Source organism: Micrococcus porci (assembly GCF_020097155.1).
In the GTDB taxonomy this organism is placed as follows: Bacteria; Actinomycetota; Actinomycetes; order Actinomycetales; family Micrococcaceae; genus Micrococcus; species Micrococcus porci.
The window spans coordinates 784,081-1,008,873 of record NZ_CP083691.1; the positions used below are offsets into that span (position 1 = coordinate 784,081).

Annotated in this window: 210 protein-coding genes, 2 tRNA genes, 2 pseudogenes and 2 riboswitches (2 of these 216 cut by a window edge); of the genes and pseudogenes, 114 read left to right on the forward strand and 100 right to left on the reverse strand. The window is 73.7% G+C overall.

Annotated elements, in window-relative coordinates; translation table 11 throughout:
• A protein-coding gene (locus tag KW076_RS03780) for an IS481 family transposase (RefSeq protein ID WP_224355033.1) crosses the window boundary here: on the reverse strand, window positions 1–915 show its 5' portion. Its footprint begins 81 nt before the window's first position; 915 of the gene's 996 nt are visible here — the first part of the coding sequence; it begins with the start codon at window positions 913–915; its stop codon lies off the left edge, out of view.
• Window positions 916–1,189: 274 nt separating this feature from the next.
• Between KW076_RS03780 and KW076_RS03785 the strand changes: the two genes are divergently transcribed.
• The 3 genes from KW076_RS03785 to KW076_RS03795 all read left to right on the forward strand — a co-directional run bounded on the left by KW076_RS03785 (window position 1,190) and on the right by KW076_RS03795 (window position 3,733).
• Window positions 1,190–1,606: a PaaI family thioesterase gene (locus KW076_RS03785; RefSeq protein WP_224356277.1), complete on the forward strand. Its 417-nt coding sequence runs from the start codon at window positions 1,190–1,192 to the stop codon at window positions 1,604–1,606.
• Window positions 1,607–1,676: 70 nt separating this feature from the next.
• Complete coding sequence (locus tag KW076_RS03790; RefSeq protein WP_224356278.1) at window positions 1,677–3,026, forward strand: phenylacetate--CoA ligase family protein; 1,350 nt, start codon at window positions 1,677–1,679, stop codon at window positions 3,024–3,026.
• Window positions 3,027–3,121: 95 nt separating this feature from the next.
• Complete coding sequence (locus KW076_RS03795; protein ID WP_224356279.1) at window positions 3,122–3,733, forward strand: TetR/AcrR family transcriptional regulator; 612 nt, start codon at window positions 3,122–3,124, stop codon at window positions 3,731–3,733.
• Window positions 3,734–3,826: 93 nt separating this feature from the next.
• Here the strand turns inward: KW076_RS03795 and KW076_RS03800 are convergent, their stop codons facing one another.
• The 3 genes from KW076_RS03800 to paaZ form a co-directional block, all read right to left on the reverse strand.
• Entirely contained in the window at window positions 3,827–4,606 is a 780-nt protein-coding gene (locus tag KW076_RS03800; RefSeq protein WP_224356280.1) for a hypothetical protein, read from the reverse strand.
• A 100-nt stretch (window positions 4,607–4,706) separates the two neighbouring features.
• A complete protein-coding gene (locus KW076_RS03805; RefSeq protein ID WP_224356281.1) occupies window positions 4,707–5,558 on the reverse strand; it encodes a hypothetical protein in 852 nt (283 codons plus the stop codon).
• Between the two features lie 151 nt (window positions 5,559–5,709).
• Window positions 5,710–7,827 carry a phenylacetic acid degradation bifunctional protein PaaZ gene (paaZ, locus tag KW076_RS03810; protein WP_224356282.1) on the reverse strand — a complete coding sequence of 706 codons (2,118 nt, stop codon included), beginning with the start codon at window positions 7,825–7,827 and terminating at the stop codon, window positions 5,710–5,712.
• 283 nt (window positions 7,828–8,110) lie between these two features.
• Between paaZ and KW076_RS03815 the strand changes: the two genes are divergently transcribed.
• On the forward strand, window positions 8,111–9,103 hold the full coding sequence (locus KW076_RS03815; RefSeq protein ID WP_224356283.1) for a DUF559 domain-containing protein: 993 nt from the start codon (window positions 8,111–8,113) through the stop codon (window positions 9,101–9,103).
• Window positions 9,104–9,298: 195 nt separating this feature from the next.
• Complete coding sequence (panD, locus tag KW076_RS03820) at window positions 9,299–9,736, forward strand: aspartate 1-decarboxylase (protein WP_224356284.1); 438 nt, start codon at window positions 9,299–9,301, stop codon at window positions 9,734–9,736.
• 21 nt (window positions 9,737–9,757) lie between these two features.
• On the opposite strand, the gene KW076_RS03825 is transcribed toward panD, so the two are convergent.
• From KW076_RS03825 to paaA, 12 genes are all read right to left on the reverse strand, one after another.
• Window positions 9,758–10,252, reverse strand: a complete 495-nt coding sequence (locus KW076_RS03825; protein ID WP_224356285.1) for an SRPBCC family protein — start codon at window positions 10,250–10,252, stop codon at window positions 9,758–9,760.
• Entirely contained in the window at window positions 10,252–10,635 is a 384-nt protein-coding gene (locus KW076_RS03830) for an MmcQ/YjbR family DNA-binding protein (protein ID WP_224356286.1), read from the reverse strand. The genes KW076_RS03825 and KW076_RS03830 overlap by 1 nt, the downstream gene beginning before the upstream one ends.
• Window positions 10,636–10,756: 121 nt before the next feature.
• Window positions 10,757–11,632, reverse strand: coding sequence for a 3-hydroxyacyl-CoA dehydrogenase family protein (locus KW076_RS03835; RefSeq protein ID WP_224356287.1), 876 nt, complete (start codon window positions 11,630–11,632; stop codon window positions 10,757–10,759).
• 14 nt (window positions 11,633–11,646) lie between these two features.
• Window positions 11,647–12,432, reverse strand: coding sequence for an enoyl-CoA hydratase/isomerase family protein (locus KW076_RS03840; RefSeq protein ID WP_224356288.1), 786 nt, complete (start codon window positions 12,430–12,432; stop codon window positions 11,647–11,649).
• A gap of 4 nt (window positions 12,433–12,436) precedes the next feature.
• The gene (locus KW076_RS03845; protein WP_224356289.1) at window positions 12,437–13,654 is read right to left on the reverse strand and encodes a thiolase family protein; all 1,218 of its coding nucleotides are present in this window, start codon (window positions 13,652–13,654) and stop codon (window positions 12,437–12,439) included.
• Between the two features lie 341 nt (window positions 13,655–13,995).
• The gene (locus KW076_RS03850) at window positions 13,996–15,351 is read right to left on the reverse strand and encodes an MFS transporter (RefSeq protein WP_224356290.1); all 1,356 of its coding nucleotides are present in this window, start codon (window positions 15,349–15,351) and stop codon (window positions 13,996–13,998) included.
• 232 nt (window positions 15,352–15,583) lie between these two features.
• On the reverse strand, window positions 15,584–16,369 hold the full coding sequence (locus KW076_RS03855; protein WP_224356770.1) for an enoyl-CoA hydratase/isomerase family protein: 786 nt from the start codon (window positions 16,367–16,369) through the stop codon (window positions 15,584–15,586).
• Between the two features lie 118 nt (window positions 16,370–16,487).
• Complete coding sequence (gene paaE / locus KW076_RS03860) at window positions 16,488–17,654, reverse strand: 1,2-phenylacetyl-CoA epoxidase subunit PaaE (RefSeq protein ID WP_224356291.1); 1,167 nt, start codon at window positions 17,652–17,654, stop codon at window positions 16,488–16,490.
• Window positions 17,654–18,163 carry a 1,2-phenylacetyl-CoA epoxidase subunit PaaD gene (paaD, locus tag KW076_RS03865; RefSeq protein ID WP_224356292.1) on the reverse strand — a complete coding sequence of 170 codons (510 nt, stop codon included), beginning with the start codon at window positions 18,161–18,163 and terminating at the stop codon, window positions 17,654–17,656. The genes paaE and paaD overlap by 1 nt, the downstream gene beginning before the upstream one ends.
• Window positions 18,160–18,993: a 1,2-phenylacetyl-CoA epoxidase subunit PaaC gene (paaC, locus tag KW076_RS03870; RefSeq protein WP_224356293.1), complete on the reverse strand. Its 834-nt coding sequence runs from the start codon at window positions 18,991–18,993 to the stop codon at window positions 18,160–18,162. The genes paaD and paaC overlap by 4 nt, the downstream gene beginning before the upstream one ends.
• The gene (gene paaB, locus KW076_RS03875) at window positions 18,990–19,292 is read right to left on the reverse strand and encodes a 1,2-phenylacetyl-CoA epoxidase subunit PaaB (RefSeq protein ID WP_224356294.1); all 303 of its coding nucleotides are present in this window, start codon (window positions 19,290–19,292) and stop codon (window positions 18,990–18,992) included. Before paaB ends, paaC begins: the two co-directional genes overlap by 4 nt.
• 3 nt (window positions 19,293–19,295) lie before the next feature.
• Window positions 19,296–20,303: a 1,2-phenylacetyl-CoA epoxidase subunit PaaA gene (paaA, locus tag KW076_RS03880; RefSeq protein ID WP_224356295.1), complete on the reverse strand. Its 1,008-nt coding sequence runs from the start codon at window positions 20,301–20,303 to the stop codon at window positions 19,296–19,298.
• Between the two features lie 254 nt (window positions 20,304–20,557).
• Between paaA and KW076_RS03885 the strand changes: the two genes are divergently transcribed.
• Together KW076_RS03885 and KW076_RS03890 are read left to right on the forward strand one after the other, a co-directional pair.
• Window positions 20,558–20,992, forward strand: coding sequence for a hypothetical protein (locus KW076_RS03885; protein ID WP_224356296.1), 435 nt, complete (start codon window positions 20,558–20,560; stop codon window positions 20,990–20,992).
• Entirely contained in the window at window positions 20,989–22,626 is a 1,638-nt protein-coding gene (locus KW076_RS03890) for an alpha/beta hydrolase (protein WP_224356297.1), read from the forward strand. The genes KW076_RS03885 and KW076_RS03890 overlap by 4 nt, the downstream gene beginning before the upstream one ends.
• A gap of 78 nt (window positions 22,627–22,704) precedes the next feature.
• On the opposite strand, the gene KW076_RS03895 is transcribed toward KW076_RS03890, so the two are convergent.
• Window positions 22,705–24,621 (reverse strand): FAD-binding monooxygenase, encoded by a 1,917-nt coding sequence (locus tag KW076_RS03895; protein WP_224356298.1) that lies wholly within the window; start codon window positions 24,619–24,621, stop codon window positions 22,705–22,707.
• A 164-nt stretch (window positions 24,622–24,785) separates the two neighbouring features.
• Between KW076_RS03895 and KW076_RS03900 the strand changes: the two genes are divergently transcribed.
• From KW076_RS03900 to KW076_RS03945, 10 genes are all read left to right on the forward strand, one after another.
• Window positions 24,786–25,523, forward strand: a complete 738-nt coding sequence (locus tag KW076_RS03900; RefSeq protein ID WP_224356299.1) for an IclR family transcriptional regulator — start codon at window positions 24,786–24,788, stop codon at window positions 25,521–25,523.
• A gap of 31 nt (window positions 25,524–25,554) precedes the next feature.
• Entirely contained in the window at window positions 25,555–26,682 is a 1,128-nt protein-coding gene (locus KW076_RS03905) for a histidinol-phosphate transaminase (RefSeq protein WP_224356300.1), read from the forward strand.
• A complete protein-coding gene (locus KW076_RS03910; protein WP_224356301.1) occupies window positions 26,633–26,938 on the forward strand; it encodes a helix-turn-helix domain-containing protein in 306 nt (101 codons plus the stop codon). Before KW076_RS03905 ends, KW076_RS03910 begins: the two co-directional genes overlap by 50 nt.
• A 136-nt stretch (window positions 26,939–27,074) precedes the next feature.
• On the forward strand, window positions 27,075–27,821 hold the full coding sequence (locus KW076_RS03915; protein ID WP_224356302.1) for a lyase family protein: 747 nt from the start codon (window positions 27,075–27,077) through the stop codon (window positions 27,819–27,821).
• A gap of 64 nt (window positions 27,822–27,885) precedes the next feature.
• Window positions 27,886–28,683, forward strand: coding sequence for an alpha/beta fold hydrolase (locus tag KW076_RS03920; RefSeq protein WP_224356303.1), 798 nt, complete (start codon window positions 27,886–27,888; stop codon window positions 28,681–28,683).
• Between the two features lie 37 nt (window positions 28,684–28,720).
• Window positions 28,721–29,158, forward strand: coding sequence for a carboxymuconolactone decarboxylase family protein (locus KW076_RS03925; protein ID WP_224356304.1), 438 nt, complete (start codon window positions 28,721–28,723; stop codon window positions 29,156–29,158).
• Window positions 29,159–29,344: 186 nt separating this feature from the next.
• Window positions 29,345–29,716 carry a FeoA family protein gene (locus tag KW076_RS03930; protein WP_224356305.1) on the forward strand — a complete coding sequence of 124 codons (372 nt, stop codon included), beginning with the start codon at window positions 29,345–29,347 and terminating at the stop codon, window positions 29,714–29,716.
• A complete protein-coding gene (gene feoB, locus KW076_RS03935) occupies window positions 29,713–31,671 on the forward strand; it encodes a ferrous iron transporter B (protein WP_224356306.1) in 1,959 nt (652 codons plus the stop codon). The genes KW076_RS03930 and feoB overlap by 4 nt, the downstream gene beginning before the upstream one ends.
• Entirely contained in the window at window positions 31,668–32,303 is a 636-nt protein-coding gene (locus KW076_RS03940) for a NifU family protein (RefSeq protein ID WP_224356307.1), read from the forward strand. Before feoB ends, KW076_RS03940 begins: the two co-directional genes overlap by 4 nt.
• A 44-nt stretch (window positions 32,304–32,347) precedes the next feature.
• Window positions 32,348–33,700, forward strand: coding sequence for an NAD(P)-binding domain-containing protein (locus tag KW076_RS03945; protein WP_224356308.1), 1,353 nt, complete (start codon window positions 32,348–32,350; stop codon window positions 33,698–33,700).
• A gap of 125 nt (window positions 33,701–33,825) precedes the next feature.
• Here KW076_RS03945 and KW076_RS03950 read toward each other — a convergent pair whose 3' ends face one another.
• The 4 genes from KW076_RS03950 to KW076_RS03965 form a co-directional block, all read right to left on the reverse strand.
• Window positions 33,826–34,050 carry a hypothetical protein gene (locus tag KW076_RS03950; RefSeq protein ID WP_224356309.1) on the reverse strand — a complete coding sequence of 75 codons (225 nt, stop codon included), beginning with the start codon at window positions 34,048–34,050 and terminating at the stop codon, window positions 33,826–33,828.
• Window positions 34,051–34,190: 140 nt separating this feature from the next.
• A complete protein-coding gene (locus tag KW076_RS03955) occupies window positions 34,191–34,547 on the reverse strand; it encodes a hypothetical protein (protein ID WP_224356310.1) in 357 nt (118 codons plus the stop codon).
• Window positions 34,544–34,864 (reverse strand): hypothetical protein, encoded by a 321-nt coding sequence (locus tag KW076_RS03960; protein WP_224356311.1) that lies wholly within the window; start codon window positions 34,862–34,864, stop codon window positions 34,544–34,546. The genes KW076_RS03955 and KW076_RS03960 overlap by 4 nt, the downstream gene beginning before the upstream one ends.
• Window positions 34,865–34,950: 86 nt before the next feature.
• On the reverse strand, window positions 34,951–35,778 hold the full coding sequence (locus tag KW076_RS03965) for an IclR family transcriptional regulator domain-containing protein (RefSeq protein WP_224356312.1): 828 nt from the start codon (window positions 35,776–35,778) through the stop codon (window positions 34,951–34,953).
• Between the two features lie 94 nt (window positions 35,779–35,872).
• Between KW076_RS03965 and KW076_RS03970 the strand changes: the two genes are divergently transcribed.
• The 8 genes from KW076_RS03970 (at window position 35,873) to KW076_RS04005 (ending at window position 43,706) form a co-directional block, all read left to right on the forward strand.
• Window positions 35,873–37,150: a thiolase family protein gene (locus KW076_RS03970; protein WP_224356313.1), complete on the forward strand. Its 1,278-nt coding sequence runs from the start codon at window positions 35,873–35,875 to the stop codon at window positions 37,148–37,150.
• Between the two features lie 45 nt (window positions 37,151–37,195).
• Complete coding sequence (locus KW076_RS03975) at window positions 37,196–37,951, forward strand: 3-oxoacid CoA-transferase subunit A (RefSeq protein ID WP_224356314.1); 756 nt, start codon at window positions 37,196–37,198, stop codon at window positions 37,949–37,951.
• Window positions 37,952–37,959: 8 nt separating this feature from the next.
• Complete coding sequence (locus KW076_RS03980; protein ID WP_224356315.1) at window positions 37,960–38,631, forward strand: 3-oxoacid CoA-transferase subunit B; 672 nt, start codon at window positions 37,960–37,962, stop codon at window positions 38,629–38,631.
• A 473-nt stretch (window positions 38,632–39,104) separates the two neighbouring features.
• Window positions 39,105–40,061, forward strand: a complete 957-nt coding sequence (locus KW076_RS03985; RefSeq protein WP_224356316.1) for a hypothetical protein — start codon at window positions 39,105–39,107, stop codon at window positions 40,059–40,061.
• Window positions 40,058–41,347 carry a hypothetical protein gene (locus tag KW076_RS03990; protein ID WP_224356317.1) on the forward strand — a complete coding sequence of 430 codons (1,290 nt, stop codon included), beginning with the start codon at window positions 40,058–40,060 and terminating at the stop codon, window positions 41,345–41,347. The genes KW076_RS03985 and KW076_RS03990 overlap by 4 nt, the downstream gene beginning before the upstream one ends.
• Window positions 41,344–42,024 carry an ABC transporter ATP-binding protein gene (locus KW076_RS03995; protein ID WP_224356318.1) on the forward strand — a complete coding sequence of 227 codons (681 nt, stop codon included), beginning with the start codon at window positions 41,344–41,346 and terminating at the stop codon, window positions 42,022–42,024. Before KW076_RS03990 ends, KW076_RS03995 begins: the two co-directional genes overlap by 4 nt.
• A 90-nt stretch (window positions 42,025–42,114) precedes the next feature.
• Complete coding sequence (locus tag KW076_RS04000) at window positions 42,115–42,450, forward strand: bifunctional 3-phenylpropionate/cinnamic acid dioxygenase ferredoxin subunit (protein ID WP_224356319.1); 336 nt, start codon at window positions 42,115–42,117, stop codon at window positions 42,448–42,450.
• The gene (locus KW076_RS04005; RefSeq protein WP_224356320.1) at window positions 42,447–43,706 is read left to right on the forward strand and encodes an NAD(P)/FAD-dependent oxidoreductase; all 1,260 of its coding nucleotides are present in this window, start codon (window positions 42,447–42,449) and stop codon (window positions 43,704–43,706) included. Before KW076_RS04000 ends, KW076_RS04005 begins: the two co-directional genes overlap by 4 nt.
• 88 nt (window positions 43,707–43,794) lie before the next feature.
• Here the strand turns inward: KW076_RS04005 and KW076_RS04010 are convergent, their stop codons facing one another.
• Complete coding sequence (locus tag KW076_RS04010) at window positions 43,795–45,216, reverse strand: protein adenylyltransferase SelO (protein WP_224356321.1); 1,422 nt, start codon at window positions 45,214–45,216, stop codon at window positions 43,795–43,797.
• A gap of 301 nt (window positions 45,217–45,517) precedes the next feature.
• On the opposite strand from KW076_RS04010, the gene KW076_RS12580 reads away from it, so the two are divergent.
• Complete coding sequence (locus KW076_RS12580; RefSeq protein ID WP_286670231.1) at window positions 45,518–46,480, forward strand: DUF559 domain-containing protein; 963 nt, start codon at window positions 45,518–45,520, stop codon at window positions 46,478–46,480.
• Between the two features lie 132 nt (window positions 46,481–46,612).
• On the opposite strand, the gene KW076_RS04020 is transcribed toward KW076_RS12580, so the two are convergent.
• From KW076_RS04020 to KW076_RS04030, 3 genes are all read right to left on the reverse strand, one after another.
• The gene (locus KW076_RS04020) at window positions 46,613–47,458 is read right to left on the reverse strand and encodes an HpcH/HpaI aldolase family protein (RefSeq protein WP_286670232.1); all 846 of its coding nucleotides are present in this window, start codon (window positions 47,456–47,458) and stop codon (window positions 46,613–46,615) included.
• 48 nt (window positions 47,459–47,506) lie between these two features.
• Entirely contained in the window at window positions 47,507–48,292 is a 786-nt protein-coding gene (locus tag KW076_RS04025) for an FAA hydrolase family protein (protein ID WP_224356322.1), read from the reverse strand.
• 145 nt (window positions 48,293–48,437) lie between these two features.
• Window positions 48,438–49,481 (reverse strand): LLM class flavin-dependent oxidoreductase, encoded by a 1,044-nt coding sequence (locus KW076_RS04030; protein WP_224356323.1) that lies wholly within the window; start codon window positions 49,479–49,481, stop codon window positions 48,438–48,440.
• A 121-nt stretch (window positions 49,482–49,602) separates the two neighbouring features.
• Here KW076_RS04030 and KW076_RS04035 point away from each other — a divergent pair, with 121 nt between their 5' ends.
• Window positions 49,603–50,493: an NADPH-dependent F420 reductase gene (locus KW076_RS04035; RefSeq protein ID WP_224356324.1), complete on the forward strand. Its 891-nt coding sequence runs from the start codon at window positions 49,603–49,605 to the stop codon at window positions 50,491–50,493.
• Window positions 50,494–50,587: 94 nt separating this feature from the next.
• On the opposite strand, the gene hpaD is transcribed toward KW076_RS04035, so the two are convergent.
• From hpaD to KW076_RS04060, 5 genes are all read right to left on the reverse strand, one after another.
• The gene (gene hpaD / locus KW076_RS04040; protein WP_224356325.1) at window positions 50,588–51,754 is read right to left on the reverse strand and encodes a 3,4-dihydroxyphenylacetate 2,3-dioxygenase; all 1,167 of its coding nucleotides are present in this window, start codon (window positions 51,752–51,754) and stop codon (window positions 50,588–50,590) included.
• Between the two features lie 304 nt (window positions 51,755–52,058).
• Entirely contained in the window at window positions 52,059–53,600 is a 1,542-nt protein-coding gene (gene hpaE / locus KW076_RS04045; RefSeq protein ID WP_224356326.1) for a 5-carboxymethyl-2-hydroxymuconate semialdehyde dehydrogenase, read from the reverse strand.
• A gap of 80 nt (window positions 53,601–53,680) precedes the next feature.
• Entirely contained in the window at window positions 53,681–54,382 is a 702-nt protein-coding gene (locus KW076_RS04050; protein ID WP_224356327.1) for a GntR family transcriptional regulator, read from the reverse strand.
• A 2-nt stretch (window positions 54,383–54,384) separates the two neighbouring features.
• Entirely contained in the window at window positions 54,385–56,004 is a 1,620-nt protein-coding gene (locus tag KW076_RS04055) for a fumarylacetoacetate hydrolase family protein (RefSeq protein WP_224356328.1), read from the reverse strand.
• A 95-nt stretch (window positions 56,005–56,099) separates the two neighbouring features.
• The gene (locus KW076_RS04060; RefSeq protein ID WP_224356329.1) at window positions 56,100–57,155 is read right to left on the reverse strand and encodes a hypothetical protein; all 1,056 of its coding nucleotides are present in this window, start codon (window positions 57,153–57,155) and stop codon (window positions 56,100–56,102) included.
• Window positions 57,156–57,244: 89 nt separating this feature from the next.
• Here KW076_RS04060 and KW076_RS04065 point away from each other — a divergent pair, with 89 nt between their 5' ends.
• From KW076_RS04065 to pdxT (KW076_RS04075), 3 genes are all read left to right on the forward strand, one after another.
• On the forward strand, window positions 57,245–58,090 hold the full coding sequence (locus tag KW076_RS04065; protein ID WP_224356330.1) for an HpcH/HpaI aldolase/citrate lyase family protein: 846 nt from the start codon (window positions 57,245–57,247) through the stop codon (window positions 58,088–58,090).
• A 114-nt stretch (window positions 58,091–58,204) separates the two neighbouring features.
• Window positions 58,205–59,149, forward strand: coding sequence for a pyridoxal 5'-phosphate synthase lyase subunit PdxS (pdxS, locus tag KW076_RS04070; protein ID WP_224356331.1), 945 nt, complete (start codon window positions 58,205–58,207; stop codon window positions 59,147–59,149).
• Window positions 59,146–59,778 (forward strand): pyridoxal 5'-phosphate synthase glutaminase subunit PdxT, encoded by a 633-nt coding sequence (gene pdxT, locus KW076_RS04075; RefSeq protein ID WP_224356332.1) that lies wholly within the window; start codon window positions 59,146–59,148, stop codon window positions 59,776–59,778. Before pdxS ends, pdxT (KW076_RS04075) begins: the two co-directional genes overlap by 4 nt.
• A 36-nt stretch (window positions 59,779–59,814) precedes the next feature.
• On the opposite strand, the gene ald is transcribed toward pdxT (KW076_RS04075), so the two are convergent.
• A complete protein-coding gene (gene ald / locus KW076_RS04080) occupies window positions 59,815–60,957 on the reverse strand; it encodes an alanine dehydrogenase (protein WP_224356333.1) in 1,143 nt (380 codons plus the stop codon).
• Window positions 60,958–61,062: 105 nt separating this feature from the next.
• On the opposite strand from ald, the gene KW076_RS04085 reads away from it, so the two are divergent.
• Window positions 61,063–61,560 (forward strand): DUF456 domain-containing protein, encoded by a 498-nt coding sequence (locus KW076_RS04085; RefSeq protein WP_224356334.1) that lies wholly within the window; start codon window positions 61,063–61,065, stop codon window positions 61,558–61,560.
• A gap of 21 nt (window positions 61,561–61,581) precedes the next feature.
• On the opposite strand, the gene KW076_RS04090 is transcribed toward KW076_RS04085, so the two are convergent.
• Together KW076_RS04090 and KW076_RS04095 are read right to left on the reverse strand one after the other, a co-directional pair.
• On the reverse strand, window positions 61,582–62,310 hold the full coding sequence (locus KW076_RS04090; protein ID WP_224356335.1) for a FadR/GntR family transcriptional regulator: 729 nt from the start codon (window positions 62,308–62,310) through the stop codon (window positions 61,582–61,584).
• An 80-nt stretch (window positions 62,311–62,390) separates the two neighbouring features.
• Entirely contained in the window at window positions 62,391–64,052 is a 1,662-nt protein-coding gene (locus KW076_RS04095) for an L-lactate permease (RefSeq protein ID WP_224356336.1), read from the reverse strand.
• 201 nt (window positions 64,053–64,253) lie between these two features.
• Here KW076_RS04095 and KW076_RS04100 point away from each other — a divergent pair, with 201 nt between their 5' ends.
• From KW076_RS04100 to KW076_RS04110, 3 genes are read left to right on the forward strand one after another with little or no spacing between them, the layout of a single operon-like run.
• The gene (locus KW076_RS04100; RefSeq protein ID WP_224356337.1) at window positions 64,254–65,117 is read left to right on the forward strand and encodes a (Fe-S)-binding protein; all 864 of its coding nucleotides are present in this window, start codon (window positions 64,254–64,256) and stop codon (window positions 65,115–65,117) included.
• Window positions 65,114–66,754, forward strand: a complete 1,641-nt coding sequence (locus tag KW076_RS04105; RefSeq protein WP_224356338.1) for a lactate utilization protein B — start codon at window positions 65,114–65,116, stop codon at window positions 66,752–66,754. Before KW076_RS04100 ends, KW076_RS04105 begins: the two co-directional genes overlap by 4 nt.
• Window positions 66,751–67,446: a LutC/YkgG family protein gene (locus KW076_RS04110; protein ID WP_044658796.1), complete on the forward strand. Its 696-nt coding sequence runs from the start codon at window positions 66,751–66,753 to the stop codon at window positions 67,444–67,446. Before KW076_RS04105 ends, KW076_RS04110 begins: the two co-directional genes overlap by 4 nt.
• A gap of 31 nt (window positions 67,447–67,477) precedes the next feature.
• On the opposite strand, the gene KW076_RS04115 is transcribed toward KW076_RS04110, so the two are convergent.
• The gene (locus tag KW076_RS04115; protein WP_224356339.1) at window positions 67,478–67,960 is read right to left on the reverse strand and encodes a DUF2871 domain-containing protein; all 483 of its coding nucleotides are present in this window, start codon (window positions 67,958–67,960) and stop codon (window positions 67,478–67,480) included.
• Between the two features lie 34 nt (window positions 67,961–67,994).
• Complete coding sequence (locus tag KW076_RS04120; RefSeq protein WP_224356340.1) at window positions 67,995–68,396, reverse strand: hypothetical protein; 402 nt, start codon at window positions 68,394–68,396, stop codon at window positions 67,995–67,997.
• A gap of 311 nt (window positions 68,397–68,707) precedes the next feature.
• Here KW076_RS04120 and pdxT (KW076_RS04125) point away from each other — a divergent pair, with 311 nt between their 5' ends.
• A complete protein-coding gene (gene pdxT / locus KW076_RS04125) occupies window positions 68,708–69,355 on the forward strand; it encodes a pyridoxal 5'-phosphate synthase glutaminase subunit PdxT (protein WP_224356341.1) in 648 nt (215 codons plus the stop codon).
• 122 nt (window positions 69,356–69,477) lie between these two features.
• Here pdxT (KW076_RS04125) and aceB read toward each other — a convergent pair whose 3' ends face one another.
• Both aceB and aceA read right to left on the reverse strand, forming a co-directional pair.
• Window positions 69,478–71,148 carry a malate synthase A gene (aceB, locus tag KW076_RS04130; protein ID WP_434084370.1) on the reverse strand — a complete coding sequence of 557 codons (1,671 nt, stop codon included), beginning with the start codon at window positions 71,146–71,148 and terminating at the stop codon, window positions 69,478–69,480.
• 44 nt (window positions 71,149–71,192) lie between these two features.
• The gene (aceA, locus tag KW076_RS04135) at window positions 71,193–72,491 is read right to left on the reverse strand and encodes an isocitrate lyase (protein ID WP_224356343.1); all 1,299 of its coding nucleotides are present in this window, start codon (window positions 72,489–72,491) and stop codon (window positions 71,193–71,195) included.
• A 276-nt stretch (window positions 72,492–72,767) separates the two neighbouring features.
• Between aceA and KW076_RS04140 the strand changes: the two genes are divergently transcribed.
• Together KW076_RS04140 and KW076_RS04145 are read left to right on the forward strand one after the other, a co-directional pair.
• Entirely contained in the window at window positions 72,768–74,258 is a 1,491-nt protein-coding gene (locus tag KW076_RS04140; RefSeq protein WP_224356344.1) for a helix-turn-helix domain-containing protein, read from the forward strand.
• Window positions 74,259–74,454: 196 nt separating this feature from the next.
• Window positions 74,455–74,955: a DUF456 domain-containing protein gene (locus KW076_RS04145; protein WP_224356345.1), complete on the forward strand. Its 501-nt coding sequence runs from the start codon at window positions 74,455–74,457 to the stop codon at window positions 74,953–74,955.
• Window positions 74,956–75,012: 57 nt separating this feature from the next.
• Here the strand turns inward: KW076_RS04145 and KW076_RS04150 are convergent, their stop codons facing one another.
• Together KW076_RS04150 and KW076_RS04155 are read right to left on the reverse strand one after the other, a co-directional pair.
• Window positions 75,013–77,127, reverse strand: a complete 2,115-nt coding sequence (locus KW076_RS04150; protein ID WP_224356346.1) for a potassium transporter Kup — start codon at window positions 77,125–77,127, stop codon at window positions 75,013–75,015.
• A 117-nt stretch (window positions 77,128–77,244) separates the two neighbouring features.
• On the reverse strand, window positions 77,245–78,246 hold the full coding sequence (locus KW076_RS04155) for an aminoglycoside phosphotransferase family protein (RefSeq protein ID WP_224356347.1): 1,002 nt from the start codon (window positions 78,244–78,246) through the stop codon (window positions 77,245–77,247).
• A 30-nt stretch (window positions 78,247–78,276) separates the two neighbouring features.
• Between KW076_RS04155 and KW076_RS04160 the strand changes: the two genes are divergently transcribed.
• The 4 genes from KW076_RS04160 to KW076_RS04175 all read left to right on the forward strand — a co-directional run bounded on the left by KW076_RS04160 (window position 78,277) and on the right by KW076_RS04175 (window position 81,166).
• Window positions 78,277–78,705, forward strand: a complete 429-nt coding sequence (locus KW076_RS04160) for a VanZ family protein (protein ID WP_224356348.1) — start codon at window positions 78,277–78,279, stop codon at window positions 78,703–78,705.
• 35 nt (window positions 78,706–78,740) lie between these two features.
• Window positions 78,741–78,813: transfer RNA gene (locus KW076_RS04165), tRNA-Ala, on the forward strand.
• A gap of 212 nt (window positions 78,814–79,025) precedes the next feature.
• Window positions 79,026–80,099, forward strand: coding sequence for a glycosyltransferase (locus KW076_RS04170; protein WP_224356349.1), 1,074 nt, complete (start codon window positions 79,026–79,028; stop codon window positions 80,097–80,099).
• The gene (locus tag KW076_RS04175; RefSeq protein WP_224356350.1) at window positions 80,096–81,166 is read left to right on the forward strand and encodes a glycosyltransferase; all 1,071 of its coding nucleotides are present in this window, start codon (window positions 80,096–80,098) and stop codon (window positions 81,164–81,166) included. Before KW076_RS04170 ends, KW076_RS04175 begins: the two co-directional genes overlap by 4 nt.
• Here KW076_RS04175 and KW076_RS04180 read toward each other — a convergent pair.
• Window positions 81,160–83,130: a glycosyltransferase gene (locus KW076_RS04180; RefSeq protein ID WP_224356351.1), complete on the reverse strand. Its 1,971-nt coding sequence runs from the start codon at window positions 83,128–83,130 to the stop codon at window positions 81,160–81,162. The two genes, KW076_RS04175 and KW076_RS04180, sit on opposite strands and share 7 nt — an antisense overlap.
• 140 nt (window positions 83,131–83,270) lie before the next feature.
• Here KW076_RS04180 and KW076_RS04185 point away from each other — a divergent pair, with 140 nt between their 5' ends.
• The 3 genes from KW076_RS04185 to KW076_RS04195 are packed head-to-tail and all read left to right on the forward strand — an operon-like array spanning window position 83,271 to window position 86,895.
• Window positions 83,271–84,371, forward strand: coding sequence for a glycosyltransferase family protein (locus tag KW076_RS04185; protein WP_224356352.1), 1,101 nt, complete (start codon window positions 83,271–83,273; stop codon window positions 84,369–84,371).
• Window positions 84,368–85,801 carry a glycosyltransferase gene (locus KW076_RS04190; RefSeq protein ID WP_224356353.1) on the forward strand — a complete coding sequence of 478 codons (1,434 nt, stop codon included), beginning with the start codon at window positions 84,368–84,370 and terminating at the stop codon, window positions 85,799–85,801. The genes KW076_RS04185 and KW076_RS04190 overlap by 4 nt, the downstream gene beginning before the upstream one ends.
• Window positions 85,802–85,815: 14 nt before the next feature.
• Window positions 85,816–86,895, forward strand: coding sequence for a WcbI family polysaccharide biosynthesis putative acetyltransferase (locus KW076_RS04195; RefSeq protein ID WP_224356354.1), 1,080 nt, complete (start codon window positions 85,816–85,818; stop codon window positions 86,893–86,895).
• A gap of 26 nt (window positions 86,896–86,921) precedes the next feature.
• On the opposite strand, the gene KW076_RS04200 is transcribed toward KW076_RS04195, so the two are convergent.
• From KW076_RS04200 to KW076_RS04215, 4 genes are all read right to left on the reverse strand, one after another.
• Window positions 86,922–87,491 (reverse strand): PhoD-like phosphatase N-terminal domain-containing protein, encoded by a 570-nt coding sequence (locus tag KW076_RS04200; protein WP_224356355.1) that lies wholly within the window; start codon window positions 87,489–87,491, stop codon window positions 86,922–86,924.
• A 76-nt stretch (window positions 87,492–87,567) separates the two neighbouring features.
• Complete coding sequence (locus tag KW076_RS04205) at window positions 87,568–88,755, reverse strand: type II toxin-antitoxin system HipA family toxin (RefSeq protein ID WP_224356356.1); 1,188 nt, start codon at window positions 88,753–88,755, stop codon at window positions 87,568–87,570.
• A complete protein-coding gene (locus tag KW076_RS04210; protein WP_224356357.1) occupies window positions 88,752–88,967 on the reverse strand; it encodes a helix-turn-helix domain-containing protein in 216 nt (71 codons plus the stop codon). Before KW076_RS04210 ends, KW076_RS04205 begins: the two co-directional genes overlap by 4 nt.
• A gap of 384 nt (window positions 88,968–89,351) precedes the next feature.
• Complete coding sequence (locus tag KW076_RS04215) at window positions 89,352–89,864, reverse strand: PucR family transcriptional regulator (RefSeq protein WP_224356358.1); 513 nt, start codon at window positions 89,862–89,864, stop codon at window positions 89,352–89,354.
• Between the two features lie 396 nt (window positions 89,865–90,260).
• Here KW076_RS04215 and KW076_RS04220 point away from each other — a divergent pair, with 396 nt between their 5' ends.
• Window positions 90,261–92,222 (forward strand): type I restriction-modification system subunit M, encoded by a 1,962-nt coding sequence (locus tag KW076_RS04220; RefSeq protein WP_224356359.1) that lies wholly within the window; start codon window positions 90,261–90,263, stop codon window positions 92,220–92,222.
• 92 nt (window positions 92,223–92,314) lie between these two features.
• Here the strand turns inward: KW076_RS04220 and KW076_RS04225 are convergent, their stop codons facing one another.
• Window positions 92,315–92,626, reverse strand: a complete 312-nt coding sequence (locus KW076_RS04225; protein WP_224356360.1) for a hypothetical protein — start codon at window positions 92,624–92,626, stop codon at window positions 92,315–92,317.
• Between KW076_RS04225 and KW076_RS04230 the strand changes: the two genes are divergently transcribed.
• The 8 genes from KW076_RS04230 (at window position 92,625) to KW076_RS04265 (ending at window position 105,548) form a co-directional block, all read left to right on the forward strand.
• Window positions 92,625–93,974 (forward strand): ISL3 family transposase, encoded by a 1,350-nt coding sequence (locus KW076_RS04230; RefSeq protein ID WP_224356213.1) that lies wholly within the window; start codon window positions 92,625–92,627, stop codon window positions 93,972–93,974. The two genes, KW076_RS04225 and KW076_RS04230, sit on opposite strands and share 2 nt — an antisense overlap.
• Window positions 93,975–94,011: 37 nt before the next feature.
• Window positions 94,012–94,887, forward strand: a complete 876-nt coding sequence (locus KW076_RS04235; RefSeq protein ID WP_224356361.1) for a restriction endonuclease subunit S — start codon at window positions 94,012–94,014, stop codon at window positions 94,885–94,887.
• 5 nt (window positions 94,888–94,892) lie between these two features.
• Window positions 94,893–98,159: a type I restriction endonuclease subunit R gene (locus KW076_RS04240; RefSeq protein WP_224356362.1), complete on the forward strand. Its 3,267-nt coding sequence runs from the start codon at window positions 94,893–94,895 to the stop codon at window positions 98,157–98,159.
• A 1-nt stretch (window position 98,160) separates the two neighbouring features.
• Window positions 98,161–99,087, forward strand: a complete 927-nt coding sequence (locus KW076_RS04245) for a GIY-YIG nuclease family protein (protein ID WP_187326247.1) — start codon at window positions 98,161–98,163, stop codon at window positions 99,085–99,087.
• Window positions 99,087–100,628 (forward strand): DUF262 domain-containing protein, encoded by a 1,542-nt coding sequence (locus KW076_RS04250; RefSeq protein WP_224356363.1) that lies wholly within the window; start codon window positions 99,087–99,089, stop codon window positions 100,626–100,628. Before KW076_RS04245 ends, KW076_RS04250 begins: the two co-directional genes overlap by 1 nt.
• Window positions 100,618–102,675, forward strand: coding sequence for a GmrSD restriction endonuclease domain-containing protein (locus KW076_RS04255; protein ID WP_224356364.1), 2,058 nt, complete (start codon window positions 100,618–100,620; stop codon window positions 102,673–102,675). Before KW076_RS04250 ends, KW076_RS04255 begins: the two co-directional genes overlap by 11 nt.
• A gap of 45 nt (window positions 102,676–102,720) precedes the next feature.
• Entirely contained in the window at window positions 102,721–105,261 is a 2,541-nt protein-coding gene (locus KW076_RS04260) for a GmrSD restriction endonuclease domain-containing protein (protein WP_224356365.1), read from the forward strand.
• A 77-nt stretch (window positions 105,262–105,338) separates the two neighbouring features.
• A complete protein-coding gene (locus tag KW076_RS04265; RefSeq protein WP_002857973.1) occupies window positions 105,339–105,548 on the forward strand; it encodes a hypothetical protein in 210 nt (69 codons plus the stop codon).
• Between the two features lie 90 nt (window positions 105,549–105,638).
• Here KW076_RS04265 and KW076_RS04270 read toward each other — a convergent pair whose 3' ends face one another.
• A complete protein-coding gene (locus KW076_RS04270; RefSeq protein WP_224356366.1) occupies window positions 105,639–106,439 on the reverse strand; it encodes an enoyl-CoA hydratase/isomerase family protein in 801 nt (266 codons plus the stop codon).
• A 21-nt stretch (window positions 106,440–106,460) separates the two neighbouring features.
• On the opposite strand from KW076_RS04270, the gene KW076_RS12510 reads away from it, so the two are divergent.
• A complete protein-coding gene (locus KW076_RS12510) occupies window positions 106,461–106,589 on the forward strand; it encodes a hypothetical protein (RefSeq protein WP_255351296.1) in 129 nt (42 codons plus the stop codon).
• 9 nt (window positions 106,590–106,598) lie between these two features.
• Here the strand turns inward: KW076_RS12510 and KW076_RS04275 are convergent, their stop codons facing one another.
• Entirely contained in the window at window positions 106,599–107,141 is a 543-nt protein-coding gene (locus KW076_RS04275; protein ID WP_224356367.1) for a MarR family winged helix-turn-helix transcriptional regulator, read from the reverse strand.
• A gap of 132 nt (window positions 107,142–107,273) precedes the next feature.
• On the opposite strand from KW076_RS04275, the gene KW076_RS04280 reads away from it, so the two are divergent.
• Window positions 107,274–107,660, forward strand: a complete 387-nt coding sequence (locus tag KW076_RS04280) for a hypothetical protein (RefSeq protein ID WP_224356368.1) — start codon at window positions 107,274–107,276, stop codon at window positions 107,658–107,660.
• 9 nt (window positions 107,661–107,669) lie between these two features.
• Here the strand turns inward: KW076_RS04280 and KW076_RS04285 are convergent, their stop codons facing one another.
• Genes KW076_RS04285 through KW076_RS04295 form a run of 3 tightly spaced genes read right to left on the reverse strand, consistent with a single transcriptional unit; the run spans window position 107,670 to window position 111,639 of the window.
• Complete coding sequence (locus tag KW076_RS04285; RefSeq protein ID WP_224356369.1) at window positions 107,670–108,869, reverse strand: acyl-CoA dehydrogenase family protein; 1,200 nt, start codon at window positions 108,867–108,869, stop codon at window positions 107,670–107,672.
• Complete coding sequence (locus tag KW076_RS04290; RefSeq protein WP_224356370.1) at window positions 108,869–110,470, reverse strand: fatty acyl-CoA synthetase; 1,602 nt, start codon at window positions 110,468–110,470, stop codon at window positions 108,869–108,871. Before KW076_RS04290 ends, KW076_RS04285 begins: the two co-directional genes overlap by 1 nt.
• A gap of 20 nt (window positions 110,471–110,490) precedes the next feature.
• Window positions 110,491–111,639 carry an acetyl-CoA C-acetyltransferase gene (locus tag KW076_RS04295; RefSeq protein ID WP_224356371.1) on the reverse strand — a complete coding sequence of 383 codons (1,149 nt, stop codon included), beginning with the start codon at window positions 111,637–111,639 and terminating at the stop codon, window positions 110,491–110,493.
• Window positions 111,640–111,875: 236 nt separating this feature from the next.
• Here KW076_RS04295 and KW076_RS04300 point away from each other — a divergent pair, with 236 nt between their 5' ends.
• Window positions 111,876–112,142 carry a hypothetical protein gene (locus KW076_RS04300; RefSeq protein ID WP_224356372.1) on the forward strand — a complete coding sequence of 89 codons (267 nt, stop codon included), beginning with the start codon at window positions 111,876–111,878 and terminating at the stop codon, window positions 112,140–112,142.
• Window positions 112,143–112,219: 77 nt separating this feature from the next.
• On the opposite strand, the gene KW076_RS04305 is transcribed toward KW076_RS04300, so the two are convergent.
• The 6 genes from KW076_RS04305 to KW076_RS04330 form a co-directional block, all read right to left on the reverse strand.
• Window positions 112,220–113,746: an alanine/glycine:cation symporter family protein gene (locus KW076_RS04305; protein WP_224356373.1), complete on the reverse strand. Its 1,527-nt coding sequence runs from the start codon at window positions 113,744–113,746 to the stop codon at window positions 112,220–112,222.
• 81 nt (window positions 113,747–113,827) lie between these two features.
• Window positions 113,828–115,267 (reverse strand): ribonuclease H family protein, encoded by a 1,440-nt coding sequence (locus KW076_RS04310; protein WP_224356374.1) that lies wholly within the window; start codon window positions 115,265–115,267, stop codon window positions 113,828–113,830.
• Window positions 115,268–115,491: 224 nt separating this feature from the next.
• On the reverse strand, window positions 115,492–115,998 hold the full coding sequence (locus tag KW076_RS04315; RefSeq protein ID WP_224356375.1) for a TetR family transcriptional regulator: 507 nt from the start codon (window positions 115,996–115,998) through the stop codon (window positions 115,492–115,494).
• Between the two features lie 9 nt (window positions 115,999–116,007).
• Window positions 116,008–116,718: an ABC transporter ATP-binding protein gene (locus KW076_RS04320; RefSeq protein ID WP_224356376.1), complete on the reverse strand. Its 711-nt coding sequence runs from the start codon at window positions 116,716–116,718 to the stop codon at window positions 116,008–116,010.
• The gene (locus tag KW076_RS04325; protein ID WP_224356377.1) at window positions 116,718–118,460 is read right to left on the reverse strand and encodes an ABC transporter permease; all 1,743 of its coding nucleotides are present in this window, start codon (window positions 118,458–118,460) and stop codon (window positions 116,718–116,720) included. Before KW076_RS04325 ends, KW076_RS04320 begins: the two co-directional genes overlap by 1 nt.
• Window positions 118,460–119,599 (reverse strand): thiamine ABC transporter substrate-binding protein, encoded by a 1,140-nt coding sequence (locus KW076_RS04330; RefSeq protein WP_224356378.1) that lies wholly within the window; start codon window positions 119,597–119,599, stop codon window positions 118,460–118,462. The genes KW076_RS04325 and KW076_RS04330 overlap by 1 nt, the downstream gene beginning before the upstream one ends.
• A 69-nt stretch (window positions 119,600–119,668) precedes the next feature.
• Window positions 119,669–119,772: riboswitch (TPP riboswitch) on the reverse strand.
• Between the two features lie 46 nt (window positions 119,773–119,818).
• On the opposite strand from KW076_RS04330, the gene KW076_RS04335 reads away from it, so the two are divergent.
• Window positions 119,819–121,249: an AI-2E family transporter gene (locus tag KW076_RS04335; protein WP_224356379.1), complete on the forward strand. Its 1,431-nt coding sequence runs from the start codon at window positions 119,819–119,821 to the stop codon at window positions 121,247–121,249.
• Here KW076_RS04335 and KW076_RS04340 read toward each other — a convergent pair.
• On the reverse strand, window positions 121,155–122,258 hold the full coding sequence (locus KW076_RS04340) for an agmatine deiminase family protein (RefSeq protein ID WP_224356380.1): 1,104 nt from the start codon (window positions 122,256–122,258) through the stop codon (window positions 121,155–121,157). The genes KW076_RS04335 and KW076_RS04340 overlap by 95 nt on opposite strands.
• A gap of 130 nt (window positions 122,259–122,388) precedes the next feature.
• On the opposite strand from KW076_RS04340, the gene KW076_RS04345 reads away from it, so the two are divergent.
• The 3 genes from KW076_RS04345 to KW076_RS04355 are packed head-to-tail and all read left to right on the forward strand — an operon-like array spanning window position 122,389 to window position 125,599.
• Window positions 122,389–122,973, forward strand: coding sequence for an acyl-CoA thioesterase (locus KW076_RS04345; RefSeq protein ID WP_224356381.1), 585 nt, complete (start codon window positions 122,389–122,391; stop codon window positions 122,971–122,973).
• 50 nt (window positions 122,974–123,023) lie between these two features.
• A complete protein-coding gene (locus KW076_RS04350; protein WP_224356382.1) occupies window positions 123,024–124,274 on the forward strand; it encodes an MFS transporter in 1,251 nt (416 codons plus the stop codon).
• On the forward strand, window positions 124,271–125,599 hold the full coding sequence (locus KW076_RS04355; RefSeq protein ID WP_224356383.1) for an MFS transporter: 1,329 nt from the start codon (window positions 124,271–124,273) through the stop codon (window positions 125,597–125,599). The genes KW076_RS04350 and KW076_RS04355 overlap by 4 nt, the downstream gene beginning before the upstream one ends.
• An 11-nt stretch (window positions 125,600–125,610) precedes the next feature.
• Here KW076_RS04355 and KW076_RS04360 read toward each other — a convergent pair whose 3' ends face one another.
• Window positions 125,611–125,814 carry a cold-shock protein gene (locus KW076_RS04360; RefSeq protein ID WP_224356384.1) on the reverse strand — a complete coding sequence of 68 codons (204 nt, stop codon included), beginning with the start codon at window positions 125,812–125,814 and terminating at the stop codon, window positions 125,611–125,613.
• Between the two features lie 231 nt (window positions 125,815–126,045).
• A complete protein-coding gene (locus tag KW076_RS04365) occupies window positions 126,046–126,570 on the reverse strand; it encodes a flavin reductase family protein (protein WP_224356385.1) in 525 nt (174 codons plus the stop codon).
• 73 nt (window positions 126,571–126,643) lie between these two features.
• Window positions 126,644–126,763: riboswitch (SAM riboswitch) on the reverse strand.
• Between the two features lie 269 nt (window positions 126,764–127,032).
• Here KW076_RS04365 and KW076_RS04370 point away from each other — a divergent pair.
• The 5 genes from KW076_RS04370 to KW076_RS04390 all read left to right on the forward strand — a co-directional run bounded on the left by KW076_RS04370 (window position 127,033) and on the right by KW076_RS04390 (window position 132,140).
• Entirely contained in the window at window positions 127,033–127,587 is a 555-nt protein-coding gene (locus KW076_RS04370) for a hypothetical protein (protein ID WP_224356386.1), read from the forward strand.
• A gap of 337 nt (window positions 127,588–127,924) precedes the next feature.
• Window positions 127,925–128,281 carry a hypothetical protein gene (locus KW076_RS04375; protein WP_224356387.1) on the forward strand — a complete coding sequence of 119 codons (357 nt, stop codon included), beginning with the start codon at window positions 127,925–127,927 and terminating at the stop codon, window positions 128,279–128,281.
• A gap of 107 nt (window positions 128,282–128,388) precedes the next feature.
• The gene (locus tag KW076_RS04380; RefSeq protein ID WP_286670233.1) at window positions 128,389–131,196 is read left to right on the forward strand and encodes a hypothetical protein; all 2,808 of its coding nucleotides are present in this window, start codon (window positions 128,389–128,391) and stop codon (window positions 131,194–131,196) included.
• Window positions 131,193–131,888 carry an ABC transporter ATP-binding protein gene (locus KW076_RS04385; protein ID WP_224356388.1) on the forward strand — a complete coding sequence of 232 codons (696 nt, stop codon included), beginning with the start codon at window positions 131,193–131,195 and terminating at the stop codon, window positions 131,886–131,888. Before KW076_RS04380 ends, KW076_RS04385 begins: the two co-directional genes overlap by 4 nt.
• Window positions 131,889–131,918: 30 nt before the next feature.
• On the forward strand, window positions 131,919–132,140 hold the full coding sequence (locus KW076_RS04390; protein WP_224356389.1) for a hypothetical protein: 222 nt from the start codon (window positions 131,919–131,921) through the stop codon (window positions 132,138–132,140).
• Between the two features lie 143 nt (window positions 132,141–132,283).
• On the opposite strand, the gene KW076_RS04395 is transcribed toward KW076_RS04390, so the two are convergent.
• Both KW076_RS04395 and hisD read right to left on the reverse strand, forming a co-directional pair.
• Complete coding sequence (locus tag KW076_RS04395) at window positions 132,284–132,661, reverse strand: RNA-binding S4 domain-containing protein (protein ID WP_224356390.1); 378 nt, start codon at window positions 132,659–132,661, stop codon at window positions 132,284–132,286.
• 13 nt (window positions 132,662–132,674) lie between these two features.
• Window positions 132,675–133,994 (reverse strand): histidinol dehydrogenase, encoded by a 1,320-nt coding sequence (gene hisD, locus KW076_RS04400; protein ID WP_224356391.1) that lies wholly within the window; start codon window positions 133,992–133,994, stop codon window positions 132,675–132,677.
• 90 nt (window positions 133,995–134,084) lie between these two features.
• On the opposite strand from hisD, the gene KW076_RS04405 reads away from it, so the two are divergent.
• Entirely contained in the window at window positions 134,085–135,608 is a 1,524-nt protein-coding gene (locus KW076_RS04405) for a mechanosensitive ion channel family protein (protein WP_224356392.1), read from the forward strand.
• A gap of 45 nt (window positions 135,609–135,653) precedes the next feature.
• On the opposite strand, the gene KW076_RS04410 is transcribed toward KW076_RS04405, so the two are convergent.
• On the reverse strand, window positions 135,654–136,175 hold the full coding sequence (locus KW076_RS04410) for a universal stress protein (RefSeq protein ID WP_224356393.1): 522 nt from the start codon (window positions 136,173–136,175) through the stop codon (window positions 135,654–135,656).
• A gap of 85 nt (window positions 136,176–136,260) precedes the next feature.
• Window positions 136,261–137,076 (reverse strand): MBL fold metallo-hydrolase, encoded by an 816-nt coding sequence (locus KW076_RS04415; RefSeq protein ID WP_224356394.1) that lies wholly within the window; start codon window positions 137,074–137,076, stop codon window positions 136,261–136,263.
• Between the two features lie 12 nt (window positions 137,077–137,088).
• Here KW076_RS04415 and KW076_RS04420 point away from each other — a divergent pair, with 12 nt between their 5' ends.
• The 5 genes from KW076_RS04420 (at window position 137,089) to KW076_RS04440 (ending at window position 143,285) form a co-directional block, all read left to right on the forward strand.
• Window positions 137,089–138,240 (forward strand): glutathione S-transferase family protein, encoded by a 1,152-nt coding sequence (locus KW076_RS04420; protein ID WP_224356395.1) that lies wholly within the window; start codon window positions 137,089–137,091, stop codon window positions 138,238–138,240.
• A 200-nt stretch (window positions 138,241–138,440) separates the two neighbouring features.
• On the forward strand, window positions 138,441–139,208 hold the full coding sequence (locus KW076_RS04425) for a LamB/YcsF family protein (protein ID WP_224356396.1): 768 nt from the start codon (window positions 138,441–138,443) through the stop codon (window positions 139,206–139,208).
• Window positions 139,205–140,872, forward strand: coding sequence for a 5-oxoprolinase subunit B/C family protein (locus KW076_RS04430; protein WP_224356397.1), 1,668 nt, complete (start codon window positions 139,205–139,207; stop codon window positions 140,870–140,872). The genes KW076_RS04425 and KW076_RS04430 overlap by 4 nt, the downstream gene beginning before the upstream one ends.
• On the forward strand, window positions 140,869–142,641 hold the full coding sequence (locus KW076_RS04435; RefSeq protein WP_224356398.1) for an acetyl/propionyl/methylcrotonyl-CoA carboxylase subunit alpha: 1,773 nt from the start codon (window positions 140,869–140,871) through the stop codon (window positions 142,639–142,641). Before KW076_RS04430 ends, KW076_RS04435 begins: the two co-directional genes overlap by 4 nt.
• Window positions 142,638–143,285 (forward strand): GntR family transcriptional regulator, encoded by a 648-nt coding sequence (locus tag KW076_RS04440; protein ID WP_224356399.1) that lies wholly within the window; start codon window positions 142,638–142,640, stop codon window positions 143,283–143,285. The genes KW076_RS04435 and KW076_RS04440 overlap by 4 nt, the downstream gene beginning before the upstream one ends.
• Window positions 143,286–143,294: 9 nt before the next feature.
• On the opposite strand, the gene KW076_RS04445 is transcribed toward KW076_RS04440, so the two are convergent.
• Both KW076_RS04445 and KW076_RS04450 read right to left on the reverse strand, forming a co-directional pair.
• On the reverse strand, window positions 143,295–144,080 hold the full coding sequence (locus KW076_RS04445; RefSeq protein ID WP_224356774.1) for a putative hydro-lyase: 786 nt from the start codon (window positions 144,078–144,080) through the stop codon (window positions 143,295–143,297).
• A gap of 2 nt (window positions 144,081–144,082) precedes the next feature.
• A complete protein-coding gene (locus KW076_RS04450) occupies window positions 144,083–145,342 on the reverse strand; it encodes an NRAMP family divalent metal transporter (RefSeq protein ID WP_224356400.1) in 1,260 nt (419 codons plus the stop codon).
• Between the two features lie 188 nt (window positions 145,343–145,530).
• Here KW076_RS04450 and KW076_RS04455 point away from each other — a divergent pair, with 188 nt between their 5' ends.
• The 16 genes and pseudogenes from KW076_RS04455 (at window position 145,531) to KW076_RS04530 (ending at window position 160,463) form a co-directional block, all read left to right on the forward strand.
• The gene (locus KW076_RS04455; RefSeq protein ID WP_224356401.1) at window positions 145,531–146,268 is read left to right on the forward strand and encodes a VIT1/CCC1 transporter family protein; all 738 of its coding nucleotides are present in this window, start codon (window positions 145,531–145,533) and stop codon (window positions 146,266–146,268) included.
• A gap of 119 nt (window positions 146,269–146,387) precedes the next feature.
• Window positions 146,388–147,412: pseudogene (locus KW076_RS04460) on the forward strand (alpha-hydroxy acid oxidase).
• A 162-nt stretch (window positions 147,413–147,574) separates the two neighbouring features.
• Window positions 147,575–148,627: an NAD(P)-dependent alcohol dehydrogenase gene (locus tag KW076_RS04465; protein ID WP_224356775.1), complete on the forward strand. Its 1,053-nt coding sequence runs from the start codon at window positions 147,575–147,577 to the stop codon at window positions 148,625–148,627.
• Between the two features lie 92 nt (window positions 148,628–148,719).
• A complete protein-coding gene (locus tag KW076_RS04470) occupies window positions 148,720–149,334 on the forward strand; it encodes a MarR family winged helix-turn-helix transcriptional regulator (protein WP_224356402.1) in 615 nt (204 codons plus the stop codon).
• A gap of 346 nt (window positions 149,335–149,680) precedes the next feature.
• On the forward strand, window positions 149,681–149,917 hold the full coding sequence (rpmB, locus tag KW076_RS04475) for a 50S ribosomal protein L28 (protein WP_224356403.1): 237 nt from the start codon (window positions 149,681–149,683) through the stop codon (window positions 149,915–149,917).
• A 1-nt stretch (window position 149,918) separates the two neighbouring features.
• Complete coding sequence (rpmG, locus tag KW076_RS04480) at window positions 149,919–150,086, forward strand: 50S ribosomal protein L33 (RefSeq protein ID WP_017488899.1); 168 nt, start codon at window positions 149,919–149,921, stop codon at window positions 150,084–150,086.
• A gap of 1 nt (window position 150,087) precedes the next feature.
• Window positions 150,088–150,393 carry a 30S ribosomal protein S14 gene (rpsN, locus tag KW076_RS04485; protein ID WP_224356404.1) on the forward strand — a complete coding sequence of 102 codons (306 nt, stop codon included), beginning with the start codon at window positions 150,088–150,090 and terminating at the stop codon, window positions 150,391–150,393.
• A 243-nt stretch (window positions 150,394–150,636) separates the two neighbouring features.
• A complete protein-coding gene (locus KW076_RS04490) occupies window positions 150,637–150,918 on the forward strand; it encodes an HU family DNA-binding protein (protein ID WP_224356405.1) in 282 nt (93 codons plus the stop codon).
• Window positions 150,919–151,069: 151 nt separating this feature from the next.
• Window positions 151,070–151,750: a hypothetical protein gene (locus tag KW076_RS04495; protein ID WP_224356406.1), complete on the forward strand. Its 681-nt coding sequence runs from the start codon at window positions 151,070–151,072 to the stop codon at window positions 151,748–151,750.
• 85 nt (window positions 151,751–151,835) lie between these two features.
• On the forward strand, window positions 151,836–152,525 hold the full coding sequence (locus KW076_RS04500) for a copper resistance CopC family protein (protein ID WP_224356407.1): 690 nt from the start codon (window positions 151,836–151,838) through the stop codon (window positions 152,523–152,525).
• A gap of 174 nt (window positions 152,526–152,699) precedes the next feature.
• The gene (locus KW076_RS04505) at window positions 152,700–153,377 is read left to right on the forward strand and encodes a copper chaperone PCu(A)C (protein WP_224356408.1); all 678 of its coding nucleotides are present in this window, start codon (window positions 152,700–152,702) and stop codon (window positions 153,375–153,377) included.
• Window positions 153,364–154,710 (forward strand): Dyp-type peroxidase, encoded by a 1,347-nt coding sequence (locus KW076_RS04510; protein WP_224356409.1) that lies wholly within the window; start codon window positions 153,364–153,366, stop codon window positions 154,708–154,710. The genes KW076_RS04505 and KW076_RS04510 overlap by 14 nt, the downstream gene beginning before the upstream one ends.
• 31 nt (window positions 154,711–154,741) lie before the next feature.
• The gene (locus KW076_RS04515) at window positions 154,742–156,919 is read left to right on the forward strand and encodes a bifunctional copper resistance protein CopD/cytochrome c oxidase assembly protein (RefSeq protein ID WP_224356410.1); all 2,178 of its coding nucleotides are present in this window, start codon (window positions 154,742–154,744) and stop codon (window positions 156,917–156,919) included.
• On the forward strand, window positions 156,916–157,734 hold the full coding sequence (locus tag KW076_RS04520; protein ID WP_224356411.1) for a hypothetical protein: 819 nt from the start codon (window positions 156,916–156,918) through the stop codon (window positions 157,732–157,734). Before KW076_RS04515 ends, KW076_RS04520 begins: the two co-directional genes overlap by 4 nt.
• 88 nt (window positions 157,735–157,822) lie before the next feature.
• A complete protein-coding gene (locus KW076_RS04525) occupies window positions 157,823–159,892 on the forward strand; it encodes an NHL domain-containing thioredoxin family protein (RefSeq protein WP_224356412.1) in 2,070 nt (689 codons plus the stop codon).
• A gap of 94 nt (window positions 159,893–159,986) precedes the next feature.
• Window positions 159,987–160,463 (forward strand): flavodoxin domain-containing protein, encoded by a 477-nt coding sequence (locus tag KW076_RS04530; RefSeq protein ID WP_224356413.1) that lies wholly within the window; start codon window positions 159,987–159,989, stop codon window positions 160,461–160,463.
• 248 nt (window positions 160,464–160,711) lie between these two features.
• Here the strand turns inward: KW076_RS04530 and KW076_RS04535 are convergent, their stop codons facing one another.
• The 5 genes from KW076_RS04535 to KW076_RS04555 all read right to left on the reverse strand — a co-directional run bounded on the left by KW076_RS04535 (window position 160,712) and on the right by KW076_RS04555 (window position 165,348).
• Window positions 160,712–162,349: a helicase HerA-like domain-containing protein gene (locus tag KW076_RS04535; protein ID WP_224356414.1), complete on the reverse strand. Its 1,638-nt coding sequence runs from the start codon at window positions 162,347–162,349 to the stop codon at window positions 160,712–160,714.
• A gap of 29 nt (window positions 162,350–162,378) precedes the next feature.
• Window positions 162,379–163,380 carry an AEC family transporter gene (locus KW076_RS04540; protein ID WP_224356415.1) on the reverse strand — a complete coding sequence of 334 codons (1,002 nt, stop codon included), beginning with the start codon at window positions 163,378–163,380 and terminating at the stop codon, window positions 162,379–162,381.
• A gap of 79 nt (window positions 163,381–163,459) precedes the next feature.
• Window positions 163,460–163,533: transfer RNA gene (locus tag KW076_RS04545), tRNA-Gly, on the reverse strand.
• 38 nt (window positions 163,534–163,571) lie between these two features.
• Window positions 163,572–164,813 carry a cation:proton antiporter gene (locus KW076_RS04550; RefSeq protein WP_224356416.1) on the reverse strand — a complete coding sequence of 414 codons (1,242 nt, stop codon included), beginning with the start codon at window positions 164,811–164,813 and terminating at the stop codon, window positions 163,572–163,574.
• A gap of 55 nt (window positions 164,814–164,868) precedes the next feature.
• The gene (locus KW076_RS04555; protein WP_224356417.1) at window positions 164,869–165,348 is read right to left on the reverse strand and encodes a cation:proton antiporter regulatory subunit; all 480 of its coding nucleotides are present in this window, start codon (window positions 165,346–165,348) and stop codon (window positions 164,869–164,871) included.
• 96 nt (window positions 165,349–165,444) lie between these two features.
• Here KW076_RS04555 and dcd point away from each other — a divergent pair, with 96 nt between their 5' ends.
• From dcd to mnhG, 8 genes are all read left to right on the forward strand, one after another.
• Window positions 165,445–166,026: a dCTP deaminase gene (gene dcd / locus KW076_RS04560; protein WP_224356418.1), complete on the forward strand. Its 582-nt coding sequence runs from the start codon at window positions 165,445–165,447 to the stop codon at window positions 166,024–166,026.
• A 91-nt stretch (window positions 166,027–166,117) separates the two neighbouring features.
• Complete coding sequence (locus KW076_RS04565) at window positions 166,118–167,509, forward strand: MFS transporter (RefSeq protein ID WP_224356419.1); 1,392 nt, start codon at window positions 166,118–166,120, stop codon at window positions 167,507–167,509.
• A 45-nt stretch (window positions 167,510–167,554) separates the two neighbouring features.
• Window positions 167,555–170,719: a Na+/H+ antiporter subunit A gene (locus KW076_RS04570; RefSeq protein WP_224356420.1), complete on the forward strand. Its 3,165-nt coding sequence runs from the start codon at window positions 167,555–167,557 to the stop codon at window positions 170,717–170,719.
• Complete coding sequence (locus tag KW076_RS04575) at window positions 170,716–171,246, forward strand: NADH-quinone oxidoreductase subunit K (RefSeq protein WP_224356421.1); 531 nt, start codon at window positions 170,716–170,718, stop codon at window positions 171,244–171,246. Before KW076_RS04570 ends, KW076_RS04575 begins: the two co-directional genes overlap by 4 nt.
• The gene (locus tag KW076_RS04580; RefSeq protein WP_224356422.1) at window positions 171,246–172,874 is read left to right on the forward strand and encodes a Na+/H+ antiporter subunit D; all 1,629 of its coding nucleotides are present in this window, start codon (window positions 171,246–171,248) and stop codon (window positions 172,872–172,874) included. Before KW076_RS04575 ends, KW076_RS04580 begins: the two co-directional genes overlap by 1 nt.
• Window positions 172,861–173,592: a Na+/H+ antiporter subunit E gene (locus KW076_RS04585; RefSeq protein ID WP_224356423.1), complete on the forward strand. Its 732-nt coding sequence runs from the start codon at window positions 172,861–172,863 to the stop codon at window positions 173,590–173,592. The genes KW076_RS04580 and KW076_RS04585 overlap by 14 nt, the downstream gene beginning before the upstream one ends.
• Window positions 173,589–173,930 carry an MrpF/PhaF family protein gene (locus tag KW076_RS04590; protein ID WP_224356424.1) on the forward strand — a complete coding sequence of 114 codons (342 nt, stop codon included), beginning with the start codon at window positions 173,589–173,591 and terminating at the stop codon, window positions 173,928–173,930. Before KW076_RS04585 ends, KW076_RS04590 begins: the two co-directional genes overlap by 4 nt.
• Window positions 173,930–174,298, forward strand: a complete 369-nt coding sequence (gene mnhG / locus KW076_RS04595) for a monovalent cation/H(+) antiporter subunit G (protein WP_224356425.1) — start codon at window positions 173,930–173,932, stop codon at window positions 174,296–174,298. Before KW076_RS04590 ends, mnhG begins: the two co-directional genes overlap by 1 nt.
• A gap of 109 nt (window positions 174,299–174,407) precedes the next feature.
• On the opposite strand, the gene KW076_RS04600 is transcribed toward mnhG, so the two are convergent.
• The 5 genes from KW076_RS04600 to KW076_RS04620 all read right to left on the reverse strand — a co-directional run bounded on the left by KW076_RS04600 (window position 174,408) and on the right by KW076_RS04620 (window position 180,230).
• Complete coding sequence (locus KW076_RS04600) at window positions 174,408–174,686, reverse strand: DUF4235 domain-containing protein (protein WP_224356426.1); 279 nt, start codon at window positions 174,684–174,686, stop codon at window positions 174,408–174,410.
• Window positions 174,687–174,757: 71 nt separating this feature from the next.
• Entirely contained in the window at window positions 174,758–175,762 is a 1,005-nt protein-coding gene (locus KW076_RS04605; RefSeq protein ID WP_224356427.1) for an aminotransferase class IV, read from the reverse strand.
• 34 nt (window positions 175,763–175,796) lie between these two features.
• Window positions 175,797–178,967, reverse strand: coding sequence for an MMPL family transporter (locus KW076_RS04610; RefSeq protein ID WP_224356428.1), 3,171 nt, complete (start codon window positions 178,965–178,967; stop codon window positions 175,797–175,799).
• 145 nt (window positions 178,968–179,112) lie between these two features.
• Window positions 179,113–179,664 carry a roadblock/LC7 domain-containing protein gene (locus KW076_RS04615; RefSeq protein WP_224356429.1) on the reverse strand — a complete coding sequence of 184 codons (552 nt, stop codon included), beginning with the start codon at window positions 179,662–179,664 and terminating at the stop codon, window positions 179,113–179,115.
• Window positions 179,661–180,230 (reverse strand): hypothetical protein, encoded by a 570-nt coding sequence (locus KW076_RS04620; protein WP_224356430.1) that lies wholly within the window; start codon window positions 180,228–180,230, stop codon window positions 179,661–179,663. The genes KW076_RS04615 and KW076_RS04620 overlap by 4 nt, the downstream gene beginning before the upstream one ends.
• A 40-nt stretch (window positions 180,231–180,270) precedes the next feature.
• Here KW076_RS04620 and KW076_RS04625 point away from each other — a divergent pair, with 40 nt between their 5' ends.
• Window positions 180,271–180,639 carry a roadblock/LC7 domain-containing protein gene (locus KW076_RS04625; RefSeq protein ID WP_224356431.1) on the forward strand — a complete coding sequence of 123 codons (369 nt, stop codon included), beginning with the start codon at window positions 180,271–180,273 and terminating at the stop codon, window positions 180,637–180,639.
• Window positions 180,640–180,728: 89 nt separating this feature from the next.
• On the opposite strand, the gene KW076_RS04630 is transcribed toward KW076_RS04625, so the two are convergent.
• Both KW076_RS04630 and KW076_RS04635 read right to left on the reverse strand, forming a co-directional pair.
• Window positions 180,729–181,289: a nucleoside/nucleotide kinase family protein gene (locus KW076_RS04630; protein WP_224356432.1), complete on the reverse strand. Its 561-nt coding sequence runs from the start codon at window positions 181,287–181,289 to the stop codon at window positions 180,729–180,731.
• Between the two features lie 241 nt (window positions 181,290–181,530).
• A pseudogene (locus tag KW076_RS04635) lies at window positions 181,531–181,752 on the reverse strand (DNA starvation/stationary phase protection protein); the annotation flags it as partial.
• A 236-nt stretch (window positions 181,753–181,988) separates the two neighbouring features.
• Between KW076_RS04635 and dnaK the strand changes: the two are divergent.
• The 5 genes from dnaK (at window position 181,989) to KW076_RS04660 (ending at window position 187,319) form a co-directional block, all read left to right on the forward strand.
• Window positions 181,989–183,845, forward strand: a complete 1,857-nt coding sequence (gene dnaK, locus KW076_RS04640; protein WP_224356433.1) for a molecular chaperone DnaK — start codon at window positions 181,989–181,991, stop codon at window positions 183,843–183,845.
• Between the two features lie 145 nt (window positions 183,846–183,990).
• A complete protein-coding gene (locus tag KW076_RS04645) occupies window positions 183,991–184,653 on the forward strand; it encodes a nucleotide exchange factor GrpE (protein WP_224356434.1) in 663 nt (220 codons plus the stop codon).
• A gap of 100 nt (window positions 184,654–184,753) precedes the next feature.
• Complete coding sequence (locus KW076_RS04650) at window positions 184,754–185,776, forward strand: DnaJ C-terminal domain-containing protein (RefSeq protein WP_224356435.1); 1,023 nt, start codon at window positions 184,754–184,756, stop codon at window positions 185,774–185,776.
• Between the two features lie 104 nt (window positions 185,777–185,880).
• Window positions 185,881–186,354, forward strand: a complete 474-nt coding sequence (locus tag KW076_RS04655) for a heat shock protein transcriptional repressor HspR (protein ID WP_239241354.1) — start codon at window positions 185,881–185,883, stop codon at window positions 186,352–186,354.
• A 2-nt stretch (window positions 186,355–186,356) separates the two neighbouring features.
• Entirely contained in the window at window positions 186,357–187,319 is a 963-nt protein-coding gene (locus KW076_RS04660; RefSeq protein ID WP_224356436.1) for an alpha/beta hydrolase, read from the forward strand.
• Here the strand turns inward: KW076_RS04660 and trmB are convergent.
• The 4 genes from trmB to KW076_RS04680 all read right to left on the reverse strand — a co-directional run bounded on the left by trmB (window position 187,304) and on the right by KW076_RS04680 (window position 192,019).
• Entirely contained in the window at window positions 187,304–188,251 is a 948-nt protein-coding gene (trmB, locus tag KW076_RS04665; protein ID WP_224356437.1) for a tRNA (guanosine(46)-N7)-methyltransferase TrmB, read from the reverse strand. The two genes, KW076_RS04660 and trmB, sit on opposite strands and share 16 nt — an antisense overlap.
• Window positions 188,248–189,570 carry a polysaccharide deacetylase family protein gene (locus KW076_RS04670; protein ID WP_224356438.1) on the reverse strand — a complete coding sequence of 441 codons (1,323 nt, stop codon included), beginning with the start codon at window positions 189,568–189,570 and terminating at the stop codon, window positions 188,248–188,250. The genes trmB and KW076_RS04670 overlap by 4 nt, the downstream gene beginning before the upstream one ends.
• Window positions 189,571–189,743: 173 nt before the next feature.
• Window positions 189,744–191,267, reverse strand: a complete 1,524-nt coding sequence (locus tag KW076_RS04675) for a hypothetical protein (RefSeq protein ID WP_224356439.1) — start codon at window positions 191,265–191,267, stop codon at window positions 189,744–189,746.
• 5 nt (window positions 191,268–191,272) lie between these two features.
• Complete coding sequence (locus tag KW076_RS04680; RefSeq protein ID WP_224356440.1) at window positions 191,273–192,019, reverse strand: DedA family protein; 747 nt, start codon at window positions 192,017–192,019, stop codon at window positions 191,273–191,275.
• 186 nt (window positions 192,020–192,205) lie between these two features.
• Between KW076_RS04680 and KW076_RS04685 the strand changes: the two genes are divergently transcribed.
• Window positions 192,206–192,799 carry a hypothetical protein gene (locus tag KW076_RS04685; RefSeq protein WP_224356441.1) on the forward strand — a complete coding sequence of 198 codons (594 nt, stop codon included), beginning with the start codon at window positions 192,206–192,208 and terminating at the stop codon, window positions 192,797–192,799.
• A gap of 104 nt (window positions 192,800–192,903) precedes the next feature.
• On the opposite strand, the gene KW076_RS04690 is transcribed toward KW076_RS04685, so the two are convergent.
• The 4 genes from KW076_RS04690 to KW076_RS04705 all read right to left on the reverse strand — a co-directional run bounded on the left by KW076_RS04690 (window position 192,904) and on the right by KW076_RS04705 (window position 196,665).
• Complete coding sequence (locus KW076_RS04690; protein ID WP_224356442.1) at window positions 192,904–193,698, reverse strand: amino acid ABC transporter ATP-binding protein; 795 nt, start codon at window positions 193,696–193,698, stop codon at window positions 192,904–192,906.
• Between the two features lies 1 nt (window position 193,699).
• Window positions 193,700–194,461, reverse strand: a complete 762-nt coding sequence (locus KW076_RS04695) for an amino acid ABC transporter permease (RefSeq protein WP_255718884.1) — start codon at window positions 194,459–194,461, stop codon at window positions 193,700–193,702.
• A gap of 65 nt (window positions 194,462–194,526) precedes the next feature.
• The gene (locus KW076_RS04700; protein WP_224356444.1) at window positions 194,527–195,348 is read right to left on the reverse strand and encodes an ABC transporter substrate-binding protein; all 822 of its coding nucleotides are present in this window, start codon (window positions 195,346–195,348) and stop codon (window positions 194,527–194,529) included.
• A 150-nt stretch (window positions 195,349–195,498) separates the two neighbouring features.
• Window positions 195,499–196,665: a Clp protease N-terminal domain-containing protein gene (locus KW076_RS04705; RefSeq protein ID WP_224356445.1), complete on the reverse strand. Its 1,167-nt coding sequence runs from the start codon at window positions 196,663–196,665 to the stop codon at window positions 195,499–195,501.
• 228 nt (window positions 196,666–196,893) lie between these two features.
• Between KW076_RS04705 and KW076_RS04710 the strand changes: the two genes are divergently transcribed.
• On the forward strand, window positions 196,894–197,766 hold the full coding sequence (locus tag KW076_RS04710; protein ID WP_224356446.1) for a hypothetical protein: 873 nt from the start codon (window positions 196,894–196,896) through the stop codon (window positions 197,764–197,766).
• Between the two features lie 78 nt (window positions 197,767–197,844).
• Here the strand turns inward: KW076_RS04710 and KW076_RS04715 are convergent, their stop codons facing one another.
• From KW076_RS04715 to KW076_RS04735, 5 genes are all read right to left on the reverse strand, one after another.
• The gene (locus tag KW076_RS04715) at window positions 197,845–199,014 is read right to left on the reverse strand and encodes a YihY/virulence factor BrkB family protein (protein WP_224356447.1); all 1,170 of its coding nucleotides are present in this window, start codon (window positions 199,012–199,014) and stop codon (window positions 197,845–197,847) included.
• A 330-nt stretch (window positions 199,015–199,344) separates the two neighbouring features.
• Window positions 199,345–200,067 (reverse strand): class I SAM-dependent methyltransferase, encoded by a 723-nt coding sequence (locus tag KW076_RS04720; RefSeq protein WP_224356448.1) that lies wholly within the window; start codon window positions 200,065–200,067, stop codon window positions 199,345–199,347.
• Between the two features lie 90 nt (window positions 200,068–200,157).
• Complete coding sequence (locus KW076_RS04725; protein WP_224356777.1) at window positions 200,158–200,682, reverse strand: class I SAM-dependent methyltransferase; 525 nt, start codon at window positions 200,680–200,682, stop codon at window positions 200,158–200,160.
• Window positions 200,683–200,872: 190 nt separating this feature from the next.
• A complete protein-coding gene (locus KW076_RS04730; RefSeq protein WP_224356449.1) occupies window positions 200,873–201,358 on the reverse strand; it encodes a GNAT family N-acetyltransferase in 486 nt (161 codons plus the stop codon).
• Between the two features lie 923 nt (window positions 201,359–202,281).
• Window positions 202,282–202,776, reverse strand: coding sequence for an SRPBCC family protein (locus KW076_RS04735; RefSeq protein WP_224356450.1), 495 nt, complete (start codon window positions 202,774–202,776; stop codon window positions 202,282–202,284).
• 43 nt (window positions 202,777–202,819) lie between these two features.
• Between KW076_RS04735 and KW076_RS04740 the strand changes: the two genes are divergently transcribed.
• The 8 genes from KW076_RS04740 (at window position 202,820) to KW076_RS04775 (ending at window position 211,924) form a co-directional block, all read left to right on the forward strand.
• Window positions 202,820–203,410, forward strand: a complete 591-nt coding sequence (locus KW076_RS04740) for a TetR/AcrR family transcriptional regulator (protein WP_224356451.1) — start codon at window positions 202,820–202,822, stop codon at window positions 203,408–203,410.
• Window positions 203,411–203,616: 206 nt separating this feature from the next.
• Window positions 203,617–204,357: an ABC transporter ATP-binding protein gene (locus tag KW076_RS04745; RefSeq protein ID WP_224356452.1), complete on the forward strand. Its 741-nt coding sequence runs from the start codon at window positions 203,617–203,619 to the stop codon at window positions 204,355–204,357.
• On the forward strand, window positions 204,357–205,679 hold the full coding sequence (locus KW076_RS04750; RefSeq protein WP_224356453.1) for a permease: 1,323 nt from the start codon (window positions 204,357–204,359) through the stop codon (window positions 205,677–205,679). The genes KW076_RS04745 and KW076_RS04750 overlap by 1 nt, the downstream gene beginning before the upstream one ends.
• Before the next feature lie 342 nt (window positions 205,680–206,021).
• Entirely contained in the window at window positions 206,022–208,631 is a 2,610-nt protein-coding gene (clpB, locus tag KW076_RS04755; protein ID WP_224356454.1) for an ATP-dependent chaperone ClpB, read from the forward strand.
• A 176-nt stretch (window positions 208,632–208,807) separates the two neighbouring features.
• Window positions 208,808–209,017 (forward strand): DUF3073 domain-containing protein, encoded by a 210-nt coding sequence (locus KW076_RS04760; protein WP_224356778.1) that lies wholly within the window; start codon window positions 208,808–208,810, stop codon window positions 209,015–209,017.
• Window positions 209,014–209,958 carry a Sir2 family NAD-dependent protein deacetylase gene (locus tag KW076_RS04765; RefSeq protein ID WP_224356455.1) on the forward strand — a complete coding sequence of 315 codons (945 nt, stop codon included), beginning with the start codon at window positions 209,014–209,016 and terminating at the stop codon, window positions 209,956–209,958. The genes KW076_RS04760 and KW076_RS04765 overlap by 4 nt, the downstream gene beginning before the upstream one ends.
• Before the next feature lie 257 nt (window positions 209,959–210,215).
• Complete coding sequence (locus KW076_RS04770) at window positions 210,216–210,794, forward strand: hypothetical protein (RefSeq protein ID WP_224356456.1); 579 nt, start codon at window positions 210,216–210,218, stop codon at window positions 210,792–210,794.
• Window positions 210,795–210,904: 110 nt separating this feature from the next.
• A complete protein-coding gene (locus KW076_RS04775; protein WP_224356457.1) occupies window positions 210,905–211,924 on the forward strand; it encodes a hypothetical protein in 1,020 nt (339 codons plus the stop codon).
• Between the two features lie 118 nt (window positions 211,925–212,042).
• Here KW076_RS04775 and purM read toward each other — a convergent pair whose 3' ends face one another.
• The 9 genes from purM to KW076_RS04820 all read right to left on the reverse strand — a co-directional run bounded on the left by purM (window position 212,043) and on the right by KW076_RS04820 (window position 220,872).
• Complete coding sequence (gene purM / locus KW076_RS04780; RefSeq protein ID WP_224356458.1) at window positions 212,043–213,218, reverse strand: phosphoribosylformylglycinamidine cyclo-ligase; 1,176 nt, start codon at window positions 213,216–213,218, stop codon at window positions 212,043–212,045.
• Window positions 213,215–214,828, reverse strand: a complete 1,614-nt coding sequence (purF, locus tag KW076_RS04785; RefSeq protein ID WP_224356459.1) for an amidophosphoribosyltransferase — start codon at window positions 214,826–214,828, stop codon at window positions 213,215–213,217. Before purF ends, purM begins: the two co-directional genes overlap by 4 nt.
• Window positions 214,825–215,253 (reverse strand): hypothetical protein, encoded by a 429-nt coding sequence (locus tag KW076_RS04790; RefSeq protein ID WP_224356460.1) that lies wholly within the window; start codon window positions 215,251–215,253, stop codon window positions 214,825–214,827. The genes purF and KW076_RS04790 overlap by 4 nt, the downstream gene beginning before the upstream one ends.
• Window positions 215,254–215,325: 72 nt before the next feature.
• Window positions 215,326–215,949, reverse strand: a complete 624-nt coding sequence (locus tag KW076_RS04795) for a peptidoglycan-binding domain-containing protein (RefSeq protein ID WP_224356461.1) — start codon at window positions 215,947–215,949, stop codon at window positions 215,326–215,328.
• Between the two features lie 65 nt (window positions 215,950–216,014).
• Window positions 216,015–216,896: a hypothetical protein gene (locus tag KW076_RS04800; protein WP_224356462.1), complete on the reverse strand. Its 882-nt coding sequence runs from the start codon at window positions 216,894–216,896 to the stop codon at window positions 216,015–216,017.
• Window positions 216,897–217,429: 533 nt separating this feature from the next.
• Window positions 217,430–217,831, reverse strand: coding sequence for a sterol carrier family protein (locus KW076_RS04805; RefSeq protein WP_224356463.1), 402 nt, complete (start codon window positions 217,829–217,831; stop codon window positions 217,430–217,432).
• Window positions 217,828–218,874: an asparaginase gene (locus tag KW076_RS04810; protein WP_224356464.1), complete on the reverse strand. Its 1,047-nt coding sequence runs from the start codon at window positions 218,872–218,874 to the stop codon at window positions 217,828–217,830. Before KW076_RS04810 ends, KW076_RS04805 begins: the two co-directional genes overlap by 4 nt.
• Window positions 218,875–218,924: 50 nt before the next feature.
• Entirely contained in the window at window positions 218,925–219,722 is a 798-nt protein-coding gene (locus KW076_RS04815; RefSeq protein ID WP_224356465.1) for an ABC transporter ATP-binding protein, read from the reverse strand.
• Window position 219,723: 1 nt separating this feature from the next.
• Entirely contained in the window at window positions 219,724–220,872 is a 1,149-nt protein-coding gene (locus KW076_RS04820; protein ID WP_224356466.1) for an ABC transporter permease, read from the reverse strand.
• 185 nt (window positions 220,873–221,057) lie between these two features.
• Between KW076_RS04820 and KW076_RS04825 the strand changes: the two genes are divergently transcribed.
• Window positions 221,058–222,425, forward strand: a complete 1,368-nt coding sequence (locus KW076_RS04825; protein WP_224356467.1) for a sensor histidine kinase — start codon at window positions 221,058–221,060, stop codon at window positions 222,423–222,425.
• Entirely contained in the window at window positions 222,422–223,057 is a 636-nt protein-coding gene (locus KW076_RS04830; protein WP_286670234.1) for a response regulator, read from the forward strand. The genes KW076_RS04825 and KW076_RS04830 overlap by 4 nt, the downstream gene beginning before the upstream one ends.
• Before the next feature lie 55 nt (window positions 223,058–223,112).
• Here the strand turns inward: KW076_RS04830 and KW076_RS04835 are convergent, their stop codons facing one another.
• Window positions 223,113–223,397, reverse strand: a complete 285-nt coding sequence (locus tag KW076_RS04835; RefSeq protein ID WP_224356468.1) for a hypothetical protein — start codon at window positions 223,395–223,397, stop codon at window positions 223,113–223,115.
• A 60-nt stretch (window positions 223,398–223,457) separates the two neighbouring features.
• Here KW076_RS04835 and purD point away from each other — a divergent pair, with 60 nt between their 5' ends.
• Window positions 223,458–224,793, forward strand: partial view of a phosphoribosylamine--glycine ligase gene (purD, locus tag KW076_RS04840; RefSeq protein ID WP_224356469.1) — the 5' portion only. Its footprint extends 851 nt past the window's final position; 1,336 of the gene's 2,187 nt are visible here — the first part of the coding sequence; its start codon is at window positions 223,458–223,460; its stop codon lies beyond the right edge, outside the window.

Consider the following 224,793-nt stretch of genomic DNA (forward strand, 5'->3'; position numbering starts at 1 on the left):
GAAGTGCACCCACCCAGGCAACGCGGCCCTGCGTTCGGTCTCTGAGCCGTAGAACTTGGCGTAGGCCCACCCGTCAGCGAGCGTGCGATGGAACCGCTCGATCTTCCCGTTCGTCTGCGGTCGGTAGGGCCGAGTCCGCTTGGGCTTGATCCCGAGCTCGGTGCAAGCATCCCGCCAGGCATGCGAGCGGTAGGCCGAACCGTTGTCCGAGAGCACCCGCTCCACCTCCACGCCCAGCTGCGCGAAGTGAGCGACCGCGCGGCGCAGCACCGCGATGGCGGTCTGGCTGCGTTCGTCGGAGTGCATCTCGACATACGCGAAGCGGGAGTGGTCATCGATCACGGTGTGCAGGAAGCCCACCCCGAGCCGGGGCTGGTATCGGGCATCACGGGTTCCTTCTCGGTCCGAAGTCGCCGCGCGGTGCTTCATGCCCTGCTGACGCCCGACGAATCGGTGCCCGCCCCCGTCGGGGATGCGTCCGAACTTCGTGACGTCAACGTGGATCAGCGAGCCGGGGTGGGGGTGCTCATAGCGGCGGATCGGCTCGGCGGTGACCCGGTCCAGACGGGCGAGGCGGTTGATCCGGCAACGCACGAGCACGGCATGGACGGTGGATGCCGGCATCCCGAGTTCTGAGGCGATCTGCACGGGCCCCAGGCGCCGGCGCCATCGGGCGGCCACGATCTGTTTCACCACCGCAGGCGGTGTTCTGGTCGGCATCGTGGACGGCCGGCTGGACCGGTCGACCATGCCTGCAGGTCCCTCGGCCCGGAAGCGTGTGGCCCATTTGCGGGCGGTGGGTGGGGAGACCATGAACATCTTGGCCGCGGTGGCGACCGGCCAGTGCTCCTCGACGATGAGCTTGGCCAGGCGTAGGCGGGCGCGAGGGGTCAGGGCGGCGTTAGCGTGGGACATGAAGGCCTTCTGTTCGCGTGAGCGGTTTCTTGACAACTCCACTCTCGCAACAGGAGGCCTTCGCCTGTCAGCTGCTCACGCAACAACGTCCCTGGACATCACACCTAGGCAGAGGGGCGGACGCGGTACGGGGAGGCCCGTCGTCGTCCTCCGCGTCGCCCGGCACCCGTCACATGCCGGCCCTGACTTGACGCAGGTCACACGGAGAGCGTTACCTAATGATCGTTCAGTAATTCCCCACGCGGCCCCGCCGCGCCCCGGACGTGAGGCGCCCATGACCGAGACCCCGCACCATCCCGCGCTCGTCGGCGACCGCGTGGCGCGGTGGCTCGGCGTCACCCTCGAGGCCGCCGAGAAGGACCACGCCCGCATCCGCATGACCCTCGGCGAGGAGCACCACAACGCCTTCGGCATGGCCCACGGCGGCGTCGTCTTCGCGTTCGCGGACTGCTGCTTCGCGCTGACCTGCAACGACCCCGCCTCGGACGGCTCCACCCTCACCGTGGCCTCCGGCGTGGACGTGAACTTCCTGTCCGGCACCCGCGCCGGCCAGACCCTCGTCGCGGAGGGCCGCCTGGTCGCCGCCGCCGGCCGCTCGGCCGTCTACGACATCACCGTGACCACCGACGACGGCACCCTGGTGGCCGCCTTCCGCGGCCGCTCCCGCACCGTCGCCGTGAAGGGCGCGTGACCGGCCCCGCCGCCGCGCACCCGGCCGACCAGACCCGACCCGACCCCCTCTGATCCCCAGGAGACCCGCCATGCTCGAGGCTTCGATCCCGAACCCCTACTCCCCGGCCCCCGTCCCCGCCCCCGCCGACCGCGGGGCGCCGGACCCCGAGGAGACGATGAGCCGGGACCAGATCGAGGCGCTCCAGTTCGAGCGCCTGCGCTGGACGCTGCACCACGCCTACGAGAACGTGCCCGCGTACAAGGAGCACTTCGACAACCACGGCGTGCACCCCTCCGACTTCACGGCCCTCGAGGACCTCGAGCTCTTCCCGTACACGGACAAGGAGTTCCTGCGGAAGAGCTACCCGTTCGGCGCATTCGCCGCCACGGGGCCCGAGCTCCGCCGCATCCACGCCTCCTCCGGCACCACCGGCCAGCCCACCGTGGTCGGCTACACCGACGACGACCTGGCCACGTGGGCCACCCTCGTCGCCCGCTGCTTCCGCGCCGGCGGCATCCGCCCCGGTGACCGCGTGCACAACGCGTACGGCTACGGCCTGTTCACCGGCGGCCTCGGCGCCCACTACGGCGCCGAGCGCATCGGGGCGGCCGTGATCCCGATGTCCGGCGGGCAGACGGAGAAGCAGGTGCAGCTGATCACCGACTTCCAGCCGCGCGCCATCCTCTCCACGCCCACCTACCTGCTGACCATCGCGGACGGCTTCAGGAAGCTCGGCCTGGATCCCCGCGAGTCCTCCCTCGAGGTCGCGATCCTCGGCGCGGAGCCGTGGACCGAGGCGATGCGCCGGGAGATCGAGCAGACCTTCGACCTCGATGCCCTGGACATCTACGGCCTCTCCGAGGTCATGGGCCCGGGCGTGGCCGGCGAGTCCGCGGCCACCAAGGACGGCTCCCACATCTGGGAGGACCACTTTCGCCCCGAGATCATCGATCCGCTCACGGACGAGGTCCTCGAGACCGGCCGCCCCGGCGAGCTCGTCTTCACCTCGCTCACCAAGCAGGCGCTGCCGATCATCCGGTACCGCACCCACGACCTCACCCGCCTGCTGCCGGGCACCACGCACCCGGGCCACCGCCGCATGGGCCGCATCACGGGCCGGTCGGACGACATGATCATCCTGCGCGGCGTGAACCTGTTCCCGTCGCAGATCGAGGAGCTGGCCCTCAAGGAGCCGGCCCTGTCGCCGCACTTCACCCTCGAGATCACCCGCCCGGACCGCATGGACCAGATGGCCGTGAACATCGAGCGCCGCGAGCACGCGACCCTCGAGGAGGCCCAGGCCTGCGCCGCGCACCTGCGCATGGAGATCAAGACGAAGATCGGCTCCTCGTGCGTGATCAACGTGGTGGAGCCGGAGACCCTGGCCCGCTCGTCCGGCAAGCTCAAGCGGATCTACGACCTGCGCGACCAGGCCTGATCCCGTCCCCGCAGCCGATCCCGACGCCGGCGTGCCCGGTAGAGTGGATCGGTGCGCCGTCGTCGGCGGCGTCCTCCCGCCTCCGAAGGAGCCCCGTGCCCCAGAGCAGCCCCACCCCGCGCCGCGGCCGGCCCGGCTATGACCGGCAGACGCTGCTGGCCGAGTGCGTCGAGCTCTTCAACCGGCACGGCTACGAGGCGACGTCCATGGGCATGCTCGCCACCCACCTGGGCATCTCCAAGTCCGCGATCTACCACCACGTGGAGTCCAAGGAGGCGATCCTCGACCACGCGGTGACGGAGGCGCTCGACGCCCTCGAGGCGTGCCTGGACGATGTGGTGGCCAGCGGGGCCGACGCCGGCGCGCAGGTCGAGGCGGCCATCCGCGGCACCCTCGGGGTGCTGGCGGAGAAGCAACCCGAGGTGACCCTGCTGCTGCGCCTGCGCGGGAACTCGGCGGTCGAGGTGGCCGCCGTCGAGCGCCGGCGCGAGATCACCCGGCGTCTGGGCGACCTGCTCGAGTCAGCCCAGGCCGCGGGTGCGGTGCGCTCCGATGTGACCCCCCGCAACCTCGCCCGTCTGGCGCTCGGCATGATCAACTCGATCGTCGACTGGTACCGCCCCGACGGCGCGGACCCGGGCCACAAGTCCGTCGAGGAGATGGTCGCCGCCGTGACCGGCGTCGTCATGGGCGGCCTGCGGGGCTGACCCCCGCCCCTCCTGCCCCGCCCCGGCCCCTCCGTCTTCGTTCGCGAAACGGACGGCGTGTCCGGCGCGTCCGTGCGCGATGTGGACGGCGCCTCAGCCCGCCGGGAGCGCCGCCGCCACCCGGTGCAGGATCCCGACGTCGTCGCCCCCGCCCATCGTCCCCGCCTCGGACGCGTCCAGACGCCGGTTCAGCACGTACTGGCGGCGCCCGTCCAGCACATGCGCGGTGCGCATGCGGACCTCCGCGCCGTCCGGCCCGGGGATCCGCTTCTCGTAGACCACGGCCTCCCCGCCGGGCCAGTCCGCGCCCCGTGCGTCGACCACGCCGAGCCAGCCGGTCTGCCCGGCGCAGTCGGCGCGCACCTGCGCGTGGCGGTCCCAGGAGCGACGCGCGGCCTCCACGTCCGGGAAGTCGGTGACGGTGAGGTTCACGTAGCCGGCGGTGTCCGTGCTGGACTGTCCGCGCGCGCTGCCCGCCCCCGCCAGGCCACGGGCGCCGGACTCGGCCTCCGACTGGGCGGCGGCCCGGTTGGCGTCCACGCAGGCCTGCGAGGCGTCGCGGGCCTGGGACAGTGCGACCTCGTCGCCGTAGACGGTCGCCAGGTGCCGCTCCATGGCGTCCCGGTACTCGGCGCGCGAGTACACGTCCAGGACGGTCATCTGTGCGCCCGTGCCCTCCTCCACGGCCCGGGCGACGGCGTCCACCTGCGCCCGGCCCGCCCAGGGGGCCTCGGACGAGGACGCCGCCGTTGAGGCGACGTCCGTCCCGCCGGACCCGCCCGACGCCGCCCCGTCGGTCCCGCAGCCGGCCAGGGACAGGGCCCCCGAGAGGGCGAGGGCGGCGGCGGTGAGGGCGGCGGGGGCGGAGCGCATGGATCCATGATGCGCCCGCGTGCGACGGCCGAGCGGCACGCGACGGCGCCCCCCACTGCGACGGTGCGGGGCGCCGAGACGCCGCGGCCGGGGAGGGGGCTCAGCCGGCGGGGACGGCCTCGAGGACCTGCTCGGCGAGGGCGCGGGCCTGGTCGGCGGCGCCGGCGGGGGCGGTCTCGCCCGGGCCGGCGACCATCACGCTGACCACGTCCGTGCCGCGCCGCACGGCGAGCCATCGCCCTCCCGCGAGCTCCCCGCCCACGGCCTCGTCGCCGATCCCGGTCACGGGGGCGATGTCGGTGGGCTGCTCGGCGCCGGGCACCTGGACGTCCGTGCACAGCTCGATCGGAGCGGAGCCGTCCGCCAAGGCCGCCACGGCCGCCGAGACGTCCGGGTAGGCGACCACGTCGGCCCGGACCGAGGTGTAGCCGCCCCCCGCGACGGTGGGCATGGCGTCGGAGCGCAGCTGGGCCCCGCCCGCGGCGGCCTCGGTGCGAAACCGCTCCGCCGCGGCGTCCGCGCACCGCTGCTGGGCCTCCGTGTAGGTCGGCGACGCGCTCGAGCCCTCGGCCGCCGGCTCCAGCGGTCCGTCCGTGAGGATCGTCGCCTGGTCCTCCAGGTCGGTCTTCCGCTCGAGCGGGGAGACGGACCTCGTGGTCACCTCGAAACCCTCGGGCGCGGCCGCCGTGACGGCCTCCGTCAGGCCCGTCCGGGCCTCGTTTCCGAACCGGTCCGGCATGGACAGGGACAGCGCCGAGGACGATGCGGCCGAGGAGGAGGCGGCCGGCGAGGTCACGCTCGAGCCCGCGCCGCCGGCGGTCGGGCTGCCGGCCGCCGTGGAGGAGGAGGCGGACCCGCCCCCGCCGGCGCAGCCGGTCAGGACGAGGGCGGCGGCGCCCAGGGCGAAGCCCGCCCGCAGTCGGCGGGACGGGACGGCTGTCATGTGGGTCATGGGAGAAGTGAATGCCCTGTACCCCGCTTGGTCAAGGGCTGTGTCGGGGCAGCCCGCGCCCCGGTCACCCCCGCGAACGACGACGCCGGCGCCCCCGCGGGGGAGACGCGCCGGCGTCGTCGGTGGGCTCGGACCGTGAGCCCCGGCCGGATCAGGCCTTCGGCTCGGCCTCCGGCATCGGCCAGGTCTTGGCGACCAGCGTCAGCACGTCGTACTGCGCCACCAGCTCGTCCTTCTGGTTGTGCAGCCGGCAGTCCCAGGCGACCTCGCCGTACTCGTCCGTCACGCGCGGGGTGATCCTCTTCGCGGTGAGGGTCACGCGGATGGCGTCGTCGTAGGTGACGGGCGTGATGAAGCGCAGGTCGTCCAGGCCGTAGTTGGCGAGCACCGGGCCCGGATCCGGGGCCACGAACAGGCCCGCGGCCCAGGAGACCAGCAGGTAGCCGTGGGCCACGCGGCGCGGGAAGAACGGGTTGGCCATGGCGGCCTCCTCGTCCGTGTGCGCGTAGAACTTGTCGCCCGTGGACTCGGCGAACGCCGTGATGTCCTCGATGGTGACGGTCCGCAGGCCGGAGGCGAACTGGTCGCCGATCTGCAGCTCGTCGAGCGCCTTGTAGAACGGGTGCTTCGCCTTGCCTGCCTCCACGTCCTCACGGGTGGCGGTCTGCGCGGCGGCGCCCTGGTGCCACACGCCGGTGATGGCGGTCAGCATGTCCGGGGAGCCCTGCACGGCGGTGCGCTGCATGTAGTGCTTGACGGCGCGGACGCCGCCCAGCTCCTCGCCGCCGCCGGCGCGGCCGGGGCCGCCGTGGATCAGCACCGGCACGGGGGCGCCGTGGCCGGTGGTGGTCTTCGCGGTCTGGCGGTTCAGCACGTGCACGCGGCCGTGGTGGGCGCCGATGCCCGCGATGAACTCGGAGGCGGTGGCGCCGTCGTTCGTGGCGAGGGTGGCCACCAGCGAGCCGGAGCCCAGCGCGGCCAGGCGCACGGCGTCGGCGACGTCCGTGTAGCCGATCACGGAGGTCACCGGGCCGAAGGCCTCCACGGAGTGCACCTGCGGGGTGTCGGCGTCGGCGAAGGTGAGCACGGTGGGGGCGAAGAACGCACCGGCCTCCGCGTCGGCGTCGCCCGTGGAGCCCTCCGGGCCGCCCAGGCGGACCTGGCCGCCGGCGTCGACCAGGGTCTGCACGGCCTTGCGAACTTCGGACTGCTGCTCCTTGGAGGCCAGGGCGCCCATGGTGGTGCCCTCAGCGCGGGGATCGCCCAGGACCACCGTGGAGGAGAGACGCTCGGTGAGGGCCGCCGTGACGTCCTCGACCATGGCCTCCGGCACGATCACGCGGCGGATCGCGGTGCACTTCTGACCGGCCTTGACGGTCATCTCCTGGAAGACGACCTTCACGAATGCCTCGAACTCGGGGGTGTCCACGCCCGCGTCCGGGCCGAGGATGGCCGCGTTGAGGGAGTCGGTCTCCGCGGTGAAGCGGACACCGCCGTTGAGGACGTTCTCGTGCTGGCGCAGGGTCTGCGCGGTGCCGGCCGAGCCGGTGAACGCCACGTGGTCGCGGTAGTCCAGGTGGTCGAGCAGGTCGCGGGCGGAGCCGGAGATCAGCTGGATCGAGCCCTCGGGCAGCACGCCGGACTCCACCATCATGCGCACGCAGGCCTCGGTGACGTAGCCGGTGGGGGTGGCCGGCTTGACCACGGTGGGAACGCCCGCGACGAAGGCCGGGGCGAACTTCTCCAACATGCCCCACACGGGGAAGTTGAAGGCGTTGATCTGCACGGCCACGCCCGGGATGCGCTGGTAGATGTGCTCGCCGATGAAGGAGCCGTCGCGGGAGAGGGGCTCCACGTCGCCGTCGATGATCACGTTGGAGTTCGGCAGCTCGCGGCGGCCCTTCCCGGAGAACGTGAAGAGGGTGCCGATGCCGCCGTCGACGTCGAAGGCGTGGTCGCGCTGCGTGGAGCCGGTGGCGAAGGAGAGGTCGTAGAGCTCCTGGATGCGGGAGTTCAGGTAGAGGGCGAGCTCCTTGAGCTTGAGCGCGCGCTCGTGGATGGTCAGCTCGCCCAGGTTCCTCTGGCCGACGGTGCGGGCGTGCTCGATGGCGCCGGCGGTGTCGATGCCGTCCGTGGACACGCGGGCCATGAGCTCGCCGGTGTTCGCGTCCGTCACGTCGGTGACCTTGGACGGGTGTGACGGCGTCCACCAGCTGCCGGCGACGTAGCTGGGGAGGATCTCCGGGAGGGAGGGGGCGGTGACGGTCACGGGGGCTCCTGGTGTCGGGGGCGCGGACGAGTCCCGACCGATCGGTCGGTTATTGGTCCTCACCCTAGCCGAGACGTGGATCACGCGGGAGGGGGAGCCGGGTCGGTGACGCCGTCGTCGTGGGGAGGGGGGTGGGGTCTGGCGGCGACCCGTGGTGCCGAGGCCCGCAGACGCGCCGTTATGGCCAGGATGTAGCGGCGTGTCTGCGGGCCTCGGTGGGGCGTCGTCCACAGATCCCGGCGGACGACGACGGCGGCGCGCCCGGATCGGGCACGCTCGGCCCATGCCCCGCTCGCCCGCGCCCCTGCCTCCGATGCGCTGCGGACTGGACGGCCTCCTCCGCGCTCCGACCGTGTTCTCGACCCCGGCCGCGCGCGAGGCGGGCGTGAGTGCGGCCCGGCTGCGGCGCGGGGACGTGGTCTCCCTCGGGTGGGGGCTCTGGGGCCGGCGCGGCGTCGAACCGGACCCCCTGGACCATGTGCGGGCGCTGCAGGATCTGCACCCCGAGGGCGTGTTCAACCACGTGACGGCCGCCCGGGTGCTCGGCCTGTGGCTGACCGGGCCGCTCGCCGCCGACCGGTCCGTGCACATCGCGACCCCGCGCGGCCACGGCACCGCGTCGAGCCGGGCCGGGATCCGCTCACACCGCCTCCGCGCCGACGCACCGGTGCGGATCGTGGACGGGGTGCGTGTGACCGCACCGGGGTGGACGTTCGTGGACCTCGCCGCGCAGGCCGGGCCGCTCGAGCATCTCGTCGCGCTGGGGGACAGCATGGTGCGGACCGCCCCGACGGAGGCCCGCCGCCGTCGGCTGCCTCCCGGGGTGACGGACGTGGCCGAGCTGCGCGCCGCCGTCGAGGAACGCGGACGGGTGCGCGGGATCCGCGCGGCCCGGGAGGCGCTGGAGCTCGTGCGTCCCGGGGTCGACTCGCCGCCGGAGAGCCGGCTGCGGGTGCGGCTCGTCCTGGACGGCGTCCCTGAGCCCGCGGTGAACCCGTGCATCCGCCTCGCCACGGGACAGCGGCTTCGCGTGGATCTGGTGTGGGCGGAGGCCAAGGTGGCCGTCGAGTACGACGGCGATCAGCACCGCACGGATCGCCGGCAGTGGCGTGAGGACCGCGAGCGGGACGCGGCCCTGCGCGCGGAGGGGTGGGAGGTGATCCGGGTGACCGCCGACGTGTTCCGGCCGGGGCACTGGGAGCTGTTCGTGCGGCAGCTGCGGGGCCTGGTGGCCGCGCGGACGAAGCCGGGCCGAGTGCCGCCGTCGTGGATCTGACCCGCCCAGGCCCGCAGACTCGCCGCTACGGCCCAGACGTAGCGGCGCGTCTGCGGGGCCTCGGCGAGAGGGGCGGAGGTCTCGGGCCCTCGGGCCGGCGTCGACCCCCTGCTCCTCGTCTCCGGACCGGCGTAGAATCGAGCCCCGGTCCCCTCGGACCCGCCCCGCCCCCCCTCATCCGGAGAGTTCTGCCGCATGCTGCGCACCATGTTCCACGCCAAGATCCACCGGGCCACCGTGACCCAGGCGGACCTGCACTACGTGGGCTCCGTGACCGTGGACCAGGACCTGCTGGACGCCGCGGACATCCTCCCGGGCGAGCTCGTGTCCATCGTGGACGTCACGAACGGCGCGCGGCTGGAGACCTACACCATCGCGGGTGAGCGGGGCTCCGGCGTGCTCGGCATCAACGGCGCCGCCGCCCACCTGGTGCATCCGGGGGACATCGTCATCCTCATCGCCTACGGGCAGATGGACGACGCCGAGGCCCGCCACTTCCAGCCCAAGGTCGTCCACGTGGACGCGGACAACAGGATCGTGGAGCTCGGCGTCGACCCCGCCGACGGCCTGCTCGACGGCCTCTCCCGCCCGCCGCTGTCCCGCGAGTGGAACGAGGCCCAGGCCGAGCTCTGAGCCGGCCGGGGCGCCGGGCCGTCATGGACGAGTTGTTGGAGCGGGGTCAGCGGTCGGCATGGCCTTCGCCCCGAGCGCCCGACGCGCGGAGCGCATCGCGGCCGCGTGGCTGAGGCCCATCGCGGTGCGGGCGCCCGGTACGCGGTCTACGGCGCGCATCCACGGCGCGGTCAGCACCACCTCCTGCTCCCACACCACGATGCAGCGCGGCGCGTGTCCGGCCGGGGCGCCGTCGTCGTGGACGGTGACCCGTACGGTGCCCGTCAGGTCTCCGCTCAGGTGCGCGACCAGAAGGCCGCGGGCGCGGTCGTCGATGAGACGCTCCATCGTCAGACGCACCGGCACGAACCCGCGCAGCCGGACGGCGGCGCGATCGGGGCCCAGGTGACGGACGCGCGGGACGGCCGGCCACCAGCGTGGGTAGCCGGCCGGGTCGGCGAGCAGGGCCAGCACGGACCGGGCGTCTGCGGGGACGGACCAGCGGTGGGTGAAGCGGAAGGGGCGGTCGACCGACATCAGGCCCGGCCGAAGGTGTCGGGGTCCACGGGGCGCCGGGTGCGGGGGAGCTTCGCGACGACCAGCAGGTACGACTCCGTGACGAGGTCCCGGACGAGCTGCTCGTCGAGGTCCGGGTGCGCGGCCAGGCTGAGCCAGTGCCGCTTGTCCATGTGATAGCCGGGCGTGATCGCCGCGGGAAGGGCTGCGCGCAGCTGGGCGCCGTCCTCCGGGCGGGCCTTCACGTTCACGAGGCGGCGCCCGTCGTGGTCGATGAACACCACGAACAGCTTCCCCTGCACCTTCACGACCTCGGTGTCCGGGCCGAAGGGGTGCGACGCGGCGCTGCCCGGCAGCTCGAGGGCGCGGTCGCGGGCGATGCGCAGCAGCGTCGGCTCGTCCATGCCCGCCACGCTAGCCGCGCCGGCCCCGCCGCCGCACTTTCGAACGTGATATCGGGGGAATGAGCGCTTTCGAACGGGAGATAGGCCCTATCTCACGTTCGAAAGCGCCTGCCCCGGGGGCTCAGCGGTAGTCGAAGAAGCCCTTGCCGGACTTCCGGCCGAGCTCACCGCGGGCCACCATGTCCCGCATGAGCTGCGGCGGGGCGAAGCGCTCACCCAGCTGGGACTCGAGGTACTCCGCGATGCCCAGGCGCACGTCCAGGCCCACGATGTCGGTCAGCGCCAGCGGGCCGACCGGGAACTTGTAGCCGAGCACCATGGCGGCATCGATGTCCTCGGGGGAGGCCACACCCTCCTCGACCATGCGGATGGCCTCGAGCGCGATCGCCACGCCCAGGCGCGACGAGGCGAAGCCCGGTGCGTCCTTGACGACGACGGGGGTCTTGCCGAGCCCGCGGACCCACTCGGTGGACAGGGCCTGGAGCTCCGCACCGGTCTGCTCGCCGATCACGACCTCCACGAGCTTCGAGGCGGGCACCGGGTTGAAGTAGTGCAGGCCGCAGAACCGCTCGGGGCGCTGCAGGTGCGTGGCGATCTCGTCGATCGACAGGGACGAGGTGTTGCTGGCCAGCCAGGCGTCCTCGCGCAGGTGGGCCTCGACGTCGGTGAGCGCCTCGATCTTCACCTGCATGTCCTCGAACACGGCCTCGACGACGAGGTCGCAGCGGGCGAAGTCGGTGCGGTCCACGGAGACGGTCAGGCGCTGCGCCCACACGTTCAGGTCGCCGTCGATCTTGCCGCGCTCGAGGGAGGCGGCCAGGTCGGCCACGATGCGCTCCTGGGCGGCCTCGGCCGACTGCGGGTCACGCTCGACGACGACCACCTCGGACGATCCCGAGACGAGGAACGCGTGGGCGATGCCGCCGCCCATCCGACCGCCGCCGAGGACGCCGACGATCGAGGGGACGGAGCCGGTGGTCTGCTGGTTCTCGGTCATGATCTGTTCCTCACTCACTTCTTCTTGCGGTCCAGGAACGCCTGCATGCGCTCGAACTTGGCCTGCGACTCGAACAGGATGGCCTGCGCGATCTCGTCCACGTGGGGGTGGGCCTCGCGGGGCAGGTGGAAGACGCGCTTGGAGATCCGCACGGCCAGCGGGTCCTGCTGCGCGATGCGGTCGGCGAGAGCGTCGGCGGCGTCGAGGAGGGCGTCCGGCTCGTGCAGCTCGGTGACGAGCTTGAGCTCGAGGGCCTCCTGTGCGTCCAGGATCCGTCCGGCGAGCAGCAGCTCGAGGGCCACCGGCTCACCCACCAGTTCCTTGAGCCGCCACTGGGCGCCCGCAGCGGCCGTGATCCCCAGGCCCGTCTCGGGCTGGCCCATCTTCAGCGCCGGGGTGGCGATGCGGAAGTCGGCCGCGTAGGCCAGTTCCGCGCCGCCGCCGAGGGCGAAGCCGTCGATCGCCGCGATCACGGGCATGGGCAGCCGGTGGATGCGGTCGAAGACCTGCGAATTCACGCCGCGCAGGGCGTCGTCTCGGCGGCGCTCGCGCAGCTGTCCGATGTCCGCGCCGGAGGCGAAGATGCCGGAGAACCTCCCCGGCTCGCGCTTCGACTCCACCTGCGTGCCGGAGATGATCAGGATCTTCGGTTCGCGTTCGAGGTGGGCGCAGAGCTCGTGGAACTCGTCGACCATGGTCTGGTCGATCGCGTTGCGCACGCCCGGGCGGTCCATGCGCGCGTGGACGCGGTCCTCACGCTCCTCGACGCGCAGTGCCGTGAAGTGGCTGAAGTCGGCCATGCGCTCACACCTTCTCCACGAGCATCGCGGAGCCCTGGCCCACGCCCACGCACATCGTGGCCAGGCCCTTGTCCGCGCCCTCACGCTCCATCCGACCGAGCAGCGTGACCACGAGACGCGACCCCGAGGAGCCCAGCGGATGGCCCAGGGCGATCGCGCCGCCGTCGGCGTTGACGGTCTCCGGGTCCAGGCCGAGGCGCCGCATCGAGGCCAGGGACTGGGTGGCGAAGGCCTCGTTGAGCTCGACGGCGCCCAGGTCCGCCACGGACCAGCCGGAGCGCTCGAGGGCCTTCTCGGTGGCCGGGACAGGGCCCAGGCCCATGATCTCGGGGGCCAGGCCCGCTGAGGTGGACTCCACGACGCGGGCGCGCGGGGTCAGGCCGTACTTCTGCGCGGCCCGCTCAGAGACGACGAGGATCGCCGAGGCGCCGTCGTTGAGGGAGGAGGAGTTGCCGGCGGTGACCACGCCGTCCTTCTTGATGATCGGGCGCAGGCCGGCGAGCACCTCGGGGGTGGAGCCGGGACGGGGGCCCTCGTCCGTGTCCACGATCGTCTCGGCTCCCTTGCGGCCCGTGACGACGACGGGCACGATCTCGTCCGCGAAGCGGCCGGCCTCGATGGCGGCCAGCGCACGCTCGTGCGAGCGGGCGGCGAAGGCGTCCGCGTCCTCGCGGGTGATGCCGTCCACCTCGCCCACCTCCTCGGCGGTCTCCGGCATGGAGAAGGTGAACTTCTCCCCGAACTCGCCGTCCGCGAAGCGCGGGTTCACGAAGCGCCAACCGATCGAGGTGTCGAAGGCCGCGCCGGGCTTGGCGAACGCCGTCGTCGGCTTCTCCATCACCCAGGGGGCGCGGGACATCGACTCCACGCCTCCGGCCACGACGACGTCGGCCATCCCGGAGCGCACCATCGCGGTGGCGATGCCGATCGCGGACATGCCGGACGCGCAGAGGCGGTTCACGGTGATGCCCGGGACGGTGTCCGGGAAGCCGGCCAGCAACCAGGCCATGCGGGCGACGTTGCGGTTCTCCTCGCCGGCGCCGTTCGCGTTGCCGAGGATGACGTCGTCCACGACCGACGGGTCGATGCCGGCGTCCTCGATCACGGCCTTGACGGTCAAGGCGGCGAGGTCGTCGGGGCGGACGGAGGAGAGGGCGCCGCCGTACTTGCCGACGGGCGTGCGGCGACCGCCGACGAGCAGGGCCTGGGACTGTGCGGACATGGAGACTCCTTGAGTGACCGACGACGGGGCGGGCGCGGCGAATTACCGACCGTGCGTTCAGGTTCAGTATCCCGGGCCGGTGTGACGGGGGTCAACCGCGGGGGCGGGTGTGACGGGGTGGAGACGGGGCCGGGCGGCCGCGCCGAGACCACGTCGATCAGCGTCTGACCCGGCGCCCCCCGCACGGAGGCCCGCAGACGCGCCGCTTCGATCCCGACGTGGCGGCGTGTCTGCGGGCCTCGGCGCCGGTCCGGCCGCGCACGACGACGGCGCGCCCTTCCGGAGGAGGACGCGCCGTCGTCGTGGGGTGGGGACGGGTGAAACCCGTCAGGCGGGCCGGATCAGGCGGGGACCACGGGGTTCGAGCGGGTGGCGACGACCTCCTCGTCGTGCAGCTCGCGGTCCTGGATGCCCTTGGGCACGAACAGGACGGCGATCAGGGAGATCGCGGAGATGCCGATGATGTACCAGGCGACGCTCGGCCAGCCGGACTTCACGAGCTCGTCGGCGATCAGCGGGGCGAAGGCGCCGCCGATGATGGTGCCGATCGCGTAGCCGATGGACACGCCGGAGAAGCGGACGCGGGCCGGGAACATCTCCGCGTACATCGCGGACTGCGGGCCGTAGGACGGGCCGAGGCCCATCGTCAGCACGAAGAGCGCGAGGGAGAACAGCAGCAGCGAGGCCGTGTTGAGCAGCTGGAACATCGGGAAGGCCCAGGCGATGAGGATCGCGTAGCCGATCACGAAGGTGGTCTTGCGCCCGATCTTGTCGGAGATCCAGCCGCCGAGCAGGGTGAAGATGAACCAGCCGACGCCGCCGACGAGGCTCGCGATGAGCACCTCGGAGGAGGTCATGCCCAGGCCCTTCGGACCGCCGTACTTCGAGAACCACGCGATGAGCAGGTAGCCGACGCCGTTGTTCGCGGCGAAGATCACGGCGGCGAGGATGACCTCCTTGGTGTGGTGCCGGAAGAGCTCGCCCAGGGGGGCGGACTCGTCCACCTTGAGCTGCTGCATCTCCTTGAACACCGGGGACTCCTCCACGGCCTTGCGGATGAAGTAGCCGACCACGATCAGCAGGACCGAGACGAGGAACGGGATGCGCCAGCCCCAGGTGAGGAACTGCTCCTCGGACATGGTGGAGCGCACGAGGAACAGCACGCCGGTGGCGAGGATCATGCCGAGCGGCACGCCGATCTGCGGGGCGGAGCCGAACAGGCCGCGCTTGCCGTGGGGTGCGTGCTCCACGGCCAGCAGCGCCGCGCCGCCCCACTCGCCGCCGGCGGAGAAGCCCTGCAGCAGGCGCAGGAGCACCAGCAGGATGGGGGCCCACACGCCGATCTGCGCGTAGGTGGGCAGCAGGCCGATGAGGGTGGTGGCCGCGCCCATGCCGATGAGGGTCAGGGAGAGGACCAGCTTGCGGCCGAACTTGTCGCCGAGGTGGCCGGCGATGATGGCGCCGAGCGGGCGCACGAGGAAGGAGATGCCGAGGGTCACCCACGCGGCGATCTGCGCGCCGGACTCGCCCATGGGCTGGAAGAAGAGGGTGGCGAAGACGAGTGCGGTGGCCTGCGCGAAGATGAAGAAGTCGTACCACTCGATGGTGGTGCCGACGAGCGTGCCGGCGAGGACCTTGCGCTCCTCGCGGGGGTCGCGGGCGGCCGCGACGGCCGGGGAGGCGACGGTGTGGCTCATGGGTGCTCCTGGGGTGAGGGGCTGCGTGCCGGCGTGAGACGGCGATGCGAATGCGGACCGACCGAGCGGTCGGGAAGTGACAGGGATCACCGTATACGATCGAATGTGACCTGTGCCACGGGCACTCTCCACGACGTGAATATGACGACGGCGCGACCCGTGACGACGACGCCGCCCGTCCCCTCCACGCGGAGGGGGCGGGCGGCGTCGCGGCCGGCGGGGCCGGAGGGGATCAGGGGCGGCCGGTGAACTCCGGCTTCCGCTTCTCCTGGAAGGCCGTGAAGCCCTCCGCGTAGTCGGCGGTGTCGCAGAGCTCGCCCTGGGCGACGTTCTCCGCGTCGAGGGACTCCCAGAGGCCCACGCGCCGGTCGCGGATCTGGCGGACCAGCTCCTTGGAGGCGCGGAAGGCGAGGGTGGCGCCGTCGGCGACCTTCGCGACCTTCTCGCGGGTGAAGCCGTCCAGCTCCTCCGCCGGGACGGCGCGGGAGAACAGGCCCGCCTGCACGGCCTCGGCGCCCGAGATCAGCTCGGCGGTGTAGATGAGGTCCAGGGTGCGGTGGGCACCCAGGCGCTCGGTGAACAGCCAGTGGCCGCCCGAGTCCAGGGTCGCGCCGAGGTTGGCGAACGGCGAGCCGATCTTCGCGTTCTCCGCCACGTAGACCACGTCGGAGGCGATGGCCAGGCCCAGGCCCACGCCCAGGCACGCACCCTGCACGGCCGCGAAGGTCGGCACAGGGGCCTCGGAGATGGCCTTCAGCACCGGGGTGACCTTGTCCCGCAGGTAGGCGGTGGCGTCGTCGTCGGCGGGGACGACGTTCGAGATGTCGCGGCCCGCGCAGAAGCCGCGGCCCTCGCCGCGCAGGAGGATGGCACGGACCTCGCCGGACTCGGCGCCCGCGGAGGCCTGCGCGTACGCGTCGGCCAGGTCCGCCAGGGCCTGCTCGTCCAGGGAGTTCATCTTCTGGGGGGCGTTCAGGGTGATCACGGCGACGCGGTCGGCGATCGCCAGCTCGATCATGCTCATGGTGCTCCTTCGGGGTCTCGGCACGGAGGGTGCGGGGTGCGGCGCAGGGGGTGCACGCGGCGACGGGCGCCGCCCCGGTCAGGGGGCGGCGCCCGTCGTCATGCTCGGCGCATCAGGCGTCGAAGTCGACCTTGATGCTGTCGGTGGTGGGGCGGGTCTGGCAGGTCAGCACGTAGCCCTGCTCGACCTCGTCCTTCTCCAGGGCGTAGTTCTCCTCCATCGTGAACTCGCCCTCGGTGACCTTGGCGCGGCAGGTGCCGCACACGCCGCCGGCGCAGGCGAACGGGACGTCGGAGCGCACGCGCAGGGCGGCGTTGAGGATCGTCTCGTGCGCGGACTTCGGGGACTCGACCTTGGCGGACAGGCCGTCGAGGTTGAACTCGATGGTGACGTTGTCGCCGGACGGGTCGGCCTCGACCCCGCGGCCGGACTGGCCCTGCGGGGCCTCCGGCTTGCCGGTGGTGAACAGCTCGAAGCGCACGTCGTCCTCGGCCACGCCGCGCTCGGAGAGCGTGTCGCGGGCCAGCTGGACCAGCTCGAACGGGCCGCAGAGGAACCACTCGTCGGTGTTCTCGACGTCGATCACGCGGTCCAGCAGCGTGTTCAGCTTCTCGTCGTCGATGCGGCCGGAGAGCAGCGGGGCCACGCGCTGCTCGCGGGAGAGCACGTGGTTCACCGTGAAGCGGGCCGGGTACTTGTCCTTGAGGTCGCCGATCTCCTCCGCGAACATCACGTCCATGGCCGAGCGGTTCGCGTAGATCAGGTCGAAGCGCGCGGAGTCGGACGCGGCCAGCACGGACTTGGCGATCGCCATGATCGGGGTGATGCCGGAGCCGGCGGCCAGGGCCACCAGGTGCGTCTGGTCCTGCTTCACGGCCTCGGCGGCCACGGCCTCCGGGTCGTTCATGGAGGTGACGTTCGTGCGGGACGTGAACGCGCCCTGCGGGTTCATCACGTCGATCTTCTCGCCGACCTCGAGGACCTCGTTGGCCCACGTCGAGAACGTGCCGCCGAGGTCCTTCTTCACGGCCACGCGGATCTCGCCGCGCTGCGGCACCGCGCAGATGGAGTAGGAGCGGCGCAGCTCGGCGCCGTCGAGCTCCTTGCGGAGGGCGACGTACTGGCCCGGCACGTAGTCGTAGTCGTCCGCGAGCTCCTCGGGGACCGCGAAGGTCACCTCCACGGAGTCGTCGGTGAGCTTGCGCAGGCCGGACACCTCGAGGGTGTTGAACGTGGCGCGGCGCTTGCCGGTGATGGGGGCGTCGGTGGTCTCGGTCATCAGTGCACCTTGAAGTAGTCGAAGGGCTCGAGGCACTCCTGGCAGGTGTACAGCGCCTTGCAGGAGGTGGAGCCGAAGCGGGTGATCTCTCGAGTGTTGAGCGAATGGCAGCGCGGGCACTTGACCGCCAGGCCCACGCGCACGGGGCCCTCGTCGGTGCGCGCCGAGGGCGGGGCGATCCCGTACTCCGCGAGCTTGGCCTTGCCCTCGTCGGTCATCCAGTCCGTGGTCCAGGCCGGCTGCAGCACGGTGCGCACCTCGGCGTCCGGGTAGCCGGCACGGCCCAGGGCCGTGGTCACGTCCGCGGTGATGGTGCCCATCGCGGGGCACCCCGAATACGTGGGGGTGATGACGACGACGGCGCGGCCGTCCTCCACCTGCACGTCCCGGAGGATCCCGAGGTCCGCGATGGACAGCACGGGGATCTCCGGGTCGTGCACGGTGGCGGCGGCGTCCCAGACCTGCGCGGCGGCGGGGTCGGAGGGCCTCAGCTCGGCGGCGGTGGTCACCAGGAGGCCCCCGGGTGACGCCGGGCCAGGGACTGCATCTCGGCCAGGATGTAGCCGCGGTACTCGCTCATCTGACCGGAGCGGTCGCCGCCGCGGGCCGCGCCCGTCTCCGGCACCTTCAGGTCGGCCCCCTCGATGGCGGCGCGGATGCGGGCCATCGTGGACTCCTCCAGGGAGGAGGGGAGCACGGCGATTCCCTGCTCCGCCAGGGAGCGGGTCAGCTCGTCGTCGTGGAAGAGCTCCGGCAGGTAGGGCCACAGCTCGTCCAGGCCGCGCTGCAGGCGGGCGTTGGACTCCTCGGTGCCCAGGCCCAGGCGGTTCACCCACTGCTCGGCGTGGTCGAGGTGGTACTCGACCTCCTTGAGCGCCTTGTCCGCGATGGCGGCCAGGGTGGCGTCCTTCGAGTCCTTCAGGCGGGTGTACAGGCCGTGCGCGTACACGGAGTAGTACAGCTGGCGCGCGATGGTCTTGCCGAAGTCGCCGTTCTCGGCCTCCACGAGGCGGGTGGAGCGGAACTCCTCCTCGTCGCGGAAGTAGGCGAGGTCGTCCTCGGACTTGTCCCAGGCGGTGCCGGCGTAGGAGAGGAGGAAGCGGGCGTGGCCCACCAGGTCCAGGGCGATGTTGCCCAGGGCGATGTCCTCCTCCAGCTCCGGGGCGCGCGAGATCCACCAGGACAGGCGCTGGCCGAGCATCAGGGCGTCGTCGCCCAGGTACACGGCGTAGCGAGCCACCTCGTCCGAGGCCTTCTGCCCGCCGGAGGCGATCTCCTCGGCGGTGTTGGCGACGCCGGCGGAGTGCCTCGTGGCGGAGTCGTTGGTCGCGAAGCTCACAGGTGCGGCACCCCCTCGGACTTCTGGTAGTAGGTGGCGTGGCGGTAGGACTTGCCCTGCGGGGACTCGAAGAAGCCGCCCTTGGAGTCCGGATCCGAGGCCGCGACGGCGTCGGCGGGGACGACCCACACGGAGGTGCCCTCGTTGCGGCGGGTGTAGAGGTCACGCGCGTTGCGCAGCGCCATGGTGGCGTCCGGGGCGTGCAGCGAGCCGGCGTGCACGTGGGACAGGCCGCGGTTGGCGCGGACGAAGACCTCCCAGAGGGGCCACTCGTTGCTGGGGGCGGTGTTCTCGGTCATGGATCAGGCTCCGATCAGCTGGGTGTCGGCCGGGACGTGCTGCTCGGCCTGGCGGCGGGCGTAGGCGGCGGCGGCCTCGCGGACCCAGGCCCCGTCCTCGTGGGCCTGGACGCGGCGCGCCAGGCGCTGGGTGTTCATCGGGCCGTTGCCCTTGATGACGGACATGAACTCATCCCAGTCCAGCTCGCCGAAGTCGTAGTGGCCGCGCTCCTCGTTCCACTTCAGGTCCGGGTCCGGCAGGGTCAGGCCCAGGGCCTCGGCCTGCGGGACGATCATGTCCACGAAGCGCTGGCGCAGCTCGTCGTTGGAGAAGCGCTTGACCTTCCAGGCCATGGACTGCTGGGAGTTCGGGGAGTCCTCATCCGGCGGGCCGAACATCTGCAGGGCCGGGCCGTAGAAGCGGTTCACGGCGTCCTGGGCCATCTGCTTCTGCTCCGGGGTGCCGTGCGAGAGCTCGTAGAGGATCTCCCAGCCCTGGCGCTGGTGGAACGACTCCTCCTTGCAGATGCGCACCATCGCGCGGCCGTACGGGCCGTAGGAGGCGCGGCACAGCGGGACCTGGTTGCAGATGGCGGCGCCGTCGACGAGCCAGCCGATCGCGCCCATGTCCGCCCAGGTGCGGGCCGGGTAGTTGAAGATCGAGGAGTACTTCGCGCGGCCGGAGAGCAGCTGCTCGTTCAGCTCGTCCCGCGGGGTGCCGAGGGTCTCGGCGGCGGAGTACAGGTACAGGCCGTGGCCGGCCTCGTCCTGCACCTTGGCCATGAGGATCGCCTTGCGCTTCAGGGACGGGGCGCGGGTGATCCAGTTGGCCTCGGGCTGCATGCCGATGATCTCGGAGTGCGCGTGCTGGGAGACCTGGCGGGTCAAGGACTTGCGGTAGGCCTCCGGCATCCAGTCGCGGGGCTCGATGCGCGAGTCCTCCTGGATCAGGCGGTCGAAGTTCTCCTGGCCGGCCGCATCATCGGGGGACGGCACGGAGGCCAGGTGCGGGGAGCTGCTCGTCTGCGTCATGGGGTTCACCTCACGCTGAGTGCGGATCGGGTTCCGTGGGCCAGGGCCCGCGCCTCGGGTCGAGGTGCGGACGAATTACTGACCGTTCGTTCAGGATAGGGATTGGTGTGAGCCACGTCAACACGTCCGACGGGGGCGCCTCCAGGGCTCTGCGACCGGATCCCTCCTGCACAGGAGGCCCTCCGGGGGCGGCCGTCCACCGCGGCCGCCCGCGGCCGAGCGGTCGGGCGCCGGTCTTCCCTAGCGTCGTCCTCATGCTCCTCCCACCGACCGCACAGGCCCTCCTCCGCACGCTCGTGGCCGCCGGTCTCGACGACGACGCCGCGCGCCTCGCCGTCGGGCTCACCGACGCCCACGCCGACCTCCAGGCCGCCCGCGCCGCGCAGGACGCCCTCGCCGACGCGGCGGAGGACCTGCGGGACCTGCTGGCCCTGCTGGAGGAGCTGACCCGGGGCGTCGCCGCCGCCCTGGACGTGGACTGGAGGTCGGAGGCCGGGGCCGAGTACGGCGAGCGCACCGATGGCCTGCACCGGACCGCCACGGACCGCCAGGACGAGGCCCGTGAGTGGGCCGGGCTGCTGGGCCGGGCCCGGAGCGAGGCCGAGCAGGCGGAGCGGGACGCGGAGCTGCGGGTCCGGCGGGCCGAGGAGGGCGCCTCGGCCCTGCTCCGCGCGATGGCGGCGGCATGAGCGCGCCGGCATTCCGCGTCACCGGCGGCCCCGGCTCCGTCTATGCCGACCTCGGCTCCCTGGAGGCCGTCGCCCAGCGCCAGCGCGACAACGGCGACCTGGCCCGCCGGGCGGGCCAGTGGTGCACCGTCCTCGGCCTCGACCTCGTCTCCCCGGCGCGCACCGCCCCCAGCGCCGAGGTCCTCCGGGCCCGGCTGGAGGACGGGCGGGCGGGCCTGGAGCGGCTGGCCGAGCGGCTCGAGGACATGCGGCGCAGCCTGGAGCACACCGCGCAGGCGTACCGGCAGGTGGAGTCCGGCAACGCGGCGATGATCGGCCTGATCGACCCCGCCCTGGCGGGGGTGCCGGAGGTGACGCCGGAGTCCCTGCGGGACGGCGCCACGGCCTCGGAGACGGCCGGGGTGATCTCCGAAGAGCTGCGCGCCGCGCAGGAGAAGGCCTACGTCGACGCCGCCCAGCGGCTGCTCCTGGCCCTCGTGGGAGGCGTCCCCGGCATCCCGGAGTCGTTGGCGGCCCTGGACTTCCAGGCGAAGCAGCTGCCCTGGTGGCACCCCGCCAAGCACGCCTGGAACAAGGGCAAGGGCGAGGCCGTGGATCGCGTGACGGGAGCCCTGCCGGCCATCGTGGAGGAGGGCGTGGACTCCGGGGTGCTCCCCACCGCGACCGCCCAGGACGCCAGCCGGGAGCTCGCCCGGGCGCTCGTCTCCGCGGGGGCGCTGCCCCGGGGTGAGGGCGAGGTGCGGGTGGAGCCGGGCGCCCGCGACCGGCCGGCGCCGCCGCTGTTGGACGGACGGGCGAGCACCCTGCTCTCCCTGGTCCCGGAGCAGGACGGCGCCGACGGGGCCGGAGCCGTCACCGTGACGCGGGTGGACCGCCCGGACGGCCCGGGTGGCACGGCGTCGACCTGGATCGTCGGCCTGCCGGGGACCACCACGCGCGGGGGCGCCGGCGACAATCCGTTCGACACCCTGGGGATCGTCGAGTCTCTCGCGGACGAGCCGGGCGTGACCCGGGCCGTGCAGGAGGCCCTCGAGCGCGAGGGCGTCCCCCACGGGTCGACCGTGGTCCTCGCCGGCTACTCCCAGGGCGGCATGCGGGCCCTGGACCTCGCGGCGGACGAGCAGTTCGCCTCCGCCTACCGGGTGGAGGGCGTGCTCACCGCGGGAGCCCCCGCCAACGACGCCGCGGCGCCCGCCGAGGCCGCGGTCCTGCAGTTCGCCTCCGAGGCGGACCTGATCTGGGGCCTCGGAGGCGGCCACGACCGGCCCGCCGCCTCCCGGGCGACGGTCATGTTCGACGCCCCCGCCCAGGTCCCGCTGCCGCAGCCAGGGGAGGTCCGCCCCTTCGACGGCCTCGACGAGTTCGACGGGGCGCTCGCGGGCCACGCCCGCTCCGAGTACGCCCGCCTTATCGAGGGGTTCGAGCGGGCCCCGGCGCAGGACCGTGCGGAGGTGGCGGACCTGCAGGCCCGGCTGGCGCTGCTCACGGGCGGGGCCGTGGTCTCCAGCCGCGTGCTCACCCTGCGCCGCACCAGCACGGAGCCGGCCGTGGACCAGCGGGCCCGGGAGGTCCGGGAGGCCGCCGAGGCGGCCGGTCAGCGCCCCGGCCCCCGCTTCGGGCCGCGCCTGCCGTGACCCCGCCCACGACGACGGCGCCGTACCCCTCACGCTGAGGGGTGCGGCGCCGTCGGGACGCCGGGGGTGCCGGGTCGGTCAGTTCGCGTCGAGCAGGACGCCCGCGAAGAACGCGTTCAGGCGGTCGACCTCGTCGAGGCCGAACACGCCGGAGACGTACTGGTCCGGGCGGACCACCACGACGGCGCCGTCGCGGCTGACGCCGCGCAGCTCGAAGATGTCCTCGGCGTGCTCCGGGCGGCACACGGCGAAGATGTTGTTCAGGTCGTGCAGGCCCAGCGGGCCGGTGGTCGGGCGGAACACCGCGGGCACGTCCGGGAAGGCGAACTCGGTCTGCTTCTGCTGGTAGACCACCTTGAGGTCGAAGCGCTCGTCCTGCGGGGCGCCGGCGGGGGTGTGGCGGTTGCGGAAGGACTGCGGGTCCTCCTCCACGGCCTCGGCCCAGGCGGCGACCTTCGAGTCGGCGTCGTGAGGGGCGGCGGCGTCGGCGAAGACGTACACGCGCCAGCGGCCGTCCGCGGTGTGCAGGTGGCCCAGGTGCTTCACGTTGGTGTCGCAGGAGCGCTCCACCTTCGCGGACTTGAAGCGCTTGCCGATCGGGAAGCCGGTGGCCAGCTCCTGGCCCGCGGCGTCCGTGGTCAGCATGGAGGGGCGGTACTCCGTCATGAAGCCGGCCGGGAACTCGGCGGTCTTCGTGTAGAATTCCGCCACCTCGTTCGGGTCGCCCAGCTCGGAGGTGGGCTTCGCCATGAGCGTCGACCACTCCTTGTCGAAGTCGATCAGGTTCTTGGCGATCTCCTTGCGCTCCTCCGAGTAGGTGGGCACCAGCTCGGCGGGGGCGATCCCGGAGAGGACCTGGCCGAGCTTCCAGGCGAGGTTCCAGCCGTCCTGCATGGAGACGTTCATGCCCTGGCCGGCCTTGGCGGAGTGCGTGTGGCAGGCGTCGCCGAGGAGGAACACGTTCGGGTGGGTGCAGCGCTCGCGGTTGTCGAAGCCGGAGGTCAGGCGGTGGCCGACCTCGTACACGGAGCTCCAGGCCACGTCCTTCACGTCGAGCGTGTAGGGGCGGATGATCTGCTGGGCGCGGCGGATGACCTCCTCGATCGGGGTCTGCCGCACCTTGTGGTTGTCGTCCGCGGGGACCTCGCCGAGGTCCACGTACATGCGGAACAGGTGGCCGCCCTCGCGGGGGATGTGGAGGATCGAGCCGGAGGAGGAGTGGATGGCGCACTTGGTGCGGATGTCCGGGAAGTTCGAGTCGGCCAGCACGTCCATGACGCCCCAGGCGTGGTTGGCGGCGTCGCCGGAGAGGGAGTGGCCGATCGCCTTGCGCACGCGGGAGCCGGCGCCGTCCGCACCGATCACGTACTTGGCGCGCACCACGCGCTCCTCGCCCGCCACGCCCTCGGCGAGCGGGTTGCCCTTGGCGTCGACGGTGCGGCGCAGGGTCACCTGCACGGGGCGCTCGGCGTCCTGGTCGGAGTCGTCGAGGGAGACGAACTCCCAGCCGTAGTCCGGGGTGGCGCGGGTGGGGGAGTTCTTCATGAACTCGGCGAACCAGTCCAGGATGCGGGCCTGGTTGACGATCAGGTGGGGGAACTCGGAGACGCCGTGGGGGTCGTCCTCGGCCAGGGAGGTGCGCACGATCGCGTCCTCGTCCTCGGGGGAGGGGTTCCAGAACGCCATGGAGGTGAGGTCATAGGCCTCGTCGATGATCTGGCTGGCGAAGCCGAAGGCCTGGAAGGTCTCCACGGAGCGGGCCTGGATGCCGTCGGCCTGGCCGATCTCCAGGCGCTTGCCGCGGCGCTCGATGATGCGGGTGTGCACGTCCGGGAACATGGCCAGCTGGGCGGCGGCGATCATGCCGGCGGGGCCGGTGCCGACGATGAGGACGTCCATCTCGTCCGGCAGCTCGGCGGGGCGGTCCAGGCCGATGCCCGCGGCGGGCTTCATGCGGGGGTCGGTGGAGACGTAGCCGTGGTGGTGGAAGAGCATGAGGGCACCTTTCAGGGCCGGCGGCGGGGGCTCTGGCGCCCTCCGGTTTGTTCTCTGAGGGAACGCGGTGTTCCGGGAGGGAACGTGTCTGTGCCAGACTCTACTCGCGACGTGATCCCGTTCACAACACCCACATCCGCTCGTCCCGCCCTCAGGAGGCCCCCGTGGACCCGCACGACGACAGCGTCCCCGCCGTCTCCGCGCCGCCCCCCTCCGCCCCCGGCGTGCGCCCCGGCGCCCCCTCCCAGACGCTCTCCCGCGCCCTGACCATGCTCGAGCTCGTGGCCGACCGACCGACCCCGCCGAGCATCGCCGAGCTCGCCGATGACCTCGGCGTGCACCGCTCCGTGGCCTACCGGATGCTGCGGACCTTCGAGGTCCACGGCCTGCTCCGCCGCGACGCCGCCGGCCTGGTCCACGGCGCCCCGGGGCTCGTCACCCTGGCCGGAGGGGTGGAGCAGGACCTGCGCGCCGCCGCCGTCACCGAGCTCTCCCGCGTGAGCGACGCCCTGGCCATGACCGCCTTCCTGGTGGTCTGGGACGGCCGGGACTGCCTCACGCTCGCCACCGTGGAGCCGCCTCGCGGCAACCTCGTGACCCAGCGGCCGGGCACGCGGCACCCCCTCGGCGTCGGCGCCCCCGGCATCGCGATCGCCTCGGTCCTGCCCGCGGAGGGGCAGGACCGCCCTGCCGTCCGCGAGGCCCGCGCGCGTGGCTGGGCCGCCTCTCGGGACGAGGTGATTACCGGCGTCGGCTCGGTGGCGGCCCCCGTGCCCGCGGCGGCGGGCATGCCGGCCGCGCTCGCGGTCGTGTTCACCTCCCCGGCCGTGGACGAGGAGGCGGTCGGCGCCGAGCTGGCCGCGGCCGCGCGTCGCCTGGGGGCGGTGCTGGGCGAGGGCTGAGTCCGGCCGGCGCGCCGGTACCATCGTGCGCATGACCGACGTCACTTCCGGCTCCTCGGGGGTCGCCGCGCACCGCAAGGTCTCGCTCCTGCCGCCGTACGCGGCCGGCAAGCCGCCCGTCGCCGTGCCCGGCCTGCGCCCCTACAAGCTGTCCTCCAACGAGAACCCGTTCGCGCCCGTGCCCGCCGTGGTCGAGCGCATCCACGAGGTCGTCGCGGGCGCCGAGGGCGAGCCCAGCCCCGTGTGCCGCTACCCGGACCCGCTCTCCACCGCCCTGCGCGAGCGCCTCGCCGCGCACCTGGACGTCCCGGCCGACGACATCGTCACCGGCGGCGGCTCCCTGGGAGCGCTCACCCAGGTCATCACCGCGTTCGCCGGCGACGGCGGCGAGGACGGCGCCCCGGACGAGGTCGTCTTCGCCTGGCGCAGCTTCGAGGCCTACCCGATCGTCGTGCGCACCGCGGGCGCGAAGGACGTGCAGGTGCCGCTGACGGCGGACGGCCGCCACGACCTGCCGGCCATGCTCGCCGCGATCACCGAGCGCACCAAGGTCATGCTGCTCTGCACCCCGAACAATCCCACCGGCCCCGTGCTGACCACGGCCGAGGTGGAGGACTTCCTGGCGCAGGTGCCCCCGCACGTGCTCGTGGTGATCGACGAGGCGTACGTGGAGTTCGTCCGCCACCCCGACGCCGTGGACGGCCCGGCCATGTACCGCCGCCACCCCAACGTGGTCGTGCTGCGCACCTTCTCCAAGGCCCACGGCCTGGCCAACCTGCGCGTCGGCTACTCCGTCTCCCGCCCCGAGGTCACCGCCTCGCTGCGCACCGTGGCCGTGCCGTTCGCCGTCTCCACCGTGGCCGAGCAGGCCGCCATCGCCTCCCTGGACCACCTGGACGAGGTCCTCGAGCGCGTGCAGACCGTCGTGGACGAGCGCGAGCGCGTCGTCGCGGCCCTGGCCGAGGCGGGCTGGGACGTCCCGGAGACCCACGCGAACTTCGTGTGGCTGCCCCTGGGCGAGCGCGGCGCGGACTTCGCCGCCGCGGCAGGCGAGCGCGCCCTGTCCGTGCGCGCCTTCCCCGAGGGCGTGCGCGTGAGCATCAGCGAGCGTGAGGCCAACGACCGGTTCCTCGAGGTGGCCCGGGCCTTCCAGCGGTGAGCGCGGCGGACGGGGCGCTGCGGCGCCCCCGGACACCACGCTGGACCGGCTTCTGCGGATCCTCGCGGCGTTCGACGCCGACCACCGCGAGCTGACGGTCGCGGCGCTCGCCCGCCGAGCGGCGCTGCCGCTGCCCACCGCGTACCGCTGGGTGGATCGGCTGTCCCAAGCGGAGCTGCCGGCCAGGGGCCGGCGGCGATCGGCGTCGTCGTCCGGCGGGACGCGCCCGTGGCCGCGGGGGTGCCGGCGCTGCTGATGACGGCGGCCCGGGGGATCTCCCGGGCCGTGGGCGGCGATTCTCACTGAGAGAGAATCGCTCTGACGGTGACGCGGGTCACGGGTGAGGATGGCGCGGAACCCCCTGACGGGAGGACGCCGTAACCGAGCGCACCGTGACCCGCCCCCGGGTCGGCATCGTGGGCGCCGCGCCCGCCGGCCCGTGGGACACCAACCGCATGGCCGTCACCGGCGTTGCCGCCGCGCTGGCGGATGTGGTGGCCGCGTGCGGCAAGGTGGCCAACGACGTGCTGACGTCCGCGCGGATCGAGAACGGGGAGCTCGGCGAGCCCCTGGCCGCGGGCCGCGGCGGCTCCTCGGCCATGCCGCACAAGCAGAACCCGGTGCTCTCCGTGCTCATCCACTCCGCCGCGCTCTCCACGCCCGGCCTGCTGGCCCAGGTCTACACGGCCGCCGGCGCCGCCAACGACGAGCGCCCCGACGGGTCCTGGCACGCCGAGTGGCCCGCGCTGCGCCAGCTGCTGTGCGTGGCCGGCGGTGCGGCGGCCCTCACCCGCGAGCTCGTCTCCGGGCTGCGCGTGCACACCGGCCGCATGGCCGCGAATCTCGCGCTCACCGGCCCGCTGCTGGTCTCCGAGCGGATCATGGCCGAGCTCGCCCCCGAACTGGACGCGCTGTTCGGCGGGCCCGGCTCGGGCAAGGCCGTGATCCAGGGCGCCGTGGACGCTTCCCTGGCCGGGGAGGGGGACTTCGCGGAGCTGCTGCGCGCCGCCGTCCCCGCCGAGGTCTCCGACGCGCGGCTCGCCGACCTCCTGGACCCCGTCGCCTACACCGGCGAGGCCGAGACGCTCGTCGACCGGATCCTGGCCGCCCACGCGCCGCGCCTGAGAGCATCGGCCTGAGACCCCCGCAGTCAGAGCCCCCCGCGGCCGGACACCGGCCGCCCCGTCACCGGAAGGACACGCCATGACCACCCCCGAGGTCGCCGTCACCCTGCTGAAGCCCGCCGAAGCTCCCACTCGCGTCCTCGTCGCGGGCGCCGGCCTGGGCACCGGCGTGGAGGCCCTGTGGTCCCTCGCCGCCCGCGAGCTGCCCGCCGACACCCTCGTGGTGGGCTGGGACCTGCCCGGGCACGGCGCCTCCGCCCCGCACGACGCCCCGCTGACCGTGGCGGACCTGGCCGACGCCGTCGCCGCCGCCGTGGGGCGGCTGCGCGCCGAGGGGACGATCCCCGCGGACGTGCCCGTGCACTACGCGGGCGTGTCCCTCAACGGCTGCGTGGCGCTGCAGCTGGCCCTGGACCACGCGGACACGTTCGCCTCCGCGACGGTGATCTGCTCCGCCGCGAAGATCGGCGAGAAGGACGCCTGGCTGGAGCGCGCCGAGCTCGTGGAGAGCGCCGGCACGCCCACCCAGGTGGAGGGCTCCTCGAAGCGCTGGTTCGCGGAGGTGTTCATCGCCGAGCACCCCGAGCGCGCCACCGGGCTGCTGCACACCCTGCAGCAGGCGGACCGCCACTCCTACGCCCGCCTGTGCGAGGCCCTCGCCGAGTTCGACGTGCGCGGGCGCCTGGGCGAGGACACGGTGCCGCTCATGACGATCCACGGCGTCGAGGACCAGGTGACCGCCCCGGCCGCGGGAGAGGAGATCGCCGCCGCCGTGCCCGGCACCGTGGTGCACGCGTTCGAGCACACGGCGCACCAGGCCCCGCTGGAGCAGCCCGAGCGCACGGCCGAGGCCCTGGCCGCCTTCCTGGCCCGCTGAGCCGGCCGCGATGGCGACGACGAGCGAGGAGACGCGCATGGGCGAGCAGCCGATCGGCCACGACATGGACCGCACCTCCCGGGAGGTCCACGACGCCGGCATGGCCGTGCGCCGGGAGGCCCTGGAGGACGCCCACGTGGACCGGGCGGAGGCGAACAAGGACGCCGCGACGGAGGACTTCCAGAACCTCATCACCCGCTACGCGTGGGGCACCGTGTGGACCCGCCCGGGCCTGGACCGCCGAATGCGCTCGGCCGTGACCATCACGGCGATGGTCGCCGGCGGCTACTGGGACGAGTGCGCCATGCACCTGCGCGCCGCCCTGCGCAACGGGCTCAGCCGCGAGGAGGTCCAGGAGATCCTCCTGCAGACCGCCGTCTACTGCTCGGTCCCCGCGGCGAACATCGCCTTCACGCTGGCGCAGCGGGTGTTCGCCGAGGTGGACGCGGACCTCGCCGCCGGCCGCCCGCTCTGAGCCGGCGGCGGCCCCGGGGCGGACCCCCTGGCGGTCTCCGGGGGTCCCCCGGAGACGCATTAGCGAACATGCATGTAAGGTAAGGGTCACCTCACCTCGTCGACCCGGGCTGTCTCCGGGTCCGAGCGGGGCGGGGGCGATCCGTCCGGACCCGGCGGACCGAGGCACGCACGCAGGAGGACGCCCATGGCCCTCACGCTCCCCATCACCCAGTCCCTGAGCACCCGCGACGTCACCGGCGGCGTCCGCGCGGACGCGCCCGCGGCCCGCACCCTCGCGGACCTGCCCCTGGGGACCCCCGGCGTGGTGGCCGGCGTCTGCGACGCAGCCCGGCCCGACGTCGCCCGCCGCCTCTTCGACCTCGGCTTCATGCCCGGCGCCGTCGTGAGCGGCGTGCGCCGCGCCCCGCTCGGCGGCCCGGTCGTAGTGCGGGTGGCCGACTACGAGCTCACCCTCCGCCGCGACCAGGCCCGCTGCGTGGTCCTCGCGGGCCCCGGCGACGTCACCTCCGGCGCGTGCCCGGCCGAGGACCGCGGCTGCCGCGGCTGCGCGGCATGAGCCACGCGCACCACCACGGCGGGGGCTCCTCCGCGGCCGTCCTGGACTCCTCGCTGACCCGTCTGGGGCTGGTCGGCTCCCCGAACTCCGGCAAGTCCACCCTGTTCAACGCCCTCACGGGCCTGCGGGTGAAGACCGGCAACTATCCGGGCGTCACGGTCTCCCGCGCCGAGGGCGTCATGGTGGCCGAGGACGGCACGCGAGTCGTGCTCGAGGACCTGCCCGGCACGTACTCGCTGGACCCCATCAGCCCGGACGAGCAGGTCGTCGCCGACCTCCTCGCCCTGGACCCGGCCGACGCCGACCACCCGCAGGCCCTGCTGCTGGTGGCGGACGCGACCACCCTCCGCCGCGGCCTGACGATGGTGGCGCACGCGCTCGCCGTCGAGCTGCCGGCCACCCTGGTGCTCACCTTCGGGGATGAGCTCGCCCTGCGCGGCGGCTCCGTGGACGTCACCCGTCTCTCCCGTGCCCTGGGCATCCCGGTGCTGGCCGCCACCGCCGGCGACGCGCGGCAGCGCGAGGCCGTGCGCGCGCACCTGGCCACGGACCCGGCCGGCTGGGCCGTCCCGCCGGTGGCCCCGCCCACGGACCCCGCCGGGATCGCCGCGTGGATCGACTCCGTGCTGGAGGCCGCCCGCTACGCGGTGCCCCGCCCGGACGGACGCACCCGGCGCATCGACGACGTCCTGCTGCATCCCGTGTGGGGCACGCTCGTGTTCCTCGTGACGATGTTCGCGTTCTTCCAGGTGATCTTCACCGTGGCAGCCCCGCTGCAGGCCCTCGTGGAGGAGCTCTTCGGCTGGCTCGGCGAGCGGGCCGCGGCCCTGATCCCCATCGAGTGGCTGGGCCGGTTCGTGGCCGAGGCGCTGATCGGCGGCGTCGGCGGCGTCGTCGTGTTCCTGCCGCAGATCCTCCTGCTGTTCCTGATGATCTCCCTGCTGGAGTCCACGGGGTACATGACGCGCGCGGCGTTCCTCATGGATCGCGTGATGAGCCGGTTCGGGCTGGAGGGGCGCTCGTTCGTGGCGCTGCTGAGCTCGCTGGCGTGCGCGGTGCCGGGGATCATGGCGACGCGCTCGCTCCCCTCGGCGCGGGACCGGCTGGCCACCATGATGGCGGCGCCGTCCATGACGTGCTCGGCCCGCCTGCCCGTGTACGTGCTGCTGATCTCCCTGCTGGTGCCCTCCGAGGTCCGCTGGGGGCCGGTGGGCCTGCAGGGGCTCGTGATGTTCGCGCTGTACCTGGGCGGGGCGACGGCGTCCATGCTGACCGCGGCGTTCTGGTCCCGCGTGGTCGGCCGGCGGCAGGCCGCCATGCCGTTCTACATGGAGATGCCCCCGTACCGCCTGCCGAAGGCGCGGACGGTGGTGACCTCCATGTGGGCCTCCGCGGAGGGCTTCCTGCGCAAGGTCACCTCGATCATCCTCGTGACGACGGCGCTGCTGTGGGTGCTGCTGAACGTGCCGGTGCGCTCCGAGGAGGAGATGGCCGGCGCCGGCGTCGCCATGGACGACCCGGCCGCGGTGGCGCAGTACACGATCGACCACTCGGCCGCGGCCGCCGTCGGCAAGGCGGTGGAGCCGGCGTTCGAGCCCCTCGGCTTCGACTGGCGGATCGACGTGGGCGTGCTGGCGTCCCTGGCCGCGCGCGAGGTGTTCGTGGCCACGCTCGGCCAGATGGCCGCCGCGGAGGACCCGGAGGATCCGGGCGACGCGCTGGCCTCCTGGACCGTGACGGACGACGCGGGCGTCGAGCGCCCCCTGTTCACGCCCGACGTGGTGGCGGCGCTGCTGGTGTTCTTCATGCTCGCCCTGCAGTGCATGTCCACCCTGGCCGTGATGCGCCGGGAGACCGGCACCTGGCGGTGGCCGCTGCTGGCGTTCGGGTACTACTTCACGCTGGCGTGGCTGGCCGCGTTCGCGGTGCGGCACGTGGTCCTGGCGCTCACGTGACCGGCGCTGAGCGGGGCGGCGCCGTCGCGGCCCACCCGGTCCCCACCCACCCCGAGGCGGTCCCCGGCGACCGGGCGACCCTGCGCTGGGCGGTCCCGGCCGGGCTGCTGGGGATGGTCGGCCCGGTGGGGGACGGCCCCGCACCCCTGGAGGCCCTCCGCGCCGACGGCACCCTGCGAGCCCTCGTGGCCGAGCCCGCCGCCCTGCGCCTCACGGTCGGCGAGGGACGCACGTGGCGGGCCGAGGGCGCCCGGGTCCGGGCCGCCCTGCAGGAGGCCCTCGCCCTGCTCGCCGCCGGCGAGGCGACGTGCGCGCCGGAGGCCCCGGCTAGCGTCGTGGGCGGCCCGGGCGGCGGCGGGAAGGCCCGCGCCGTGGCACGTGCCGGCGCCTCCGCCGACTCGGACGCGGTGCTGCGCGCCGCCGTCGAGCAGGTCCTCGCGGGCCCCGCGGGGGAGTACCTGCGCTCCCACGGTGGGACGGCGCGGATCCTCGGCGTGGAGGACGGCGAGGTCGAGCTGGCGCTCGGCGGCACGTGCCACGCCTGCCCGGCCCGCGGCTTCACCCTGCAGATGCGCCTCGAGGCGGAGATCCGCCGCCTCTGCCCCGACGTGCGGGCCGTCCGCACGGCCTGACCGCCCCGAACCGACCCCCATCCCCTGCACGGAAGGACATCCCCATGACCGAGCGCGTCGCCCTGATCGGAGCCGGGCCGTCCGGCATGGCCCTGCTGCGCGCCCTCGCGCTGGCCGAGGACGAGGGGGCCGTCGTCCCCGAGGTGGTGGCGTTCGAGCGCCAGGCCGACTGGGGTGGGCAGTGGAACCTGGACTGGCGCACCGCCGCGGACCGCTTCGGCGAGCCCGTGCACTCGGCCATGTACCGGGACCTCTGGATCAACGGCCCCAAGGAGTGCATGGAGTACCCGGACTACTCCTTCGACGCCCACTTCGGCCGGCCGGTGTCCTCCTACCTCCCGCAGGAGGCCATGAAGGACTACATCCTGGGCCGGGTGGCACACGTGGCCGAGCGCATCCGCCCGCTCATCCGCTTCGGCACGGTGGTCCGCTGGGTCCAGCCGCTCGACGACGGCACCTTCGAGGTGACCAGCGTCGACCTCACCACGGGGGCGGCCCGCACCGAGGCGTTCGACCGGATCGTGGTGGCCACCGGCCACTTCCACGCCGCGCACACGCCGTCCTGGCCCGGTGTGGAGGACTTCCCCGGCCTGGTGCAGCACGCCCACGACTACCGCACCCCGGAGCCGTTCGCCGGCCGGCGGGTGCTGGTGATCGGCTCCTCCTACTCCGGCCAGGACCTGGCCCTGCAGCTGCACCGCGGCGGCGCCGCCCACGTGACCACCGCCTACCGGAAGGCGCCGCAGGAGCTGGACTGGCCCGCCGGCATGGACGAGCGTCCCGAGGTGCAGGGCTTCGCGGGCTCGCGCGTCGCCTTCGCGGACGGCTCCTCCGCCGAGTACGACGCCGTGCTGCTGTGCACCGGCTACCGCCACCACTACCCGTTCCTGCCGGCGGAGCTGGCCCTGTCCGGGCCGAACCTGCCGTTCGTGCCGAGCCTCTGGAAGTCCGTGGTGTGGCAGGCCGACCCGCGTGTGCTGTACCTCGGCGCCACCCAGCAGTGGTTCACCCTCACCCTGCTCGACGCGCAGGCCTTCTTCGCCCGGGACGTGCTGCTGGGCCGCGCGCCGGTGCCCTCCGCGCAGGAGCGGCAGGCGGACATCGACGCGTGGACGGCCCGCATGGCCGCGATCGACTCGACCCCCGTGGCCCTGGCCTTCCAGGCGGACCAGATCCGCGACCTCACGGCCGGCACCGGTTACCCCGAGATGGACCTCGACGGCGTGATCGCCACGTTCCTGCAGATGGGCGAGGACAAGCGGGAGTCCCTGACCCGCTACCGGGACCGCACTCACCGCTCGCTGGTCACCGGTACGCGGGCCGCCGCGCACCCGGTGCCGTGGATGCACCACCCGGACGGCTCCCTCGAGGGGTACCTGGCGCACTTCCCTGGCTGAGCGCCGGGACGTGTGCGCATAGGGACGACACCTTCTGTCGCGCCGCGTGAGGGGGTCTATGGCCCATGGTCAGCTCGTACTCGATGGGGGTCGACGCGCCACGCGACGCCCGCACCTACTGACGTTCATGTGCACGACGGCCCGAGATCGTCCTTCGTCACTGTCCACCACGCATCGCTGGCGACGGGTAGTCCCACTTCCTGGAGCTCGGCAAGCAGTTCGGCATACTCCCGCGTCAATTCCTGTCGCAACGGAGCGGGCCATTTCTCTGGCTCGAGCCCCTCAGCATGATGCCGATAGCCGAAGGCGTCACCCATTCTGCTGTCCCAGGCCTTGATCTTCGCCTGCAAGCCTGGAGGAATCGCAGCTGCCACGAGCGCTGCTCCGGTGGGGCCGTCCGTGTCTGATTCATGGACATCGATGAAGTTTCCACCCCCATGGAGGTAAGTGAATCGCACAGACTCCGAAGGCATCCCCGAGTCCCTCGACATCAGCACGACGGGGTGGACGTCGGGTAGGACGTCACGACGACCTTGTTGTACATGGACACGGCAACGCGGGGGTGTCGAGTCTTCACGTACTGGGGTTTGCCGTTGACCATCCGATACAGCTTGATCGGCGTCTTGTGGCAGCGGGTGTTCTTCTCCCCGTCGGGTTCAGTGCGCGACGGAGCCTTCATCGCCTCACGGGAGGCATAGACCATGAAGTCGTCCCATAGGCCCGGGCCGGTCATGGTGTTCTGCCAGCCCTGTTGATGCCGGGCTCGGATGTGAACATGCCCGCCGCCGCTGTGGCCGCAACGCAGGGAGGCCGTTCCGTCGTGCTTCGACGTGCACTTCTCGATCACGCGGGTCGTCCGTCCGACATTGCAAAGACCGATGGAGAGGGGATCGAGCAGGGGCGCAGCGTCGCCTCGGCCTCCCGCAACGGCCCGGTGATAGGCGGTTCTTCGTCCAGGTTGATCTTGTCTTCCACTATGACGGATTCCGTCGGGCCGACCGCGAACCAATCACCATCACGTGCGCTTTCCGGGGGAGTCGGCACCGGCGAGATGTCTGTGCTGCCACCGGCTTCCATCGGGGGCTCCACGCCGACTGGAGGGTCGACGGGGAGTAGGCCGGCTGTCAGGGGGGTGGACAGGGCGGCGGCGGCGATGGGTTTCATTCCTTCTGCTCTCGAGTGAAGGGGGAGCGATGCCGGGGATGTGCCTCGCATCATAGACTGCTGTGGGCTCGCCGTCGTCATGCTCCTCAGCGCCCCAGCAGCTCCAGGGCGGCCTCGGCGTCGTCCGCGGCCTCACGCAGCACGGGCAGGGCCTCCGCCGCAGCGGCCTCGGCGGCCGCGGGGGAGAGGGCCTCGCCGAGCCGGCCCCGCCGGGTGGACAGGGCGGTGTTCACGGCGAGGACCACGCGCCCGTCCCGGTCGCGCACGGGCACGGCCACCGAGCTGAGGTTGGGGTCCAGTTCCCCGTGCACCAGGGCGTGGCCGCGCTCGCGGACCCGGCGGACCTCCTCCAGCAGCGCGTCGACGTCCGTGAGCGTCTGCGCCGTGGCGGGGGTGCGCGGGGCGCCCTCGAGCACCCGGCGGACCTCGGCGTCGTCGAGGCCCGCGAGCAGCACCCGCCCCATGGAGGTGCTGAAGGCGGGCAGCAGCGTGCCGACGTCCAGGTTCACCCGCAGGATCCGCTCGGTGTGCACGCGGGCGATGTACATCAGGTGCGCCCCGTGGAGCACGCCCGCGGAGCACGACTGGTGCAGCCGCTGGGAGGCGCGCGTCAGCACGGGCCGCAGCACCTCCGAGGTCGAGCGCCCGGACCAGTAGCCGTGGCCGAGCTCCAGCACCTTGGGCGTGAGCTCGAAGGCGCGCCCGTCCTGCACCGCGTAGCCGAGCTCCACCAGCGTCAGCAGGGACCGACGCGCGGTCGCCCGGGAGACGCCGGCGGCGTCGGCGGCCTCGGTGAGCGTGAGCCTGGGGACGTCCGGGGTGAAGGCGCGCAGCACCGCCAGGCCGGTGGCCAGGGCGCGCACGTAGCCGTCTCCGGGGGCGGGGGAGGTGATCTCGGTCGAGGGGAGGGACATGCCGCCCAGCGTAGCCGGGCGTTCGTAGGGCGAACGGATGTGCGTCGACCGAACATCCCTGGCCCGGCCGCGCGGGCGGGCCTACGGTGAGGCCATGAGCCTCACCGATGCCTACGTCTTCGACGCCGTCCGCACCCCCTTCGGCAAGATCGGCGGCAAGCTCGCCGGCGTCCGCCCCGACGACATGGCCGCCCACGTGGTCCGCGCCCTCGTGGACCGCGCCCCCGGCCTGGAGGGCCTGCGCGCCGAGTCCGCCCAGGCCGTGGCCGACGCCGCCGCCGGGCACCCGATCGAGGCCGGCACGGACGCCGCCGCCCCGCAGAAGATCGACGACGTCGTCTTCGGCAACGCCAACGGCGCCGGCGAGGAGAACCGCAACGTGGGCCGCATGGCCACCCTGCTGGCGGGCCTGCCGCTGTCCATCCCGGGCACCACCGTGAACCGCCTCTGCGGCTCCTCCCTGGACGCCGCGATCATCGCTTCCCGCCAGATCAACACCGGCGAGGCGGACGTGGTGCTCGTGGGCGGCGTGGAGTCCATGTCCCGCGCCCCCTGGGTGCTGCCCAAGACGTCCCGCCCGTTCCCCATGCACAACCTCGAGGCCGCCAACACGACGCTCGGCTGGCGCCTGATCAACGACGCGATGCCGAGCCAGTGGACCGTCTCCCTCGGTGAGGCCACCGAGCAGCTGCGCGAACGCTTCGACGTCTCCCGTGAGCGCCAGGACGAGTTCGCCGCCCGCTCCCACCAGCTCACGGCGAAGGCCTGGGACGAGGGGAGGTACGACGACCTGGTCACCGTGGTGCCCGGCACCGACCTGGAGCGGGACGAGACCGTCCGCCCGGACTCCACCCCGGAGACCCTCGCCGGCCTGCGCACCGTGTTCCGCAAGGAGAACGGCACCGTCACCGCCGGCAACGCCTCCCCGATGAACGACGGCGCCTCCGCCGCCTTCCTCGGCTCGGAGAAGGGCGCCGAGGTGCTCGGCCTGCCGCCGATCGCCCGCATCGCCGGCCGCGCCACCGCCGCGAACGAGCCGAACTTCTTCGGCTACGCCCCGGTGGAGGCCGCCAACGTGGCCCTGCGCCGCGCCGGCATCACGTGGAAGGACGTGGCCGCCGTCGAACTCAACGAGGCCTTCGCCGCCCAGTCCCTGGTGTGCGTGGACGCCTGGGGCGTGGATCCGGAGATCGTGAACGCGTGGGGCGGCGCCATCGCCATCGGCCACCCGCTGGGTGCCTCCGGCACCCGCGTGCTCGGCACCCTGGCCCGCCGCCTGCAGGCCACCGGCGAGCGGTGGGGCGTGGCCGCGCTGTGCATCGGCGTGGGCCAGGGCATCGCCGTCGTCCTGGAGAACGTGGACGCGCGCTGAGCGCGGCCACCGGGACCGACCGAGACCGAGAAGGAGGAACCCCCCGTGCTGGAGTTCGTGGAGACGGCTGCCGAGGCCGTCGCCCAGGTGAGGGACGGCCAGACCGTCCTGATCGGCGGGTTCGGCAACGCCGGTCAGCCGATGGAGCTGATCGACGCCCTGCTGGAGTCCGGCGCCACCGGCCTGACGGTGGTGAACAACAACGCGGGCCAGGCCGACGCCGGCCTCGCCCTGCTGATCAAGGAGCGGCGCGTCGCCAAGATCATCTGCTCCTTCCCCCGCCAGTCCGACTCGTGGCACTTCGACGAGGCCTACCGGGCCGGGGAGATCGAACTGGAGCTCGTGCCCCAGGGCAACCTGGCCGAGCGGCTGCGCGCCGGCGGCGCCGGCATCGGCGGGTTCTTCACACCCACCGGCTACGGCACCCAGCTGGCCGAGGGCAAGGAGGTCCGCGAGATCGACGGCAGGCACTACGTGCTGGAGTCTCCGATCAAGGGCGACGTCGCCCTGATCAAGGCCTACGCCGCGGACCGTCACGGCAACCTCGTGTACCGCAAGACCGCCCGGAACTTCGGGCCGGTCATGGCCGCCGCGGCCGCCACGACGATCGTCCAGGTGGACGAGATCAGCGAGGAGCCGCTGAACCCGGAGCACGTGATCACCCCGTCCATCTACGTGGACACCGTGGTGCGGATCCAGACGGAGTCCGGCGTGAAGGAGCGCGAGGCCCTGGCCGCCGGCAAACCCAAGCCCTGCCTGGCCACCGAGACCGCGGCCGGGCAGGCCGCCGAGGGGAAGTGAGGAACACCATGGGCTTCACCCACACCGAGAACCCGCTGAGCCACGAGGAGCTGGCCCAGGTGATCGCCGCGGACATCGCCCCCGGCTCCTACGTGAACCTGGGCATCGGCCAGCCGACCACGGTGTCCGACTACCTCGACGCGGACCAGCACGTCACCCTGCACACCGAGAACGGCATGCTCGGCTTCGGCCCGCAGGCCCACGGCGAGCAGGTCGACGAGGACCTCATCAACGCCGGCAAGATCCCGGTGACCGAGCTGCCCGGCGCCTCCTACTTCCACCACGCGGACTCGTTCGCCATGATGCGCGGCGGCCACCTGGACGTGTGCGTGCTGGGCGCGTACCAGGTCTCCGCCACCGGCGACCTCGCCAACTGGTCCACCGGCAAGCCGGGGGCGATCCCCGCCGTCGGCGGCGCGATGGACCTGGCCATCGGGGCCAAGGACACCTACGTGATGATGGACCTCTTCACCAAGAAGGGCGACCGCAAGCTGATGCCCGAGTGCACGTTCCCGCTCACCGGCGTGGGCTGCGTGTCCCGCATCTACGCGGACAAGGGCGTGTTCCTGCTGGACTCCTCCGGCGTGGTGAAGGTCCGCGAGCTGCACGGCATCACCTTCGAGGAACTGCAGGCCACCCACGAGGGCGTCACCTTCGAGGAGGTCGACGCCTCCGCCTGACGCCTTCGTTCGCGAAACGGACGGCGTGGCGGACGCTTCCGTTCGCGAAACGGACGGCCGCCCAGGCTTCCTGAGCCCGACGACGGCGCCGGTCCCCTCTGCCACGGAGGGGGCCGGTTCGCCATGGCGGCATCATCGCCACGACCAGCGCCGAGGCGCTGGCTGAGAATCTGCTTGACACCTCCCCCGCGCGGACGGAGGATGATCACACTCACCGAAATGTGAGCGACGTCACAGGGGATCATCGCGGCTCTCTGAGTGTCTGATGGCAAGGAGGCCATCATGAGCATGTTCACGAAGAGCGCGGCATGGGCGACAGCAGGTGCGGACAGACGGTGAGCTGCTCGACCACGTTCGGGGACTCCCTGGGGCTCAACGCTCCGAGGACCTACTTCAACTTCGACCTCAACGATGTCCCGTATGGGGCGTTGTCTGAGCCGGTCGACGGGAACTGACGAAGGCGGCGGACGGGCATGGGGACTGGACTGCTCGGCCGGCTGCTCACGCGCGCCGTTCTCCTGACGGCGCTGTGTGGGCTGGCCCTGGGCATTGCGGGCTCCATGTCCGTCCATCGCCAGCAGTACTTCGGGGCGGAGGGCTGCGGTGAAGCCGTGTGGGATGTCAACGTGGTCGGCGCCGACCGCGTCTGGTCTGCGCTGGAGGCCGCTCTGACCGGCCGTGACCTCACCGCGATGGTGACGGGGGCCGATCCGGGCCTGTTCCATGTGGCGGGGCCCGCAGCCTCGTGTCTGACGGGCGTGGACGAGCAGACCCTCGGATCCACTCGCGAGGCCGGCGGGTTCCTGGTCCGTGGCGGGGGCATGCTCGCGGCCCGTGCCGGGCAGGACGGGGAGTTGGCCACCCGGCCGGCCGTCGTCGTCCCGCCCGACCGCTGGCGGGGGCTGCCCTCGGTCAGCCTCATCCAGCCGACGCCCGTGTTCGACGACTCCAGCTCCTACGTGGGATTCCTCGTGGGAGACGCAGGCGAGATCGAGGATCTCGTGCGCCGCCTGCGCGAGTCCGGCCTTGAGGTGGAGGCTGCGCCAGCTGCCACTGCAGCAGAGGCCGCCCTCCGCGCGCCCACCCTCAGCGCGACCACCGGGCTGACGGCCCTGACATGCCTGAGCGTCACGGCCTTCTGGGCCCTCACGCTCCATGCCGGGCAGCGCCCCGCCGTGCGGGTGCTGCGGCTGCTCGGCGTCTCACCCCTGCGCGCCGCCGCGTCCCGCTGGGCGGCCAGCGCCGTCCCGTTTGCCGCGGCCGCGGCGCTCGCCGCGGCGCTGTGGCTGGGCATGATCCTCAGCGGCACCCTGACGACGCCGGCGCCGGGAACGGCCGCCCTCATCGTGGCGGGTGCCATCCTGGCCGACGCCGCCCTCGTCGCGCTCACCCACGTGGGCGCGCTGTGGATGAAGCGGGTGCCACGATGAGCACGCGAGCCCTCGCAGTGGCCCTCGCCGACGGCCTGAACGACGCCGCCCGATTCTGGCCGCTGATCCTCGGGGCGTTCCTCCACGCGGTCGTCTCCTGCCTGCTCCTCGGTCTCTCCTTCCAGCAGGTGAGCGAGGCCGGCGAGGTCAGCGCCCACCTGCATCGCTGGGAGCAGCAGGGCGCGGCGTCGCTGCACGGGATCTACCTGGCCGGGGTGAGCGCACGCCCCGCGGCTGAGGGCATGACGCCGACGCTGCAGGACGGACTAGACGAGACCCCCGTCCTCGACCCCGAGGGGGAGGCCGGGGCGGCCTCACGGACCGCCGGCCTGCTGTCCCTGCTGGAGGACCCGCAGCGGCTGGCATACACCATGGACCCGTACGGGGATCGCTTCGGCGATGACCTGCCCGGGGCGATGGTGGTGACCGAGGACTTCCTCCGAGCCACGGGGGTGGATGACTCGATGACGCCCACCGGGGCGGCCGTTCCCCGGGACTCGGACGGTGCGCCCGCGCCCTACGCGGTCCTCGGCAGCGCCTCCCGGGCGAAGGACCCCCACGCTCTGCTCGTGGACGGCGCGCCGCCTCCGACGACGCGGGTGCAGTTCCAGGGCGCGATGATCCCGGTGGTGGGCCGCCTGGCCCAGGGGGCCACCACACTGGACCCGATGATGGGCTCGGTGCCGCTGGACGAGGCCGCGCTCATCGTCCTCCCGGCGGCGAGCCTGCCCGGCCTCTACCCCGCCGAGGAGCTGGAAGCCCTGCTGCTGCGCACGGTGGTGCTCGGCCCGGACGCTGTCCCGGTGCTGGACGCCTCTGCCCGCCCCTTCGAATCCGAGCGCCTGCTGGTCGCGGCTCAACCCCTCACCGCCGAGTCCTCGGGCCTGCTGCAGTCGCTGACCTCCAGCTCACGCACCCTGGTCCTCCTCTTCGGGTCGGCCGTCCTGGGGGCGGTGGTCTCCCTGTTCGGCGCCCTCGGGGTCCTCGCACGGGCCCTCGCCCCGACCTGGCGGATCGCGGCCATGGTCGGGGCCGCACGCTGGCAGGCGGCGGTGCGGATCGCCGTGCCGGTGCTGCTCGCCTGGGTGCTGCCGGCGGGCCTGGGCCTGCTGGCGGGGGCGGCCGCCGTGCCCGGACCGTCGCCCACCGCACTGGCGGCGGTGGCCCTCGCCCTGGTGCTCGGTGTCGGCTGCTGGGCCGCCCTCTCCTCCTGGCGTGCCCTGGCCGCGACCTTCGGTCCACGGCGCCGCACCCCGACCCGCACGACGACGAAGGAGGCCGCATGAGCCTGCTCGAGGTCCACGACGTGGACAAGTCCTTCACCACTGCCGCCTCGGAGGTCCCCGTGCTGCGCGGGGTGTCCCTGAGCGTGCCGGCCGGGCAGATGCATGCCGTCACCGGGCCCTCCGGCTCCGGCAAGTCCACCCTGCTGCGGATCCTCGCGTGCCTGGACTCCCCGGACGCCGGAGAGGTCCTGCTCGAGGGGGTCCCGTTGCCGCCGCCCTGGAGCCGCGGTGGGGACCGGCACCGCAACCGGCGGTGCGGGATCGTCCTCCAGGACTTCGCCCTCATGGAGCACGCCACGGCCCTGGACAACGTGCTGCTGCCCCTGCGCTACGGGCCGGGCGGAGGCTCCCGGGCCGAGCAGCGCCGTCGCGCCGCGCTGGCGCTCGACCGGGTCGGCCTGGCCGATCGCGCGCACCACCGGGCCCGCACCCTCTCCGGCGGGGAGAAGCAGCGCGTGGCGGTGGCGCGGGCGCTGATCAACGACCCGCCGCTGGTGCTGGCCGATGAGCCCACCGGCGCGCTGGACCAGGCGCGCACCCGCGACGTCGTCAAGCTGCTGCGCTCGGCGGTCGGCCCACAGCGGGCCGTGGTGGTGGTCACCCACGACCCCGAGGTCGCCGCCGCCTGCGACCAGCGGTGGCACCTCGAGGACGGACGGCTCCACAGCCAGGGGTGAGCGACCAGGCCGCGGCGGGAGCGGCGTCGTAGTGTGGAGCGAAGGCGCCGGCCACCACCGAGCGCAGCCCGCGACCCCGAGGAGCACCCCATGTCACGCGAGATCAACGTCGGCCCGGCGTCGGCCGTCCCGGAGGGCGAGTCCCTCTTGGTCCCCAACGACACCACGGGCACCAAGGACCACATCGGCGTCTTCCACGCGGAGGACGGCGCGTTCTACGCGATCGACAACACCTGCACCCACCAGGACTACGCGCTCTCCGAGGGGTTCGTGGAGGATTGCCGCGTCGAGTGCCCGCTGCACGGCGCTTCGTTCGACCTGCGCACCGGCGAGGCGCTCTCCCTGCCCGCCACGAAGCCCGTGGGCACCCACCGCGTGGAGGAGCGCGACGGCGACCTGTGGCTCACCGTCGAGGACGGCGAGTGACCGTGCCCGCCTCCGTGCTGGTGGTGGGCGGCGGCGTCGCCGGCTTCGGCACGGTGCGGGAGCTGCGCCGCCGCGGGTTCGAGGGGAAGCTGACCCTGGTGGATCCGCAGGGCCTGCCCTACGACCGGCCGCCGCTGTCCAAGGACTTCCTCACGGGGGAGACGGACGCGCACCGGCTGCTGTTCGCCCCTCCGGCGTGGTTCGCCGAGCACGCCGTGGAGCTGGTGACCGCCCGGGTGGACCGTATGGACCTGACCGGGGAGCACCCCGCGGCGGTGCTCGATGACGGCACCGTCCGTGCCGCCGACGCCGTCGTGCTGGCCCCCGGCGGGCGTCCCCGCCCGCTGGACGTGCCCGGCGGGGACCGCCCCGGCGTGCTGGTCCTGCGCACCCGCGCCGACGCCGAGGCGATCGCCGCGCGCCTGCACTTCGGGGCGCGCGTCGTGGTGGTCGGCGCGGGGCTCACCGGCTCCGAGGTGGCCTCCGCCGCCCGGGAGGCGATGGCCGAGGTGACCCTGGTGTCCGCGAGCCCGGCCCCGGCCGCCGCGGCGGTGGGTCCGGCCCTCGCCGCCCGCCTCCACGCCCTGCACGCCGCACGCGGAGTGGACGTCGTGCAGGGCCGGGTCCTGCGCATCGAGCATGCCGACGACGCCCCGGGTCTCGACGCGCCCCACCGCGTCCACGTGGCCCTCGCCGACGGCGGGGAGGCCGCCCTGGACGCGGACCTCGTGGTGGCGGCCGTGGGCATCCTCCCCGACGCCGCCCTGGCCGCCGAGGCGGGCCTCGAACTCGCCGTGGACGGCGGCATCCTCGTCGACGCCGCCCAGCGCACCTCCGATCCCCGCGTGCTCGCGGTGGGCGACGCGGCTCGGCGTCGGGACGCGGCGTACGCCGCCCCGGCCATGCACTGGGAGCCCGCCCTGCAGGACGCCGCCGATGCCGCCGCCGCGCTCCTGGGCGAGGACCTCCCCGAGCGGGGCGCCCCGTGGTTCTGGTCGGACCGGCACGGGGTGCACGTCGAGGGCGTGGGCGCCATGCGCCCGCCGGAGGGCGGGCGGATCGTGGACCGCGAGGTGCGCGGCACGGTGGTCGCGTCCTTCGCGCTCGCGGCCGACGGCGCGATGGTCGGTGCCGCCTCCGTCGACGACCCGATGGCCGTCAAGGCGGCGCGGCGGATCGTGGACCGCGGGATCGTCGTGGACCCCGAGCGGCTCGCCGACCCCAGCGTGCCGGTCAAGGCGCTGCTGCGCGGCTGAGCACCGGGCGCGGGACGACGTCGGCCCCCGCCCTGCGCGGCGCGCTCGTCAGCGGACCGTCGTCACGTGCTCACCCCGGCCGCGCGGCTCACGTCCCGCAGAAGGTGACGAACGGGGCCTCCCCGCCGGCGCCGGGAGCCGGGGGGACGTCGAGGTCCGACGCGTCCGCCCGCGGGGTGAACGGCTCCCGCACCGCCGCCAGGATCCGTTCGACGTCGGCCAGGTCGCCGTCCTCGGCCGCGTCCAGGGCGGCCTGCAGGGGCCGGTTGCGCGGCACCCGCAGCGGGTTCGCGGCGCGGGCGAGCTCCGGGTCGGGGTCCAGGGCCCGCCACCGGGCGAGCCAGTCCGCGGGGAGGGGGAGGTCGGAGAGGTTCGCCCACGAGGCCGTCCAGTCCGCGCGGTCCTGCGCGAGGAGCCGCAGCAGCTCCGCGGCGAGGGCGTCTGAGTCCGCCGAGCGGGCCAGCCCCAGCTTGGCGGCCAGGCCGCCCTGCCAGGCGGCGTCGAACGCGGGGGCGAAACCGCCCAGGGCCTCCTCCGCCGCCGCGACGGCGGCCTCGGGGTCCGGGGCGAGCAGCGGCAGCAGGGTCTCCGCGAACCGGTTGAGGTTCCACAGGGCGATCCGCGGCTGCGCCCCGTAGGCGTACCGGCCGCCGCGGTCGATCGAGGAGAACACCGCGTCCGGGTCGAACCCGTCGAGGAACGCGCACGGACCGAAGTCGATGGACTGCCCGGAGACCGTCATGTTGTCTGTGTTCATCACCCCGTGCACGAACCCCATGAGCATCCACCGCGCCACGAGCTCCGCCTGTGCCGCCACCACCGCCCGCAGCAGCGCCAGGGCGGGGGCGGCGTCGTCGGCGTGGCCCGGATGGTGCCGCTCCAGGGACTCGGCGACCAGTCGGGTGAGCAGGTCCTCGGGTGCGCGGCCGGCGTGCACCAGGGCCGCGGCGTGCTGGAACGTGCCCACGCGCAGGTGCGAGTCCGCCACCCGCACCAGCACCGCGCCCGGCAGGACGCGCTGCCGGCGCACCGGGCCGCCCGTGGCGACGACGGCGAGCGCCCGCGTGGTCGGGATGCCGAGCGCGTGGAGGGCCTCGGAGACCACCAGCTCGCGGAGCATCGGGCCGAGCGCGGCGAGCCCGTCGGAGCCCTCCCGGGAGAACGGGGTGAGGCCGGACCCTTTGAGGTGGACGTCGTGGAGGGTGCCGTCCGGGGCGGTGAGCTCGCCGAGCAGCAGGGCGCGGCCGTCGCCGAGCAGGGGGGAGTAGGAGCCGAACTGGTGGCCGGCATAGGCCTGCGCCACGGGCCGCGCGCCGGGTCCCGGCTCCGTGCCCGTGAGGAACGCCAGTCCGGCGTCGGTCGCCAGCCATGCGGGGTCCAGGCCGAGCTCGGCGGCCAGCGGCGCGTTCAGCGCGGCGAGCGTCGGGGCCGGGGCGGGCCGGGCCTGCCATGGGACGGCGAGCTCGGGCAGGCGGTCCGCGAAGCGGTGCTGCAGCGCGGGAACGGGCATGGGGCCACGCTACGGCGCGGCAGTCGACCGTCCCAGCCCTGCCCGGTCGCCGGCCCCAGCCCCCGCGCCGAGTCGGCCGAACTCGACGCTCTCACGAGCTCGCCCATCCTCAGTGAGTCGGTTTCGGCCGAGTGAACCATGGGGTCGGACGGAGCCAGCCGTGCGTCGGTCGGTGCGGACGACGCTGTGCGCGTGTCGCCGGCCCGGACAGGTCCTGCACCGTGCACCACGACCCGGCCGCCGTCCCCAGCAGTCCGGTCCTGACCACGTCCGACCGCCTCGGCCCGTCCACCGTGGGGTCATGCCGCTTCGTCCCGTCGCCCTGCCGGACTCTCTCATCTCCGGGCCCTTCACCACCCGGGAGCTCCTCGCCGCCGGTGCTCCCGCTCAGCGTGTGCGCTCACCCGACCTGCGGCGCGTCGCCCACGGGATCCACCGCCCCCGAAGCGCGTCCGGCTCCACGGGCGACGCGACCGCGGCGGAGCGCGGCTGGCTGCCCGAGGAGGTCCGGGCCTATCAGCGGATGGTGCCGCACGCCGTCGTCTCCCACACCACTGCGGCGCGCCTGCACGGGCTGCCCCTCCCCGCGTGGGCGGCGGACGAGCGGGACGTGCACCTGACCTTCACCGCCGGAGCGGGGCGAACCCGGCGACGGGGACTGGTGGCGCACCAGGCCGGCATCCCGGCGCTGGACGTCGCGCTGGTGGCCGGGGTGCGGGTGACGACGCCGCCGCGCACCCTGTGGGACCTGTGCTCGCTGCATCCGCGGCTGAGCGTGGAGGACCTGGTCGTCGTCGCGGACGCGGTCATGGCGCCCGGCTGGGACGACGAGCACGGCTTCCTGCCGGGGGAGCACTCGGCCGCAGCGCTCCGAGAGGCGCTGGGGCGGAGGGGCCGGTTCCGCGGCGTGCGGGCTGCGCGCGAGGTCGCGGAGCGCATGCGGGAGGACGTGGCCTCGCCCATGGAGACCCGCACGCGACTGGCGCTGGTGGATCAGGGCCTGCCGGAGCCCGAGGTGCAGGTGCGGCTGTGGGGCGAGGACGGCGCCAAGGGACCGGTGGTGGATCTGGCGTTCCCGCAGTGGAGGGTGGTGGTGCAGTACGAGGGCGCCCGGCACCGGACGCGGGAGCAGCAGGAGCGCGACGTCCGGCGGGACCGCTGGTGCGCCGACCACGGCTGGACGGTGATCAAGGTCGTGGCCGCCGACGTCCACGCTGGCCTCGGTCCTGTGGCGGCACGGATTCTTCGGCTCGCCCGGCAGTGACTCGTCCGAAAGCGACGCACTGCGGGGCAGCAGGCCCCCGGAGGGTCGGTTTCGGACGAGTCAGCGCAGATGGCCAGACCGGAGGGTCGGTTTCGGACGAGTCAGTGGGGATGGGGGAGGAGGCGCGCCCCCTCAGTACGACGCGCGGGACCCGGCGTCGTCGTCGGCCGCGGCCTCGGGGGTCGGGCACCAGGTGTCCGCGAGGGCCTCGGCGGCGCGGGCCAGGAGGGCGACGTCGGCGCCCACGTTCACGAAGTCCGCGCCGGCCTCGGCGTAGGCGCGGGCCTGCGGCTCGGCGAACGCGTTGACGCCCACCACGGTGCCGGCCGCGTTGGCGGCGGCGATCACGGACTGCACGGCCGCCACCACGTCCGGGTGGGTCTGCTGCCCGATCAGCCCCATGGACGCGGAGAGGTCCGAGGGCCCCACGAAGATGCCGTCCACGCCGGACGTCTCCGCGATGGAGCGGGCGTTCTCCACTCCGGCGGCGGTCTCGATCTGCACGAACAGGCCCACGTGGTCGGCGTCGTGCGTCAGGTAGCCGTCGATCCGGTTCCAGCGGCCCGAGCGGGCCAGGGCGGAGCCGACGCCGCGGACCCCGTGCGGGGGGTAGCGCACTGCGCGCACGGCCTCCGCGGCCTGCTCGGCGGTGTCGACCATCGGCACCAGCAGGGTCTGGGCGCCCAGGTCCAGGAACTGCTTGACGAGGACCGCGTCCAGGGACGGCACCCGCGTCATCACGGGCACCCCGTAGCCGGCGACCGCGCGCAGCTGCGCGAGCACGCTCTCCAGGGAGAGGGGGGCGTGCTCGCCGTCGATCAGGAGGTAGTCCATGCCGGCGCCGGCGCAGATCTCCGCGGCCGTGACGTCGCCGGAGCTGAGGAACATGCCCGCCGCGGGCCGGCCGCCCCGGGCCGCGCGCGCCTCGGGGGTGAAGAGGTCGCGGACCAGGGGCTGGGCGTTCAGACGGACGGGCATGGGGGTCCTCTCGGGGGTGCGGGCGGCGGTCGGCGGGGTGCGGACGGCTCAGGCGAAGAAGCAGGTGACGGTGCCCAGGGGGCCGTAGTCCGCGGTGACGGTGTCCCCGGCGGAGACGTGCATGGGGCGGGTGAAGGAGCCGGCCAGCACGATCTCCCCGGCCGCGAGGGCGTCGCCGTGCTCGCCGAGGCGGTTGGCCAGCCAGTGCACGCCGTTGCCCGGGTGGTTGAGCACGCCCGCGGCCACGCCGGTCTCCTCGATGGTCTGGTTGCGGGAGAGGGTGCCGGCCACCCAGCGCAGGTCCACGGCGTCGGGGGCGACGGGGCGGCCGCCGAGCACCATGGAGCCCAGGGCGGCGTTGTCCGCGATGGTGTCGACGATGGTGCGGCCGGCCAGCTCGATGTGCGCGTCGAGGATCTCCAGCGCGGGGACCACGTACTCGGTGGCGCGCAGGACGTCGAAGAGGTTCACGTGCGGGCCGCGCAGCTCCGCCTTGAGCACGAAGGCCAGCTCCATCTCGATGCGCGGGTTGGTGATGCGCGCCGTCTCGTAGACGTGGCCGGACTCGAAGACCTGGTCGTCGAAGATCACGCCGTAGTCGGGCTCGGTGATGCCGGTGGCGGCCTGCATGGCCTTGGACGTCAGGCCGATCTTGTGGCCGACGACGCGGCGGCCCGCCTCGACGCGGCGCTCCGCCCAGATGCGCTGGACCGCGTAGGAGTCCTCGACCTCCATGTCCGCGTACCGTGCGGTGAGCAGCGGGACCGGCGTGCCGGCCCGGCCGGCCTCGAACAGCTCGTCGGCGATCTTCACATGGGTGGCATGGTCCAGCACGATGTCTCCTCACGACGTCGGCGTCGGCGGGGGAGCGACGGCGCCCGCGCCCCCTCAATCGTATACGTTGCGGGTCGCGGGCGTGTGGTCCGGGTCACGGTCGGGTCGCCGGGCGGTGGCGCCGCGTCGTCGTCGGCCACCCCGGTCAGGACGCGGCCAGCATGTCCTTCACGAGCGGGATGACCTTCTCGCCGAACAGCTCCACGGAGCGGCGGTTGTACTCGTGGGGGATGGGCCCGTGCTGGACCTTGAAGTTCACCCGGGTCGCGTCGAGGTCGGCGATCCCGCGGGCGATCTTCTTGGCCACGGTCTCGGGGGATCCCACGCCCATGAGGGAGTGGCGCACCTCGTGCATCAGCCCCTCCATGCCCATGGAGCCCCAGCCGCGCTCCGCGCCGAGGCGCTTGTGGTGCTCCAGGTAGTGCGGGGCGAACTGCTCGAGGGCGGCCTCGTCGGTCTCCGCGATGTGGCCGATCATGTGGAAGCCCACCTGCGTCTCGCCCGCGTGGCCGAACTTCTCGCGCGCGTCGCGGTAGAGCTTGGCGAACGGGGCGAACCGCGCGGACGGGCCGCCGATGATCGCGAGCATCAGGGGCAGGTCGTGGCCGGCGGCGCGGATCACGGACTGCGGGGAGCCGCCGACGGCGACCCACGCCTTCAGCGGCTCGGCACCCTCCAGCGGCGGATAGAGGACCACGTCCTCCAGGTTCTGGGTGAGCTTGCCGGTCCAGGACACGGGGTTCGGCTGCTCGGCGCGCAGCTCGGCGAACAGGGCCAGCTTCTCCTCGAACAGCTCCTCGTAGTCGGAGAGCTCGTAGCCGAACAGCGGGAAGGACTCGGTGAAGGAGCCGCGGCCCACGATCGCCTCGGCGCGGCCGGAGGAGAGCGCGTCGAGGGTGGCGAAGCGCTCGTAGACGCGCACGGGGTCGTCGGAGGAGAGCACGGTGACGCCCGTGCCCAGGGTCAGCCTCTCGGTGCGGCCGGCGATGGTGGCCAGCACCATGTCCGGGGCGGAGACGGTGTAGTCGTCGCGGTGGTGCTCGCCGATGGTGATGCCGTCGACGCCCGCCTGCTCGGCGGTCTCCGCCAGCTCGACGACGTGGCGCACGCCCTGCGCGTGCGACTCCAGCTCGCCGTCCAGGGTGCTGGTGCGGTCGCCGAAGGTGTCGATGTGGAACTTCACGTCCATGGTGTGCTGCCTCTCCTGGCCGATGCGCGGCCGCCCGGATGTGGGGACCGTCTCATGCGAGGCTTCCTGCATCGGGAACAACAACCAAGGGGCCGGAGTTATTTCAAACATGAATGACACCATGACCGTCGGCCTGATCGGCCTGGGCAAGCTCGGCTCGGCCATCGGACGCCTCACCGCCGAGGCCGGGCACCGGATCCTCGTCGCCGACCGCCCCGATGACCCCGTGTTCGGCCTCGTCCTGGAGAGCGTCCTCCCGGAGGCCCGCGCCGTGCCCCTGGCAGAGCTGCTCCAGGAGGCGGACGTCGTCGTCCTCGCCGTGCCCCAGCCTGCCCTGGCGGGCTTGGACCTGACGGCCGCGCGCGGCATCGTCGTGGACGCCACCAACGCGTGGGAGTACACGGACGGGCCGGACTCCGAGCACCGCATGGACGCGGACGTGTGGGCCGCGCGCGCCCCGGGGGTGCGCGTGGTCAAGTCCCTCAACCACGCCGCCTACGCGGAGCTGCTCGCCGACGCGCGGGAGCACGGCGCCGCCGGCCGGCGCGCCCTGGCCGTGGTCGGCTCCGACGACGACGCCGTGGCCCGCGCCTCCGCCTACGTGGACTCGCTCGGCTTCGACCCGGTCCCGGGCCCCTCCGCCGCGGCCCCGCTGCTCGAGCCGGACGGGCCGGACTCCGAGCACCGCATGGACGCGGACGTGTGGGCCGCGCGCGCCCCGGGGGTGCGCGTGGTCAAGTCCCTCAACCACGCCGCCTACGCGGAGCTGCTCGCCGACGCGCGGGAGCACGGCGCCGCCGGCCGGCGCGCCCTGGCCGTGGTCGGCTCCGACGACGACGCCGTGGCCCGCGCCTCCGCCTACGTGGACTCGCTCGGCTTCGACCCGGTCCCGGGCCCCTCCGCCGCGGCCCCGCTGCTCGAGCCGGACGGGCCGGTCTTCGGCGTGCGGCTGGACGCCGACGGCATGCGGGCCGCGCTCGCCGAGGGCCTCGAGGCGGACTCCGCCCGCTGAGCCCCCGCCTCTGCGTCCACTCGTCCGACATCGACCCTCCCGAGGCCCTGCGAGGGTCGGGAGGGTCGATGTCGGACGACTGAGCGCGCTCGGGTCAGAGCTGGTTCCCCAGCTTGTACTCGCCCTGCTTGTACTCGGGCATGGACTCCTCGCCCTCGTCCTCGCGGGTGTAGGAGAAGCCGTCGGCGCCGATGGTCACGGCCATCTCGGAGTCGTCGGTGCGGGCGACCAGCGGCTGCAGGTTGCCGTCCAGGTCGAGGACGCGGGAGGCGTCGGTGTACCAGGACGGCACGACCGGGGTGCCCCACCAGTCGCGGCGCTGGTTGTCGTGCACGTCCCAGGTGACCACGGGGTTGTCCGGGTCGCCCGTGTAGTAGTCCTGGGTGTAGACCTCGACGCGGTGGCCGTCCGGGTCGCGCAGGTACAGGTAGAAGGCGTTGGAGACGCCGTGGCGGCCCGGGCCGCGCTCGATGTGGTCGGACATGCGCAGGGCGCCGAGCTTGTCGCAGATCGCCAGGATGTTGTGCTTCTCGTGGGTGGCGAAGCAGACGTGGTGCATGCGGGGGCCGTCGCCGCCGGTCATGGCGGTGTCGTGCACGGTGGGCTTGCGGCGCATCCACGCGGCGTACACGGTGCCCTGCTCGTCCTGGATGTCCTCGGTGACGCGGAAGCCCAGGTCCTGCATGAACTTGGCGGCGCGGGGCACGTCCGGGGTGACCTGGTTGAAGTGGTCCAGGCGGACCAGGGCGCCCGGGGTGTAGAGGTCGTAGCGCCAGGCGAGGCGCTCCACGTGCTCGGTCTCGAAGAAGAACTCGTAGGGGAATCCCAGCGGGTCCTCGACGCGCACGGAGTCGCCGACGCCCTTCACGAAGCCGTCCTTGTTCCGCTCCACGCGGCAGCCGAGCTCGGTGTAGAAGGCCACGGCCTTGTCCAGGTCCTCGGGGGTGCGCACGCGGTAGGAGAATGCGGCGACGGCGGCGGTCTCGCCCTTGCGGAGGATCAGGTTGTGGTGGATGAACTCCTCCATGGAGCGGAGGTAGACGGTCTCCTCGTCCTCCTCGGTGACCACGAGGCCGAGCACGTCCACGTAGAAGTGGCGGGACGCGGCGAGGTCGGTGACCACGAGCTCCATGGACGCGCAGCGCAGGATGTCCGGGGCCTCGGCCTTCGGCGTCGGCAGCGGGTTCGCGGGGGTGATGGGGGCCTCTTCGGTGACGAAGAAGCCGGAGGAGGTCTTCTTGCGGGACTCGAGGTTGCTCATGGTCTCTCCTGGTTCAGGCGGTGCCGGCGGGCCGGGGTCCGTGCGGCGGGAGGAAATGTGGTGCAGGCCACGCTCGGGAATGGATCGTATATGATCCTGCGCCCGCTGGGAAGTGGGCCGGGACGCGGCCGATGCGGTGGGGTGGAAGGGCAGGGCGGTGGCGCTGCAGCCCGGGACGACGCCGGCCCCGCACCTCCACGTGGGGGTGCGGGGCCGGCGTCGTGACGGGTGTGCATCTCCCGCACGAAAGGGGGCGACACGCCGTCCGTTTCTCGAACGAAAGCGCTCGGGGGAGGGGTCAGGCTCAGGCGTCGCCGGTCTCCTTGGACTCCTGCTTGCCGAACACCGGGTTGTGGACCTCGCCGAGGTTGATGTGCACGGCCTGCTGGTCGGTGTAGAAGTCGATCGAGCGGTAGCCGCCCTCGTGGCCCAGGCCGGAGGCCTTCACGCCGCCGAACGGGGTGCGCAGGTCGCGCACGTTGTTGGAGTTCAGCCACACCATGCCGGCCTCCACGTCCTGCGCGAAGTTGTGGGCGCGCTTGAGGTCATTGGTCCAGATGTAGGCGGCCAGGCCGTACTTGGTGTTGTTGGCCAGCTGCAGGGCCTCCTCCTCCGTGTCGAAGGGGGTGATCGCCACGACCGGGCCGAAGATCTCCTCCTGGAAGATCCGGGCGTCCGGGGCCACGTCCGCGAACACGGTGGGCTGCACGAAGTTGCCCTCGGGGAAGCCCTCCGGGCGACCGCCGCCGGCCACCAGGCGGGCCTCGGCCTTGCCGATCTCCACGTAGGACATGACCTTCTCGAAGTGCTCCGGGTGCACGATGGCGCCGACCTCGGTGGTCTCGTCGTCCGGCAGGCCGACCTTCACACGGGAGGCCTGGGCGGCGTAGCGCTCCACGAACTCGTCGTAGACGGAGCGCTGGACCAGGATGCGGGAGCCGGCGGTGCAGCGTTCGCCGTTCAGGGAGAACACGCCGAAGATGGTCGCGTCGATCGCCGCGTCCAGGTCCGCGTCCTCGAACACCACGGCCGGGGACTTGCCGCCGAGCTCCATGGACAGGCCCTTCAGGTGCGGGGCGGCGTTGGCGAAGATGATCTGGCCGGTGCGGGACTCGCCGGTGAAGGAGATCAGCGGCACGTCCGGGTGCTTGACGAGCGGGTCGCCGGCGTAGCCCTCCTCGCCGAAGCCATGCACCATGTTGAACACGCCCGTCGGCAGGCCGGCCTCCTCGAAGATCCCGCCCCACAGGGAGGCCGAGAGCGGGGTGAACTCCGCCGGCTTCAGGACCACGGAGTTGCCGGTGGCGATGGCCGGGGCCAGCTTCCAGGACTCCAGCATGAACGGGGTGTTCCACGGGGTGATCAGGCCGGCGACGCCGATCGGCTTGCGGTTCACGTAGTTGATCTGGCGGCCCGGCACCTTGAAGGTGTCGTCGTGCTGGGCCACGATCAGGTCCGCGAAGAAGCGGAAGTTCTCGGCGGCGCGGGCGGCCTGGCCCTTCGCCTGCTTGATCGGCAGACCGGTGTCGAAGCACTCCATCTCGGCCAGCTGGTCGCCGCGGGTCTCCATGATGTCGGCGATCCGGTGTAGCACGCGGGAGCGCTGGCGCGGCAGGGCCTGGGACCACTCGCCGGACTCGAAGGCCCGCTTCGCGGCGGCGACGGCGGCGTCCACGTCCGCGGACTTGCCGGAGGCGGCCTTGATGTACGGCTCGTTGGTCACCGGGTCGAGGACGTCGAAGGTGTCGCCGTCGATCGAGTCGACGAACTCGCCGTCGATGTAGTGGCGGATGACGTCGGGCATGCCCTCGGGCGTGCGGGCGGCGATGCTGGTCTTCTCCGTCATGGTGTCTCTTTCGCTGAGTGCTTCGGGGGCGGATGGTCGGGGTCTGGAGCCGACGGCGTCGGCACCGGTCCGGCCGGCGGTCACGCGGACGGCTCGGCGCTGTGCTCCAGGTAGGCGTGCAGGGTGTTCAGGCGGTGGGCGCGGGCGGCGGCCTCGATCTCCTCGAAGCGCGCCCCGTCCTCGATCAGGCGCAGCAGGTGCTCGTGCTCGTCCACGGAGGCCACCGCTCGGCCGGGCACGTACGCGAACGTGGACGAGCGCAGCGCGGCCAGGCGGTTCCAGCCGCGGTGCACCAGGTCGTGCACGTGCTCGTTCTGGTGATGCTCGAACAGGATCGAGTGGAAGCGGCGGTTGAGCTCGGTGAACGCCACCGGGTCCCAGGCCTTCTCCGACGCCGTCATCGCGCGCATGGCCGCGTTCACGTCGCGGGCCGCCGCGAGGTCCTCGGCGGTCACGTGCGGGGCGCACTGGGCGGTGGAGAATCCCTCCACCAGCGCCAGCGTCTCCATGGTGTGGCGGTACTCGACCGGGTCGATGCCCACCACGGTGGCGCCCACGTTGCGCTCGTAGGCGACCAGGTTCTCGGACTGCAGGCGGCGGATCGCCTCCCGCACGGGCACCACGGACATGCCCAGCTCCGCGGCGATCTGGGACAGCACCAGCCGGTCGCCCGGCTCGTGGCGCTGGTCCCTGATCCCCTCGAGGATCGCCTGGTAGGCGCGGTCCGCCTTGGAGACGGGGGTGCCGGCGAGGCCGAGCGTTCCGATGTCCGTCCGGCGCATGCTCAGGCGTCGCCCTCCGGGGCCGGGGCGTCCGGCAGGGTCTTGCGGTACTCGTCGAACTTCGCCTTCCACTCGGCGTTCGGCGGGAACATGCCGTCCACCGGGTGGCCGGCCTTGACCTGCTCGTACGCCCAGGCGTCCTGGAGCTCCTGCTCGTAGGCGTCGTCCACGACCTCCTGGAGCAGGGACGGCGGGACGACCACCACACCGTCGTCGTCACCGACGATGATGTCCCCGGGCTGCACGGTGGTGCCGCCGCAGGCGATGGTGCCGCCGACCTCCCACGGGATGTGACGGCGGCCCAGCACGGCCGGGTGCGTGGCGCCGGCGTAGACCTGGAGGCCGACCTCGGCCACGGCGGCGGAGTCGCGGATGCCGCCGTCCGTGATCACGGCGTTCGCGCCGTTCACCTGGGCGCGCAGGGCCAGGACGTCCCCGAGGGTGCCGGTGCCGTGCTCGCCACGGGCCTCCATGACCACCACGTCGTCCGGCTGCACCGAGTCGATGGCCCGCTTCTGGGCGTTGAAGCCGCCGCCGAACTCCTTGAACAGGTCCTCGCGCTTGGGGATGTAGCGCAGGGTCTTGGCGTAGCCGAGGACGCGCCGACCCTGGTGGATCGGGCGCGGGCCGTCGATGGTCGCGTTCTGGATGCCGCGCTTCTGCAGCTGGGCGGTGAGGGTGGCCACCGCGATGGCGTCGATCTTGGCGCGCAGCTCCGGGGTCAGCAGGGAGCGGTCCGGCTGCGGGGCGCTCGCGACCCAGTGGCCGTTCTCGTCCACCGCGGTGGACGCCGGGGCGGCGTCGTCCTGCGCCGGGGCGTCCTCGACGGGGGCGAGGCCGGCGGCCTCGCGGGAGCCCCAGGCCTCCTCGCGCTGCAGGTCGTCCACCCGGGGGCCGTGGCCGTAGTCGGCCATCGGGATGTCCGAGTCCGTCACGTGCGTGATGAGGCGGCCGGTGGAGGGGGCGCCGGGGGCGGTGGGGGCGTCCACCTCGACCTCGACGACGTCGCCGGGCTGGGCCACGGAGGAGCCGGCGGGGGTGCCGGTGAGGATGACGTCGCCCTCCTCCAGCGTCATCAGCTGGGAGAGGTCGGCCACGAGCTGGCCGAACGGGAAGACGAGGCCCTCGGTGGTGTCGTCCTGGACGAGCGCGCCGTTGACCCAGGTGCGCACGCGCAGGGCGGCCGGGTCGAGGTTCGCGGCGGCGATGACGGCGGGGCCCAGCGGGGTGTAGCCGTCGCCGGACTTGTTCTTGACGTTGGAGCCCTTGTCCGCGTGGCGCAGGTCGTAGAGGCCCCAGTCGTTGGCGGCGGTGATGCCGGAGACGTACGACCAGCCCTCCTCGGGGCGGACGCGGCGGGCGGTGCGGCCGATGATCAGGGCGATCTCGCCCTCGTAGGCGAGCAGCTCGGTGCCCGCGGGGCGCTCGACGGCGTCGCCCGAGCGGGCGATCGAGGTGCCGGCCTTGATGAAGTACCCGGGGAACTGGGGGGAGCGCCCGCGCTGGGCGATGCGCGAGGGGTAGTTCAGGTGAAGGGCGAGGACTTTGCCCGGGCGGTTCTGCCGGACCGTGAAGTCGTGCTCGGTCACCGAGGGCGTCGCGGGGGATGTGTTCTGCGTCATAGTCCCGGATCATATACGATCCGGGACGCCCGGGGAAGGGGGTCTGCGGCGTCCACCGCTCCGCCCTCGGCGGACGCCGCGGGTCGCCGGGCGGCTCAGCCCGTGGCGGAGGAGCCCGCGCCCGCGCCGGCGGCGGCGCCCGCGGAGGGTGCGCCGCCCGGGGCGGTCGCATCCGCCCCGCCCGTGCCCGTCCCGCCCGCGGCCCCGCCGTCCAGCCCGTCCAGCGGGGCCGTGGTGGCCGTTGCGTCCCCGGCACCGGGGGAGCGCAGCGAGGTCCCGTCCGTGGGCTCCACCGAGGGCGAGGCGCCGCCGGCCGTCGCGGAGGCCGAGGTCGGCGCCGCGGTCGCCGGGTCTGCGCTCGCGGGGTCCGGGCTCGCGGGGGCGGCGCTCGAGGTCTCGGCGGTGGGGGAGGCGCTCGACGGCCCGGTCGTGCTCGGCGCGGCGGAGGTCGAGGGGGCCGGGGTCGCCGTCGGGGACGCGGAGGTCGGCGCGGGGGAGGCGGAGCTCCCGGGGACCGTCGTCGGCGTGGGGGTGGGCGTGGCGGTCGGGGACGGCGTGGACTCCGGCGTCGGTGTGGCCCGGGGCGTCGAGGCGGCCCCGCCCTTGACGGGGTCGCCCAGGGAGAGCGCGGGCAGGCCCAGCACCTCGTCCAGCGGGCGCCCCCCGACCTCCAGGCGCACGTCCGGCACCGGGGACTGCGCCCGGGCGGTCTCCTGCAGCTGCGCGCGGATCCGCTGCGCCGCGCACTCGTCCTCGGCCGTCACCGTGCCGTCGAACGTGAACACCTCCGTTGACCCGTCCCGGTGGTGGCCGGTGGGGTGCAGCGTGTCCGCCGTGGCCTTCACCGCGTTCTGCAGGGCCGGGTCGCCATGCTCGCCCTGGAGGTCGGAGAACAGGAAGTCCAGCGCCGCGTCCCCGTGGTCCACGCCCGACGACGGCGCCGTGGTCACCGGCACCAGCAGGTCGTCGCAGCCGTAGGGCCGGCCCTCGAAGGAGGACGCCGCGTCCGCCCGGGGCACCGTGAGGTGCACGGTGAGCTCCTTCGGCTCGTCGAGGCCCTGGCCGGTGAGCGCGCCGCAGCCGGAGGTGAGCGCCGCCGACGTCGCCAGGACGGCCGCCAGACGGACGCGGGGGGTCGGACGGATGCGCATGGGGGCCTCTCGGGGCGGGCGGCGCGGACGGCGCCGGACGGGCGGATGCTGGGCCCAGCCTACGGGGGCGCCCCGGATAGCATGGAGCCATGCCCGTGAGAAACCGCCGTGCCGCCGCTCTGCCCGCCAAGCTCAGCCGCTCCTGGCTGCTCGTCAACGCGGCCCGTCCGGAGGACTTCGCCCCCGGCCTGGCCTCCGAGGCGGACTCCGTGATCTTCGACCTCGAGGCCGCCGTCCCCGAGGAGCACAAGGACGCGGCGCGGCAGAACGTGATCGAGGCGCTCTCCGGCGGCATGACCGCCTGGGTGCGGATCTCCGCGACCACCTCCGAGCACTGGGCCCGCGACCTCGAGGCCCTCGAGGGTCTCTCCGGCGTGCGCGGCGTCGTCCTGGCGGAGACCGAGGAGCCGGAGCAGGTCACCTTCACCGCGATGCGCCTGCGCGCCGGCACCCCCGTGATCGCGCTCCTCGAGTCCGCGCTGGGCATCGAGAACGCCACGGCCGTCGCCAAGGCGCCGGGCACCTTCCGCCTCGCGTTCGGCGTCAACGACTTCCGCAAGGACGTCGGCGTCGGCGAGGACCCCCTCGCCATGGCCTACGCCCGCTCCCGCATGGTGATCGCCTCCCGCGTGGGCCGCCTGCCCGGCGCCGTGGACGGACCCCCCGGGGCCGGCGACGACGAGGCCGCCGTGGCCGCGTCCAGCGAGGTCACGCACTCCATGGGCATGACGGGCCGCCTCTGCCTCAACCGCGGGCAGGTGGAGTGGGTGAACCGGGCGCTGTCCCCGTCCGAGGACGAGCTCACGTGGGCGCACGACCTGCTGGACAAGCACGCCGCGGGCGCCGCCGTGGGCGACGGCTCCTACCTGCCGCGCCTGCGGCGCGCGGAGAAGATCGCGGACCTCGCGGACTCCTACGGCCTCTGGAACGCCTGATCCCGCAACGCGTCGGGCGGCCGCGTCCGACGTGGGATGATGGAGGGCATCCCCTGACAGCATCGGCCGGCCGCCTCGGCATGCCCGGCCCGCGACCTGAATGAAGAGGCCACCATGAGCGACGATCGCGCGCAGTCCTTCTCCGCCTCCACCGGTGCCGCCGCCGACGACGGCGCCCGCGGCACCGGCACCACCCGCGTCAAGCGCGGCCTGGCCGACATGCTCAAGGGCGGCGTGATCATGGACGTCGTCACCCCCGAGCAGGCCCGCATCGCCGAGGACGCCGGCGCCGTGGCCGTCATGGCGCTCGAGCGCGTCCCCGCGGACATCCGCGCCCAGGGCGGCGTCGCCCGCATGTCCGACCCCGACCTGATCGACGGCATCGTCGAGGCCGTGTCCATCCCCGTGATGGCCAAGGCGCGCATCGGCCACTTCGTGGAGGCCCAGGTACTGCAGGCGCTCAAGGTGGACTTCATCGACGAGTCCGAGGTGCTCTCCCCGGCGGACTACGTGAACCACATCGACAAGTGGGACTTCGACGTTCCCTTCGTGTGCGGCGCCACCAACCTCGGCGAGGCCCTGCGCCGCATCACCGAGGGCGCGGCCATGATCCGGTCCAAGGGCGAGGCCGGCACCGGCGACGTCTCCGAGGCCGTGAAGCACATCCGCACCATCCGCAAGGAGATCGCCCAGCTCCAGGGCCTGGCCCAGGATGAGCTGTACGTGGCCGCGAAGGAGCTGCAGGCGCCGTACGAACTGGTGTGCGAGGTCGCCGAGACCGGCGCCCTGCCCGTCGTGATGTTCACCGCCGGCGGCGTGGCCACCCCGGCCGACGCAGCCCTGATGATGCAGATGGGCGCCGACGGCGTGTTCGTGGGCTCCGGCATCTTCAAGTCCGGCAACCCGGCCGAGCGCGCCCGCGCCATCGTCAAGGCCACCGCCCAGTTCGACGACCCGATGGCGGTCGCCGAGGCCTCCCGCGGCCTGGGCGAGGCCATGGTGGGCATCAACGTGGGCGACCTGCCCGCCCCGCACCGCCTGGCCGAGCGCGGCTGGTGAGTCCACAGAAGACCGTCGGCGTGTTCGCCCTCCAGGGCGACGTGCGGGAGCACGTGCACGTGCTCGAGTCCCTCGGCGCGCGTACGCGCCCGGTGCGCCGCCCCGCGGACCTCGAGGGCCTGGACGGCATCGTGCTGCCCGGCGGCGAGTCCTCCGTGATGGACCGCCTCGCCCGGATCATGGGGCTGAAGGACCCGCTCATCGCCGCCCTCCGCGACGGCCTGCCCGCCTACGGCACGTGCGCGGGGCTGATCATGCTGGCCCGCGAGATCCGCAACCCGGCGCCGGATCAGGGCGGTCTCGGCGTGCTGGACGTGGCCGTGCGGCGCAACGCCTTCGGCGCGCAGGTCGACTCGTTTGAGGAGGACCTGGACGTCCCCGCGGTCGCGGCGGAGCCGGTGCACGCCGTGTTCATCCGCGCCCCCGCCGTCGTCCAGGCGGGGGAGGGCGTCGAGGTCCTGGCGAGCGTGCCGGCGTCGCGCCTGTCCCTGCCCGCGGCGGACCCGGGGCTCGACGGCGACGCGCGGTTGCCCGTGGCCGTGCGGCAGGGCCACCTGCTGGCCACGGCCTTCCACCCCGAGGTGACCGGCGACTGGTCCTTCCACCGGGCGTTCCTCGCGGGGCTCTGAGGGGCCGGCCGGCTCCGCGCGCGACGGGCGCGGGGCTCAGGCCTCCGCGAGCACCTCGGAGGTGACGCGGACGTCCTTCTGGGGGTCCAGGCCGAGCTCGTCGGCCACAGCCGTGGCGACGGAGGACAGGGTGAGCACGCCGTCGTGCGCGTTGAGGCCCCCGGCGAAGCCCTCGTCCGCGGCCAGCGCCGCGCGCCATCCGAGGTCGGCGATGCGCTTGATGTAGGGCAGCGTCGCGTTGGTCAGGGCAGCGGTGGAGGTCTGCGGCACGGCGCCGGGCATGTTGGAGACGCAGTAGTAGATCTTGTCCCCCACGAGGTACGTCGGATCCTGGTGGGTGGTGGCCCGCGAGTTCTCGAAGCAGCCGCCCTGGTCGATCGCGATGTCCACCAGCACGGAGCCGGGCCGCATGGACTCCACCATCTCGGCGGTCACCAGCTTCGGGGCCGCGGCGCCGGGGATCAGCACGGAGCCGATCACGAGGTCCGCGTCCGCCACGGTCTCGCCGATGTTCAGGTGGGACGAGGCCAGCGTGCGCATCCGGCCCTGGTGGACGGCGTCCAGCTGCGCGAGCCGCTCGAGGGAGATGTCCAGGACGGTCACGTCCGCGCCCATGCCCGCGGCGATCACGGCCGCCGCCTCGCCGGCCACGCCTCCGCCGATCACGGCCACCCGGGCGCGGCGAGTGCCGGGCACGCCGCCCATCAGCACACCCGAGCCGCCCTGCGGCTGGAGGAGATGGTAGGCGCCCGCGGCGGGGGCCAGGCGGCCGGCCACCTGGCTCATGGGGGCCAGCAGCGGCAGGGCGCGGCCGCGGGTGACCGTCTCGTAGGCGATCGCCGTCGTGCCGGCGTCCAGGATCGCGCGCGTGCACGCAGGGGAGGCGGCCAGGTGCAGGTAGGTGAAGAGGACCTGGCCGCGGCGCAGGCGGCCGTACTCCTCCGGCTGCGGCTCCTTGACCTTGAGGACCAGCTCGGCGCGCTCCCAGAGCTCGTCGACGTCGTCGACCAGCTCGGCGCCGGCGTCGCGGTAGTCCTGGTCCGAGGCGCCGGAGCCGACGCCGGCCCCCGACTGCACGAGGACCTGGTGGCCTGCGCGCACCAGCTCCTGGACCCCGCCCTGCGTCAGGGCCACACGGAACTCGTTGTTCTTCACTTCGGTGGGCACGGCGACCAACATGCGGCGAATCTAGCCGATCCGGCCCGTTCCGGCGAGGGCGCGGGGGCCGCTGCGCGGTCGCCGATGCCGCCGTCACCGCGGTGCCCGTCCCGTCATACTGGTGCGGTGACTCCCGCGCTGATCTCCCTCGTGGCCGTGCTCCTGCTCCTGGTGGGGCTGGTGGGCACCGTGTACCCCGTCCTGCCCGGCTCGCTGCTCAACCTCGTGACGGCTCTCGGGTGGGCCGCGCTGCTGGGTTCCCCCGCGTCCTGGACGTTCGGCCTCATCGCGGCCGGTCTCGCCGTGGCGGGGCTGAGCGCGTCCGCGGTGCTCACCGGTCGGCGGCTGCGGCGTGAACGCGTCACCCGCGGCCCGATCCTGTGGGGGGTGGCCGGCGCCGCCGTCGGGTTCTTCGTGATCCCGGTGGCGGGGCTGTTCCTCGGCTTCGCCGTCGGCCTGTTCGCCTCCCAGTGGGCCCGCACCCGGGACGCCCGGACCGCCCTGAGCAGCTCGATCGGCGCGCTCACGGCCATGGGTGTGGGCATGCTCGTGGAGTTCTGCTGTGCCTTGGGCTCGCTGACCGCCGTGGGCGTGGGCGCCCTGGTGCACGGCGTCACCGCCTGAGCCGCCGGACCCTCCGCCGGTTCACCCGGCGGCGGGCACCCTGCCCGTCTGGGCGAGGGCGGCGAAGCCGAGGACGTGCTCCCGCAGCTCCTGCGCAGCCGCCCGGCCGTCCCCGGCGGCGGAGGCGGCGAGGATCCGGCGATGGTCGGCCTGCAGACCGGCGCGGACGGCCGGCCAGTCGGACAGCCCGGCCACGGTCTCGGTCACGTAGCCGATGGTCGCCTGGCGCAGGGAGTCCAGCATCATCGCCGTCACGACGTTCCCGCCCAGGGTGGCCAGCCGCACGTGGAACTCGGTGTCGAGCAGGTGGAAGTCCTCCTCCGGCAGCGCGGGGTCGTCCATCCGGTCCAGCAGGGTTTCCACCTCGGCCAGGACGGCGACGCTCTCGGGGTCGCCGGAGGTGGCGGCGGCCGCCTGCGCCGCATCGGTCTCGAGGAGCACGCGCGCGGCGACGACGTCGGCCATCGGCAGGGACCGGGTGGCGATGTGCAGGCGCAGCGCCCAGCCCAGCGCCGCGGACGGCTCGGAGACGACGACGGCGCCCGAGTTCGGCCCGGAGCCGGCGCTGGCGCGGATCAGGCCCATGGCCTCGAGCATCCGGGTGGCCTCCCGCACGGACGCCCGGGAGATGCCGAAGCGCTCGGCCAGGGTGCGTTCACCGGGCAGCTTGTCCCCCACGGCCACGGCGCCGGAGCGCAGCTCGGCTTCGAGCCAGTCGAGCACGATGGTGTAGGCGGGGGCAGCGGTCATGGGCGGACCTTCCGAGGGGGGCGGGGCGGCGACCGTCCATCCTACCGACGGACGCCGCCCCGCTCCGGTGGTGCAGGTGGTCAGCCCGCTGCCGGCAACAGCCATGCCAGCACGTTGGACTGCAGGTACACGAGCGTGCACACCGCCAGCAGGAGCACGAGCGACCACACCACCACGCGGCGCAGGATCTCGGACTCCCGACCCTCCATGCCGACCGCCGTCGCGGCGATCGCCAGGGACTGCGGGGAGATCATCTTGCCCACGACGCCGCCGGAGGTGTTGGCGGCCACCAGCAGGGCCGGATCGGCGCCGATGTTCGTGGCGGCGGTCTGCTGCAGCGTGGAGAACAGGGCGTTCGCGGAGGTGTCCGAGCCGGTCACGGCGGTGCCGAGCCAGCCGAGCACGGGGGACAGGAACACGAAGGCCGCGCCCAGGCCGGCCACCCACGTGCCCATGGCGACCGTCTGGCCCGAGAAGTTCATGACGTAGGCCAGGGAGAGCACGATCACGATCGTCAGGGCGGACCAGCGCATGCGGGCGAAGCAGCGGCCGATCTCGGCGAGCGCGTTCCCCACCGAGAGCGGGAACCGGCCGTCGTGGTCGAACCGGGAGTAGACCACAGCCATGATCAGACCGGCGATCAGCAGCAGCGTGCCGGGGGAGGCCAGCCACTCGAACTTGTACACGGTGCTCGCCAGGGGCGCGCCGGAGGCGTTGACGAGGTGCCCGTCGAGCCCGGGCCACGGGATCTTCGCGGTGACGGAGTTCAGGGCCGCGGTGATCGGGGGGACCAGCTTGGCCAGGGCGAACACGGCCACGACCACGATGTAGGGCAGCACGGCCATGAAGATCCGGCCGGGGGTGAGGTCCTGCGCCGCCGCGCGGGCGGGGGCGTCGAGGCGCTGGCGGGCCTCCTCGGCGCCGCGCGGCCGCCAGAAGCGCAGCAGCAGGACGGCGGCGGCGAGGGAGACCAGGGAGGCCACGACGTCGGTGAGCTCGTAGGAGAAGTGGGTCGAGGCCAGCCAGATGGCGACGGCGAAGCTCGCGCCGATCACGATCAGTGCCGGCCACGTCTGCCGCACGCCACGCAGCCCGTCGATGATGAACACGAGCAGGAACGGCACGAACACGGCCACGAACGGGGCCTGGTGGCCGACGATCGCGCCGATGTGCGAGGCGGGGATGCCGGTGAGCGTGCCGGCGGTGGTGATGGGGGTGCCCACGGCGCCGAAGGCCACGGGCGCGGTGTTCGCCAGCAGCACGGCGGTGGCCGCCCGCAGCGGGGGCACACCCAGGCCGAGCACCATGGTGGCCGTGATGGCCACGGGGGCGCCGAAGCCGGCGAGGGCCTCGAGCAGGCCGCCGAAGCAGAACGCGATGAGCACGGCCTGGATGCGGATGTCTCCGCCGCCGAGCGAGTCGAAGATCGCGCGCATGTCGTCGAATCGCCCGGAGAGCACGGTGACCTGGTAGAACCACAGCGCCATCACGACGATCCAGACGATCGGGAACAGGCCGAAGGTCGCTCCCTGGGCGGCGGCCAGCGCCGCCAGGTGGGCCGGCATGTGGAAGCCCAGCACGGCCACGAGCAGGGCCACCACGAGCGCGGCGAGGCCCGACTGCCAGGCCTTGAGGCGCAGGCCGAGGAGGGTGGCGAAGAACGTCAGCAGGGGCAGGACGCCGAGCGCGGCGGAGAGCGCGACGCTGCCGGCGGCATCGGGGGTGGGGGTGAAGGTGTGCACGGGGGTCTCCCGGTGGGCGAGGGGACGGGGCGGGATCCGGCCGGGCCGGTGATGGTCGGACCACTGTGGTCAGACCAAGGAGCGTACTGTGAGACCGGTCACCTTGCAAGGGGCTGGCATGATATGGTCTGACCACTACGGCACCCGTGTGCTGCCGCACAGCACGGCGCCCCAGGCGCCCCGTCCGGAACGGAGACCGGCATGAGAATCGCCCTGTTCGCCACGTGCATCGTGGACGCGATGTATCCCAAGGTGGCCCTCGCCACCGTCCGCATCCTCGAGCGGCTCGGCCATGAGGTCGTCTTCCCGCCCGGCCAGGTCTGCTGCTCGCAGATGCACGTCAACAGTGGGTACGTGGAGGACGCCCTGCCCGTGGTGCGCAACCACGTCCGCACCTTCATGAAGGCCGACTACGACCTCGCCGTCGCCCCCTCCGGATCCTGCGTGGCCTCGCTCGGCCACCAGCAGCCGGACGTCGCCCGCTCCTGCGGGGACGAGGGGCTGGCCCGCGACGCCGAGGTCGTCGCCTCCCGCACCCTCGAGCTGTCCCAGCTGCTCACGGACGTCCTCGGCGTGACGGATGCCGCGGCCCAGCTCGGCTCCTGGTTCCCGCACACCGTGACCTACCACCCCTCCTGCCACGGCATGCGCCTGCTGCGCCTGGGCACGCGCCAGGAGGACCTGCTGCGCACCGTCGCGGACATCGACCTGCGCCCGCTGCCGGACGCCGAGGAGTGCTGCGGCTTCGGCGGCACCTTCTCCCTGAAGAACCCGGACGTCTCCGCCGCCATCGCGGAGGAGAAGATCGAGAAGGTCACCGCGTCCGGCGCCTCGATCTGCACGGGCGGCGACGCCTCCTGCCTGCTCCACCTGGGCGGGGCCATGCACCGTCGAGAGGCGCGCGGCCAGGACGGCCGCCCCCTGCGCACCGTCCACCTCGCCGAGATCCTCGCGGCCACCCGGGAGAACCCGCTCGAGGTCGACGGCCCCGTCGAACTGTCCATTCCCGCGTCGGCCGGCGCCCGCCGCGGACCGTCCGCCCGTGTCGAGGAGGCCCACCGATGAGCACCGCACCCACCCGCGTGCGCCTGGGAATGCCCACCCTCCGCCCCGTCCACGGCGAGGGCGAGATCCTGCTGAAAACCCCGTTCCCCGAGTCCGCCCGCGAGCAGCTGGGGAACGGCCAGATGCGCGCCAACATCCGCCGGGCCACCCACACCATCCGTGCCAAGCGTGCCGGCGTCGTCGGGGAGCTGCCGGACTGGCAGGAGCTGCGCGCCGCCGGCTCCGCGCTGAAGCAGTCCGTCATGGCGGACCTGCCCGCGCTCCTCGAGCGGCTCGAGTCCGAGGTCACCGCGCGCGGCGGCGTCGTGCACTGGGCCCGGGACGCGGCCGAGGCCAACCGCATCATCACGGAGCTCGTCACCGCCAAGGGCGTGGACGAGGTGATCAAGGTCAAGTCCATGGCCACCCAGGAGATCGGCCTGGACGCCGCGCTCGCGCAGGCCGGCGTGGCCGCCGTCGAGACGGACCTGGCGGAGCTCATCGTCCAGCTCGGCCACGACCGGCCCAGCCACATCCTCGTCCCGGCGATCCACCGCAACCGCCGGGAGATCCGGGACATCTTCCTCCGGGAGATGCCGGAGACGGACGAGAGCCTCACCTCCGAGCCGGCCGATCTGGCCGAGGCCTCACGCCGGCACCTGCGCGAGAAGTTCCTGAGCACGAAGGTGGCGATCTCCGGGGCGAACTTCGGCGTCGCCGAGACGGGCACGCTCGCCGTCGTCGAGTCGGAGGGCAACGGCCGCATGTGCCTGACCCTGCCGGAGACGCTGATCACCGTGATGGGCATCGAGAAGCTCGTGCCCACCTTCGAGGACCTCGAGGTGTTCCTGCAGCTGCTGCCGCGCTCGTCCACGGGTGAGCGGATGAACCCGTACACCTCCATGTGGACGGGCGTCACCGAGGGCGACGGCCCCCAGGAGTTCCACCTGGTCCTGCTGGACAACGGCCGCTCGGCGGTGCTGTCCGACCCGAAGGGCCGTTCCGCGCTGCACTGCATCCGCTGCTCGGCGTGCATGAACGTGTGCCCCGTGTACGAGCAGACCGGCGGCCACGCCTACGGCTCCGTCTACCCGGGTCCGATCGGCGCGATCCTCTCCCCGCAGCTCACCGGTGTGGACGCGGGGGAGAACGGCACTCTGCCCTACGCCTCCTCGCTGTGCGGCGCGTGCTACGACGTGTGCCCCGTGGCGATCGACATCCCCTCGATCCTCATCCACCTCCGGGACGAGGACGTGCAGGCCACCCACGCCGCCCGGAAGGCGCTGCGCACGGAGGGGGACGGCGACGCCGGACCCCTGGCCCGTGCCAAGGCGGCGGTGGAGTCCGTCACGCCCTCGCAGATGGACGTCGCGATGAAGGGCGCCTCCGTGGTGATGTCCTCGGGTCGGCGCATGTCGCTGGCCGAGCGGGGCCTCGGGCTGGGGCGGGTCGCGGCCGGGCCGGACCGGGTGCTCGGCTGGCTGCCGGGCATCGCCGGCGGGTGGACCGACGAGCGTGACGTGCCGGCGCCCCCGCGGGAGTCCTTCCGCAACTGGTGGGCCCGCCACAAGGATGAGACCGAGCACCGGACCGCCCTGGACGGCGTCGCCGGGCTGGACCGCCAGGAGGACGAGCACGTCGAGGAGGACGGACGATGAGCGAGGCGAAGGCCGAGATCCTGCGGCGCATCCGCGAGGCGACGGCGGACGGGCCGGTCGCGGACCCGGTGCAGCGCACCTACCGGCGGACCTCCTCCCGGGACCGGGCCGAGGTGGTGGAGATGCTGCGCGATCGGCTGATCGACTACCGGGCCTCCGTGCGGGACGAGACGGAGGAGACGGTGGCCGCGGCCATCGCCGAGCTGCTCGGCCCGGACGCCCGGTACGTGGTGCCGGCCGGTCTGGAGCCCGACTGGCTCCCCGCGGACTCGCGCGGGGCCGGCCGGGAGCGCATCACGGAGCCCGCGGTGGGTCACACGGGGGAGCGGGCCGCGGTCCGCGGCGCCCACGACGGCGAGCGCGAGCCCCTCAGCGTGGACGCGCTGAACGAGGTGGACGCGGTGGTGACGTCCTCGACGGTCTCCTGCGCGGAGACCGGGACGATCTTCCTGAGCGGCCGCCCGGACGAGGGCCGCCGGGCGATCACCCTGGTCCCGGACCACCACGTGTGCATCGTGCCGCTGGACTCCGTGGTGGAGCTCTTCCCGGAGGCGCTGGCCCGCGTGGAGGCGACGGCGCCGATCACCATGATCTCCGGGCCCTCGGCCACGAGCGACATCGAGCTCGAGCGCGTCGAAGGCGTGCACGGGCCGCGTCGCCTGGACGTGATCCTGCTCGACCGCGCTCGCTGACGCGGGCGCGGTCGGGCAGGCGCCGGGCGGCTCAGGCCCCCTCGACGACGGTGCCGCCGGTGCGGCCCGTCTCGAGGCGGTCCTGACGCTCCCGTACGCCGCTGTACAGGGCGACGAACAGCAGCGCGAGACCGGCGGTCACGAGCATGTGGCCGAGTCCGGCGATGCCCGGGATGCCCGCCGAGGCCTCGGCGGGCGTCAGGCCGTCCACGGTGAGGCCGCCGCGCACGGCCATCATCACGGACGTGACCAGCACGCCCAGGTGGAAGAGCCAGAAGAACCAGGTGAACGGGCCGCGGCCGGTCAGGCCGAAGACCGCGTCGAGGGCGAGGACCACCAGGGTCACGGTCAGCCCCAGGCCCAGCAGATGCGTGTGCACGGTGCCGAGCTCGGTGGCGCCGGTGAACTCGTGGGCCTTGGTGTACTCGCGGTAGAACAGGCCCGAGGCGAGGCCGAGGACGGCCAGCACGAGGACGGGCCACATCAGGACGTGCAGGGTCAGACCGACGGTCATGCGGATGCTCCTTGCGGGTCGGGGGACGGGGGGATCAGGACACGGAGGCCGCGACGCGCTCGACCTGCGGCAGGTCCTCGGTCGCGGGGTCGAAGTCGCCGGTCACGCGCGCGATCTGGTCGAAGTCGAAGTCCTGGCCGGAGCGGACGGGCAGCCCCCAGCACACGAGGAAGGACACGGCGTAGTCCACGAGCGAACCCGTGAGGGTGGCGTAGTCCCGCAGGAACCCGTAGCCGAGGAACAGCATCACGACCGAGGCGATCGCGCCGACGACGACCGCGGGGCGCAGGCCGAAGAAGCCGAAGCACATGATGCCCAGCGCGACGCCCACACCGAGGATCGCGAGGGTCTCCACCACGAACGCCCAGGCGCCCTCGAGCGGGAACCACTCGAAGCGCACGGGCAGGAACACGGCCAGCGCGGCGAGCACGGACACCGTGAACGCGACGTTGGTGATCCTGCCCCAATCGACGAGAGGGCGGACAGGTCCGAGTCGGCGGTGGAGGACAGCGAGCCGATGATCATCAGGAACGCCAGGGCCACGAGCGCCAGCGGCAGGTGGTCGGCGACCATCTGCGGCAGGAGGTTGTTGACGTCGCCGTCGAGCGGCTCGACGCCCAGGTAGAGCGCCATGACACCGAGCATGCCGACGGTCTTCTGTGGACTCACCATGGCCCCGCACCGCCTGGCCGAGCGCGGCTGGTGAGCTGAGCTGAGCATGCGGGTGCGGGTCCGACGATCGGCGGCATGAGAGCCGTACAGAAGACCGTGGGCGTGTTCGCCCTGCAGGGGGACGTGCGCGAGCACGTGCACGTCCTCGAGGCGCTCGGCGCCCGCACCCGTCCCGTCCGGAGGCCGGCCGACCTGGCCGGCCTCGACGGGATCGTGCTGCCCGGCGAGGAGTCCTCCGTGATGGACCGCCTGGCCCGGATCATGGGCCTGCGGGACCCCCTCGCCGAGGCCGTCCGCGCCGGCCTGCCCGTCTACGGCACGTGCGCGGGGATGATCCTGCTCGCCGCGGGGATCGAGAACCCCGCCCCGGGCCAGGGGAGCCTCGGCGTCCTGGACGTCACGGTGCGCCGCAACGCCTTCGGCTCCCAGGCGGACTCCTTGGAGGCGGACCTGCAGGTGCCGGCCGTATCCGCGGACCCGATGCACGCGGTGCTCATCCGCGCCCCCGCGGTGGTCCGCGTGGGGGAGGGGGTCGAGGTGCTCGCCTCCGTGCCGGCCGCCCGGGCCGTCGCCGCGTCCTCCTCCACGGCCGAGACCGACGACGGCGCCCCCGCCGCCGACCTGCCCGTCGCCGTGCGCGCGGGGAACGTGAGCGCCACGAGCTTCCACCCGGAGGTCACGGGGGACTGGTCGTTCCACCGCGCGTTCCTCGCCGGTCTCTGACCCCTCAGACGCCGGAATCGACTGCGGTCCTGACCCTTCACGGCCCCGTTCGGGGCCCCAGAGGGGTCAGAACCGCAGTCGATTCGGGAGGCACGAGCCGGGGAGCCGGCAGGCGCGGTGGCTCAGGCGCCGTGGCCTGCCCGGCGTCGCGCCTCGGCGGAGAGGAACCGCTCGTACGCCGGCAGGGTGAGGAAGTCCGGGAAGTCCTCCGCGAGGGCCACCGAGGTGAAGATCTCCCGGGCGTCGTCGAAGCGGTCGCCCTCGGTGCGCTCGATCCGGCCGAACTCCTCCTCGGTCACCTGCTCCACCCACTCGCGGGTCACGGTGCGCTCCCCGCCGTCGGTCAGACGGGCGGTAGAGCCGGTCCGGATCCACTGCCAGATCTGGGAGCGGGAGATCTCCGCGGTGGCGGCGTCCTCCATGAGGTTGTGGATGGCGGCGGCGCCGTTGCCCCGCAGCCAGGACTCCACGTACCGGATGCCCACCTCGATGTTCATCCGCAGCCCCTGCTCCGTGATGGAGCCGGTGGTGGACTTGATGTCCACCAGGGCGGCGGCGTCGGGGACCACGTCCTCCCGGCGGCGGGTGCGGATCTGGTTGGGCAGGTCCTTCAGGACGGCGTCGAACACCTCCATGGCCACGGGCACCAGGTCCGGGTGGGCCACCCACGAGCCGTCGAACCCGTCCCCGGCCTCGCGGGTCTTGTCCGAGCGGACCTTCTCCAGGGCGGCCGCGTTGGCCTCCGGGTCCTTCCGGTTCGGGATCTGCGCGGCCATGCCGCCGATCGCCGACGCCCCGCGCCGGTGGCACGTGCGCACGAGCAGCTCGGTGTAGGCCCGCATCATCGGCTGGGTCATCGTCACCTCGGAGCGGTCGGGGAGCACGAAGTCCTCACCCCGCTCGCGGAAGGTCTTGATGACGCTGAAGATGTAGTCCCAGCGCCCCGCGTTGAGGCCGGCGGCGTGGTTGCGCAGCTGGTAGAGGATCTCCTCCATCTCGAACGCCGCGGTGATCGTCTCGATCAGCACGGTGGCCCGGATGGTCCCCTGGGGGATCTCGAGCAGGTCCTGCGCCCGGACGAACACGCAGTTCCACCACCGCGCCTCGAGGTGCGACTCGGTCTTCGGCAGGTAGAAGTACGGGCCGCGGCCCCGGCGCAGCAGCTCCTTCGCGTTGTGGAAGAAGTACAGCGCGAAGTCCGCGAGCGCGCCGGAGACCGGCTGGCCGTCCACGAGGATGCGGTCCTCCATCAGGTGCAGGCCGCGGGGCCGCACGATGATGGTGGGCCGGTCCACGAGCTGCACGCCGCCGAGGGTGTACTCCTTGCCCTCCGGGGTGGTCAGGGAGATGGTCCTGCGGATGGCGTCCTGCAGGTTGACCTGGCCGGCGATCACGTTCTCCCAGGACGGGGTGGAGGAGTCCTCGAAGTCCGCGAGCCAGCACTTGGCGCCGGAGTTCATGGCGTTGATGGTCATCTTCCGGTCCACCGGGCCCGTGATCTCCACGCGGCGGTCCCGCAGGCCGGGGGCCAGCGGAGCGACGTGCCAGGAGTCGTCCTCACGGACCTTGCGGGTGGCCGGGAGGAAGTCGAGGGTCTCGCCCTCGGCGATGCGGCGCCGGCGGGCGGCGCGCTCGTCCATCAGCTCCCGACGGCGTCCCTCGACGCCGCGGTGCAGCGCGGCGAGGAACTCCAGGGCGGCCGAGGTCAGGACGCGGTCCTGGCCGGGGACCGGCTCGCCGAGGACGCGAACGCCGTTGACGGTCGTGTCGGAGTGGGTGGTCTGCAGGGTCATCATGACGGGTTCCTTTGCAGGCGTGAGGTGTCGTCGTCGACAGCTCAGTGGAACTGGCCCGCCTCCGTGGACTCCTTCAGGGCCACGGTGGAGGACTCGGGGTTGACGGCGGTGGAGATGGCGTCGAAGTAGCCGGTGCCGACCTCGCGCTGGTGCTTGGTGGCGGTGTAGCCGCGGGCCTCGTCGGCGAACTCGCGCTCCTGCAGCTCCACGTACGCGGACATCTGGCGCTCGTTGTAGCCCTTGGCCAGGTCGAACATGGAGTGGTTGAGGGCGTGGAAGCCGGCCAGGGTGATGAACTGGAAGGTGTAGCCCATGGCGCCCAGCTCGCGCTGGAACTTGGCGATCGTGGCGTCGTCGAGGTTCTTCTTCCAGTTGAACGACGGCGAGCAGTTGTAGGAGAGCATCTGGTCCGGGAACTCGGACTTGACGGCCTCGGCGAACTTGCGGGCCAGCTCGAGGTCGGGGGTGCCGGTCTCCATCCAGATCAGGTCGGAGTAGGGGGCGTAGGCCTTCGCGCGGGCGATGCAGGGCTCCACGCCGTTCTTGACCTTGTAGAAGCCCTCGGCGGTGCGCTCGCCGGTGATGAACTCGGCGTCGCGCTCGTCGACGTCGGAGGTGATCAGGGTGGCGGCCTCGGCGTCGGTGCGGGCGATGATCACGGAGGGCACCCCGGCGACGTCGGCGGCCAGGCGGGCGGCGTTCAGGGTGCGGACGTGCTGGCCGGTGGGGATGAGGACCTTGCCGCCCAGGTGGCCGCACTTCTTCTCGGAGGCCAGCTGGTCCTCCCAGTGCACGCCGGAGGCGCCGGAGGCGATCATGCCCTTCATGAGCTCGTAGGCGTTGAGCGGGCCGCCGAAGCCGGCCTCGGCGTCGGCGACGATCGGCACGAGGTAGTCCTCGACGGTCTTGATGCCCTCGGACCACTCGATCTGGTCGGCGCGCAGCAGCGCGTTGTTGATGCGTCGGACCACGGCCGGCACGGAGTTGGCCGGGTAGAGGGACTGGTCCGGGTAGGTGTGGCCGGAGAGGTTGGCGTCCGCGGCGACCTGCCAGCCGGAGAGGTAGATGGCGCGGAGGCCGGCCTTGACCTGCTGCACGGCCTGGTTGCCGGTGAGGGCGCCCAGGGCGTTGGTGAACTCGCCCTTGGCGTGCTCGGAGGTCAGCTGCTCCCAGAGCTTCTCGGAGCCGCGGCGGGCGAGGGTGTGCTCCTCCTGGACGCGGCCGCGGAGCTTGGCGACGTCCTCGGCGGTGTGGGTGCGCTCGATGTGGGTCCAGCGGTCGTTGGTGTCCCAGTCCTTCTGGATCTCCTGGGCGATCTGCTGCACGGTCTGCTCGGTCATGGTCCTGGTCCTCTCGGGTGGGGGACGGGGCGGGCCTCCGCGGTGCTGCGGCGGCGTCTCCCCGGGGGGTGTGGAACCACTGTGGCCCGGCGCACACCCGGCCGGGCCCCGGAATCGCAGGAAAGTTCGGGGCCTTCTTCCCGCTCAGTCAAGGAAGGGCATTCTTTGCGTCCCGGGCTGTTCATGGTCGGGTCTTTTCCCGCGAGGCGGGTCGTACCCGCGAATGTTGACTTCACAAACGGTCTCCTACGTGTGACCGGCGTTACCCTCGTCGGCATGGCCACCCCCACGGACCCCGCCCACGAGCCCCCGCGCGTCGACCCCCTCGTGCTCGGCCGCCGGCTGCGCCACCTGCGCCGGGTGTCCGGGGCGACGCTGTCCGACGTCGCCGAGAAGGTCGGCGTGACCGCGTCCCACCTCTCCCTCGTGGAGAACGGGCACCGTGAGCCGCGGCTGACCCTGCTGACCGCCCTGGCGGACGTGCACGGCGTCGGGGTGGAGGACCTGCTGACGCCGGAGGCGCCGAGCCGGCGCGCGGCCCTGGAGGTGGCCGTGGAGCGCGCGCAGCGCGGCCCCCTGTTCCAGCGGCTGGGCCTGCCCGCCCTGAAGATCGGCCCTCGCACCCCGGACGAGGTCCTCGAGGTGATCGCGGGGCTGCAGGCCGAGCTGGACCGGCAGATGGCCGAGCGCGTGTCCACCCCGGAGGAGGCCCGCCGGGCGAACAGCGCCCTCCGGGAGGAGATGCGGGCCTGCGGCAACCACTACGCGGACCTGGAGCGCCGGGCCCAGGAGCTGCGGGAGGCGGTGGACGTGGCGGACGGCCCGCTGACGCACCACCATGTCTCCGCCCTGGCCGAGCACCTGGGGTTCGCGGTCCGGTTCGTGCCCGACCTGCCGCACTCGACGCGCTCCGTCACCGACCTGAAGAACCGCCGCATCTACCTGGCGCGGGCCCGGCGCCCGGACCACGACCCGCGCGCGGTGCTCCTGCAGGCGGTGTGCTCCTCGGTGCTGGGCCACGGCGAGCCCGCGGACTACGCGGACTTCCTCCGTCAGCGCGTGTACACGAACTATCTGGCCGCGGCGATGATGATGCCGGAGCGCGGCACCGTGCGCGCGCTGCGCGAGGCGAAGGAGCGCCGCGACCTCTCGGTGGACGACCTGCGGGACCGGTTCGGCGTGTCGTGGGAGTCCGCCGCGCACCGGTTCACCAACCTGGCCACCGAGCACCTGGGACTGACCTGCCACTTCGCGAAGGTCCACGAGTCCGGGGTGTTCCACAAGGCGTACGAGAACGACGGCATCCCGTTCCCCACGGACCACATCGGGGCGATCGAGGGCCAGACGGCGTGCCGGCACTGGACCAGCCGGCAGGTGTTCTCCGTGGCCGACCACCTCGGCGCGTTCCCGCAGTACACGGACACCCCGGCCGGGACGTACTGGTCGGCGGCGGTGGTCGAGCCGACCTCCACCGGCTTCTACTCCCTCACGGTGGGCGTGCCCTTCGACGACGCCAAGTGGTTCCGCGGCCGGGAGACCTCCGCGCGGACCCGCAGCACCTGCCCGGACCCGAAGTGCTGCCGACTGCCCTCCGCGGAGCTGGAGGCGGCCTGGGGCGGGCAGGCGTGGCCGGCGGCCCGCGCCAACGCCCACCTGCTGGCGGCCATGCCCGGCGGCGCCTTCCCGGGCGTGGAGGAGGTGCAGGTGTTCGAGTTCCTCCAGACGCAGGAGAGCCGGTGGCCCCCGGAGGGGTCGGGGGCGGCCTGACCGGGCGGCGAGGGGTGCGGGCCGTGCCGCACGCCTCTGACCGGGTGCGCGCCCCGCAGGACCTGCACGAGGTGGACGGCCAGGCCTACGACGTCGTCTTCCACCCCGGCGGCCCCGGCCGAGAAGGCGCCGTGGCTGCTGGAGGACCGCCTCCTGTCCGACCTGGGCTGACCGTCCCGCCCGCCATACTGGATCGGTGACCTTCGCGATCCTCGTCTCCCTGCTGGCCGTCCTGCTGCTGATCGTGGGCCTGGTCGGCACCGTCTACCCGGTGCTGCCGGGCTCCGTCCTCAACGCCGTGGTCTCCCTGGCCTGGGCGTGGGTCCTCGGGTCGGTTGCGTCCTGGACGTTCGGGCTGATCGCCTGCGCCTTCTCGATCGCGGGCATGAGCGCCTCCGCCGCCCTGACCGGCCGGCGGCTCGTGAAGGAGCGCATACCCCGCGGGCCGATCCTCACGGGCGTGGCGGCCGCCGTCGTCGGGTTCTTCGTGATCCCCGTGGTGGGCGTGTTCGTGGGGTTCGCCGCGGGCCTGTTCGGCGCCGAGTGGGCGCGCCGCCGCGACGCGCGCGCGGCCCTGACCAGCTCGTGGGGTGCCCTCAAGGCCATGGGCCTGGGCATGCTCGTCGAGTTCGGCTGCGCCATGGTCGCCCTGGCCAGCGTGGGCGCCGGAGCGCTGGTCCACGTCCTCAGCCTCTGAGCCCGCGGCCGTGGTCGGCGTCGCCTCCCGCCAGGACGACCCCGCCGGTCGCCCGGCTCAGAGCCGCACGCGGGAGCCGACCTCCAGGGTGTGGTCCACGGGCAGGCCGTACTGCCACACGGGCTGGTCCGCGAGCCGGCTGAGGGAGACGAACGCGCGCGTCCCCCAGGTCTTCGGGCCGTGTCCGCGCGGGGTGAGGTAGCGGCTGCGGGAGAGCACGTACACGGCCTGGACGAGGTCCCGGTTGGTGAGGCCCAGCGCGGCGGCGTGCGCGCGCAGGGTGCCGGGGATGTCCAGGGCGTCGAAGAAGCCGACCCGGATCACGGCCTGGTGGACGCCGCTGAGCGGGCCGACCTCCCGCACGGTGCACCGCTCGGCCTCCGCCACGTAGGGCTGCTCCTCGGTGACGACGTGCACCAGGGTGATCTTCTCGTGGACGCCGCGGTTGGCGCGCAGGTTGATGCGCAGGGCGGCGGGGGCCAGGCGGGCGCTCGGCGCCAGGTAGACGGCGTGGCCGGGCACGCGGCGCAGGTCGCCCGTCTCCACGTGGTGGGCGGCCTTCGCCATGAACGTCTCGAGGTCCGCCTCGGTGCGGGACCAGCGGTGCGACACGGCCACGCGGCCGCGGTGCCAGACGGTCATGGTGCCCAGGACCAGCCCGCCGATGGTGAGCGGCAGCCAGCCGCCCTCGAACACCTTGACGAGGTTGCCCGCCAGGAAGGACAGCTCCAGCGGGAGCACGAGCGTGCCCAGCAGCACGGGCTGCCAGAGCGGGCGGCGCCACGTCGTCGCCATGTGCACCAGCACGAGGGTGGTGGTGATGATCATGGTGACGGTCACGGCCAGGCCGTACGCGGTGGCCAGGGCCACGGAGGAGCGGAACATCAGCACCACGAGCACGACGGCGGCCAGCAGGATCCAGTTCACCAGCGGCAGGTACACCTGGCCGGCCTCCTTGCCGGAGGTGTGGCGCACGGCCAGCGGGGGCAGGTAGCCCAGGCGCATGGCCTGGCGGGTCACGGAGTACGCGCCCGTGATGACGGCCTGCGAGGCGATCACGGTGGCCGCGATCGCCAGGATGGTCAGCGGGAGCGCGAACCAGTCCGGGGCCAGGCGGAAGAACGGGTTGGCGACGGCGCCCGGGTCGTCGAGGATGAGCGCGCCCTGGCCGAGGTAGTTCAGGGCGAGGGCGGGCAGCACGAAGAACAGCCAGTCCCGGGAGATCGGGAGGCGGCCGAAGTGCCCGATGTCCGCGTAGAGGGCCTCCGCGCCGGTCACGGCCAGCACGACGGCGCCCATCGCCACGAGCGCGACCATGGGCTGCTGGAGGGCGAACATCAGGCCCGGCAGGGGGGACAGCGCGACCAGGATGTCGGGGCGGTCCAGGAGGGGGCCGACGCCGAGGACGGCGAGCGTGGCGAACCACGCGGCCATGACGGGGCCGAACAGCATGCCGACGCCGCCGGTGCCGAAGCGCTGGAGGCCGTAGAGGACGATCAGGATCAGCAGGGACGCGGGGATGATCCAGTGCTCCAGGGACGGCACGGCCACGGCGACGCCCTCCACGGCGGACATCACGGAGATCGCCGGCGTGATCACGGAGTCGCCGAAGAAGAAGGAGCAGCCGATCAGGCCCGCGGTGAAGGCCCACTGCCCGCGGCGCCGGCGCTCCGGGCCGGGGGCGGCGGCGTCCTGCGCGACGTCCGTGTCGGAGTCCGGGGTGGTGGCCTCGTCGTAGTGGCGGCGCACGAGGGTGGCCAGGGAGAGCACGCCGCCCTCGCCGTGGTGGTCCGCGCGCAGCACGTTGAGCACGTAGGTCAGGGTCACGATGAGGATCAGTGACCAGAGCACCAGGGAGATCGCCCCGGTAACGTGGGCGAAGGACGGCGTGACGGCGTTGTGGTCCGCGGAGAACAGGGTCTGCAGCGCGTAGAGGGGCGAGGTGCCGATGTCCCCGAACACCACGCCCAGCGCGCCGATCGCCAGCATGAGCATGCCGGTGCGCGCGCGTTCCGCCGTGGCCGGGCGGTGGCCGGGGGCTGCGTGGCCGCCGGAGCGGTCTGCGGAGGAGGGGGCTGTGGGCGCGGGGGAGGAGGGGGAGCCCGGGGCGGGCTGCGGGGCGGCGGACGCGGCGATGCCGGCGCCGTCGCCCGGGTGCGGGTGCGTGGACACGAGCGAGCAGACTACGCCCGCCGCACCGGGATGCACAACGGCGTAGGTGTGACGTCCACCGCTCGATCAGGGCCTCGGGAGGGGCGGCCGCCTGCCCGCATCGACCCCGCCCGGCGCTCAGCTCGCGAAGTGCCCGGCCAGGGTGATCATCCGGGCGCGGACCTCGTCCCCGGCCTCACCCCGACCGGCGGCGTCGACGGCCCGGAGCACGAGGCGGACGAACGTCCAGGCGCGCACGCGCTCCCCGTCCAGCCCCGCGGCCTCGGCCACGACGTCGGCGCGCATCCTGACGTGCACCCGGGCATGGTGCGCCCGGGCGGTGGCCTCGGGCCGGCTCCACACGATCGGTGCCACGGCGTAGGCGGGCTCACCGGCGACGAGCTTCGGGTCGATCGCGAGCCACGGCCCCCGCGCGGCCTCGCCTCCGTCGGCAGGGGAGGGCGCGGCGAGGACGTTGCCGTCGTGCAGGTCTTCATGGAGCAGCCGCGGCGGGGGCGCCGAGTCCAGCAGGTCGCGCAGGTGGGAGCGGGCCTGGACCTGCAGCCGCCGCGGCACCTGCGCCACGGGGGCGGCGAGCGTGTCCAGCCAGCGGGCGCCCCTGTCCGCCACCGCGTCGAACTGCGGGGTGGCGGACCGGGCGAGGGTCCGCAGGAGACCGCCGACCACCTCGCACGCGTCGAGGATCGGCTCGGCGGAGAGCGGGCGGCCGGCGTCGAGGCGTTCGAGCAGCAGGGCCCCGTCGCGTGGGTCGGCCGCGTGCAGGCGGACCGCGCCGGCGCCGTCCCAGAGCCGCAGCGCCAGGTGCTCGTGTCGGGCCTCGAGGTGCGGCCAGGTCACCTTGAGCACGGCCGGACGCCGGGTGGGCAGCCGCACCGGCACCACGAGAGCGCTCGTGCCCGCCCACGGGGCGCCGGGGACGTCCGGGTCCAGGGTGAGGTCCCAGGCGGTGAGCCGGCCCGCCAGGATTCTCGGCAGCCGCGCGAGCCACTGCTCGCCCGAGAGCGGCTGGGCCGCCGCGTCCGGGGCGGCGGCCAGCAGCGGGTCGGCGGGCCGGTCCGCGATGTCCGCGGCGAACTCCGGCGGGATCGGCACGAGGATCTCGGGCGGGGACGCGGGCATGGGGCGCAGACTACCGGGGACAATGGGCGGATGCCCGCCCGGTCCTCCGCCCCCGCCGCCCCGCCGCCCTCCGCGGCGCGTCGGCGGACCCTTGCCCTGCTGCTGGTGATCGCCCTGGCGGCGCACCTCGTGGTGCTCTACCTGCCCGGCGACGACGTCCCCGCCGTGGGGTTCGAGGTGCCGGGCATGGACAAGGCGATCCACGTGGCGACGTTCGGGGTGCCCGCGCTGCTCGGGGTGCTCCTGGCCCGCCGGGTGTGGCCGGCGGCGGTGCTGGCCGTGCACGCCCCGCTCAGCGAGGTGCTGCAGGCGGTGCAGGGGCTGGGCCGCACCGGGGATCCGGCGGATGCCGTCGCCGACCTGGCGGGCGTGGCGCTGGGGCTGCTGGCGGCCCGGGCCGCCCTGCGGCGGGGGCCTACCGGTCGCCCGATTGGCGCCGCGCCGGGCAGGGGCGTATGATCCTGGGGTGTTGCCGGACGCAGTGCCGGTCGTGCGGGGCTATAGCTCAGTTGGTAGAGCGTTTCGTTCGCAATGAAAAGGTCAGGGGTTCAATTCCCCTTAGCTCCACAGCACAGAGGGCCCGGGCATCCGCCCGGGCCCTCGTCGTCCCTGGGCCCCCGTCGTCCCCGCGCCGAGGTGTCCCCGGGGCCCTGTTCGGCGTACCGTTGGCGGGTACCGCAGAACGCGGTCCCCCCAGGCCAGCCCGGGGTCAGGCCCTCCCGCCGCGCATCCCGCGCCGTGCGGGCCGGAACGCCCCGGTCGGGGCCGGAAGGAGCCCAGTGCGCATCGACGTGCTCACGCATCCCCTGCACCCCATCCGCTCGCCCTACGAGGGCGGGCTGGAGATGCACACGGCCATGACCGTGGAGCACCTGGTCGCGGCCGGGCATCAGGTGCGGGTGCACGCCCGCGCGGGCACCCGCATCCCGGGCGCCGACGTCGTCTCCCTCCTGGCCGCGGCCCCCGACGCCCCCGGCGCAGAGGGGCAGGCCGTCCGTGAGGGCGCGCTCGCCGGGGCGTGCCAGCGGATCCTGGCCGATGCCCCGGACGCCGTGCTGAACAACTCCCTCTCCCCGCAGCCGCTGATCCGTCTGCGCTCCCTGCCGATGCTCACCGTGCTCCACACCCCGGCCACGCTGGAGCCGGTGCTCGAGGTCACCGACGCCCCCGGCTGGACCCCGCCGGCGCACCACCGCTGGGCGTCCGTGTCCGTGTCCAACGCGCTGGCCTGGCGGCACCGGCTGCCCTCCGTGGACGTGGTGCCCAACGGGATCGACCTGGACCGCTGGGTGTCCGACCGCGCCCCCGTGCCCGGGCGGGCCGTGTGGTCCGGGCGGATCACCCCGGAGAAGGGCCTGCACATGGCCATCGACGCCGCCCGCGCCGTGGGCATGGAACTGCACGCGGCCGGCCCCGTCTCCGACCCGGCGTACTACGCCGAGCGGGTCGCCCCCCGACTGGGGGAGGACGTGGTGCACCACGGCCACCTGGACCACACGGCCCTGCCGGACCTGCTGGCCACCGGCGAGGTGTTCCTCTCCACCCCCCTGTGGGCGGAGCCGTTCGGCCTGGCCACGGTGGAGGCGATGGCCCTGGGCGTGCCCGTGGCCGCCCTGCTCACCGGCGCCATGGGGGAGATCGTGGCCCCGCAGGCCGGCGCCCTGGCCGTGCACCACTCCGTGGAGGCGCTCGCGGACGCCATCCGCTACGCCCGCCGCAAGGACCGCGCCCGGGTGGCGGACTGGGCCCGCCGGTTCAGCGCGGACACCATGGTGGCCGGCTACCTGGACCTGCTGGAGCAGGCCGTGGCGGACCACGCCGACGACGCCGAGCTCCGGAAGGTGCCCGCGTGAGCGGACGCCGTCTCCGGGTCCTGCACTACGCGCACCAGCACGGCTCGGGGCACGTGCGGCACGCGGCCACGCTGATCCGTGCGGACGTGGCCGACGTGACCGTGGCGACCGCCCACCCGGACGCCGCCCGGCTGCTGCCGACGGGCACGCGGATCGTCCCGCTGCCCACGGACATCGTGCCGGGGCACGGCCAGCCGGAGGGCTCGCCCCTGCACCACACGCCCGTCGGCCCGGCCATCCAGGCCCGGTTCGATGCGCTCCACGACGCCGCGCGCGCGGTGCGCCCGGACGTGTGCGTCGTCGACGTGTCCGCGGAGGCGGCGCTGTTCCTGCGCCTGGCCGGGTACCCGGTGGTGCACCGGCGCATGCACGGGGACCGCACGGACCCGGCGCACCGGCTCGTCTACGCCGAGGCGGACGCCCTGTTCGCGCACTACGGCGAGGTCCTGGAGGACCCCGCCTGGCAGGCCGAGTTCGGCGCCAGGACCGCCCACCTGGGCGTGCCCGACGCCGACGGCCGCCTCGGGCGCACCGCCGCGCCCGCCCGGGCGGGGGAGGCCCCCCGCGTCGTCGCGGTGACGGGCACCGGCGGCGGCGGGGTGGCGGCCCGGGACATCGCCCGCGCGGCCCGGTCCACACCGGGGGCGCGCTGGCACGTGATCGGCCCGGTGCGGGACGCCGGGGGCGCCGACCTGCCGGAGAACCTGGAGCTGCAGGGCTGGGTGGAGGACGTCCCCGCGGCCCTCGCGGCGGCGGACGTCGTGGTGGTCTCGGCCGGGCACAACGCCGCCGTGGACGCCGCCCACTCCGGCCGGCCCGTGGTCCTGGCCCCCGAGGAGCGGCCGTTCGCCGAGCAGCGCCGGTTCGCCGAGGCCGTCGAGCGGGCCGCGGGCGTGCCCTGGCGGGCCTGGGAGGACCCGGAGGCGGACTGGGCGGGCGCCGTGGCCCGCGCCCTGGGCGACCCGGCCGCGGCGGACCGCCTGGCCGCCGCCCTGCTGCGGCCCCCGGCCGAGCACGCCGCCGGCTGGGGTGCGCTGTTGGAGCGCGCCGCCGCGTCCGCTCAGTAGGCGGCGTCGTCCACGCGGGCGGCGGCCACGTCGTCCGGGGTGGGCTCCCGGACGAGCTCGAGCAGGTCCCCGTCCGGGTCCCAGCGGATCAGCCCGCGCTCGGCGAACGCGGCCAGCCAGCCGCCCATCGGCCACGTCCCGTGCAGCGTCCGGAACCGGCGGGCGTTCACCACGATGTCCGCGACGTGGTGCAGCGGGGGCCGGTGCACGCCGTGGTGCTGGTGGAACGCCTCGGCCGGGCTGATGCGCAGGGTCAGGCCGGCGTCGCGGGCGCGGAAGGCCAGGTCCGTGTCCTCGGCCCCGTAGCCGGCGAACCCCTCGTCGAATCCGTCGATCCGCGCCAGGTCCGCGGCGCCGATCGCCATGACCAGCGTCCACACGAGCGCCCACTCCTCGGAGGGGCCCGGGCGGAGGTGCGTGCGCGCCCGGTGGGGCACGGCGTGGCGGCGCAGGTCGCCGTCGGTGGGGGCGGCGTCGGCGTCCACGCCCTCGGCCGCGAGCGCCGCCGTCCAGTCCGGGGCGAGGTAGCGGGGGGCGCCCATCACGAGCGAGCCGGGGTGGGCGGCGACCTCGGCGGCGAGCACGCCCACGGTGTCCGCGGCGGGGATGCAGTCCACGTCGAGGAACACCAGGACCTCGCCGGTGGCCAGCTCGGCGGCGCGGTTGCGGGCCGTGGCCAAGGGCAGACCGTGGTCGGCGGCCACGTGGCCCACGGTGACGGGCAGGTCGGTGGCGGGGACGGCCCCGTCGGGCTGGCCCATGAAGACGACCACCACCTGGTCGGGACGGCGGTGGGAGCGCTCCAGCCCGGCGAGGACGCGGGCCAGGTGGGCGTCGCGGTGGCCGGTGATCACGAGCACGGACACCGTGGCGGCCGTCCCACGGCGGACGGCCAGGGCCTGCCGGTACACGGCGACGTGCGCGGCGGCCACGCGGCGGCGCTGGGCGGCGCGGGCCGCGGGGGCGGCGGCCCGGGCGTCGGGGGCGGCCGTCAGGAGGGCGGCGAGGGCGTCGGCGAGCGAGGCGGGGTCGTCGGGGTCGAAGGCCGCGAGCAGTTCCGGGGTGGTCCAGGCGCGGGCCTGGTCCGCGATGTGCCCCACCTCCGCCACGGCCACGGGCACGCCGAGGTCCCGGCACATCTCCACCCAGCCGGAGTGGGTGCCGACCCGGTAGGGCAGCACGGAGACGTCGGCGTCGCGCAGCGCGGCGTGCAGCTCGGCGTCGTCCAGGCGGGCGTGGCGCCAGAGTGCGAATCCGTGCGCCTCGGCCCCGGCCTCCAGCTCGGCCAGGGCGGCCTCGTCCCGCACCCCGTCCTGGACGTCCACCGTCACCTCGACGGCGAGCCCCCGGGCCGCCAGCGCGTCCCGGGCGGCGGCGAGCACGGGCAGCAGTCCCACGGGGTCCACCTGCGCGCGCAGGTCCTTGGCGTGCATCAGCAGCCGGGCCGGGCGGTCGACGCCGGGCCGCTCGCCGTCCGCGGCGCCGTCGTCGGGGAGCGCGTCCAGCGGGACCACGTGCGGGTGGGGGAGCACCAGCGGAGCCCGGCCGGACGCGGCCTCCACGGCCGCGGCGGCCCCGGGGGTGAGCGTGATGACGGCGTCCGCGGCGTCCAGGAGCACGCGCAGGCGCGCGCGATGCGGGTCCTGGTCCTGCAGGTGGGGGTTCTGCAGGTCGTGCACGGTGACGACGACCGCCCCGCCGTGCGCGTGTTGGGCGTCGAGGGCGGCGCGCAGCTGCTCCGGGGTGAAGTGCTCGAACCCGAAGTGCACGTGCAGCACGTCCGGACGGTGCTCGGCGATCCATGCCGGGTCCAGGGCCCGCGGCGGCCACCACACTCCCTCGGCGGCGCCCGGCACGGGCGGGTCCGGCCAGAACTCCACGTCCGGGGCCGCGGCGCCGTCCAGGGGACGCACCGACCGCGCATAGGGGTGGCCGGCGGGGACGTGCTGGACGGTCAGGCTCACGGGGGTCCTCTCGGGGCGCGCGGGGGTGCGGGTTCGACACACGCCGCACCCTGGATCGGTCTAGGCTGACAGGGAACGACGCGCGGCACGAGGGCCCGTCGTCGAGGGATCTGACGGGACCAGGAAAGGACGCGGCGAGGATGACCTCTCACGCGCAGGGGCGGGTGCTGTATCTGAGCGTCGGGTCCCGGGGCCACGGCGTGGTGCACCACGGGCTGCTCACGGCCGAGGAGCTGGCGCAGGTGGGCCTGGACGTGGAGTCGCTCCACACGGAGGACGCCACCGGCTTCGTGGGGCTGGCCCCCGTGCTCGCGCGTGCCCGGGAGGCGCGCCGGGCCGTGCACGTGGACGTCACGGACAGCCTGTTCGGCCCGTCCCCGGCCGCCGCGGCGGACACCCTCTCCCGGATCCTCCCCGACGGCGCGACCGTCACCCTGCACGACGTCCCCCAGCCCGCCGAGGGCGAGGCCCGGTTCCTGGAGCGCGCCGAGGCCTACGTGCGGATCGCGCAGGCGGCGGCCGGCGTCGTCGTCTCCTCGGAGCACGAACGGGCGCTGCTGCACGCGATCGTGGACGTGGACGCACACGTGGTGCCGCTGCCCGTGGAGGACCGCCGCGCCGCCCGGGAGGCGGTCCGGCTGCCGGAGGCCCTCGAGGGCCTGGACCGTGACGTGGTGATCTTCGGCCACCTGTATCCGGGCAAGGGCCACGCGGAGGCCATCGACGCGCTCGCCGAGCTCGACCGCCAGTGGGGACCGTCCCCGCACCGGCCCCGCCGGGTGACGGCGCTGGGGGCCGTGGCCGCCCGGCACGAATTCCTCGTGGACGAGCTCACCGCCCGCGCGGAGGTGTCCGGGCTCCAGTTCCGCGTCACCGGGTTCGTGCCCGACGAGGTGCTCGACCCCGCCCTGCGCGCCGCGGCCGTCCCCCTGGCCGCGCACCACAACGTCTCCGCGTCCGGCTCGCTGGCCTCGTGGATGTCCGTGGGGCGCCGGCCGATCGTCCCGGCCGGCCGGTACACGCAGGAGATGGCGCGGCTGCGCCCCGGCACCCTGCGGATCGTGCAGGTGGGCACCTCCGGCCCGGAGTACGCGCTGGCCGAGGCCGTCGCGGAGGCCGTGGAGGAGCCCTCCCGCACCTGGCAGGCCCGGGGCACGTCCCTGGCACCGGGCCCGCGGGCCTGCGCCCGGATGCTCGCGGCGGCCCTCGCCGATGTCCACGGGTGGGCCTGGCCGCGATGACCGCGCCCGTGGCCGGCCGGGAGGCCGCCGCCGAGACCGCCGGGCCGGAGGCGTCCGTGCCCGAGGTCTCCGTGGTGGTGCCCCACTACCGGGCGCCCGCGGACCTGGAGCGGGTCGTGGCCGCCCTCGCCGCCCAGGACCACCCCGCCTCCCGCCTGCAGCTGGTGGTGGCCGACGACGGCTCCCCGGAGCCGCCGGTGCTCCCGGCCGGGCTGCCGTTCGAGGCCGTGGTGGTGGCCCAGGAGGACCACGGGTTCCGGGCCTCGGCGGCCCGCGCCCTGGGGGCGTCGGCCGCGGAGGGGCGGATCCTCGCGTTCCTCGACGGCGACATGCTCCCCGAGCCCGGCTACCTCACGGCCGCCTGCGCCGCGCCCGCGGCGAGCGTGGACGCCGTGGTGGTGGGCCGGCGTCGTCACCTGGACCCCGCCCTGCTCGAGTCCGGCTGGCGGCCCGGGGAGCCCGTGCCCGAGGCGGCGCGGCTGCCGGAGCCGGCCTGGCTGGCGGAGGCGTACCAGCGCAGCGGGGACCTCGCGGCGGCGGACTCCACGTCCTACCGGTACGTGATCTCCGCGGTGCTCACCGTGGCCCGGGAGGTCTACGCGGACGCCGGCGGGTTCGACCCGGCGTTCGTCGGCTACGGCGGCGAGGACTGGGAGCTGGCCCACCGGCTCTGGCGCGTGGGCGGGGCGTTCCGGCACCAGCCGGCCGCCGTCGCCTGGCAGGCCGGCGAGGACTTCGGTGGCCGGGGCGACGCCGCGGAGCGCACCGCCGTGAAGCAGCGGGAGGCTCTGCGCCTGGCCGCCCGCATCACCGCGACGACGGCCCGCGGCCACGGCCTGTCCCTGCCCGGCCCGCTGCGTGTGGGCGCGCGCGTGCGCGCCGAGGCGTCCGGGGACGCGGCCGCCGTCGTCGGGGTGGACGCGCTGCTGGCGGCCGCCCCGGGGGCGCGGGTCGGTGTGACCGGGCTGGGTTCCGGCGCGGCGCGGGCCGCCCTGGCCGACCCGCGGGTCTGGATCATGGACGGCGGGGGGGAGGCCGCGCGCGCGGACCTGCCGCCCGCACCGGCCCGCGGGGACCTGGGGGCGGTGCGCGGGATCCCGGACTGGTCCTGCGACGTCCGCACGCCGCTGCGTCCCGCCGCCCCCGGCGCCCGCCCCGACGCCGCCCGCGCCGCCGACTGGCTGCTGCGCCTGGAGCGCGCCGGCGTGGAGCGCGTGGAGGTGCTCGGCGAGCCGCAGGCGGCAGAGGAGCCGGGCGAGGCCGGCCGCGGCGAGCGGCCCGTGCTGGCCGTGCTGACCTGCTCGCGGGCCCTGTGGCGGTCCCGCCGCGGGGGCGACTCCCGCGTGTGGCGGGTGCCGGCCGCGCGGCTGGGCTGGGCACCGGTCGCCCGCGACGTGGACCTGGAGGCCTGGTGGGGAGGATGGGGATGAGCGAGGAGACGCCCATGGACGATCAGACGAGGACGGCCGGCGCGGAGCCGGGCGACGAGGGCGTGCAGGTGCGCGGGGCGGCCGAGCGGGCGCCGTCGTCGGACCTGCCCGCGGACGAGGGCCGGCGCCGCCACTACGCGCACTTCTACGGGCTGGAGCCGTTGCCCGAGGGGGAGCTGCTCACGGTGATGGGCGGCTGCCAGGCGGAGGCCACGCGCCTGCTGCTGTGCGGCGAGCCCGGCCGCGCCGAGGGCGGCACCCCGGCCTCGGTGCGGGTACCCCCGATGTTCGAGCTGGGCCCCGACGACCTGCCGCACCTGCTCGCGCTGCTGAAGCGCACCACGGTGCTGGTGGTCAAGCCCGTCCGGGACGACTACCAGGGGCTGCCCCTGGGCCTGGGCCAGCTGGAGTCGCTGCTGCCGGCCGGGGCGCGGTCCATCCGCGTGCCCGCGCTCTACGACTCGTCCCGCTTCCCGTGGCTGGTCACCCTGCGCCACCCCACGCGCCCGTGGGAGGACCCGCCCGTGGTCCCGTACCACGACCTGCGCACCGTGGCCGAGGCCGCCGCGGAGGCCGGGCTCATCCCGTGGCCGGCGGCGCTGGGCGGCCCGGGGGAGGCCGGGGCTTACGACGCCGGGCCCCGCCTGCCGCTGTCCGCGGAGGCGCTCCGCGGGCTCGCGGCGGAGTCCGTGGCCCGGCTGCGCGCCCGTGAGGAGCACTTCGGCACGGTGCGGGTCTCCGACGCGGTGGCCGACGAGCGCGGGGTCGGGTTCCACACCGTGAACCACCCGGACAACCCGCTGCTGGAGGCCCTGGCCCGGACCGTCCTGGCCGAACTGGGCGTGGACAAGGAGGTCCACGCCCCGGACCGGCTGCTGCTGGGCCACGTGCTCGCCCCGATCGAGGAGCAGGTCGTGGACGCGCTCGGGCTTCAGACGGCCCCGCGTGCGGCCTGGCGCGTGGGCGGGGCCGAGGTCTCCGACGCCGAGGTGCGCCGGGCCCACCTGGGCTGGTTCCGCGCCAACCCGGAGGCGCTCGCCCCCGGGCTGGAGCGCCACGGCGCGCTCATGCGGGAGCTGGGCCTGCTCGCCTGAGCCCCCGGTCTTCGGCCCCCGGAGGGTCAGCCGCGCAGCTGCTCCACGTTCGCGGTGGTCGGCAGGGTGCCGTCCAGGCCGCCGAACGGGTGCAGCTCGCCGGTGACCTCCATGCGGATCGACTCGTCGATCCCGCCGAGCCGCACCGGCGCGAACCCGGCGGCGCGGATGAGGCGCTCGGCCTCGGTGGCGGTGAGGTGGCCGGGCATCGAGCCGAGCGCCGGGGCCGTCACGGCGCCGCCGGTGCGGGAGAGGTGCCCGTTGCAGCGGAAGCGGTAGAAGAACTCCGTGCCGGCGCGCAGGCCCGTAAGGGTGACGTGCACCGCGTAGCCCTGGGCGCGCGACGTCGTCGTGGTGCCGGTGCGGACGGTGGAGCGGAAGTCCGCGTGCCGGGACACCTGCCACTCCACGGTGAAGGAGGCGTCCGGCATGCCGCCGAAGCCGTCCCGGTTCAGGGGCATGGTCGCCAGGCGCGTCCAGATCACGAAGCCGTCCGGCCACGGATCGCCCGAGGCGACCCCCAGCGTGAAGGGGTTCGGGCCGGCGGCGGCGTGGGCCGTGCCGGCGGGGGTGGAGATCAGCGCGGCGGCGGCCACGCCGAGCGTCCCGGCGGTCAGCAGCGCGCGGCGGGGGAGGGGTGACGGCTGGAGCGCGGGGCAGTGGCCAGGGCGGTCAGTCCCGCAGTTCGCCACGCCGGTGCCGCAGCTCGCGCTCCGCCCCGCGCAGGGGTGATCCCTCGAACGGCAGTGTGCTGAGGTCGATGCGGTCGGCGGCGGCCAGGGCCTTCCGCATGGCGGCGTCCGCGGCGCGCTGGGGGAGTCCGATCGCGTCCGCCAGGGCTTCCCAGTGCCGGCGGCGCAGGTCCTCCACGCGGCCGTCCACGCTCAGGGCCATGGTCATGTCCCGGTAGAGAGCGGTGCAGGGAACGTCGTAGACCGGGGCGACCTGCCATCGTCCATCGGGGCCCTGCAGCACGGAGACGTTCTTGGCATGGAGGTCGCCGTTGCCGGTCAGCCACGCGAAGAGGAACTGCAGGTAGAGGTTGCGGGCCGCCACGGGCCTGGCGGCGGCTCGCGCCGCCAGGGCGCTGATCAGGTCCTCGGTGGTGACGTTGTACTTCTGTGCCGGGTAGACGTCCAGCACCTGGGCGCCGTCTTCGAGGGCGAGGCGATGGACCGTGCCGTCCTCCTGGTGGCGGCGGTCGAAGCGGCCCACGAGCAGTCCTGGGGTCCCCTTCCGGTCGGTGACGACAGCGTGACCGGAGACTGGAACGCCCAGGCGTGCGGCGGCCGTGAGGTGCAGCGCCTCGTTCTCGACGAGGTGTGGGTGCTCCGGGGGGTCGAGCTTGAGCAGCGCGCTGCGACCGGCGAGGGTGAGCGGCACGTTGACCATGGATGCGGAGGCCTTGGCCTGGACCCCGGGCAGTCCGGTCCGGTCGACGCCGCCGGCCAGGGCGGTGAAGTCCAGGTCTGTGGGATTCTCCGCGGCGAGCGGCGCTGGCTCGTGCGGGGTGGTGCCGCCGGGCACGATCTGTGTGTCCCCGGGGACGTCGGCGCCGACAGCGAGGAGGAGCGTGAGCTCGTCGTCCAGGGAGGTCTTGGCGGCGGCCCGCAGCACGCTGAGGCGGTGGCCTTCCGGCAGCAGCCCGGAGAAGAACGTGGGCAGCCCGCCGCCGGGTGCGGTGACGGCGGCGTCCGTGACGGGGAGCGTGGAGGCGACCGGCGGCCCGTCATAGCCGGGCTGGTAGGCGAAGGCGACGCCGCCCTGGGCGTTCCGCTCCAACGTGCCGGCGAGGTGGCCCGCCTTGTAGACGTCCGCCGTGGTGACCCGCTTGAGGCCGCTCAGGTCCGGGGTGCTCACCCGTTCACCTCAAGGTGCAGACCCAGGACCTCGAGAACGGCCATCAGCGAGCCGAGGGTGCCCTTGCCGGTCCCGTGTTCGATCTGCCGGACAGTGGCGTCCGAGACCCCTGCAAGGTCGGCGAGCTCCTGCTGGGTCAGGCCCATCTCGCGGCGCGCGGCGCGGACGCGTTCGCCGACGGGGACCAGGGGGGACGGGTGGGGCTGGGCCATGCCTCCATGGTCCCAGACCACCCATTCATCCGAAAAATTGTTCGGAAGAATGGTGGAGCTTGGCGATGGGACCCTGGCGTGCGTCTGAATCCGCACATTTTCTCGGATCCCACCGGGGTGGGGCCAAGGAAGGGGAGGTCGCACGGCGAATCCGAAGTCTTCTTCGGTTCCCAGGCTGCATGTGTGACGCCTGGTGCGGCGCGCCGCCGAACCCGTCCGGGTTGAGGAGCCAGGTGTCCAGGCGCGTCCAGATCGCGAAGCCGTCCGGCTGCCGATCGCCCGAGGTGACACCCAGCGCGAACGGGTTGGGCCCGGGGGCGGTCCGCGCTGTGTCGACGGTGGCGGAGACGAGCGTCGCCGCGGCGACGCCGAGCGTCCCGGCGGTCAGCAGCGTGCGGCGGGCGATCGGGGCCGGCGGAGCTCCTCGGCGCGACGACGGGGTTGGCTTCGCACGGGTGGTGCGCCCGGGGCGCCGCCGTCGTCGCGCGCTGCCGAGAGCAGGGCCAGGTGGAGGTCGAGCGACCGTGGGGGCGTGTGCCAGTCGGGCCCGAGGACGGCGCCGAGCTGCTCCAGTCGCTGAAGGACCGTGTTGCGGTGGAGGAAGAGCCGGCGGGACGTCTCGGCCACGTTCGTTCCGGCGTCCAGGTAGGCCAGTGCGGTCTCGCGGAGGGCCGAGGCACGCTGGGGCGGCAGGTCGCGCAACGGCGCCAGCGGGCGGGCCGTCACGTCCTTGCTCGCCTCGCCGGCCCCGGCGAGGACCATGCCCACGGCGCCCACGGTCGACGCGTCCACGGCGTGGAGCCCTCCGGCCACCCGGCTGACGGCGAGGGCGTTCTCGAGCGTGCGGAACGCTCCCGGCAGATCGCGGAAGTGCTCGCCCGGCCCAAGGAAGGCCATCTGCCATACGGCCTCCGTCGCATGCCGAACTGCCGCCTCCACGCGGGCAGGCACATCCGGGCGGTCGCCGACCACGCACCATGTGCCGCCCCACGGAGCGCTGAGGCGCACTCCCGCGACGGGTGAGAGCACTCGCTCGGCGAACTGGGGTTCGGGTACGGCGGCGAGATCGATGACGACCAAGCTGACCTGTGAATCCTCGCGCAGGCCGAGCTCGGCAAGCGCCCGACGTCGTCGCACGATTCCCGTGCGTGAGTCTGGCCGCCGGAGGGCCCGCGCAGCGAACCGAGTCGGAGTGGGGATCGGCCGTGCCGGGTGAGAGCCGAGACCTGGGATGTCGCCGTGCCAGAATGAGGCCGACTGCCACACCGCCGTGCTCCGAAAGGCTCTGCCACCATGCCCTCTCCCCAGAACCTCTCGAACTTCGTGTGGGGGATCGCGGATCAGCTCCGGGGCGTGTTCAAGCCGAACCAGTACGGCACGCTCGTCCTTCCGCTCACCATCCTGCGCCGCATGGAGGCGGTCATGGCCCAGCACCGGGAGTTCTTCGCGGAGTTGGCGGCCAAGGGGCATCCGGACTTCGTCCTGGACAACCTGGTGCAGTCCCGCACGGGCCTGACGTTCTACAACCTCAGCCCCTTCACCCTGGACCGCATCCTGCAGGAGCCGGACCTGCTCCGCACCAACCTGCTGGCCTACGTGGACGGGTTCTCCCAGAATGTGGCGGACCTGTTCACCTATTACGAGTTCGACAAGACGGTCGCCAAGCTGGACGAGCACGACCGTCTCTTCCTGGTCCTGCAGCAGTTCGCCTCCATCGACCTCTCCCCGGAGACCGTCTCCAACGCGGAGATGGGCACCCTCTTCGAGGACCTGATCCGCCGCTTCGCCGCCGCCTCCAACGAGACCGCCGGTGAGCACTTCACCCCGCGCGACGCGGTGAAGCTCCTGGTGGACCTGCTCACCGCCAACGACGACGACGTCCTCACCGGCTACCCGGTCCGCACCGTCTATGACCCCACGGCCGGCACCGGCGGCATGCTGTCCCTGCTGGACGAGCGCCTGCGCCGCATGAACCCGAACGCGGAGGTCCGCCTGTTCGGGCAGGAGCTCAACGACCAGTCCTACGCCATCTGCAAGTCCGAGCTGCTCGGCAAGGGCCAGGACGCGGACGGCATCGCTCGCGGGGACACCCTCAAGAACGACGCCCACCTGACCGAGCGCTTCGACTACGTCCTCTCCAACCCGCCCTACGGCGGCGACTGGAAGGCCTCCCGCACCGCGGTGGAGAAGGAGATCGCCGCCGGTGGCGCCACGAACCGCTTCCCGGGCGGCACCCCCGCCATCAGCGACGGCCAGATGCTGTTCCTCCAGCTCGTCGCCTCGAAGCTCCGCCCGGTCTCGGAGGGCGGCGGTCGGGCCGGCATCGTCCTCAACGGCTCCCCGCTGTTCACGGGCGGGGCGGGCTCGGGTCCGTCCGAGATCCGCCGCTGGCTGCTGGAATCAGACCTGGTGGATGCGATCGTCGCGCTGCCCACGGACATGTTCTACAACACCGGCATCGCCACCTACGTGTGGGTGCTGGACAACAACAAGTCGGCAGAACGCCGCGGCAAGGTGCAGCTGATCGACGCCCGCACCTTCTTCACCAAGCTGCGCCGCAACGTGGGCTCAAAGAACAAGGAGCTGTCCACGGCGGACCGCCAGCGCGTGCTGGACATCTACCGGGACTTCGACGCCCAGTCCGAGGCCAACGCCGAGTTCTCCAAGGTCCTCACCGCGCAGGACTTCGGCTACCGGGAGATCACCGTGGAGCGCCCGCTGCAGCTGCGCTTCGAGGTGGAGGACGCCACCATCGCGGCGGCGCTCGCCACCAAGCCGGCGGACAAGCTTCCCGTCGACGGCCGCTCGGCTCTCGGGGCCGCCCTCGCCTCCCTGCGTGGCCGGGTGTGGGATCACCAGCCCACCTTCGTGCTGGACCTGAAGAAGGCGTTGAAGGAGCATGGCGTGACCGCCGGCGCCCCGCTGGTGAAGGCCCTGACCGGGGCCATCGGCGTGCACGACCCCAAGGCGGAGGTCGTGATGAACAAGAAGGGTGAGCCGGAGCCGGACGCCTCGCTGCGGGACACCGAACTGGTGCCCTTCGGCCGGGACATCCACGAGTACTTCGAGGCCGAGGTCGTCCCCCACGTGTCCGGCGCCTGGATCGACGAGTCCAAGACGAAGATCGGCTACGAGATCCCCTTCACCCGACTCTTCTACACGTACGTGCCGCCACGCCCGCTCGAAGAGATCGACGCCGAGCTCAAGCAGCTCACGGCCGAGATCATCGAGCTGTTGCAGGAGGTCGAGCGGTGACAGCTCGATCCTCATCCAGGAAGTTCGGGTGGTGCGTTGACCTCGTTACAGACAATGTGCCCGAGGAGTCGGAGTTCCGCGTCGCAGCTGAATCAATGGTCGGGCATACCGGTCGGCTTGTGACCGATCATCAAATCGACTCGGAGGGGCGCGGCACTTCGTTCCGAGCCGGTGATCTCCTCTTCAGCAAGCTGCGCCCGTATTTGGCGAAGTCGTGGGTTGCTAATCGTGACGGCGAGGCCCTCGGGGACCTCCATGTGTACCGTCCGGTCGATGAAATGTGGCTCTTCGCCGTTGAGTGTGGGGGTGTGACGCGCCGGGGCCTGGGGTGAGGGCTCGAAAGCGCCGAGGCCCTCGATGATCAGAGGACTCTGACCTCTCCTGATCACAAGGACCTCGACCATGCCTGAGCCTACGTTGTACTGCCGTGCGCGCGGCGACTACTGCACGTGTTGCGATCTGCTGGTCGGATTGCCCGGGCTGCATGTGCTCACCGCCGAACGGGATGACCACGACCGGCTGGTGGTGACGGTCGAGTCCGCGCCGGAGCCGATGGGATGCCGCTCCTGCGGGGTGATCGCCCGTGGTCACGGTCGGATCGAGGTCAGCCTGGTCGACGCGCCAGCGTTCGGGCGACCGGTGCGGATCATCTGGCGCAAGCGCCGGTGGCTGTGCCCAGATCCAGCCTGCGAGGTCGGCTCGTTCATCGAGCAGGACGAGAAGGTCGCTGCACCGCGAGCGGTGCTGACGACCCGGGCGTGCCGGTGGGCGATCGAGCAGATCCGCCGAGAGCACGCCTCCGTCAACGGGATCCGCCGTCAGCTCGGGACAGGATGGCGCACGGTGTGGGACTCGATCCAACCCCTGCTGCAGGCCGCTGACGAGGACCCATCCCGCTTCGAGGGCGTCGCGATCCTCGGGGTTGACGAGCATGTCTGGCATCACGTCTCGACCAAACCCATCCATCACGGCGGGCGCGGCCCCAAAGAGCTGACCGGGATGGTCGACCTGACCCGGGACGAGGGCGGGCGCACGAGGGCGCGGTTGCTCGATCTGGTGCCGGGCCGTTCCGGCAGGGTGTACAAGGACTGGCTCGACCAGCGCGGCGACGCCTTCCGAGCCCGGATCGAGGTGGCGACCCTGGACCCGTTCCATGGGTACAAGAACGCCATCGATGACCAGCTCGAGGACGCCCGCTCGGTCCTGGACGCCTTCCATGTGGTCAAGCTGGCCACCACTGTCGTCGATGATGTCCGCCGGCGGGTTCAGCAGCAGATCCACGGCCACCGCGGCCGCAAGAGCGATCCGCTGTACCGGGTCCGCAACGTCCTGCGCGCCGGCGCGGAGAATCTCACCGATCGGCAACGCGATCGGCTCGAGACGGCCTGGGCCGCTCACGAGCAACACATCGAGGTCGAAATCGCGTGGTTGTGCGCCCAGAAGGTTCGCTCCGCCTACCGTCAGGGCACTCATGCCGCCGGGCGAGCAGTCGCCGAGAAGATCCTCGCCACCTTCACCTCGTGTCCGATCCCCGAGGTCGCACGGCTGGGCAAGACCCTGAACAGATGGCGCCGCGAGTTCCTCGGCTACTTCGACACCAACGGCGCCAGCAACGGCGGCACTGAAGCCATCAATGGACTCATCGAACTCCACCGACGCATCGCCCGAGGCTTCCGCAACCGGGACAACTACCGCCTCCGGATGCTCCTCATCGGCGGCGGGTTAGACATGACACACCACACTCAACGGTGAAGAGCCTGAAATGTGTTCTCGCTACCTCGGGTACCTGGTGCTGAGTTCCTTCTTCCTGGAACAGGTGAACGCGTCCACGTATGGAACCAAGATGCCGAGGGCAAACTGGGACTTCATCAAGACCATCGAAGTCTGGGCGCCTGACTTCGACACGCAGCGGTGCATCGCGGACTACCTCGATCGAGAGACCGCCACGATCGACGCCCTCATCGCGAAGCAGGTCGAGCTAATGAACCGGTTGCGCGAACGACGTCAGGCAGTCATCGACCGTGCATTTGTCTCCACCTCGGAGATAGTCATTCTTCGACGGCACCTGGTTCTCAATGACTCGGGCGCGTGGGGTGAAGATCCGACAGGTGCGGACGACGTGGCAGTACTCCGTTCGACGGAGCAGACGGTGGATGGGTACTGGGCCATTAGCGATCCTGCATTGCGAACCTTGTCCCAGACCGAGCGGCAGAATACCCGACTTCGGGAGGGGGACCTTATCGTGACGAAGACGAGCGGGTCGTTCAAGCATGTTGGGAAGACGACCCTGGTGGACAATGAAGTTGCCGAGGGCGGCTACGGGTTCGGAAATTTCATGCAGAGGCTGCGTCTGAAGTCCACGATGATTCCGAAGTTTCTGTGGTGGTTCATGCGGACAGATCAAGCCCGTAGCTGGATTAATCTGGTCGCGACCACATCTACGGGTCTCATGAACCTCAATGGCTCGACCCTTGGCCGGATGGAGGTTCCGCTGCCTAGTTTGGTTGAGCAGCGCGAGATCGCCGACCACCTAGACCGCGAGACCGCGAAGATCGACGCACTGATCGCCAAGGCCGAGCGGTTCATCGAGCTCGCCCAGGAACGCCGTGCCGCCCTGATCACTGCCGCCGTCACCGGCCAGATCGAGATCCCCACGGAGGACTGACCGCCATGGCCATCCACAACGAGAGCGAGCTCGAGACCTACATCTGCGAGTACCTGGAGAGGCACGGCTGGCTCTACTCGGCCAACGATGACGGCTACGACCGCAAGAACGCGATCTTCCCCGAGGACGTCCACGCCTGGCTGGCCGAGAACCAGCCGGAGGACTACGGGCGTCTCGTGAAGGCCGATGCCCCGGCCTCCGCCCAACAGGCGCAGCGGGACCAGATCACCACCCGTCTGATCGACGTGCTGAACAAGCCACAGGACACCGGCGTCGGAGGCACCCTCAACGTGCTCCGCAAGGGCTTCAAGGTCGGCACCTCCGCCACCCTGCGCATGGCCGAGCCGCGGCCGGCCACGAACCTGAACCCAGCTGCCGTCGCCTCCTACGAACACATGCGCCTCCGCGTGATGCGTCAGGTGCACTTCAACCCGGCCACCAACCAGTCCGTGGACCTGGTGCTGTTCGTCAACGGCCTGCCCGTGGCCACGATCGAGCTGAAGACCGACTCCACCCAGTCCATCGGCCACGCGAAGAAGCAGTACCGCGAGCGCAACTCGAAGGCCACGCCGCTGTTCGGGTTCGGCACCCGCGCCGTGGTCCACTTCGCCGTCTCCAACCGCGAGGTCTGGATGACCACCAAGCTGGCCGGGAAGGACACCTTCTTCCTGCCGTTCAACCAGGGCGACGACGGACACGCAGGCAACCCGCTCAATCCGAACGGCGGTTCCTCCACGGCCTACCTGTGGGAGCGGATTCTCCAGCGGGACACCTGGCTCGAGATCCTCCAGAAGTTCGTCTTCCTCAAGAAGGAGACCGTGGAGGACGAGTACGGCCGCTCGCGCCGGAAGTCCACGCTGATCTTCCCGCGCTTCCACCAGTGGGAGGCCGTCACCACGATGCTCGCCGCCGTCCGCGAGGAGGGCGCCGGGAAGTCCTACCTGATCGAGCACTCCGCGGGCTCCGGCAAGACCAACACCATCGCCTGGACCGCCCACCGCCTGCTCTCCACCTACGGGGCGGACGAGCAGCGGGTGTTCGACTCGGTCATCGTGGTCACCGACCGCACCGTGCTGGACGACCAGCTTCAGGAGGCCGTCCGGCAGATCGAGCGGACCTCCGGCACCGTGGTGGCCGTGGACCGCAAGAACCTCGGCGGAGAGGCCACCAGCAAGTCCGCCCTGGTGAAGCAGACGCTGCTGCAGGGCAACCGGATCATCGTGGTGACGCTGCAGACCTTCCCCGCCGTGCTTGAGCTCCTCAAAGGTGACTCGACGCTCGCGGGCCGCACATACGCCGTGATCGCGGACGAGGCGCACTCCTCCCAGACCGGCTCCGCCGCCGCCAAGCTCAAGCGCGTGCTCACCCCGGACGAGCAGGCCGACCTCGAAGACGGGGGAGAGGCGGACACCGAGTCCATCCTCGCCGCCGAGGTCGCCGCCACCGGACGCCCGGAGAACATCAGCTTCTTCGCCTTCACCGCCACCCCGAAGGACAAGACCCTGCAGATGTTCGGCCGCCCCTCCGGCGAGTACGACGAGAAGGGCCAGGAGATCCCGGCCTCCTTCCACCGGTACACCATGCAGCAGGCCATCGAGGAGGAGTTCATCCTCGACGTGCTGAAGAACTTCACCAACTACGACACCGCCTTCAAGCTGGCCCTGGCCGGACAGCAGGGCGAGTTCCGTCCCGAAGGCGACCGGGCCGCCGTCGGGAAGCCGACCACCGAAGTGGACCAGACCGAGGCGAGCAAGAAGCTCATGCGGTGGGTCAAGCTGCACCCGACGAACATCGCGCAGAAGGTCAAGATCATCGTGGAGCACTTCCGCGCCAACGTGGCCCACCTGCTCGATGGGCAAGCCAAGGCCATGGTGGTCACCGACTCCCGCGCCGCCGCCGTCCGGTACAAGCGCCAGATGGACCAGTACATCCATGACATGGGATACACGGACGTGGGCACCCTGGTGGCCTTCTCAGGCGAGATCACCGACGACGACTTCGGGCTCGAGAAGGTCACCGAACGGTCCATGAACCCGTCCGTGACCGGCGACCTGGCGAAGGCGTTCGACGGGGACGGCTACCAGGTGATGATCGTGGCCAACAAGTACCAGACCGGCTTCGACCAGCCGAAGCTCTGCGCCCTCTACGTGGACAAGAAGCTCTCCGGCGTGCTCGCCGTGCAGACGCTGTCCCGGCTGAACCGCGCGGCGCCCGGCAAGGACACCACTTACGTACTGGACTTCGTGAACTCCGAAAACGACATCCAGGCCGCCTTCGAGCCGTACTACGCCGGCGCGAAGCTGGAGACGGTGACGGACCCGAACCTGATCCATGACCTGGGGACGAAGCTCGACGCCGCGGGCGTGTACGACTGGGACGAGGTCGACGCGTTCGCCGACGTGTGGGTGGCATGGAAGCCGGGGAGCGGGCAGGAGGGCCTGCAGGCCGCGCTGGAGCCCGTGGCATACCGGTTCCGCAAGGAGCTGGCGCATGCGCGGATGAACCACGACGAGACGCGCGTGAACGAGCTCGTGCTGGTGCGCAAGGACATGCGGTCCTTCGTCAGCCTCTACGACTTCCTCTCCCAGATCTACGAGTTCGGGGACACCGAGCACTACAAGCGGGCGCTGTTCCTGCGGCACCTGGTGCAGCTCGTGGGCGATCAGCCCGGCGGTGAGGAGCTGATCGACCTGAGCGATGTGCAGCTGGTGAGCATCCGGCAGAAGAAGACGTCCTCGGGGGACATCGGGCTGACCGGTGGGGCCGCGCTGAAGGGGACCACCGCTGTGGGAGGCGGGCAGGCGCGTGAGAAGCAGCGCGGGCCGTTGGAGGAAGTGATCGAGAAGATCAATGAGATCTTCGCCGGCGAAGGCGTGGATGCGTCCCCGTCCCAGCAGGAGGCGTGGGTGAGTGCCCTCGTGGCGCCGCTCATGGAGGACGAGAAGCTGCTGGGGCAGGCCGGAGCGAACTCGCTGGAGCAGTTCCTCGCGAGCCCGAACCTGGAACGGTCAGCGATGGGCGCCGTGTACGCGAACGAGGACGCCTTCGCGAAGATGACGGACATCGTGGGCAGGGGCGGGGACCCATCCAAGATGATCGTCGCTGCCATCGGGGAGTACCTGTACTGGAAAGTGCGGGGCGAGGGGGCTGGGCCGGTGGACGTTGCCCATGGACGGTCCGCCGTTTTCGCTGACGAAACGGCCCCTTCGCAGGGTACTTCCGTCGATGAAAGGGCGAGTGCGACGCCGTCGCGCGTCCGGAAGGGGAACTGAGATGGCACATCCCAAGACACTGCAGGTCTTCCTGATGGACGGTGTACCCACCGGTCGGCTGAAGTGCACCCTCGACAACTGGACGGGCCTCGTCTACGTGGTGCCACGCACCAGTCTCAACGCGGACGGGCACCCCGAGGCGTTCGAAGGCACCGGTGTGTACCTGCTGCTGGGGCAGGACGCCGATTCCGGCGACGACGTCGTCTACGTCGGGCAGGCTGTCGGGCGGGCCAACGGCAACGGCATGGTAGGCAGGATCCGGGAGCACGTCCGGAAAGAGGCGCACGACTTCTGGAACCGGGCCATTCTCCTCTCCACCCTCGGGGACACCTTCGGCCCCACGGAGGTGACCTACCTGGAGCACTTCTTCCACCAGGCTGCATCCACGACCGGGCGCTTCACCGTGGACAACGCGGTGGCGCCCTCCCAGGGCAACGTCACTGAGGAGAAGAAGGCGGAGCTGGAGGAGTACGCCGACAAGGCCAAGATCCTGATCAGTGCCCTGGGGCATCGCGTCTTCGAGAGCGCTGACGGCTCACATGCCGTGGTCGCGGCGGGCCGGACCACCCAGGCGCCCGAGGCGGTGCCGGAGCGCACCCTGTTCACCATGACGGTCAACGGCGTGGGTGCGCAGGGGCACCCGACGCCGGACGGGTTCGTCGTCCTGCGGGGCAGTGGTCTCATGGAGGGGCTGCGGCCCAGCGCGCCCGCGGGTGTCCGGGCGAGCCGCGAGCGCTTTGCCGGCCACATCGGCGCTGATGGGGTGCTGATCGAGGACGTCTCCTTCACCAGCTCCTCGGCCGCGGCCGGATTCGTGGCCGGCGGGAGTATGAGCGGACCGTCCTCATGGCGGGCGCCGGACGGGCGCACCCTCGGCGAGGTCGAGGCCGCCTCGGCCAAGACGGTACCCATCGAGGACGACGCCTGATGGAGATGCACTCGACCGCCGCGGATGCCGCCGTCGACCATCCGTGGGGTGCCCAGAATGACGCCCAAGGGCCGGGGACGGGGCGCTCCGGGTCGTTGACCGCGAACGTCATGACCGTCGCGGACGCACTGCGTGACCCGCGTCTCCGTGTCCCCGAATATCAGCGTCCCTACACCTGGTCCACGAAGAACGCTGTACAGCTCGTCGAGGACATCCGTCGCTTCCGTGCGGCCGCGTCCTACCGGATCGGCACCATGATCGTGCACGCCGAGGACGGCTGGCTGGACATCGTTGACGGCCAGCAGCGGTACATGACCTTCGCCCTGATCGCGCTCGCACTGCAGGAGGTCCTGGGCGACACCGCCGAGCGCGCCGAGCACCAGCGTGCGGCCCTGGACCGCGCGGCGGCCATCGAGCTGCCGCCGGGCCGCCGGGACGTGTCGGAGCGCCACGTGGTCGAGAACCACCGCCTTATCCTGCAGACGTTCCGGTCCTGGAAGAGCTCCGAGGTCGAGGACTTCGCGGACTACTTCTTGGACCACTGCACGTTGGTGCGTCTGGTCGTCAACGACCTCGACGCAGCATTCCAGATGTTCGACTCGCAGAACACCCGCGGCCGGGCGCTCCTGCCCACCGACCTACTGAAGGCCTACCACCTCCGCGCCTATGGTGAGGCCACATCGGACCGGGCGGCGATCCTCGCGGCCGTGCGGGAGTGGGAAGCTACCCCGCCGTTCGAGATCCACCATCTCTTCTCGCGTCTGCTCTATCCGATCCTCCGCTGGAGCGCCGGTGAGTCCCTGCCGCGCGACGGCTTCACCGCGTCCCGGATCGGAGCGTTCAAGGGGATCTCCGCGGGGCCGACGGGCCTCGGCCGACTGCCCTGGGCGCACGGGCTTCTCATGGCCAAGGCCCACGTGGACGACTACAACGGGCGAAACGCCACGCTGATCGCGCACGGTGCCCTTCCTCCGCTGGAATTCCCGTTCCAGCTGACCCAGCCCGTCATCGACGGCGAGATGTTCTTCCGCCTCGTGCGCCACTACACCCGGCTCGCGAGGGACCTCGGCGTCTCCGCGACGGACGCGGAGCAGACCGCCGGGGACGACGCCCGTCGTGGAAGGGAGAACGGGCGATTCCAGACGATCACCCGGCTCGTCCGGGCCACCGGTACCGGCGCTGGCTACCGCTACACACAGGAGCTCTACGGAGCGCTGCTGCTGGCCTACGCGGACCGGTTCGGCGACCACGACATCGAGCGCGCCGCTCTCGTGCTCGCACGGCATGCCTTCGCATTGAGAACGCGGTTGACGCGGGTCTACCCGCGTTCCGTGGAACTTCACGCGCTGGGCCAGCACGGGGCGCCGGACCTGGAGGACCGGGTGAACCTGTTCCGTCTGATGAGGAGCAGCCTGGACCCCGCCGCCGTTACCGGGCGCGTGGCGGCCCTCCCCGGGCCGTACGTGGACGAGGCCTCCCCGGTGGAGCGTCTCTACTCGGATACGCCCTGGGACACGGAGGAAGCCCACGATGCAGACTGAGAAGCACGTGCCTGAGGCGCTGACGATCGAGGAGGTCTTCACCGCCGCCCGGCACTACCGGGTGCCGGTCTACCAGCGGGCCTACGCCTGGACGCAGGTCGAGATCTCGACACTGCTCACGGACGTGCGCCGCGCTCGCCTCGGCTCGGAAAAGCCGGATACGCAGGGAGCCTTGTCCGACTACTACCTCGGCTCGCTGGTGGTGAACCGAGCCACGACTCCCGAGGACGTGCCGATCGACGAGGTGGTCGACGGGCAGCAGCGCCTGACCACACTGACGGTGCTGGCGGCCGTCGCGGAGCATGTCATCCGAGCCGGTGTCCTCGACCCCCGGGCGTTGGCCGTCCTGGATTACGAAGGGCGCCCCGAGGCCGGGGAGGACCTCGCGACCCTCCGCCATCGGGGCGCCCCCGCCGGGACGTCGTTCCAGGTGGACGCCATCGGGGTGGCCGTCGAGACCATCGCTGCGGCCTGCCGGCGGGCCATGGACCGGCAAACCCCGGCAGACGATCAGGAGGTGATGTTCGACGGCGACGACCTCGCGTACCTCTGGAAGCATGTCCGGTTGCTGCGCACCGAACTTCCGAAGGGCACGGACCTCAACCACTATTTCGAGGTGATGAACACCCGCGGTGAGCAGCTCGCCAAGCACGAGATCCTGAAGGCCACATTGATGCGGCCTCTCCAGGACGCCACGGACCGGAAGGTGTTCGCGCACGTCTGGGACGCCTGCGCCGTTCTGGACCGCCACATCCAGCTCCAGTTCTCGACGGAGCGGCCGAAGGATGGCGGTGAGGCGGCAAGAGACGCCGTCTTCGGAGCGTCCTGGTCGGCCCTCCTCACACGGGATTTCGCGTCGCTGCGGGCAGCTCTCGCGCCGAGCCTGACCGCGACGGTGTCGGGCGCCCGCACCATCATTGGGGCTCTGCGGGCCGCCGGGCAGACCGCCGTGGAGTCCGGGTCCTCGTCCGACCAGCGCCAGGACGACGCCGATACCGGCGCCTACGGGACCATCGTCGACTTCCCGAACTTGCTGCTGCATGTGCTGCGCGTGATGCAGGAGAAGGGTGAGGGGGCCGAGCCCGGCCTGCCGCGGTGGGGCCAGGACTCAACGGGGGCCGTGCGGCTCGAGGACGGCTCCCTGCTGGAGCAGTTCGCCCAGCACGGCCAAGACGACGCGGCCTGGTCTCAGCGCTTCCTCGTGGCGCTGCTCCGCATGCGCCTTCTGCTGGACACCTATGTGATCAGGACTCTGGCGACGACGGGAACACAGGCGGACGAGGAGAACTGGGTGCTCAGCCGAGCTCAGAAGCTCGAGACGGAGTCCGGCGAGCGCTCTCCGCGCCGACGGCTGGGTGTGAAGAACACCTTCCAGGATCCGCAGGTCCAGGACGCCGTCCGGAACCTTCAGGCCATGTTCCAGGTCACCGACACGCGCCGCACGTCCAAGTACTTCCTGTACCGCATCCTGCGATGGCTGCATGCGCAGCCGGTGGACAGTGTGGACGGCGTGGCGTTCCAGCACATGCTGGAAAATCTGGCGCGGGAGCGCCTCCGCGCCTACGAGGCGGACAAGACCTGGGATGCCGGCGTCAACGTCCCCAACTTCGTCTTCAACGCCCTGGACTACATCCTCTGGGACGCAGGCCGGACATCGCCCATGGAACGGGAACATCTGCGGGAGCCCCTCAGCGATGTCGAACAGGAGGTGCTCCGCCGGCGCGCCGACGCCTTCCGGTTCCGGTACCGAACCTCGGTGGAGCACTTCTACCCCGTGGTTCCGGGTGAGGAACAGGAGGTCTTGACCGCGGAGGACGTCAACCGTTTCGGGAACCTATGCATCATGGGCCGACGCGAGAACTCCCAGCGGAACAATCTGATGCCCGTCTCGAAGGTGAAGCAGTATTCTTCGGACGAGCAGAGCCTCAAGTTCCAGCTCATGGCCGGCATCCTTCACGCCGAGGGCGACTGGGACGTCCCCCAGATCAAGGAGCACGGGAACAGAATGCGGCGGGTGATCCAAGAGTGGCAGGGCAAGCGGCCCTGACACCTCGGGACGATCTGGCCTCAGGGCCCCCGTTAGGCTCGTCCCATGGTCGCCGCGCGTGAAGTCACCCTTCAGGAACTCCTCGGGGGCTCCTACCAGTACACGGTCCCGCTCTATCAGCGGACGTACTCCTGGGGCCGCCCGCAGTGGCAGCGACTGTGGGAGGACGTCGTGGATGTCGCCGACCACCGGCGGGACAACCCTTCGGCGACTCACTTCATCGGCTCCCTCGTTCTCGCCGGCTTCCGGGACAACGGGCCCGGTGGCGTCCAGCGGTGGCTCGTGGTGGACGGGCAGCAGCGGCTGACGACGCTGACGCTCCTCCTCGCCGCTGTCCGCGACCACCGGGCTGAGCACGAAGGCCCCATGCACGCCGATCGGGTCAACGAGAAGTACCTGGTCAACAAGTGGGAAGACGGCGATCTCCGCTACAAGGTCCTGCCCACCCAGGCCGACCGCGCCGCCTACCGCGGGCGGATCGAGCACGCCCCGGACGCTGCCGAAGGCTCCAGGATCAGCGAAGCCCACCAGTTCTTCCTGACGAAGCTGCTCGGGTTGAGTCAACCGTCTGCCGCCGGTGAAGAGGAGCCGCTGACCTTGGCGGAGGTCGAGTCCGCCGTCGTCGCCGGCCTGTCGATCGTGTCCGTGACCACCGGGGAGAACGACAACGCCCACCGCATCTTCGAGTCGCTGAACAACACCGGCCTCAAGCTCACCCAGGGCGACCTGCTCAGGAACTACCTGTTCATGCAGCTGCCCACACGGGCGGATGAGGTCTACACCACCCTGTGGCTCCCGTTGCAGAACCTGCTCTCCAATGAGGAACTGGAGACCCTGTTCTGGCTCGACCTGGTGCAACAGGATCCCAAGGTCCGCCAGACCGAGATCTACGCGGGGCAGCAGCGTCGCATGCGTGACCTGCAGGACGAGTCGCAGGTCAGGGCGGAAGTCGGAAGGTTCCTGGCGTTGGGGCGTCTCTACGACGTCATGCTCCGCCCGGAGAAGGAGAAGGACGCCGCAGTGCGCTTCCGCTTGGCACGCCTGCGCGCCTGGCGCACGACGACGACGTTCCCGATCACACTGCACCTGATGGAGCGCCGGTCCTTGGGGGACATCGATTCGGACGAACTGGCCCGTGCGTTCCTCTACCTCGAGTCGTACCTGGTCCGACGCCTCGTCTTCGGCCGCTACTCCGACGGTCTCAACACCACCTTGCTCGCGGCCACGGCCGACGTTCAGGGCCAGGACGATCCGGCGGATGCCCTGCAGCGCTTCCTCTCCACCGGACGGAAGCACTTCGCCTCCGACGATCAGATCCGCCAGGCCGTGATGACGGCACCCTTCTACACGACGGGCCGGGCGGCCCACCGGAAGCTGATCCTCCGGTGGATCGAGGAGTCGTACGGCAGCAAGGAGCCGGTGGACCTCGACAGCGCGACCATCGAGCACGTCATGCCGCAGACCCTCACGGAGGAGTGGGAGCGCGCTCTGGCCGGCCAGCTCGAGGCGCACCAGGACCTTCGAGAAGTGCACACCGAGCTCCTGCACACCTTGGGCAACCTCACCCTCACCGGGTACAACAGCGAGCTGAGCAACGGGCCCTTCGCGGTCAAGCGTGCGGAGCTGGCCAAGAGCGGCATCCGCATGAACCAGGAGATCTCCGCTGAGCCGGTATGGGGTCCCGCGCAGATCCGTGCGCGCGCCGAGCGGCTGGCGGACCGGATCGTCGACATCTGGCCGGGGCCCTCGGCAGAGGCCGCCTCCGGGGTCGCTCACACGGCCTGGCAGACGCTGACGGATGCCGTCGAGGCCATTCCCGCCGGGTCCTGGACCTCCTACGGCGAACTCGCACGGCTGATCGGAAGCCATCCGGTCCCCGTGGGGACCTACCTCGCACGGACGGCCCTGCCGCACGCTCATCGTGTGCTCCAGGCGGGAGGCACCGTCTCTCCGTCCTTCCGGTGGACCGACGTCCACCGCACGGACGATCCGCACGACGTCCTCGCGGCCGAAGGCGTGCGCTTCTCCGAGGACGGACGTGCCGACGGCGGCCAGCGGCTGGTGGCGGAGCAGCTCGCCGAGCTCATCGACGTCGACGTCGACCTGATCGATCCGCGGTCGCTCGCCGCCCCGGGCAACGACCCTGCGCTGCGGGACCGCTGGGTCGACCGACTGCACGACCACAACGATCCCGAATCGGCCCGCGCACTGATCGAGGTCCAACGAGGCTGGGTCGAGCGCGGTGGCCGGGCGGAATTCGCGGACAATGCCGCCGGCGGTTGTTTCCTGGTCGTCCCGCGCACGTCAGCACGCGCCATCTGGCCGGTGATCCTGTACCCGACGTACGGCGTCGAGGTCGTCTTCTATCACCTGGCGAAGTGGCCTCCCTTCACGGACGAGGCGCTTCTCGACGACTTCCGGGGACGTCTGAATCTCATCCCCGGGCTGGAATTCGGCCCTGAGGCTCTCCGCCGGCGCCCGAGCATCAGGCCGCAGACCCTTCAGCCGGCCGCGGCGCAGGAGGCGTTCCTCGATGCGCTGGAGTGGTTCCTGCACACCGTCCAGGAGGACGACAGAAGTGCCTGACAGCCCTGCCAGGGGCAGGTCCTGGCGAGGCGCTGACCCCCCCCCACCCCCTCCACCCCACCCAGTACGCTCGCCCCATGAAGATCGGTCTCCGCAAGCCCAGCCTGAAGAAGTCCATCAAGGCCCGCACCACGGGCCGCGCCAAGCGTGCGATCAAGCGCAAGGTCATCCCCGGCTACGGCCGCAAGGGGATGGGCTGGCTGCGCGATCCGAAGCGCGCCGCCTACAACGCCGTCTACCGGCGCACCACGGTCGGCCTGGGTGACGTTCTGAAGATGTTCAAGTGACCTCCACGCCCTCGCGCACCTGACCGGGGTCGGCCCGGTGGAGGCGCGCCGGCGGCCTGGCCACTCACGGCCTGGGCCGCGGCCCGCCCCTCACCGGCCCGCGAACGCCTCCACCCGCCGCACGGCCTCCGGGTGCTCGGACGCCGCCGCGATCGACGCCGCCTCCTGCCGCACGTGCGCGCGCAGCGCCTCGGCGTCGGCCCCGCGCGCCAGCGCCTTGGTCGGCCCATAGGTGTGCGTCGGACCGGCCACCAGCTCGTCCTCGAGCTCCGTCAGGCGGGCCGCGAACGCGTCGCCGGCCACCGCCTCGGTCGCCAGGCCCCACGCGACGGCCTCGGCCCCGTTCAGGCGCCGCCCGCCGAGCAGCAGCTGCGTCGCGCGCACCGGCCCGAGCACCCGCGGCAGCCAGTAGGACACGCCCGTGTCCGGTGTCATCCCGAGCGCGGAGAACGCCGTCACCAGCTGCGCGTCCTCGCGCACCAGCACGACGTCGCCGCCCAGCATGAGCCCGAGCCCCGCCCCGGCGGCCGTCCCGTTGACGCCGGTCAGCACCAGCAGGCGAGAGCCTGTGAGCGCCACCGCGGCCTCGCCCGCCGCCTCGCCGAGCTCCTGGATCATCGCGCGCCGCTCCGGCCCGGCAGGCGCGGCGGCCATGGCCTGGACGTCCCCGCCGCCGCAGAAGATCCGTCCGGCGCCGGTCAGCGTGAGCACGTGCACGGACTCGTCCGCCTCGGCCGCGGCGATCGCCGCGAGCACCTCGCGCGCCATCGTCAGTCCGAGCGCGTTGCCCTTCGCGGGCCGGTTCAGCGTCAGCCGCACGACGCCGGGCCGCGTCTCGACGAGGACGGCGGGGGCGTCGTCGGAGGAAGAAGGGGTGGGTGCGGTGGTCATGTCAGCTCCTGGGGTTGGCGGGTGCGGTGCACGGGTGCCGGCCGCGAGGACGGCCGGCCGGGCATGGGGTGGGTGCGCGATCCGAAGCGCGCCGCCTACAACGCGGTCTACAAGCGCACCACGTTCAGCGTCTGGGACCTGTTCCGCTGAGTCTGTTCCTCACGCGGGCTGGTCCGCCTCGTCCTCGTCATGCTCCTCCACGCTGCGGATCAGGGCCCGCAGGAACGCGGCCGCGCCGGCGAGCTCGGCCGGGGTGAGGCCCTCCACCGCGGCGAGCATACTGCGGTGCATGGCGCCCAGGGTGGCGCGGACCTCGTGGTCCGTCTTGGCCGTCGGCTCCACCACCACGGATCGGCGGTCCTGTGGGTGGGGCGCCCGTCGGGCGTAGCCGTCTCGGACCAGTCGGTCCACCAGGGCGCTGGCGGAGGCCGGGGTGATCTCCAGGGCGCTGGCCAGATCCCGCTGACGGACCTTGTGGCCGCGTCGGTCGGCCTGCAGCAGGTAACGCAGGGCTGACAGGTGGGTCTCTCCCATCCCCATGCTGTCCCGGGTGCGGGCGCGCATGCGCCGTTCGGCCTCCCGGTAGCGTCGCAGCAGGTTGAGCACGTCCACAGGTTCGATCTCGCGGGCGCCGCGGGTGTACCAGTAGCCCGACGTCGGTTCGCCATCCGTGCTGGTCAGCGTGGTGTGCTCCTCACCCATGCGCTCTTGAACCTCCCTGTTCACGTCACCCCGAAAATTTGGTTAGTGTTCCTAACGCATAGTTAGAATAACATTTTCCAGGTCACAGCGATCTCTGTGAGGGGGCGCCCGGGCCGCGGCGAGAGGAATGTCATGACAGCAACGCTGGAGGCCCCCCAGGCGATGGGGCGGACCCTGTCCGCCGCCCCGCCCGTCCTCGAGTCCCCGGCGCCGCAGCCCGCCGCCTTCCGTCAGCGCTGCGCCCTCCTGGCCATGAGTGCCGCGCGGGCCGTCACCGTGTTCCCCGAGGTCGCTGAGGCCAGGTTCGCCATCACCGGCACCCCCTCCGCCCCCGCGCTGGAGGTGGACTGCATCCTGCGGGACGGAGAGGACACCGCGGCGGTCATCGAGACCATCACGGTGCACCTCGTCGAGGACCTCGAGGAGCTGCTCGGCGCACGGTTCCACGAACGTCGGCTGGAGCTGGTCGTGGACCGCAGCCTGCCCCGGGTGGGCGTGGGGGTCGTCTCCGCGCCCTGAGGGAGGCGCTCACGCGAACGCGCTCATCCCGGTCAGGTCCCGGCCGAGGATCAACGCCTGCACGGACTCGGTGCCCTCGTAGGTGTGCAGCGCCTCGACGTCGGCGAAGTGCCGCATCACCCGGTGCTCAAGCAGGATGCCGTTGCCGCCGAGCATGTCCCGGGCGATCTGTGCCACCCGCCGCGCACCCCGCGTGCAGGCGTACTTCAGCAGGGAGGCCTGCTCGTCACGCAGCCGCCCGGCCGCCTGCAGGCGGGCCACGACCACGCAGCGGGTCTGCATCGCGGTCACCTCGTCCAGCATCTGCGCGAGCCGTTCCTGCACCATCTGGTGCGCTCCCAGCGGCTTGCCGAACTGCTCGCGCTGCCGGGCGTAGGCCAGCGCGGCCTCGAACATGGCGGTCGCGTGGCCCAGCGCGGACCAGCCCACGTTCACGCGGGTGGCCACCAGCACGCGCGCGGCGTCCTTGAACGTCGCCACGCCCGGCAGCCGCGCGTCGTCGCCGACCCGCACGTCGGTCAGCGTGATCTCGGCCTGGTGGATCGCCCGCAGCGCCCCCTTGCCCGTGATCACCTCGGCCTCGTACCCGGGCGTGGACTGCTCCACCACGAACCCCTTGACCTGCCCGTCCTCGGTGTCCCGCGCCCACACGAAAGTGATGCCGCCGGCCGCGCCGTTGCCGATCCACTTCTTGGCGCCGTTCAGCACCCAGCCGCCGGCGCCGTCGGGCCGCGCGGACGTCTCGAGGGACACCGAGTCCGAGCCGTGCAGCGGCTCCGTGAGCGCGAACCCGCCCGGCAGCGTGCCGCGCGCCACCGGCTCGAGGTACCGCTCCTGCTGCTCCGGGCTCGCGCAGTGCACCAGGGCGCGCAGCACGAGCCCGCCCTGCACGGCCGCAGCCGCGGCCATCGATCCGTCCGCCCGGGAGATCTCCATCGCCACCAGGCCCGCGGCCAACGGGGACATCACCGCGTGCCCCGGCACCTCCAGCCCATCGGTGAGCAGGTCCAGCTCACCCGCCCGCGCCACCAGGTCCAGCGGGTACTCCGCCCGGTCCCAGTGCCCGTCGATCCGCTCGAGCACCTCGCGGCCGTAGGCGCGGGCGCGGTCCCAGTGCGCGCGGTCCTCCTCGGTGGCCTCCCCGAACGCGTCCAGGTAGTCCACGTCCAGGGGCGTGACGACGTCGTAGGTCGGCTTCTGCCTGCGCATCACCGGGCCTCCTGCGTCCGCTCGGCGCGCAGCGCGCGCTTGAGCAGCTTGCCCGACTGGTTCCGCGGCAGCTCCGCCACGAAGTCCACGCGCTTGGGCACCTTGAAGCCCGCCAGGCGTTCCTTCACATGGGTGCGCACGGTCTCCGCGGTCAGCTCGGCGCCCTCCTTGAGCACGACGACGGCGGTCACCGCCTCGATCCACCGCTCGTCCGGCAGGCCGATGACGGCGACCTCGGCCACCTCGTCGAGCTCGTAGATCGCATCCTCGACCTCGCGCGGGGCGACCAGGACGCCGCCCGTGTTGATGACGTCCTTGATGCGGTCCACCACCTGGATGTAGCCGGCCGCGTCCTGGGTGACCTGGTCGCCGGAGCGGAACCAGCCGTCGTCGGTGAACGCGTCCGCGGTGGCATCCGGGCGGTTCCAGTAACCGGAGAGCAGCTGCGGCGAGCGGTACTGGATCTCGCCGGGCATGCCGGGCGCGGCGGGGACGCCGTCGGCCGTCATCACCCGCGCCTCCACGTGGAACACGGGGCGGCCGCACGAGGCCGGCCGCGCGTCGTGCTCCTCGGGGCGCAGCACGGTGCACAGCGGGCCCAGCTCGGACTGGCCGAAGCAGTTGTAGAAGCCGATGCCCGGCTGGCTCTGGCGCAGTCGCTGCAGCACGGTCACCGGCATGATCGAGGCCCCGTACTGGGCCTTGCGCAGCGAGGAGAGGTCGCGCGTGGCGAGGTCCGGATGGTTCGCCAGCGGCACCCAGACGGTGGGCGCCAGGAACAGGGAGCCGATGTGCTCGGTCTCCACCAGCTCGAGCATCCGGGGGATGTCCGGGGCGGCCAGCAGGCGCACGGTGGCGCCGAGGCTCAGGTAGGGGAGCAGGAACACGTGCATCGCGGCCGAGTGGTACAGCGGCATGGCCACCAGGGGGCGGTCCTCGGCCGTGAAGTCCAGCGCGATGATCGAGGAGAGGTACTCGGCCACGAGCGCCCGGTGGGACATCATGGCGCCCTTGGGGGTGGAGGTGGTGCCGGAGGTGTAGAGCAGCTGGGCCAGGTCGGTGGCCGACACCTCCGCCTCCGGCGCGGCGGCGTCCAGCGCCTCGTCCTGGGCGGTCTCCAGCACGGAGGGCTCGGCGTGGCCGGCGGGGAGCATGGTCCACACGTGCCGCAGAGCCGACGCGCGGCCCTCGGCCCGGACCTGGTCGACGCGCTCGAGCATGCCGGCGTCGGCCACGAGCAGTTCCGTGCCGGAGTCCTCGAGGGCGTGGGCGAGCTCGCCGCCCTTGAGCGCGAAGTTCACGGGTACGTGCACGTAGCCGGCCGTGACGCAGGCCAGGAAGAGCAGCGCGTAGGCGTCCGAGTTGGTGGCGTAGGCGGCCACCCGGGTGCCGGCCGGCAGGCCGGTGCCCTGGAGGCGGCGGGCCACGCGGTGCGCTCCGTCCCGCAGCTGGGCGTAGGTCCAGTCGCGGTCCTCGAAGCGCAGCGCGACGGCCTGCGGGGAGCGGGCGACCGCGCGCGCGAACACGCGGCCGATCGTGTCCTCCGGGGCGGGGGAGAGGTGGGCGGCGGCGTCGGTGGGGTGGGTGATCTGGTCTGGCATGGGAACCTCCGGGGGATGGGTCAGAGACGTTCGATCACGGTGACGTTGGCCTGGCCGCCGCCCTCGCACATGGTCTGCAGGCCGTAGCGGCCGCCCGTGCGCTCGAGCTCGTGCAGCAGGGACGTCATCAGGCGGGCACCCGTGGCGCCGATGGGGTGGCCCAGGGCGATCGCCCCGCCGTTGACGTTGACCTTCGCGGGGTCCGCGCCGGTCTCGGTCAGCCAGGCCAGCACGACGGCGGCGAACGCCTCGTTGATCTCCACCAGGTCCATGTCGTCGATGCCCAGCCCCATGCGCCGCAGTGCGAAGGCGGTGGCCGGGATCGGGGCGGAGAGCATCATGACGGGGTCCGCGCCGCGCGCGGAGAGGTGGTGGATGCGGGCGCGCGGGGTGAGGCCGTGACGACGCACCGCCTCCTCGGAGGCGAGCAGGAGGGCGGCCGCGCCGTCGGACATCTGCGACGCCGACGCCGCCGTGTGCAGCCCGCCGGGGACGATCGGATCGAGCGAGGCGATCTTCGCGGCGTCCGGGGTGCGCGGCCCCTCGTCCGCGGTGAGGCCGGCGAGAGGCAGGATCTCGCGGTCGAAGCGACCGTCGGCCTGGGCGGCGAGCGCACGCTCGTGGGAGCGCACCGCGAACTCCTCCAGGGCGTCACGGTCCAGGTTCCAGTGCCGGGCCATCATCTCGGCCCCGCGGAACTGAGAGATCTCCTCGTCCCCGTAGCGGGCGGCCCAGGACTCGGAGCCGGTGAACGGGTCGGGGAAGCCGAGCTCGCGGGCGGCCGTGTTGGACCGGGAGAGCGGGATGGCGCTCATGGACTGCACGCCGCCGGCGACGACGAGGTCCGCCGTCCCGCTCATGACGGCCTGCGCGGCGTAGTGGATCGCCTGCTGGCCCGAGCCGCACTGGCGCTCGATCGTCGAGCCCGGCACGTCCTCCGAGAGCCCCGCGGCCAGCCAGGCGCTGCGGGCGACGTCCATGGCCTGGGGGCCGAGCTGGTCGATGCAGCCGAGGATGACCTCGTCGTACTCCGCCGAGTCGACGTCCTGCCGGCCCACCAGCTCCCGGATCGGCGCCGCCGCGAGGTCCAGCGGGTGGACCCCGGCGAGCCCCTTGCCGCGGCGCCCCACCGGGGTCCGCACCGCGTCGATGATGTAGGCCTCGCCCATGGGCCGCTCCTTGCTCCGCTTCGAGTGTGACCCGAGACACGTTAGGGAGGGCGGGGGCCCGGGGCAAGGGCCGGCCCGGCAGATGGACGCGCGGGCCTCGCCGGGGTCGGGAGGGGCCCGGCGTTGAGAGCCGGTACGGCGGCGGCACCCCCGCCCTGGGGCGGGAGGGAGCTGCGCCGATAGCGTGGGCGGCAGGCACCCGGGGCCGACAGGCCCAGACCCGAGAGGACACCGCCATGGCCACCCCGCATCACCCTGACCAGCCCGCCGACGCCCACCGCTCCGACCACCTCGCCCGCGCCACGGACGAGAACTCCGGCCACGCCGTCGCCGGGGACACCCCGCCCGCAGAGGGCCTGGGCGTCGGTCCGACCAACCCCGGCATGGAGGCCGACAAGTCCGGCGAGGGCGGCATGGGCAGGATCCTGCTCGGCCTGCTCATCGCGCTGGTCGTCATCGGAGTCCTGCTGTTCGTGATCGGCCGCATCTCCTCCATCGGCTGAGCGCACCACGCGCCCTGAGCACACAACGGGGCGGGCACCGGATCACCGGTGCCCGCCCCGTCGTCGTCCCGGGACGCTCAGGCGGAGTGCGACCCGCCGCCGTGCCCGCGGCCGGGCCGGTCCGCGTGGTGCAGCTCCTCGCGGGCGCCGGCGCCATGGCCCTGCTCCGTGCGCATGAGCTCGGCGTCCTCATCGCCCCACAGCGGGACGTTCTTCGCCTCGGGCAGGTCGGCGAGGCGGAAGTGCGGGTCCTCGCCGGCCTTGAGCTTGCGCTCGTAGTCCTGGAGCAGCTTCACGGCCAGCCCGCCGAGCGGGATGATCGCCACCAGGTTGATCGTCGCCATGAGCGCGGCGAAGGTGTCCGCGAGGTTCCACACCAGGGACACGGTGCCGAGGGCGCCGCCGACGACGCACAGCAGCACCAGCACGCGGAACGCCGTGATCCACTGCGGAGCGCGCTCCCCGGCCAGGTAGCGGATGTTGGCCTCGCCGTAGTAGGTGTTGCCGAGCACGGAGGACCAGGCGAGGAAGAAGATCACCACGGTGAGGAACGGACCCGCCCAGGCGCCCACGGCCTGCTGGAGCGCATTCTGCGTGACCACCATGCCGAGGGCGTCCGTGTTCCCGTACTCGGGGTTGGAGAGCAGGATGATGAACGCGGTCGCGGAGCAGACCAGCAGGGTGTCGAAGTACACGCCCAGGGACTGCACGAAGCCCTGCTTGGCCGGGTGGGACACGGCGGCCGCGGCGGCCGCGTTCGGGGCGGAGCCCATGCCGGCCTCGTTGGAGAACATGCCGCGGCGCACGCCCTGCATCACCATCGCCATGCCGACGGCGGCGCCCGCCACCTGCTCGAACCCGAGCGCGTGGCGCACGATCAGCGCGAACATCGCGGGGATCTCCGTGATGTTGATGACCATGACCACCACGGCCAGCAGGACGTAGGCCACGGCCATGACCGGGACGATCACGTTGGTCACGGAGGAGAGGCGCTGGACGCCGCCGAAGATGACCAGGGCCGTGATCACGGCCAGCGCGACGCCCACGATCCACGCGGTGGTGGTGGAGGCGCCCCAGTTGGCCTGCACGGACTCGGAGATCGAGTTGGACTGCACCGCGTTGAACACGAACCCGTAGGTCACCGTGATGGCCACGGCGAACAGGGCCGCCAGCCACTTCAGGCCCAGGCCGTCCCGGATGTAGTACGCCGGCCCGCCGAAGAAGCCGTCCCTGTCCTTCCGCTTGTACAGCTGCGCCAGCGTGGACTCCACGAACGCGGTGGCGCCGCCGAGGATCGCCATCACCCACATCCAGAACACGGCGCCGGGGCCGCCGAGCACGATCGCGATGGCCACGCCGGCCACGTTGCCCGTGCCCACGCGGGAGGCCGCGGAGATCGTGAACGCGCGGAAGGGGGAGACGCCGTCGTCCGCGCCGCCCTCCGGGCTCTTGGCCGCCACGGAGCGGATCATCTCCGGGAGCATGCGGACCTGCACGCCCACGGTGCGGACGGTGAACCACACGCCGGCGAACGCCAGCAGGGCCATGACCAGATACCAGTACTTCGAGTTGAACGCGCTGATCGCGTCGGCGAGGGCTCCCATGGTGGCCACGCTACGTCATGGCACCCCGGGACCCGCCCTGGTCGACGCGTCGGGCGGGTGCGGCTCGACGGCGCCCCGCCCCTAGGCCTGGGGGTGCGTGGTGGCGTCCCAGAGCTGCACCACGTGCCGCATGCGGCGGCGCATCTCGTCCGCCGACACCCCGGCGGCGGTGTTCCGGGCGGCCGAGCGGGCCAGGTCGTCGGCCAGCTCGTTCCCGTGCGTGCCGGCGTGGCCCTTCACCCAGAGGGTGGACACCTCCACCCCGGCAGACCCGGCCAGGTCCACGGCGGCCAACAGGCGCCGCAGGGCGCGACGGATCCGCTCGCCACGGGCGTCGCCGAGGGTCAGGCGTTCGCGGTGCGCCTCCCGGAGCAGGGCGAGGGCGGCCCGCGAGTCCGAGTGGATGAGCACCCGCTCATCGGGGGTGCCGGACCACGCCGCCATCAGATGGCCCAGGGTGAGGGCCTCGAGCTCGGCCTCGAGGGGGATGGTCGCGCCCGGGAGCGCGTGGGCGGCCCACGGGCCGGAGCGGGTGACGGCCGCGGCGCCGCCGGTGCGCGTGCCGCGCAGCACGGACCCGTCCACGTAGACGTGCCGCACCTCCGCCGGGTCCGTGTAGGACAGGCTGTGCATCAGGTCCGGCACGGAGCGGCGCACGAACCGGTCCACGCGCCGCCGCGCCAGGAACACCCGGGAGGCCCGTTCCACCTCCGCACTGGCCTGGTGTGCCTCCCGCAGGGTCTCCAGGGGCACCCGCTCCGCTCCGCTGGCGGCCACCGCCTCGCCGTCCACGTCCGGGAGCAGGTAGCTGGAGCGCTGCGAGCCCACGGGCGACTCGTCCAGCCGGTAGGACACCACCCGCAGCCAGGGCGGGGCGATCGCCCGCAGCAGGGTCAGCAGCTCGGCGTCGTCGTTGGAGCGCAGCCGCACGATCACGGGCCGCCCCTCGGGCAGGTCCCCGGCCACGGTGTCCCAGAAGTACCCCAGCCGCGCCGCCGGGACCACGCCCGTCAGCACCAGGCCCTTGACGTCGTCGCCGAGCTCCCGCAGCTCCAGGTGCCGGGAGACGAACACGATCCCGTCCCGCACCGGGTGCAGGTCCAGCCGCAACGCCCGCCCGTGGTCGACGCCGGGGAGCATGGCCAGCGGGCGGGCGACCACGCGCACCCCGTCCTGCCGGACGCGCATCCTGGGCGGAGCCGGCCGGGGGCGGGCGGGACGTGGCAGCGCGAGCCGGTGCGGCACGGGGGACAGGTAGCCGGCCGGCGCCCGCGCCGCCTCCAGGGCCGCCGACCGGGAACGGTGGGGCATCCCCGGCGGGCCGGGGAGGGTGAAGAGGCTCGTGGCCGCCCGGACCAGTGCCGCCCCGGGGTGCGCCGGCCGGGCACGACGGGCCAGGACGTCGGCCCCGTCCGGTGCGGGCGCGCCGGCGCGGGAGGCGCGGGGTCCCGTGAAGGCCCACATCGGGTCCAGCAACGCATCCGGGGAGGAGGCGTCGGTGTCGAAGTGGAGGGACCTCACCTGCCCCTCTCGAGGATGAGTGCTGCTGTTGTCCATGAGGCTGCCGGCGGGTTTGGCGGGGCCGCTCCGGCAGTGGTTCGCCGGGACCGGGGCGGCGGGCTGGCTGGCGACGAGGGCCCGCCCAGGGCGGTGCCCGCGCCGTCCACGTCCCGACCACGATAGTGAGCGCCCCCGGCTCAGGGCAGACCTGGTCGCCCGCGCGATGGGCCGCACCGGCGTCCTCCTCAGAGCGCTCCGGTGCGCCGTGCCTGGACGTCCGGGCCCAGGCGGAGGCCCAGCGCGGCGGCCTGATTCCGCTGCTGGCGCAAGGCGGCGGTGCCCAGCAGGGCGGCCAACGCCCGCTCGCCCTCCTCGGGCGTGTGGGCGGCGTCGACGAGGAGCCGGTGCAGGCCCAGCCCGCCGAGGCCCAGCGCGAGCGCGGAGAGGACCACGTCCGCGCCGTCGCGGTGGCGCAGCAGCACGGCCTCCGCCTCCTCCGCCCGGCCGGCGAGGTCCTCCACCCGGCGGGCGGCGCAGGCCCGCTCCACGTCCGCGACGATCCGGTCCGCCACCCGCGCCAGCAGCGTCTGCTTGTCCGGGACGTGCCAGTACAGGGCGGAGGCCTGCACCCCCAGCATGGAGGCCACCCGCCGCATGGACAGGTCCCCCATGCCGAAGTCCTGCAGGATCCCCACGGCGGCGTCCACCACGTCCTCCGCGCTCAGGCGGCCGCGGGCGGAGGAGGTGCTCATGCGGTCACGCTACCCGGCGGTCCGCGCCCCGTCCGCCGCGGCGCCGTGCAGCACGCCGTCGGCCCCCATGCGCACGGTCCGGTCCGCCATGACGGCGGCCTCGGCGGCGTCGTGCGTCACGACGACGGCGCTCACCCCCTCCGCGCGCAGCACCGTCCGGATGTCCGCGGCCAGGCGGGTGCGCAGGTCCGCGTCGAGGGCGGAGAGCGGCTCGTCCAGCAGCAGCACCGCCGGGGACGGAGCCAGCGAGCGCGCCAGGGCGACCCGCTGAGCCTGCCCGCCGGAGAGGGTCTGCACGGGCCGGTCGGCCAGCGCGGCGAGGTCCACGAGCTCCAGGAGCTCCGCCACGCGGGCGTCCCGGCGGGAGCGGTCCCAGCCGGCGGCCTCCACCCCGTAGGCCACGTTGCGGGCCACCGTGCGGTGGGGGAACAGCTGCCCGTCCTGGAAGACCATGCCCACGCCGCGCCGGTGCGTGGGCACCGCGGTGACGTCCCGGCCGGCGAGCTCCACGGCGCCCGCGGGGACGTCCTCCAGGCCGGCGATCCCGCGCAGCACCGTGGACTTCCCCGAGCCCGAGGGCCCCAGGAGGGCCACGATCTCCCCGGGGGCGAGGTCCAGGTCCGCCCGGGTCACCGGCACGGACCCGTCCGGGTAGGCGACGGCCAGCCCCCGCAGCCGGAGGGCGGGCGCGGCGTCGTGGTGGTGCATGCGGGCGGGCATCAGAGACCTCCGGAGGGGGCGGCGCCGCGGGGGCGCAGGCGTTCGCAGGCGAGGAGGGCGCCGGCGCTGAGCACGGCGAGCACCACGGCGGCCGCCAGCGCCATGCCGTGGTTGTCCGCGCCGGGGCGGCCGATCAGCCGGGCGATCAGCACGGGCAGGGTGGGACGGTCCGCGGCGGCGAGGAAGCTCGTGGCCCCGAACTCGCCGAGGGACACGGCGAACGCGAAGCCCGCCGCCACCCCCACGCCGCGGGCCAGGAACGGGCCGTCCACGGTGGCGAGCACGCGCCACGGCCCGGCACCGAGCGTGCGCGCGGCCTCGCGCAGCCGCGGGTCCACGGCCCCGAGCACCGGCACCAGCGCGCGCACCGCCAGGGGGACGGCGATCACGGACTGCGCCAGGGGCACGAGCGCACCCGACGCCGCCAGGTCGGGGGCCGTGGCGCGCAGCGAGACGATGAACCCGAAGCCCACCGTCACCGCGGACACCCCCAGCGGCAGCAGCAGCGCCCCGTCCAGGGCCCGCTGGGCCGCGCGCCCCGCCCGGGAGCGCACCGGGCGGGTGAGCACCAGGGCCAGCGGCACGGCCACGACGAGCGTCACCACGGTGGCGTCCACGGCGGTGCGCAGGGACTGCTCGAGGGCCTGCGCCGGGGTCACCCCGCCCGCGAAGCCCGTGCCGGGGCTGGTGGCCAGCAGCCGGTAGTTCCGCAGCCCCCAGCCCTCGGCCGAGTGCAGGGAGCCGGCCAGCAGGGCCAGGATCGGGGCGACCACGAGCGCCAGGACGGCCAGGGTCACGGCCGCCGGGACGGCGTCGGCCCGGGTGAGCGGGCGCGCAGGGGCCTCCCCGAGGCGGAGGGCGCGGCGGGCCCGCGCGGCGGCGGCGCCCGAGGCGAGGATGGCCGCCAGCACGACCGCCAGCTGCACCGTGGAGAGCACGGCGGCGGTGCGCAGGTCCAGGTACACGGTGGTCTGCGCCCAGATCTCGGTCTCCAGGGTGCCCGGCCCGGGCCGGCCGAGCGTCTGCACGATCCCGAACGCGGACGCGCAGAACAGGAACACCAGGGCAGCGGCGCCCGCCACGGCCGGGGCCAGCTGGGGCAGGGTCACCGTGCGGAACGCCCGCCACGGGGACGCGCCCAGGGTGCGCGCCGCCTCGGCCTGCCGCGGGTCCAGGGCGGCCCACAGGCCGCCCACCTGCCGCACCACCACGGACACGTTGAAGAACACCATCGCCATCACGACGGCGGTGCTCGTCTGGTCCAGGCCCGTCCACCCGAGGGGGCCGTCGGCGGCCAGCAGCGCGCGGAACGCGGCGCCGACCACCACGGTGGGGAGCACGAACGGCACCGTCACCACCGCCCGGGCGAGGCCGCGGCCGGGGAACGCGCGGCGGTGCAGCGCGAACGCCGTGGGCACCCCCAGCGCCACCGAGGCCGCCGTGCCCGCGGCCGCCAGGCCCAGGGTGTTCCCCAGGATCCGCCAGGTGCGGGGCGCGCCCAGGGTCTGTGCGAAGGCGGACAGGTCCAGGCCGCCGGTCGGGTCGCCGGCGGCGTCCACCGAGGCCACGCCCCGCCACAGCATGGCGGCCACGGGCCAGGCGAAGAGGACCAGCAGGAACGCGACCGGGACGGCCGCGCTCAGCAGCCACAGCGGAGCGAGGCCGTCCCCGGCGGCGCGTCGGCCCCGCGGCGGACGCAGCGTCGCGCGCCGCCGCCCGCGTGCGGGAGCCGGGGTCGGCATCAGCGGGAGCCCGCCGACTCGGACAGGGCCGTCCACTCCTTGAGCAGGCCCTCCCGCTCGGTGTCGATCTCGGCGGGGTCGGGGGTGATCGGGTCCTCGACCAGCGGGCCGTTCGCCGCCCACTCGGCGGGCAGCTCCACGGTGTCGTCCACCGGGTACATGTACATGTTCTCGGGGATCGCGGCCTGCACGTCCTTCGAGAGCAGGAACTCCACGAAGGCCTTGGCGCCCTCGGGGTTCTCGGCACCGGTCAGCACGCCCGCGTACTCCACCTGCGGGGTGCAGGAGTCCTCGATGACGGCGGTCTGCGGGGCGAAGGCGGGGGAGGAGGAGTAGGAGAGCACCACCGGGAACTCCCCCTTGCCCTCGCCGCCGGAGAAGTCCGTGCTGTAGGCGTCGGACCAGGTGGAGTCCACCTTGGCCCCGCCCTTCAGCAGGTCCTCCCACCAGCCCTGCCAGCCGTCGTCGCCGTACTTCTCCGTGGTGGCGGCCAGGAGGGCCAGGCCCGGGGAGGAGGTGACGGGCGAGGTCACCGCGGTGAGCTTCGCGTACTCCGGGTCGCGGAGCTGGTCGATCGAGGTCGGCTCGGCCACCCCGTGCTCCGTGAACCACGCGGGGTCCGTGTTGAAGCAGACCTGGCCCTGGTCGACCGGGATCATCTTCCCGTCCACCACGAGGTCCTCCGCGGAGGCCGGCAGGTCCGCGGGGGCGACGTCCTGGACGGCCCCCTGGTCCACGAGGCGGTGCGCGGAGTGGTTCTCCACGCCGTACACGCCGTCCGCCACCGGGGCGTCCTTGGACAGCAGCACCTGGCTGACGACGGCGCCCGCGTCGCCCGGCGCGGTGGTCACCAGCCTGTAGCCGGACTCGGCCTCGAACTGCGCGATCAGCTCCTTCGGCAGGGCGAAGGAGTCGTGCGTCATGATCGTGACGGTCCCCTTCGAGCCGGCGGCGGCGGTCCCCGAGGCGGAGGTCGAGGACGAGCCCGAAGCGGACGACGGCGCCGCCGAGGAGGACGCCGCGGACGACGACGACCCGGTCGAGGGCGCGGAGACGGAGCAGCCCGTCAGCGCGAGCGCGGAGAGGCAGGCGGCGGCGAGGACGCCGCGGCGGGTGGTGGCGGTGCGGTGCACGGACATGGTTCCTCCAGCGGGGCGGAGGGGCCGGCCGGCCCGGCCGGGCGGCGGGGGCCGCATCGGCGAGCCGCCCGGGAGGTGGACTCGACTTCCTTCGCCGGCATGACCCGGGCAGGTTCGAGGGTCTGCGGCGGACCGCACTCTCAGCGCGTGGACGCGCTCCCCTGTCGATGTGTGTGAGCCCGAGCATAGCGGGTCCGCCCCCGCCGTACACTCGGCCCCGTGAGCGCATCCGCACCGCCCGCCGTCACCGGCACCTCCACCCCGGCCACCGAGTGGGACAACCGCCGCCCCCATCGCATGTGGCCGCGCATGCTCGTGATCGTCCTGACCCTGGCCGGCCTCGTGGTCCTGGTCCAGTTCTTCCAGGGCATCGCCTCCATCGCCGCGCCCGTGTTCCTCGGCCTGAACCTGGTGATCGTGGCCTACCCGCTGCAGGCGTGGCTGATCCGCCGGGGCCTGCACCCCGTGCTCGGGGCCGCCACCACCGTGGTGGTGGTCTGCGCCGTGATCGCCGCGTTCCTCGGGATGATCGCCTGGTCCGGCATGGAGCTGCTGACGGAGCTGCCCAAGTACGCGGGGCAGTTCCAGCAGATCATGCACGACGCCTCGCAGTGGCTCTCGGACCACGGCGTCACCCCGGACATGGTGAACCAGCAGCTGGCGTCGGTGGACATGTCCGCGGTCACGGGCGCCGCCGTCAGCGCGCTCACCACGATCGCCAGCAACCTCTACGCCGTGCTGGGCCTGCTGATCACCGTGATCATGGGCATGTTCTTCCTGGCCATGGACTCGATGGCCGTGGAGCGGCGCGTGCGCCTGCTCAGCACCGCCCGGCACGAGCTGGGTCAGGCGCTGATCGACTTCGCCGACGGCGTGCGGCGCTACTGGATCGTCACCACCGTGTTCGGGCTGATCGTCGCGGTGCTGGACATGGTCGCGCTCGTGATCATCGGCGTGCCGCTCGCCCTCGTCTGGGGCGTGCTGAGCTTCCTGACCAACTACATCCCGAATGTCGGGTTCATCATCGGCCTGGTCCCGCCGGCCATCCTCGGCCTGGCGGCCGGCGGCTGGCCCGCGTTCCTGTGGGTGGTGGTCAGCTACTCGGTGCTGAACTTCGTCCTGCAGTCCATCATCCAGCCCAAGGTGGCCGGTGACGCCGTCGGCGTGATCCCCACCGTCAGCTTCCTCTCCCTGCTGTTCTGGGCGTGGGTCCTCGGCCCGCTCGGCGCCATCCTCGCGCTGCCGTGCACGCTCCTGGTCAAGGCCGTCCTGATCGACGCCGACCCCAACTCCCGCTGGGTGAACTCCCTGATCGCCTCGGACCTCAAGGGCATGGAGCGGCGGCAGTCCTCCATGCTGGAGCGGCTCCGGCTGCCCCGGGAGCTGATCCGCCACGGCGGGTCCACCGCGAGCCACGCGACGGCCGCGGACGTCCAGGGCGACGACGACGTGGCGCCGGAACGCACCGCGGAGGACGCCGCCCCGGCGCAGGATCGCCGGCGGGTGCGCGCTGCCGCGCAGGAGGCCCGCCTCGAGGGCCCGCCGCCCTCCACCCTCAGGGCGCCGCGCGTGGACCTTCCGGGTGAGCCGGAGCCGGCGACGGCCGACGGGTCCGCGCCCCCGGAGGCTGGGGCAGCACCAGGTCGCTGAGCGTCCCCAGCAGCCGCAGCAGCGGCGGCCCCGGGAAGGGCACCTGCTCCGCCCCGGGGAACAGCGCGGCCGCCGCCTCGGCGGTCGCCGCGTCCGCCTCCGGGTCGGCGTGCGCCGGCCGCAGCACCACCCCCGGGGCCAGGGGCAGCAGGTCCAGGGCGGAGAGCGGTCCGCGGGCCTCGAGGTCCGCGTCTGGTCCGGGCGGCAGCGCGCGCACCGTGCGGACCGAGAGCGCCCGCCCCCGGGCGTCACGGGCGCCGGTGAGCGCGTGGAGCGCCGCCGCGGACGCGGCGTGGTCCGGGTGCAGCCGACCCGGCTGCCAGTGCACGGCCACCTCGCCGGGCGCGACGAACCGCAGCCACGGGTGCGGGTGGGGCTGCGCGGCGCCGCCCCCGTCCCACGGCCCGGCGGCGTGCCCCGCGACGGGCGGGAGCCACAGCACCCTCTCCGCCCCGAGCAGTCCGGCCAGCGCGTCCTCGGCCTGGGCCCGCGTCCACCCCTCGTTCACGGCGGGGTCCAGCAGCGCCGCGGAGACGACGGCGGTGCCGTCCCCGTCCGCGGCCCAGGTCCCGGCGGGGGCGCTGAACAGCGGCGTCCGCAGGGGCAGCCCGGCGGAGCGGGCCACGGCGTCGGCGGTCGCGGCGGCGCGCCCGGCCGTCCCCGCGGCGTCGGAGGGGAGGCGCCAGTGGACGGCCTCCACGGACCCGCGGGTCCCGGCGGCGTGCACGAACGTGGGCCCCTCGCGCCCCGGCAGGGGGCTCGCCCCGCGGACGGGCACCCGCTCGACCACCCCGGGCAGGAGGCGGGCGGCGTCGGCGTCGTCGGGGTCCGTGAGCACGGCCACGGGCGCGTGCGCGCCGAGGGTCTCGGCCAGCCCGGCGACGGCGTCCCGCGCCTCGGCGAGCAGCCCCGGCACCGGGTGGACGGCCGGCAGCGCGAGCCACAGGCGCTCCGGCACCTCCCACGGCGCGGGAGCGCGCGGCGGCTCCGGGACGGCGGGCGTGCTCATGGGCGGCGGCTCCTGGTCGGCGGCGGTGGCCGTCCCACCCTAGTTCTCCCCTCCCGGCCCGCCCAGGGCGCGACGCCACCCCCCGGCCTGGGGTGACCGGGCTCACGTTCGACCCGGTAGGCTCCGGCCCATGCTCCATCTGCTGCCCCGCACCGCCCTCGTCGTCGTCCGTGCCCGCCGCCGCCCCCGCCTGGGGATCTGGGAGGCCTCCACCCTGCCGCTGCGCGCCCTGCCCACGGACGTGGACTTCGCGGGGCACATCAACAACGGCCAGTACTTCGGGCTGTTCGACCTCGGCCGGTTCGACCTCATGGTCCGCGCCGGCGTCTGGGACGGCGCCAAGCGACGCGGCTGGCTGCCCGTGGTGCAGGCGGAGCAGATCGCGTTCCGCCGTTCCGTGACCCTGGGCACCCGCTTCACCGTGGAGTCCCGGATCATCGGCCTGGATGAGCGGGCCGTCTGGTTCGAGCAGCGCGCGGTGGTGGACGGGGACGTGGCCGTGCGCGCGTTCATCTGCACCCGCTTGCGCGCGAAGGACGGCACGCCCGTCTCCAACGAGGACGTCCGCGACCTGGCCCGCGAGCTCGGCCACGACCTCGCCGCCGAGCCCGTGCTGCCGGAGTGGCTGCACGGCTGGCGCTCCGACATCGCCCTGCCCTCCGCCCGCACGCCGCTGCCGCACGCGTGGGGGACGCCGGCGCCGGCCGGCGTCTGACCGGGTCCTCCGGCGGTCCCGCCGCCCCCGGCGGACCTACCCTGGGAGCCGTGACCGCCTCCCCGCCCTCCCGCCCGGCCGACCGCGCCCCCGGCACCCTCCTGCTCTGGACGCTGCTGGCCGCCATGGGCGCGGGGCCGGTGTTCAACTACGCCGTCTCCACGTCCTCCACCGTGATCATCGAGCGGCTCGGGGTGACCTCCGGCCAGCTCGGCACCGTGATGACGGTGGTGTTCGCGGCGGCCGCGGTGACCTCCGTGGGACTGGGCCGCGCCGCGGACCGGCTCTCCAGCCGCACTCAGATGGCGATCATCTTCTTCGGCTCCGCCCTCGCCCTCGCGGTCGGCGGGTTCGCCGGCTCCCTCTGGGCGCTCTACGGCGCGGCCGTGCTGGCCGGCGTCACCCAGACCATCTCCAACCCCACCACCAACCGCATCATCCGCACCTCGGTGCCCGCGGAGCGGCGCATCGGGTGGATCGGCGTGAAGCAGTCCGGCGTGCAGGCATCCCAGCTGTTCGCCGGGCTGTTCTTCCCGGTGGCCGCGCTCGGCCTGGGCTGGACGGGGGCCTCCCTCGTGGCCGCCGCGCTCGTGGGGCTGCTCGGCGTCGTCGCGCTCCGGGCCGCCCCGCCCCTGCCCGGCGCCCCCGCCGCGCCGCCCACGACGACGCCGGACGCCGGCCGTCCCCGGGCCGGGCGGGCGCGGGCCCCGCTGCCGGCCACCGTGTGGTTCTTCGCGGGCATCGCGTTCCTCACCGGCTTCGGCATGCAGGCCACCAACATGTACCTGCCGCTGTTCGCCGTGGAGTCCCTGGACCAGACCCTCGTGATCGGCGGCGCGGCCGCGGCCACCTCGGGCGTGATCGGCGTGTTCTCCCGGATCTGGTGGTCTCGGCGGATGGCGGCCGGCCACCGCCCGACCACCCTGCTGGCCGGGATCGCGCTGGGGGCCGTGGTCGGCGTCGTCGTGTTCCTGGGGGCGGACCTGCTCCACGCCCCGGCGCTGCTGTGGGTGGGCGCGGCCGTGCACGGGCTGACCGTGCTGGGCACCAACGTGGTCACCAACGCCGGCCTCATGGACGCGGTGCCCGCCCACCACCTCGGCCGCGCCTCCGGGGTGAACGCCATGGGCATGTACGCCGGCTTCGCGTGCGGCCCGCTGGTGATGGGCCTGATGCGCGACCTCACCGGGGACTTCCGCGCCGGCTTCCTGGCCGTGGGCGTGTTCTACCTGCTGGCCCTGGCCGTGGTCGGGCTGCTGCGCCGCCACACGGACCGGCAGGGCGCGCCCCGGGCGGCATGACGGAGAGCCGCACGGGCGCGGCCGCGGGGGAGCGGACGACCGCGGGGCCGGGCGCCGGGTGGCTGTGGGCGCTGATCGGGGCCGCGGTGCTCACCCAGGCCGCCACGAACCTCGCCCGCCCCGTGACCAGCTACCACCTGCTGTCCCTCGGCGCCCCGGACGCCGCCGTCGGCCTGGCGACCGCCGCCTATGCCCTGCTGCCTCTGGTGGGCGCCCTGTGGCTGGGCCGGGTGACGGACCGGCTGTCCTCGGCCGCGCCGCTCGTGGTGGCCGGGGCCGCCGTGGTCGCCGCCGGTGCGGCGGGCCTGGCCCTCGCGACGGACGTGGCCGCCGTGCTGGCCGCCTCCGCTGTCCTCGGCGTGGGGCACCTGGCGTTCACGATCGCGGGGCAGGCGGCCATCGCGCGCCGGGCGCCCGCGCACCTGCTCGACGGCGCGTTCGGCTGGTTCACCGCCGCGTTCTCCCTGGGGCAGATGCTCGGCCCGCTGCTCTCCGGAGGGATCCTCACCGCCGTCGGCGGCACCCCGCGCGACGCCACGACGCTGGCCCTGTGGGTCTCCGCCGGGCTCGCGCTCGCCGGCGCGCTGCCCGTGCTCCTCGCTCCCGGTGCGCCGCCCGGGACGCGGGACCCCGCCGCGCGTGAGGCGTCTGCCGAGTCCGGTGCCGCCCCGGGTGACGACGCCGGCCGCCCCACCGTCCGGGCGATCCTGGCCCGGCCCGGTGTCGGCTCGGCCATGCTGGCGTCCCTGGCGCTGCTGGCCGTGCTGGACATCCTCACCGCGTTCCTGCCCGTGGTGGGGGAGCGGCACGGCGTGAGCGCCGCGTGGGTGGGGGCGCTGCTGGCGCTGCGCGGGGCCGGCTCGCTCGTCTCCCGCGTGTTCCTGCCGCGGCTGCGCCGCCGGTTCTCACGCGAGCTGCTGCTGGCGGTGGCGCTGTGGGCGTCCGCGGCGACGATCGCGGCGGTGCCCGTGGGGATGACCTCCGGGCTGCTCTGGCTGGCCGCCGCGGCCGCGGTGGCGGGCGGGCTCACCCTGGGCGTCGGGCAGCCGCTGACGATGTCCGTGATCAGTGAGGCCGTGCCGCACGCCTGGCGCTCCACCGCCCTGGCGGTGCGGCTGATGGGCAACCGGCTGGGCCAGGTGGTGCTGCCCGCGGCGGCGGGACTGGCGGCGGCGCCCCTGGGCCCGTCCGCCGCGGTGTGGACGGCGTGTGCCGTGCTCGCGGTCTCGGGCGCGGAGCGGGCGGCGCGCTCGCGACGACGACGGCCCCCGCGCTCCGTGCGGAGTGGCGGGGGCCGTGGTGGATCGGCGTCAGCCGATCAGTGAACCGGTGTGGTTCAGAGCTTGGTGACGTCGGCGGCCTGCAGGCCCTTGGGACCCTGCTGGGTCTCGAACTCGACGCGGTCGTTCTCCTGCAGCTCCTTGAAGCCGTTGCCCTGGATGGCGGAGAAGTGCACGAAGACGTCGGCGGAGCCGTCCTCGGGGGCGATGAAGCCGTAGCCCTTCTCGGAGTTGAACCACTTGACGGTGCCAACAGCCATGTTGGTGTCCTTTCGATGTGCCCGCGGTGATGCGGGCGGTTGGGCCGGGTGCGGAGTCGCACACGGGTGAAGCGGTAGAACTGAACCGCCTGCCCAACGCTCATCCGGATCCGGCGGACCGGCCCGACAAGCAGTGAATTGCGAGATACAGCTGAATCAACTTCAGGCTCCATCATTGCACGGATCTCGCCGACCGGGGACCAGGGGCTGAAATGTTCACCTGGAGTTCTCTCAGAGCGCGCGCAGGCCGTGGAAGAGATTGCGGTGCAGGGCGGCCGGGGGAGCGTCGTCCGTGTGATCCGCGAAGGCCGTCACCTCCAGCAGCACCACCGTGTGGTCGCCCGCCGGGACCTCGGCGTGCACCCGCGTCTCGAGCCAGAGCGAGGAGCCCCCGATCAGCAGGGCGTCGTGCGGGCTGCGGTGCACGTCGAGACCGGCGAAGCGGTCGCCCTCGCGGGCGGCCAGCTGACGGCACAGTGGCGTCTGGTCCGCCGCGAGCAGGGAGACGCCGATCGCCCCGGCCCGGCGCAGGCGCGGCCAGGTGCGGGAGCTGTTCTGCGCGGAGAAGGACACGAGGGCCGGCTCCCAGGAGATGCCCACGCCGAAGGAGGAGGACACCATCACCTCGGGGACGTCGTCGGCGAGGCCCGCCAGCGCGACGACCCCGGTGGGGAAGGCCGAGAGGCCGGAGCGGAGGTTGCCGAGGGACAGGTCGGTGTCCCACGCGGCGGTGTGGGGTGCGTGGATCAGGGTCATGGCGCGCGTCCTCTTCCGACGACTGACGCGGCTCCGCAGACAGCGGGAACGCGGATCGCCCGGATCCGCGGAGACGCGGTACTTGCCCGCCGGGGTGTCCGAGGGGCCGAATCATCACCTGGAGCACCCCACTACTGCGTGAGAGGGTTGCCGTCCCGCCGGCCAGGGCCGTGAATGACGGGAACTCGTGATTCTGGGGACCAGCCTACGGAGGGGTCCGTGGGGCGGTCAAAAGCGGTCCGGAGCGTGGGCGACGCGCGGGGTCGCAGTCGGATGCACCGATCGGGTGGGAGGACGACCCCTCCAGCATCTTCGACGGCGAGGGGGATCACATGAAAATGTGATGCTTGACACATGGCACGGCGGGCCATCACGATTCACTTACTCGAGAGGGGGGGGGAGCTCGAGACCGCAGCCCACGGCCCCCGCATACGGTTCTCTGAAAGGGATCGAATCATGCGGATGAATATCAAGAAGAAGCTGGCGGCCCTGGCGTCCGGCACCGTGGTCGCCGCCTCACTGATGGTGGCTCCGGCAGCGGGGGCGGCAACGACTCCCGGGGATGGAGAGGCCGTCTCGCCGGACGCGTACTGCGCCGAGGAGTATTGGACGAACACCTCAGTGACGTCGAACACCTTCAAGCAGTCCTACTCATCTTATTCTTCGGTGTCCGGGGCGCCTGGTGTGACGCTCACCATCGCCACCGGGCGGACGTTCGGTGTCAGCGGCGACATCACGGGCGAGGTGTCCGGAGATGTCAGTGCCATCCTCGCGGGGGTCTCCGCGAAGGTCGGCACCCGAGTGGGAGTGAGCTACTCCTCCACCAACACTGTGAGCGGGACATGGAAGGTGCCCAGCACCTACACGAACGGAGGCAAGCTTGCCATTGGTGCCAAGCGTGCGCAGGGGACGTGGAACCGTCAGATGCTGAACAGGGCCTGCAATGTGGTCACCCTGCGCAGTGGGTCGTTCTACACCCCGTGGCAGCAGTTCTACTTCCAGCACTACAAGCTCTGATGCGGCGCGTGGTCCGGCGTCGGGCGCAGGGCGCCCGACGCCGGACGCCGGACCATCGACTTCTCTTCCCTCGACGAACAGGCCTCCCATGTTTCCGCTCTTCCCACTTTCTCCTTCACGTCGTCTAGCCGCCCTCGCCGCCGCTGTTCTCGTCGGCGCGACGATCTCCGGGTGCTCCACCTCTCAGGCTGAAAACCCGACCCCCTCGAGCGCGTCCGCAGCTTCTGCAAGTGCGAGCCCTTCGGCGTCGGCCGCCACGGGCAGCTCCTCCGACGTCGACACTCAGGCCTCGCGTGACGGGGAAGCGTTGCCGGCGGCTCTCTTCCAGGAGGATGGGATGACGCTGGAGGAGTACACGCGTCAGAATCCGGACTCTGACTACCTCCATCCGGAGACGGAGTCCGTTCTACAAGAAAAGGTCGGGACGGGCACGCAGCAGATCACCGTGGACGCTCAGGAGGGCGCAGTCCTGCGCGTCATCCTGCTATGCCCTTCGGATGCGACGGGCAAGACGGACATCCACACCTCGCGGGGCGCTGAGGGGGAGAAGACCTGGATGGCGGGGTCGGAGGCACTCTGTGGTGGGTGGTCTGCGGCGACCCCTCCCGTGGAGAAGGCCGGACCCATGACCTTCAGCGCCACCGTGGACAATGACAAGCCCTTCCGCATGGTGCTGACGGCACCCGCGGCGTGAGGCCGTCGTCCGGAACGGCCGGGTCGCAACACCCGGTCGCCAGGGCAGTGCGCAGTCGGCCCTCCCCATCGTGGCCGGCACCGCCGGCCGTGCGGATGCTGAGACTGGTGGCGGGCGCACTCGCGCTGGCAGTGGTCCTGGGCCTCTTCGTCGAGGCCCAGGCCGCGCGGCGGCTCCGCGACCTGGTTGACTCCTCGTGGCGCGGCTCCTACGACCTGGTGGTCTCCGTGCCGGGGGCGGCCTCGAGCCCTGCCTCCCTCGGGGCCCCGCTGGACACGGCCGCGTGGACGAGCGCGGCGGAGCGCCTCAGCCCGGCCGACCTCGGCCGCATCCGGGCGGTGCCCGGTGTCGAGGTGGCCGCCCCGCTCGGGGATTTCGGCGTGCGCAGCGTGGCCAACCAGGACGCCGTCATGATCGGCTACCCGGCGGACGGCAGCGTCCAGGGTCCCCGTGCATTTGACGTGGACGCGCGCGTCCGCACCGACGACGGGCTCGGACCCCGCCCCGTGCTCGGCATGGACGCCACGCTCATCGGCTCCTTCTCCGACGGCCCGATCCTGGACGCGCGTCCCTTGCTGGACGACCCGGTCGTCTGCACCCCAGCTCCGCCCGAGCCCGGTCCCTGCACGGACGTCGAGCTCCCCACCGTCGCCATCGGGCCCCGTGGCCAGACGCCGCCCCCCGCACAGCGCGAGATCCCGGCCGGCACGTATTGGGCCGCCCCGTGGGCGGACCCCGACCCGCAGGGGAACCGGATGGTGGTCGTGGACGCGGCCGCTGAGGCTCAGCTCCTGTCCCTCGGCGGGCACCCCGCCGCGGCCGATGCGTTCCGCGTGCTCGCGCAGTCCTCGCCCGCCGGCTCCCTTCCCGCTGTGGTCGACCGGCTCTCCGGTGCTACAACCGAGGAGGCGGAGGCGCTCCTCGAGGCCAAGGACCGGCTCCCGGCCTACCTCCAGAACCTTGCAGATGCGGCCGGACGCCCGGTGGAGTCCCTGACCGCCGTCCCGCTGCTCGCCACGAACGTCGGGTCTGCCCCTCTGTCCCTCGAGGTGCGTGCGACGCCCTACCGCGAGCCGGTCACGCGACTCGACATCCAACAGGGACCGGTGGACCCCCGTGACCCGACCGCACCCCGCGGCATCGTGGGGATGCCGGCGTGGGCGCTGCCCGCCGGCGGGACCACGGGGCAGGACGAGGTGTCCACCTCGGACATCTCGGGCCGTTTCGGCGGCCTCGGGCTCGGGGTCACGGTGGTTCCCCTGCCGGGCCTGGCCACGGGGCAGGACCCGGTCCTGAGCTATGACTCGCCCCGTCTGTCCCTGGTCGAGGAGACGCGGACCCTGACCCGGCCGTCATCCGCGGACGGGACCCTGACGGAGGCGGCCTCCGTGGAGACCGCCTCCGGTACGATCCCCGGCCGGCCCGACGTCGCGGTCTCCCGGGCACTGCCGGCGTCCACGTCCCGGGAGTCCGCGTACTATACGGCCACCGACGACGGGCGCCGCTTCGGCACCGGCGACGCGCCCCTGCTGGTCAGCGTGGGCACCCTGACCCCGGAGCCGGACACCGCCCTGGCGGGGATCGCCCCGCTGCTCACGGACGTCGAGCTGCCCACGACCCTCGTCGCGGACCCCCGCGGCACCCCGCAGGACGTGCGGCTGCGCCCCGCCTCCACCGGCTTCGGCCTCGCCAACCAGATGCCCGCCGCCTACGTGGACGCCGCATCGGCGGAGGCCCTCGGACTGGCGCGGCCCTTCAGCACCGTGCGCGTCCGGGTGGCCGGCGTGGGGGAGGAGCTCACGCCGGAGAACCTCGCGACCATCGACGCCGTGGCCCAGCGCCTGGAGGAGGCCGGCTTCGCCGCGACCACGGTGGCCGCCTCCAGCCTGGCGCCGCGCGAGATGCAGGTGGTGTCCTACCGGTTCGACTCCACGGACGGCGAGCCCCGGACGGGTCCGCTCGGCACCGTGCGCCAGCTCGGACCGGAGCTCGCCGCGTCTCAGCGGGTCTCCGCGGCCGTCGGGACCGCCGGGACCTCCCAGGCGGTGACGGTGGTGGTCCTGCTGACCGTCCTGGCGGGCCTGTGCGTCGCTGCGGCCTTGCGGCCCCGCCGCCGTCGAGCTGGGGTACTCGCCGTCCAGGGGTGGACACGCGATGCCACGGTGGCCCGCCACCTCCGGGAGGACGCCCCCACGCTGCTCGTGCTCGCCGTGGCCGCGCTCGCCGTCATCGGCATGATGTCCGGGCGCCTTGGCGTGGCCGTGCCGCTGGTGGCCGTGGGCCTCGGGACGACGGCGGGGCTCGCCGCAGCCGTGGTGCTTGCGGCGGTGCTCGCGGCCCGTCCCGCCGCGTCCGCGGTCCGGGAGGGCGGGGACCGGGCGGCCCGACCGGCCCGCACCCCCGCTGCGCTGCTGACCCGATGGACCGCGCGCACCTGGCCACGGCTGCTCACCGGTGCCGCGTACCGGGCGGCCGTGGCGGTGGGGTCGGGACTGCTCGTGGCCGTCGTCCTGCAGGCCCGCCGGGAGGCCGGAGCCTCCCTGTTGGCCGGCGAAGCCGTGGCTCAGGACCTGCCGTTCCGCCTGGCCCTCGGGGCGCTGTCCGCCGTCGTGGGGACCGTCCTGCTCGTACAGCTGCACCGGGTGGAGGGCCAGGCCGTCCGGGCTGAGGCCACCGTGCTCCTGCTCGCCGGCTGGACCCGCGCCCGGCTGCTGGGGCGGCACGTGCCCGCCCTGGCGGTGGAGGCGATCACGGCGGCGGTGGTGGCCGGCGTCGTGCCGGCGCTGCTCACCCCGGACCCGGACCTGCCCCTCGTGGCGGGAGCAGCCGGCTTCGCCCTGCTCCTCACGCTCCTCATCACCCTGCTCACCCGGCGAGCCCAGCTCGCCCGCGCCTGGAAGGGGCAGCCCGCATGACCGCGTCCGCGCCCGTGCTCACCCTCGACCGCGTGCAGGTCGGCTACCGCCATCCCGACGGCGGCACCCGCGTGCTCATCGAGTCGCTGGACCTGACCCTCGCGCCCGGAGAGGTCGTGGGGCTCTGGGGCCGCTCCGGCACCGGGAAGTCCTCCCTGATCCGCCACCTCGCCGGGCTGTCGCGTCCGCTGGCCGGGCGGATCGCCTACCGCAGCCCCGACGGATCGCTGAACGGGGAGGTCGCGGACCTCTCGGCCGGGGACCTCGCCCGGTACCGGCGTGAGCACCTGGGCTACGTGGACCAGTCCTGCGAGCTCATCGGCGAGCTGTCCGCTCTCGACAATGCCGCGGTATGGATCCATGGTGGGCGCATCGCCGGGTCTGCCTGCGACGCCCAGGAGACGGTGCAGGGCCTGCTCGAGCGACTCGGACTGGGACACCGGCTCGGCGCTCCCGCCTCCCGGCTGTCCGGAGGCGAGGCCCAGCGGGTGGCCCTCGTCCGGGCTCTGTCGAAGCGGCCGCACCTGATCGTGGCCGACGAGCCCACCGGCCACCTCGACGGGGTGACGGCTCGCGAGGCCATCGCGCTGCTGCGCGAGCACGCCGAGGCCGGGGCCGCCGTGCTCGTGGCCAGCCACGACCCCCTCGTCCATGCGGCCGTCGACCGGGCTGTCCGAGTCGGGGAGGACTGACCCTCGGCCTTGCCAGCAGAGGAGCGACTCATGCACCGCACCACCATCACGGCACCGACATCGAGCCGACGCCACCGCTCGGCCGGGGTCGCAGTCGGGCTCGCCGTCGTCGGGCTGGTGATGACGGCGTGCTCCGCCGGCAAGGCGCAGGAGCCGAGGCCGACGACCTCCGCCCACGTCCAGGCCCAGGGCGAGGGGGCGTCACGCCGCTCTCGGAAGTGGAGGGAACCGGGCCGCTGGTCCACGACCTGACGGTCGCGTGAGTGACGGCTGAGCCGGCGGCCGTCCTGTCCTGCTCACCCCGCCGCCTGGCTTTCCGACGTCCTGCGACATCTCCTACGCGGACCGGGGCGGAGAAGTCCCAGGACGTCGGAGATCCGGAAAGGGAGGGCGGGTCAGCCCCGGCCGGTCGAGGCCCGGCCCCGCAGCGCGTCCAGCTGCCGGCGGTCCCGCTTGGTGGGCCGGCCCGCGCCGCGCTCGCGGTAGGGCACCGCGAGCAGCTCACGCGGCACGGGCGGCGGGGAGTGGTCCACGTACTGCTGTCGGGCCACGGGGGCGCCCACCCGCTTGGCGATCAGCCCGGTGACCTCGAGGATCCGCTCGCGTCCGTCCTGGCGCACGCGCACCCGGTTCCCGACGACGACGGGCGTCGCCGCCTTCACGGGCTCACCGTCGATGCGCACGTGGCCCGCGCGCACGGCCGCCGTCGCGGCGGACCGGGTCTTGTACAGCCGCACGGCCCACAGCCACGCGTCGATGCGGACGGCGCCCATCAGCGAGCCCCGCTCACGCGAACCGCGCCCGGACCGCCACGCCGTGGGCGGGCAGGCGCTCGTCCTCGGCGAGGGCGGAGATGCCGTCCGCGAGCGCCTTCAGCCCGGCCTCGCCGTAGCGGATCAGCTGCTGGGAGCGCAGGAACGTCACGGTGTTGAGGCCGGAGGAGAAGCGGGCGGTGCCGGAGGTCGGCAGCACGTGGTTGGACCCGGCGGAGTAGTCGCCCAGCGGCACCGGGGAATATGGGCCCACGAACACGGCGCCGGCGTTGCGCACGCGGGCGGCCAGGGCGTCGGCGTCGCGGGTGTGGATCTCCAGGTGCTCGGTGGCGTAGAGGTCGGAGACCTCGAGGGCCTGCTCCATGTCCCGGACCAGCAGCACGCCGGACTGGGGGCCCGTGAGGGCCACGCGGATCTGCTCCTCGTGGAAGGAGCCCGGCACCTGCGCCTCGACGGAGGCCAGCACGTCGCGCAGGAGGTCCGCGGAGTCGGTGATGAGCACGGACGCGGCCAGCGGGTCGTGCTCGGACTGGCTGATGAGGTCCGCGGCCACCCAGTCGGCGCGGGCGGTGCCGTCCGCGATCACCGCGATCTCCGAGGGGCCGGCCTCGGCGTCGGTCCCGATCACGCCCTGCAGGGCGCGCTTGGCCGCGGCGACGTATACGTTGCCCGGCCCCGTGACCATCCGCACGGGCGCGCAGAGCCAGCCGTCGCCGTCGTCCGCGCGGACGCCCAGGGCGAGCATGGCCACGGCCTGGGCGCCGCCGGCCGCGTAGACCTCGTCCACGCCCAGCAGGGCGCACGCCGCCAGCACCGTGGGGTGGGGCAGGCCGCCGTGGTCCCTCTGCGGCGGGGACGTCACCACCAGGGACTCGACGCCGGCCGCCTGCGCCGGCACCACGTTCATCACCACGGAGGAGGGGTACACCGCGCGCCCGCCCGGCACGTACAGGCCCACGCGCTCCACCGGCACCCAGCGGTTCTCGACGACGGCCCCCTCGCCGAGCTCGACCGTGGAGCCGGACGGCACCTGCGCCGCGTGGACCTTCCGGGCGCGCGCGATCGACTCCTCCAGGGCGGCGCGCACGGCGGGGTCGAGGCCCTCGAGCGCCGCGGTGAGCGCCTCGGCCGGCACGCGCAGGGCCGGCGGACGGACGCCGTCGAACCGCTCCGCCAGGTCCAGGAGGGTCTGCTCGGAGCCCGTGCGCACCTGCTCGATGATCGGGGCGACCACGGGGACGGTGTAGGCCACGTCCACCTCGGCGCGCGGGACGATTGCGGACAGGTCGGCGGCGGCGGTGTCCAGCTCGCGCAGGTCGGTCACGGAGAGCACGGGTTCCTCCTGGGGGTCGAGGGCGGTGCGGTCAGCCTCCATTGTGCTCCGTCCCCGGCGGCGTCCCGGCTCCGGTGTCAGACTGTGCGCATGCCGGTCCCCGCACTCCTCCCCGTCCTCGCCCAGACCGCCTCCTCGGACGCCGCCCTGTCCGACGCGGTGCTCTCCGCCGCGGACCAGGTGGTCCCCGGCTCCGTGGAGCAGGACGTGCAGCAGGGGGCGTCCGCGGCGTCGGCCGCGCTGGGCGTGGAGTGGGCCACGGTGGCCGCGGTGCTGGGCGCGTTCCTGGCGGGCGGGCTCGTGGTCCTGGGCGTGTTCCTCGTCGCCCGGCTGGCGCTGTTCCGCCGGGACCGGCTCAAGGCGGACGCGGCCCGGTTGACGGTGCCCGTCTCCCTGTTCGCGGGCTTCCTCACGGCCCGGGTGGGCCTGGAGGTCATGGCGCACGGCCAGCCCTGGTTCGAGGCCGCGGCGTTCGTCCTGCTGCTCGCCGTCGCCGCCTCCGCGGCCTGGGCGGCCTGGCGGGTGGTGGACGTCGTCGAGTCGGGGATCCTGGCCCGCTACCACCAGCCCGGCGTGAACGACCGGCGGGAGCGCAAGATCCGCACCCAGACCATGCTGCTGCGCCGCGTGCTCAACGCGGTGATCGTGGTGGTGGCCCTCGCCGTCGTGCTGCTGGCCATCCCGCAGGTGCGCTCCCTCGGTGCCGGCCTCCTGGCGTCCGCGGGCCTGATCTCCGTGATCGCCGGTCTCGCGGTCCAGTCCACGCTGACCAACGTGATCGCCGGCTTCCAGCTGGCGTTCACGGACTCCATCCGGGTCGGCGACGTGGTGGACATGCAGGGCGTGTTCGGCACCGTGGAGGAGATCACCCTCTCCAACGTGGTGGTCAAGCTCTGGGACGGTCGCCGCATGGTCTACCCGTCCAAGCACTTCACCAGCGAGCCCTTCGAGAACTGGACCCGTACGGGGGCGGCGGTGGCCGGCGTCGTGGAGATGGACGTGGACTGGCGCGTCCCCATGGACCCGCTGCGGGCGCGGCTCACCGAGCTGCTCGAGTCCACCGACCTCTGGGACGGCCGGGAGAACGCCATGCAGGTGATCGACGCCGTGGGCGGCATGGTCCGCATCCGCGCCGTGGTCTCCGCCAAGAACTCGGGCGAGCTGTGGGATCTGCGCTGCCTCGTGCGCGAGGACCTCGTGGGCTTCCTGCGGGCCGAGTACCCGGAGGGCATCTACACGCAGCGCCTGGTGGAGCGCCGCCCGTCGGACCCCGCCCCGGAGGCGCACGACGACCCCGCCCCGGACGCGCACGACGACGCCGCCCCCGCCGCGGCGCCGGCCGCGCCGGCCCCGTCCGATCGGGGCTCCTCCACCCGGGCCGAGCCGACCCCGCAGACCCGTCCCATGCCCACGGTCACCGGCTCGGTGCCGCTGGCCCGGGCGGGGGAGAACGCCTCCCTCTACACGGGGTCGATCCGCGCCGTGGAGCGGAACCAGGAGATGGACGGCCCCGGCGAGGAGGCCTACGCCGAGCGGCGGGCTCGCGCCGCCGAGCGCGAGGACCGCGCGGCCCGCGACGCCGGCCGCGGCGGGGCGCACGCCGCGCGGAGCTGAGGGCGCCCGCCGTCGTCCTCCGGCCGGCGTCGGGCCGCCCCTCGGTCAGCGGCCGTCGTCGGCGGCGTGCTCGCCCGTGAAGGGGCGCGGGGCGTGCCCCGGCTCGGCGGACGGCATCCCGTGGGTGGCGGGGTCCGTCTCCGCCACGGAGCTCACCGCATCCGGGGTGCGGCCGCGGTACTCCTTCACGGCCAGCACGGGCTGGTCGATCACCTGCAGCAGCTCGTCGGACACCGAGCCCATGACGAACCGCCCGAACCCGCCGCGGCGGCGCAGCCCGACCACCACGATGGACGGGTCCAGCTCGTCCGCCACGGACTTCAGCTCGTCGGCGGTGGAGCGCCCGCGCGCGTACTGGCGGAACTCGGCGGAGACGCCGGAGTCGTCCAGGAGGCGCTGGACCTCCTGCTGCTGCGCCTCCGTCACCAGGGACGGGCTGCGGTGCTCGCCGCCGGGGCCGGCGTTGACCACCACGACGTGCTCGCCGGTCTGACGGGCGACGTCGAGGGCGGTGGACAGGGCGGCCTTGGCGGTCTCGCTGGGCTTGTAGGCCACGAGGATGGTCATGCGGGTTCCTTCCGTTCCCGGGGCGGGGGTGTCCCGCCGCGCTCGCCCGCCACTGTAGACGGGGCCTGCGCGGACCAGGGGGGCGTCAGCCGCGGCGCAGGTAGGCCAGGTGCGCCGCGAGCACCTGCTCGGCCACCCGCGCCACCTGGCCGGTGACCTCGGGGTAAATCACACCCACGAGCTCGGAGGGGGTGACCATGGCGGCCCGGGCCGGGTCCATGCCGTCCAGGGCGCGGCGGAGCTGGAAGAGGCGGCCCTCACGGTGGTCGATGTAGTCCCGGGCGATCACGTCGAGCGGCGCCGGCACCGGCCCGTGGGCCGGCAGCACCGTGAGCGGCCCGGCCGCCTGCAGCCGCGCCAGGGAGGCCAGGTAGTCCGTGAGGGTGCCGTCCGGGTGGTCCAGCATGGTGGTGCCCGCCCCGAGGATGGTGTCCCCCGTGAGCACGGCGCCGTGCGGTCCGGACTCGGGTACCGCGAAGGAGTACGAGTCCGAGGTGTGCCCGGGGGTGTGCCACGCCAGGATCCGCACGCCGGCGCGGACGATCTCCTCGTCCGGGGTCAGCGGCAGCCCGCCCCCGCGGCAGTGCGACGGGTCCGCCGCGCGCACGGGCGCGCCGGTGCCGGCGTGGAACGCGTCGATCCCGCCGGTGTGGTCCGCGTGCCGGTGGGAGACCAGGACCAGCTCGATCCGCCGCCCCTCCGCCGCCTGCCGCACCCGCTCCAGGTGGCCCTCGGCGTCCTCCGCGGGCCCGGGGTCCAGGACGACGGCGGCGTCGGCGTCGTCGGCGAACAGCACGTACGTGTTGGTGCCCGCCAGGGTCATCGGGGAGGGGTTCTGGGCGGTCACGCAGCGCACCAGCGGGGCGGGCGTGAGGCCGGGCGTGGCGGGGGTCGTCGTCATAGGCTCGAGTGTATGGAGGATCAGCAGACCGGCCAGGCCGCGGACCGCGGCACCATCGACACGCGCGAGGCGCTCACGGGCAACTACGTGCAGTCCGGGGCGGAGTTCACGCGGGACACGGACTACATCGCGGACCGGATCGTGGCGGACCCGGAGGCCGTGCGGGCACTGCCCGTGGCCGAGCCGTCCACGGTCGGCCGCGTGGGCGGCGGGCTCACCGAGGGGGCCGAGGCGTGGCCCGTCGAGGCGGGCCGCTACCGGCTCGTGGCGGCGCGGGCATGCCCGTGGGCGAACCGGACGATCATCGTGCGGCGCCTGCTCGGCCTGGAGGACGCGATCTCGCTGGGCACCCCGGGGCCGACCCACGACGAGCGATCCTGGACCTTCGACCTCGACGCCGGCGGGAAGGACCCCGTGCTCGGCACCGAGCGGCTCCAGGAGAACTACTTCACGCGCTTCCCCGACTACCCGCGGGGCATCACCGTCCCGGCGATCGTGGACGTGCCGACGGGCGGCGTCGTGACCAACGACTACCCGCAGATCACCCTCGACCTCTCGACGGAGTGGACCGCGTTCCACCGCGACGGCGCCCCGCAGCTGATCCCCGACGCCGGGCCGGAGCGGGACGAGATGTTCGAGGTGATCGAGCGCGTGTTCACCGAGGTGAACAACGGCGTGTACCGGTGCGGCTTCGCGGGTTCGCAAGAGGCGTACGACGCCGCGTACGAGCGGCTGTGGGCCGCGATGGACTGGCTCGAGGAGCGCCTGACGACGCGCCGCTTCCTGATGGGGGAGCGGATCACCGAGGCCGACGTGCGGCTGTTCACCACGCTGGTGCGGTTCGACCCCGTGTACCACGGGCACTTCAAGTGCAACCGGAACAAGCTGACCGAGATGCCGGCGCTGTGGGGCTACGCGCGGGACCTGTTCCAGACCCCGGGCTTCGGGGACACGATCGACTTCGCCCAGATCAAGGAGCACTACTACGTGGTGCACGAGGACATCAACCCGACGGGCATCGTGCCCGCCGGCCCGGACCTCTCCGGCTGGACGACCGAGCACGGCCGCGCCGACCTTGGCGGCGACCCCTGGGGCGGCGGCACCGCCCCGGGCCCGGTGCGCGACGACGAGCGGGTCGACCCGGAGCACACGCCGCTGCGGTGAGGTCGCTCGGCCCGGCCCGCAACGCGGGTTGAGTTATCGCGGGTCCTGGGCGGGAACACCCGCGATAACTCAACCCGCGTTGGCGTGCGGACCGGGTGAGCGCCACGAGGGCGCGCCGTGGATTGTTGAACAACCGCCCCTCATGCCTCAAGATTGTGTGACCGGCACCTCAGCCGGGTCCGATCCGAGAGGACTGCACTGTGTCTCACGCGCCGCAGATCGACCTGAACTCCGACGTCGGCGAGTCCTTCGGCTCGTGGACGATGGGGGACGACGCCGCCATCATGCCCTCCGTCTCCTCGGCCAACGTCGCCTGCGGGTTCCACGCGGGGGACCCCTCCGGCATCGCCGCGACCTGCCGGGCGGCCGTCGCCGCGGGCGTCACCATCGGCGCGCACGTGGGCTACCGGGACCTCGCCGGCTTCGGCCGCCGCTTCCTGGACTGCTCGCCCACCGAACTCGCCGACGACGTGCTCTACCAGATCGGCGCGCTCGAGGCCCTGGCGGGCGCGGCCGGCGCCACCGTGCGCTATGTGAAGCCGCACGGCGCGCTCTACAACACGATCGTCCACCATGAGGAGCACGCCCAGGCCGTGGTCGACGGCGTCGCCGCCTTCGGCGCGGACCTGCCCCTCCTCCTGCTGCCCGGCTCGGTGGCCCTGGAGAAGGCCGAGAAGGCCGGCCTGCGCGGGGTGGCCGAGGCCTTCGCCGACCGCGGCTACACCCCGCAGGGCACGCTCGTCTCCCGCCGCGAGCCCGGCGCCGTCCTGCACGACGAGGACGAGGTGGCCGCCCGCATGGTGCGCCTGGCCACCGAGGGCGTCGTCACCGCCGTCGACGGCTCGGACGTGCGCGTGGCCGCGGAGAGCATCTGCGTCCACGGCGACACGCCCGGTGCCGTGTCCATGGCCGCCGCCGTCCGCCGCGCCCTCGAGGACGCCGGCGTCACGATCGCGTCGTTCGCGTGAGCGGGACGCAGGCGCCCGGGGCCGCGACGCCCCGCCCGATCCGCGCGGTCGGCACGCAGGCCTTCCTCGTGGAGTGCGCGTCCCTGGCCGACGTCATGGCCGTCCACGCCCACCTCGTGGCCCACCCCGAGCGCGGCCAGCGCCAGGTGCTCTCCGCCGCCCGGACCGTGCTGGTGACCTTCACCTCCCAGGCCGCGGCGCAGCACGCCGCGCCGCGCGTGGCCGCCCTGGACCCGGACGCGCAGGACCGCGACGCCGGGCGGACCGTGGAGATCCCCGTGGTGTACGACGGCGAGGACGTCGCCGAGGTCGGCCGCCTCACCGGGCTCTCGCCCGAGGCCGTGGTCCGCGCCCACGTGGAGACGGACTGGTTCGCCGCGTTCGGCGGCTTCGCCCCCGGCTTCCTCTACTGCGCCGCCGAAGCCCCGCCCTTCGACGTGCCTCGCCGGGACTCCCCGCGCACGGCCGTCCCCGCCGGCGCCGTGGCCGTGGCCGGTCAGCTCTCAGCCGTGTACCCGCGCACCTCGCCCGGCGGCTGGCAGCTGCTCGGGCACACCGACGCCGTGATGTGGGACCTGGGCCGCGAGCGCCCCGCCCTCCTCGAGCCCGGCGACCGGGTGCGCTACGTCCCCGTGCGCGCCGAGGCCGTGCGGGGCGCCGCCCCCGCCGCCGAGGCGCCCGCGGAGGACACCCTCGTCGCCGCCCACACCCCTGACGCCGGTGAAGCCTCCGCCCCCGGCCTCACCGTGGCGGACCCGGGCCTGTTCACGCTGCTGCAGGACCTCGGCCGGCCCGGGCTGGGCGACCTCGGCGTGGTGGCCTCCGGCGCCGCCGACCGCGACGCCGCCCGCCAGGCCAACCGCCTGGTCGGCAACGCCTCCGGCGAGGCCGTCCTCGAGACCGTCCTCGGCGGCCTGGCGCTGACCGCCCGCGGGGACCAGGTCCTCGCCCTCGCCGGCGCCGAGGCCACCGGCGTCGTCACCGGGCCCGGGGGCGTCGCCCGTCCGGTCTCGCCGCGCACCCCGTTCCCGCTCCTGGACGGGGAGACCCTCACCGTGCAGGAGCCGACCGCCGGCCTGCGCGTCTACGTGGGCGTGCGCGGCGGCCTCGAGGCCCCGCGCACCCTGGGCAGCCGCGCCACGGACACCCTCTCCGGGCTCGGCCCCGCCCCGCTCACCGCCGGCCAGGCCCTGGCCCGCCACGCGGACCTCGACGCGCCGCGCGCCGGCGTCGTGCCCGTGGGCGACCCCGAGGCGCCGCTGCGGCCCATGCCCGCACCCGGCGGGACCGCCGTGCTGCGCGTGGTGCCCGGCCCGCGCGACGACTGGTTCGGCCCGGCCGGCCTCGAGCGGCTGACCGCCCAGGAGTGGGCGGTCAGCCAGCAGACCGACCGGATCGGTGTCCGGCTCACGGCCGGTGAGGCCGGTCCGCTCGAGCGCATCCGCACCGGGGAGCTCGCCTCCGAGGGCGCCGTGCGCGGGGCGCTCCAGGTGCCCCCGTCCGGCGAGCCCGTCCTCTTCCTCGCGGACCATCCCGTCACCGGCGGCTACCCGGTGATCGGCGTCGTGGCCCGCGCCGACCTCGGCCTGGCCGCCCAGCTGCCCCCGGGCGCCCGCGTCCGCTTCGTCCTGCATCCCCAGCCCTCCCAGGAGCCCACCGCATGAGCACCCCGTCCACCACAGCCTCCCGCCCCGTCACCCGGGTGCTGATCGCCAACCGCGGGGAGATCGCCGTGCGCGTGGCCCGCGCCTGCCGGGACCACGGGATCGCCTCGATCGCCGTGTACTCGGACCCGGACGCCCAGGCCATGCACGTGGCCGTCGCGGACGAGGCGTACGCGCTGCCGGGTTCCACGTCCGCGGAGACCTACCTGGACATCGCCGCCGTGCTCGACGTGGCCCGCCGCTCCGGCGCGGACGCCGTGCACCCGGGCTACGGGTTCCTCTCCGAGAACGCGGACTTCGCGCAGGCTGTGATCGACGCCGGCCTCACCTGGATCGGCCCGTCCCCGCAGGCCATCCGCGACCTGGGCGACAAGATCACCGCCCGCGCGATCGCCCAGCGCGCCGGCGCCCCGCTGGTGCCCGGCTCGGACGGCCCGGTGCCGGACGCGGCCGCGGCGCGCGCCTTCGCCCAGGAGCACGGCCTGCCGATCGCCATCAAGGCGGCGTTCGGCGGCGGCGGCCGCGGCATCAAGGTGGTCCGCGAGCTCTCCGAGGTCGAGGACGCCTTCGAGTCGGCCGTCCGCGAGGCCGTGGCCGCGTTCGGCCGCGGGGAGTGCTTCGTGGAGCGGTTCCTGGACCGCCCGCGGCATGTGGAGGCGCAGGTGCTCGCCGACGAGCACGGCGCCGTGGCGGTGCTGGGCACCCGTGACTGCTCCCTGCAGCGCCGCAACCAGAAGCTCGTGGAGGAGGCCCCGGCCCCGTTCCTCACGGACGAGCAGCGGCAGCGCATCCACACCTCGGCCCGGGAGATCTGCCGCGCCGCCGGCTACACCGGCGCCGGCACCGTGGAGTACCTCGTGGCCCCGGACGGGCTGATCAGCTTCCTCGAGGTGAACACCCGCCTCCAGGTGGAGCACCCCGTCACGGAGGAGGTGTTCGGGGTGGACCTCGTCCGCGAGCAGTTCCGCATCGCCGCCGGCGAGCCCCTGTCCATCCCGGAGGACCCCGCCCCGCGCGGCCACGCGATCGAGTTCCGCCTCAACGCGGAGGACCCGGCCCACGGCTTCCTGCCGGTGCCCGGGCCCGTCGAGGCGTTCGAGGCGCCCACCGGCCCCGGCGTGCGCATGGACTCCGGCGTCCGCACCGGCTCCGTGGTCCCCGGCGAGTACGACTCGCTGCTGGCCAAGCTGATCGTCGTCGGCGAGGACCGCTCCCAGGCGATCGCCCGCGCCCGCGACGCCCTGGCCGAGCTGCGGATCGAGGGCGTGCCCACGGTGGTGCCCTTCCACCGCGCCGTGCTGGAGGAGGAGGCCTTCACCTCCGCCGAGGCCCTGGGCGTCTACACCACGTGGATCGAGTCCGAGTTCGCCGCACCGCTGGCGGCCTCCCCGCACCTGGGCGCCTCGGTGCCCGGCGGCGGCCGCACCACGGTCACGGTGGAGGTGGACGGCCGCGCCGTCCGACTCGGCCTGCCCGCGGACCTCCACGCGGCCCTGCTCGGCGGCGGGGGTGCCCGCACCGGGGCCTCCGCCCCGGCGGAGCAGTCCGTGGACGAGGGCGCCGTGACCTCCCCGGTCACCGGCACGCTCGCGTCATGGAAGGTCGAGGACGGCGCACAGGTGGCTGAAGGTGACACCATCGCCGTCGTGGAGGCGATGAAGATGGAGACCCCGGTGCGCGCCCCGCGCGCCGGTCGGGTCGAGCGCGCGGCCGGGGACGCCCCGGCCGCCGTGACGCGCGGTCAGGTGCTCGCCTCCGTGCGCGCATGACCGCGCCCGCCGCGCAGGGTGCGGCGGACGCCCTGCGACGGCGGATCGGCGAGGCGCGTCTGCAGCCCGGCGAGCGACTGGGCGAGGTCGCGCTGGCGGCCGAGCTCGGTGTGAGCCGCAACAGCCTCCGGGAGGCCTTCTCCGAGCTGGCGGTCGAGGGCCTCGTGGTGCGACGGCCCCACCGCGGCGTGTTCGTGGCCGCCCCCGGCGCAGAGGACGTCCGCGGTCTCTACCGCACCCGCCGCGTGATCCAGCTCGGCGCCCTGCAGCACGGCTGGCTCACCCCGGCGGCCGAGGAGCGGATCGGCCGGTCCGCGGAGCTGCTGGGCCGGCCCGAGCCCGCGGTGCGGGAGCTGGGCGACGCGAACCACCTGCTGCACCTGGGGATCGTGGACCTGGCCGCCTCGCCCGACCTCAGCAGGGTGATGTCGTCTGTGCTGGCGCGGGTGCGGCTGTCCTTCCTGCCCCTGGACCTGGAGACGGGCCTGCACCAGGCGTTCGCCGAGCGCAACCGGTGGATCGCCGGGCGCCTCCTGGCGGGGGACCTGGACGCCGTGCACGCCATGCTGGAGGGCTACCTCGACGAGGCGGAGGCGTTCGTGCTGCGCCACCTCGACGGCGCCGCCCACGGCCTCCGGGGCTGAGCGGACCGCTCAGGGGATCTGGAACGTCCGGTCCGGGATGTCGGTGATGAGCATGTGCCCCGGGGCGTGGCTGATCGCCAGCGGCGGGCGCGATTCCATCACCGCGGCCTGCGGAGTCACCCCGCACGCCCAGAACACCGGCAGGTGCCCCGGGGGCACCTCGACGGCGTCGCCGAAGTCCGGCGCGGAGAGGTCGGCGATGCCCAATGCGGCCGGGTCGCCCACGTGGACCGGGGCACCGTGCACCGACGGGTAGCGGGACGTGATCCGGACCGCGTCGGCCACCCGGTCCGCGGGGATGGGCCGCATGGAGACCACCAGCGGCCCGGAGAGTCGCCCGGCGGGGACGCACCGCCGCGTGGTGCGGTACATGGGCACGTTCACCCCGGCGTCCTGGTGGGCGATGCGGATGCCCTCGGCCACGAGCGCGGACTCGAAGGTGAAGGAGCAGCCGATCAGGAACGTGACCAGGTCGTCTCGCCACACCTCGAGCAGGTCGGTGGGTCGGCCCACCGGCACGCCGTCCTCGTAGACGACGTACTGGGGGACGTCCGTGCGGACGTCCCCGTCGACGGCGGGGCCGCGGACCTCGCCGGCCTCGAGGACGCCCAGCAGGGGCAGGGCCTTGGGGTTGCGCTGCGCGAACAGCAGGACGTCCCAGGCGAGGTCCTGCGGGACGACCATCAGATTCGCCTGGGCGAACCCGTCGGCGATCCCGGCCGTGGGACGCACCAGCCCGGCACGGAAGCGCTCGCGCGCCTCGGCCGGGCCGGTGCCGCCGTGGAGGGCGGTCATGCTCACGCCCCGGTGATCATCTGGACCATGGGCAGGAAGCCGCGCACCGCGATGAACACGGACAGGAGCCAGGACAGCGCACCGATCACCAGCAGCCAGGTCGGGTAGCGGTAGCCGCCCAGCAGGTCCCGGCGGCGCCACGCCACCCACAGCAGGGCCGCGAAGCCGATCGGCAGGATCATGCCGTTGAACGCGCCGGCGAACACCAGCAGGGTCTGCGGGGTCTGGCGCAGCGCCAGGTACAGCACGGTGCAGACCACGATGAACGCGACGGTCAGCAGGTTGCGCGTGCGGGTCGTCGTCGTGGACTTCGTCACGAAGCTCACGGAGGTGTAGGACGCGCCGATCACGGAGGTCAGGGCGGCCGCCCAGAGCACGATGCCGAACATGCGCAGGCCGATGTCGCCGGCGGCGGCCTGGAAGGCGGAGGCCGCCAGGTTGTCCTTGGCCAGGGCCACGCCGGAGGCGACGACGCCGAGGATCGCCAGGAACAGCAGGACGCGCATGACGCCGGTCACCAGGATGGACAGCACGGAGCTGCGGGTGATGGCCTCGACGTCGTCCACGCCCTTCACGCCGGAGTCGATCATGCGGTGGGCGCCGGCGTAGGTGATGTAGCCGCCGATGGTGCCGCCCACGAGGGTGACGATCACGAAGAAGTCGACCTTCTCCGGGAACACGGACTGGCGCAGGGCCTCGCCCACGGGCGGGGCGGAGGTGACGGCCACGTAGAGCATGAGCAGGATCATGACGGCGCCGAGGACGACGACGATCCGGTCCAGGGCCACACCGGCGCGCTTGGAGAGGAACACCAGCAGGGCGATCACGGCGGAGACGGCGCCGCCGATCAGCGGGTCCACGCCGAGCATGGCGTTGGCGCCGAGGCCCGTGCCGGCGATGTTGCCGATGTTGAAGACGAGGCCGCCGACGAACACGAGGACGGCCAGCACCCAGCCCAGGCCGGGGAGCACGCTGTTGGCCAGCTCCTGCGCGCGCATGCCGGAGACGCCGATCACGCGCCACACGTTCATCTGCACGGCGATGTCGATCAGGATCGAGACGAGGATCGCGAAGGCGAAGGCGGCGCCGAGCTGGACCGTGAAGGTCGCCGTCTGGGTGATGAAGCCGGGCCCGATCGCCGAGGTGGCCATGAGGAACATGGCCCCGAGGAGGGCGGTGCGCCGGTTGGACGAGGAGGCCTGGACGGCCTCGCCCGCCGCGGCGTCCCCGCGCGCGTGCGCGGTGGGATCTGCGTGGGACACGGTGGTCTCCTGTTCCTGGGGCGCCGGACGTGGTGACGGTCATCACATGACGCTGCGGGAAGCCTACCGGTTGTTCAACAACAGCGGCAACATCGTTCAACGATGCGTCCCGGGTGGGCCGGGCGGCCCGGGCGAGGTTGGGCTGTCCTTGGTGGCGGGGGTCCGGGGGCCCGGCCAGGATGGTGGCCATGTCGCACAGCACCGCCCCGGCCGCCCCCTCCTCCTACCCCGACGAGCCCCACGCCCAGACCGGCGTCCACGCCCGCCTGAACTGGCTGCGCGCCGGCGTCCTCGGCGCCAACGACGGCATCGTCTCCGTCGCCGCCACCGTGGTGGGCGTAGCCGGCGCGACGACGGCCGTCACCCCCGTCCTGCTGGCCGGCACGGCCGCCGTCGTCGGCGGCGCCGTGTCCATGGCGCTGGGCGAGTACGTGTCCGTCTCCTCCTCCTCGGACTCCCAGAAGGCGATGATCGCCAAGGAGCGCCGCGAGCTGGCCGAGGACCCCGAGGGCGAGCTCGAGGAGCTCGTCGGCCTCTACGAGGCCGAGGGCCTCTCCCGCGACACCGCCGAGCAGGTCGCCCGCGAGCTCACCGCCAACGACCCGGTCACCGCGCACCTGCGCATGGAGCTCGGCATGGCCGAGGAGGACGTGGTCAGCCCCTTGGCCGCTGCCGGCGCCTCCTTCATCGCGTTCCTGGTGGGCGCGCTGCTGCCGTTCCTGGCGATCCTGCTCTCCCCGGTGGGCGTCCGCGTGCCCGTCACCTTCGGCGTGACCCTCGTGGCCCTGGCGGTCACCGGCTACCTCGGCGCCTGGCTGGGCAACGCCCCCGCCGTGCGCGCCATGGTGCGCGTCGTCGTCGGCGGCGCCCTGGCCCTGGCGCTCACCTTCGGCGTGGGCACCTGGCTGGGCGTGGGCGTCGCCTGACCGCGCCCGGGGCCCGATCCGTGGCGGAGGGTCACGTGGCGGATGGTGCGGAGGTGGGCGGCCATCGCCGCTGCGGCGGCCTCGGGGTCCTGGTCGGCCACGGCGTCCAGGATCGCAGCGTGCTCGCACCGCTGCTCAAGATCACCCCGCCTTCCCTCGGCCGCACGGCACGCCTGGCCAAGGCCGCCGACGTCGCGGACCTGCGCCGCATCGCGAAGCGCCGCACCCCGACCGCCGCGTTCGACTACGTGGACGGCGCGGCCAAGCGGGAGGTGACCGCGCGCCGCGCCCGTGAGGTCTTCGACTCGGTGGAGCTCCTGCCGCGGATCCTGCACGGGGTGGCGGAGCCGACGGCGACCGCTGGTTCCAGCTGTACCTCTGGAAGGACCGCGACCGCGCCCGCGACCTCATCGAGCGCGCCGCGGCGTCCGGCTACACCGCCCTGCTGGTCACGGTGGACACCCCCGTGGCGGGCCAGCGCCTGCGGGACGTCCGCAACGGCATGACCATCCCGCCGAAGATCTCGCTCAAGACCGTGCTCGACGCGTCCTACCGGCCGGAGTGGTGGTTCGACTTCCTCACCACGGAGCCGCTGACGTTCGCGTCGCTCTCGGACTCGGCCGGGGACCTGCCGAGCATCATCAACGGCATGTTCGACCCCACGCTGGACCTCCACGACCTCGAGTGGATCCGCTCCGTGTGGCTGGGCAGGCTGATGGTCAAGGGGGTCCTCACCCGCGAGGACACGCGCCGTGCGCTGGACACCGGGGCGGACGGGCTCGTGGTCTCCAACCACGGCGGGCGGCAGCTGGACCGCGCGCCCGTGTCCCTCCAGGCCCTGCCCGAGGTCCGCGACGAGGCGGGGCCGGACGTGCCGATCATCCTGGACTCCGGCATCACCACGGGCGAGGACATCGTGGCTGCGCTCGCGCTCGGCGCCGACTTCACGCTGATCGGCCGCGCCTACCTCTCCGGCCTCATGGCCGGCGGTCAGGAGGGCGTGCGGCGCGTCATCGAGCTGCTCGCCCAGGAGGTGAGGGTGGCCATGTCCCTCATGGGCGCCGCGACGACGGCGGACCTCACCCCGGCCAGCGTGCGCGCGCCGTGGCTGCGGGACGGCCAGGTCGTGCGGTCGGGGGACTGAGGCCGGACGGGCTCTGCCGTCTTCGAGCCGATCGCGCCGCTGCGGGAGGACGGGGCCGCGTCCACCGGACCCGGCGCGGACCGGGACTGTCGCGGCGCTGGAAGCCTTGGGAGAATCGTGCTGGACCCGCTCCACCGACCCCAGGAGGATCCCGTGGTCACCATGCGTGCCGTCCGGTTCGAGGCCTACCAGCAGTTCCCCGCACTCAAGGACGTCGAGAAGCCTGTCCCCGGGCCGGGCGAGGCCCTCCTGAAGGTGGCCGGCGCCGGCGCCTGCCACTCGGACGTCGCGGTCTACTCCGAGTTCCAGCCGGGCATGAACCCGCTGATCGACCCGGAGTACACCCTCGGCCACGAGACCTCCGGCTGGGTGGAGGAGCTCGGCGACGGCGTCGTCGGCCTGGAGAAGGGCGAGGCCATGCTGGTCTACGGCCCCACCGGCTGTGGCCGCTGCCGCGCCTGCTCGCGCGGCCAGGACACCTACTGCGAGAACGTGGCCGCCATGGCCGCGGCGGCCGTCGGCCTGGGCCGCGACGGCGGCATGGCCGAGTACGTGTCCGTCCCGGCCCGCAACCTCGTGCCCCTGGGTGACGCCGACCCGATCCCGGCCTCGGCCCTCGCCGACGCCGGCCTCACGCCGTACCACGCCGTGAAACTGGCACTGCCCACGCTCGGCCGCCCCGGCGCCTGCGCCCTCGTCGTCGGCCTCGGCGGCCTGGGCCTCATGGCCGTGCAGATCATCAAGGCCCTCACCGGCGCCACCGTGATCGCCACGGACATGAAGGAGGACGCCATGGCCCAGGCAGAGGCCTACGGCGCCGTCACCGTGCCCGGCGGCGAGGGCCAGGTGGAGCGCATCCGCGAGCTCACCGGGGGCCGCGGCGTCGACGCCGCCTTCGACTTCGTGGGCGTCGCGGCCACCGCGCGCCTGGCCCTGGACTGCGCCGCGGTGCAGTCCAGGGTGACGATCGTGGGCCTCGGCAACGGCTCCACGATCGACTGGTCCTTCCTCTCCACGCCCTACGAGGCCGAGCTCGTCTCCACCTACTGGGGCACCCTCGAGGAGCTGCACGAGGTCGCGCGCCTGTACCGGGACGGCAGGATCGAGCCGCTGCACACCACCTACTCCCTGGACGACGCCCTGCAGGCCTACCGCGACCTGCAGGACGGGAAGGTGGCCGGGCGCGCCGTCGTCGTCCCGCACGGCGGCGCCTGATCGGTCCTCGCCGGCGGTCGGGCGGGTCCGGGAGGTGACACGCCCGACCGCGTGGTTCGCCTATCGCGACCTGACCTGCAACGATGTCGCGCATGACCAAAGATGCCCACCATGAGAAGGACGCGAACGCGCACCCGCCGTTGCCGCCATTACCGCCGGTCTGGCTGAAGGACGCGGGCTGCTCGGGGGCCGACCTGGCCGCCTGGATCGCCCTGCTGCAGGCGGCCAGCGCCCTGCAGGCCCGCGTGGAGTCGGACATGCACCGCGGGGCGGGGGTCACGCCGTTCGAGGCGCACTTCCTGGCGGTGCTCAAGGAGGCCGGCGGCGAGCCGCTGGCGATGAGCCGGGCCGCGCACCTCGTCGACTCCTCGCTCTCCCGCCTCTCCCACGTGGTGCGCCGGCTCGAGGCCCGCGGCTGGGTGGAGCGTCTCCCGTCGCCCGAGGACGCGCGGGTGACCCTCGTGCGCCTCATGGACGAGGGCCGGCGGCGCATCGACGCCGCCGCGGGGCCGCACCGGGCGCTGATGGAGGATGTGTTCGTCACCGCCCTGGACGCGGCTGATCGGCAGGAGGCGGCCCGCCTCAGCCTCAAGCTGCTGGGCGTGCTGCGTCCGGGCCACTGGCTCTTCACCGAGCCGACCGGCCCGGACGAGGGCGCCGATCCCGACGCCGCCTCCCATGTGGGGGAGCCCCTGACGTCGAGTTGATCCGGGGGGTGGGCTCGCGTACCATGGAACGGCGCACGCGCGTTGTTCCTGCGTTCCCCGGCGTTTCGCCGCGGGACTCGGGTCGGAAAGGCAGCGCGCTCCCGCAGACCGGATCCCGGCGCCCTCGGCAGAGGCCGCGCCGGGGCTCACCCACCCAGCGATCTGAAGGCACTTCGGTTGGCTCTCACCCAGCCTGGTTCACCTTTTCGAGAAGTCGCAGTAAGAGTGCGGTGTCCACACCCGGGGCGGGGCTCTCAGGCAGGCCGTGGACGCATCCGTGCGCCCGGGGCGTGCCGCACGCGGGTTCCGCCCGTCCTTTTACTACTACTTGCCACGAGGAGTGATCATGGCAGCACATTGCCAGGTGACCGGGGCTGGGCCGGGGTTCGGCCACAGCATCTCCCACTCGCACCGCCGCAACAAGCGCCGGTTCGACCCGAACATCCAGAAGAAGACCTACTGGGTCCCCTCCCTGCGCCGCAACGTCACGCTGACGCTGTCCGCGAAGGGCATCAAGACCATCGACGTGCGCGGCATCGACGCCGTCGTCGCCGACCTCATCTCGAAGGGAGTGAAGCTCTGACATGGCCAAGGACAAGGACGTTCGTCCGATCATCAAGCTGAAGTCCACCGCGGGCACCGGGTACACCTACGTGACCCGCAAGAACCGCCGCAACAACCCGGATCGCATCACTCTCAAGAAGTACGACCCGGTCGTCCGCAAGCACGTCGACTTCCGAGAGGAGCGCTGACATGGCCAAGAAGTCCAAGATCGCCAAGAACGAGCAGCGCAAGGTCATGGTGGCGCGCAACGCCGAGAAGCGCCTCGAGCTCAAGAAGACCCTGATCGACCCGAACGCGTCGGACGAGGCCCGCGAGGCCGCCCGCGTCGGTCTGCAGAAGCTGCCCCGCGACGCCTCCCCGGTGCGCGTGCGCAACCGCGACGCCATCGACGGCCGTCCGCGCGGCACCTTCCAGCGCTTCGGCATCTCCCGCGTGCGCTTCCGCGAGATGGCGCACCGCGGCGAGCTGCCCGGCGTGACCAAGTCCTCCTGGTGAGCTGAGGCCCGCCTGGCGCGGGCTTCGGCGGCCGGACCGACGACGGCGGCGGCCCTCCTCAGGGAGGGTCGCCGCCGTCGTCGTCCACGGGCCAGGGGCGCCCGAAGCCTGCGGGGGTGGAAAAGTCGCGGAATCACGCGGATCGGATGGGGCGTGGGCGCCGCGGAAATGGTACGTTCGCACCTGGAAGCCCGGTCCGCACCGGACCGGGAGCCTGAAACCGCTGTCCCACAGGGAGGAACCATGGCCATGAACCGCAAGGAGCTCGTCGCCGCCGTCGCTGAGCGCTCCGGCAACACCCAGGCCGCCGTGTCTGACGTGCTGGACGCCCTCTTCGAGGCGTTCACCGCGCAGGTCAAGAAGGGCGAGAAGGTGTCCATCCCCGGCTGGCTGGCCGTGGAGCGCACCGAGCGCAAGGAGCGCACCGGCCGCAACCCGCGCACCGGCGAGGAGATCACCATCCCGGCCGGCTACTCCGTGAAGGTCACCGCCGGCTCCAAGCTCAAGGCCGCCGCCTCCGAGTGATCCGGCCGCGGCGCCGCCACGGCGCCAGCCACCGTACGCACGGGCGTCCCATCCTCACGGGTGGGGCGCCCGTCGTCGTCCGCGGCCCCGGTAGACTGGAGGCCTCGCGAGGGCGCGACGCCCCCGCCCGCATCCGGCGAAGGAGGAGCGCATGGGCACCCCGACCCCCGTGCCCTCCCGTGCCGTGGCCGGCCCCGCCCGCGTGCTGCGCGGGGCCGCCGGCGCGCTGGCCATGACCCTGCTGGCCGCCCTCTTCCACTCGGCCGCGGCGTCCACGCCCCTGCCCGCGCCGGCGCTCCTGCTCTTCTCGGCCGTGCTCGCGGCCCCCGTGTGCACCCTGCTGGCCGGCCGCGCGCTTTCCCTGTGGCGCACCGCCGCCGCCGTGGCCGTGGCCCAGGGCCTGTTCCACGCGCTCTACTCCGTCGCCGCGGGCGGCCGGTCCGTGGCGACGGCGGCCGGGGTCGCGCCGGCGCACCTCGCCCACTCCCACGTCGGCGCGGCGCGGCCCCTGCTGACCGTGGACGCCGCCTCCGAGACGTCGGCCCACGCCGCCCACGCCGGGACCCCGGGCATGCTCCTGGCGCACCTGGCCGCCGCCGCGCTCACCGTGGCCGTCCTGCGCCACGGCGAGCGGATGCTCGTCGCGGCCGCGGAGCGCGTGCTGCAGGCGGCCCCCGTGTGGCGGCTGCTGGTCGCTCTGGCGGCCGGCCTCCTCCCGACTCCCCGCCCCGTGCGGGTCCCGGCCTGGCGCGCCCCGAGCGCGCCGGCCGCCGTCGTCGTCCTCGCAAGCCCCGGACGGCGGGGTCCGCCGGCGTTCGCCCTCGCGGCCTGAGCTCCGCGCTCGGGACGCCCTCGCGCGCACCCGCCCCTACGACTCGGACCGGCCGGCCCCGCCCGGCACGGCCGGGGAGGACCCCATGAACCCCACTCCGATGCACCCCTCCACCCCCCGGCGCGCCGCCCGTGCGGCGGCCGCGCTGACCCTGCTGCCCGGCCTGGCCGTGGCGGCGGCCGCCCCGGCCCTCGCCCACGATGAGCTGCTGAAGGCCGTCCCCGCCGACGGAGCAGCCCTCGCCGAGGCGCCCGACGCCGTCTCCCTGACGTTCTCCGGCGACCTGATCTCCGGTCAGGGCATCCAGAGCATCGTCCGGGTCACGGACGCCGCCGGGAACCAGTGGCAGAAGGGGGACGTCCAGGTCTCCGGCCCCACGCTGACCGCACCGCTGTGTCCGGATCTGGCGCAGGGGGAGTACACGGCGGCGTACCGCGTCGTGTACTCGGACGGGCACTCCGAGGAGCAGTCGCTGGACTTCTCCGTCACGGACCCGTCCGCCCCCGCGGCCGGCACCGCGCCCTCCGGGTGCGGCGTGGCTGCGGCCGGGACGGCCTCGTCCACGGCGGCACCCGCCTCCTCGGCCGAGCAGACCGGAGCGGAGCAGTCCGGGGCGGCCTCGACCCCGGCGGCCGCCTCCTCGACTCCGGCGGAGTCCGGCGCCTCCGCAGGCGTCCCGGCGACGGTGTGGATGCTCGGCGCGGCCGGCGTCGCGGTGATCGCGGTGGGCCTGGCCGTGATGGGCCGCAAGGCGCGCGCCCTCGGCCGGGACTGACCCGGCACGTCCTCCGGGCCCGTCCCCGCGGACCGGCCCCGTCCCGGGTGTGCCGCACCCTGCGTGCGCCCACCCCTCCCACGCGTCCTCTGCGTGACGCGCATCCTGCCCGCCCGACGGGGACGGGCCCCTTCCGCGCGGCCTGAGCCGCGCCCTCCTGACGAGGAACACGACATGACCATGAAGCACCCCTCCCAGACCGTCTCCCGCCGCCTGTCCCTCGCCGCGCTCGCCGCGGCCGGCTCCCTGGCCCTCGCCGCGTGCGGCGGCGCCTCGGCGCCGGCGTCCTCGTCCTCCTCCGCGGCGGCCTCCTCGGCCACCGCCACCACCCCGGAGGCGGCCGGGTCGGCCGCGTCGTCGTCGGCCACCGCGGCGGACAGCTCCGCGGCCCCGCTGACCATGACCGACGCCTGGACCAAGGCCACCGACGGCGCCATGACCGGCTCGTTCGGCACCCTGGAGAACACCTCCGACGCCCCCGTCCACGTGGTGGCCGTGACCTCCGACCGGACGGACCGCGTGGAGCTCCACGAGATGGCCGCCGACGGCAAGGGCCAGATGACGATGCAGCAGTCCCCGGACGGGTTCACCGTCCCGGCGGGCGGGACGTTCGAGCTGGTCCCCGGCGGCGACCACGTGATGTTCATGGGCCTGACGCAGCCCGTGAAGGCGGGCGCCGAGGTGAGCTACACCCTGAAGACCGAGGACGGTCGGACCCTCGAGGTCACCTCCGTGGCCCGCCCGTTCACCGGCGCCGACGAGTCCTACCACGGCGGCGAGGCCTCCTCGTCGATGTCCGGCATGGGCATGAACTCCTCCATGCCCGCGGGGTCCGGCCATGCCGACCACTGACCCCTCCCGCCGTGGAGTCCTGTTCGGGCTCGGCGCGGTGGGCGGCGGCCTCCTCGGCGGAGCGGTCGGCTACGGGGCGGGGGCCGCGCAGGCGACCCCCGCCCCGGGCGGGGCACCCTCCGGGGTGGACGCGTCGCCGTCGGGCGTCATGGAGGACACGGGGCTCGAGGGCGAGGTCGGCCGTGCCGGCTGGGCCGAGCCCGGGGGAGAGGCCTCCCGCGTGGCGGTCAGCTCGCCCGTGGGCACGGACACGGTGCCGTTCCACGGGCCGCGCCAGGCCGGCGTCGACACCCCCGCGCAGACCCACGCGATGCTCGTCGCCCTGGACCTGCTGCCGGAGACGGACCGGGCCGGGGTGCGCGCGCTGCTGCGCCTGCTCTCCGACGACGCCGCCCGCCTCACCCAGGGGCGCGCCACCCTCGCGGACACCGAGCCGGAGCTGGCGGCCGCGCCGGCCCGGCTCACGGTGACCTTCGGGTTCGGTCCGGAGCTGCTGGCGCGTGTCGCCCCGGAGAGGGCCCCCGCGTGGCTGAAGCCGCTGCCGGCGTTCCCCACGATCGACGCGCTGGAGGACCGCTGGTCCGGCGGGGACCTGCTGCTGCAGATCTGCGGCGACGACAGGATCTCCGTGGCCCACGCCCGCCGCATGCTCGGCAAGGTCGCCCGCCCCTTCGCCGAGGTGCGCTGGGTGCAGGAGGGCTTCCGGGCGGCCCGCGGCACCCACCCGACCGGCACCACCATGCGCAACCTCTTCGGGCAGGTGGACGGCACCGCCAACCCGCAGGGCGGCTCGCCCGCCCTGGAGCGGATCGTCTGGGGCGCCGGGCAGGAGGCGGCGGACCTCGGGATCGCCCCGTGGATCCCGGACGGCACGTCCCTGGTGGTGCGCCGGATCGACATGCTCATGGACACGTGGGACGAGCTGGACCGCCCGGCCAAGGAGAAGGTGATCGGCCGGACCCTCGGCACGGGCGCCCCGCTCACGGGCGAGCTCGAGACCGACGCCCCGGACCTGGAGGCGATCGGGCCCACGGGCTTCCCCGTGATCCCGGACACCGCCCATCTGCGCCGGGCGCGCGGGCCGGAGCCGGAGTACGGGATGCTGCGCCGCGGCTACAACTACGACGACGGCGCCGGGGCCTCCGGCACGGGTGCGGGGCTGATCTTCGCCGCCTTCCAGGCGGACGTGGACCGGCAGTACATCCCGGTGCAGGAGCGCCTGGCCGCGTCCGACCACCTCAACCTGTGGACGCGCCCCGTGGGCTCGGCCGTCTTCGCGATCCCCCCGGGCTGCGCCGAGGGCGGGTTCGTGGGGGACGTCCTGTTCGCCTGAGCCGTCCACCGACGATGGGAGAATGAGGACCATGCCCACCTCGACCGCCGTGCCCCCCGCCACCGCCCAGCACCCCCTGGGGGTGCCGCGGCCGGTGCTGCTGGGGGCCGCCGTCGTCGGCGTGCTGGCCCTGGTGCTGGCCGCCTGGTTCGCCGGGGTGACCGCCCCGCGCGAGCTCTCCGACCCCGGGGCGCTCACCCGCTGGGGCGTGCCCGTCGGCAAGGCTGTGAACAACGCGGCCATGGCCGTGACCATCGGTGCCCTGATCTTCGCCGCGGGCATCCTGCCCCCGCACGCCGCCGGGACGGAGCGGTGGCACCGCTCCCCCCGGCAGCGCGCGCAGGACGCGGAGGAGGGCCCCCGGCCCGAGCACCCCGCGTTCGGGCGCGTCATGGCGGTGGCTGCCGCCGCCGCGGGCGTGTGGACGGTCGCGGCGCTGGCCGTGGGCGTCCTCTCCTACTCGGACCTGGCCGGCATCCCCGTCTCCGCCGGGGGCTCGTTCACGGACGGCCTGCTGGCCTACACCCTCGACATCTCCGTGGGCCGGGCGTGGTTCTGGGTGACGGTGATCGCCGCGGTGGTCACCACCCTGGCCATCGGCGTGCGCTCCCACACCGGCCTGTTCTGGACCGGCGTCCTCGCGATGCTCGGCATCGTGCCGCTGGCCCTGATCGGCCACGCCGCCGGCGGCGACGACCACTACGGCGCCGTGAACTCCATCGGCCTGCACCTGCTCGGCGTCGTCGTCTGGGTGGGCGGCCTGCTGGTGCTCGCCCTGATCTCCGACACCCTCGTGGGCCCCAACGGGGCGCAGGGACGCGGCGCCAGCCTGCGCCGCCAGGGCCCGGCCCCCCTGCTCCACACCGTCGTCTCCCGGTACTCGGTGCTCGCCGGGCTCGGCCTGGTCACCGTGGCCCTCTCCGGCGTGGTCAACGCGTCCATCCGCATGGACGACCCCGCCCAGCTGCTCAGCCCCTACGGCACCATGGTCCTGACCAAGGCCGGTGCCGTCCTGCTGCTCGGCGGCATCGGCCTGCTGCACCGGCGCTGGATCATCCCCCGCCTGGACGACGACGGCGCCGCCGAGTCCCCGCCCGCCGCGCGCCGGCTGCTGTGGCAGCTGATCGCCGTCGAGGCCGTGGTCATGGCCGCCGTGGTCGGCGTGTCCGCCGTGCTGGCCCGCACCGCCCCGCCCGTGCCCGAGGAGCTGGCCCCGGACGCCACACCCGCGCGCATCCTCACCGGCTACGAGCTGCCGCCCGAGCTCACCGGCGACCGCTGGTTCACCATGTGGCGCTGGGACTGGCTGTGGGTCGCGATCATCGCGTTCCTGGCCGTCTGGTACGTCCGCGCCGCGTGGCAGCTGCGCCGCCGCGGCGACCGCTGGCCCGTGTTGCGCACCCTCAGCTGGCTCATCGGCCTGGCCGTGCTGGCGTGGGCCACCTCCGGGGCCCCGGCCGTGTACGGCATGGTGCTGTTCAGCGCCCACATGGTGGGGCACATGGTGCTGACCATGATCGTCCCGCTGTTCCTGGTGCTGGGCGCCCCGATCACCCTGGCCCTGCGCGCCCTGCCCGCCCGCACAGACGGCACCCGCGGGCCGCGCGAGTGGATCCTGTGGATCGTGCACTCCCCGTGGGGCGCGTTCATCACCAACCCGATCGTGGCGGGCGTGAACTTCGCCGGCTCGATCCTGGTGTTCTACTACACGGACTTCTTCCGGTTCTCCCTGGAGACGCACGTGGGCCACGAGTTCATGAACGTGCACTTCCTGCTCACCGGGTTCATCTTCGCCACCGTCATGGTGGGCGCGGACCCGCTGCCCAGCCGGCCGCCGTACCCGCTGCGGCTCGTGCTGCTGCTGGCGACCATGGTGTTCCACGCGTTCATCGGCGTGGCCATGACCACCTCGACGGGCCTGCTGCAGGCCTCCTGGTTCGGCAGCATCGGCCGCGACTGGGGCCCGGACGCACTCACCGACCAGCACATCGGCGGCGGCATCATGTGGGGCATCGGCGAGTTCCCCACCGTGCTCATGGCCGTCACCGTGGCCGTCCTCTGGGCCCGTTCGGACACGAAGACCGCCGCCCGGCTGGACCGCCGCGCCGACCAGGACGGCGACGCCGAGCTCGCCCGCTGGAACCAGATGTACGCCGCGATGAACCACCCCGGCGCCGACCAGGACCCTGCCCGAGGAGACCGCCCGTGAGCGCCGACCGCACCCGCCCCCGCCCCGCCGTCCGCCGCCTCGCCGTGGCCTCCTCGGGCGCGGCGCTCGCGGCCGTGCTCCTGGCGGGCTGCGCCTCCGGGGGCGACGCCGCCGCCTCCTCCGGCGCGCAGGCGGCGGGGCCGTCGTCGTCGGCCGCCACGGGAGGCTTGGACCTGGGCGACCGCGTGGACCAGCGGCGCGCCGAGGCCGCCGCGGCGCGCGCGGCCAGCTTCGGGTTCACCCGGCAGGACGCGGTCGGGGCCGACCAGATCGCGGCCGCGCGTGGGGACGCCGCGGACCGCGCCGCCGACGACGGCCGGACCACCGTGGAGCCCGCCCGCTGCCAGGCGCCCCTGGCCGCCCTCGACTTCTCACCGATCCTGCTGGACCAGGAGGAGGTGAGCCGCGTGGACGTGGGCACGGACAGCTTCGCGGGCACGGGCACCGTCGAGGTCGCCACGCTGGACGGTCCCGGACGCCAGCGGGTGGAGGAGCACCTGCAGACCGTCAACACGCTCCTCGCGGACTGCCGGGACATGACCGTCACGACCCGCGACGCCGACGGAGCCCGCACCTACCGCCTGCAGATGAGCGCCGCCGGCCTCTCCGACGGCAGCCCCGCTCAGTCCGGGCTGGTCTGGACGCAGACCCCGGCCGGCCGGGACGAGCCCGCCACCGCGGCGCAGATCCTGACCGCGGTGGGCCCGGAGGACGTCGTCATGGTCTCCTTCACCGGCCAGCCGCAGGCCGCGGAGCGCCAGTTCACCGTGATGGCCGAGGAGATGCTCGCCGCCGCCGGCACCGTGACCCGCTGACCCCCGCGGCGCGGGGCGCGCGTCGCGAGGTGACATGCGGCGTCCGCTCCCGGCGGACGCCCGCCGGGCGTGGGCCATGATGGAGGGCATGACCGAGCAGCAGACCTCCGCCCCTTCCGTGCCCCGCTCCGGCTCCCGCGTGCGCGCCTCCTCCCTGGTGGGCCGCCGCTGGCTGAACACCGGCGGGACCGAGGTGAGCCTCGAGGACCTGCGCGGCAAGGTCGTGATCCTGGACTTCTGGACGTTCTGCTGCATCAACTGCCTGCACGTGGCGGACGAGCTGCGCCCCCTCGAGGAGGAGTTCTCCGACGTCCTGGTGACCGTGGGCGTCCACTCCCCGAAGTTCGAGCACGAGGCCGACCCGGACGCCCTCGACGCCGCCGTCGAGCGCTACGACATCGCCCATCCCGTGCTGGACGACCCCACGCTGGTCACCTGGCAGGCGTACTCCGCGCGGGCCTGGCCCACGCTCGTCGTGGTGGACCCGGAGGGCTACATCGTGGCGCACCTCTCGGGCGAGGGGCACGTGGCCGGCCTGTACTCCCTGGTGCGCGAGCTCGTGGCCGAGCACGAGGCCAAGGGCACGCTGCACCGCGGCTCCGGCCCCTACGTGGCCCCCGCCCCCGTGGCCCGCGACCTGAAGTTCCCGGGTGGCGCCGTCTCCCTCGAGGGCCGCGGCTCCCGGCCCGGCTCCTTCCTCGTGGCGGACACCGGCCATCACCGCATCGTCGAGCTCGCCGCGGACCTCACCACGGTGCTGCGCGCCATCGGCGGCGGAGACCCGGCCGAGGCCCCCGCCGAGGCCGCCGACCTCGCCTTCCCGACGCCGGCCACCCGCGGCCACCGCGACGGCGGCCCCGAGACCGCCCTGTTCAGCGAGCCCAACGGCCTGCTCCTGCTCCCGGAGGACGTCGCGGCGCGGGCCGGGGTCGACGTCGTCGTGGCGGACACCGTGAACCACCGTCTGCGCGGCATCGACCTGGCCACCGGCGAGGTCACCACCCTGGCGGGCAACGGCGTGCAGAAGCTGATCGACTCCGAGCGCGTGCGCGAGGCCGCGGCCGGTGACGAGTCGGCCGCCGCGGACCTGTCCGACCTGCCCGGCGATCCCACGGGGATCTCCCTGTCCTCCCCGTGGGACGTGGCCTGGGACGCCGCCGCCGGGCGGGTGATCGTGGCGATGGCCGGCACCCACCAGCTGTTCTCCTACGACCCGGTGGCCCGCGTGCTCGCGGTGCACGCCGGCACCGGACTGGAGGGCCTGCTCGACGGCCCGGCGGACACCGCGTGGTTCGCGCAGACCTCCGGCCTGTCCTTCGCGCAGGACGGCACCCTGTGGCTCGCCGACTCCGAGACGTCCGCCGTGCGCTGGCTGCGCACCGCCGAGGACGGCACGCGCCAGGTGGGCACCGCCGTCGGCACGGGACTGTTCGACTTCGGCTACGTGGACGGCGCCCCCGAGCAGGCCCGTCTGCAGCACCCGCTCGGCGTGACCGCCCTCCCGGACGGCTCCGTGCTGGTCGCGGACACCTACAACGGCGCGATCCGCCGCTACGCCCCCGCGGCGGAGGACGCCGCGGGCCGCCCCGTGGAGGCGGCGGTGTCCACGGTGACGCGCGAGCTCAAGGAGCCCTCCGACGTGCTCGTGGAGCCGGGCGAAGACGGTGCGCCCGCGGAGATCGTCGTCGTGGAGACCGGCGCCCACCAGCTCGTGCGGATCTCCGTGCCTGCTGAGTACCTCACCGTGGACGAGGGCGCCCGCCAGACCGCGCGCCCCAGCACGGACGTGGCGGCCGGGGACCTGGACCTCAGCGTGGGCTTCGCCGCGCCGGCCGGGCAGAAGCTCGACGACCGCTGGGGCGACCCCACCCAGCTGAAGGTCTCCTCCTCCCCGGAGGAGCTGCTGCTGGACGGGGCCGGGACCTCCGTGGGCCTGACCCGCACGCTGCGCCTGAACCCGGCCGTGGCCGAGGGCGTCCTGCACATCACCGCCCGCGCGGCCGCCTGCGACGGGGAGAAGGACGGCCCGATCCCGGACAGCGCCGCCTGCCACCTCTACCAGCAGGACTGGGGCATCCCGGTGCGCGTGCACGCCGCCGACCAGGCCCCCGACGGGGCGGAGACCCGTCTGGACCTGGACCTGCGCGGGATACACTGAGCCCGACTCCGGGCCGGTCCCGGTGCGGTCACTCCGCGCCGGGTCCGCGCCCCGGCCGCCCGACGCCGACCGATCCCGAAGGATGCCTGAGACCATGACCGCACTGATCGTGACCGCCTCCCGCCACGGCTCCACCCGGGAGATCGCCGAGCGCGTGGCCGAGGTCCTGCGCACCACCGCCCAGACGGACACCGTGGTCGAGGACGTCGCCGGTGCCGCGGCCTGGCTGGACACCGCCGACGCCGTGGTCGTCGCCGCGCCCGTGTACGGCGACAAGCTGGAGAAGTCCGCGAAGGCGTTCCTGGACTCCCGCCGCGCCGAGCTGTCCCAGAAGTCCCTGGTGATCCTCTACTCCGGCGCCTCGCCCGTGCCGAACCGCGCCCTGGCCGACCAGCTGGGCACCTACGGCGCCCGCGACGTGAAGTACCTGCGCGGCGCCCTCGTGGAGGAGCGCCTGGGCGCCCTGGAGAAGCTGCAGATCAAGCTGGTGAAGGGCCGCTACGGCGACTTCCGCGACTGGAACGCCGTCGAGCACTGGGCCAAGGGCCTCTCCGCGCACGGCGTGAACTGACCCCGCACCCTCCGGCGTTGTCGTGCACGAGACGCACGGCGTGTCAGGCGCTTTCGTGCGTGAAGTGCACGGCGTGTCGAGAGTCTTCGTGTGTGAAACGCACGCCTGACGCGGTCTGCGCCGCCGCGACGACGGGCCGCCCCCTCGCGTGAGGGGGCGGCCCGTCGTCGTCCCGGGGCGCGCCGTCTGTTTCGCGAACGAAAGCGTGGGGCGCGCCGTCTGTTTCGCGAACGAAAGCGTCGGGGGGATCAGCCGAAGAGGCCGCCGAGCAGGCCGCCGCCGGAGCGGCGCCGCGTGCCGAAGACGCTGCGCACGACCTCGCGGCCGATCTGCGTTCCCGCGGACTTCATGAAGTTGCCCATGGCCTTCTCGAAGTCGCTCGGCTTGTCCGCCTTCTCCTGGGCGCGGCGGGCGCGGGCGTCCTCCTCGCGGCGGATCTCCTCGATGTTCCCGAGGTCGACGCCGGAGACGGTGACGTTCCCGCCGTCGCGGGCGCTCTCGCCGGTGGCGGGCACGGCCGTCTCGCCCTGCGGGGCCGCGGCCTGCGCGGCCAGCTTCTCGGCCGCGGACTCGCGCTCCTGCGCGGTGCCGTACTGGCCCATGAGCGGCGACGCCGCCACCGCCGCCTTCATCGCGTCCTCGGGGGTCGGGCCCATGGTGGACTGCGGGGACCACATGCGGGTCAGCGCCACGGGGGTGGGGGCGCCGTCGGGGTCCATGACGGTGACCACGGCCTCGCCGACCTTCGCGCCGGTGAGGACCTCCTCGAGGTCGTAGTCGGTCTTCGGGAAGGTCTGCACGGTGGCCTTGAGCGCCTTGGCGTCCTCCGGGGTGAAGGCGCGCAGCGCGTGCTGGACGCGGTTGGCCAGCTGGGCCAGGACGTCGCCGGGGACGTCCTTGGGGGTCTGGGTGATGAAGAACAGGCCCACGCCCTTGGAGCGGATGAGGCGCACGGTGGTGGTGATCGCCTCGAGGAACGCCCTGGACGCGCCGTCGAACAGCAGGTGCGCCTCGTCGAGGAAGAACACGAGTTTCGGCTTGTCCAGGTCGCCGGCCTCGGGCAGCTCGGCGAACAGGTCCGCGAGCAGCCAGATCATGAACGTGGAGAACAGCTCCGGTTTGGACTGCAGGGTGGGCAGCTCGAGGCAGGAGACGACGCCGCGGCCGTCCGGGGCGACGCGCAGCAGCTCGGCGGTCTCGAACTCCGGCACGCCGAAGAACTGGTCCATGCCGGAGGCCTCCAGGCCGGTGACCTTGCGGAGGATCACGTTGGCGGTGGCGGTGGAGACGCCGCCGAGGCCCTTGAGGTCGGCCTTGCCCTCGTCCGAGGTCAGGTGCACCACCACGGCCTTGAGGTCCTTGAGGTCGTCCAGGGGCAGGTCCCGCTGGTCGGCCCAGTGGAACATGAGCTGCAGGCAGGACTCCTGGGTCTCGTTGAGCTCCATGATGCGGGAGAGCAGCACGGGGCCGAACGAGTCCACAGTGGCGCGCACCGGCACGCCGACGCCGTCCCCGCCGAGCGCGTAGAACTCCACGGGGTACGCCTGGGCCTGCCAGGGCATGCCCGTGGCCCGGGTGCGCTCGGTCAGCGTGTCCGAGGCGGTGCCGGCCGTGGCCAGGCCGGAGAGGTCGCCCTTGACGTCCGCGAGGAACACGGGGACGCCCGCGGCGGAGAGCTGCTCGGCCATCATCTGGAGGGTCTTGGTCTTGCCGGTGCCGGTGGCGCCGGCCACCAGGCCGTGCCGGTTCATCATGCGCAGCGGCAGGCGCACGGGGACGTCGGCGTGGACCTCGCCGTCCACCACGGCGGCGCCGAGCGTGATCGTCGGATCGTCGAAGGTGTAGCCGGCGCGGAGGGTGTCGAGGAGGGCGGTGTTCTCAGCCATGCGGTCATCCTAGGGCCGCGCGGCCGCGCTCAGGCCAGCAGGAGGGCGACGGCGATCATCGCCGGGATCGCGACGATCGTGGTCACCAGGATCGTGTCCTTGGAGACGGTCTCCCCGGCCCGGTAGCGGACCGCCGAGACGTACACGTTCTGCGCCGTGGGCAGGGATGCCAGGACGACGGCGACGAACACGCGCCGCGCGTCGAGCCCGAAGACGAACTGCGCGATCATCCAGGCCACGAGCGGGTGGACCACGAGCTTCACGGCCGAGGCCAGGAGCACGTCCGCGCGGCGGCCGGAGTCCCGGGCGAGCGGGCGGGAGCCGGCCAGGGACATGCCGAAGGCGATCAGCATCGCCGGGATGGACAGCCCGCCGATCAGCTCCACCGACGTCATCAGCGGGCCCGGGAGGGTCCAGCCGGTGAAGGAGAGCAGCAGGCCGCCGAACGCGCCGAGGATCATCGGGTTCGTGGCGGTCTGGCGCAGCTGGGCCAGCACGGGGTTCCGGGGGCGCACGGTGCGGGGCGCGGGGGCGCCGGCGTCGTGCGCGGCCCCGGCGGACGACGCGCGGGCCGCGGCCTCGTGGGTGGTGGCCCAGTCCATCACCGCGACGTAGACGGGCGTGTAGATCGCCAGCTGGAAGATCAGCGCCGGGGCGGCCAGGGCGGCGTCGCCGAGGACGTAGGTGGCGATGGGGATGCCGAGGTTGGCCGAGTTCACCAGGGAGGCGCTGAGCCCGGACATCACACGCTCGGAGGCCGGGCGCCCCTTCAGCAGCGGGATCGAGAGGCCGAGGAACACCACTGCGGCCGCGAACGCGGACAGGCACGCGACCCACAGCTGCGGGCCCAGCACCGCGCCCACGTCCGCGCGGGAGAGCGTCACGAACAGCAGGGCCGGGTTGCCCACGAAGAACGCGGTGCGGGAGAGGACCTCGCGGGCCTCGTCCCCGAGGACGCCGGTGCGACCCAGCAGCAGCCCGACGAGGATGATCACCCACACCACGGAGAAGCCGGAGAGGACCTCGATCACGGGCGGGCTCCGATCGTCGACGCGGGGTGGGGCGGGGAGACGACGAGGGCCCGGCGTCGCCGCCGGGCCCTGGTCCTCGTGGAGCGGGCGACGGGAATCGAACCCGCGTATCTTGCTTGGGAAGCAAGCGCTCTACCATTGAGCTACGCCCGCGCAGCCGGTCCGCTTCCGCGTCCGGCGCTCGCCTCACCTTACACCAGCGGCGCCTGACGTGCCCGCCGCGCCTCCCGCACGCGGGCCGCGGCGGCCCGGCGGCGGCCGAATCCGTCGGCGGAGCGGGTGAGCAGGGGCCCGGCCACGGCCAGGATCAGCACGAAGGCGGTGGCGAACGCGGACACCTCGGCGGGCAGGGTCCCGGAGGCCGTCGCCAGGCCCGCGATGACGATGGAGAACTCCCCGCGGATGGTCAGCGTCGCCCCCGCGCGCCACCGGCCGGCCACGCCGATCCCCGCGGCCCGCGCGGCGAGGTACCCGGTGGCCACCTTGGTCGCGGCGGTCACCACGGCCAGCGCGAGGGCGCCGAGCAGCACGGGAGGCAGGGTGCGCGGGTCGACGTTCATGCCGAACAGGACGAAGAACAGGGCGGCGAACATGTCCCGCAGCGGTTCGAGCACGGAGCGCGCCTGCTTGGCGGCCGCGCCCGAGATCGCGATGCCCAGCAGGAACGCGCCGACGCCCGCGGACACCTGCAGGGCGCCCGCCACGCCGGCCACCAGCAGCGCCAGCCCCAGGACCTTGAGCAGGAACGTCTCCTGCTCGGGGGAGTACACCAGCCGGGAGATCTGCGGACCGAACCGCAGGGCCGTGAACAGCACCGCCGCCACCACCACGAGGGCGATCCCGACCGCCCGCAGGCCGGCGGCGAACGCGCTGCCGGCCACGAGCGCCGTCATGAGCGGCAGGTAGACGGCCATGGCGAGGTCCTCGAACACCAGCACGGAGAGCATCACGGGGGTCTCCCGGTTGCCCACCCGGCCCAGGTCGTTGAGGACCTTCGCGATGATCCCGGACGACGAGATGTACGTGATCCCGCCGAGGACGACGGCGCCCACCGGGCCCCAGCCGAGCAGCCAGCCCGCCGCGGCGCCGGGGGTGAAGTTCAGCGCCACGTCCAGCAGCCCGGAGCGCCAGGAGCCGCGCAGCCCCGTCATGAGCTCACGCGCCGAGTACTCCAGCCCCAGGGTGAGCAGCAGGAGGACGACCCCGATCTCTGCGGCCAGGGAGCTGAAGTCGCCGATGGCGGCCACGGGGCTGCGCAGGGTGCCCGAGGGGTCCGCCCCGGAGAACAGGAGGCCGCCGACGCCGATCAGCAGGCCGCCGAGCAGGTACAGGGGCACGGGGGACATGCCGATCCGCGCGGCCAGGCGGCCGAGGACCCCGAGCAGGAAGAGGACGGCGCCGAGCTCGACCAGCGCCAGCGTCGTGCCGTGCATGTCCGACTCCCTTCCTCGTGCCGCCGGCCGGGCGGCCCCGGCGCGGCGGCGGCCGTCACACGGTCAGCAGCTTCTCCGCCTGGCGCACGCCCTCGCCCGTGCCCACCACGATGACCAGGTCCCCGCCCTCGAGCAGGAAGTCCGGGCCGGGGGAGGGGTGGGTGACGCCGGCGCGCACCACGGCGACGATCGACACCCCGGTGCGCGTGCGCATCCGCGTGGAGCCGAGCTCCTCGCCCGCATACGGCGACTCGTGGGGCAGGATCAGCTGCCGCGTGCTGACGCCGGGCAGGTCGGCGTGCTCCTCCTCGAGCTGGGCCACCAGCCGCGGCCCGGCCAGGAGGGCGCCCAGGGCCGCGGCCTCGTCGGCGGCGAGGGGGATGGAGGCGGCGCACGCGTCCGGGTCGTCCCGGTCGGAGAGGATCAGGTCGGTCTGCCCGTCGCGGTGCGTGACCACCCCGATGCGCCGGCCGGAGGTGGTGTCCAGTTCGCGGCGGACGCCGATGCCGGGCAACGGGGTCTCGTGCATGTCCATGCGGCACATCGTAGACGCGGCCCGGGGCCCGGCCCTGCCGCGCGGCCGGCGTCCCCGCGCGGGGGCGGTCCGCCCGCCTGCGCTACCGTGGCGTCCGTGCTGCTCTCCGACCGTGACATCCGCGCCGAGCTCTCCTCCGGCCGCATCGGCCTGGACCCGCTCGAGCTCTCCATGGTCCAGCCCGCCTCCGTGGACGTGCGCCTGGACCGCTTCTTCCGGCTCTTCGACAACCACCGCTACGCGCACATCGACCCCGCGCAGCCCCAGGAGGAGCTGACTCGCCTGGTGGAGGTGGAGCCGGACCAGCCGTTCGTGCTGCACCCGGGGGAGTTCGTGCTCGGCGCCACCTACGAGCAGATCACCCTGCCGGACGACGTCGCGGCGCGCCTCGAGGGCAAGTCCTCCCTGGGCCGGCTGGGCCTGCTGACCCACTCCACGGCCGGGTTCGTGGACCCCGGCTTCACCGGGCACGTCACGCTCGAGCTCTCCAACGTGGCCACGCTGCCCATCACCCTGTGGCCGGGCATGAAGATCGGCCAGCTGTGCTTCTTCCGGATGAGCTCGCCCGCCGAGTCGCCCTACGGCTCGGGCGGCAACCTCAACCGCTACCAGGGCCAGCGCGGCCCCACGGCCTCGCGCTCCCACCAGGACTTCCACCTCACGCGCATCCCGCGCTGACGGGGGCGCGGGCACCGACCGCCCGGAAGACTCCGGCCACCCGCCGGGGCTGTTCACCTGCCCGACCGGGGGCGCTCGTACCATGCCCCGCATGAGCTCCCCCGCCCCCCACGCCGCCCCCCAGCCGTGCCCCGCCCCGCACGGTGGCGCCGGCCCCGCCCCCGCACGCGTGCCCCGCGGCCGGGTCGTCGCGTGGGCGGCGTGGGACTGGGGCTCGGCGGCCTTCAACGCCGTGATGGTGACGTTCGTGTTCGGCACCTACCTGGCCTCGGACGCGTTCGGCCCGGACGACCGCGGCACCCAGTGGCTCTCGGCGGCGAACGCGCTGGCCGGCGTCGTGATCGCCCTGACCGCCCCGGCGCTGGGCCGCCTGGCGGACGGGACGGGCCGGCGTCGGCTGTGGATCGCCCTGACCACGGGCGCGGTGATCGCCTGCACGGCGGCGTGCTTCCTGGTCACCCCGGAGGAGTCGATGCTGGGCCTCGGCGTGACGCTGATCGCCCTGGGCACGGTGTTCTTCGAGATCGCCTCGGTGCACATCAACGCGATCCTGCTGCAGATCTCCACCCCCGCCACGATCGGCCGCGTCTCCGGCTTCGGCTGGGGCGCCGGCTACCTGGGCGGGATCGTGCTGCTGCTGATCGTGTTCGTCGGGTTCGTCTCCGGGGACGATCACTGGTTCGGGGTGGGGGAGGAGCGGGCCCTGAACATCCGCGTGGTGGCGCTGGTGGCGGCAGCCTGGTTCCTCGTGTTCGCCCTGCCCGTGCTGGCCGCCTCCCCGGAGCCGCCCGCGGCCCGGGGGGCGGACGGCTCGCCCCGTCGCGAGTCCCTGGTCGAGTCCTACCGGGGCCTTGGGCGGACGCTGGCGCGGATGTGGCGGCAGGACCGGCTCACCCTCCGCTTCCTCGCCGCCTCGGCGGTCTTCCGCGACGGCGTGGGCGCCGTGTTCGTCTACGGCGCCATCCTGGGGACCACGCTCTACGGGTTGGCGGCGCAGGACGTGGTGCTGTTCGCGATCGTCGCGAACGTCGTCGCCGCCCTGGGCGCGTTCGCCGGCGGCCGACTGGACGACGCCCTGGGTCCGCGCCGCGTGATCCTGGGGTCCCTGGCGGCGATGGTCGTCGTCGCCGCCGCCCTGGTCCTCGCCGAGGGGACCGCCGCCTTCTGGGCCGGCGGGCTGGCGCTGTGCCTGTTCGTGGGACCGGTGCAGTCCGCGTCCCGCGCCTTCCTCGGCCGGCTCACCGTCCCGGAGACGGCGGGGGAGGCCTACGGCCTCTACGCGACGACGGGCCGCGCCATCGGCTTCATCACGCCGGCCCTGGTGTCCGCCGCGCTCGCGGTGTGGGGGGACAGCCGCGTCATCATCCCGGTCATCGCCCTCGTGCTGCTCGCCGGCGGGGCGTTGCTGCTGGGCGTGCGGGAGCCGGAGGGGCCGACCGTCGCGGGCGCCCGGCCCGGGACAGGCCCCCGGGCCGCTCGCTAGGGTGGAGAGCGCCCTCGCCAACCCTCCCCGCAACGAACGGACCCCATGACCGTCCTGCTCACCGCCCTGTTCGCCGTGGCGCTGCTGGCGCCGGTGCTGTTCCGGCGGACCGGGCGGCGGGGATTCCACCTCCTGGCGGCGGCGCCCGCCGCCGGCTTCGTGTGGGTGCTGGCCCAGCTGCCGCAGGTCTTCGTCCTGCAGGACGCGCTGGACCGCGGTGCGCCCGTCCCGGCCTCGGCCGCCCACCTGGACACCACCGTGGAGTGGATCCCCTATCTGGACATCGCGCTGAGCTTCCGCCTGGACGCGCTCTCGGCGTTCATGTCCCTCATCGTCCTCGGCGTCGGCGCCCTGGTGCTGTCCTACTGCGCGAGCTACTTCCGCGAGCACGAGCCGCGCCACGCCGTCTTCGGCGCGGAGCTGCTGGCGTTCGCCGGCGCCATGTTCGGCCTCGTCACCACCGACGACGTCATGGTCCTCTACACGTTCTGGGAGATCACCTCGGTGCTCTCCTTCCTGCTGATCGGCTACTCGGGCCAGCGCATCTTCGCCCGCCGCTCGGCCATCCAGGCGTTGATCGTCACCACCTTCGGCGGCCTCGCCATGCTCGCCGGCCTGGTGATGCTGGCCGTGCAGGCCGGTTCCTGGCGCGTCTCGGGGATCCTCGCCGCCGCCCCGGAGCTGATGGAGCGGGCCCCGCGCGGCCTGCTGGAGGCTGCCGTCGCCCTGGTGCTGGTGGGCGCCCTCTCCAAGTCCGCGCAGGTGCCCTTCCACTTCTGGCTGCCGGCCGCCATGGCCGCGCCCACCCCCGTCTCCGCGTACCTGCACGCCGCCGCGATGGTGAAGGCCGGCGTCTTCCTGGTGGCCCGCCTGGCCCCGGGCTTCGCGTCCCTGGCGTCCTGGCAGGTGCTCGTGCTCGGCGTCGGGCTGTGGACCCTGATCCTGGGCGGCTGGCGCGCCCTGCGACAGACGGACGTCAAGCTCGTGATCGCCTACGGCACCGTCTCCCAGCTCGGCTTCCTCATGGTGGCCAACGGGCTGGGCACGCGCGACGCCGCCCTGGCCGGCCTGGCCATGCTCCTCGCCCACGCCGTGTTCAAGGCCCCGCTGTTCATGGTGGTCGGCATCATCGACCACGAGGCCGGCACCCGCGACCTGCGCCGCCTGTCCGGGATCGGCCGCCGCGAGCCCGCGCTCGCGGCCGTGGCGATCGTCGCGGCCGCCTCCATGGCGGGCCTGCCCCCGCTGTTCGGGTTCGTGGCCAAGGAGTCCGTGCTCGAGTCCCTGGCCGGGCACGGCGAGCACGCCGGCACGGTGTGGGGCTGGACGCCCCTGGTGGGCATGGCCCTCGGCTCCGTGCTGACGTTCGCCTACACGTGGCGGTTCCTCTGGGGCGCGTTCGCCACCAAGGACGGACGGGACTCCCCGGACGGCGAGCCCGTGCCGGAGACCCGGTTCCACTCCCGGCTCACCGCCGAGGACCTCCTGCCTCCGGGCCTCCTGGCCCTCGCCTGTCTGGTCCTGGGCCTCGCGCCGGGGCTCCCGGAGGCCCTGATCTCCGCGCACACGGCCGGACTCGCGCCGCTGGACGCGGCGGAGGAGCCCGCCCACCTGGCGCTGTGGCACGGGATCACGCCGATCCTCGGGGTGTCCGTGGCCATCTGGGTGCTCGGAGCCGCCCTCGCCGTCGCGCGCCGCCCGCTGCAGCGCCTGCAGGCTCGCGTGGCGTTCCCGGTCGAGGCCGCCGCCGTCTACCAGCGGATCACCGGGGCCGTGGACGCGGCGGCCGTGTGGGTCACCGGCCGCACCCAGACCGGCTCGCTGCGGCGCTACCTGTTCATCATCCTGGCCACCGCGACGGCTCTGCCCGCCCTCACCATGCTCGTCCCCGCGGGGGAGGAGGACCGGGTCCTGGCCACCGCCTTCCTCGAGGCGGACCTCGTGCCGTTCACGACGCCCGCGCAGCTGGGCATCGCCGCGCTCGTCTGCGTGGCTGCCGTGCTGGCCGTCCGGGCCCGCCGCCGCTTCATGGCGATCATGCTGGTCTCCGTCACCGGCTACGGATCCGCCGCGCTGTTCGCCCTGCGCGGGGCGCCCGACCTGGCCGTCACCCAGGTGCTCGTCGAGTCCATCGTGCTGATCACCGTCATCCTGGGTCTGCGCGTGCTGCCCCCGGACTGGCACTCCAAGACCACCGGCCGTCGCCGCGTGCCGCGCCTGCTGCTGGGCGTGGGCTTCGCCCTCGTGATGATGTGGGTGGCCGCCACCGCCCTCGGCGCGCGCACCGCCGAGCGGATCTCCCTGGACATGCCGCGCCTGGCCTACGAGCACGGCTACGGGGCGAACGCGGTCAACGTGACCCTCGTGGACCTGCGGGCCTGGGACACCTGGGGGGAGATCACCGTGCTCGCCGTCGCCGCGACGGGCGTGGCCTCCCTGGTGTTCCTGGAGCACCGGGACAAGCGCCGGAGGGACCTGGACACCGTGGTCCCCGGCTCCGTGGGCAACTACGGCGCCGAGTCGGCGCTGGGCACCCGCGAGCTCTCCGTGGTGCGGAGCTTCGCCGTGGACGACCGCAACGATCAGTGGCTGATCGCCGGGCACACCATGGCCCCCGAACGGCGCTCGATCATCCTCGAGGTGGTCACCCGCTTCCTGTTCCCGGCCATGATGCTGCTGTCCGTGTACCTGCTGCTGGCCGGGCACAACACCCCCGGCGGGGGCTTCGCCGGCGGACTGCTCGCGGGCCTGGCCCTGGCCCTGCGCTACCTCGCCGGCGGGCGCTACGAGCTGCAGGAGGCCTCGCGCATCCCGGCCGGCACGCTGCTCGGCCTTGGCCTGGGCATCGCCACCCTCACGGGCCTGGCCCCGCTGCTGTTCGGCGGGCAGGTCCTGCAGTCCTACAAGGTCGAGTTCCACGACCTCTGGCTGTTCGGGGACTCGTTGAAGATCGTCTCCGCCACCGCGTTCGACGTCGGCGTCTACCTCGTCGTCGTCGGCCTGTCGATCGACGTGCTGCGCTCGCTCGGCGCGGAGATCGACCGCCGCGGGGACGAGTGGCAGGACGCCCGCCGACGGGCCGCCCGGCGTCGCGCCTCGCCCCGTCCGGCGCGGCCGCGTCCCCGCCCCGTCCCGGAGGGCCGTGCCCCCGCCGCCCGTGCCATCCCCGCCCACGCCGCCCGACACCGTTCCGAGGAGGACCCCCGATGACGCCGACCGTCGACCTCGCCCTCCTCGCGGTGATGGGCGTGCTCTTCGCCACGGGGATCTACCTGCTGCTCGAGCGCAGCCTCACCCGGATCCTGGTCGGCGTCATGCTGATCAACAATGCGGCCGTGGTGCTGCTGTTCCTCACCTCGGGCGGCGCGGGCCTGGCGCCGCTCTACGACGCGGACACCGCGCCCGAGGACTACGCGGACATGCTCCCGCAGGCCCTGATCCTCACGGCCATCGTGATCGGCTTCGCCACCACGGCGTTCCTCACCGCCATGATCTACCGCTCGTGGCAGCTGCGCCGCGAGGACGACGTCGCCACGGACGTCGAGGACGTCAAGATCGCCGCGCAGTCGGGCTGGGACGCCGAGGACGACTCCGTGCTGACCGAGGAGGACTCGGAGTTCATGGACGACGCGTCCGACCCGAACGCCGAGTACGAGTTCGCCACCGCGGCGGCCCCGCGGGCGAGGGCCGTGCGGCCCGGTCGTGCGACCGTCCAGGGCGGGGGTGGGCGCCCGTGATGCTCGGCTCCACGCCCCTGACGGACCTCGCGCCGCTGGCGGTCATGCTCCCCGTGCTCGGGGCGGCGATCACGTTCGCCCTCGTCGGCCGCGCCCGCGCGCAGGTCGTGGTCACCGTCAGCGCCCTGACCCTGACCCTCGTGCTCGACTGCCTGCTGCTCGCCGACGTCTGGACGGGCGGCGTCGCCGTCGTAGAGCTGGCCGCCTGGCCCGCGCCGGTGGGCATCACCATGGTGGTGGACCGCCTGTCCGCGCTGCTGCTGGTGGTGTCCTCCCTGATCACCCTGGCGGTGCTCCTCTACGCCTCCGCCCAGGGGTTGATCAACAAGGACGAGGGCGGGCCGGTGAGCATCTTCCACCCCACGTTCCTGGTGCTCGTCGCGGGCGTGTCCAACGCCTTCCTCGCGGGCGACCTGTTCAACCTCTACGTCGGCTTCGAGATCCTCCTGACCGCCTCCTACGTGCTGCTCACCCTCGGCGGGACGGAGGCCCGCATCCGGGCGGGCATCACCTACGTGGTGGTGTCCGTGATCTCCTCCGTCCTCTTCCTGATCGCGATCGCGATGATCTACGCGGCCACCGGCACCGTCAACATGGCGGATCTGGCCGTGAAGCTGGGCGAGCTGCCGCACGACCTGCAGCTGGTGCTGCACGTGATGCTGCTGGCGGGCTTCGGCATCAAGGCCGCGGTGTTCCCGCTGTCCTTCTGGCTGCCCGACTCCTACCCGACGGCGCCGGCGCCCGTGACGGCCGTGTTCGCCGGCCTGCTCACCAAGGTGGGCGTCTACGCCATGATCCGCACGGAGACCCTGCTGTTCCCGGCCGAGCACGTGAACGGCCTCCTGATGGGGGTGGCGGCGCTGACCATGCTCGTGGGGATCCTGGGCGCCCTGGCGCAGAGCGGCCTGAAGCGCATCCTCTCCTTCATCCTGGTGTCCCACATCGGCTACATGGTCTTCGGCCTGGCCCTGGCCACGCAGGTGGGGCTCGCCGCCACGGTGTACTACGTGGGCCACCACATCACCGTGCAGACCGCGCTGTTCCTGGTGACCGGCCTCATCGAGCAGCGGGCCGGCACGGCGAGCATCGACCGCCTGGGTTCGCTGGCGAAGGTCTCCCCGCTGCTGGGCGTGCTCTTCCTGGTGCCGGCCCTGAACCTGGGCGGCATCCCCCCGTTCTCCGGCTTCCTGGGCAAGGTCGGGCTGATCCGCGGCGGCGTCGAGGACGGCGGCGTGCTGGCCTGGGTCCTCGTCGGCGTGTCCCTGCTGGTCTCCCTGCTCACCCTGCTGGTCCTGGTCCGGGCCTACACCCGCGCGTTCTGGCGCAAGGTGGAGGACGTGGAGCACCCGACGCCGCAGCTCGTCGCCGCCTACGAGCGCGTCACCCGGCGCGGCCTGCGCCCCAAGCCCCTCTCCCGCGGCCTGGTGCTGCCGACCGCCGGCCTGGTGGCCATGACGCTGGCCTTCACCGTGTTCGCCGGGCCGCTGTACGACCTGGCGGACCGCGCCGCCGTCGACATGCTGGAGCGCAGCCCCTACATCTCCGCGGTCCTGGGTCCGGAGGCCGCGGACCGCGCCGCCGTGACCCTGAGCCACGACCCGTCGGAGGTGCACGATGCCGGCCGCTGAGACCACCAGCCCCGCCTCCGCCCCCACGCGCCCCGCCCCGGGCGGGGTGCGCTCCGTGCTGCGCCAGTGGCCCCTGCTGCTGGCCCTCGTGCTGATGTGGTGCGCCGTGTGGCAGGACTTCTCCGCGCACGTCGCGCTCACGGGCCTGCTGTTCTCCCTGCTGGTGGTGGTGCTCTTCCCCATGCCGCCGATCCCCTTCGGGGGCCGCTTCCACCCCGGGCACGCCCTGGTGTTCACCGGCCGCTTCCTGGCGGACGTGGTGGCGTCCTCGCTGTCCGTGACGCGCGTGATCCTCACCCGTGGCCGCACGGTGCGCAGCTCCGTGGTGCGCGTGCCGCTGCGCAGCCACGACGACATCGTGCTCACCCTCGTCAGCCACGCCCTGGCGTTGGTGCCGGGCTCGATCGTGCTGGATATGGACCGGGCCAACGGGGTGCTCTACCTGCACGTGCTGGACGCGACCACGGACGCCGACGTCGCCGACTATCGGGCCAAGGCCCTGCGGGTGGAGGCAGACATCATCCGCGCCGTCGGCACCCGGGCGGACGTGGCGGTCCTGCGGGACCACCCCGACTCCGCCCCGGACCCGGAAGGTGTGGAGGAGCGCCGCCGGCACCCCGCCTACCGCGCGGAGCTGCTGCCCGACACCCCCGGGCCGGTCGCCCCCGCGCCCGTCGACGCACGACCCGAGCCCGACGCCCCGGGAGGAGACCGATGAGCCTGCCCCTGACCCTCGCCGCCTGGATCGGCGGCGCGATGCTGTTCGTCGGCGCCGTCGGCGCGCTGTACCGGATCGCCCGCGGCCCCTCCCTGCTCGACCGCGCCGCGGCCACGGACGTGCTGCTGGTGGTGCTCTCCGGCGCGCTGCTGCTGGACATGGGCGTGCACCGCCGCACGGACACCGTCGTGCTGGTGCTGCTCGCCGCCGCCGTCGGCTTCATGGGCTCGGTGATGGTCTCCCGGTTCGTGGAGGACCGCCGCCCCGAGCACCCGCAGGAGCATGAGGCCCTGGTGCCCGGCACCTCGGACGTCCCGGCCCCGAGGGAGGACGCGTGATGGACGCCGCCTGGACCGACTGGCTCGCGGCCGCCCTGCTGGTGGGCGGTGCCTTCTTCTCCCTCGTGGCCGGCGTGGGCATGACCCTGCTGCCCGACCTGCTCTCCCGCATGCACGCCTCGGCCAAGCCTCAGGTCCTGGGGCTGCTGCTCATGGCGTGCGGCGTCGCGGTGCTGTGGCAGGCGTGGGCGTGGGTGCCCGTGCTCGTGCTGGCCTGGGTGACCCAGATGATCACGGCACCGGTGGCCTCGCACCTGATCAGCCGCACCGGCTACCGCACCAAGCACGTGCGGCGGGACCTGCTGCACCGGGACGACCTCGCCGCCCAGGCCGAGCCCGGGCCGCGTGAGGACCCGGACGCCCGCTGACCTCCGCGCCCGGCGCCCGCGGGCCTGCCCGGGGACGACGACGGCCGCCGTCGAGCTCCTGCCCGGCGGCGGCCGTGACGGTGCGGGCGGGACCCGCGCCGGGGAGGTCTCAGACCTCGTTGTCCACGTCGCTGGAGGTCTTCTGGGCGACCTTGCGCACGCCCTCCGCGGCGGCGCGCTGGCCGGCGACCTTCAGCACCGAGGCGATGCCCGCCGAGGCGAAGGTGAAGGCGAGGGCCTCGACCAGCGGCACGGTCTCGTCCGTGGCGTCGGAGGGGGCGTCGTGCCCGGTGACCAGCTTCCAGCCGCCGGCCACGAGGCGGGATGCCACGATGCCGCCGACGACGGTGATGCCGGTGGCCAGGACCTTCTGGATGACCTTGTCCATGTGCGTGCCTTCCGTTCAGAGAGCGTCGCCGCGCCGTGCGCGCGGCCCTCGGACCACCCTAGCGGGAGGGCTCAGTCCTCGTCCCGGACCGGGTCGCCGCTGACGTGCACGCCGGGGTCGCCGTCGGCGTCGAGCCATGCCTGGAGGCGCTCGGTGAGCTCGGCGTCCACGGGGACGTCCTGCCCGTCCACGGCGCGGATGGGGAGCACCCCGCGGACCGAGGAGACCAGCCACAGCCCGTCGGCGCCGTCGAGGTCGGCGGGAGCCAGGGGGCCGTAGCCCAGGCGCCAGCCGGCGGCCTCTGCGGCGGCGAAGATCACGGACTGCGACGTGCCCGCGAGGATGCCCTTCTGGCGCAGCGGGGTGACGATCCGGCGGGTGCCGTCCGCGCCGGTGCGGGCCAGCAGCAGGGTGGAGGTCGGGCCCTCCAGGAGGTAGCCGTCCGCCGACGTGAACACGACGTCGTCCGCGCCGTGCGCCTTCGCGTGGCGCAGGGCGGCCATGTTGACGGCGTAGGAGAGGGTCTTCGCGCCGGTGAGCAGCCACGGGGCGCCCTCGACGGCGGCGGAGTCCAGGCCGCGCTCCAGCAGCAGCACCCGCACGCCCTCCGCGCGCTCGGCATCCGAGGTGCGGGGGGCCGGGGTGAGCAGCGCCCACGCCGTGGGCCGGGCCTCGACGCCGGCCGGGGCCTCCGGGCCGCGGGTCACCGTGAGCCGGACGGAGAGCCGGTCGCCGGGGGCCACGGGGTTCGCGGCGGCGAACCCCGCCAGCCCCGCCTCGATCGCGGCGCGCCACGGCTCCGGGTCGGGGGCGGCGATCCCGAGGGCGTCGGCGGAGGAGGCGAGGCGGCCGAGGTGGGCGGCCAGCTTGCGCATGGCGAACGTCCCGGTCTCGTCGGCCACGGCCAGGGCGGTCTCGAACAGGCCGTCGCCGCGGGTCACGCCCTGGTCGGTGACGCTCAGGTGCGGGGCGGCCGGGTCGGCCAGGCGCGGGTCGGCGTCGGGGGAGAGCAGGACGAGCACGGGCTCGCCCGGCGCGGGGGTGTGGGCGGCGGGGGCGGGGTTCGAGGTGGGCATGGGCGCCAGGATAGCCCGGCGCCCATGCCCGGGCTCAGGCGCGGTCCGCGCCCACGGGGGCGGCGTCGGCGGCCTCCCCGGCGGCGCCGTGCCGCTCGAGCCCGGCGCCCTCCACGTCCACGTCCGGGAGGATCCGGTCCAGCCACTTCGGGAGCCACCAGGCGGCGTCGCCGAGCAGGTGCATGAGCGCGGGCATCAGCAGGAGGCGCACGACGAACGCGTCCAGCAGCACGCCGAAGGCCAGGCCGAAGCCGATGGGGCGGATCATCGCGTCGTGGGAGAACACGAAGCCGCCGAGCACCGAGATCATGATGATCGCCGCCGCCGTCACCACGGCGCGGCCGGCGCGCAGGCCGGTCATGACGGCGTCGCGCGCGGGCTGCCCGTGGGCGTAGGCCTCCCGCATGCCGGAGGCGATGAACAGCTGGTAGTCCATGGCCAGGCCGAAGAGCACGCCGATCATGATGGTCGGCAGGAAGCTCAGCACCGGGCCGGGCGCGTGCACGTTGAACAGGCCGCCCAGCCAGCCCCACTGGTAGATGGCCACCACGCCGCCCATGGCCGCGAACACGGACAGCACGAACCCGCCCGTCGCGATGAGCGGCACCAGGATCGAGCGGAACACCAGGATCATGATCAGCAGGGACAGCCCGACGACGACGCCCAGGTACAGCGGGAGCGCGGCGGAGAGCTTCTCCGAGACGTCGATGAACCCGGAGGTCACGCCGGCCACGCCGAGGTTCGACGCCTCCCCGGCGGGCTCGGTGTCCCGGAGGGTGTGGACGAGGTCCCCCGTGGAGATCGCGTTGGGTCCCTCCTCCGGAAGCACCTGGAACATGGCCGTGGTGCGGTCCTGGTTGAACCCGGCCGGGACCACGGCGGCCACGTGCTCCAGGCCCTTGAGCTGCTCGCCCACCTGGACCTGCGCGTCCTCGGCGGTGGTCTCGTCCAGGCCGGAGGGCAGGTCCACGGTGACCACCAGGGGCCCGTTGTAGCCCTCGCCGAACTCGTCGGCGATCAGCTCGTAGGAGACCTGGGAGTCCGAGCCCACGGGCTCGGAGGCGCCGTCGGGCAGGCCCAGGCGCATGCTGCCGAAGGGGATGGCGACGACGATCAGCGCGGCGGCCGACGCGAGCACGGTGGCGACCGCGGCCGGCGTGGACATGCGCCGGCGGCGGCGGGCGTCCCGCACGGCGCGCGCAGCCGAGCGCGAGACGGGGGCGGCCGCGTGCGAGCCGGAGGGGGCCGCGGCGTCGTCGGCGACGGGGGCGGCCTCTGCGGCCCGGCGGGCCCGCTCCTTGCGGGAGAGGATCCGCATCCCGGCCAGGGAGAGCAGGGCGGGGGTGAGGGTGACCGCCACGAGCACGGCCACGGCCACGCAGACCGCGCCCACGGTGCCCATCAGGCCCAGGAAGGGGATGCCGGTGACGTTGAGGGCCACCAGCGCGATCACCACGGTGATGCCGGCGAACACCACGGCGTTGCCGGAGGTGCCGTTGGCCAGGGCGATGGACGCGTGCAGCGGGGTGCCGCGCTTGAGCTCCAGCCGGTGCCGGTTGACGATGAACAGCGCGTAGTCGATGCCCACGGCCAGGCCCAGCATGATGCCGAGCACCGGGGTCACGGACATCATCTCCACGACGCCGGAGAAGGCCAGCGCGCCGGCCGCGCCCACCCCGACGCCGATCAGCGCGTTCACCAGCGGCAGGCCCGCGCCCACCAGGGTGCCGAGCATGAGGACCAGCACGAGGGCCGCCACGGCCAGGCCGACGACCTCACCGGGGCCGATCAGCGAGGGCATGGTGGCGTTGAGCGCCTGCGTGGGGATGGCGCGCACGCCGGGGATGTCGGCGTCGGCCAAGGCGTCGATGACGGCGGTCTTCTGCTCCGTGGTCACGTCCAGCGAGGGGCGGTCGAACGCGACCGTGCCCAGGGCGGCGGAGCCGTCCTCGGAGACCACGCGGTAGCCGTCCGTGAGGGTGAGCATCCGCTGGCCGCGGTCCGCCTTCTCCCGGCCGGCGGCCAGGTCCTTCCGGGCCTGCTCCAGCTGCGCGGGGCCGTCGGCGAGCTTCGCCTCGTTCTGGGCGATCTCGGCGCGGCCCGCCTCGAGCTCCCGCACGCCCTGCTCGTGCTCCGCGCGGCCGGCGTCGATCTTCTGCTGCTGGGCGTCCAGCTCGGCACGGGCCGCGGTCAGGGCCTTCTCCCGACCCGCGGCCAGCTGTGCGCGGCCCTGCTCCAGCTCGGCGGCGGCGGCCGCCAGCTTCTCCTCGCCTGCGTCGAACTCGGCGCGTCCGGCCTCGGTCCGCGCGCGGGCCTCCTCGAGCTGCGCGGCGCCGGCGTCGAGCTTCTCCCGCTCGGGGGCCAGCCGTGCGTCGACCGCGGCGGCGGCCTGCTCCGGGGTGGCCCCGGCGGCCTCCGCCTGGGCGATCGCCTGCGCACGCCCGGCCTCGAACCGCGCCTGGGCCTGCTCGAGGGCGGCCTCCTGCTTCGCGATCTCCGCCTCGGCGGCCTCGAGGGCCGGCCGCTGCTCCTCGAGTGCGGCCACACCGGCGTCGTACTCGGCCTGGCCGGCGTCCAGCTTCTGCTGCGCCTCGGTCAGGGGCGCGGTGGCCTCGGCGGGCAGGGCGTCCAGCCCGCGGGCCTCGAGGTCGGCGCGGGCCGCGTCGAGCTTCTCCTGGCCCGCGTCGAGCTGCGCGGCGGCGGCGTCGAGCTCCTTCTGGCCCGCCTCGGCCTTGTCCTTCGCCTCGGCCAGCTGCGCGCGCCCGTCCTCCAGGGCCTTCTCGTTCTCCGCGATCTTCTGCTCGCCCTCGGCGATCTGGCGGCGGCCGTCCTCGAGGGCGGTGCGGGCCTCGTCCTGCTGGCGGGCGACGTCGAACGGGTCCACCACGGAATCCACCGCGTCCTGTCCCTCCACGCCGCGCAGGGCGTCGCTGACCGCGCGGCGCTGGGCTTCCGTGAAGGCGGAGCCGTCCTCGGTGGCGAAGACCACCTGGCCGGTGCCCTTGGCGGCGTCCGGGAACTGCTCCTTGAGCCGGTCCGTGACCTGGGCCGTGGGCGTGCCGGGGATGGTCACCGCGGTGGTGAGGGTGCCGCTGAACGCGAGGAACGCGCCCACGGCGAGGGCCAGGGCGATGAGCCAGGCGAGGATCGCCGCCCAGGGGCGACGCGCGGAGGCGAGGCCGAGGCGGTGGAGGAGCGTGGCCATGGGGCGGTGCCTTCCGTGCGGGAGCGGGGAGCGGGGAGCGGGGACGCCGGCCGGGAGGTGGCGGACGCGCACATCCTACGTCAAGCGGAGCGCGGCGCTCCGGTCGGGGGAGGCTCCGGCGGCGGGCCCCGTCGGTCGGGCCGGGTCAGGCCGAGGGGCGGGTCTCCGGCAGTGAGGCGTCCTTCGCCTGCTCCTGCGTCAGCCACTCCTGGATGCCGACGGCGGCCTCGCGGGCCCGCACCACCAGGAAGCCCAGCTGCGCGGTGTCCGCGGAGACGGAGAGCGGCAGCTGGCCCAGGGGCGGCTGCACGAAGCTGGCCAGCACCACGTGGCCGTGGCCGGTGGACAGGCTCACCATGGCCTGCTGCGGGGACGCCGCGCCCGAGGAGACGATCTCCGCCTGCGAGGAGGCGACGGCGTACATCGACGAGTTCAGGGCCGCCAGCCGGCCCACGTCCGCCTGGGGCACGCCGAGGGAGCGGAGGTTCATGCCGTCCGCCGTGCACAGCATGGCGCTGCGGATCTCCGGGAACTCCCGCTGCAGCTGCTGCAGCCGCGGCAGGGCCATGGTGCCGATCACGCGGGACCACAGCTCCCAGTGCTCGGCGATCTCCGGGTCCAGCGTCACCTCCTCGGCGTCGGAGGGGCCGCCGGCGACCACGTCCGCCGGCTCCTGGTGCGGGTTCTGGTCGGTCATGCGGCTCTCCCGGGGGTCAGGGCCAGGCTGGCGACGGTGCGCCCCCACACGGACTCGTCGCCGAGCAGCTCCAGCCACCGGCCGATCTCGAACGCCGCGTCGGGGCGCTGCCCGAAGACCCAGAGCACGAGGCGCGCGCGGCGGGCCGTGACGGAGTCGCGGGCGGAGGAGAAGCGCACCTGCCCGGGGGTGCCGAGCAGGGCGATCCGGCGCCCCTCCGGGTCCGTCCACTCGCCGTAGTCGATGCCCACGGTGGTGGTGGTCTTGCCGTCCTGCGCGGGCTCGGTGAACGCGAGCGTGGACCGGCGCACGTCGGTGCCCGCCACGGAGACGTCGGAGAGCGCGGTGACCGCCGTGGTCTTGCCCACGCCCATGGGCCCCACGAACACCACCTGGCGCGCCGTGGTGGCGCCGATGACGGCGTCGGACGGGGCTGGTGACAGGGGGGTCCTCTCGGGGCGCGTACCGAGGAGGATGTCTAGAATCGCGAGCGCATGCGCCCGCTCGTCCGACGACGGAGCGGCGGTGCCCCGCCTCGGCTCCGTGTCCGGCGGACATGCGGGCACCCCCGCGGACCCCACATCCCCCGACCCCCAGGAGATCACCATGGCCAGCCAGGAAGAGCTGACGCGCATCATCGACAACATCAACGCCGACGTGAACGGCTTCATCGGCGCCTCGATCGTCGACATGGAGACCGGCATGCCGCTGGCCTCGCGCTCCACGCGCGCCGACTTCGACCTCGAGGTCGCCTCCGCCTACAACTCCGAGATGGTCAAGTCCAAGCTCAAGACCATCCAGGTGCTCAACATCCGCACCACCCTGGAGGACATGCTGCTGACCCTGGGCGACCAGCTGCACCTGATCAAGATGCTCGACGAGCGCACCTTCCTGTACGTCGCCGCGGACCGCTCCGCCACGAACCTGGCGCTGCTGCGCTCGGCCGTGAACCGTCACACCGTCAACTTCCGCTGACCGGTGGCGCCCACGGCGCCCCGTCGAGCCCTCGGCTCGGCGGGGCGTCGGGCGTCTCTCTCCCCCCGGTCCGCGACGCCAGGGTCGACTCAGGTGGACAGGCGCAGGTCGGCGGCGCCCGCCGGGTCCGCGGCCGCGAGGTAGGCCTCCTCCTGCCGTGCCCAGCGCTCCCAGTGGGGCGCGTAGGCGTCTCCGTCCCGGGCCAGCGCGGCGGTGCGCCGGACGTCCTCGGGCGCGTCGACCCACACGGCGAGGTCCAGCAGCGGGCGGGCGCCGGGGCAGAGGGCTCCGACGCCCTCGCAGACGACGACGTCCAGCGCGTCGGGGTCCAGGGCGCGCGCCTCCCCGGGGGCGCCGGCGTGCCAGTCCCAGGCGCGCCAGCCGGCGGGTCGTCCCGCGGCGAGGGCGGCGACCGCGCGGACGTAGGGGCCGTCGTCGGCCGTGGCGGCGGCGAGGCCGTCCCACCCCGGGTACATCTCCTCGATGTGCAGGACGTCCACGCGGGCGTGCGGGGCCAGGCGTGCCGCCAGGGCCGCGGCCAGCGTGGTCTTTCCGGCCCCGGAGCGGCCGTCCAGGCCGATCAGCGCGGGACGGGGCGCGCTCACGGGCCCTCCGGGGCGCGCCGTGCCGGGCTCGGTGGAGGCGTTCACGGCGCCCGATCCTACGTCGCCGACCGGGCGGCCGTCCGTCCCGAGGACCTCCCGCCCGCCCGGGCAGGCGAAGGGCTCCGCCGGATCCGCCCGGCGGGGCCCTCGTCCGCATCCGGTCACGCGGACCGACGGCAGGTCACTTCTGCTTGGCGGCCTCGGCTTCGCGCAGCGCGTCGGCGTGGCTCAGCTCGCCGTCGTCGGTGGCGGGGAAGGAGCGCATGGACCGCGGGAACAGCTCGAGCTCGGCGATCGCGTCGACCATCGCGCGGACCTTCTCGATCTGCGGGCCGGGCATCTCGTGGACGCCGATGACGCCGGGGCCCACCACGTTCCAGTGGGCGTGCTTCAGGGTCAGCTGCAGGTCGTTGAGGGCGTGCAGGCGGACCGGCAGGACCTCGGCGACGTGGTGCCCGTCCTCGACGGACAGCCCGGGGTCGGTGGAGGCGCGTGCCCGCGAGTCCACCGCCGCGGGCGGTGCGTCGGAAGGGTCCGGCGTCGACCCGACGGGCCGGGAATGGAATCGGATCACCGCGCGTTGACCCGGACACAGCGAACATGAGTGGGATCGACTCAGGTTCATTGACACCGCCGAAGGGGCGGTGGCAACCTGAGTCGCGAAGGCTCAAGCGGGCCCGTCGGGATGCGTCCCGGCCGGCGGCGCGGGCCAGGTTCTCACCGTCAGATAGGAAAGGACACACCATGTCTCGTGCAGTCGGCATCGACCTCGGCACCACCAACTCCGTCGTCGCAGTCCTCGAGGGCGGCGACCCGGTCGTCATCGCCAACGCGGAGGGCGCCCGCACCACCCCGTCCGTCGTCGCCTTCTCCAAGGGCGGCGAGGTCCTGGTGGGCGAGGTCGCCAAGCGCCAGGCCGTGAACAACCCGGACCGCACCTACGCGTCCGTCAAGCGCCACATGGGCACGGACTGGACCACCGAGGTGGACGGCAAGAAGTACACCCCGCAGGAGATCTCCGCGCGCACCCTGATGAAGCTGAAGCACGACGCCGAGGAGTACCTCGGCGAGAAGGTCACCGACGCCGTGATCACCGTGCCGGCCTACTTCAACGACGCCGAGCGCCAGGCCACCAAGGAGGCCGGCGAGATCGCGGGCCTGAACGTCAAGCGCATCATCAACGAGCCCACCGCCGCGGCCCTGGCCTACGGCCTGGAGAAGGGCAAGGAGGACGAGCTGATCCTGGTCTTCGACCTGGGCGGCGGCACCTTCGACGTGTCCCTCCTCGAGGTCGCCAAGGACGAGGACGACTTCGCCACCATCCAGGTGCGCGCCACCTCGGGCGACAACCGCCTCGGCGGCGACGACTGGGACCAGCGGATCGTCGACTGGCTGCTGCAGCAGGCCAAGTCCAAGGGCGCCGACCTGTCCAACGACAAGATCGCCCTGCAGCGCCTGAAGGAGGCCGCGGAGCAGGCCAAGAAGGAGCTCTCCTCCGCCACCTCCACCAACATCTCGCTGCAGTACCTCTCCGTCACCCCGGAGGGCCCGGTGCACCTGGACGAGCACCTCTCCCGCGCCAAGTTCCAGGACCTCACCAAGGACCTGCTGGAGCGCACCCGCAAGCCCTTCAACGACGTGATCAAGGAGGCCGGCGTCAAGGTCTCCGACATCGACCACGTGGTGCTCGTGGGCGGCTCCACCCGCATGCCCGCCGTGTCCGAGCTCGTCAAGGAGCTCACCGGCGGCAAGGAGCCGAACAAGGGCGTGAACCCGGACGAGGTCGTCGCCATCGGCGCCTCCGTCCAGGCCGGCGTGCTGGCCGGCGAGCGCAAGGACGTGCTCCTGATCGACGTGACCCCGCTCTCGCTGGGCATCGAGACCAAGGGCGGCGTGATGGCCAAGCTCATCGAGCGCAACACCGCCATTCCGACCAAGCGCTCCGAGACCTTCACCACGGCCGAGGACAACCAGCCCTCCGTGTCCATCCAGGTGTTCCAGGGCGAGCGCGAGTTCACCCGGGACAACAAGGCCCTGGGCACCTTCGAGCTGACCGGCATCGCCCCCGCCCCGCGCGGCATGCCGCAGATCGAGGTCACCTTCGACATCGACGCGAACGGCATCGTGCACGTCTCCGCGAAGGACAAGGGCACCGGCACCGAGCAGTCGATGACCATCACGGGCGGCTCCTCGCTGTCCAAGGAGGACATCGACCGCATGGTGAAGGACGCCGAGTCCCACGCCGAGGAGGACAAGGCCCGCCGCGAGGCCGCCGAGCGCCGCAACCAGGCCGAGCAGTCCGCGTACTCCGTGGACAAGCTGCTCGCCGACAACGCGGACAAGCTGCCCGAGGACGTCACGACCGAGGTCCAGGCCGACGTCGACGCCCTGAAGGCCGCCCTGGAGAAGCAGGACAACGACGACGAGGTCAAGGCCGCGTTCGAGAAGCTCCAGGCCTCCCAGGTCAAGATCGGCGAGGCGCTGTACGCCCAGCAGTCGGCCGAGGGCGCCCAGCCCGACGCCGAGTCCGGCTCCGCGCAGGCCGACGAGGACATCGTCGACGCCGAGGTCGTCGAGGACGAGGACGAGAAGAAGAACTGACCCGTCCGATCGGGTCCGGCGCTGACCGGGCCCCGGCGGCACCGGCGGGCCGGCCACGAGGGCACCACCCGCGTGGCCGGCCCGCCGTCCTCTCCCGCACCTCCCACGCCGCGCCCGCCGCGGCCCGTGACGAAAGGACCCCAGCATGAGCGAGAACCAGAACGAGACCCCCAGCCCGGAGGAGCCGGTCATCCGCGACCGCCGGCGCATCGACCCGGAGACCGGCCAGGCCCGCACCCCGGGCGCCGGCGAGGACACCGTGCCCGCGCAGGAGCAGGGTCAGGCGCCCCAGGACTCCGGCGACGCCCTGTCCCAGGCCGAGCAGATCCTCGACGAGGCCGGCGCGGCCGCCGAGGCGGAGGCCCTCCCGGCCGCCGGCTCCGACCGCGAGGCCGAGCTGCTCGAGGACCTGCGCCGCCTGCAGGCCGAGTACGTGAACTACAAGCGGCGCGTGGACCGCGATCGCGACGTCGCCAAGGAGCAGGGCGTGCTCAAGGCCGTCACCGCGCTCCTGCCGGTGCTCGACGACCTCGACGCCGCCCGCGCGGCCGGCGACCTCGAGGACGGCCCGTTCGCGGCCATCGCCGCGAAGCTCATGACCGCGCTCGAGGGCCTCGGACTGGAGCGCGAGGACCAGGAGGCGCTGGCCGGCGTCGAGTTCGACCCAGTCCGCCACGAGGCCGTCATGCGCCAGCCCCACGCCGAGGTCCCCGCGGACCACGTGGTGCAGGTCTTCCGCAACGGCTACGCCCGGGACGGCCGCGTGCTGCGCGCCGCCCAGGTGATGGTCTCCGCCGGCCAGGACTGACCGGCCAGGACGGGCGGATCCCGGGGCGCCGCACGACGCGGCGCCCCGGGCCCGGACCGCCACGCACGACGACAGCAGACACGAACGGAGAGGAGGCACCATGGCCTCGCAGGATTGGCTCGAGAAGGACTTCTATCAGGTCCTGGGGGTGTCGAAGGACGCCTCCGAGTCCGACATCAAGAAGGCGTACCGCACGCTCGCGCGCAAGCACCACCCGGACCAGAACCCCGGGGATGCGGCGGCGGAGCAGAGGTTCAAGGAGATCTCGGAGGCGTACGACGTCCTGAGCGACCCGAAGGACCGCCAGGAGTACGACGCGATCCGCTCCATGGGCGGCGGGGCCCGGTTCGGGGCCCCGGGCGGCTTCGGCGGGGCGGGAGGCGGTGCGGGGGCCGGCGGCTTCGAGGACGTCTTCGGCGGCATGTTCGGCGGGGGCGGCGGTTCGCGCACCTTCCGCACCGGGGGCGCCCAGGGCGGCCCCGACCTGTCCGACCTCCTCGGCGCCTTCACCGGCGGCGGCGCGGGCGGCTTCGGCGGGGGCCAGGGCTTCGGCGGGGGCGGCTTCGGCCAGCCCGCGCCCACGAAGGGCGCCGACCGCACCGCCACCACCACGATCTCCTTCCGCGGTGCGGTGGAGGGCACCACGGTGTCCCTGCGCGCGGCGGACGGGGAGACCGTGGACGTGCGCATCCCCAAGGGCGTCAAGGACGGGCAGAAGGTGCGCGCCCGCGGCAAGGGCTCTCCGGGCACGGCCGGGCGCGGCGACCTGATCGTCACCGTCCAGGTCCGAGAGCACCCGTTCTTCCAGCGCGACGGCGACGACCTGCGCATCACCGTGCCCGTGACCTTCGCGGAGGCGGCCCTGGGCGCCACCGTCGAGGTGCCCACGCTGGACCGGCCCGTCAAGGTCAAGGTCCCGGCCGGATCCCAGTCCGGCCGGGTGCTGCGCCTCAAGGGGCGCGGCGTGGCCGGCGCCAAGCACACCGGCGACCTGCTGGTGGAGCTGCAGGTGGCCGTGCCCGCCGAACTCTCCGCCGAGGCGCGCGGCGCCGTGGAGGCCTACGCGGCGGCCACCGCGGGCGACGACGTCCGGGAGGGCCTGGCCGGGAAGGCGCAGTGGTGAGCGGCGTCGCCGGCGAGCATCCGACCGGAGCCGGGCGCCTGCGCGGGACCGCCGGCCGCCCGGGGCGCCACGACCCGGTGTTCGTGATCTCCGTCGCGGCCGAGATGGCGGGGATGCACCCGCAGACCCTGCGCCAGTACGACCGGCTGGGCCTGGTGGTGCCCCAGCGCCAGGGCGGGCGTCATCGCCGCTACTCCGCGGCCGACGTCGAGCACCTGCGCGCCGTCCAGCGGCTCTCCCGCGAAGGCGTGTCCCTCGAGGGGATCCGCAGGATCCTCGACCTGCAGCGCGAGGTGGAGCGGCTGCAGGACACCGTGGTGGAGCTGGCGTCCCAGGTCGACCGCCTGCACAGCGCCTCCGCGCTCGCCCGCGTGTTCTCCGTGGGCCTGGCCGGGGACGTCTCCGCCCGGTACGCCGCCCCCGCCGCCCACCGTGCGGCGGAGGCCGTGCAGGGGCAGCGCCGACCCGGCGAGGGCGCGACCCGATCCGCGGCACGCGGCGGCCTCCTGCGCGCGCTGCCCGCCGGCCGGGCCGCCGCCCCCCGCGGCCTCACCCGCCTGCCCGCGCCGCGGGACTGAGCGTGGACCTGCCGGAGCAGGCGCGCGCGGCGGCCGCCCGGCTCGACGCCGACCGCGCGCGCGCCCGGGACGGGCGGCTCTCCGCCCGACAGCTCGCCGCCCTCGACGGGGCTGAGCACGCCCTGCGGCGGGACTCGATGGACGCTGCGATCCCGGAGCGGGTCCTCGTCGACTGGGACCTCGACGCCCCCGACGGCCCGGTCGCGGCCGTCGCCGTGGGCGAGCTCGAGCGGCCGACCCACCTGACCTGGCAGGTCTCCGGCATGGGGATCGCCGCCTCCACAGCCGCGTGGGGCAGCGCCCGCGAGGCCGGGCAGCTGCTCCTGGCCCAGCGCGCGGCCGGCGCCCCGCGCCCGTGCGTGGTCGCCTGGCTCGGCTACCCGGCCCCGCCGTGGTGGCGCACCCTCGACGACGGCCTGGCCCGCCGCGGCGGAGCCCGCCTGGCCGAGGCCGTGCGCGAGACGCGCCCCGGGCCGTCGCACGGGGCCGGGACGGCCGTGCACACGGCGATCGAGGCGCACTCCTACGGCACGCTCGTCGCGACCCACGCCCTCGAGGGACTCGCCGCGGGGGACCCCCCGCTGACCGTCGACGCCCTCGCACTCAGCGGGGCGCTGGGCCTGCCCCGCCGCCTGGCCGGTCGGCTCGAGGCCCTCGGCCTCGCCGCGGGGCGCGTGTTCGAGGCCCGGGCGCCCGGGGACCGGCTCGCGTGGCTCGGGCGGACCCTGGCGGGCCGTGCGCCCTGGCCGGAGGCGGTGGCGCTGCCGGTGGCCGCGGACCCCGCCGCCGGACTGGCCGGGGTGCGCGGGCACAACACGGCCCGCTGGCGTCCGGAGGACGGCGACGACGGCGCCCCCCGCGGCTACCGAGACCCCGGCTCCGTGACGCTCGCGGCCCTGGCCCGGGTCACGGCAGGCCTGCCGGTCGCCGGCGGCGGGCCGCGATCGGGTCAGCGTCGGGCGTAGGCCAGGTCGAAGACCAGGCGGCCGGCGCGCAGGGCCTTGCCCTCGAACTGCGTGAGGGGACGGCCCTCGAATCGGGGTGCCCAGCCGCCGTCGTGGTCGACGGGGTCCTCCGCCAGGGACGCCTCCACGGCCTCGCCGAGGCCGGCGCGCTCGGGCAGCTCCGACGCGGGACGGGCCGGGTCGAACCCGGCGGGGAGGGGCTGCGCGCCGACCTCCAGCTCGCGGCCCTCCCGGCGCACGCGCGTCAGCGGGGACTCCTCGCCCGCCGCGCGGCCCGGGTGCAGGTTGACGAAGTCGGGGTGGGACTCCATGACCTCGCGCATCTGCACGGCATACCCGGACCAGTCCGTGGCCAGGCGGAGGACGCCGCCCGGGGCCAGCACGCGGGCCACCCGGTCCGCGAAGGCCGCGTTCACGAGGCGCCGCTTGTGGTGGCGCTTCTTGTGCCAGGGGTCGGGGAAGAACACCCAGACCTCCTGGGCGGACCCGGCCGGCAGCAGGTGGTCCAGCAGTTCGGGGGCGTTGGCCTCCACGGCCCGCACGTTCTCCAGCCCGCGGGACTCGACCTGGGCCATGAGCGCGGCCAGCCCGGGCAGGTAGACCTCCACGGACAGCACGTTCCAGTCGGGGTGGTCCGCGGCGCCCTGCGCGGTGGACTCGCCCAGCCCCGAGCCGATGTCCACCAGCAGCGGGGCGTGCCGGCCGAAGGCGGCGTCCCAGTCCAGGTGCGCGTCGGGGGCCACGGACGTGGCCGCCCGGTGGCGCGGCACGTCCACCAGCACCGTCTCCGCCATGCGGTCCCACACGGCCTGGCGGCCCGTGGTCATGCGGGCCCCGCGGCGGACGAAGGACACCGGCTCCCGGCGGATCAGCTCCGGGTCCTTCTCCCGGTCGTGGTCGCGCTCGTGGGCGTTCTCCGGGCCGCCGGTCACGGGTGCATGCCGCGGCGGACGGTGGTGCCGGGGGTGACGCCGCCGGTGATGGTGTCCACGGTGACGAACGTGTAGCCCTGGGAGCGGAGGTACGCGATCACGGCGGGGACGGCGTCGACGGAGGTGGCGTGGATGTCGTGCATGAGCACGATCCCGCCCGGGGTCGCCCCCTGCTGCACGGCGGCCAGGGTCTTGGCCGGGTTCCTGTGCTCCCAGTCCCGGGTGTCCACCGTCCAGGTCACGTTGCCCGCGGCGGGCAGGCCGCCGAAGGTGGAGAGCACGGACTCGTTCAGTGCGCCGTAGGGGGCGCGGACCGTGCTCGGTCGCCCGCCGGCCGCCCGGATCGCGGCGTCGGAGCGGGTGATCTGGGAGGCGATCTGGGCGGGGGAGAGCGTGGTCAGGTTCGGGTGGTCGTAGGAGTGGTTGCCCACCTGGTGGCCCTCGGCGGTCATCCGCTTCACGAGGGACGGGTTGATCTCCGCGCTGTGGCCGACCAGGTAGAAGGTCGCCGGCACGCGCTCGGCGGAGAGGATGTCCAGCAGGCGGGCCGTCGAGCGGCCGGGGCCGTCGTCGAAGGTCAGGGCGATGCACTTGACGGCGCGGCAGTCCACGCCGGCGTGGGGCACGGGGGCGGTGTGGGCCGGGGCCGTGGCGGCCGGGGCGGAGGAGGCCGATGCGGAGGCGGACGCGGAGGGCGTGCGGGTGGCGGCCGACGACGACGCGGACGGGGCCTGCGTCGTAGACGGGGCCTGCGAGGCGGAGGGGGCCGCGGGGTGGGCGGGGGCGACGTGGACGGGGTCCGCCTTCTCCACCACGGGGGCCGTGGAGGAGACGGCCACCGGGGTGTCCGCCGGGGCGACACCCGTCGTCGGCCCGCCGAGGTCGGCCTCGACCGGCGCCGCGGCGTGAACCGGCGCGGCGCTGGGCTTGGCGGTGGGGGCGGCCGGGGACCACGTCGAGCGGGGCGCGCTCGCTGAGCTCGAGCCGGCGGCGGACGGCGTGCCCGCTGCGGACGGGGACCAGGATCCGGACCCGTCGGTCGGCGACGGGGCACCTGCGGACGTCGACGCGCCGAGGGAGGACGACGCGGCGGCCGAGGACTCGGAGGCCGAGGCGGCGGAGGACGACGCCTCGTCCGCCTCGTCGGAGGACGCGGACGCCGTCGAGGACGGGCTCGTCGAGGCGGCGGCGGAGGAGGACGAGGAGGCGGGCGCGGGGCTCCCGGCTGCGGGCTGCTGCTCCGCGCCTCCGCACGCCGTGAGGGCGAGGGCGAGGGCGGCCAGGCCGGCGGTGAGACGGAGGCGGGGGTGGGAAGGCATGACGGGACGCTCCTGGGTGCTCTGGGGTGCCCGTCCTGGACCGCGCGCCGCGCAGGAGGGCCTCGTCCATCCTGCCAGGTCCCTCCGCCCCGACCGGTCACCGGAGGGTCACGATGCGGCCACGATGCGGACACGGCCGCGGCGCAGCCCGGGGGAGGGCGGCGCCGCGCGCCTCAGGCGGCCGGGGTGGGGGTGACCGGGTCCGTCGAGCCGCCCGTCGCCGGCAGCGGCCCGGAGGCCGTGGCGGTGCCGGTCACGTCGGCAGGCGTGGAGGGCGACGACGCCGTCGGGGCCGGGGAGGCCGTGTCCGTGGGCGCTGGGGCCGGGTCGGAGGACGGAGCGGGCTCCGACGTCGTCGGATCGGCCGACGGGGAGGGCTCTGTGGGCGCGACGGTGGTCGGCGAGGGGGCGGGGGTGCCGCCGGTGGGAGCGGGTGCCGGCCCTGAGGGCGTCGCGGAGGACGTCGTCGGGGCGGGCATCGGAAGCGGGGCGGGGGCGGGGGCGCCGGTGCCCGTCGGCGCGGGCGCCGCGGAGGAGGAGGTCGGCGCCGGCCCGGCGTCGCCGCGGGTCGCGGACGGGGACGCACCGGGGGCGGACGCGCCGGTCCCCTGTGATCCGGTGCCCTGTGACCCGGTGTGCTGTGACCCGGTGTCCTGTGGGGCCGTGCCCGGGGACCCGCCGCCCTGGGACGCCGTGCCCGGCGTGCCGGGGGCCGGGGCACCGGGCAGCCCGGGCGCCGGCGGGACGGAGCCCTGACCGGGGGCGGACGTCGTCGCGCCGTCGGAGGAGGGCTGCCCCGGCGCAGGCACGGCGGCGTCGCCGCCCTCGGAGGCGGGCGCCGCGGAGGGGCGCTCCGGGAGCACGAGGGCCTCCGGGCTGCGGGCCGCGTCCTGGGCGGAGACGCCCAGGGCGGAGAGCCAGGGGCGCACGGTGTCCGCCGGGATGCGGGCGGTGAGCACGCCAGCGTCGGCCGGGGACATGGCGGCCTGGTCCACCTCGAGCAGGGCGGAGCCGTCCGGCAGGAACGTCAGCGCGTCCCACACGCGGACGTTCTCCACCTGGGCGGGGGCGTCCACGGCGGAGCGCAGGCGGTCCTGCACCACGGCCGGGTCCCCGGCCATGCGGGCGCCGACCTCGCGGCGGAACGCGGCCCAGCCGTCGGCCGTGAAGAGGTCCTCCGTGGACAGCACGCGGTCCTCGCGCGCCGCGTACCAGACCACGTGGACCGCGGAGACGGAGCGGTCCCCGCGGCGCTCCGTGGAGAGCAGCCGGGCCGCGGCCACGTCCCGGCCGGCGACGGCCAGGCGCGGCTGCACGTCCAGCACCGGGCTCGCCGTGCGGTCGGTGTCCCGCTGGTACTGCGCCACCAGCCCGCGCACCGACTCGTCCATGGCCTGGGTCCAGGCCGGGGCGCCGGGCACCTGCAGCCAGGCCGCGTGGTACTCCGGGTCCTGACCCTGGATCACCGCGAGGGAGGCGCCGGGGACCTTGTCCAGGTCGAGGGACGGAACGTCCAGCGTGAACGGGGCCATGTCCATCGACGGCAGCTCCTGCGTCGCGGCGGCGGAGGACGGCGCGGGGGAGGAGGACGCGGCGTCGTCGCCGGAGCCGCACGCGGTGAGGCCGAGCATGCCGAGCGCGAGCAGGCCCGCGCCGGCGCGCAGGCGGACGGTCGAGGCGGGGGACAGGCGGTGCATGGGGATCACTTCCGGTGCTGGAGGGCCTTGATCTCGGCCTCCACGCGGGCGGCGGCGGCCTCGGGATCCTCGTGGTCCACCGCCGGATCGGCGGCCCGGCCGCGGTTCCGGCGCAGGCGGAGGACCACCCACACCGCGAGGAACACGAGGATCAGGACCATCACGATATTCGAGAACATGTCCGCATAGTCCGAGATCACGTGGAAGTTCTCCCCCAGTGCGTACCCGCCGTACACGAAGATCGCGTTCCACAGCAGGGAGCCCAGGGCGGTGAACAGGGTGAACTTCGCCACGTTCATCCGCTCGATGCCGGCGGGGATGGAGATGAGCGAGCGGAAGACGGGGACCATGCGGCCCACGAAGACGGTCCAGTACCCGTAGCGGGCGAACCACTTCTCCGTCCTCTCGACGTCGGACACGTCCACCAGCGGCATCCACGCGGCGATCCGGTACAGGCGGCGTCGGCCGAGCCACGCGCCCAGGCCGTAGAGCGCCAGCGCGCCGACCACGGAGCCGACGGTCGCCCAGATCAGGGCGGCGTGGGGGCTGAACGCGCCGCCGGCCGCGGTGAACCCGGCCAGGGGCAGGATCACCTCGGAGGGGATCGGCGGGAAGATGTTCTCCGCGAACACCGCCAGGCCCACGCCCACCGGTCCGATCGCCTCCATGATCGCGACGATCGTGTTGCCGAGCCACCCGTAGTCGGGGGTGCCGGCGGCGGCGAGCAGGGGGAGGGTGCTGAGGGCTGACATGCCCCCATTCTCCACGACGACGACGGCCGCCGCGTCGGACGTCGTTCGCCCCCGGCGGATCACGGGCGGCGGGTCCGGGGACGCGGCGGCGCCGATTGGTACTGTGGGCGTGCTGACCGCTCACCCGATCGTTCGCGCCACACACACGCCGTGACGTGCCGCGGGCTCCACTGGAAGGAAGACTCCATGAGCATCATCCAGATTCCGCTGCGCCTGACCTCCGGCGCGTTCATCCTCAACTCCGGCCTCGGCAAGCGCAAGCTGGGCGAGGAGCAGGCCGCGTACCTGCAGAACATGGCCGCCAAGGGCGTCCCCTCCCTGGCCAAGCTCTCCCCGTCGCAGTTCAAGAACTTCATCACGGCCACCGAGATCGGCACCGGCGCGGCCCTGCTGGCCCCGTTCGTCCCGGGCTGGCTCGCCGGCTCGGCGCTGACCGCCTTCTCCGGCGGCCTGATGTCCATGTACCTGAACACCCCGGAGATGACCGAGGCCGACGGCGTGCGTCCGTCCCAGGACGGCACCGCCGTCGCCAAGGACGTCTTCCTGCTGGGCGCCGGCCTGGCCGTCACCGCGGACTCCGTGGTGAACCGCCCGGGCAAGCGCAAGAAGGCCGCCAAGAAGCGCGCCGCCCGCATCTCCGACGCCCGCGACGCCAAGGTGGACGCCATCCGCGCCGCCCAGGACGAGAAGGTCGCCGCGATCCACGAGGCCCGCGAGCAGCAGGTCGCCGCGCTGCGCGAGGCCCGCCAGGAGCTGGCCAAGCTGCGCAAGAAGGCCTGAGCCCTCTCCGCACACGAAGGAGCCCCGCACCGGTCGCAGGTGCGGGGCTCCGCTGCGTCCAGGGGGCGGGGGCGCCGCCCCCTCTGCTCAGCGGTCCGCGCCGCTCAGATGTCCACGCCGGCGGGGTTCAGGACGCGGCGCAGGAAGTCCTGGGTGCGCGGCTCCTGCGGGTCGGTGATGACGGCGGAGGCCGGGCCCTGCTCGACGACGACGCCGCCGTCCATGAACACGACGCGGTCGGCGACCTCGCGGGCGAAGCCCATCTCGTGCGTCACGACGAGCATGGTCATGCCCTCGCGGGCCAGCTTGCGCATGATCGCCAGGACGTCGCCCACGGTCTCCGGGTCCAGGGCGGAGGTGGGCTCGTCGAAGAGCATCAGCCGCGGGTCCATGGAGAGGGCGCGGGCGATCGCGACGCGCTGCTGCTGGCCGCCGGAGAGCTGGTCCGGGTAGCGGCCCTCGAGCTCGCCGAGGCCCACGCGGGCCAGCTGGCGGCGGGCGGTGTCCGCGGCCTCGGCGGCGGAGCGCTTGAGCACCTTCACCTGGGCCACGGTGCAGTTCTCCAGCACCGTCAGGTGCGGGAACAGGTTGAACTGCTGGAACACCATGCCCACGTGCTGGCGCAGCCGGTCCAGGTCCACGTCCGGGTCGGTGACGGTGAACTCGCCCACCTGCACGCCGCCGGAGTCGGGGACCTCGAGCAGGTTCACGCAGCGCAGCAGCGTGGACTTGCCGGAGCCGGAGGGCCCGATCAGGCACACGACCTCGCCGGGGGCCACGTCCAGGTCGATGCCGCGCAGCACGTGGTTGGAGCCGTAGGACTTGTGCAGCCCGGCGATGTGCACGCCGGCGGCGGTCCCGGCGTCGGAGGGGCGGGGGGAGGCGGTCTGCTCGGTCATCTCAGTGGGCCTTCCGGGACGAGCGGGCCTCGAAGCGGCGCGCCAGCAGGGACAGCGGGATGGTGATCACCAGGTAGCACAGGCCGGCCACGAGGATCGGGGTCATGCCGGCGTCCAGGGCGGCGATGCCGTCGCGGCCGAACTTCGTGAGCTCGTACTCGTGTGCGGCCAGGCCCAGCACGTAGACCAGGGAGGAGTCCTTGGTCAGGAGGATGACCTCGTTGGTCAGCGGCGGCAGCACCACGCGGAACGCCTGGGGGATCACGATGGTGAGCATGGCGCGCCAGTGCGGCATGCCCAGTGAGCGGGCGGCCTCCATCTGGCCCTTCGGGACGGCCTGCAGGCCGGCGCGCAGGGTCTCGGCGATGTACGCCGCGGACACCATGCCCAGGGCGATCATCACGACGACCGGGATGGGCCAGGAGACCCCGAACGCGAAGGGCACGCCGTAGCCGAAGGCCAGGAACACCAGCAGTGCGGGGATGCCGCGGAAGAACTCCACGTAGGCCGTGGCCAGCCACCGGTACGGGGCGAAGGAGCTCATGCGCATGAGCGCCAGGAGCATGCCGCCGAGCAGGCCGACGACGAACGCGGTGACCGTGTAGAAGATCGTGTTGCCCAGCCCGACGAGGATCACGTTCGGGAACATCGGGCCCGCGGCGCTGAAGTTCAGGACGTTCTCCGCGATCGCCTGCCAGTCCGCCAGCAGGGCGACGACGACGATCGCCAGGACGAACACGGCGGCCTGGACGGCGACGGACAGGGTGCGGCGCCGGCCGGCGCGGGAGGGGGCGGCCGCGGTGCGGGGCGCGGGGGAGGCCTGGGTGCTCACTGGTAGTCCTTCTGGGCGGTGCCGAACCACTTCTGCTGCAGCTCGGCCACGGTGCCGTCGTTGCGCAGCGTCTGGAGGGCACGGTTGACGGCGGAGCCGAGCAGCGCGTTGTCCGGGGCCACGCCCATGCCGAGCTGCTCGCCGGTGGGCAGGGACTCGACGACGCCGAAGCGGGGGTCGTCCTTGAGGGAGTACAGCAGCACGGACTGGTTGCCCAGCAGGGCGTCCACGGTGCCGGCCTGGAGGGCCTGGACCTGCATGCCGCCGTCCTCGAACTGGACGGTGTCCAGCCCCTGGGACTGGGCGTACTCCTCGCCGGTGGTGGCGGTCTGCACGCCCACACGCTTGCCCTGGGCCGAGGCGACGTCCGTGATCCCGGAGTCCTTGCGGGCCACGAGGACGAGGTCGTCGTCGAGGTAGGGGAGGGTGAACGCCATGACGTGCTGGCGCGGCTCGGTGATGGAGATGGCGGAGGCGTTGAGGTCGCAGCCGGTCAGGGACGCCCCGGACTCGATGGCCTCGAAGGAGGTGTCCACCACCTTCAGCTGCAGGTCCATGGTCTCGGCGAGCTTGCGGGTGAGGTCGATGTCGTAGCCCGTCAGCTGGCCGTCCTGCTCGAACTCGAACGGCGGGTAGGGCACGTCGGCGCAGACCGTGAGCACGCCGGGCTCGTGCAGCCGGTAGGTCGCGCGCAGGTCGTCCTCGGCCAGGGGGCCGGTCGTTCCGGCGTCGCCGCCGATCACGGCGCAGCCGCTCAGGAGCGCGGCGCTCAGGCCGGCGCCCACGGCGCCGAGGGCGCGGGAGGGGGTGCGGGGCATGGTGTGCCTTCCAGGACGGTCGGGCCGTCCGGGTCGGGCCGCGGGGGCGGTACGGGCGGGTGATCGGCTCATCCTAGGTCTCCGCCGCGCCGTGGTCCCGAGGTGGTGCGGAATGTGACCGGGCGCCGCGGACGGCGTCGGGCGGGGCCGTCAGGCCCGGTCCGCGGCCAGGGAGGCGAGCGACTGCAGGTGCTGGGCCACGGCCCAGGCCTGGGGCCAGCGGGTGGCCCGGGAGGCCAGGGCGTCCCGACGGCGGACGGTGCGGCGCGTCCGTTCCAGTCGCACCCGGGTGCCGGCCCCGGAGAGAGGCTGGTGGCCGGGGTAGTCCACGGGCTGGTCCGGGTCCGGGCCGGAGTCGTCCACGAGTGTGAACACGTACGCGCCGGCGAGGTCCCCGGAGTAGTCGCGCCCGTCGGGCACCAGGGTGCCGTCCGAGTCCTGGTGCGGAGGCCGGTGCTCGTCGAGGACCTCGGCCCAGCGGATGCGGGCCGCGCCGTCCGGGGTGGAGGTCTCGGAGGGGAACAGCTGGCTGGTGGAACGGTGCTCGCCGCCGCGCGCGCCGCGTGAGCGCACGGTGGTGACCACACCGAACGCGTCGTCGACCTCCGCGTCCGCGGGCTGCGCCGTGATGGCGCGGATCGGCTCAGGGTCCCGCAGCAGTCGCATCACGTGCTCGCGCGGCGCCGCCACGAACCACTCGGCGCCGATTGCGGACAGCCGGCCGGCCCGGCTCGCACGGGAGCCTGAGGGACGGATCCCGTCCGGCGGGGTGAGGGCGTCGGGGGGCACGGGGCACGGGGCGGGCATGACGTCGAGCGCCGCACCGGGCAGCCGGGGCTCGTCCCTGTCCGCCGCGCGCAGGGCGTGGCGCAGGGCGTCGACGTCCACCCCCGCCGCGGCGACGAGCGCGGAGACGGCGCCCGCCGGCTCCTGGAGCAGGTCCAGAGCCCACGCGGCCTCGGTCATGGCGAGGCGGCGGGCCGGGAGCATGCCCTCAGAGGCAGCGGACAGCGGCAGGGTGGCGGCGCCGCCGCGATCCACGGCGGCCAGGGGGGTGCGGGGGATCCGGCCCGCGCGGGCCACGTCCTCGCCCACGGCGCGGAGCTGGCGGTTGGCGCGGACGGCCGCGCCGCGGCGTGCCGCGGTCAGGGAGAGGCCCTGGCGGGCGGAGACCCGGGCGGCGGGGCCGCCGGAGGCCAGCACCCCGAGGAACAGGTGCTCCGGCTCGACCCGGGGGGCGGAGACGCGCAGCGCCTCCCGCCACGCCCCGGAGAGCAGCACGGCGGTGCGGCGCCAGCCGGCGGGGTCCTGGGCCATGGCGCACTCCTTTCGGGGCGGGCGTCGGGTGCTCGGGGGACGTCCCGTCCGCGGTGGTGTCGGGGAGAGCGGGCGCCTCTGCGCAAGGCTAGCCGACGCGGGCCCACGCGACGGCGCTCCGCCGCCCCGTCCGAGCGGCCCCCAGACCTGCCCTCCCGGCGTGTGCACGGTCACAATGCGAGTGCACCGTCTCCATCCCGTCCTCCGCACCAGACCGAGGAGATCCCCATGTCCCGCACCGCCACCTCCCGCCCGCGCCTGCGCGCGCTGCTGCCGCTGACCGCCACCGCGGCGCTGCTGGCCTCCGGCTGCGCCGCCCCCGGCCCCGCCGCGTCCTCCTCCGCGACGCCGTCGTCGTCCGCCTCCTCGGCGGCCGCGGAGTCCTCCTCCTCGCCGACGGTGTCCACGGGGCCGGCGTCGTCCTCCGACGCCTCGTCGTCCGCGGCGGCCGCGTCGTCGTCGGCCGACGCCTCCGCGACCACGTCGTCCTCCTCCGCCGCGGACCTCGCCGCCTCCTCGCCCGCCGCGGGCGGCGCGTCGGTCGAGAACCCGCTGGAGCCGCTGCTGCTCCTGGCCACGGCCGCGCCCCAGGAGGTGTTCTCCTCCCGCACCGTGCAGAGCGGGGCGGACCAGCCGCTGACCATGTCCCTCACCCTCACCGGCGTGACCCCGACCGGCCGCTGCCAGGAGCTGGTGGACGAGATCAACGCCACCCACGAGCCCATGGACGTCGCCTCGCTGGCCACCTACCAGGTCAACCCCGCCTCCCCGGCGGTGGTGGACCAGGAGACCGGCGCGTTCACGATGATCGGCACCTCGACGGCCCCGGCCGACCTCATGGCGCCGTACGGCGAGCTCGTCTCCGCCTGCGGCACCCTCGAGGGGGAGCAGGGCCAGAAGGCCGAGTTCACCGCGGTCCCCGGCGTGCCCGACGCCGCGACGGTCACCATGACCACGCCCGGTCAGTCCCGGAAGCTCGTGATGACGGTCGGCGGCGCCTCCGAGGGCCGTGACCACGTCTACATGCTCATGCTCGGCCTCGACGCGGACGTCTCCCAGCAGGTGCTCGCGGACCAGGTCGCGGCCTTCCAGGAGCGCTGACCCAGGACCGCCGAGCCGGGGCCGCAGGGCCCGGGCGGCACGGGGCCCGAGCCGAGCACGGTCCGGGCCCCCGCCCGCTCAGACCCCCGCGCGGTCCGCGGGCGGCACGGCGTGGAACGGGCGTCCCGAGGTGAGGTCCGACGCCGACCGGCCCGCAGCGTCGACGGCGAACAGCGAGCCGGCCTCCGCGAGGAGGCGGGTGGCGGGAGTCGTGACGGGCTCCTCGGTGCGCACCGCCTCCGCCACCAGCCGCCCGACCCGCAGGTGACGGGCCTCCTGCCGCTCCACCTGGCGCAGCACCCAGGTGTCCCGGGTGGCGAGCTGCAGCTCGTCGGCGGACTCCACCCCCACGGCGAGCTGGCGGGCGCGGAGCATCTCCGCGTCGAAGGCGGCGCCGGCCACCAGCACGATGCACGCCGCCCACGCCAGGCCGAGGACGCCCAGGGCGGAGTTCAGCCGGCCGACGAGCGCCAACCCGCCGAACCGCGCCACGATCCACCCCAGGGCGAGCGCGGCGGCGAAGAGCAGCGCCACCGCCCCGACAGCCCCCAGGGAGAAGGGGCGGTGGCAGGGCGGGCGCACGTTCGGTCCCCGCCGGTAGGCGACGGAGACGATCAGCGCGAGCAGCACCAGGATCATCGGCCAGGTGCTCGCGTTCCACACCGCCACGGCCCCGCGCCCCACCCCCAGCAGGCGCCCGAGGCGCTCCGAGAGGTCGCCGCCGAGCACCATGAGGGACATGACCAGGGCGGCGCCCACGATCAGCGCCAGCGTCTCCAGGAGCACGACGAGGCGGTAGACGAGGAACGGGCGCCCCTCACGCGTGTCGTAGATGCGGTGCATGGCGCGGTGGAACGCGCCCACCGCGCCCGAGGCGGAGACGACGGCGCCCGCCGCGCCGAGGACGAGGCCCGGGGTGCCGGTGGCCGTCCGCCCCGCGTTCAGGATCCAGGCGGAGACCTCCGCGGCGTCGAGGCTCGGCCAGACCTCGGTGGCCAGGCGCGCGGCGGTCTCCACGGTGCGGGCCTCCACCCCCAGCAGGGACACGAGGGAGACGAGCGCGACGAGGGTGGGCAGCAGGGAGAGGACGGCGAAGAACGTCATGGCGGCGGCGACGTCCCAGACCTGCATCCCCACCAGTCGGGTCCAGGTGCGCTCCAGCACGTAGAGCAGGCTCGCACGGGGCCGGGCGTAGGTCCGGGGCGCACGGCCGCCGGTGGACGCGTCGGGCACGGGGGAGGAGGGCATGCGGCCACGGTAGCGGCGTGCGGCCAGGGGTGGGGGTCGCACGGTTCCCCGGCGTGGGTTCTCGCTGAGCTTGTCCTCAGTTGGAGCGTCCGACCAGGCATGGGACGGCTTCGTGGGAGTCGTCGAATCTCACGTCCGTGTCCGAAGCCTCGGGATGGTCGTCCCCGGACGACTGGTCGACTGCCCTGGCCCCCGACGTCGCAGGGGGAGCCGGACGCGGCGCCTGGCGGTGACGTGGGGTGAGGGTGGTGTCGGCGTGTGACGTGGAACCCCTCGGGGAGGGGACCGGCGCCGCGGCAGGGCCACGATGCCATTCGACAGGGGGGTTGGTCAGTGGGGGGAGGGAACGGCGATGATCTCGCCGTGCGGCAGGAAGAACCAGGCATCCGGGTGCTGGCCCCACGTGCGCCAGTCATCGGCCATGGCAGTGAGCTGCTCGGGGGTGACCCCCTGGTCCGCGGCACGCTGCGCGAACGAGGACGACGTCACCCGCTCGGCCTGGGAGTTGCCCCACCACGCTGCGGACTCCGTCGTCGCGTAGGACCATGCACTGGATCGTGCGAGGACGACATGAAGGTCGGCCTGGTGGGCCCAGGCTCGTAGGCGTCGACCGGCGGCGAGGATGCCGCCTGGCTTCACGAAGCGGGCCATCGCTTCCAGGGCGGCGACCGGATCCGTCAGGTGCTGCATCACTTGATGGGCATGCACCACGTCGAAGGACGCGGGCTCCAGGTCGAGCTCGAACACGTCACCCACGAGGAACTCCGTGACGACGTCGCCCCGATCCGCGGCGGCCAGCCGCGCTGCCGCAATCGCCTCTGCGGAGAAGTCCACTCCGGTGACGCGGCCCTCGTCGCCGACCAGGGCGGCAAGGTCCAACGTGATGGAGCCCGGCCCGCATCCGATGTCCAGGATCCGTTGACCGGGGCGCACCCGATCGAGGAAGTAGCCGCAGCTGTTGTCCGCGGTGCGGGTGGCGTGCGAGGCCAGGACGCTCGGCTGATGGCCGTGGGCATAGGTGTCCGTGCCGCGGGAGGGGTTCGTGTCCGTCATGACGTCACCGTAAGGACACTGTCTCTTCCTGTGAAACAGGCGTCTCCTTATATGAGACAGGTTGCCTGCTTCGGGACGGGGCCAGAGGACTCAGTTCCGGTGCGCTCTCATCCAGCCGTGCCGGCGCGTGCCCGGGTCCAGCCGGGTGCCGCGGTCGGTGACGGTGAATCCCGCTGCGGTCAGCACGCTGGTGAGGTCATCGAGCGGCCAGTACCAGGCTGTGGTGACAGCGTGGTCGAAGGGCTCCACCCGGTCCCCGGCGAAGAAGCCGAGCAGCAGCGACCCGCCCGGGCGCAGGGCTTCATGGGCGTGTTCGAGCAGGAGCGTGGCCTCCGGCGGGGGTGTGTGGATCATCGAGTACCACGCGAGGATCCCGTCGAACGTGGACGCAGGCAGGGTCCGGAACGAGCCCGTCTCCACGCGCACACCCGGGTGGACGCGCCGCGCGTGGGCCACGAACTCGTCCACCGGTTCGACTCCCACGATGTCGTGCCCCAGCGCGGCCAGGTGGGCGGTCCAGTGGGCAGGGCCGCACCCCACGTCGGCGAGGCTTCCGCCTGTCTCGTGGGCCCATGCCTCGACCAGCAGCCTGTCGTCGTCGGCCACCGCCGCCATGGTCCCGAGCAACTCGGCATACTCGGCCGCCCGAGCGCCGTAGGCCGCGCAGCTGGAAATGTTCTCTCCGTGAACGTCATCCGCGGTGATGGTGGTGCCTCCTTCGGCGTCAAGGGTCCCGGCCTCCATCGTCGAGATGCAGCGACGACCGTGCACGATGCGGGGGCATGCTCACGTCGACGCTGGCGGCTCAGTGCTCCAGTTCGCAGCCGTTCGCCTGGAACACGGCCACCATGGGCGCGTTGTCCACGCTGGTCGATCCGACGTACTCAGTGCAGCCACGGCGAGCCAGTTCAGACAACCCGAACTGATGGAGTTGGCGCCCCTTGCCCCGTCCTCGACGCGAAGGCAGGACGGCGACGTAGAACACGGTTCCGGTGCCGGGCTTGTCAGGCAAGGGCTGCGGGAGCACGACTCCGATCTCACCCTCCCCGTCGCCGACGACATACCACGCGTGAGGATCGAAGTGGTCGCCGGCGCCCTCGATGATCTCGAGCAGGTCCTCGAGTGCTGACTCCTCCGTGCTGGTGTCGAAGGGATCCCCCCCGCTGGCAGCGAGCATGTGCGTGCTGAACTGCTCCTCGCCGAGGGCTGCGAGGGAAGCCAGTCTCAGGCCATCGGGGCGGGTGGGGGCGTTGCCCAGCGAACGGCGGGCAATGATCCTCTGCTCAGGCACCCTTGATGCATACCCCACTCCTGCCGCGTCTGGCGCGCCCGGCCCCGCTCGCCCGTCAGGCGGCACCAGGGTGCCGTCGAGCCCGATCCGGGAGGCGAGGCCGACGTGCCCGGCCCGCTCGAGCGCCGCCCGGGTGGATCGCTCCTCCCCGTGCACGAGCGCCGGGCATCGGGGTCAGCGCGGCGGACGCCGTCGACGAGGGCGATCGCTCCGGCGTCCCGGAACCCGAGGTGCCCCCCGAACGGCTGGGCGTCGGCCCGCAGCCGGACCCGCCCCAGGATGTCCACACCCGGCTCCGGCCAGTCAGTGGCCAGACCAGCGACTCCTGCCACGTCATGGTCGAGGAAGAGCCCCGGCAGATGGTTCTGATCCGGCCGCGTGGCCGGCGGGCGTGCCGTGAGCAGGCCGGTCACGTCGTCGGGCTCCGGCGGCAGCCCGGGCACCCGCTGTGCGTCACCGCCTCGACCGCCGTCCCCGATCCGCACATCGAAAAGGACTGGATGATGCGGTCACTGACGAACAGGACGGGCTCACCCCGGCGTGATCGGCGGCTCGCCCGCTTGGCTGCACTCCACGTCGAGTCGGCCCGGAGTTCACCCCAGCACCGCTCCATGGTGTCCAGGTCGGGCCACTCCAGTTCGTAGCCGAACTCGAACAGCGGGACGCGCGTCAACCGCATCCGTTTCAGCCCGACCGCGGCGCCCAGCAGCCACGGCAATGCGGCCGGTGAACCGGGTCCGGGGTGCCCTCCCAGGTGCGGACGAAACGGAACCCCAGCGTCTCCATCAGGGGCTGAGCAGTGCTCTGCCAACGGTCCAGGAAGTCACCCCGCCGATCACACGGAATCGTGTAGATGCGCGGCTGGCGCACGCTCATGGTCGGCTCACTGGCCTGTCCGCGGCGTCGCGGCGTGGGTGACGAGCTCATCGGGATCGCCGTTCTGCCTCTGCGGCGATGGCCTCGACGAAGGCCTGAAGCTGCTGTTGCAGCTTCTCCTCGGGCATGAGCAGTGCTGCAGCGACCCCGGCCATGCTCTCGGTGCTGGTCAGCCGCGCCTGCCCGTCGGGAAGTGTCTCGATGACGTTGCGGTGCACCGCGACGAGCCACAGGGCGATGCCGGTCCAGGTCAGGTCGTGGCCTGGTCGCACGACCTCCACCCTGGACCGGATCGTCGTGCCGCCGTTGGCCCACGTGAATCGATGGCCCGGCGACAGGGGGGTCGGGCTGGCGACCTGGGCCGACGTCACGCCAGGGACGACTCCGGGCCAGGAGTCGACGTCAGCCAGGACCCCCCACAGGGCCGAGGCCGACGCGGCAGTGTCGATCTGCGCCGTGGCGGAGACCGGCGCCGCCGCATCAACGTCGCCCTGCCGGGCTGCGGCAGCCCCGCGGGCTTGGAGCTTTCGTGGTGTCCACATGCCTCCATGCTAAAGAAACAGATTGTCGCATTAGGATGAATCCATGACGAGCCTGACACCACCACGCGCCGGAACGATCCGCCCTGGAGGCCGGACCGCGCGGGTGCGGGCGGAGGTGCTCCGGGCAACCCGTGAGCTCCTGACCCAGCAGGGCGCCTCAGCCATGCGGATGGAGCTCATCGCGGAACGATCCGGAGTCCATCGCTCCACCCTGTACCGGCGCTGGAAGCGGCCTGCCGGCATCATCGCCGACCTTGCCGACGACATCGCCGGCACCATCGCCGTCCCCGACACGGGCGACCTCGGACAGGACCTCCGCCAGCTGGCTGGCCGACTCGCCCATCAGCTCGATGGCGACGGAGGCGCACTGGTCCGCGCACTGTTGGGCTGGCCCGACCAGGAGGTGCAACAGCACCTCGAAGACTTCTGGCGCGACCGCCGAGCCGACGTGGGGCTCGTGCTGCAGCACCACGGCATCGATGCTGACCCGGCACTGGTCACCCGACTCTTGGCCAGCCCCCTGCACTACCGAAGCCTGATCGAACGGCATCCCGTCGACGACGAAACGATCACGGCCGCGGTCGAGAGCACCATCCTGGCGGTACTCCGCACCCCCCGCACCTCGCACAGGTGAGAGAGGACGGCGTGCGCCGTGGCACGTCCGGCGCGGAATCCCGCGACGAAGAGTGCTTCCTTGACGTCCCCCGATCGGTACACCTGGGCCGTCCAGACAGCCGATGGCACGACAGGCTGGGTCCTACGGCGGTCGTACCCGGGCAGGGGCGGGTCCATCCTGTGGTCCGACGCGTGGTCAGCCCCGCCCAGCGGAGGGTGAAGACCATGAACACCGCGCCACTCACCCCTCCCGTCCTCGCCGCTCGTGGCCTGACCAAGGCCTACGGCTCCACCCACGCTCTGACCGGCGTCGACCTGGAGATCCGTCCCGGCGAGTCGGTCGCGGTCATGGGTCCCTCGGGTTCCGGCAAGACGACGCTGCTGCACGTCCTCTCCGGGATCATCGCTCCCGACGGCGGACGGGTCACCCTCGCCGGCGCCGACGGCACCGTCCACGAGGTCACCGCCCTCACCGAGGAGCAGCGGGCCCGGCTGCGGCGCGAGCGCCTGGGCTTCGTCTTCCAGGAGGGACTGCTGCTGCCCGAGCTCACCGCGGTCGAGAACGTCGCGATGCCCCTGATGCTCAACGGCGTCGACCGGCGCGCGGCAGAGCAGACGGCCGCGCGATGGCTCGGCTCCCTGGGCCTGGCCGGGATGGAGGACCGCCGCCCGGGCGAGCTCTCGGGCGGCCAGCGCCAGCGCGTGGCCATCGCCCGTGCCCAGGCCGTCGAGCCCGACGTCGTGTTCGCGGACGAGCCCACCGGCGCCCTCGACTCCGACACCTCGGAGGCCGTGCTGGACAGCCTCATCGCGTCGACCGTCGCCCGCGGCCGCACCCTCGTCGTCGTCACCCACGACCCGTCCGTGGCGGCGGCGTGCTCCCGGCTCATCCGGGTGCGCGACGGGCGCATCGAGTCCGATCAGGCCCAGGCGGCCGCCGGGACGACCCGGGAGCAGGTGCGCTGATGGAGACCCGCGTGATCAGCCTCTTCGCCCGCCGGGTCTTCCGTGACCGGACCGTGTGGGTGCTCCCGGTCACCGCGTTCGCCGCCGCGTCCGCGTTGACGCTGGCCGTGGCCGGAGGCGTCCACTTCTTCTGGACTCTGCCCGGTGAGATCGGGGGGTTCTACAAGGTCCTCTCCGGCATCGCCCTGGCCCTGCTCGTCCTTCCCCTGGCCGCGCTGGCCGGGGCAGCCGCCCGGCTGTTGGCCCGGCGCCGCGACGACCGTCTGTCCTCGCTGCGCCTGCTCGGTGCGTCGACGGCGACCCTGACCGGGCTGGCGGTCGCGGAGGCGACGATCCTCGCCGCCGCCGGGGCGGTGCTCGGCGTCGTCGGGTGGGCGGCGCTCATCCCCGTGATCGGCCTCCTCCCGTTCGCCGGTGGGACCATCGGCGTGGGGGCGCAGTGGATCGGCGTGCCCGGCGTGCTGGCCGTGCTCGCCGGCCTGACCCTGATCGCGGGGCTCTCCGCGTTGACCGGGCTGCGCCGGATCGCGATCACCCCGCTGGGGGTGCGCACCCGGCAGAACGCTCAGTCGGTCCACTGGGTGCGGCTCCTCGTGTTCGGGGCCCTGGTGGTCGTCGGGCAGCTGCTCATCGCGGTCTCCAAGGGTGCGGCCGACGTGGGCCTGGCCATCTCGGCCGTCTTGGTCGCCCTGGCCGTGCCCCTGCTCGCGCTGCACCTGCTCGGTCCGTGGGTCCTGTCCCTGGGTGCGAAGTGGCGTCTGCGTCGGGCTCGGACCCCGGAATCGCTCGTGGCCGCCCGCACCGTCCTGGACGCCCCGCGCCTGGCCTGGCAGCAGGTCGGCTCGCTCGCGGTGACCACCTACGTCGGCGTCATGGCCGGCGCCGGCCTCGGCCTGGCCTCGGAAGGGGAGGCCACACTGACCCATCCGGAGGACCTGATGGTCATGCAGGACCTGCGCACCGGTGTGCTGCTCACCCTGCTGATCTCGTTCCTCCTCGCGGCCTGCTCGGTGGCGCTGAACCAGTCGGCCCAGGTCGTGGACCGGGCCGACCTGCACCGCGGCCTCGCCTATGGCGGCATGCCCGTGCGCCGCATCCACGCGATGCGTCGAGCGAGCGTGATGCTCGCCCTGGGCACCGTCATGACCGTCAGCATCGGTGCCGCCGTCATCACCGGTGGACCGCTGATCGGGGCCAGCGCGCTGTACGCCCCGCTGAGCCTGCTGGTCATCGTCGCATCCCTGGTGGGCGGTGTGCTGCTGGTCCGTGGCGGTGTGGACGTCACCGCCCCCGCGCTGCGCCGGTCGGTGGCCCTCGCGTGAAGGAGGACACCATGTCCCTGCCTGCCACTGCGATCAAGGAGCTGAACCTCTCGTGATCAGCGCTCTGCTCGCCTATGTCTGCGCGCGGGTCGCGCAGCGGATGTGGAATACGGAGCCGCGTCGTCTGCGGATCGCCGCCCTCGCCCTGCTGGCCTGCTGGTGCGGCAGTCCCCCCGGGGTGAGGCGCGGCACGACTGGAACGCGCTGATCGAGACGGCGGCATCGCTGATGAGAACCGACGCCTAGGATCGGCACTGGACGCGAGGGCGGTGTGGAATACCGCCCACCCCGGCGATGTTGAGTGGACAAGACTCAAGTACGGTTCCGAAGGAGCAGCACCGCATGAACCCCTCCCCGCAGTTCACCACCAAGAGCCAGGAGGCGCTCTCGGCCGCGGCCATGAACGCGTCCACCGCCTCCAACCCGGCCGTGGAGCCGGCCCACCTCCTCAAGGCCCTCATGGACCAGCGGGACTCGGTGGCTGTCGCCGTCCTGAAGGCCGCCGGGGCGGACCCGGACGTGGTGTCCGTGGCCGCCTCCACCGCCATCCACGGCCTGCCGAAGGCCTCCGGCGCCACGGTGTCCGAGGCCCGGCTCTCCCCGGCCGCGGGCGCCGTCGTGAAGGCCGCCCAGCAGCAGGCGTCCGCGCACGGCGACGAGTACGTCTCCACCGAGCACCTGCTCCTGGGCCTGGCCGCGGACGGCGGCGAGGCCGGCCGCGCCCTCACCGACGCGGGCGCTTCCCTCGCCGCGCTGCAGGCGGCGTTCACCCAGGTCCGCGGCGACGAGCGCGTCACCACCCCGGACCCCGAGGCCACCTTCCAGTCGCTGGAGAAGTACGGGACGGACCTGACCGCCGTCGCCCGCTCCGGCAAGCTGGACCCGGTCATCGGCCGCGACCAGGAGATCCGCCGCGTGGTGCAGGTGCTCTCGCGCCGCACCAAGAACAACCCCGTGCTCATCGGCGAGCCGGGCGTGGGCAAGACCGCCGTCGTCGAGGGCCTGGCCCAGCGCATGGTGGCCGGGGACGTCCCCGAGTCCCTGCGCGGCAAGACTCTGATCAGCCTGGACCTGGGCGCCATGATCGCCGGCGCCAAGTACCGCGGCGAGTTCGAGGAGCGGCTGAAGTCCGTCCTCGAGGAGATCAAGAAGTCGGACGGGCAGATCGTCACGTTCATCGACGAGATCCACACCGTGGTCGGCGCGGGCGCCTCCGAGGGCGCCATGGACGCGGGCAACATGCTCAAGCCCATGCTGGCCCGCGGCGAGCTGCGCCTGATCGGCGCCACCACCCTGGACGAGTACCGCGAGAACATTGAGAAGGACCCCGCCCTGGAGCGCCGCTTCCAGCAGGTGTACGTGGGCGAGCCGAGCGTGGACGACACGATCGCGATCCTGCGCGGCCTGAAGGAGCGCTACGAGGCGCACCACAAGGTGGCCATCGCGGACTCTGCGCTCGTGGCCGCAGCCACGCTCTCCGACCGCTACATCAGCGGCCGGCAGCTCCCGGACAAGGCCATCGACCTCGTCGATGAGGCCGCCTCCCGGCTGCGCATGGAGATCGACTCCGCCCCGGAGGAGATCGACGCGCTGCGCCGCCAGGTGGACCGCATCACCATGGAGGAGCTCGCCCTCGACGGTGAGTCCGACCCGGGCTCCGTGGAGCGACTGGCCGGGCTGCGCGCGGAGAAGGCGGACAAGGAGGAGGAGCTGCGCGCCCTCACCGCCCGCTGGGAGGCGGAGAAGGCGTCCCTGAACGAGGCCGGCGACCTCCGCGCCAGGGTGGACGAGCTGCGCTCGCTGGCCGAGAAGGCCCAGCGCGACGGCGACCTCGCGGAGGCCTCCCGCCTGCTCTACGGCGAGATCCCCGCCCTCGAGAAGCAGCTCGAGGAGGCGGACCGCGCCGCGCAGGAGGGCCAGCAGGGTGACGTCGAGGCGATGGTCTCCGAGAACGTCACCGCCGACGACATCGCCGAGGTGATCTCCGCCTGGACCGGCATCCCGGCCGGCCGCATGCTCGCCTCCGAGACCGAGAAGCTGCTCTCCATGGAGGAGCACCTCGGCGACCGCCTGATCGGGCAGAAGGACGCCGTGCGTGCCGTCTCCGACGCCGTGCGCCGGGCCCGGGCCGGCATCGCCGACCCCAACCGTCCCACCGGCTCGTTCCTCTTCCTGGGCCCGACGGGCGTGGGCAAGACCGAGCTGGCCAAGGCGCTCGCGGAGTTCCTCTTCGACGACGAGCGCGCCATGGTGCGCATCGACATGTCCGAGTACGCGGAGAAGCACGCCGTGTCCCGCCTGGTCGGCGCCCCTCCCGGCTACGTCGGCTACGACGAGGGCGGTCAGCTCACCGAGGCCGTGCGGCGCCGCCCGTACTCCGTGGTGCTGCTGGACGAGGTGGAGAAGGCCCACCCGGAGGTCTTCGACATCCTCCTGCAGGTGCTCGACGACGGCCGCCTCACCGACGGCCAGGGCCGCACCGTGGACTTCCGCAACGTCATCCTGATCCTCACCTCGAACCTGGGCTCCCAGTTCCTGGTGGACCAGACGATGCCGGAGCAGGCCCGGAAGGACGCAGTCATGGACGTGGTGCGCGCCGCGTTCAAGCCGGAGTTCCTCAACCGCCTCGACGAGATCGTCACCTTCGACGCCCTCGGCGTGGAGGACCTGGCCCGGATCGTTGACCTGCAGGTGGCGTCACTGGGGGAGCGGCTGCAGCAGCGTCGCCTGACCCTCGACGTCACCGACGCGGCCCGCGAGTGGCTGGCCCTGACCGGCTACGACCCGGCCTACGGCGCCCGCCCCCTGCGGCGCCTCGTGCAGCGCGAGATCGGCGACCAGCTCGCCCGCGCGCTGCTCTCCGGGGCCGTGCAGGACGGCGACACCGTGGTGGTGGACCGGGCCGGCGAGGACACGGCGGACGGCCTCACCGTCGCCGCGCGTCGGGCCTGACACCCGTGGCGCCCGCCCCCGTCGCAGGGGCGGGCGCGGCCGTCCCCGACGGGGGCGTGATGCAGGGGGGTCGTGTACCCTGTTATGCACGAACCATAATGACCAGTGAGATCCTCGGTCGGCCTCTGAGAGCCGTCACATCCGAGGCGACGAGAGATGCGAAGGGGGTCACGCTCATGGGGCGCGGCCGTCAGAAGGCGAAGGCCACCAAGCAGGCACGGGAGATGAAGTACATGTCTCTCGGAACAGACCTCTCGGCACTGGAGCGAGAGCTCACGGGCGGGCGCACGGACGCGCCGGCCGTCGAGCCGGAGGTCGACTACGAGGATCCCTACGCGGACCTCTACGCAGACGACGACGAGGACGACGACTCGCGGGTGCGATGACCCCCGTGAGGCACCCCTCCCAGGACGGGCACCAGGCCGCGCTGCGGTCCATCGCCCGGGTCGTGGGGGAGACCGCTCCTCTGCAAGACCCCGAGACCGCGTCTCGGGGTCTTCTGCGCATGCTGGAGGCCGGACGGCCCCTCGTGATCACGGGCGCCGGCGTGTCCACCGACTCCGGGATCCCCGACTACCGCGGGCCGAACGGCACCCTCCACCGGCACCGGCCCATGACGTACCAGGAGTTCCGCGACGACCCCGCCGCGCGGCACCGGTACTGGGCCCGCTCCTTCGTGGGCTGGCGTCACATGGACGAGGCCGCCCCCAACGCCGCCCATCACGTGCTGGCCGACTGGGTGCGCCGGGACGTGGTGGCCGGGATCGTCACGCAGAACGTGGACGGGCTGCACGCGCAGGCGTTCGCCGCCGCGGGGGCCGCGCCGTCCCGGCTGATCGCCCTGCACGGCGACCTCGCCCGCGTGGTCTGCCTGCAGTGCGGGGCGATGGAGGACCGTACCTCCCTCGACGCCCGCCTGGCCGCGGCCAACCCGGGCTACCTCGAGGCCGTGACCGTGGACCCGGACGCCGTGAACCCGGACGGCGACGTCACCCTGGACCAGCGCTGGGTGGACGCCTTCACGATGGTCGGCTGCCGCGTCTGCGGCTCCGTGCAGCTGAAGCCGGACGTCGTGTATTTCGGGGAGAACGTGCCCCCGGCCCGGCGGGACGCCGCGCGGGCGCTCGCGGAGGAGGCGGACTCGGTGCTCGCCGTGGGGACGTCCCTGGCCGTGATGAGCGGCTTCCGGTTCGTCCTCGACGCCGAGAGGGCCGGCAAGGAGGTCGGCGTGATCACGCTCGGCCCCACGCGCGCCGACCCCAAGGCGCAGTGGCGCTGGCGCACCCGCGTGGCCGAGGCCCTCGCCTGGCTCGACGCCCGGCTCTGACGACCGGCTCTGACGCCCCGTGCTGTGGTGCGCGAAATGAACGGCGTGCCGTCCCCTTCCGCCCGCGAAATGAACGGCGTGCCGTCCCCTTCCGCCCGCGAAATGAACGGCGTGCCGTCCCCTTCCGCCCGCGAAACGAACGGCGTGCCGTCCCCTTCCGCCCGCGAAATGAACGGCGTGCCGTCCCCTTCCGCCCGCGAAACGGACGCAGCGTGGCACGCGTAAAGCGGCATTTCCCGTGCAGATATCATGAGGCCATGTCCGTTCCTCCCCATCCCACCCCGGCCCCCGACGCCCCGCGCCCCCTGCCCGGCGCGGCACCCCGCGAGGCGGGGAACGCCGTCGTCGTGGGCGGGCCGCGCGGGGCCCGGGCCCTCCTGCTCGCCGTCCCCGGTGTGTGGCTCGGCCTGCTGGTCGGGATCTCGCTGATCGAGGCGCCCCTGAAGTTCACGGCGCCCGGCATCACGATTCCGTTGGGGCTGGGCATCGGACGCCGCGTCTTCTTCGCCATGAACCTCGTGGAGGCGGTGCTCGCCGTCGTGCTGCTGGTGGCCCTCGCGAAGTCCCTCGGTCGGCCGCGCGAGCTCACCGCGCCCGGTCCGGGTCGGCTCTGGCTCGGCGGCCTGACCGCCGCGGGCCTGCTGGCCGTCAAGGCGGTGTTCATCCGCCCCTTCCTGAACCGCCGCACGGACATGGTCCTGGCCGGCGTCGACGACGGCGGGTCGCTCTGGCACTACGCCTACGTCGCGGTGGACGGGCTGTTGATCCTCACGGTGATCGCGCTGATCGTGCTGGCCGCCCGGCACCTGCTGCCGGCGTCGCCCGGGGCGCGCTGACGGCCTGAGGCGCCGGAACCGTCCTGCACAGGGGCGTGGGGCAGGCGCGGCGTCCACGGACCCCTGCCCAGGCCCGGCGGAGGGGCAGGCGCCCGCCGCAGGCTGGGGGTATGGCACTCGAGTCCCTCGCCGACGTCCTCGGCAGTGCACCCCTGCCCATCCGCGCGGAGGGGCCGCCGCCCCTCGGCCTCTTCACCCGGTCCGACCTGCGCGCGGCCGGTCTCGGCGGGCACCGGGTCCACGGCCGGGACGTCCGGAGGGTCACCCATGGGGTGCACCGGCTCGCCACCGATCCCGCGGGGGACTGGGCGGTCCTCGGACACCGGTGTCCGCCCGCGCCGTTCGCCCCGGAGGAGACGGCCGCGATCGTCGAGGCCGCGGGCGGCGTCGCCTCCCACCTGACGGCCCTGCTCCTGCACGGGGTGCCGCTGCCCCCCTTTCTCGCCGAGGACGGGACGGTGCACGTCTCCCGGCCGCACGCGCGCGGGGCATCGGGACGGCTCGAGGTGACCTCCCACGCCAGGAGCGTGCCCGCCGCGGACGTCACGAGCCTGCACGGCATCCGCGTGACCTCGCTGGAGCGCACCTGGGCGGACCTCGCGTCGCTGGTGCCCCCGGGCCTCGTGGACCCGGTGGTGGCGGCGGGCGACGCCGTCGTGCGCCACCCCTGGACGCCTCAGGGCCGCTCGGCACCGCGGACGACGCCGGCCCGGCTGGCCGCCGCCCTGGACCGGGCGGGGCGGTTCAAGGGAGTGCGGACCGCGCGTCGGGCGCTGGAGGCCGTGCGGGTGGGCTCGGACTCCCCGCAGGAGACCGCGCTGCGCCTGGCGCTTGTCCACGCGGGGATCCCCGAGCCGGAGCTGCAGCTGGTGTTGCACCCCGGGCGGGAGCGCTCGCCGGACGCCGACCTGGGGTGGCGGATGTGGCGGCTGGTCGTCCACTACGACGGCGCCTCGCACCTCGAGCCCGCCCAGCGGGCCGTGGACGCGCGGCGGCACGAGGGCTGGGAGCGGGCGGGCTGGGCGCAGATCGTGGCCACGGTGGACGACGCGCGGGACGACTTCCGGCGGGTCGTCGCGGAGGTCCAGGCGCACCGGCGGCGGCTGGGCGGTCGCGTGTACGTGTGCTGAGCGGGGTCGTTCACATCGCGCACGACAGCGCACGGCGCGCCGTCCGCTTCTCGAACGAAAGCGGGCGACGCGCCGTCTGTCTCGCGAACGAAAGCGTTCGGGGCCGGAGGAGGGGCGGTCAGTCGGCGTAGGTGCCGGTCATGAGGACGGCACCGCCGTCGACGCCCTTGGCGCCCTGCACGTAGTCCTCGCCGGCGGCCTGGGCCTGCTCGGTGACCTCGTCGATCCCGCCCATGACCCACGCCGGGATGCCGGCCGCCTCGATCGCGGCCACGGCCCGGTCGGCGGCGTCGGCGGCCACCACGGCCACCATGCCCACGCCGAGGTTCAGGGTGCGCTCCAGGTCGGCCAGGGGCACGCGGCCCAGCTCGCCGACCAGGCGGAACACGGGCGGCAGCGCCCAGGTGCCGCGGTCCACGGTCGCCATCATGCCCTGCGGCAGCACACGTGCCAGGTTCGCGGCCAGGCCGCCGCCGGTCACGTGGGAGAACCCGCGCAGGGACAGGTCCGCGCCGCCCTCGGTCCCGTTGAGGGAGTCCATCAGGTCCAGGCAGGCGCGGGTGTAGATGCGCGTGGGCTCCAGGAGCTCCTCGCCGAGGGTGCGGCCCAGCTCGTCCACGTCGCGGTCCAGCTGCCAGCCGGCGGCGTTGATCACCCGGCGCACCAGCGAGTAGCCGTTGGAGTGGATGCCGGAGGAGGCCATGCCGATCACCACGTCGCCGGAGCGGACCCGCTCGGCGCCGAGCACGCGGTCCGCCTCCACCACGCCGGTGGCGGCGCCGGCGACGTCGTACTCGTCCACGGCCAGCAGGCCCGGGTGCTCGGCGGTCTCGCCGCCCACCAGGGCGGTGCCGGCCAGGCGGCAGCCCTCGGCCACGCCGCGCACGATGTCCGCGACGCGCTCAGGGACGACCTTGCCGCAGGCGATGTAGTCGGTCATGAACAGGGGCTTGGCGCCGACCACCACGATGTCGTCCACGACCATGCCCACGAGGTCCTGGCCGATGGTGTCGTGCCTGTCCAGGGCCTGAGCGATGGCCACCTTGGTGCCCACGCCGTCCGTGGACGTGGCCAGCAGCGGCTTGCGGTAGCCGGTGAGCGCGGAGGCGTCCCACATGCCGGCGAAGCCGCCGACGCCGCCGAGCACCTCGGCGGTGTGCGTCGCCTTCACGGCGTCCTTCATGAGCTCCACGGCGCGGTCCCCGGCCTCCACGTCCACGCCGGCGGCGGCGTAGGTGAGGGGGGCGTCCAGGGCGTCGGCGGTCTGCGTCTCGGTGCGGGGTGCGTCGGTCACAGCGGGGTCCTGTCGGTCTGGGTGAGCAGCTTCTCGTCCTCGGAGTCCGGGCCGGGCTCGCAGCCGGTGGACGCCACGGTGGTCACGGTCCCGTCCTCGGACACCACGTCGGTGGCCTCGGCGGTGGGGGTGCCGTTCTCGAGCACGGCCTTGCCGCGCTCCTTCTCGTCCGCCAGCTCGATGGGGTACGTGCCGGTGAAGCAGGCGGTGCAGAGGCGCTCGCGCGGCTGCTCCGTGGCGGCGATCATGCCCTCCTCGCTGATGTACGCCAGCGAGTCCGCGCCGATCGAGGAGGCGATCTCCTGGACGCCGGCCCCGTTGGCGATCAGCTCGGCGCGGGTGGCGAAGTCGATGCCGTAGAAGCACGGCCACTTCACGGGCGGGGAGGAGATCTTCACGTGCACCTCGGCGGCGCCGGCCTCCTTCAGCATGCGCACGATGGCGCGCTGGGTGTTGCCGCGCACGATCGAGTCGTCCACGACGACGACGCGCTTGCCCGCCACGACGGACGGCTGCACGTTGAGCTTGAGGCGGATGCCGAGCTGGCGCAGCGTCTGGGACGGCTGGATGAACGTGCGTCCCACGTAGGCGTTCTTCACGAAGCCCTGGCGGAACGGGATGCCGGAGGCGTCCGCGTACCCCACGGCGGCGGGGGTGCCGGACTCGGGCACCGGGATGACGACGTCGGCGTCCACCGGGTGCTCCTGGGCCAGGCGGCGACCCATCTCCACGCGGGACTCGTACACGGAGCGGCCGTTGATCGCGGCGTCCGGGCGGGCCAGGTAGACGTACTCGAAGACGCAGCCGGCCGGCGTCGCCTCGGCGAAGCGGGTGGAGCGGATGCCCTCCTCGTCGATGGCGATCATCTCGCCGGGCTCCACCTCGCGGATGAAGGAGGCGCCGACGGTGGCCAGGGCGGACTGCTCGGAGGCCACCACCCAGCCGCGCTCGAGGCGGCCGAGCACCAGGGGGCGCACGCCGTGGGGGTCGCGGGCGGCGTAGAGGGTGCGCTCGGTCATGAACACGAAGCAGTACGCGCCGCGGACCTTCGGGAGCAGCTCGAGGGCGGTCTCCTCGACGGAGACGCCCTTCTCGCCGTGCAGCAGCGCGGTGACCAGGGCGGTGTCCGTGGTGTTGCCCTGCTTGATCTCGCCGAGGGTGTGGGCGCCCTCCTTCGACTCGACCATGCGCAGCAGCTCGGCGGAGTTCACCAGGTTGCCGTTGTGCGCCAGGGCGACGGTGCCGTCGTCGGCGGTGGCGCCGAGGGTGGGCTGGGCGTTGGCCCACTTGTTCACGCCGGTGGTGGAGTAGCGGCAGTGGCCGACGGCCACGTGGCCGGTGAGGGCGGCCAGGGTCGGCTCGTCGAACACCTGGGAGACCAGTCCCATGTCCTTGTAGACGGCGATGCGCTTGCCGTCCGACGCGGCGATGCCCGCGGACTCCTGGCCGCGGTGCTGCAGCGCGTACAGGCCGTAGTAGGTCAGCTTGGCGACCTCCTCGCCCGGCGCCCACACGCCGAACACCCCGCATTCGTCCTGGGGGCCGGCCTCCTGGGGGTCGAGGGCCGCGGTGAGGCGGCCGTCGCCGCGTCGGGTGCGAGCGGAGATCACTGCTCGGGGGTCCTTCCATCGGAGGGGTCCGCGGCGGGACGCGCGGCGGGAGCCACGGCCTCGGGGCGGGGGAGGGCGACGTCGGCGGCGGCGGGGTCGTCGGTGCGCTCGAGGAGCACGGTGCGCTGGGTGCGGCGCGAGCGACGGTCCAGCAGGAGCCAGACCAGCAGGCCCAGCACGAGGCACGCCAGCACGGCGGCGACCACCATGTAGCCGAACGTGGACGCGAAGCTCAGGGGCATCCCCGAGTACGGGTCCGCGGGCGGCTGCGGCCCGGCGTGCACGGCGGCGGTGCCCAGCAGGGCCAGCACGACGCCGACCAGGGCGGAGACGATCACCGCGGCCGAGAGGCGGGGTGCCCGCCGCAGGACGTACTCCTGCTGCTGGGGAGCCGACGGGGTGCTGCGCTCGGGGCCGGAGGTCATGGGGTCCAGTCTATCGACGACCCGGGCGCCGCACGGAGCCGCGTCACGGGCCCCCGCCGGGCGGCGTCGGGCTCAGCCTCGCAGCGCGTCCGCCGGCCGCTGACGGCTGGCCACCCATGCCGGGTACAGGGCGCTGACGACGCCGGCCGCGGCCGTGACCTGCGCGCCGTCCTTCCCCAACGGGATGAACTGATGCCAGCTCACGGTCACGGGGGCGTCCTCGGGCAGGGGGTCACCGGCCTCGGCGAACAGCTCGCGCAGGGCCCGGGCGGTGCCGGAGTCGAGGACGCCGTCCGTGTCCGTGGCGTGGCCCGCCTTCTGGAGCGCCCGCTGGAGGGACGCGACGTCCTCGCCCTCGTCGCCCTCGGTGAGGTCGCGGTAGAGGGCGAGGGGCTCGGCCAGGAACACGTAGGTGACGCCGGAGACCTCTCCGGCCACATCCCCGGGCCGGACGCTCTCCCCCGGCTTGGCCGTCTGGCGCAGGACGACGGCGGGCCCCTCCGCCTGGACGGCCACGCTGCGGGTCTTCCCCGCGGCGACTGTGCCGGCGAAGGACGCGGTCGTGTCCACAGCGCGCTGCTCGACGGCGGCCCACACGTCGATTGGCCGGGCCACCGCTGCGGGGTCCGCCGTGGTGGGCGGCTGGAAGAACCGTCCCGCCACGAAGGAGGCCGCCAGGAGGGCCAGGACGAGCATGCCGACAGCGGCGAGGCGGCCCGGATGGGCGATGCGGCTCCCGGCCCGCTGAGGCGCGGTCGCACTCACTGGTGGCTCGCGAGGTAGGCGCGGGCGGCGTCGACGAACTTCTGGTTGTCGGCCTTCTCTTGGGCGAGCTGGGCTTCTTTGCCCTTGAAGAGGGCTGCCTGGTAGCCGGCCTCCAGGTCGCCGAGCCTCTGGGTGAGCTGTGTCTGCTCGTTGCACGTGGCCTCGATGACGGCGATGCGGATCTCCTCCTGTTTGGCGGCGGGTGAAGGGTTCTGCGGATCCGCGGTGGTGAGGATCCCGAACCCCTGTTCACTTGACCATGCGTTGTCATCAGTTCGCGGCGTGAGGCCGCGGGATGTGAGGCAGTCGTGCCACTGTTTCCGCGCTTCCTTCCATTCCGGGGTGGCGCTGGCCAGGGTGAACGCATCGTCTCTGATGTCTATGGCGGTCGTCCGCTCCGTCTCCGGGGGCGTCACGGAGTCAAGATCATCCCGGACGATCTCGTTGCAGGCGTCGTAGGCCGTGTTGAACGCGGGGTCTGATTCTTCGCTCCACTGTCCGCCGAGTGGAGGCGCCTCCGTGCTGGCGGGGCGCGGCATGGTGTAGCCGTTCTGCGCCGCACTCGCCGTGCGCCAGAGTCCGTACGGACGCTCCTCGGCGGGGCTCGATGTGGCGGTGGGGGCGAGACCGTTCACGCCCTTGGAATTCAGGCAGGTGCGCATGATGACGTGTCGCGCCTGACCGATGAGCTGCTCGCTGTCATGGTCGAGCGAGTACTCGTCGACGGGGAGGACGACCTGCCCATGCTCCCGGTCGAGGTGAGCCGTCGCCGACGTGTCGGGCGGGACGTCGGGCGCGCCGGACTGGGCACACGCGCTGGCACTGAGTGCGATGCCAGCGATGACGGCGAGGCGGAATGGACGAGGATCGGGGCGCACGAGGGACCTCCATGGTGAAGCGCGAACTGGAAGGAAAGGGAGCACCTGCACGCCCATCCGCTGGTGCGCGTGCAGGTGCTTCCCGCGGTGGGTCAGACTCGCTCCCAGCTGCTGATCCGGTCATTCCACGTCAGCCCGATTCGAATCGTGTACGCCCGGAGATCGGACCAGTTGTCCCTCGTCGTGAAGCTGCGTCCAAGGAAGCCCGCGTCCTCCCAGAATCGGGTCTGTGCGCCGTAGGTCTTCACGGAAGATATCCGTTCGTTCAGCGAGCCGACATTGGCCAGTCACCAGCGCGGCCTGGCAGCCGGCTTCCGGGGCGCCGAGGCGTTGGGTCGGGTCGGTGCGCTCGTTGCAGGTGGCGTGAATGACGGCGAGCCGGACCTCCTCCTGCTTCGCCGCGGCGCTCGCGGCGGCGGCCCTGCACCTCGGTGGTGTACCCGTGTACGCCTCGTTGAAGCCGGGGTCGCTCTCGTCGCTCCACCCGCCGGGCGGGGGCGTGGTCCCCACCGCCGCCTTTGCCGGGGGATGCCTTAAGGCCGCACGAGCGGCAGGTGCCCGGCGAGGTCCGCGCGGACGCCCGAGGCGCGCACGGCCCCGCTCGCGACGGCGTCATTCCACCTCGTCAGCCCCGTCGCCAGGGACAGCCACGTCACCGGGTCCGTCTCCACCACGTTCGGCGGGGTGCCGCGGGTGTGCCGCGGCCCCGGGATGCACTGCGCGACGCCGAAGGGCGGCACTCGCACCTCCACGGAGTTCCCGGGGGCGCGCGTCGCCAGCTCCTCGAGCGCGAAGCGGACGGCCGTGGCACGGGTGCTCCGCGGCAGCGCGGCCGCGGCGGCCGGGTCCTCCGCGTGCGCGCGGGCCCAGGCCGTCAGGGCCGCGTGCCCCTCGACCACCGGCACCCGCCGCTTGGGGACCGAGCCCGTGGTCACGCGCCCACCAGCTGACGCACCGGCGCGGCCAGGCGCACTTCGCCCACCGGTGCCCCGCGGCCCAGGATGCTCGGCGCCACCCGCGCGGAGACCTCCGCCAGGCGTCCGGCGTCCACCTGGTCCGCCGCGAAGCGGCCCAGCAGCGCCAGGGCGACGAGGTTGCCGGCGCGCGTGCCGCCGTCGAGCGCCTTGACGGCCACGGCGGTGCCGTCCGGGGCGCCCATCACCATGACGCCGTCCGCGCCGAGCTTGGCGACCAGGCCCAGCTCCTCCATGACCACCGTGTTCGCCTTCCCCGGGCCCTGCACCGCCCACGGGTGCGCGAGCATCGCCCGGGCCACGGCCGCTGCGTGCGGCTCCGCGCCCTCCCGGCCCGGCGCCTTGGACACGGCGCCGATGCCGCGGGCCAGCCCGGCCAGCGAGACCACCGCCGCCGGGGCGCCGCAGCCGTCCACGCCCGTGTGCGCGACCGGCTCGCCGCAGTACTCGGCGATCACCGCGTCCACCTCCCGCTGGAGGGGGTGCTCCGGGTCCAGGTAGGTGCCGACGTCGTGCCCGGAGGCAGCGCACGCCGCGAGGAAGCCGGCGTGCTTGCCGGAGCAGTTGTAGGCCAGCGGCGTGGCGATCTCCGCGGTGCCGGCCTGCGCGGCCAGCCGGGCCACCTCTCCGGCGACCTCGGGGAGCGCGGACGGACACTGCAGCGCCTCCGGGGCGAGGCCGTGGTCCGCGAGGACCCGGGCCGCCAGCTGCTGGTGCGCCTCGGAGCCGGTGTGCGAGCCGCATGCGATGGCCAGCGCCTCGCCCTCCAGCCGCGCCCCGTGGCGCAGGGACGCGATCGCCTGGAACGGCTTGAGCGTGGAGCGCGGATAGACCAGGGCGTCCGCCGGGCCCAGCGCCGCCAACACCTCCCCGTCCGGCCCCGTGACGACGGCGGCCCCCGCCGTGCGCGACTCCACGAAGCCGCCGCGCACCACCTCGACGAGCTCGACGGCGTCGGCCAGGGCGAAGGTCTGCCCGGCGGGGGCGGCGGAGGTCTGCGTCATGGGGCCAGCGTAGCGAGGGCCTCTGGGGTGCGGGGGGCGGGCCGGGCGGCTCAGGCCGCGAGCCGCCCGTCCACCATGGTGAGCACGCGGTCCGTCGCGCCGAGGAACTCGTGGTCGTGGGTGACCATGAGCGTGGCCACGCCCTCCTGCCGGGTCAGCTCGCCGAGCAGCTCGACGACGGCGGCGGAGCGCTCCCGGTCCAGGGCGGAGGTCGGCTCGTCCACCAGCAGCAGGGCCGGGGCCCCGGAGCCGGTGCCCATGAGGGCGCGCACGATGTTCACGCGCTGGCGCTGGCCGCCGGAGAGCTGGTGCGGGCGCTGGTCGGCCCGCCGGCCGAGGTCCACGCGCTCCAGCAGCTCCTGGGCGCGGGCGGCGGCCGCCGTCCGGTCCGCGCGGGTGGACTTCGGGTCCAGGCGGACCACCAGCTCCAGCTGCTCGCGGGCCGTGAGGGACGGCAGCAGGTTCGGCTGCTGGAAGACCACGCCGATCCGGTCGCCGCGCAGTCGGGTCCGCGCGGCGCGGGAGAGCCCGGTCAGCTCGGTCCCGGCCACGGTGACCGATCCGGAGGTCGGTGCGATCAGGCCCGCGGCCACGGCCAGCAGGGAGGACTTGCCGGAGCCGGAGGGCCCGATCATCGCGGTGAACGTGCCGGGGGTCAGGTCCAGGCTCACGCCGTCCAGGGCGCGCAGGGTCCGGCCCTCGCCGTCCGGGTACTCCAGGACGAGGTCCCGCACGGAGAGGACGGGCGCGGCGTCCGGGGCGGCGGGGGCGGCGTCGTGGGCGGTGACGCGGGCGGCGGCCGGGGAGCGGTAGGCCGACAGGTCAGGGGTGTGGGTGCTGATGGTCATGTCAGTTGCCTCCGAGGGCGATCAGGGGGTCGATGCGGGTCACGCGGGCCACGGCCAGCGCGGAGCCGGCCAGGCCGAGGGCGAGGACGCCGAGGGCGGGGAGGACGGTGGTCGCCGGGCTGAGGACGAACGGCACGGCCTGCGCGGCGAACCAGCCGGCGCCGGCGGCCAGGGCCGTTCCGAGGCCGACGCCGACCGCCAGGACGATGCCGCCCTGCAGCAGCGAGTCCCGCAGCACCCAGCCGGTCGAGGCCCCGAGGGCCTTGAGCACCGCGATCTCCCGGGTGCGCTGGATGGTCCAGATGGAGAGGAACGCCACCACCACGAGCGCCGAGATCCCGTAGAGGAAGCCCTGCATCATCGTCAGGGAGCCGTGCTCCGAGGAGTACGCGGGCAGGGCCGCGTAGGCGCCCTTCACGTCCGTGGCCACGGTGTGGGCGGCGTCGTCGGCGGCGGAGGCGACGGCGTCGGCATCGGCCCCGTCCACGAGCGTCACGAGGCCCGCGGTGCCGGCCACGTCCGCGTCCTCGGTGTGGGAGAGCGCGCGCCAGTCGGTCAGCGTGGTCCAGGCGACCGGGGTGTGGGAGTACCAGGAGTCCGCCGCGACGGAGGCGACCGTGTACACGCGGCCCGAGGACTCGACCTGGCCGCCCTCCTCCACCTCCAGGGCCTCGGCGAGGGCCTGGGAGAGGACGAGCTCGCCGTCCTCCAACCCGGCCGGCGCCTGGGGGGCGGCCGGGTCCAGGCCCACGAACGACGCCGAGCCGACCCCCGCCACCTCCGGGGTCTCGGCCGGGCGGCCGGCGGCGTCGGTGTCCACGTGCCCGGCGACGCCGGTGAGGCGGCCCTGGGCGACCCCCACCGGCTCGACGCGTGCGACGCCGTCCGCGGCGCACCAGGAGTCGAGCTGGGCGGCGGTGACCTCCGAGGAGGTGAAGGACGCGGTCGGGTCCTGGCCGGCGGTGCCGCCGAAGACGATCCGGTCCGTGCCGCGGGCGCCGAGGTCGTCGAGGGCGGCGGTGTTCTGGTGCCCGAGGCCCGCAGTGAGGCCGGAGAGCATCACGAGCAGGACGGTGATGAGGGCGACGACGGCGCCCATGAGGCTGAAGCGGCCGGTCGCGAACCGCAGGTCGCGCAGGGCGAGGAACATGGGGGTGATCCTTCGATCGGGAGGGGCCGCGGCGAGGGGCCCGGGGACTGCGTCCAGCCTCCGCCGGGAGGGGGTCCCCGGGCATCGCCCACCGGGGGCGAACCCAGATCAACCGATCGGTTGATCGCCCCGTGGCGGGGCACCCGGGAGGCCTCTGGCGTCCGAGGCGGCCCTACGCTGGCGGCATGAGGACTTCCGACCCCGCGGACGGCCCCCGCGGCGCGAACGGCACCGCCGCGCTGCTCTCCGGCCTGCGCGTGGCCGTGCACGTCGGCTTCGCCGTGCTGCTCGCCCTGGCGCTCGTCCGTGCCCTCGCTGGCCCCGACGCCGGGGCTCGCCTCACCGGCCGGCCTGCCCTGGCGCTCGTGGGGCTCACGGTGGTGCTGGCCGGCGTCTACCTGACCGGGACGGTCGCGGAACGCCGCCTCCACGCCGCCGGACGCGCCCCCGGCCGGACGGCCGCCGGGACGTGGCTCGCCGTGCTCCTGGGCGTGTGGGCGCTGGCCGTGCTCCGCCACCCCGACATGATGTGGGTCGCCTTCCCCCTGTTCTTCGTCGCCCTGCACGCGGTGCACGTGATCCTGGGCCGGCCCCGGCTCGCCCTGGCATGCGTGGCGGCGATGACCGTCGTCGTCGTGGTGGCCTCCCTGGAGCGCGGCACCGCGCCGGGCGCGGTGCTCGGGCCCGCGGTGGGCGCCGCCGTGGCCGTGGTGGTGTTCCACGCGTGCCGCCTGCTGGTCGTCGAGTCCGAGCGGCAGCGCTCCGTGGCTGAGCAGCTCCGGGCCACCCGCGCCGAGCTGGCCGCCTCCGAGCGCCATGCCGGCGTGCTCGCCGAGCGCGAGCGGCTCGCCCGCGAGATCCACGACACCCTCACCCAGGGGCTGGCGTCGATCGTGCTGGTCTCCCGCGCCGCGCAGGACGCCGTGCGCGCCGGGGACGCCGCGCTCGCGGACGAGCGCCTGGAGACCGTCCGCACGACCGCCGCGGAGAACCTCGCCGAGTCCCGCGCGTTCGTGCGCGGACTCCGGGCCCCCGTGGACGGTGTCCAGGGGGGAGCGGACCGGGCCGGGTCGGCGCTCGAGGCCGCCCTGGGGGCCGCCGTGCGCGGGTTCCGCGCCCGCCGGCAGGCCCTCGGGCGCCCCGTGGAGGCGGAGCTGGCCGTGGTCGGCGAGCCGGTCGCCGTGGGCGAGGCCGTGGAGACCGTGCTCGTGCGCGCGGCGCAGTCCTCCCTCGCCAACGTGGACCAGCACGCCCGCACCGACCGGTGCCGCGTCACCCTGACCTGGATGGACGGCGAGGTCGCCCTGGACGTGGCCGACGACGGCGTCGGATTCGACCCGGAGGCCGCCCGGGCGAGGGCGTCCCGAGCGGCGGTGTCCGACCCCGCCGCGCCCCGGCCGGCGGAGGAGGGGACCGGCGTCGGGCTGGCGGGGCTGGCCGAGCGCGTGGCCGGCGTCGGCGGCCGGGTGGATGTGGAGAGCGCCCCGGGTCAGGGGTGCGTGGTGGCGGTGCGGATCCCCGTCCCGCGGCAGCATGAGAGGAGGGGCGCGTGAGCGTGCGCGTGATGCTGGTGGACGACCATCCGGTGGTCCGGGCCGGGGTGCGGGCCGTCCTGGAGGCGGACCCGGAACTGACGGTGGTGGCGGAGGCCGGGGACGGCGCCGCCGCCCTCGACGTGCTCCAGGCGCGGCCCGGGGAGGTGGACGCCGTCCTGATGGATCTGCAGATGGGCGAGGGCATGGACGGGGTGAGCGCCACCCGCCGCCTGCGCGCCGCGCATCCCGGGATCCCCGTGCTGATCCTCACGACCTTCGACACGGAGGCGGACATCCTGGCCGCCCTCGACGCCGGGGCCGCCGGCTACCTGCTCAAGGACGCGCCGGCCGAGCAGATCGCCGACGCCGTGCACCGGGCCGTGGCCGGCCGACCCGCCCTCACTCCGGACGTGGCCGAGCGGCTGCTCGGCCGCACCACCGGGGCGACCGCCGCCAGCGCCCTGAGCGCCCGGGAGATCGAGCTGCTCGAGCTGATCGCCCGCGGGGACACCAACCGGGAGGCCGCCCGCGCCCTGTTCCTCTCCGAGGCGACCGTGAAGACGCACCTGGTGCACATCTTCCAGAAGCTCGGCGTGGACACCCGCACCCAGGCCGTGCACGAGGCGCGGGCCCGGCGGATCATCCGCTGAGGCGCGCTGGCTCCACGGCCGGGGTTCGGCGGGGCCGGCGGCGGCCCCGCCGCGCTCATCGGCGGCCGACGACGCGCGTGATCACCGCCGCCGCCACCGCGGCCACGGCCAGGACGCCCAGCGCCGCCGGGAGGGTCATGGAGCCCCGCTCCACGCCGAGCAGGCGCAGGGAGAGGAAGCCGATCAGCGCGCACGCGAACAGCACGCCGACGAACGTGTACGTCCGGCGCAGCCCCGCCCCCGGGCCGGCCGGGCCGCCGAGTCCGCGGCCTCCGGGGCCGCTCGCGGCGGGGCGGTCGGCGTCGTCGTCACGTCCGTGGTGCAGAGGGGGGAGCGTCATGTCCTCCACAGTAGGGACGCGCGCCGACGGGCGGCCAGGGCCGGGCCGTAGGCTGGGGGCGTGAAGATCCTCGTGCTCGGCAACGGTGGCCGCGAACACGCGCTGCTGCGCGCCCTCTCCCGTGACCCCCAGGTCGGCGAGCTCCATGCCGCCCCCGGCAACGCCGGCATGGCCGACGCCGCCGTCCTCCACCCCGTCACCGCCACGGACCCCGAGGCCGTCGTGGCCCTCGCGCGGGACCTGGCCGTGGACCTCGTGGTCGTCGGCCCGGAGGCCCCGCTGGCCGCCGGCGTGTCCGACGCCCTGCGCGAGGCCGGGTTCGCCGTGTTCGGCCCGTCCCAGGCCGCGGCTCAGCTGGAGGCGTCCAAGGCGTTCGCCAAGGAGGTCATGGCCGCCGCGGGCGTGCCCACCGCCGGCGCCCGCGTCTGCGCCACCGAGGCCGAGGTCGACGCGGCGCTGACCGCGTTCGGAGCGCCCCACGTCGTGAAGGACGACGGCCTGGCCGCCGGCAAGGGCGTGGTGGTCACCTCCGACCGGGCCGCGGCCCTGGACCACGCGCGCGCCTGCCTGTCGGCGGGCGGCACCGTGGTCGTCGAGGACTTCCTGGACGGCCCCGAGGTCTCCCTCTTCGTCCTCTGCGACGGCGAGCACGCCGTCCCCCTGACCCCCGCGCAGGACTTCAAGCGCATCCACGACGGCGACGCCGGCCCCAACACCGGTGGCATGGGCGCGTACACCCCGTTGCAGTGGCTGCCCGAGGGCTTCGTCGACGAGGTCATGGAGCGCGTGGCCCGGCCCGTGCTCGCCGAGATGTCCCGCCGCGACACCCCGTTCGCCGGTGTGCTGTTCATCGGCCTGGCCGTCACCGAGAACGGCCCCGAGGTCATCGAGTTCAACGTGCGCTTCGGCGACCCCGAGACGCAGTCCGTGCTCGCCCGCCTGGAGACCCCGCTGGGCCAGCTGCTGGCCGACGCCGCGGCCGGCCGCCTCGGCGCGGACCGGGAGCTTCGGTGGAGCGACGACGTGGCCGTGGACGTGGTCCTCGCGTCCGCCGGCTACCCGGCCTCCTCCCACTCCGGCGACGTGATCGCCGGCCTGGAGGACGCGCTCGCCCTCGAGGGCGTGGACGTGCTGCACGCCGGCACCGCCCGCACCGAGGACGGCGACGTGGTGACCGCCGGCGGGCGGGTGCTCGCCGTCGTCGGGCGCGGGGCCACCCTGGAGCAGGCGCGCGAGCGGGCCTACGCGGGCGTCGCGAAGATCCGGTTCGACGGCGCCCAGCACCGCACGGACATCGCCATCAAGGCCGAGCGCGGCGAGATCACGGTGCCCGAGCGGCGCCGCGGCTACGCCGGCGCGGAGGCCCTCGAGCTGCCGGGCTGGCGCCATGTCTACT

Coding starts and splice junctions, on each gene's coding strand:
- KW076_RS03785 (WP_224356277.1), top strand. CDS start 1,190: ATGACCGAGACCCCGCACCATCCCGCGCTCGTCGGCGACCGCGTGGCG.
- KW076_RS03790 (WP_224356278.1), top strand. CDS start 1,677: ATGCTCGAGGCTTCGATCCCGAACCCCTACTCCCCGGCCCCCGTCCCC.
- KW076_RS03800 (WP_224356280.1), bottom strand. CDS start 4,606: ATGCGCTCCGCCCCCGCCGCCCTCACCGCCGCCGCCCTCGCCCTCTCG.
- KW076_RS03805 (WP_224356281.1), bottom strand. CDS start 5,558: ATGACCCACATGACAGCCGTCCCGTCCCGCCGACTGCGGGCGGGCTTC.
- KW076_RS03815 (WP_224356283.1), top strand. CDS start 8,111: ATGCCCCGCTCGCCCGCGCCCCTGCCTCCGATGCGCTGCGGACTGGAC.
- panD (WP_224356284.1), top strand. CDS start 9,299: ATGCTGCGCACCATGTTCCACGCCAAGATCCACCGGGCCACCGTGACC.
- KW076_RS03825 (WP_224356285.1), bottom strand. CDS start 10,252: ATGTCGGTCGACCGCCCCTTCCGCTTCACCCACCGCTGGTCCGTCCCC.
- KW076_RS03830 (WP_224356286.1), bottom strand. CDS start 10,635: ATGGACGAGCCGACGCTGCTGCGCATCGCCCGCGACCGCGCCCTCGAG.
- KW076_RS03835 (WP_224356287.1), bottom strand. CDS start 11,632: ATGACCGAGAACCAGCAGACCACCGGCTCCGTCCCCTCGATCGTCGGC.
- KW076_RS03840 (WP_224356288.1), bottom strand. CDS start 12,432: ATGGCCGACTTCAGCCACTTCACGGCACTGCGCGTCGAGGAGCGTGAG.
- KW076_RS03845 (WP_224356289.1), bottom strand. CDS start 13,654: ATGTCCGCACAGTCCCAGGCCCTGCTCGTCGGCGGTCGCCGCACGCCC.
- KW076_RS03850 (WP_224356290.1), bottom strand. CDS start 15,351: ATGAGCCACACCGTCGCCTCCCCGGCCGTCGCGGCCGCCCGCGACCCC.
- KW076_RS03855 (WP_224356770.1), bottom strand. CDS start 16,369: ATGATCGAGCTGGCGATCGCCGACCGCGTCGCCGTGATCACCCTGAAC.
- paaE (WP_224356291.1), bottom strand. CDS start 17,654: ATGACCGAGACCACCGACGCCCCCATCACCGGCAAGCGCCGCGCCACG.
- paaB (WP_224356294.1), bottom strand. CDS start 19,292: ATGACCGAGAACACCGCCCCCAGCAACGAGTGGCCCCTCTGGGAGGTC.
- paaA (WP_224356295.1), bottom strand. CDS start 20,303: ATGACGCAGACGAGCAGCTCCCCGCACCTGGCCTCCGTGCCGTCCCCC.
- KW076_RS03885 (WP_224356296.1), top strand. CDS start 20,558: ATGCTCCTCCCACCGACCGCACAGGCCCTCCTCCGCACGCTCGTGGCC.
- KW076_RS03890 (WP_224356297.1), top strand. CDS start 20,989: ATGAGCGCGCCGGCATTCCGCGTCACCGGCGGCCCCGGCTCCGTCTAT.
- KW076_RS03895 (WP_224356298.1), bottom strand. CDS start 24,621: ATGCTCTTCCACCACCACGGCTACGTCTCCACCGACCCCCGCATGAAG.
- KW076_RS03905 (WP_224356300.1), top strand. CDS start 25,555: ATGACCGACGTCACTTCCGGCTCCTCGGGGGTCGCCGCGCACCGCAAG.
- KW076_RS03920 (WP_224356303.1), top strand. CDS start 27,886: ATGACCACCCCCGAGGTCGCCGTCACCCTGCTGAAGCCCGCCGAAGCT.
- KW076_RS03925 (WP_224356304.1), top strand. CDS start 28,721: ATGGGCGAGCAGCCGATCGGCCACGACATGGACCGCACCTCCCGGGAG.
- KW076_RS03930 (WP_224356305.1), top strand. CDS start 29,345: ATGGCCCTCACGCTCCCCATCACCCAGTCCCTGAGCACCCGCGACGTC.
- feoB (WP_224356306.1), top strand. CDS start 29,713: ATGAGCCACGCGCACCACCACGGCGGGGGCTCCTCCGCGGCCGTCCTG.
- KW076_RS03945 (WP_224356308.1), top strand. CDS start 32,348: ATGACCGAGCGCGTCGCCCTGATCGGAGCCGGGCCGTCCGGCATGGCC.
- KW076_RS03960 (WP_224356311.1), bottom strand. CDS start 34,864: ATGAAACCCATCGCCGCCGCCGCCCTGTCCACCCCCCTGACAGCCGGC.
- KW076_RS03965 (WP_224356312.1), bottom strand. CDS start 35,778: ATGTCCCTCCCCTCGACCGAGATCACCTCCCCCGCCCCCGGAGACGGC.
- KW076_RS03970 (WP_224356313.1), top strand. CDS start 35,873: ATGAGCCTCACCGATGCCTACGTCTTCGACGCCGTCCGCACCCCCTTC.
- KW076_RS03980 (WP_224356315.1), top strand. CDS start 37,960: ATGGGCTTCACCCACACCGAGAACCCGCTGAGCCACGAGGAGCTGGCC.
- KW076_RS03985 (WP_224356316.1), top strand. CDS start 39,105: ATGGGGACTGGACTGCTCGGCCGGCTGCTCACGCGCGCCGTTCTCCTG.
- KW076_RS03990 (WP_224356317.1), top strand. CDS start 40,058: ATGAGCACGCGAGCCCTCGCAGTGGCCCTCGCCGACGGCCTGAACGAC.
- KW076_RS03995 (WP_224356318.1), top strand. CDS start 41,344: ATGAGCCTGCTCGAGGTCCACGACGTGGACAAGTCCTTCACCACTGCC.
- KW076_RS04000 (WP_224356319.1), top strand. CDS start 42,115: ATGTCACGCGAGATCAACGTCGGCCCGGCGTCGGCCGTCCCGGAGGGC.
- KW076_RS04010 (WP_224356321.1), bottom strand. CDS start 45,216: ATGCCCGTTCCCGCGCTGCAGCACCGCTTCGCGGACCGCCTGCCCGAG.
- KW076_RS12580 (WP_286670231.1), top strand. CDS start 45,518: ATGCCGCTTCGTCCCGTCGCCCTGCCGGACTCTCTCATCTCCGGGCCC.
- KW076_RS04020 (WP_286670232.1), bottom strand. CDS start 47,458: ATGCCCGTCCGTCTGAACGCCCAGCCCCTGGTCCGCGACCTCTTCACC.
- KW076_RS04030 (WP_224356323.1), bottom strand. CDS start 49,481: ATGGACGTGAAGTTCCACATCGACACCTTCGGCGACCGCACCAGCACC.
- KW076_RS04035 (WP_224356324.1), top strand. CDS start 49,603: ATGACCGTCGGCCTGATCGGCCTGGGCAAGCTCGGCTCGGCCATCGGA.
- hpaD (WP_224356325.1), bottom strand. CDS start 51,754: ATGAGCAACCTCGAGTCCCGCAAGAAGACCTCCTCCGGCTTCTTCGTC.
- hpaE (WP_224356326.1), bottom strand. CDS start 53,600: ATGACGGAGAAGACCAGCATCGCCGCCCGCACGCCCGAGGGCATGCCC.
- KW076_RS04050 (WP_224356327.1), bottom strand. CDS start 54,382: ATGCGCCGGACGGACATCGGAACGCTCGGCCTCGCCGGCACCCCCGTC.
- KW076_RS04055 (WP_224356328.1), bottom strand. CDS start 56,004: ATGACGCAGAACACATCCCCCGCGACGCCCTCGGTGACCGAGCACGAC.
- KW076_RS04060 (WP_224356329.1), bottom strand. CDS start 57,155: ATGCGCATCCGTCCGACCCCCCGCGTCCGTCTGGCGGCCGTCCTGGCG.
- KW076_RS04065 (WP_224356330.1), top strand. CDS start 57,245: ATGCCCGTGAGAAACCGCCGTGCCGCCGCTCTGCCCGCCAAGCTCAGC.
- pdxS (WP_224356331.1), top strand. CDS start 58,205: ATGAGCGACGATCGCGCGCAGTCCTTCTCCGCCTCCACCGGTGCCGCC.
- ald (WP_224356333.1), bottom strand. CDS start 60,957: ATGTTGGTCGCCGTGCCCACCGAAGTGAAGAACAACGAGTTCCGTGTG.
- KW076_RS04090 (WP_224356335.1), bottom strand. CDS start 62,310: ATGACCGCTGCCCCCGCCTACACCATCGTGCTCGACTGGCTCGAAGCC.
- KW076_RS04100 (WP_224356337.1), top strand. CDS start 64,254: ATGAGAATCGCCCTGTTCGCCACGTGCATCGTGGACGCGATGTATCCC.
- KW076_RS04105 (WP_224356338.1), top strand. CDS start 65,114: ATGAGCACCGCACCCACCCGCGTGCGCCTGGGAATGCCCACCCTCCGC.
- KW076_RS04110 (WP_044658796.1), top strand. CDS start 66,751: ATGAGCGAGGCGAAGGCCGAGATCCTGCGGCGCATCCGCGAGGCGACG.
- KW076_RS04115 (WP_224356339.1), bottom strand. CDS start 67,960: ATGACCGTCGGTCTGACCCTGCACGTCCTGATGTGGCCCGTCCTCGTG.
- pdxT (WP_224356341.1), top strand. CDS start 68,708: ATGAGAGCCGTACAGAAGACCGTGGGCGTGTTCGCCCTGCAGGGGGAC.
- aceB (WP_434084370.1), bottom strand. CDS start 71,148: ATGACCCTGCAGACCACCCACTCCGACACGACCGTCAACGGCGTTCGC.
- aceA (WP_224356343.1), bottom strand. CDS start 72,491: ATGACCGAGCAGACCGTGCAGCAGATCGCCCAGGAGATCCAGAAGGAC.
- KW076_RS04140 (WP_224356344.1), top strand. CDS start 72,768: ATGGCCACCCCCACGGACCCCGCCCACGAGCCCCCGCGCGTCGACCCC.
- KW076_RS04155 (WP_224356347.1), bottom strand. CDS start 78,246: ATGCCCGCGTCCCCGCCCGAGATCCTCGTGCCGATCCCGCCGGAGTTC.
- KW076_RS04160 (WP_224356348.1), top strand. CDS start 78,277: ATGCCCGCCCGGTCCTCCGCCCCCGCCGCCCCGCCGCCCTCCGCGGCG.
- KW076_RS04185 (WP_224356352.1), top strand. CDS start 83,271: ATGACCTCTCACGCGCAGGGGCGGGTGCTGTATCTGAGCGTCGGGTCC.
- KW076_RS04190 (WP_224356353.1), top strand. CDS start 84,368: ATGACCGCGCCCGTGGCCGGCCGGGAGGCCGCCGCCGAGACCGCCGGG.
- KW076_RS04195 (WP_224356354.1), top strand. CDS start 85,816: ATGGACGATCAGACGAGGACGGCCGGCGCGGAGCCGGGCGACGAGGGC.
- KW076_RS04210 (WP_224356357.1), bottom strand. CDS start 88,967: ATGGCCCAGCCCCACCCGTCCCCCCTGGTCCCCGTCGGCGAACGCGTC.
- KW076_RS04215 (WP_224356358.1), bottom strand. CDS start 89,864: ATGGCCTTCCTTGGGCCGGGCGAGCACTTCCGCGATCTGCCGGGAGCG.
- KW076_RS04220 (WP_224356359.1), top strand. CDS start 90,261: ATGCCCTCTCCCCAGAACCTCTCGAACTTCGTGTGGGGGATCGCGGAT.
- KW076_RS04230 (WP_224356213.1), top strand. CDS start 92,625: ATGCCTGAGCCTACGTTGTACTGCCGTGCGCGCGGCGACTACTGCACG.
- KW076_RS04225 (WP_224356360.1), bottom strand. CDS start 92,626: ATGGTCGAGGTCCTTGTGATCAGGAGAGGTCAGAGTCCTCTGATCATC.
- KW076_RS04240 (WP_224356362.1), top strand. CDS start 94,893: ATGGCCATCCACAACGAGAGCGAGCTCGAGACCTACATCTGCGAGTAC.
- KW076_RS04245 (WP_187326247.1), top strand. CDS start 98,161: ATGGCACATCCCAAGACACTGCAGGTCTTCCTGATGGACGGTGTACCC.
- KW076_RS04250 (WP_224356363.1), top strand. CDS start 99,087: ATGGAGATGCACTCGACCGCCGCGGATGCCGCCGTCGACCATCCGTGG.
- KW076_RS04255 (WP_224356364.1), top strand. CDS start 100,618: ATGCAGACTGAGAAGCACGTGCCTGAGGCGCTGACGATCGAGGAGGTC.
- KW076_RS04260 (WP_224356365.1), top strand. CDS start 102,721: ATGGTCGCCGCGCGTGAAGTCACCCTTCAGGAACTCCTCGGGGGCTCC.
- KW076_RS04265 (WP_002857973.1), top strand. CDS start 105,339: ATGAAGATCGGTCTCCGCAAGCCCAGCCTGAAGAAGTCCATCAAGGCC.
- KW076_RS04270 (WP_224356366.1), bottom strand. CDS start 106,439: ATGACCACCGCACCCACCCCTTCTTCCTCCGACGACGCCCCCGCCGTC.
- KW076_RS04275 (WP_224356367.1), bottom strand. CDS start 107,141: ATGGGTGAGGAGCACACCACGCTGACCAGCACGGATGGCGAACCGACG.
- KW076_RS04280 (WP_224356368.1), top strand. CDS start 107,274: ATGACAGCAACGCTGGAGGCCCCCCAGGCGATGGGGCGGACCCTGTCC.
- KW076_RS04285 (WP_224356369.1), bottom strand. CDS start 108,869: ATGCGCAGGCAGAAGCCGACCTACGACGTCGTCACGCCCCTGGACGTG.
- KW076_RS04290 (WP_224356370.1), bottom strand. CDS start 110,470: ATGCCAGACCAGATCACCCACCCCACCGACGCCGCCGCCCACCTCTCC.
- KW076_RS04295 (WP_224356371.1), bottom strand. CDS start 111,639: ATGGGCGAGGCCTACATCATCGACGCGGTGCGGACCCCGGTGGGGCGC.
- KW076_RS04300 (WP_224356372.1), top strand. CDS start 111,876: ATGGCCACCCCGCATCACCCTGACCAGCCCGCCGACGCCCACCGCTCC.
- KW076_RS04305 (WP_224356373.1), bottom strand. CDS start 113,746: ATGGGAGCCCTCGCCGACGCGATCAGCGCGTTCAACTCGAAGTACTGG.
- KW076_RS04315 (WP_224356375.1), bottom strand. CDS start 115,998: ATGAGCACCTCCTCCGCCCGCGGCCGCCTGAGCGCGGAGGACGTGGTG.
- KW076_RS04320 (WP_224356376.1), bottom strand. CDS start 116,718: ATGCCCGCCCGCATGCACCACCACGACGCCGCGCCCGCCCTCCGGCTG.
- KW076_RS04325 (WP_224356377.1), bottom strand. CDS start 118,460: ATGCCGACCCCGGCTCCCGCACGCGGGCGGCGGCGCGCGACGCTGCGT.
- KW076_RS04330 (WP_224356378.1), bottom strand. CDS start 119,599: ATGTCCGTGCACCGCACCGCCACCACCCGCCGCGGCGTCCTCGCCGCC.
- KW076_RS04340 (WP_224356380.1), bottom strand. CDS start 122,258: ATGAGCACGCCCGCCGTCCCGGAGCCGCCGCGCGCTCCCGCGCCGTGG.
- KW076_RS04345 (WP_224356381.1), top strand. CDS start 122,389: ATGCTCCATCTGCTGCCCCGCACCGCCCTCGTCGTCGTCCGTGCCCGC.
- KW076_RS04355 (WP_224356383.1), top strand. CDS start 124,271: ATGACGGAGAGCCGCACGGGCGCGGCCGCGGGGGAGCGGACGACCGCG.
- KW076_RS04360 (WP_224356384.1), bottom strand. CDS start 125,814: ATGGCTGTTGGCACCGTCAAGTGGTTCAACTCCGAGAAGGGCTACGGC.
- KW076_RS04365 (WP_224356385.1), bottom strand. CDS start 126,570: ATGACCCTGATCCACGCACCCCACACCGCCGCGTGGGACACCGACCTG.
- KW076_RS04370 (WP_224356386.1), top strand. CDS start 127,033: ATGAATATCAAGAAGAAGCTGGCGGCCCTGGCGTCCGGCACCGTGGTC.
- KW076_RS04375 (WP_224356387.1), top strand. CDS start 127,925: ATGACGCTGGAGGAGTACACGCGTCAGAATCCGGACTCTGACTACCTC.
- KW076_RS04385 (WP_224356388.1), top strand. CDS start 131,193: ATGACCGCGTCCGCGCCCGTGCTCACCCTCGACCGCGTGCAGGTCGGC.
- KW076_RS04390 (WP_224356389.1), top strand. CDS start 131,919: ATGCACCGCACCACCATCACGGCACCGACATCGAGCCGACGCCACCGC.
- KW076_RS04395 (WP_224356390.1), bottom strand. CDS start 132,661: ATGGGCGCCGTCCGCATCGACGCGTGGCTGTGGGCCGTGCGGCTGTAC.
- KW076_RS04405 (WP_224356392.1), top strand. CDS start 134,085: ATGCCGGTCCCCGCACTCCTCCCCGTCCTCGCCCAGACCGCCTCCTCG.
- KW076_RS04410 (WP_224356393.1), bottom strand. CDS start 136,175: ATGACCATCCTCGTGGCCTACAAGCCCAGCGAGACCGCCAAGGCCGCC.
- KW076_RS04415 (WP_224356394.1), bottom strand. CDS start 137,076: ATGACGACGACCCCCGCCACGCCCGGCCTCACGCCCGCCCCGCTGGTG.
- KW076_RS04420 (WP_224356395.1), top strand. CDS start 137,089: ATGGAGGATCAGCAGACCGGCCAGGCCGCGGACCGCGGCACCATCGAC.
- KW076_RS04435 (WP_224356398.1), top strand. CDS start 140,869: ATGAGCACCCCGTCCACCACAGCCTCCCGCCCCGTCACCCGGGTGCTG.
- KW076_RS04440 (WP_224356399.1), top strand. CDS start 142,638: ATGACCGCGCCCGCCGCGCAGGGTGCGGCGGACGCCCTGCGACGGCGG.
- KW076_RS04445 (WP_224356774.1), bottom strand. CDS start 144,080: ATGACCGCCCTCCACGGCGGCACCGGCCCGGCCGAGGCGCGCGAGCGC.
- KW076_RS04455 (WP_224356401.1), top strand. CDS start 145,531: ATGTCGCACAGCACCGCCCCGGCCGCCCCCTCCTCCTACCCCGACGAG.
- KW076_RS04465 (WP_224356775.1), top strand. CDS start 147,575: ATGCGTGCCGTCCGGTTCGAGGCCTACCAGCAGTTCCCCGCACTCAAG.
- KW076_RS04470 (WP_224356402.1), top strand. CDS start 148,720: ATGACCAAAGATGCCCACCATGAGAAGGACGCGAACGCGCACCCGCCG.
- rpmB (WP_224356403.1), top strand. CDS start 149,681: ATGGCAGCACATTGCCAGGTGACCGGGGCTGGGCCGGGGTTCGGCCAC.
- rpmG (WP_017488899.1), top strand. CDS start 149,919: ATGGCCAAGGACAAGGACGTTCGTCCGATCATCAAGCTGAAGTCCACC.
- rpsN (WP_224356404.1), top strand. CDS start 150,088: ATGGCCAAGAAGTCCAAGATCGCCAAGAACGAGCAGCGCAAGGTCATG.
- KW076_RS04490 (WP_224356405.1), top strand. CDS start 150,637: ATGGCCATGAACCGCAAGGAGCTCGTCGCCGCCGTCGCTGAGCGCTCC.
- KW076_RS04495 (WP_224356406.1), top strand. CDS start 151,070: ATGGGCACCCCGACCCCCGTGCCCTCCCGTGCCGTGGCCGGCCCCGCC.
- KW076_RS04500 (WP_224356407.1), top strand. CDS start 151,836: ATGAACCCCACTCCGATGCACCCCTCCACCCCCCGGCGCGCCGCCCGT.
- KW076_RS04505 (WP_224356408.1), top strand. CDS start 152,700: ATGACCATGAAGCACCCCTCCCAGACCGTCTCCCGCCGCCTGTCCCTC.
- KW076_RS04510 (WP_224356409.1), top strand. CDS start 153,364: ATGCCGACCACTGACCCCTCCCGCCGTGGAGTCCTGTTCGGGCTCGGC.
- KW076_RS04515 (WP_224356410.1), top strand. CDS start 154,742: ATGCCCACCTCGACCGCCGTGCCCCCCGCCACCGCCCAGCACCCCCTG.
- KW076_RS04525 (WP_224356412.1), top strand. CDS start 157,823: ATGACCGAGCAGCAGACCTCCGCCCCTTCCGTGCCCCGCTCCGGCTCC.
- KW076_RS04530 (WP_224356413.1), top strand. CDS start 159,987: ATGACCGCACTGATCGTGACCGCCTCCCGCCACGGCTCCACCCGGGAG.
- KW076_RS04535 (WP_224356414.1), bottom strand. CDS start 162,349: ATGGCTGAGAACACCGCCCTCCTCGACACCCTCCGCGCCGGCTACACC.
- KW076_RS04550 (WP_224356416.1), bottom strand. CDS start 164,813: ATGCACGGCACGACGCTGGCGCTGGTCGAGCTCGGCGCCGTCCTCTTC.
- KW076_RS04555 (WP_224356417.1), bottom strand. CDS start 165,348: ATGGACATGCACGAGACCCCGTTGCCCGGCATCGGCGTCCGCCGCGAA.
- KW076_RS04565 (WP_224356419.1), top strand. CDS start 166,118: ATGAGCTCCCCCGCCCCCCACGCCGCCCCCCAGCCGTGCCCCGCCCCG.
- KW076_RS04570 (WP_224356420.1), top strand. CDS start 167,555: ATGACCGTCCTGCTCACCGCCCTGTTCGCCGTGGCGCTGCTGGCGCCG.
- KW076_RS04575 (WP_224356421.1), top strand. CDS start 170,716: ATGACGCCGACCGTCGACCTCGCCCTCCTCGCGGTGATGGGCGTGCTC.
- KW076_RS04580 (WP_224356422.1), top strand. CDS start 171,246: ATGCTCGGCTCCACGCCCCTGACGGACCTCGCGCCGCTGGCGGTCATG.
- KW076_RS04585 (WP_224356423.1), top strand. CDS start 172,861: ATGCCGGCCGCTGAGACCACCAGCCCCGCCTCCGCCCCCACGCGCCCC.
- KW076_RS04590 (WP_224356424.1), top strand. CDS start 173,589: ATGAGCCTGCCCCTGACCCTCGCCGCCTGGATCGGCGGCGCGATGCTG.
- mnhG (WP_224356425.1), top strand. CDS start 173,930: ATGGACGCCGCCTGGACCGACTGGCTCGCGGCCGCCCTGCTGGTGGGC.
- KW076_RS04600 (WP_224356426.1), bottom strand. CDS start 174,686: ATGGACAAGGTCATCCAGAAGGTCCTGGCCACCGGCATCACCGTCGTC.
- KW076_RS04605 (WP_224356427.1), bottom strand. CDS start 175,762: ATGCCCACCTCGAACCCCGCCCCCGCCGCCCACACCCCCGCGCCGGGC.
- KW076_RS04610 (WP_224356428.1), bottom strand. CDS start 178,967: ATGGCCACGCTCCTCCACCGCCTCGGCCTCGCCTCCGCGCGTCGCCCC.
- KW076_RS04615 (WP_224356429.1), bottom strand. CDS start 179,664: ATGACCGACCAGAACCCGCACCAGGAGCCGGCGGACGTGGTCGCCGGC.
- KW076_RS04625 (WP_224356431.1), top strand. CDS start 180,271: ATGGCCAGCCAGGAAGAGCTGACGCGCATCATCGACAACATCAACGCC.
- dnaK (WP_224356433.1), top strand. CDS start 181,989: ATGTCTCGTGCAGTCGGCATCGACCTCGGCACCACCAACTCCGTCGTC.
- KW076_RS04645 (WP_224356434.1), top strand. CDS start 183,991: ATGAGCGAGAACCAGAACGAGACCCCCAGCCCGGAGGAGCCGGTCATC.
- KW076_RS04650 (WP_224356435.1), top strand. CDS start 184,754: ATGGCCTCGCAGGATTGGCTCGAGAAGGACTTCTATCAGGTCCTGGGG.
- KW076_RS04655 (WP_239241354.1), top strand. CDS start 185,881: ATGGCGGGGATGCACCCGCAGACCCTGCGCCAGTACGACCGGCTGGGC.
- KW076_RS04670 (WP_224356438.1), bottom strand. CDS start 189,570: ATGCCTTCCCACCCCCGCCTCCGTCTCACCGCCGGCCTGGCCGCCCTC.
- KW076_RS04675 (WP_224356439.1), bottom strand. CDS start 191,267: ATGCACCGCCTGTCCCCCGCCTCGACCGTCCGCCTGCGCGCCGGCGCG.
- KW076_RS04680 (WP_224356440.1), bottom strand. CDS start 192,019: ATGTCAGCCCTCAGCACCCTCCCCCTGCTCGCCGCCGCCGGCACCCCC.
- KW076_RS04685 (WP_224356441.1), top strand. CDS start 192,206: ATGAGCATCATCCAGATTCCGCTGCGCCTGACCTCCGGCGCGTTCATC.
- KW076_RS04690 (WP_224356442.1), bottom strand. CDS start 193,698: ATGACCGAGCAGACCGCCTCCCCCCGCCCCTCCGACGCCGGGACCGCC.
- KW076_RS04700 (WP_224356444.1), bottom strand. CDS start 195,348: ATGCCCCGCACCCCCTCCCGCGCCCTCGGCGCCGTGGGCGCCGGCCTG.
- KW076_RS04705 (WP_224356445.1), bottom strand. CDS start 196,665: ATGGCCCAGGACCCCGCCGGCTGGCGCCGCACCGCCGTGCTGCTCTCC.
- KW076_RS04710 (WP_224356446.1), top strand. CDS start 196,894: ATGTCCCGCACCGCCACCTCCCGCCCGCGCCTGCGCGCGCTGCTGCCG.
- KW076_RS04715 (WP_224356447.1), bottom strand. CDS start 199,014: ATGCCCTCCTCCCCCGTGCCCGACGCGTCCACCGGCGGCCGTGCGCCC.
- KW076_RS04720 (WP_224356448.1), bottom strand. CDS start 200,067: ATGACGGACACGAACCCCTCCCGCGGCACGGACACCTATGCCCACGGC.
- KW076_RS04725 (WP_224356777.1), bottom strand. CDS start 200,682: ATGGCGGCGGTGGCCGACGACGACAGGCTGCTGGTCGAGGCATGGGCC.
- KW076_RS04735 (WP_224356450.1), bottom strand. CDS start 202,776: ATGTGGACACCACGAAAGCTCCAAGCCCGCGGGGCTGCCGCAGCCCGG.
- KW076_RS04740 (WP_224356451.1), top strand. CDS start 202,820: ATGACGAGCCTGACACCACCACGCGCCGGAACGATCCGCCCTGGAGGC.
- KW076_RS04745 (WP_224356452.1), top strand. CDS start 203,617: ATGAACACCGCGCCACTCACCCCTCCCGTCCTCGCCGCTCGTGGCCTG.
- KW076_RS04750 (WP_224356453.1), top strand. CDS start 204,357: ATGGAGACCCGCGTGATCAGCCTCTTCGCCCGCCGGGTCTTCCGTGAC.
- clpB (WP_224356454.1), top strand. CDS start 206,022: ATGAACCCCTCCCCGCAGTTCACCACCAAGAGCCAGGAGGCGCTCTCG.
- KW076_RS04760 (WP_224356778.1), top strand. CDS start 208,808: ATGGGGCGCGGCCGTCAGAAGGCGAAGGCCACCAAGCAGGCACGGGAG.
- KW076_RS04765 (WP_224356455.1), top strand. CDS start 209,014: ATGACCCCCGTGAGGCACCCCTCCCAGGACGGGCACCAGGCCGCGCTG.
- KW076_RS04770 (WP_224356456.1), top strand. CDS start 210,216: ATGTCCGTTCCTCCCCATCCCACCCCGGCCCCCGACGCCCCGCGCCCC.
- KW076_RS04775 (WP_224356457.1), top strand. CDS start 210,905: ATGGCACTCGAGTCCCTCGCCGACGTCCTCGGCAGTGCACCCCTGCCC.
- KW076_RS04790 (WP_224356460.1), bottom strand. CDS start 215,253: ATGACCTCCGGCCCCGAGCGCAGCACCCCGTCGGCTCCCCAGCAGCAG.
- KW076_RS04795 (WP_224356461.1), bottom strand. CDS start 215,949: ATGCTCGTCCTGGCCCTCCTGGCGGCCTCCTTCGTGGCGGGACGGTTC.
- KW076_RS04810 (WP_224356464.1), bottom strand. CDS start 218,874: ATGACGCAGACCTCCGCCGCCCCCGCCGGGCAGACCTTCGCCCTGGCC.
- KW076_RS04815 (WP_224356465.1), bottom strand. CDS start 219,722: ATGACCATCAGCACCCACACCCCTGACCTGTCGGCCTACCGCTCCCCG.
- KW076_RS04820 (WP_224356466.1), bottom strand. CDS start 220,872: ATGTTCCTCGCCCTGCGCGACCTGCGGTTCGCGACCGGCCGCTTCAGC.
- KW076_RS04825 (WP_224356467.1), top strand. CDS start 221,058: ATGAGGACTTCCGACCCCGCGGACGGCCCCCGCGGCGCGAACGGCACC.
- KW076_RS04835 (WP_224356468.1), bottom strand. CDS start 223,397: ATGACGCTCCCCCCTCTGCACCACGGACGTGACGACGACGCCGACCGC.